We start from the raw sequence: 184,481 nt of genomic DNA, 5'->3' as shown, positions 1-184,481 counted from the left end.
AATCACTAAAGGCTGGCTTCATGGCCGTACGCTGAGCCACGTCATTGCCGGACGGCATTCGTGCGTTCAAGTCGGTCAAGGCTCCTCCTTTGTTCCCGGTGTTAGGCCCTTCACCCTGTCCCGACCATTACGATGGGCGTTTGGCTACTATGGCCGCTGCTGACTTCTGCTCAATCACCTACAGGGTTACCCCTGTCGGCGCTATCGGTGTCCATCTCGTTCGCTCGCAACCGCCGATGGCAACGGCTGCGCCCAGGCTTGATCGACCAGTGGCCTGACTGGTAATTGACCGATCGCTCGTTGAGCAGATCTCCCCAGATAAGGACATGCACTGTCACTGCACTGCTGCATCATTTACGGTGGCCGTTAGATCACGCGGCTTCGTCGTCTTGTGCCAACTCGCCTCCGGCCTACGCCTCATATGATGTTCTTGTTCATCAGCTCGCAGTTTTGCTAGCGGCTTCCTCCAGACCTTTCCTCGCGGAGCGGCCCTTGCCATTCGCTAGTGGTTGGCGTTCAATCGGGGAAACCCGATGAACGGTGATCTTCCCACAGGGGACTTTCACCCCATTAGTTCATGCCCATGCTGGGCGTACACAAGTCGCTTAAGTACGTTCCCGGCCTGTGGCCGTCCACCGGACGCCCTTTTCAGGGCGCCGCTTAGCTTCGCGTTAAATGTCACAAGGAGTCTAGGTCATGGACTGGCTAATATGGGTTTCGGTAGCCGCACTTGCCCTTGGAGTTTGGCACGAAGTTAATCGATTCCCTGCAACGGGTAACTCTCTGCGCAACCTTCAAGAAGCTCTCGAAGATCTTCAGTCGGAAAACGAGGATTTGAAGCAGCGCCTATCGACTCTTGAAGATGACTATCAAGAGGTGTCCGAGCAGCTAGATCGAATTCGTGATCCGGCGTATTGGCGGGCCATCGACGAAAAGGATGGGGAGGCTCTGTATGACCTCGACAAGCAGCGTGGCAACACTTAACCAGGCCAGTCACGGCGACGTCTACTACATTGCGGCTTCGCCTCCATTCCGTGTGAATCGCCACCAGTTCTTTAGACACTTTCCAGCCGTTCGTGGTGACGCTGCTCATACTCTACTGGCGACAAATGCTCATTAGAACCATGGCGGCGTCGATTGTTATAAAACATCTCGATGTAATCGAAGATATCGGCCCGGGCGTCATCCCGAGTCGTGTAGATTTTCCGCTTCACCCGCTCGCGTTTCAGCAACTGGAAAAAACTCTCGGCGACAGCATTGTCATGGCAATTGCCACGCCTGCTCATACTTCCCTCCAGACCATGTGCTTTGAGGAAGGCACCCCAGTCATGGCTGGTATATTGGCTGCCCTGATCCGAATGAATGATGACCTTACCTGCCGGCTTGCGACGCCAGATCGCCATCAGCAGCGCATCCAATACCAGGTCTTTGGTAATCCGTGACTGCATCGACCAACCGATGACACGCCGTGAGAACAGGTCCAGCACCACCGCTAAATAAAGCCATCCCTCATGGGTACGGATGTGAGTGATATCCGTCACCCAACCCTCGTTCGGCGCGCTCGGGTTAAACTGTCGCTGTAGAAGGTTGGGCGTCACCTGATGCACATGCCCGGCCTTGTGACGGGGGCGTCGGTAACCAACCTGGGCTCTTATGCCCGCATTACGCATCAATCGATGCACACGGTTGGGGCCGCACTGCTCACCACATTCGCGCAAGTCACTGTGGATCTTCCGGTATCCATAAACCGCCCCTGACTCCAACCAAAACTGTTTGATCAAGCCAGACAAGCGCTCATCTTCCCGACATCGCCTGGATTTTGGTGAACGCCTCCAGGAATAGAAACCGCTGGGATGCACATCCAGCAAACGACATAGCCAGCGAACCGGCCATTGCTCACTGTGCTCTGCGATGAAGGCGTACCTCACTCGGACTGTTTGGCGAAGTACGCCGCGGCTTTTTTTAGGATGTCGCGCTCCTCGGTGACGCGCTTCAGTTCCTTCTGCAACCGCCGAATTTCGGCTTGTTCATCCGCCTTGGCCTGATGCTGGCCGGCGTCGGGGCCGTACTTTTTGATCCAGGCGTAGAGACTGTGGGTGGTCACCCCCAATCGATTGGCGACTTGGGCCACACTGTGGCCCCGATCCGTCACCTGACGGACCGCCTCAATTTTAAATTCTTCAGGATAACGTTTGCTGCTCATGGGCACCTCTCTGATAGCCATTTTGTATGGCTGAAAGGTGTCTAGCAAACTGGTGGCGATTCAGCCGGCATTTTTCTTTACTTTTCTATGGGCGATATACCATCGGCTATGGCTGGCTGCATTGGTGCTCTGCGTGGGCCTATTTTCACTTAACAGGATCGCGGAATGGTCCCAGCACTTAGTCAATAACTCGGCTTTAGAGTCCTATGTTTTCTATGCAATCGTTTTGTTCGGAGTCATTGGAAACAAGCTGATTGAGAGAAAACTTATAGCGAAAGGCAGCGTTCTGAGAGGGTTTTCTAGGCTAGCGTCGGGCAAAGAGGCTTTGGAAGAATTTGGACAGCTTGAAGCCGAAACCGTGAAAAGTTAACAAGGTGATCAACGGGACGCCAACTACCCGTTGCTCCGTTGTCACCCATTACCACGGCGTTATGTGCTGGATGAGACATCATGATTTGGCAGTACTTGATACTCGCACCTTGGGCTTTATTACTGCCTACATGGTTTTTGCTAGCTTGTTGGTCTTTAGACACATGGCCCTGTCATAAGGCAAAGACATAACCAGTGCGGTCAAGGGACGCTGGACCTCCCTTCCGCTGCGCTTCACTACGGCCCCAAATACGGGCGTTACGTGGTCACTGAATGAGCATTGAGATCGTTCTTGCAATATCAGCCTCCCTCTTGATCATTCCGGTTTTGATCACTCGCTGGCTATGGTTTTGGGTTTTCTCGTTGGTATTGGGGCTCCCGATGATTGGAGTATGGGCGGTGTATTTTTACCAAACATCGCAGCCTGAATACTCTGGTTCTCCACAGGAGTTTTTCGGCATCCTCATAATGGTGCTGGTCTCAGGATCTTTAGCATTGGGAATGTTCCTACGATACATTCGGTGGGTAATTGGAATTAAAGTACACGAAATTAAGGCGGCAAAGGCGTTGGGTTCCGTAGCCGCCGCTAAACAAGAGCGTTATGTGGCTTTGTCAGCCTTAGTGCCAATGCCTGGACTGATATATGGATGCACAAATCAGAAAGGCAAAGGAGGCATCATGGCTAAGAGTGGAAGTGGTTCAAAAGGCGGCGGACGTGGCCCTTCAAGTCATCCGGGGCCCGGGGGCAATTGGCCAAGCACTTCGGGCAATCCATCGGGTGGCGGTCGAGGTAACGGCCCGTCCAAGGGAAAGTGAAAGTTGTTGGCTGCGGGCCATTTTTTTCCTTGCAAGTGGCCCGCCTACATAACACGTGCTCGAGGACGAGCAAGTGGTGAAAGTCCTCTGGCTCAATCAGTATCAAGTCGTGTCACGCGCGCCAGCGTCCAGCTGTCATTCCAACCAGGGTCCCTGCACGATTTTCGCGATTAACTGTCCCTGGCTCTGGACATCCATCTTCTGGAAGATGCTTTTCAGCTGGGCCCGTCCGGTGTGTTTCGAGATTTTGGCCAGATCGCAGTAGTCGCTGAGTCCCTGACCCTGGGACAAGGCGATGGCGAGCCGCGCCTCGGCGTTGGTGAGACCGTAGAGCCCACGAAGGAAGTCACCGTTCAATTTGGGCTGGCGATTGAGCTCGCCGAGCAAGATCAACAAAGGATGACCGTCGAATGGGCCACCATCGCCAGTCAGGACGGAATCCCGGCGCAGAGCCATAACGTATAACGGTTGGCTGGCGCCGCCCCGTACGACAATCGCCTGGTTGTTTCCGGCCTTGCCTTCAGCACCTGGCGTTAATGCCGCACCAATCATGTCGTTCAGAGCCCCATTTTCTGCGGGGCGATTCGCCCGCAAGCGATCGTTGAGCAACGCGATGCCATTGTCCTCATAGAGAATCTGCTCGGCCAGAGTGTTGGTGAGACTGACCCGGCCATGTTCATCGAGCGCGACAAGCCCGAGCCCAAGCCGCTGAAGCACGGCGTCGGAGAGTTGCTGGTTGAGGTTCGTGCTGTCCAGCCGAGACCACATGGTCACGGCCCGCTGCAAGTGAGGTACAAGACCTTGCAACAAGGCCACATCAGTTGCACTGAAGGGCTCTTCGCGCCGGCTGCGCTGGGCGCCGAGAAACAACAGCTGCCCCGATCCGTTCGTCAGAAGACCGCCGATCAGGTAGTGGTTGTCCTGCGGTCGCATGTAGTCGTTGAAATACTCCGTGCGGGTCAGCTGTGTGTAATCCACTACTTTTTGTGAGGTCTGAATGATGTTCTGCGGCGCCTGCTGAAGCGCTTCGAGGACTGGGTCGATGTGGATGAAATGCTCGGTATAGGCCTGCAGGAATGACGGGTCGAAATTGTGGGCCGCAGTGTAGGTGGCGCGGGTACACACCGGGTCAATCAGACGAATCAGCGCCGACTTGGCATTGACGGCCTTCGCCACCGCTCCGATGAAGGTTTGCCAGCGCCCAGGGTCGATGGCGGCTTCATAGAGCTGATCCAGCAACGTCCCCGTGCTGATCAGGGGGTTATGGTTATCACTCATGACAGCCCTTCGATCCCGGAAAAGTGAACAACATGGCTCTCAGCAAACTGCATTCACGGCACCAACAGGCTGTAAAGCACATCCATCAGGACGCTCCTGATCTCGCAAGCCCGCCTTCCAATACCCGGAAGCCAGCTTTTCGGTAACGCATATCCCACCAAAACGACAAGTACTTGTCGTGCTGGGCAGTGATGGTAAATCGCCGGAACACCCTCAAGCGCCGGATAAGCTCCCACTGCCCAGCTGCTCCGAATCCCTATGAATGTTAACAAGGTGAGACAACCCGTCAACGCCTGTTGATCCGCGGACAGAGAGGGGACATACAAAACGCCACAGTCCTGTCATACCCCAGGTGGGGGATGGATCTCGCCTCTACAACCAATAAATTGCGATTTGGATGCCTTGTCAGGGCGGGTAGCGGAAGGATTCGGCCTGGCACTCGCAATCCGATAGGCAAGCGTGATGCAACACGCCGCCGGCCAGTATGGCGCACTTTCAACAACCTCTAATAACCAAGCACATAACATTTACGATCAGGAAAAAGCTATGATTTTAACGAAAAGTAGCCGGTACCTGGCCTTGCTCCCCCTGCTAGCAGCTCTCGCTGGCTGTAATGGTTCCAATTCTGGCGCCACATCTTCAGTGGCAGAGGAAGGGTCTTCAGTGGCAGTGGGCGGGTCCGGCGTGAAAGGCCCGTTGGCCGGCGCAGTGGTCAATTTGTACCAGGTAGACCTGTCCAGGGCCGATTTGCGCGGGGCGAAAATCGACACCGGCGAGACCGGAGCCGATGCCGGTATCCAGAACCTCCAGATACCCTCGAATGCGTCGGGGTTGGTCTTGCTGGAGTTCGTGGTCGATGCGGACACAGTTGACTTGACCACGGGCGCGAAGCCGCTGTTCAGCGAGCTGGATACGGTGGTGGATGTCCAGCGTTTGCTGAACGGTGATCCGGCCTACGCCTCGCCCTTAACGACCATGGCCGTGCGGCTCGCCGCCAGGAAGGCCGACAGCGGATCGCCCTACGCCGGCGACGGTAACGGTTCGATCAGCCCGGCTGAATTCAGCACGGCACTGACGGTCGCCCAGGGGCAGGTGAAATCGACCTTCGGCTTTGGCCTCACCAACGCAACCGACATCTTTACCACGCCGCCGCTGATTACCAATACAACGACTGGTGCCGCGTCACAGACTGAAGTGGCCGCCTACCGCCAGGCGATCGAAGCCGTTGCAGCCATCGCAAAAGCCGTCTCCGACAGCGGCGGCGGTAATACCGCAGAAGCCGCGTTCGACGCCCTGACAGAGGATCTCAGTGACGGGGTCATCGACGGTCGGAGCGATCAGGGCGACATTGCGGCGCTCACGCCCGTTTCCGCCTCCCTGGCCGCCACGGTCACCCAGGATGTGACTTCGCTGAAGATTCCCGGCACGGACATGACCGTCGGCGACATTGAGATGGTCCTGGCGAACGAAACCCAGGACACGGGCGCAACGGCGGACACCACGGACCTGGCCTCGGGCGGTGTGAGCGTGGACCCTGAACCGGCAGCCGTCATGGCCGATGCAGACGATGACGGTGTCGCTGATGCGCAGGATGCCTTTCCCAACGACCCGACGGAAACGGCCGACTCGGATCTGGACGGTGTCGGCGACAATGCCGATGCGTTCCCCCAAGACCCCACCGAGGTGGCGGACAGCGATGGGGACGGCACGGGCGACAACGCCGACGCCTTCCCCCAGGGCCCGACTGAAACCGCGGATACGGATGGCGATGGCGTGGGCGATAACGCAGACGCCTTTCCGCAGGATCCGAATTCCAGCGCCGACACCGATCAGGACGGTATAGCCGATTCGGTCGACAACTGCGTGTCTGTTGCCAACCCCGACCAGACCGATAGCGACGGCAACGGCGTCGGCGATGCCTGCGAAAGCGGCACACCAACACTGTACTGGAATGATCAAACCACCACCTGGGACAACGCGAACTGGGGCCAGTAAGCCCTGACGGCTGTCAACCAATTCTGTTTAGGAGAATAAAGATGAAACTGATCAAGACCCTGATGATCGCCGGCATTGCCTCCACATTTGCCGGCACCGTCCTGGCTCAGACCACGGTGCCTAACACATTTTCCGCGGGTACTGCGGCCAGTGCCTCGCAGGTTAATGATAATTTCACCGCGGTGACCGACGCGATCAATAACCTGGCTGCCCGGGTTGGTGTCCTTGAGGCCGCTTCCAGTATCACCCTCAATGACCTGGTGGGGCGGACCTACTGCATCACCAGCATCGGCACGATCTCGGGGGTGGGTGCCACCAACTTTGCCCGGCACAGCACCTACGTCAGCAAAGCCACGATGATGATCACCTCAACCACTCAGGCGTCGCTGACCGGTGTCTCGGATGACGAACACGAGTTGGATCTGAGTGTGGACGGCAGCGGCTTGCTGACTGGCACGATTTCAGAATTCCATTCCCCGAATAGCACGACACCGATTACCATCAACGGGCTCACTGACGGCGTGCTCTCGACCTCCATTGGCGATCTTTTCCTGGCCAAAGATGGTAGTGTGCTGCTGAATACGGATTTCAGTTATTCCACCAGCGAAGGCGAGAGCAGCATGGCCGTCGGCACGCTATGCAAATAATTTGCGTTTCGAGTCATTGAATAAGAAGGGGGTGAAAACCCCCTTCTTTTTGCCAGTCTCACAGAGGCTCCAGATTCATCGGTCTCAATAGGGTTTCTAGAACATGAAGTTTTCGAAGTATCGCGAGTCTGATCGACAGGAAATCGAGGCCCTGTTTACCCGGACGTTCTCTGATTCAGAAGGTGAGTCTGAGGGAAAGCTGATTGGGCATTTGGTGCATGAGTTGGTGAACGGCACCAAAACTGATGACATGTTCGGGTTCATCGCTACCGAGCAAGGGCCGATAGTCGGCTGTATCTTTTTCACGAGATTGTCATTCGGCTCCCCCGTAAACGCTTTTATGTTGTCACCCGTAGCCGTTGATACAGAGCATCAGGGCAAAGGCGTCGGCCAGAAACTGATTAATTTTGGCATTGAGCGCTTGCGTGAACTGGATGTCGAACTCATTTTTACCTATGGTGATCCGAACTACTATTCGAGAGTGGGTTTCGAGTACGTACCTCAAGAGGTTGCGGAAGCGCCGTTTAAACTAGCCCATCCAGAGGCTTGGCTGGGCCAGTCGTTGGATGGAAGCAGTCTTGAGCGCCCACTGGGACAGGCTTGTTGCGTTGAGGCATTCAATAATCCTCAGTATTGGTAACCCTATCTACCGGCCCGCCGTCAGGAACGAAAGTGAATTACAACAATCGCATTTTTCGAGGCAGGACGAACTCCGAGAACGGCGAGGTCGGAGGTCAAACCAGGTTTCATTATCGGCAAAATGACGATCGGGTGTGGGCCACCTATAGCGGTGGCGAGGTCGTCAGCGGGCACCTCCAGGGAAAGGTCCATGCCGACGGCAGCCTGGAGTTTGTTTATCACCATGAAAATGTCGATGGTGAGCTGATGGCCGGGAGGTGCGTCTCAACTCCAAGCCAGGATAGTGCCGGTACTCTTGTGCTTAAAGAGAATTGGCAATGGTTTACCGGAGATCGAACATCCGGCCGTTCGGAAGTTGAAGAGATCACCGACGATTCCTGATCACGCCTCTGCCCGATCCCGCCGAATCAGCAGTACCAATGCCAGCGCCGCCAGTGATCCCATAACAGCGGCGAAACTGATCCCGGTCGTCGTCAGGCTGGTCAAGGTTGCCATCACGCCCAGGCCGATGACCGGCACTGAGATCGCGACATAGGCCACGACAAAGAAGGTGGACGTCACTGCGGCCTTCTCGCCAGTCGGGCTGGCCGAGGCGATCGCGCCCATGCCGGCCCGGAATGAAATACCCTGGCCCATACCGGCAATCACAGCACCGATGATGAACAGGGTGAGGGATTGGTTATAGATGCCCAGTGCGATCGGAATCACCCCGAGCATCAGGGACACGCAGCCCAGAGGAAGGCGCAGCCTGAGCGGCAGTCTGCCCTGCAGGAACTGGCCCAGAGTTGAGGCGATGAAGATGCTGCCGGCGACGACGCCGATCAGCAACCGATTGTCATAGCCCAGGACCTTGCCCATCATCGCCGGGGCGATGGATGTGAAGAAGCCGCACATGGCGAAGCCGGCAAATCCGGCAATGGCGGCGGGAATGAATACGCCAAGGACTTCCGGAGGCACACTCAGGCGCTGGATGGACAGTTTGGGGTGAGCGGGTTTCGAAACGGTCTCCGGAGCCGCCCAGATGCAGCACACTGCCAGCACGGCCATGGCGATGTGCACCAGAAAGGTCAGGTGCAGTGGCCAGGGCAGATACTCGGAGAGGGCGCCGGCAAGCATGGGCCCGAGGCCCAGCCCACCCATGTTCGCCGCGGTGGCAAAGAAGGTGGCCTTATCCCGCCAGTGGGGCGGGGCCAGTTCAAGGACGGCCACCGTGGCCGTGCCGGTAAAGATCCCGGCGGACAGCCCGGATAACACCCGGCCGGTCAGGATCATCGCCAGGCCATTGGCCTGCCAGAACACCAGGTCGCTGATGATGGAGCAAGCCAGCCCCGCAAACAGTAATGGCCGGCGGCCTACCTGATCAGACCAGCGTCCCGTCAGCACCAGGGCGGTAATCACACCACCGGCATAGGCTGCAAAGATGATGGTGATCATCAGATCGGAAAAACCGAATCTGTCCTGGTAGATGGGGTAGAGCGGGGTCGGCATGGTGGTGCCGATCATCGTGACACTGAAGGTAAAGGCCGCGCCCAGGAAAATGAGTAGCGGAAACCACGGGTGTTTCTTGGAGGGGGCCATCGTTCACTCACTCTATCTGGCGTCTTATTTATGAAATCGCAATCAAGGAAGAGCACAAGGGTATCGACTTTCCCCCTGATTATCCTCCGTCTGTTCATGTCCACTGCTATATTGGGTGCTACGCGGTCTACTTGCTGGCCTGGAAATCGACCTCCATGCAACACACCATCCACCAGATCTACAAAGCCGAATCCCGTCGCGTTCTGGCAACGCTGATTCGCTTGCTCGGGGATTTCAGTCTCGCCGAGGAAGCGGCGCGATTCTATGCCGGTGTGTTTCCGGATTCGTCGGTGGATGGCGTGTGGCGGGCGCCGGGCGACTACCCCGCTGGCAAGCAGGGCGATGTACTGACGGTGCAGTTCACGGTGCTGGGTATTCCCTGGCAGATCACACCGGTGGCAGGCACTGACCGAGGCCATTAGCGACCCGGACCCTGCGGCCGCCCAGCGGGCTTTTAACGCCATGATGCAGATGCGGAAGATTGATATCGCGGCGATTGAGGAGGCACGGAACGGATGACTGACGACAGAACGCTACGTACCTCCAGGTCCCTACCTTTCTCCCCGGAAGAGATTTACGGGGCATTTGCTTCGCCAGAACTGCTGGCCGCATGGTGGGGACCTGAGGGCTTTTCAAACACCTTCGAAATTCATCAGTTTACGGAAGGGGGGCGCTGGAAGTTCGTCATGCATGCCCCTGACGGGACTGACTATCAGAATGAGAGTACGTTTGAAGCGCTTGAACCAAACTCGAAAATAGTCATTCATCATGACTGCCCGCCAAAGTTCCGGCTCACCGTTGAACTTACTGCGGAAGGTCGTGGAACGCATGTAACCTGGACTCAAGTGTTTGAAGATGCTCAAACCGCCCAGGCCGTCAAAGAAAGGGCAGGTCCTGCAAATGAGCAAAATCTTGATCGGCTCACGCGCGTGCTTGAGCAGGCAGAGACGCCATGAACTCCACATCCTCGCTAGCTCTATTCGGCGTAATGGCTATCCTGGCGCTGATACCGGGTCCAGGAATACTGGCTGTCGTGGCTCGGAGGCTTGCTGCCGGTTTTCGTCACGGTATTTCGACGGTCGCAGGAATTGTTGCACTCATTAGCTAACAGATCCTTTCAAAACGTTCGTCTTGACGTACGTACTAAGAAGCGTACACTTTGATCAGAAGTTAAACACGCAAAGAGGTGCGTCATGACCGGAATCACAGCAACTGAGGCGCGCAGCAACCTTTATCGGTTGATTGACGAGACAGCCGAGTCCCACCAACCGATCGTTATCATGGGTAAGCGAAACAAAGCCGTCCTGGTTTCCGAGGAAGACTGGTCGGCGATTCAGGAAACACTTTACCTGCTTTCCGTGCCTGGTATGCGGGAGTCTATTCGCGAGGGTATGGATACCCCGGTGGAAGAATGCGATGAGGAGCTGGACTGGTGACATGGAGGTTGGTTTACACCAAGCAAGCCCAGAAAGATGCAAAGAAGTTGGCCTCAAGCGGCCTCAAGCCAAAAGCCCAGGAACTGTTAGCGCTGATAGCGGAAGATCCATACCGTAAGCCGCCCCCGTTTGAGAAACTCATTGGCGATCTTGCGGGAGCCTATTCACGCCGCATCAATATTCAGCATCGCCTGGTCTACGAGGTACTCGATGATGAGCAAGTGGTGAAAGTGCTCAGGCTCTGGAGCCACTATGAATGAGGAAACCCGATGACTGCTCATTCCGGTTCTTGCCTGTGTGGCACCGTGCGATTTGAAGTGCACGGGGATTTCGACAGCTTTTACCTGTGTCATTGTCACCATTGCCAAAAGGACACGGGCTCGGCTCATGCGGCAAATCTGTTTTCGCAGTCAGCCAAACTGACCTGGCTGGCGGGTGCAGAGGCTGTGACGTCCTTTACGCTTCCGGGTACCCGCCACAACAAGAGCTTTTGTAAGTTGTGTGGTTCAGCATTGCCAAACACTCAGATCGCAGGTTTGCTTGTTGTTCCCGCAGGGTGTCTGGACACGGAAGTCTCTGTGTTGCCAACGGCGCACATCTTCACGTCGAGCAGAGCCGTTTGGGACGGGGAGATTGGTGAGATTCCAGAGTTCGAGGGGCTGCCGGAGTGAGCTAAGATCACATAACCAGAGGCTGTTGCCCAGGGTGCCATTATCCAGACTGTAACGACGGTATAACCATGCCCTCATCTGAGGTAATTCTTGCTGGTCTTAATGCGATAGCCAACCAGTGGCGGTTACTTGCCATCTTTTGGCATGGCTATTTCATCGTTCTCCTTTTCGGGCTTGTTTTTGGCGTTCGCCCGCGAACGCAGAGGATCGGTTTACTGCTCGTGCTTCCATTGTTCTCCGTCGGCATTCTGGCGTGGCTCCACGGCAATCCATTTAACGGAACCGCCTTTGCGCTTACGGGTATTGTTCTGGCTGCGATTGCCGTCCGTTCGTCGCGAGAGGCTGTGACCGTTGCACCAGCGTGGGTGGCTGTTCCAGGCGCATTGATGGTTGGGTTTGGCTGGATATATCCTCATTTTCTCGATAACGCGACGCCTTTGGAGTACCTGTACGCCGCCCCGACGGGGCTCATCCCGTGCCCAACGCTCTCAATCGTCATTGGCTTCACTCTGCTATTGGGCGGGTTGAGATCTCGGACATGGTGTCTGGTGCTCGCCATCATGGGCCTCTTTTATGGTGTTTTCGGAGCTGTTCGGCTCGGGGTCACACTGGACGGTGTTTTATTATTCGGTGCATTGGCGACGGCTTATGTTGCATTCTCGCCGCTGCTCAGAACAGTCAATGTCAAAGGAACAGTCGATGAAAGGTGAATGTCTCTGCGGTAACGTGAAATTCGACATTGAAGGGGAGATTCGAAACCTCTATCACTGTCACTCCCCCCTCGTTTCCACCGACTGGCTGCAGGACAACCTGGCTAACGACCGCCTGGTACTGATCGACGCCAGTATGGTCAATGTGATTGGCAGGGAGCCGATCGTTTACGACGCTCCCGTGTTCATCCCGGGCAGCTACCGGATCGACCTGGAAGGAACGCTCTGCGATACCGAATCGCCCCAGGTTCACGCTTTTCCGACAGAAGCGCAGTTCACGGCGGAAGCCCGAAGGCTGGGCATTACCCCGGAAAGCCTGGTGGTGCTGTACGACAACCAGGGTATCTACTCGGCACCCCGGGCCTGGTGGATTCTGCGGGCAATGGGCCTCAAGCAGGTGTTTGTGCTCGATGGCGGCCTGCCTCAGTGGTTGGCCGAAGGGCGTGATACCGTTTCTACGCCGGTGGCCGAGGCGGCCACGCCGGGCACCGAGGTGGGCAAGCTCGATCGCAGCCTGGTCCGGGATTCAGGCTACGTCTTCGAACATCTGGAGGACGAGGACGTAACGGTGATCGACGCGCGATCACAGGCGCGTTTCCTGGCGCAGGCGCCGGAACCCCGGCCCGGTGTGCGTGGGGGCCATATCCCCAATTCCCTCAACCTGCCATTTGCGGAGGTGCTGGAGGGGTATCGATTCAAGCCTGCCAGCCAGTTGGCGGATACGTTTGCCCACCTCGCGCCCTCCCTTCACCCCGGCAGCGGGCAGCAACTGGTGTTTTCCTGTGGTTCCGGCATCACCGCCTGCATCATTCTGCTGGCAGCCGAACTGGCGGGGTACTCCCGGTTGTCACTCTACGACGGCTCCTGGGCAGACTGGGGTAGCAACGAGGCGTTGCCGGTTACGTAGCGTAATCCCGCGCGCAATCACGGTTGCCCATGGCCATCATGGAAATTACCTAGGCGGTGTGAGTGATCAAAAAACGATCAGTGCTGTCTAACCGGTGATTCCGATCCAGAGATATTCACCTCGTCGGTCGGGAAACCAAGGACTGCACTTCACGATTCGTTGTTTGGCGTCTTGTGTGGCCCCCCTTCAGTCAGGGATCCGCAAGCGATTTTGGTGCCAGGATCCTGCTGACAACGAAACAGGAGTTTCATTATGAAGATCTGGATGTTGCCTCTCGTAGCAATTACCTTCGCTATTTCCTCCCTGGCCTATGCCGAAGGCGACTATCAATCAGGCGGTAAGGCTGACCGGATGGACGAAAAAGCCATGAACGCACCCAGCTTCCAGCACATGGATGCCAATGGTGACGGCAAAATCAGCGAAGACGAACTCAACGTCTATGGCAGTTCAGCGGCTGGTAAGGCCAAGGCGCAAGAGGAAAATCGCATGATGAAAATGCATGAGATGGATCTTGATGGCGATGGGAATATCAGTAATGACGAATACGAGAAGGGTATGATGTCCAAGTAGTCGACCCGATTCGTCTGTAACCCCGGGAAACCGTTAGTGGAAAGACCCCCAACAGGAAAAGGTAGCGGCTGTCGGTGCCACGCACCGGCAGCCCCAGAGCCAGCCTGGTGTTAGGAGCTCTGGCTCTGAACCGTATTAGACCTCCTCCTCCTAATCTCATCTCTCCCGATTTAAAAAAAACAAAAAAAGTGAATCCAGCTGCAACTTTCTCCGAATCCGGCGCGTAACCCGATGTGGCTCCCCGGTTTTTAACCGGGTGGAAATACAACAATAAGGCAGAGGCGCACACAGGGCGGCTCCTGCCAGGAGAGAGCTACATGTCTATAAAACAGCATTACATGCGAGCATCTTTAGCATCGGCAATCGCACTGACCATGGCCGGCACGACGCCAGCGTACGCTGGCCTGCTGGGCGGTCTACTCGGTGGTGATGGTGAAAGTGCCGGCGACGGCTATCCCTCGGAAGTCACGGGCGATGGCGGTTCCTTCAGCGAACCCTTCGCCGAACCCACCATTCAGGTAGACGATCAGCAGGTAGCGACAGACCAGCGTTGCATCACCGATAGCGACGGCTCCCTTCAATGCAAGCCGGCGGCGGGCACGATTGCCGTGTTGGGTGACGGTCGTTTCCTTTATCTGAATGCCCTTGAAGGCACGGAAAACGCGGAGCTCGCCGTCATTGCGCAGTTTGGCGAGATTTCGGTGAACGATCAGTCGCGCGTTCTGACACTGGGCAAGAATGACCAGCCGAGCTGGGTCAAACCCTCGCCGATTGACGGCGGGGCCAATCCCGACGGCAACGACAGCACCACGCTGACCGGCGGGCTGCTCGATACTGCTGATAACACTGCCAAGAACGACGGCGCGCTGTTCTGTGCCGACGTTGCGTTTCTCGCGGATGGCAGGATGATCGCGGTCGGCGGTACCGACTACTATTCCGAGCCCGGCATCGACGATGTGCCGGTCGGCGTGGTGGAGCTGGAAGGCCTGAAGTCCTCCCGGATTTTCGATCCGGAGAACAACACCTGGAGCCAGAGCGGCGACATGAATTTCGGCCGCTGGTATCCCAGCCTGGTGAGTCTGGCCAACAGTGACCTGTTTGTGGCCAGCGGTGTCACCAAGCTGCTCAAGCCGGTTTACCCGGACGATCCGATCCAGTCTGGTCGTAACGTCGTCCAGACTGAAACCTACGATACCGACAACGGTACCTGGAGTGACAACGGCTCGACCGCACAACGCTCCTTGCCGCTGTTCCCGCGTATGCATCTGCTGCCCAACGGCTACGTCTTTTACAACGCCGGCGGTCAGGCCTTCAATCCCTTCGGACAGGCCTATGACCAGGCGTTGTGGAACATTGTCGGCGCCTACAATCCTGAAACCAGGCAGTGGACCGATCTGGGCTATGCAGGTCTGCCGCTCCGGCTCAACGACGTGGGCCTGGACGCACTGAGCACTACCCTCAACCCGACCAACCTGAGCGCGGACCAGGTACAGCGTCTTCTGGGTGATCTGGTTGGCCAGACCATGGACGATCCGACGTCGGTCATTGGTCAGCTGCTTGGCATCCCGGTCGACGATCGCTCCCTGGAGCGCGCCATCGGTTCCGGCATGCGGGGATCGACCTTCTCGATCCAGCTGCCTCTGCGCCCGGACAGCAACGGTGGTTACCACAAGTCGGAGTTCCTGACCGCGGGTGGTGTGCCGACGTATGTAGCGGCCGGCAGCCCGGGTGGTTACCTGCCCGTGTCGTCATCGCGTATCGATACCGTCGTTACCAATGGTGACGAGATGGCGTATGAATCGCGTCTGACCGGTTCGCTCAATCAGCCCCGCTGGTATGGTTCGGGTGTGATGATGCCGGACAACAGCGTGATGGTCTTCTCCGGTGGCACCCGCGATGGCGTGGTGGCGACCGGGCTGGAAGGCGCGATCATCCAGGCCGAGCGTTTTGATATTGAAACCGAAACCTGGCAGCCCATGGCGCTGGCGCACCGTGAACGTACCTACCACAACACCGCCGTACTGATGCCGGACGGTCGGGTTCTGGTGGGCGGCCACTCGCCGATCAATACCGCCTACCTGTCGTTCATCAACCTGGACGAGCTGGGCTTTGCGGATTATGCCGGGCGTGATCCGTCGTTCGAGATCTACACGCCGCCTTACGCTGCAAGGGATGATCGCCCGACGATCCAGAAGGCGCCCGTCGCACTGCTCACCAATGGTGGCGAATTCGATATCCACACCGACCGGACGGACATCGATCAGGTGATGCTGATTCGCCGCAAGGCCACCACGCACCTGGTGGACGGCGACCAGCGCACCGTCGTGCTGCCGATCATCGACCGGAACAACAAGACGGTGACCGTGAAAATGACCAGCAACCGTGCGGTTCTGCCGGCGGGCCAGTACATGCTGTTTGTCAGCTACAAGGCAGACGACGGCATGCGTTTACCGTCGAAGTCCACGCCCGTCAGTGTGCTTGCCGATCCTGGCAACCCGTCCGGCCCGCTCACCCAGCAGGTTGAACCGGCACCGGAAGACAGTGACGGCAGTGGCGGATTGCTCAGCGGCCTGCTCAGCAGTGGCGACAATGGCGGTTCGCTGCTGGACCCGATCTTCGACCTGAGCTCCGGCGGTATCAGCGCCGTACCGACCCTTGGCCAGCTTCAGGACGGTACCCCGCAGTTGCTGAACGAAGCCGGTGTTGCAGTCGAAGGCGGTGCCTCGGTCTTCAAGCAGACCGTGGATGGCGCACCTGTCGCGCTGGAAGGCCTGATTGTCGACTTCACCAGTCTCAGCGGTAGCCTGTGATGAGTCGCTCCACACGCAGCCTCCCCCTTCGGGGGGGGCTTTTGAGAGCGTTCCTGGTCGCCAGCCTGTTATGGGCAGGGGTCGCCTATGGCCATGGCGGTGGTTCGGAGGAGGGCAAGGGTACGGTTCGGGCGGTGCTTGACCCCCTGCCGCCGGAACTGTCGGCACTGCGGGTGCAGTTGCGCCGGACGCTGGCTCCCCAGCTGCTGGTGGCCAATCCAACGGACAAGCCACTGACCGTCGCGGATGAACAGGGCCGCACCTTCCTTCGCATTGGCCCGGAACAGACTGAGGGCGATCTGGGCGCAGCAGCGTTCCACCGTTCCAATACCCTGATGGCGCCCGGCACGATTCCGGCGGACGCGTCCGGCGAGCCGCGCTGGACGGTGGTGGAAGCTACGCCGAACTGGGGCTGGTTTGATCTGAGGCTGCGGACAAGTTCGATCGACGTTCCGCACCAGGTTGTGGACGCCGGTGAGCGTGTCAGCGTTGGCCAGTGGTCGGTACCGGTGCGGCTGGGCGAAACCGAAACGGCGATCTCAGGCCATTTCGAGTATGTGCCCACCGCGAAGGGCATCGCCCAGGCGCAGGTGGTGGATGCCGGTGCTTTGAAGGGGCAGGCGTTGGTAAGAGCCATGCCCGGCAGCGCCCGTCCGGGGCTGTTTGTCTCGTACCGGGGCGATGCGCCGGTGACGCTGATGGGCGCGCAGGACGAGCCTTTCCTGCGGTTTTCATCACAGGGTGTTGAAGCCAACCTTCACAGCCCGACCTGGGCCCGGGTCGCGCCAGCCGGTTCTCGCTCATTCACCGAGGCAATCGACGATGCCGACGTTCGCTGGGCAAAGATCTCGAACGGCCGGAGTTATGGCTGGATCGAACCGCGGGCGGCCTATGCCGACACGGTTGAGGACCCCACCCGAACCCACGTGGTCAAGCGCTGGCAGATCCCCATCCTGATGGGTGACAAGAGCAGCCGGATTGAGGGCGTGACCCGATGGGTGCCCGTTGAGTCGGTTGCTGCCAACTGATTGTTGTCTCTTCCCCGGGCAGTCTCGCACGTGCCCGGGATTTTTTTGTCCATTTCCTGCCGGTGTCGATAGTCTTCCAGAGCGTTCTCGGGGAAGATAGCCGCCATGTGAGACTGAACCCGTGCGAGACCGGCGATGAAGATAACAAGGAAGAACCTGTTCGATGCCGCGGAAGAGAAACTCATTTCTCCCGAGCAGGCCGAAGCCCTCCTCGAGTTTTTCGAGGCGCAGAACAAGGACGTCCCCCGCTTCACGTTCACCCATGTGCTGTATTACCTGGGCGGCCTTATCGCCATTGGCGCGATGACCCTGTTCATGAACCTGGGGTGGGAGGCCTTCGGCGGTGCGGGCATCGTGTTCATTTCGGCGGTGTACGCGGCCCTGGGATTAACGGTCACCAACGTATTGGCCGCCAGGCACTTGGCGATTCCCGCTGGCATCTGCGCGACCTTCGTGGTGTGCCTCACGCCCATCGCCATCTATGGCCTGCAGCAATGGCTGGGTGTCTGGCCGGATGAGAGCGTTTACCGCGACTATCACCGGTACATCAAGTGGCACTGGCTCTATATGGAGCTGGGGACCCTGGCCGTTGGTGCGGTCATCGCCTGGAAGTACAAATACCCGTTCCTGATCATGCCCATCGCGGTCACGCTCTGGTACCTGTCCATGGATCTCACGGCCATGTTGTCCGGTGGCGATTTCGACTGGGAATTGCGCAAACTGGTCTCGCTCTACTCCGGCCTGCTGATGATCGGCCTGGCGATCTGGGTGGACCTGCGTTCCCGCCGGAAGCTGGATTACGCCTTCTGGATCTACATCTTCGGCGTAATGGCCTTCTGGGGTGGCCTGTCCGCCCAACAGTCAGACAGCGAGTTCTCGAAATTCCTGTATTTTGTGATCAACCTGGCCATGATCGGCGTGGGCGTGCTGCTGATTCGCCGGGTTTTCGTGGTGTTCGGCGCCATCGGCAGCTGTGGTTACCTGGTGCACCTGGCGTCGGATGTCTTTGAGGACAGCTGGCTGTTTCCCATCTCCCTGACAGCGATTGGCCTGGGTATCATTTATCTTGGAATCCTCTGGCAGAAACATGAGAAGGCGATTGCCGGGAAAGCCCGTCGAATACTTCCCACTCCTATAAGAGAGTTGCTGGACTCACGGTCATGATTCTGTTCCCTGAAAGAACGTGAAATCTGGAGTTTCGTGCTCCGGTTGGGCATCGTCATGAATTCCAGCTTTGTCGCGTCAACCAATCGTGGAAGCATCGGAAGGTAGCACCTATGCTGTCTGGCAAGAGCGATGTGTTCTATGTCTTATCGCCTTCCGTCACCGAAGCGGACCAGTGCGTCGACATGGATCGGATTGAGAGCGATGAATTCAAAGAGCGGACGAAAGCCGCTCGTCGCATACACGCGGGGACTGTCTCGGAAAGATAGCCGCACAACTGTATGGCGGCGTGCTCCTCCAGAAGCCTGGTGATTGCTGCGTCTTCTGTTCCTGAGGTTCCGTGTCCGCCCATTCAGGAAAACCCGGGGAGGAAATGCCATGACTTATAATTTTTTGGATGAAAGTGGACAGATTCTTCGGGAAGCCGGCCGTATCGGCGGGATAGATCCCAATGTGATGGCCTTTCTCGAGGCTCCGGGCCGCGTGGTGTCCTTTCGGATACCCCTGAAAATGGACGATGGCAGTTTTCGCGTCTTCGATGCCCACCGGGTCCGTTATAACGATGCCCTCGGCCCCAGCCGGGACGGTACCCGGGTTTCCCCGGATCTCGACCTGGATGAGGTGAAATCCCTGGCCTTGATCATGTCGATCAAGCACGCCGCTGGCCGGATACCGGCGGGTGGAGGCAAGGGCGGAATCGAGGCCGATCCGCGTGAGCTGAGCCCGCGGGAATTCGAGTCGCTCTGCCGGGCTTATATCCGTTTTCTGAGACCTCGCGGGCAAGCCTATGATGTGCCCGGTGCGGATATCGGAACCGACCTGCAGACCATGAGCTGGATGCTGGACGAGTACGAGTCGATTACCGGTTATCACGAGCCTGCAGCCGTCAATGATAAACCGCCGATTCTTGGTGGGTCGTTGGGTGGCTATGAAGCCACCGGGAGCGGCGTTTTCGACGTGTTCAGGGTGGCCGCGGAACAGGCCGGTCTTGAAATTGACGGGCTACGCGTTGCTATCCAGGGATTTGGCCAGGTTGGTTCCGTGGCGGCGAGCAAGTTCCATGATGCCGGGTGCGTCGTGGTGGCGGTCAGCGACAGCCGTGGTGGCGTCTTTGCGAAAGAGGGGCTGAATATTCCGGAGCTTCTGGAGCACAAGCGAGTCACTGGAAAAGTCGCTGGCTTTGCCGGCAGCCAGGACTTGTCCGGCGGAGCAATGCTCGAATGTGACTGTGATGTCCTGGTGCCGGCGTCGGTGCAGGGCGTGATTACCGGGGAGAATGCAGGCAGGATCAAGGCCCGGATGCTGGTGGAGGCTGCCAATGCCCCGACCACGGTAAAAGCCGAAGCCCTGTTGCTGGAAAAAGGGACGATCATTGTGCCTGATGTGCTGGCCAATGCCGGCAGTGTCCAGTTGTGCCAGATGGAACGCAGCCAGGGCCTCTCCGACAATTACTGGGATCTTGAGACGATCAACCGCCTGAGACAGGAGCGATTGGCAAAAGCCTATCGGGAAGCGGTGGATACTGCCGCCGGGCATGGTTTGAAATCGGTGCGTCTGGGGGCCTGGATCAATGGCCTCAAGCGGATGGAAGAGGCGATGCATCTGCGTGGCTGGTGTTAGCCCACGGGTAGAACATAATCCGCCGACAAGGGAGTTCCATGAACGACAACAGCGGTCTGATTTTCGCCTTTACACTGGATGGCAACGGCGGTGGCAGCAAGCTCGATCTCGATGCCGTCCGGCAGTGGCGTCCGGACAGTGGCCGCCCGCTCTGGGTGCATTTGGATTACACCGGCACCGATGCCCGGGATTGGCTGCAGAATCACAGCAACATGGATCCGGTGATCGTCGAGGCCCTGACGGCGGCGGAAACCCGCCCACGGAGCCTGGTGCACCGGGATGGCATGCTGGTGATCCTGCGTGGGGTAAACCTCAACCCGGGGTCCGATCCCGAGGACATGGTCTCCATCCGCTTCTGGATCGACTCGGATCGCATCGTCACCCTGCGCCATCGCCGGGTGATGGCAGTAGACGACCTTCGACAGGCGGTTGAGGATGGCGACGGGCCGACCGGCTCGGGAGATTTCCTGAGCCAGCTGGCGGATCGTCTGGTACAGCGCATGGGTGGGGTGATCTCGGACCTGGACGATACTGCCGACTCGCTCGAAGATGAGGTGATTTCGGAGCAGACCTACGATCTCCGCCAGAAGATCGCCAATGTTCGCCGCACGGCGATTTCCATGCGTCGTTACCTGGCCCCCCAGCGGGATGTGATGGCGCGCCTGCACACGGAGAAGGCGGAGTGGCTCCACGAGGATGACCGCATGCGTCTGCGTGAAATTGCCGACCGGACCACCCGGTACGTCGAGGATCTCGATGCCATCCGGGACCGCGCCTCGGTGACCCAGGAAGAGGTGAACGGCCGGTTGGCGGAGCGCATGAACCGGACCATGTACATCCTGTCCATTGTCGCCGGCATCTTCCTGCCGCTCGGCCTGCTGACCGGACTGCTGGGCATCAACGTCGGGGGCATTCCGGGTACCGATAACAGCTGGGCCTTCACGATTTTCTGCGGGCTGCTCATCGTCATTGCCGTTGCCCAGGTCTGGGTGTTCAAACGCAAGAAGTGGATGTAGCGTGCAGCCGGCCCTGTCAGGCTGGCTGCACGGATACCCTCGTCCCGTTGAATGCGGCGTTGCCGGTGAGCGCATCAATGCGTTGGCCGTCCGTGATGTCGTTGATGCTCACCCCCGGCTGCGATTCGGCGATGGACATCCCGGTGTCCGGGCGGTTATGGCCCCAGCCCTGGGGAATGCTCACCACCCCTTCGAACATGTCGTCGTCGATTTCCACCGGCAGCTGAATGCTTCCCACCGGGCTGGCCACCCTTGCTGTCTGGCCGTCCTCCAGGCCCAGTTTCCGGGCATCGGCGGGATTCAGCTGCAGGGTGCAGGGGGCTTTTCCTTTCACCAGCCGATGGGAATTCTGGGTCCAGGTGTTGTGGCTGCGGGGCAGCCGCCGGCTGATCAGCGAGAAGGGGTAGTCGCTGTCTGCCGCCCGCTCCAGTAGTCCGGAGCTATCCAGGCGTTGCAGGTCGTCCAGGTACAATTGTGGGGCGATGTGAATGAGCCCGTCTTCGGTCTGAAGCCGTTGTTCCAGGCATGGTTGCAGAGGGCCGAGGTCCACGCCGTGTGGGTTGGCTTTCAGGGTTGCCAGGCTCATGTCCTGTTCGCCGTAGGCCCCGTGCCTGAGTCCCGCGTCGAGCATCTGTTCCGGTGTCACCCCGTCGTCATCCAGCCCGGTCAGGTGCAGGGAAAGATCCCGAAGGATTTCCCAGTCGTGTTTCTGGTCCGGTGATTTCTCGACCATCGGTTCGGAGAACTTGGCGGTGTTGCGTACCGCGAAGGAATGGAAGAAGACGTCGTAATGGGGCACTTCGAGGCCCGTGGTGGCCGGCAGGATGATGTCGGCGTGCCGGGTGGTCTCGTTCAGGTAGATGTCCACAGATACCATGAAGTCGAGGGCTTCGAAGGCCTCCTCCAGGCGGGCCCCGCCGGGGGCGGAGAGCACCGGGTTACCCGCTACGGTGATCATTCCGCGGATCTGGCCGTCGCCGGGGGTGAGGATTTCGTCGGCCAGGGTGGCTACCGGGAATTCGTTATTGAAGTAGGGCAGCTTTCGTACCCGCGATTGGTGGCGGCCGTAGGAGCTTGGCTTTCCCTTCTTGTTGCGGACCAGGTCGAAGGCGGGCTGGGGAAACATGGCGCCGCCCCGGCGATCGAAATTCCCGGTCAGGATATTCAGCACGTTGTTCAGCCATTGGCACAGCCCCCCGAAGGATTGTGTCGAGGCGCCCATGCGGCTGTAGCACACGGCACTCCTGGCCCCTGCCAGGTCCCGCGCGAGCTGGCGGATGGTGGGTGCGTCGATGCCGCAGGCCTCTGCCACGGTTTCCGGAGAATAGGCTTTTACCGCGTCGGCCAGCGATTCCAGGCCGTCGATCCGTGACGCCAGGTGGCCAAGGCTCACTCTCTGTTCATCAAACAGGGTATGCACCAGTGCCAGCATCAGCAGGGCGTCGGTTTCCGGGCGGATAAACAGGTGTTGATCGGCTTTCTTCGCGGTTTCGGTGCGGCGGGGGTCGACCACTACAATCTTGCCGCCCCGTTGTTGAATGGCCTTCAGGCGCTTGCCGACCCCCGGGGCCGTCATCAGGCTGCCGTTGGAGACGATCGGGTTGGCGCCGATGATCAGCATGAAATCCGTGTGATCGATGTCCGGAATCGGAATGAGCATGCCGGCACCGAGCATGTAATTGGATGCCACATGATGGGGCAGCTGGTCGGCGGAGGCAGAACTGAATCGGTTATTGGTGCCGAGCGCCTTGAAGAATCGCGGCAGCATGATGGCGTTGCCGAAGTTGTGGGCATTGGGGTTGCCGAGGTAAACGCCAACCGCGTCCTTTCCGTGGGCTTCCTGAATCCCACGGAAACGGGTGGCGATCTCTTCGTAGGCCTGCTCCCAGCTGATCGACGTCCAGCCATCGGCGGTTTTCCGGATCGGTGTTTTCAGGCGGTCCCGGTCGCTGTAGAAGTCCTGGAGCGCAACGGCCTTGGGGCAGATGTGGCCCCGGCTGAACGGATCGTCCTTGTCGCCTTTGATCGACAGGATCTCGCCGTCACGGTGCTGGATTTCCAGGCCACACATGGCTTCGCAGATGTTGCAGGTCCGGTAGTGAGTACGGATGTCGCTCATGGGAAGGGCCTCGTTCGAGCAGCTGTTGTTATTGGAAAGGATTGAGTGTGGCACACAGGCGAGCAAAATCAGACGGTCAGAAATGACATATCATTGGTTGATTCCGCCAAATGGAAGCATGAAGCCCTGACTGGTTTTTGATCGGGCTCAATAATTGGCCATTCGATGCTGCCTTATTCATTTAGTGAACTATGGTTATAACTTGGCAAGCTAATTGCCTCTGTTTTCCTGTATCAAAAAAATAAAATGGGCGCGTGACGGATTGTTTCCCTGCGGATGATCAGCATACCGAGGGGGCGCGTTGCGGCCTGGGCATAAACGGGTAGCGCTTTCATGAATACACACAGTTTAAGGACCCGCCTGTTGGGGCTGGGTGCCATCTTCTTCGTCCTGCTTGTTGCACAGACATTGCTCACCGCGTGGACAACCCAGCGATCGCTGACACTGTCCCAGGGCCTTGCCGACAAAACGCTGGTCAAACTCAACCTGGCTCACGGGGCCAAGCTTTCGGTGGTTCAGGTTCAGCAGTATCTCTCGGATGTGAGTGCGACCCGCGCACGGGATGGCCTGGACGACGGGTTGGCACTCGCCCGGGAGCAGGCGGATCGGTTTCGACAGCAGATCAATGAGTTAAAGGCGATCGATCCGGATGGTGTGAGCCAGTACGAAGCGCTGGAGAAGGACTTCGAGCCGTATTACCGGATTGGTGCCGAGATGGCGCAGGCCTATATCAGTGGCGGGCCGGCAGCCGGCAACGCCATGATGCCGGACTTTGATCAGGCGGCTGCAACACTCGGGGAGAATCTGGACCGTTTTGTTGCGGACGCCGTGGCTACCACCGGCGCCCACACCGCAGAACTCACCGAAGGCGCCCACATGGCGAGGAACTGGGGATTGGTGATGTCCGCTGTGCTTCTGTTGGGCCTGATTGTGATGATTCTCCTGAATTTCCGGGGCATCCGGCAGCTTCCTGCCGTAACCGAGGCTCTTGGTCAGATTGCCGGCGGGAATCTGACCGGTGCGGCGTTGCCCGTAAAAGGCAAGGATGAGGTCAGTGCGCTGGCTCAGGCCACGAACAGCATGCGGGATCAGTTGAATGGTCTGGTCGGCGGTATCCTGCACGCCGCAGACGCGCTGGTTGCGTCGGCCACCCAGCTGTCTGCCGGTCTGGGGCAGGTGAGCCACCAGTTGCACAGCCAGAACCAGGAAACCGAGCAGGTCGCCTCGGCGATGGAAGAGTTACAGGTGAGTGTGGCAGAAGTGGCCAGCCATACGTCGTCGGCGGCTGAAGCGGCGAGCCAGGCGGACGCGAGTGTCTCATCGGGTCGGGACATACTGGAGCCTCTGCTGGCGGACATTGAGCGACTGGCGAAAGAAATGACGGACACCTCGTCGATGATGGAAGAGGTAGAAAAGGAATCGGGGGAGATTGGCGGCATCCTGTTGGTCATACAGGGCGTTGCGGAGCAAACCAACCTTCTCGCCTTGAATGCCGCCATTGAAGCCGCGCGGGCTGGCGATGCCGGTCGGGGCTTCTCGGTGGTGGCCGATGAGGTGCGTGGCCTGGCGGCCAAGGTCCAGTCCGCGAGCCAGGATATCCAGAAAATGATCGAGAACCTCCAGTCCCGGATCAAAACCGCCGCGTCTGCCATGGAGAATGGCCGCGTGACCGGAACCCGGAGCGCCGACGGCGCGGCGAGCGCACAGCAGCAGTTCGATGCGATCCGGGAGGCGGTGGCCCGCCTCAACGACATGACCACCCAGATTGCATCGACAACGGAAGAGCAGAGCTCGGTGTCCGAGGATATGAGCCGTCGGCTTCAACAGATCAGTCACGCCTCCACCGAAGCGGTTGGCGGTGTCCGTGAATCCAGTGAGGCGGGTTCCTCCCTGCGTGGGGAGGCGGATCGTCTGAAGGAAATGGTGGCCCGGTTCGTGGTTTAATGGCCTCACTATGAAACAACTCCTCGAAGACAATCCGATGGTTCTGATGGAAGCGGCCATCGTTGAGCAACTGAGACGTTCCGGAGAGGTCCGTCTCCATGAGACGCTCGTCAACGCGCCGCTGATATATGACCCGGCTGCCAGGGATGTCATGGGCGCCCTCTATCTGGACTATATGAGACTGGCAAAGGATGCGGGTTTGCCAATGCTTCTCTGCACGCCTACGTGGCGAGCGAACCAGGCAAGGGTGCAGGCGTCCGGGGTCAGCGAGACCGTCAACCCGGATGCGGTTTCCTTCCTGAAAGAGCTGCGCGACTCACAAGGCTATGGCGATGATCGTGTGAAGATTGGTGGCATGATCGGATGCAGGAACGATTGCTATCAGCCAGATGAAGGGCTCTCCGCTGAAGAAGCCGAGCAGTTCCACGCGTGGCAAATCCGGCAGCTCACCCGCGGTGGTGTGGATTTCCTGATTGCCGAAACGCTGCCGAACGTCCAGGAAGCGCTCGGTATCGCAAAGGCCATGGAGGCGACAGGCGTTCCGTATATCATCAGTTTCGTGATTTCCAGGGACGGCCGGGTGCTCGATGGTTCCAGTCTTGAGGTGGCCATTGAGGTGATTGATACCGGCACTGATCGGCCACCCCTTGGCTACATGGTCAATTGTGCCCATCCCTCTTTCCTGTGCCCGGAACAACAGCCGGGCCATGTGTTCAATCGATTGATCGGCTATCAGGCCAATGCATCGTCGCTCGATCATTGCGATCTGGAAAACTCCGAGGCGTTGCAGGCCGACGATGTGGTTGAATGGGGACAATTGATGTTAACGCTCAACCAGTCGTTTGGGGTGAAGATACTTGGTGGATGCTGCGGAACCGGTATTGAGCACCTGCAATACCTGGTAACGCACAGGAAACGCTGAGAGCTCTCGTATTTCCATGGCAAGAACCTTCTACCGCCGGGGCCCCGACCACCGGGCCGGCTCTGCCGTCACCTTCCTGGATGTTCGTCGCCGATTCCAGTTTCGCACTGTGGAGATCGGCCGCTGGGTGACCGAGCCGGAAAAACAGCGAAGCGCTGCTCTGTTCTACGATGCCCTGTGCGATCTGATGAGCATCCTCGGCGGCACGGAATCCCTGATTTCCCTGCGCGGTTCCCTGGCGCTGCAATACGGCATCGGCGGTCGCCCGGGTGTCTCTGCCCACTACACGCCGGCCACTCGCAGCTTTGCCCTGGCCAAGAATGCCGGCCCTGGCAGCATCGCCCATGAATGGTTTCACGCGTTCGACCACTACATCGCCGACAAGCTGTTCCCCGGCACCGGCAACGGTGATTTCGGCTCCCGCCTCTGGCTGAGCCGCGAAGACCCCATTGCCCACCCGCTCAATGACCGCCTTCAAACCTGCTACCGGACGGTTCTGCTCAATGCCGCCGGCACCGAGCCCAGCGATCTCTTTCGCCAGTCCGCGAAGGCCGACAAGGCGGCAGGCGTGCACTACTACAGTCAGCCCGAAGAGCTGTGTGCCCGGGCGTTCGAAGCCTTCGTGCAGGATGCGGCGTGCAAGAATGCGTTTCTCGTGCGAGGTACTCGGGAATCCGAGGAAGCAAAGCTCGGGCTCTATCCACAGGGCGAGGATCGGGAGCGGATCGGTATCGCCTTTCGGGACTATTTCATGAACCTCGGGCGGGCACTGAAGCGTTCCTGAATCCGGGCATCGCAGAGACCGTTCCGGCTTAACATTCCAGGCTTTTCGTCTCGCCGCTGTCCGCCTCCACGTACTCAATCTTCACCGTGTTGAAATTCAGATCCACGAACAGGTGGCAGTAGTAATCGCCATGGCGCCAGGCCATGGCCACGCTGGAGTCGTTGGAGTAGTTCAGCTCGAAGTGGCCGTCGAAGGCCGGGTGGTTGCTGCGGAATCTCATCAGGGTGAGCAGGCGCTGGACCACCGGTTTCTGAATCGCTTCATCCACCTCCTCCAGACTGTAGTAATGCCGGTTGATGTCCCGCAGTTCCCCGCTCTGTTCCATCAGGTCCTGGTCATTGCAGCCGGCGAGCAGGCCCACGTAATAGACCTGGGGAATGCCGGGGGTGAAGAACTGGATGGCGCGGGCGGCGATGTAGGCATCGTCGTTCTGCATCAGGGCGTCGTAGAAGGTGCAGGTGAGCTGGTAGATGGCGCCCACGCTGTGGATGTTGGCGGCCGAGCGGCGCAGGATCGGATCGGCACTGCGGGCGTCGATGTTGTCGATCAGCACCTTGATCCTGTCATCCGGCAGGACGCCTTCCACGTCGGGTATGCAGATGCCGTCGTGGGTATCGAGTACGGTGACCATGTTGCGCGGGCACATACGCAGCCAGTTCTTAAGGTAGACGCTGTTGGCGTCCAGCAATGAATACAGCAGCAGGGGCGGCAGGGCGAACCCATACGGGTGCATGTTGCGGCGGCTGATGGCGTACTGGTAGCTGGTGTGGTCGTGTACCTCCGGCAGGCATTCCGCGCCGTGTTTCAGGGCCACTTCGTTGATCCAGTCCAGTATCCGGTAGACCTCGGGTTCCACCAGGAAACAGCTGGTGCCAATGCGTTTGGTGGTGTAGCCGAAGGCGTCCAGCCTCAGCAGATTCACGCCTTTCGACGTCAGAAAACCGATGTAGCTCTCCATCAGCCGGTAGGCCTGGTCGGCATCGTAATTGAGGTCGATCTGCTGTTCGGTGAAGGTGCACCACACCCGGGTTCGGGTGCCATCGGCCAGGGTCACTTCCCGGAAGGGTTCCTTCTCTTTGCGAATGTGGATTTTGGCCATGTCGTCCGGTGAGATGTCCCCGAACCTGTCCACGTGCACGAACAGGTCGGCATACTCCGACTCGAAGCCGTTGGTGATGAAGTCCCGGAATTCGGGGGATTCGTCGGAGATGTGATTCACGGTGAGGTCCACGCAGAGGTCGTAGTTCTGGGTGAAGGCTTCGATGTCGTCCCAGGTGCCGAAGGCCGGGTCCACTTCCTTGTGGGTCAGGGGCGAAAAGCCCCCGTCGGCGTTCGAGGGAAAAAACGGCAGGATATGCAGCCCGCCAATGGCATCTGACAGGTAGGTCTCCACCACGGTGTGGAGATCTTTCAGATCCTTGCCGATCCGGTTCGGGTAGCAGATCAGCTGCACGGCGTTTTTGAGCAGCATCGTTTGGCTCCAGGTGGATGAATACCGGGGGTACGGTCAGGCGGCGCTTTGTCCCAATGGCACGATCTTCTTCAGTTTGGTGGTGCGCCGTTGCTCCACCGCCTCGATGAATTCCCGTCCCCAGTACTCAATGTCATACCGGCACACCGCCTCGAACGCTTCGCTGAGCCGGTTCCGGGCCTCGCTGCGGCTCATGGCCAGGGCGTAGTAACAGGTATCCGCGAGATCCTGGGGGTGGTGGGGGTTGGCCAGGATGGCGCCGCGCAGTTCGGCCGCGGCCCCGGCGAATTCGGACAGCACCAGCACACCGCGGCCTTCGGTGAGGCCCTGGGTGGCGATGTATTCCTTGGCCACCAGGTTCAGGCCATCGCGCAGCGGAGTAATCCACATCACGTCGGCCATGGTGTAGTAGGCCACGAGTTCCTCGAACGGCAGGGCCCGGAAGAAGAACTGCACCGGGGTCCAGCCCACCCGGGCGAATTGCCCGTTGATGCGGCCCACGGTCTGCTCGATCTGCGAGAGCAGTTCTTCGTAGATGGTCATCCCTTTCGCCGCCGGGACGCACACCATCATCAGGGTGACTTTGGTTTCCAGTTCCGGATGCTCGCTGAGCATGCGCTCGTAGGCATGGAGTTTTTCGAGAATGCCCTTGGTGAAGTCGAGCCGCTCCACGGACAGGATCAGTCGCACATCCTCCAGTTCCTTGCGCAGAGTCTCCATGCGGGTCTGCACGTCGGAGTCGTTCAGTGCATTGCGAACACGGTTGAGATCCAGCCCGACCGGGTGGGCGCCAAGGCCGATCTTCCGGTCGTTCACGGCGATCTCGATACTCATCTCATCCAGCCCCACGGCACAGCCATACGTCAGGAAGCGTGGCGCACAGCCGGCCTTGCGAGTCACTTCCAGCGGCGTCACACCCCGGGCCACGTCGACAAAATTCTCGGCCTGCCTGGGAATGTGGAAGCCGATGTGATCGCACTGCAGCAGGCTGCCAATGATCTCCCGACGCCAGGGCAGCACGTTGAACACGTCCGCGGACGGGAAGTAGGTGTGGTGGAAAAAGGCGATGGTGACATCGGGGCGCAGCTCCCGCAGGAACGCGGGCACCATCCACAGGTTGTAATCGTGGATCCAGACCACGGCGTTTTCCGCGGCTTCTTCGGCGGTGCGTTCAGCGAACCGCTTGTTGACCTTGAGGAACACCTGCCAGTGGTCGTCCCGGAAGGTGGCCCGCTCCCAGAAGGTGTGCAGCGTCGGCCAGAAGGCCTCCTTGGAGAAGCGCTTGTAGAAGATCTCCACGTCTTCCTTGCTCAGGGCCACCCTCGCCGCGACCAGCTTTTCGTAGCGGTCGGTGTCCACTTCGGTATGGGTCTGGAACGGGCCGAGATCCGGGTCGTCGATGGACCAGGCCACCCACGAGCCGGCCTTGCCGTCGGCAAAGAAGCTGAGCAGGGTGGGGATGATGCCGTTCGGCGATTTCGGGCGACGCCGGATCAGTTCCCCGTTCTCGACAATCTCCTCATAGGGCAGGCGGTGGTACACAATCACCAGGTCGGATTTGCCGGAGGTGGCGGACTCGGGAATTTCGGCCGCGATGCCGGCATGGCCGAGGAAACCAAAATGTTCGAAGGCCTCGAGAATGCCGCCACAGCCGGTGGCCTCGGCGTGGAGCACGCGGGCCTGATGCTCCGTTGCCTCCAGCAGGTCGGCCTCGGATGCGCCGACGCAGACGCCCTTGAAGCTCTGTTCATACATGGACAGATCGTTGAGCGTGTCGCCGGCGACCAGCACCGCCTCCGGATCCACGCCAAGATGATCCACGAGTCGTGACAGGGTGCTCCCCTTGTTGACGCCCCGGGGCAGGATGTCCAGATACTTGCCGGCAGAGAACAGGACCTCGCAGGACAGGGCTTCGATCCGGTCCCGCATCGTGTCGCACACCACATCCTGCCCGCAGAAATAGGAGACCCGGCGTTCCTGGGGGACTTCCTGGCGCTGGAGGCCTTCAAAGCCCGTCAGTGCATCTTCGATTACCTGGGCACCGGGCCACAGCTCGTCGATTTCACCCTGCAATGGCTGGATGGCCTGTTGTGAGTCGCCGTGGACCACGGTGCACCCGACGTCGCAGATGATGTAATCCGGCTGGGGGATGGTGGGGTCGGACAACAGCGGCAACACCGATTCCAGACCCCGACCGGTGACGAATACCAGATTGATTTCGGGGTGCGCGGAAATCAGCTGATAGAGTTTCAGGCGATTGTCCGGATCGCCGGCGAGAAACGTACCGTCCAGATCGGTGGCTAGTAGCATGGTGTACTCCTGAATCTGTAGATTCCAATGTCCAGGAGTTCAGCGAAACGTTTGCGTGATCATGGGAACCGCTCAGTTTGGGCAAAGCTTTGCTGAACCTGGGGACCCTTACAGGGATACCTGCAGGTTTTGTTCCGGGCCAGGCGCCGATGTGCTCTCCCCGCCCGGGAAATCAGGCTGTTGAAACTTTAAAAACAACGGCTTGAAGGAATCTGAGGATTTCTTGGATTTCACTATGCAGAATGTCGATGGTTTCAGTATGGTGCATTCTTTCTCCGCATGCCTTATTTCGGGGCTGTCTGAGCACGCCATATGACAACGCTGTGCTGTGAGTGGTTTTTACAGGGAAGCGTTTGATGGCAGGATGTTTGGTACCTACTGAATTTCACCGTCTGTCCCGACCCCAAATGGCGGAACCGTTATGAGCGACTCATCAAAAGACACACTCGGCTACTGGGAAGTAGTCTCCATCGGCATTGGCGGCATGATCGGAGGCGGCATCTTCGCGGTGCTGGGGCTGTCGGTGGAGCTGGCCGGCGGCGGGGCGCCAGTGGCGTTTCTGATTGCCGGGATCATTGCCCTGGTGACCTCCTATTCCTACGCCCGGTTGTCGGTGCGTTTTCCCAGCCAGGGCGGCACGGTCGCGTTCCTGGACCGGGCGTTCGGGCCGGGCCTGATGACCGGTTCGGCCAATATCCTTCTTTGGATCAGTTACATGGTCATGCTCTCGCTGTATTCCTACGCCTTCGGGAGTTATGGCGCCTCGTTTTTTTCGCCGGAGTCCCAGCCTTTCTGGAAGCATGTCCTGATTTCCGCGAGCGTCCTTGGTATTACAGGGTTGAACCTGCTGAACGCCGGATTGATCGGCAAGGCGGAGGACTGGATTGTCGCGCTCAAGCTGATCATCCTGGCGGTCTTCATCGGAGTGGGCATCTGGGGCATCGACGGCGCGAGGCTGGCCGTGTCCACCTGGGCGGACCCGCTGAACCTGGTGGCGGGCGGCATGATCATTTTCCTGGCCTACGAGGGCTTCGAGCTTATCGCCAATACGGCGCAGGACGTCCGTGATCCCTCGAAAAACCTTCCCCGCGCGTTCTATTCCAGCGTGGGCTTTGTCATTGTGCTCTATGTGCTGGTGGCGATTGTGACCGTCGGCTCCCTGCCGGTGGACAAGGTGGCGGAGGCCAAGGACTACGCCCTGGCTGAGGCGGCACGGCCGTCATTGGGTCAGACCGGTTTTATCCTGATTGCCATTGCCGCCATGCTGTCCACCAGCTCGGCGATCAATGCCACCATTTACGGCGCGGCCCGGCTGAGCTATATCATCGCCAAGGATGGAGAGCTGCCGGAAGTGCTGGAAAAAAAGATCTGGGGTAAGCCGGTGGAAGGGCTGCTGATTACCTCCGGTGTGACCCTGCTGATCGCGAACCTGACGGACATCTCCAGTATGTCCACCATGGGCAGTGCCGGTTTCCTGATCATTTTTGCCGCGGTGAACGCTGCCAACGCGGTTTTGGCGCGCGATACCAAAAGCCGGCGAATGGTCTCGCTGCTGGGCGTTGCCCTGTGTCTGGCAGCCCTTGGCGCGCTGGTCTGGCAGACAGCAATCAGTACCCCCGGCAAGTTGTGGTTTCTGGTCGCCATTCTTGGCGTCGCCTTCCTGACAGAAGCGACCTTCCGGTTGGCGACAAAGCGCAAGCTGAACCCCTCCGGTCGCTAGGAGAGACCGTTCAATCCGGAACAAGGAGTCTGTGGATGGACAAATACATCGTTACCCGCCAGGAAATCGAGGATTTCGAGGGCGTCGAAAAGACCCACTTTCTCAACGAGAACGCCCGTCGCCGCAACAAATCCCTGGGGGACCTGACCGGGCTGAACCGGATCGGCTTTCACATCATTGAGGTGGAACCCGGCCGGGAAACCACGGAATTGCATGTGCATTACCATGAGGAGGAGTGCGTCTACATTCTGGAGGGCACGGCGGAGGCCACGATTGGTGACCAGACAGTGGCGGTGTCGGCCGGGGATTTCATCGGCTATCGGGCCGGCGGCGAGGCCCATGCATTGAAGAACACCGGCGACAGCACTCTCCGGTGCATCGTGGTCGGACAGAGGGCCGATCACGACGTGGCGGATTACCCCAGGTTGCAGAAGCGAATCTACCGGAACACCGGGATGCCCTGGAACCTGGTGGATCTGGAGAATGTGGTCGAACCGACCGCCGGCCGGAAAATCTGAGCCCGGTTACTTCCGGGCCATGCTGGCGAGCATCTTCTGCACCGCTTCCAGGTGCTCCGGCTCGTTGTGGCTCATGCCCTGGAAGCAGGCACACAGATCCAGGAAGTCCTTCAGTTCCATGCGCTGGGCCATCTTCATCAGGCGTTTGGTGAGGCGGGTCGCCTTCGGTGGCTGGCTGGCCATTTTCGTGGCCATCGCCAGTGCCTTTGGCATCAGCTCGTCCGCCGGGACCACGTCCATCACAATGCCCAGGTCTTTCGCCTCGGCGGCATCGACAACGCGGCCGGTCAGGGTCAGTTCGAAGGCCCGTTGATAACCGATCAGGCGCTGCATGAACCAGGCGCCGCCATCCCCCGGGATGATCCCCAGGTTCAGGAAGGTCTCGCCGAACTTGGCGGTGTCCGCCGCGATTCGGATATCCGCCATGTTGGCGAGATCGAAACCTGCGCCAATGGCCGGGCCGTTTACCGCGGCAATCACCGGTACTTCAATCGCCTGCATGGCCAGCGGAATGCGCTGGATGCCCTTCCGGTAACGCTCCGCACATTCCGCGGGATCGCCGGCAAAATCGCCGCTGCGGTCTGCCATGTCACGGATGTTGCCGCCGGCGCTGAACGCCGAACCCGCTCCGGTGATGACCAGCACCGAGACCTCGTCGCAGAGGTTAACCCAATCCGCCGTGGTGACGATATCGTCGATCAGGTTGGAGCCGGTGAGCGCGTTGCGCAGGTCGTGTCGGTTCAGGGTCAGGACCGCGACCCGGTCCTCCAGGGTGAGCAGGGCATCGGATAGCTGGGGCAGATTGGGCATATGGGCGTCCTCGTGGTTCGATCAGGACGCCATGATAAACGATCACAGGCCAGTGGCTCACGGATCAAAGACCAATCCGGCCTTGCCTTCGTATGTGCGTGCCATAGACTAAAAGTGATCGGCCGCGAGGATTGCGGCCCCCTTCGATTGCCAAATTCATTCAAACAACGAAGAGGAATGGCTGTGTCCCTTATCTCCAGCTTTCGCCGCGCCGCGGCACTAACCGCTATGCTGATCACCGCGCCGGCGATGGCCGCCGATCCCGTGGTGGTGTCGTCGAAGATTGATACCGAAGGCGCCGTGCTGGGCCAGATGGTTCTGCAATCGCTCGAGGAAGCCGGCATTCCGGTCGAGAATCGCCTGCAGCTCGGCGGAACGAGCATCGTACGCAACGCCATCAAGGCGGGGGAAATTGACATCTACCCGGAATACACCGGCAATGCCGCCTTCTTTTTCGACCAGGCGGATCGCGATCTCTGGAAAGATGCCGACAAGGCCTACAAGCAGGCCGCCCGTCTTGACCTGGAGGCCAACAACATTGTCTGGCTGACGCCGGCTGAAGCCAACAACACCTGGGCCATGAGTGTCCGAGGCGATCTGGCGCGGGATCAGGGCCTGAAGACCCTGGACGATCTGGCGAAGTACATCAATGACGGTGGTGCCTTCAAGTTTGCGGCCAGTTCCGAATTTGTCGAATCGCCCAGCGCCTTGCCCGCTTTCCAGAAGGCGTATGGTTTCAAACTGGACTCCGACCAGTTGCTGATCCTTTCCGGGGGTAACACCGCCGCGACCCTCCGGGCGGCCGCCCTGAACAACAACGACGTCAACGGGGCCATGACCTACGGTACGGATGGTGGCCTGGACGCGCTGGATCTCAAGGTGATGACGGACACGAAAGGAGTTCAGCCGGTCTACCAGCCGACCCCGATTGTTCGTGCCGACGTGCTGGAAGCCTATCCGGCGATCCGTGACGTCCTGAAGCCGATCTTCGAATCCCTGGACCTGGAAACCCTCCAGCGGCTGAACGGCCAGGTGGCGGTGAACGGGGTGCCCGCCAAAAAGGTGGCGCAGGATTATCTGGACTCCCTGAGCCGGGACTGAGATTTGTCTGTTAACCGCGTCATTCTGGCGTTAGGCATACTGGCCCTGGTGCTGGTCTGGCTGCTCGACGTCGGTACCATTCAGCCCAACCGCATCGTGTCCGGTACCGGACACGGCCTTTTGTCGGCGGTGGGCTGGAGCGGAGCGGCCCTGGTGACGTTGATCCTGGTCGGAGTGATTCTGTTCGCCGTCCTGAGGGTGCGTGGCCGATACCTGTTCCTGCTCGTAATGATTGGTCTGTCGCTGGCGTTATTGCCGCTCCTGCTGGAGGTATTTGCCGGCCGACACCTCCCGGAAGGCTCTCCTTACGCGCGCTCGTCGGTTGGTGCGGGTTTCTGGTGCCTGTTGTTCCTGCTTTCCCTGATGCTGATCGAGGTGGTCGGACAACTCGGGCGCCGGCGAGGACTGCAACTGCTGCTTGTGGCGGTGATTGGCGGCAGCTGGCTGATGTTCCTCCAGAGCGACGGACTGGAGAGTCTGTCGCTGGTTCGGGAATTCCACGCCCGGCCAGCCAAGTTCGAACAGGCACTCTGGACCCATCTTGCGCTGGCGTTCGGGGCGGTCGGGATCAGTGTTGTCCTGGCGTTTGGCCTGGCCCTGAAAATGATCCGAAGTCCCGCCTGGCAGCGGCCCATCCTTGGCCTCGTGAGTTTTCTACAGACCATCCCCAGCCTGGCGGTCTTCGGCCTGCTGATTGCACCGCTCAGCGCTCTGGTGTCGGCGTTCCCGGTGCTGGGGTCTCTCGGCATTCGGGGGATCGGCTGGGCTCCGGCGCTACTGGCACTGGTCGCCTACAGCCTGTTGCCCATGGTCCGAAACACCTTTGTGGCCCTGACCGAAGTGCCGGAACATCTGGTCGATGCTGGCCGGGGAATGGGAATGAACGAGCGACAGCTGTTCTTCAAGCTCAAGTTACCGCTGGCGCTGCCGGTCATGATCGAAGGCGTGCGTATTACCACGATCCAGGCGATCGGCCTGACGGCGGTGGCGGCCCTCATCGGAGCCGGTGGTTTTGGCAGTTTTATTTTCCAGGGCCTGGGTCAGGCGGCCATGGATCTGGTCCTGCTCGGGGCCCTGCCAACCATTGTGCTCGCCTTGCTGGCCGACGCGTTACTGACCATGCTTGCGGCCAGTTTCAGGCCTGCCGCTGCCCGTGTCTGACTGGGAAAAGGAATTGTCCGGATGATCGAACTCAAACATGTCACCCGTCGCTTCGGAAACGCCGTCGCGGTGGATAACATCGACCTCACCATTGAGACCGGCGAGGTCTGTGTGCTGGTGGGCAGTTCCGGCTGCGGAAAATCCACCACCTTGCGGATGATCAACCGCCTGTTGCCCCGAACTGAAGGCGAAATTCTGGTGGACGGGGAAGACATTGCCACCATGAATCCGGAGCAGCTGAGGCTGAACATGGGCTACGTGATCCAGGGCACGGGGCTGTTTCCCCACTGGACGGTGGCCCGCAACATCGCCATGGTGCCGCAGCTGTTGAAGTGGCCCCGGGAGCGCATCGACGCGCGGGTCCACGAGCTGATGACACTGCTGGACCTGGATCCGTCGACCCACGCCAACAAATACCCCCAGCAACTGTCCGGTGGCCAGGCGCAGCGGGTCGGAGTGGCCCGGGCGCTGGCGGCGGATCCGAACATCCTGCTGATGGACGAACCCTTCGGGGCGCTGGATGCGATCACCCGGGAGAACCTCCAGCTGGAGATGCTGCGCATCCAGAAGCAGGTGCGTAAAACCACCGTGTTCGTCACCCACGACATCGACGAGGCTTTGAAACTGGCCACCCGCATTGCGGTGATGGACCAGGGACGGATTATCCAGCATGACACCCCCGAGAACATCCTCCGGCGCCCCGCGACCGAGTTTGTCGAGAATCTGGTTGGCAAGCAGGATCGGGGGCTGAAACTGATGAGTCTGCGCAGGGTGCGTGAACTGATGCAGGCACATCCGGCGCCAAAGCGTCCGGAACCCGGCGTAGAGGGCCTCAGGGAGGAGGACAGCCTGCGTCTGGCGCTGTCGGTCATGCTCTGGCAGGACGCACCGCAGGTGCCGGTCTTCAATAGCCGGGGCGAGGAGACCGGCGTGATCACCCGCGAACGTATTGTTCAGGAAGGTGCCTGATGCGACTCTGGTTGCCGCCCGTCCTGCTGGCCGTTCTCCTGATCGGGCTGAGCACCGGCATGCCTGCGCTGGAGCCGCTGTTTCACTGGGTGCAGCCGGACAAACAGCAGGTGATCTATGAGCGTGAGAGCTTTCTGTCTCTCCTGCAGAACCATGTTTTTCTGGTGGTGATTTCCGCGGCAGCTGGCACCCTGGCCGCCGTGGCCGGCGGTATTTTTGTCACGCGTCCCTCGGGGCGGGATTTCCTGCCGCTGGTCAGTCAGGTGGCGTCCATTGGCCAGACCTTTCCGCCGGTTGCCGTGCTGGCGCTGGCGGTGCCGGTCCTGGGTTTCGGCGAGGCGCCGATCCTGGTGGCGCTGATGCTCTATGGCCTGTTGCCAATCCTGCGCAATACCCTGGCGGGACTGGAGAGCATTAATCCTGCGGTGAAAGAGGCGGCTCGGGGAATGGGCATGTCACCGCTGCAGGTGCTGGTGCGGGCGGAACTTCCCCTCGCAGGCAGGGTGATTCTTGCGGGTATTCGCACCTCCGTCACCATCAACATCGCCACCGCAGCCATCGGCTCCACCATTGGTGCCCGCACACTGGGCGATCCGGTCATTGCCGGGCTGGTCAATGGCAACACCGCGTATGTGCTGGAGGGGGCGATCCTGATTGGCCTGTTGGCACTGACAACCGACAGCCTGTTCGAGGCGCTGGAACGAACCTGGGACCGTCGGCTTTCGCCACAGATGGCGGTGTGATCCGCGCCTGCTGATTCGCTTTGTGCCGGCTCAGCCGAAGTAGAAGAACGCCAGTTTGTTGCCGTCCGGGTCTTTCACGTAGGCACCATAGAACTGGTTCGGGATGCGCTGACCCGGTTCGCCGTCACAGGTGGCTCCCAGATCGATGGCCTTTTTGTAGTGGGCATCCACAGCTTCTTTGGAGCCGGGATGAATGGCCAGCATGTTGCCGTTGCCCGGGTGATTGGGCTCTTCGTTGAAGGGGGTGCATACCGCGAGCATGGGTTCACGCATGCTCTTGCCGATGAAGGCGATGCGACCCATGTCCAGCAGTACTTTCGCGCCCAGGTCGCCCAGCAGGTCGCTGTAGAAGGCCTTCGCCCGTTCCATATCGCTCACACCGATGGTGACGTATCCGATCATGCTTGTTTCTCCTGTTTGGTTAGTTTAGCCCTGTAAGTACGAAATTCAGGGCGAACAGTTTAGTCGGTCCGCCGTCTGACGTCGCGTCTGCCCCAGCGTTCTATCAGCCATTTTTCCAACTCCAGCACCATCAGCAAGGCCAGTCCGACGGCCAGCATTACCAACCACATGGCAGCGGGGATGGGGCGGGTGTCAAAGAATGTCTCCATGAACGGTGCGTAGGTGAAAATCAGTTGCAGCACCAAAACCACGCTGACCGCGATCAGTACCTTGCCGGAACCGAACAGGCCGCTGAGTCCCAGGGAGCTGCTTCGAAGGCGGCGGACGCTGAACAGATAGAAGATTTCCATGAGGACCAGGGTGTTGACGGCGTAGGTGCGCGATTCCTCAAGGCTGTAACCGTGGTACTGAGTCCAACTGAAGATACCGAAAATACCGGCAGCGAACAGCGTCGAGATCAGCAGTATTCGCCATACCAGGAAGGGAGTGAGCATCGACTCCTTGGCGGGCCGGGGCGGACGTTTCATGATGTCCTTTTCACTGAATTCGAAGGCCAGTGCCATCGCCAGGGCTACCGAGCTGACCATGTTGACCCAGAGAATCTGTAGGGGAGCGATTGGTAGCGTCAGTCCCGCCAGGATTGCGAGGATGATGCTGACCGATTCACCGCCATTTACCGGTAACAGAAAGGCAATGGCCTTTTTCAGGTTGTCATAAACGGTACGCCCTTCACGTACCGCATCGACGATGGATGCGAAATTGTCATCGCTGATGACCATCTCGGAGGCTTCCTTGGCGGCTTCGGTCCCCTTTCGGCCCATGGCAATGCCGACGTCTGCGCGCTTGAGCGCGGGGGCATCGTTGACGCCATCGCCGGTCATGGCAACGATAGCTCCTTGTTGCTGAAGCAGGGTCACAATTCGCAGCTTGTGTTCGGGACTGACGCGTGCATAGACATCCACGTCGTTAAGGCGTTTCTGAAGCTCGGGATCATCCATTTGCTCCAGTTCGTGCCCGGTGACCGCCTCTTTGGTGTTCTGCAGTTTGAGTTGGGCGGCGATCGCGCGTGCAGTAGACGAGTGATCGCCCGTGATCATTTTTACGCGGATTCCGGCCGCCTGACACTCGCCCACGGCACTGATAGCCTCTTCCCGGGGCGGATCGATCAGTCCATAGAGACCGAGGAGCGCAAGGTCGCTCTCCACATCATCAAACGTGAGTTCCGACTGTTCATTCCGGACCGGCTTTGTCGCCACAGCCAGTACCCGCTGCCCCCGGGCCGCCATCTGCTCAATCTGTTCATGCCAGTATTCGCGATCCTTGGGCTGGTTGTGACCGGCGCCCACCACCTCCTTGCACATTTCCACCACCCGTTCCGGGGCTCCTTTGAGAAAGAGAAAGGCGCGTCCTTCATGGCTGTGATGAAGGGTCGCCATGAACTTGTGCTCTGATTCAAAGGGGATGAGATCCGTGCGGGGATATTGCTTGGTCTCATGCTCCGGGTTCATTCCGGCCTTCATGGCAGCCGCCAGGAGTGCCCCCTCCATCGGATCACCATGGACTTCCCAGCCGCTCGCATCCTCGCGCTTCTGCAGTGAGGAATCGTTACAAAGCAGTGCCGCAAGGAGCGTCTGGCGCAGCAGATCGTCCGCCGTCGGATCGGATGTCTGACCGTCATGCTCGAAGGTGCCGTGAGGATCGTAGCCTGTCCCGGTCACGTTATAGCTGTCAGTGAGGGTGATAACACTGCGCACCGTCATCTCGTTCCGGGTCAGGGTACCGGTTTTGTCAGAGCCGATGATGCTGACCGAGCCGAGTGTCTCGACCACCGGCAGTCTTCGGATGATGGCCTTGCGCGTTGCCATCCGTTGCACGCCGATAGCCAGGGTTACGGTAAGGATAGCCGGAAGGCCTTCGGGTATGGCGGCTACAGCCAGACCGACCACGATCATGAACATCTCTGCGGCAGTGTGATCGCGCAGTGTGATTCCGGCTACAAAGACCAGCATCGCGATCAGCAGGACGGCAGCGGTGATCCAGCGGGCCAGCCGGTCCATCTGTTGCAGGAGGGGTGTTGTGAGGGATTCCACTCGGGACACCAGGGTGCTGATGCGCCCGATTTCTGTATCGACCCCGGTCGCCACAACGACGCCGGCTCCTTGCCCCTGGGTAACCAGGGTGCCGGAATAGGCCATGTTCCGTCGGTCTCCCAGGTCCGTCTCCGGCGAAACCGGATCGAGCGATTTCGCCACCGCCACTGACTCGCCGGTCAGCGCCGCCTCCTGCACCTGCAGGCTCTTGACCTTCAGCAGTCGCAGATCCGCCGGAACTTTGTCACCGGACTGCAGGGTCACGAGGTCTCCGGGCACCAGTTGCTCGGCCGGTATCGACATCCGGCGGCCTCCGCGGACGACCATCGCCTTGGCTGACAGCATCTGACGGATAGCCCGCAGTGCATCCTCGGCCTTGCCCTCCTGGATAAAGCCGATGATGGCATTCACCAGAACAACGGTCAGGATGACTCCCGTATCCACCCAATGATGCAGTGCGGCCGCGATCGCTGCGGCTGCCAGCAATACGTAGATCAGAAGATTTCTGAAATGGGAAAAGAAGCGAACCAGCAAGCCACGCGACCTGACCTCCGGCAGTGCATTCGGTCCGAATTGCTCCAATCGTTGCCCGGACTCCTCCTCTGACAAGCCTTTGCCGTCTGTGGCGAGCCGGGACAGCAGTTCATCTTTGGTCAGTGCCTGCCAGGAAGGTCGGGTTGACGGGGCGCTGCCATCTTTCGGGGCTTTTTTCCGTGCCATGGGCCGTTCCCTTGCTTGCTGATTAGGGGTTTGTACCAAGCTTCGAGACGAACCCCCTCAAAAACTGGATAATGGCGGGTTTCAGCCTGACGGCTCGCCGAAATTCTCCAAGCCTGGTGCTCCCGCTATGGAAATCAAAGTCAATTTTCTCGACAACCTCCGCCTTGAGGCCAAGTTCGACGACTTCACCGTTGTCACCGACCAGCCCATCCGCTACAAGGGCGATGGCTCTGCGCCGAGTCCGTTTGATTATTTCCTGGCATCCTCGGCGCTGTGCGCCGCCTACTTTGTGCGAGTGTATTGCCTGGCGCGCAACATTCCCACCGATAACATCCGGCTGTCGCAGAACAACATCGTCGATCCGGAGAACCGATACAACCAGATCTTCAAGATCCAGGTCGAGCTGCCCGAAGATCTGCCCGAGAAAGACCAGCAGGGCATTCTGCGGTCGATAGAGCGCTGCACGGTGAAAAAGGTGGTGCAGACCGGCCCGACCTTCGAGATCGAGACGGTGGAAAGCCTGGATGAGGATGCCCAGGCGTTGCTCATGGTGGAGCCGGACAGCGAGCACCACACCTTTATCGAGGGCAAGGATGCGCCGCTGGAGCAGACCATTGCGAAGATGACCGGCATCCTGCGGGAGCTGGGCATGAAGATCGAAATTGCCTCCTGGCGCAACATCGTGCCCCACGTGTGGTCGCTGCACATCCGCGACGCCGCCTCACCCATGTGTTTTACCAACGGCAAGGGTGCCACCAAGGAAAGCGCCCTGTGTTCGGCGCTGGGTGAGTTCATCGAGCGGCTGAACTGCAACTTTTTCTACAACGATCAGTATTTCGGCGAGGAGATCGCCAACGCTGAGTTTGTCCACTACCCGGACGAGAAATGGTTCCAGCCGGGGCCGGACGACGAGCTGCCGGACGGCATCCTGGATGAGCACTGCCTGGCCATCTACAACCCGGAGGGCGAGCTGCACGGCTCCAACCTGATCGACACCAACTCCGGCCGTGTGGATCGCGGTATCTGCGCCTTGCCCTACGTGCGCCAGTCTGACGGGGAAGTGGTGTACTTCCCGTCCAATCTGGTGGAGAACCTGTTCCTGAGCAACGGCATGAGTGCCGGCAACACCCTGGCGGAGGCCAAGGTGCAGTGCCTTTCGGAAATCTTCGAGCGGGCGGTTAAGAAGGAAATCATCGAACAGGAAATCGCACTTCCGGATGTGCCCCGGCACGTACTCGAACGGTATCCGGAGATCGTGGAAGGCATCGAGGCACTGGAGGAACAGGGTTTCCCCATTCTTGTGAAAGACGCCTCCCTGGGTGGCCGGTTCCCGGTCATGTGCGTGACCCTGATGAACCCGAAAACCGGCGGTGTATTTGCCTCGTTCGGCGCCCACCCGAGCTTCCATGTGGCCCTCGAGCGCAGCCTTACCGAGCTGATGCAGGGGCGCAGCTTCGAGGGTCTGAACGATGTGCCGCCGCCGACGTTCAACAGTCTGGCGGTGGCCGAGCCCAACAACTTTGTCGAGCACTTCATCGACTCCACCGGTGTGGTGTCCTGGCGGTTCTTCAGCGCGAAGTCGGATATCGAATTCAGTGACTGGAACTTCTCCGGTACCAACGAAGAAGAGGCGGCTCACCTGCTCGGTATCCTTGAGGAGCTGGGCAAGGAAGTGTATGTGGCGGTTCACGAGGATCTGGGCGCACCCACCTGCCGAATCCTGGTGCCCGGGTATTCCGAGGTCTACCCGGTGGAGGACCTCATCTGGGACAACACCAATATGGCCCTGGACTACCGGGAAGACATCCTCAACCTGCATTCCCTGAGTGACGAGCAGCTGGCGGATCTGGCGGAGCGCCTGGAGGCCAGCCAGCTCGACAACTACATGACCATCATCACCCTGATCGGGGTGGAATTCGACGAAAACACCGTCTGGGGGCAGCTGACCATCCTGGAGCTGAAGTTGTTGATCTGCCTGGCCCTGGGCTGGCACGAGGAGGCGCTGGAGTTCGTCGAGATGTTCCTGCAGTTCAACGACAACACCGTCGAGCGCACGTTGTTCTACCAGGCCATGCAGGCGGTACTGGAAGTGACCCTCGACGAAGAGCTGGAACTGGACGACTATATCGTCAATTTCCGCCGCATGTTCGGCGACGACACCATGGACGCGGTGGTTGGTTCCGTCGAGGGTACCGTGCGCTTCCACGGCCTGACACCGACCAATACCCAGCTGGAAGGGTTGGAAAAGCACCTGCGGCTGGTGGAGAGCTACAAGAAGCTGCACGCAGCCCGGGCGCGGGCCGCGGGAATCTCGGCGAACTGATCGGGCGGATCAGCCGAACCGGTCCCAGTAAGGCGGATCCCCGAAGTAGCCGTCGAGAAAGTCGATAAAGCTGCGCACCTTGCTGGCCAATAGCTGGCGGTGCGCGTACACCGCGTACAGCGCCATCGGTTCCGGTTCGTGATCGGCGAGGATGACTCTCAGTTTACCCTCCCGTATCGCGGAGCCGGCGATGAACGTGGGCTGGACCGCGATGCCGGCACCGGCAATGGCGGCCTCCACCAGCACATCGCCATTGTTGCTGATCATATCCCCCGCCGAATGCGTCTCCGCACCTTGCAGCCACCGGTGCACCTCTCCGGTCGCATCCTGATCCATATAGCTGTACCGCAGATAACGGTGATCCCGGAGGTCTTCCGGCCGCTGCGGCGTGCCGTGCTCTGCCAGATAGGCCGGTGAGGCACAGGTCACCAGCCGCACCGGGGCGATGCGTTTGGCGATCAGGGAAGAGCTCTTCAGGTGGCCGATACGCAGGGCAATATCGAACCCTTCCTCGACGATATCCACCTTCCGGTCGTTCAGTTGCAGGTCGATATCCACGGCCGGGTGGGACTTCTGGAACCCGGTCAGCAGCGGGGCCATATGGCGGATGGCAAAGGAGACCGGCGCGCTGATGCGAAGCAAGCCTCTGGCCTCGCTCTGCAGGTCGCCCAGCTGGTTCTCCAGATCGTCAATATCGTTGAGTACCTGCTCGGCCCGCTGGTGGTAACGGCGGCCGGCTTCGGTCAGGTGGAGTTTCCGGGTGGTCCGGTTCAGCAGGCGCACTCCGAGGTGCTGTTCGAGCTGGGAGACATATTTGCTGACCAGCTGCGGTGACATCTCCAGACGGTCGGCCGCGCGGGTGAAGGTGCCTTCGTTCACCACGGTGACAAAGGCGCGCATGGCGTCGATACGGTCCATGAATGTGTCCTGCTGTTCGGGCCTGGTCTTATTATCAACAATCCGTTGTTAATAAGCCAACGAAGGGCGTCTTAGTCTTTTGTTATGGCGATAGTAGAGTGCTTCCATCTTCTGAAGCGGACTTCAGAACCATTCCATAGCAACAGATTGAAGGTGACCCTTATGAATACTCGATTTGCCCAGGCGCTTTTTGGTTCCAACGGCGGTTTTGCCGCTTTGGCCCTCCGGGTTCCGGTCGGGCTCATCCTGACGGCCCATGGCTCACAGAAACTGTTTGCCTGGTTCGGTGGTCATGGTCTGGAAGGCACTGGTCAGTGGATGGCCAGCATCGGCCTGGAGCCGGGCTACCTGATGGCCCTGATGGCCGGCAGTGCCGAGTTCTTCGGCGGTCTGGCCCTGGCTCTTGGCCTGCTGACCCGCCCGGCGGCACTGGCTGTGGCGGTCACCATGCTGGTTGCGATCTTCAGCGTTCATATCCAGAACGGTCTGTTCATGGCCAACAATGGATACGAGTATGCCCTGACCCTGTTTGTGGTGAGCCTGGCCCTGGCCATTCAGGGTGGCGGACGATTCGCTCTGGATAACGTCGTGCTCCAGCGTCTCGGTACCGGGGCTGCGTACCGCAGGCCTGCGGCGGCATAATCGGCGATAGTCAGGATCACGGGTGTTCCCGGACCTGTCCGCGAGCACCTGTTCGGGAGTAGCCAACATGCAGAAAACGACCGATATTTTGTTTATCTCTCACGGTGGCGGCCCGATGCCGCTGCTGGGGGATCCTGCTCACCGGGAGATGGTGGATCGGCTCCCGGAAATTGCCCGAACCCTGCCTAAGCCCTCGGCGATACTGGTCATCAGCGCTCACTGGGAAGAATCGGTACCGACGATCACTTCCGGGCCGTCGCCTTCGTTGATTTACGATTACTACGGTTTTCCTCCCGAGTCCTATGACATCCAGTACCCCTGTCCCGGCGAACCTGCGCTGGCGGGACAGGTGCAGGCGGCGCTGGAGAAGGCCGGGATGCCGGCACGGCTGGATGATCAGCGCGGCTTCGATCACGGGTTGTTCGTCCCGCTGAAGCTGATGTATCCGGAGGCGGACATCCCCTGTGTCCAGCTGTCACTGGTTAATACCCTGGATGCCAGGACCCATCTGGATATTGGCCGTGCCCTCCAGGCACTGGACAATGACAACCTGCTGGTCATCGGCTCTGGCTTTTCGTTCCATAACATGCGGGCTTTCTTTGCGCCGACCACACCCGATACCCAGGCCCGGAACGAGGCCTTCGAGAACTGGCTGGAGGAAACTTGCACCGATCCCGGGATGAGTGAAACCGCGCGGTTCGACCGCCTGGTGCACTGGGACCAGGCACCCCATGCCCGATTCTGCCACCCACGTGAGGAACATCTGTTGCCACTGCATGTGTGTTACGGGATGGCAGGCAAGGCGGCGAAACAACGAATCGAGGCAACGATCCTCGGAAAGCAATCGGGCATGTTTTATTGGGCAGCGTAATAGTTTATCGGTGTGTTTATCAGGGATGTGCGAGAGAGCGTCGCGCATCGAGCCAGTCCGGGAGGACATCCAGACCTATGGGCCGGCTGAGCCAGAAGCCCTGGAGGGTATCGCAGTGCATGTCCCTCAGCAGTTCGGCCACGTCGTCGGTTTCCACGCCTTCGGCGACGATGCGGTAGCCCAGGCCATGGGCCATATTGATAGCAGTTTCGACAATCACGCGAGCGCTTTCACTGGTACCGATGTCTATCACCAGGGAGCGGTCCAGCTTGATCTCGCTCACCGGCAATTGTTTGAGGTAGGAAAGGGAAGAGTAGCCGCTGCCGAAATCGTCGATGGACACCTGCAAGCCGATGTCAGCCAGGGCCTGCAGTGCCTTGAGCCCGCTCTCCGGGTCGTCCATGGCGGCGGTCTCGGTCAACTCAAGGGTGAGCCGTTCAGGCGCGACCGAATATCGGCCCATCAGGTCCTCGATAACCGCCGGCAGATCCCGTGACATCAGGTCCCTGGCGGAAATGTTGACCGAGAGGCCCAGTAGCTGATGTCTGGCGCCCAATCGGGCCAGGTCCTGGATGCCCCGGTCCAGCGCCCAGCGGGTGACCTCCCGGATGACACCGGTTTCTTCGGCCAGCGGAATGAATTCCGACGGACCAACGTCCCCGCGCTCCGGATGGTGCCAGCGAATCAGTGCTTCCAGGCCGATGACCCGCCCTGTCGCGAGGTCGATCTTGGGCTGGTAGTGCAATTGGGTCTGATCGCTGTGCAGGGCTTCGCGCAGGTCGGACATGAGGGTCAGGCGGCTCTCGCTGTAGATGTCATAGTCCGGTGAATACACGCCGGTTTCGAACGGGCCGTGGGGCGCGATTTCCATGCCGACATGGGCATTCCGGATAAGCTGCGCAGCATTGTTGCCATGCATCGGGAAGGCTGAGGCACCGAACTTCGGATGCAGCTCGATGGCCAGGCTGTCCAGGTAAATCGGCTCGGACAGTTTCCGGAGTGCCTCATTCAGGGCCTGGAAATTATCCGTGGCACTCGCGGCGTCCACGAATACGCCAAAGCTGTCACCGGATAGCTGGTAGACCCGCTCCTCGCGACCGTGATGATCCAGGCTGCCCTTGACGATCGGCAGACGTCCGGCCAGTTCGGTCATCTGGGCGGCAATATCTTTCAACAGGCGGTCGCTTCGGGTCAGTCCCAGGGTCCGGTTGATCTCATCGAGCCGGGTGATGCGGGCGACCCCCACCATGTAGTGGCCGCCCGGGTGTTGCTGGAGCTGCTGATTCACCATGCGTTCAAACCGGTTGCGGTTGGGCAGGCCGGTCACCGGGTCGTGGGTCATGGCTTCGGTCAGCTGGTTCTGGGCCTCACTTCGGGCCTTCTCCTGGCGCAGGTTTTCTGCCTGGGCCTTGATCTTGTCTTCCCGTTCCCAATAGAGGCGGTCCGCCAGTGCCAGGGTCAGTATGAAGGCTTCCAGTCCCGATCCGATCTGCATGGCGTACTCGGTGAAAAAGTTCTCCGGAAATACCCCCAGCGACCGGCCCGCCGTGGCCAGAACGCCGATGGTCAGGGGTGTCCAGGCGACGGTAAAGAAAGCGCCCGCGCGAACGCCAGCGGCCCAGGAGACGGGGCCGGCGATGAGTAACAGGGAGAAGAATACGAGCGCCGACACGGAGGAGAGCATGATGGCGGCGTTGTAGCTGATGACCAGTGAGACCATCAAAAACGAGAATTCGAACACCATCATTGCCCGAAGCGCCATGTCCAGTTTTGGGCTGTGTTCGCGCACTTTCAGGAAGTCGCGGCAGAACAGGAGGGAGAACAACGCCAGGAAAGGCATTGAGGCCAGAAGCACCCGGGCGTGGACCTGGGGAAAATCCGGGTACAGATGCTGGAAGGTGAACCCCTTGATCGACGCAAAAAACATCACGTAGCCGGTCACGGCCAGCGCGTAGTAGAGGTATAGGCGTTCCCGGAGGGTGAGAAACACCGCCAGGTTGATCAGTACGATCACCGCCAGGCTGCCATAGTAAAAAAAGTGCAGTTTCTGTTCGTTGGCGGCCGATTCGAAGAATCGGTTTTCCCGCCAGATCCTCAGAGGTATGACCATGGTGCCGGCGGTCTGTACCCGGGCGTAAACGGTTTTGGTCTCTCCCGGGGCCAGCGAGAATCGGAGTAGCAGGTTCGGGTTGTCCACGTCCCTCGGGTAGAAAGGGTGGGTGTCGCCGGTGCGGAAGGTGCGGATTTCCCGGCCATTTTCGAAAACATGAAAAACGGCATCGTCCAGTGGCGCATAAGCCAGTTCGGCGATGAGATTCAGGCGTTCGGAAGACCGGTTGCTTACCGGAAAGCGGAGCCAGTAGGCCGATTCTGTCATGCCAAAGGTGGCATTGCCTGATTCGTTGTTCTGCCATTGAGACGGCGGGAGCTGACGAACGTCGTCAATGGTGGCCCCGCCTCTTGGATCCTCCCAGTACTGAAAATGGGCGGAAATCGGCGTTGACGGTGTCACTTCATTGACTTCGATATCATTTCCCGACGCAGTGGAACACACCGCAAGGAGGGAAAGAAGAGCCAGAAAACGAAGGACTCGCTGCAGATTCAAGGTCGGTTCACCCTACCGTCGGCCATTGTGATTGCCTTGTTGTTGTGGGCCCGGGTTCTCCTCAGATCCTAGCGCCGATCCGGCGACAAATCGACCGTTTTTCGTGTAGCGATTTGTGTACAGAATTTACACAGGTTTGACACTCTGCCTCGGTGGCTCCGTCAGCCAGAACAGGACACCGGTCAGCCCGAGGGTTCCGCCCAGTGCGCAGGCGCCGGACCAGCCGGCAAACTGGTACAGGTAGGCGGCGCCGGCGGAGCCCGCTGCGCCGCCCAGGAAATAACAGGTCATGTAGGCGGTGGTAATTCGGCTCCGGGCATCCGGGCGGATCTGGTAGATCGCGCTCTGGTTAAGGATCTGATTACCCTGCACCCCGAGGTCCAGGAGGATAATACCCAGGATGATCGCCGCCAGACTGTGGGCGTAGACCGCCATCAGCACGAACGAGACGCCGATCATTGCCTGGAACAGGACCGTCCCGCTTCGGGAATGGCCCCGGTCGTGCAGGCTGCCGGCGAAATTGGCGCAGAGTGCGCCGGCGACACCGAGCAGGCCAAAAAGGCCGATCATGGAATCGGGATAGTGATAGGGCGCCTGCGCCAGAAGGAACGGAATGGTGGTCCAGAAGGCGCTGAAGGCGGCAAAACCCAGGGCGCCATAGAAAATGCGCCGACGCAGAAGGGGCTCTTCCCGCATCAGGGTCAGCACTGACAGCAGCAACCGGCCGTACGGCATGGCCGATTGTGCCGGCTCCTTTGGAAGCAGGCGGGCCAGCATGATGGTCTGCAGGATCATGATCCCCGCTGCAATCCAGTACACGGCACGCCATCCCAGCAGGTCCGCGATGCTTCCCGACACCACCCGAGCCAACAGGATGCCCAGTAGCAGGCCGGTCATCACCCGGCCAACCACTCGGCCGCGTTCGGCGTCACTGGCCATATGGGCCGCAAACGGGACCAGGACCTGGGCGACAACCGCGGTTACCCCGGTGGCCAGGGCGGTGACAATGAACAGTTCGATGGTGGGCGACAGGGCAATCCCGGCCAGGGACAGCGCCGTGACCACGGACATGGCCGTGATCAGCCGTCGGCGTTCAAGCAGATCGCCGAGCGGAACGAGCAGAATCAGTCCCGTGGCGTAACCCAGCTGAGTCATGGTGATGATGACGCCGGCCGAACCCTGGCCGACGTCGAAATAGCGGGCTAGGGTGTCCAGCAGCGGCTGGGCGTAGTAGATATTGGCCACCGCAACGCCACAGGCCAGGGCCATGATGAACGTGAGCAGGTCGTTGGGTCGAAGGCTGGGGGCGTCGGTGGACGGGTTCATAGGACCTCAAATTGGTGAATCCGATTAGAATGCTATCCAGTTGGGGCGTGATTTGCACCTTTCAACGGCAGACCGAGGCTGTCGGCCGGGCCAGAGATGATCGAAGGCAAGGGAATCGGCGGTTCGGCACTGTCTCTTACCGCGAATCGGCACTATGATCTTCAGAGAGTTCCTATGCATCGATCCCTATGCCGCCGACTAGCACGTTCAATCTCGACCGACTGTATCCCAAGCTGGTTCATTTGCTGCTTGATCCTGTGCTTGTGGTGGACGAGTCGGGCATCATCGTTTTTATCAGCGATGCCTGTGAGCAGGTGTTCGGTTACCGCCCCGCGGAGATGAGGGGTACGCGGATACTGGATTACCTCCACCCCGACGACCTTGATCGCACGCTGGCGGCGGCGCGCAGGGTGATGGCTGGCGCTCCTCACATCGACTTTGAAAATCGTTACGTGCACAAGGATGGCCACGCGATCAGCATCCTCTGGTCTGCCCGCTGGCTTGAGGAGGAACGGGTGCGCATTGCGGTGGCGCGGGACGTGACCGCGTTGCGTCGCTCTGACCAGACCCGTGACGCGCTGTACCGTATTTCTCAATCCGCCCACGCCGCCGAGAGCCTGCGTGCATTGTGCGAAGAGATCCATCGGGTTATTGGCGATCTCTTTTCCACGAACGATCTTTACCTGGCCTTCTACGACGATAAGAACGAGGTGGTTTCCTATCCCTACTTTTCGACGGACCGCGAACAGGCCTGGGTTGATGGTCCGCTGCAGGAAAACTCGGCCATGGCCGAGGTGATTCGGACAGGGCAGGCGCTGTTGGCCAGGAGCGATTCCGACCGACCGGGGCTCGGGCGCACGGGCCCTGTTGAACAGGAGGCGGCCAGCTGGCTGGGGGTGCCGCTGGAATCCCGGGGACGCATCCTAGGCGCTGTGGTCATCGAGAGCCGATCGTCCGCCGAGCATTACTCCACGGAAGACCGGGATTTGCTGGAATTCGTGGCTACCCAGCTTGCGACAGCCGTAGAACGCAAACGGGTCGAGGAAGACCTGCGATTCCTGGCACACCATGATTCCCTGACGGGCCTCACCAATCGATCACTGTTCTACGACCGCCTGGAAACGGCATTGAGAGCGGCGCGCCGTAGCGGAGAGATCCTCGCGCTGCTGTACCTTGATCTGGACGGATTCAAACAGATCAACGATTCACGGGGCCACGAACTGGGAGATCTCATGTTGCGTGAAGTGGCCCGGCGGCTGGAGGCCAATACCCGGGAGGCGGACACCGTCGCGAGAATGGGCGGCGACGAATTCACGGTCCTGTTGACCGGCCTGTCCGGTGCGCCATCGGCGCAGAGCACGCTGCTCAAGCTCAGGGAGACCCTCGCGGCTCCCATGGTCCTGTGTGGTGAGTCGTTCACCATGCGAGCCAGCATCGGCCTGGCGCTGTATCCGGAGGACGGAGAGTCTGCTGAACAGTTGCTGCGCCGAGCGGACGCGGGGATGTACGCCATGAAACGGCAACGTTGAAACCACAAATGGGAGGCACAGAAAGCGGTGGGATTACAGAGTGAAGCCCAACTGATCTGGGGCATCGTGTTCGGGGCCATTGGTTTCGGGTTTGCACTGTACGGCAAGCGGCAGAAATCCATTGTGCCGCTTGCCGCCGGTATCGGCCTGATGGGCATTCCCTACATCATCGCCAACGTCTACGCCCTGGTGGTCGCGGGCGTGGTGCTGATGGCGGTGCCCTATTTCATCAGGCTCTGATCGCGCTTCCGTTCAGTGGCAGTGCGCATGCTGGGCATGCACGTCCCGCGGGTCGCCCATGCCGCCCTTCAGGTTGAAGTGGATGAGCAGCATGTTGGCGGGCCAGGCGGCGAACAGCCCCAGAGACAGGGAAATGTAGAGCGAGGTCCAGAACAGGGCATCACCCATGGTGGCCTGGCCACCCAGCAGCAGCCCGGTGGAGATGGCGACCGCCTCCATCACGGTAATGCTGATGGTTTCCGCCACAAAGGCGCCTTTCACGGCATCAGCGAAGGCCATGCCATTTTGCATCATGGGCCCGACGTTCAGCGCAAAGCCGAATACGTAGGCCAGGATGAACGTGATAATGGATGCCCAGAAATTGCCGGTGGCCAGGAGTCCGACTGCAAGAAGGACGCCCAGCACCTCACCCATACCGCATCCGGAGTAGCAGTGGGCGACCGAGCGGAAGCCTTTTCTGGCCAGGTTGTCCGTGGCAATTTCCTTGCGACCGGAATAGCGGTACACGGCCACCCCGATCGGGCCGGAGTAGAGCACCGTGAGAATCCAGACCCATTGCATGATGGAGGGAATGTGACTGTTCCGGGTCTGGAGGTCATACACCACCCAGATGATACTGGCAGCCACCAGTGCCAGCCAGATGCCCAGGCCGGTCCAGCTGTCAATCATCGACTGCATCTGATCAAACGTCATAAGCACGTTGATCCTTCTGCCTGTGATGAATTCGAATACGTATGTGACTAACCATCAGACCGGGTTGAGGTTTTTTCAACCCCGGACAATCTGGACCGGCAGAATACCCGGTTGTCTGTTACCGTTAAAAAAACGGTTCGGAAAAGGAGCGCTGTCATGTTTGTCGCGGATAAAAGCAACGGCCACCTGATCGAAGTACTGGATACCAACGACCTGTTCGATCCCCATGTGAACAGCGTGAAAGGCAGCCTGCACTATGGGGAGGAAGCCCAGGACCCGGAGTCTTTCCCCAAAACGGAACTGGTCTTTCCCTCAGGCGAGCCGCTTCCGGTGTGCTGGACCGATCCGGATTATCGTCGAAAGCGTTGAACCCACCCCTGACAAGAAGCCACTGAATGACCGCCTATTTCGTCCAGGCCTTTATCTACCTCGTTGCGGCGGTCATCGCCGTGCCCCTGGCCCAGCGATTCGGGCTGGGTTCCGTGCTGGGTTATCTGGTGGCCGGTGTGGTCATCGGCCCGGTGGCGGGACTCGTCGGGCAGGAAGCCTCCACTATCCAGCATTTCGCCGAGTTCGGCGTGGTCATGATGCTGTTCCTGGTGGGCATGGAACTCGATCCCAAGGCCCTGTGGGCCATGCGGGTTCGCCTGGTCGGCCTGGGGGGCCTGCAGGTACTCCTTTCGGCACTGGCCGGACTCGGGGTCGGTCTCTGGTTTGGCCTGGTCTGGCAGACGGCACTGACGGTCGGCTTTATCTTTGCGCTGTCGTCGACGGCCATCGTTCTTCAGACCCTGAATGAGAAGGGCCTTGGCAAGACGGAAGGGGGGCGCAGTTCTTTCTCCGTCCTGCTGTTCCAGGACATCGCTGTCATCCCGGTTCTTGCGCTGATTCCTTTGCTGGCGGTCATTCCCGGAACTGAGGAGTCTGGATCCGGGCTGGTGACCGGTAAACATCTGAATCTTGTTGACGGACTGCCGGGTTGGGCCCACGCCCTCGTGGTGGTCGCAGCCGTAGCCGCCGTCATTGGTGGAGGCTTCTATCTGGGGCGTCCTCTGTTTCGTTATGTCGTCCGCTCAGGTCTGCGGGAGGTGTTTACCGCCACCGCCCTGATGCTGGTCATCGGCATTGCCGCTCTGATGAGCCTGGTCAATCTGTCCCCCGCGCTTGGCGCCTTCCTGGCAGGTGTGGTGCTCGCCAACAGTGAATTCCGGCACGAATTGGAAGCCAATATCGAGCCGTTCAAAGGGCTGCTGTTGGGTCTGTTCTTCATCACCGTGGGTGCCGGGATCAATTTCGGACTGTTGGTGGATGCCTGGGGCACGGTGCTCGGGCTTGTTGCGGCGGTGATCCTCGTGAAGGCCCTGATCCTGTGGGCGTTGGCGTTGCTGTTCGGAGTGCGTGGCAGCAATGGCTGGCTCTTCACTCTGGGATTGGCCCAGGCCGGTGAATTCGGCTTTGTATTGCTCAACTACAGTGTCCAGAACCGGGTGATTCCGTCAGATCTGTCCCAGTTGCTCTCGCTGGTGGTGGCCCTGTCCATGTTCCTGACGCCATTGCTGTTCATCGCCTACGACCGGGCGGTGTTGCCCTGGTACCGGCGAACCAGGAATGCCGATCGCGAGGCAGACGCCATTGAGGAGCAGGCGCCGGTCATCGTCGCCGGCGTTGGCCGCTTTGGCCAGATCGTGTGCCGTCTGCTCCGGGCCAACAATATTCCCACGGTGGTGCTTGATCACGAAATCGAGCAGATCGAGAACGTCCGCCAGATCGGACTGAAAAGCTATTTTGGCGACGCCAGCCGCCCGGATTTGCTGGAAACCGCCGGCGTCGAAGAGGCCCGTCTGCTGGTGGTGGCGATCGATGACCGCGACCGGGCGGTCAAGATGGTGGAGCACGTGAAGCAGTTTTATCCCGGTGTCTGGGTGCTCGCCCGGGCGTTTGACCGGGGGCACGGCTATCGTCTCCGTCAGGCCGGTGCCGACGATGTTGTCAGTGAGACCTATCACTCGGCACTGGAGCTGGGGGGGCATGCCATGACCGCAATGGGCGTTCATCCCATGCGGGCCCGCCAGATGACCTGGGCGTTCCTCGAAAACGAGCGTGCCCACGAAGACGAACTGTTCGAGGCCTGGAAAGACATCCAGGAGGGCATGAGTTTCAGTCCCCGTTACAGTGAGCTGTTCATGAAACTTGAGGAAGCGCTCAGCGGCGCCATGCAGCAGGACTGGGACGAACCGAGACGGGAAGATGTGCCGGTCTGGACACCGCCCGATAAGAACTCTGGTGCATCGTCACGAACGGACGCGTGACGGGGGTATTCCAAAGCGTTTCCGGAATGCCCGGCTGAACTGGCTGGCGTCCCCGAACCCACACTCCAGGGCGATAACGGTGATCTTGTCCGCCGATTCGGCAAGCCGGCGTCTTGCCTTCAGGAGACGCCGTTCCTGAACATACTGGTAGGGCGCCAGGCCGAAACTGGCCCGGAACAGGCGGGCAAAGTGGTAGGGGCTGAGATTGGTCCAGCCGGCCATGGTAGCGAGATCCAGCAGTTGTCCGAGGGAGGCCTCGATTCGTTCCGACAGGGCTCTCTGTCGGGCTTTCGAGAACCGGCCGGTGACAGCGGGTTCCGGAAGGGCCCGGGTCCCATACCGACCCGCCAGTTGCACAATCAGCCAGTGGGCAAGGTGGTCCATGGCCTGGGGTTGGTCGGCGGTTTCCCAGTCCGTCAGATCAAGAAGCTGGCCCGCTTTGGCGATGACCTCATCCTGGATCTGGTAGCGCTCTTCCAGGGCCAGGGAGCCGGGTTCACGGTCCCAGGTGGTCTCGATACAGCGGTGCAGGTCCTGGTCGGTAAAGTAGAAGTGCAGGAACTCGAACGGGCCGTCTATGCGCCACTTGGATTGGCTACCTGCCGGGAACAGGCACACGGCACCGGGGAAACCTTGGCTGACCGCGCGCCCGTTGACCTGTCGGCTGGTCTTTTCCCCGCCCCTTGTGTAGATGCTCAGGGCATGGTGGCGTGGACGTTCATAGTGGGCTTCACCGCGCTCATTGTGCCAGTGCGCAAGGGCCCGGCCCTCGTTGAGTTCGAGCAGGCGTCGTGGCGCCGCCCCCGCCCGGGTCAGGGCCGTGACGATATCTCTGGACTGCTCCCGGTCTGCGGCCATTCCGCTCGGCTCCCGATCATTCCGTTAGGTGATAGCAGGAATCTTCCACCGTTGCGCAAGATCTGGCAAGTCCGTGGTCATTGCTCCGGCTAAGCTGGATCTTTGATAAACACCGGAGGATTTTCAGATGCCGATTGGAGCCCACTATGCCCTGACGGTCCTGATCTGGGGGCTGACCTGGACCGCCATCCGCCTGCAGGTGGAGGCGACGGCGGTGGATCTTGCGGTGTTCTACCGGTTTGTCCTGGCGTCAGCCGTGGCACTGGGTGGGTTGGCGCTGCTGCGCCGGTTGCCGCGCTTTACACTCCGTCAGCACGGCTGGCTGGTACTGCAGGGGCTGACCCTCTACAGCATCAATTTCCTGTTGATTTACCGGGCGGCCGAGAGCATGACCAGCGGGTTGCTGGCGGTAATCTTTTCTCTGGCGGCGTTGTTCAATGCTTTTAACGGGCGGCTGTTCCTGGGCACGCGTCCGTCGCCCCGGATTTATCCGGCGGTGGCGCTGGGTGTTTCCGGTGTGGCGTTGCTGTTCTGGCACGATCTCAGGAGCGGAGAAGCGACGCCCGTGGCGTTGGCCTTTGCCCTGGCCGGTACCTTCTGGTTTTCGCTGGGCAATCTGATCAGCCTGAAAGTTCGGTCAGCAGACATTCCGCTGCTGGCGGGCAATGCCTGGGCAATGACCTATGGGGCTGCTGCGCTCGGCCTCTGGTGTCTGGTACAGGGCGTTCAATGGACGCTGCCGTCGGGTTCCGTGTTCTGGGGTGCCACCCTGTTTCTGGCCATACCGGGTTCGATCGTTGCCTTCTTCAGCTACATCACAGTCATCCGGACCCTGGGTGCCGACAAGGCCGGTTACGCCACCGTGCTGTTTCCCGTAGTGGCCCTGAGCGTGTCCACCTGGCTGGAAGGATTCGTCTGGACCGGTTTCGCCTTTACCGGTGCCGCACTGGCCATCCTCGGCAACTACGTGTTGTTCCGGCGTCCGAGGCGACCTGCTACAGCCAGCCCCGCCGCTTGAAGAACCACACCAGTCCGGCGGTAATGGCGATCATCAGCCCCCAGACCATCGGATAGCCGTAATACCAGCTGAGTTCCGGCATGGCCCAGGGGCTGTCCGGATTCTGGAAGTTCATGCCGTACACCCCAACGATGAAGGTCAGAGGGATGAAGATGGTGGCTATGATGGTCAGCACACGCATGGTCTCGTTGGTGCGCTGGCTGATGCTCGACAGGTAGATGTCCAGCATGCCGGTGGCCATGTCCCGGAAGCTTTCCAGCAATTCGATGATCTGCACGCTGTGGTCGTGGCAGTCCCGGTAATAGATCAGGGTGTCCGGGTTGATCAGCGGGTCTTCCACCCGCATCAGGGTGGTCAGCAGCTCCCGCTGCGGCCAGAGGACGCGGCGCAGGAGCAACAATTCCCGCTTCAGACGGTGGATGTCGGAGAGGGTCTGCTTGCGGGGCTGTTCCAGCAGTTCCAGTTCCATGTCCTCCAGTTTGTCCCCGAAAGTTTCCAGCACCGGGAAAGCCGAGTCTGTGATCAGATCCAGAAGGGCATAGAGCAGGTAATCGATTTCCCGACTGGCGAACCGCTTGTTACTGGGGTTGAGCATGCGCTTTCGGATCGGCTCAAAAGGGTCCTCCTCCAGGGGACACAAACAGATCAGGTAGTTTTTCCCGACGAACAGGCTGATCTGGACAATTTCGAGGGCATTGCCCTGAAACACCGGCATGGCGGCGATGATGAACAGCTGATCGTCGTACAGCTCCAGTTTGGGTCGCTGTCCGCTGTTGAGGACATCCTCCAGAGCCAGATCATGCAGGTTGAACATGTCGCCCAGGGTCCTGAGCGTGTCCACGTTGACCGGCCCGTTGACCTGGATCCAGGTCTTGGTGTTCCGCTCCAGGTAGGCCTGGCATTCCCTGGGCGTGGCCAGTCGCTCTTCTTCTACCGAATCTTCCGTGTAGTCGATCAGGTGAATGGAAGCGGGACCGGCGGTGGGGGAGGTCGAAATCAGTGTGCCGGGAGCCGTTCCGGGACTGTGGTAGTGCTTGCTGAAGTACGCCATGGTGGTGTTCGATCCTGGAAGTCGGTAGTCAACAAAAAGGTAGCACAAGTTTCGGAATTGACGGGGTTTTTGGCTTTTTGAACGCTGTCGATTGAACTTGTCGGATGAGCCCCCATAGTAAGTCCCACAGCCGGACTCGCGGTTTCAGCCGGTTGGTCACCGATTTCATCGTCCCGGCGGTAAATAGAGAAATCCTATTCAGGGATTGGAAATAATCAATTTTGACGAAGCGCGTGAAATCCGTATCTTTGATTGCGTATTTCATCCACCGTTAAATGCACCTCGAAGGAGATACCTTAATGGGCATCATCAACAGCGAAATCAAACCGTTCAACGCAACTGCATTCAAGCAGGGCGAGTTTGTTGAAATCAGCGAAGCTGACGTGAAAGGCAAGTGGGCCGTCTTCTTCTTCTACCCGGCCGACTTCACGTTCGTTTGCCCGACCGAGCTGGGCGACGTAGCCGACAAATACGAAGAGCTGCAGAAGCTGGGCGTGGAAGTGTTCTCTGTCTCCACAGACACCCACTTCACCCACAAGGCGTGGCACGATACTTCCGAGACCATCGGCAAGATCAACTACTACATGGTTGGCGACCAGACCGGCACCATCACCAACAACTTCGGTGTGATGCGTGAAGGTCAGGGCCTGGCCGACCGCGCTACCTTCCTGATCGATCCGGATGGTGTCATCCAGGCGATGGAAATCACTGCTGAAGGCATCGGCCGTGACGCTGACGATCTGCTGCGCAAGGTGAAAGCCGCTCAGTACGTGCGCAACCACCCTGGTGAAGTCTGCCCGGCCAAGTGGAAAGAAGGTGAGGAGACACTGGCTCCGTCACTGGACCTGGTAGGCAAGATCTAAGTTTCGCTCAACAGGTGAAACTCTGGCCTTTGGCCTGCATTGACGCAGGCCCGGGCCTTCGGCGAACCCCGGTTTTTCCGGGGTTCGTTGCGTTTGGGGGGAGGGAATCAGGAGTTGGCGGCTTCGCTGCCGTAATCGGCACCGCGGGCCTTGAGCCGATAGAATTCTTCGATCACCTCGGCCATGGCTTCCGGTGAGTAGGGACGAAGCCCGCCCAGCACGAGACGCTTGGTGACTTCGCCGACCGGTTTGTTGTCGGCAGTGAGCTGGTATTCCAGGGTGACGTTGCCCCGCTTGCCTGCGGCTTCAAGATCTGCGTTGCTTAACTCCAGTTCGGCGGAGGAGGCATCGACGGTGTCCAGCGCCAGGCTCATGCTTTCGTACATCACCATGGGACGATCCGGATTGAACATCACGCCCCTGGATTCCATCAGCGGCTTCAGGGTGTGGGGGAAGTTCTTGCCGGAGGCGGCCACGTAGCCCCGGGTGAAGTCCTCGATGAATCGCTCGTCGTGGGTGATGGCGCCGCTCCGTTCGACTTCGAGGTAGACCTTGCCGTTGTCGTCGCAGACGTTGATCCGATGCTCGCCGTCCTCGCGGAAGGCCAATGGGATGCCATCCCCGACAAGGCTGCGAAACCGGAACGTCATGTTCTGCGAGAGCCCGAACCGGGAAAGCACGACGGCAAAGAGCAGATCGCCGGGCACGCAGAAACGCCGCGCATCGGGATCGTGGATCGGGTTGAAGTCCCCGGCCACTTCCTTGGCGAACTGGCTTGCCTGGAATGCGGAAATGCAAATGCGTCCGTCACGGACGGAGTAAAATCGATCTAGAAACATGCTGTGCCTTCAACGCTCACCGGAGTGGGGTGCCATGCCGGTTTGATGGATAGGGTCATGATAGTGGAGGGCCACCAATACCAACATTGGCTATTCGTCCTAGTTTTCGGCAATTGCGTATCAGAAGCCTGGAGTAGGGGCTGCCCATCAGGTTGGATACGACCCTATATAGGCAAGCGCTATCAAACGATTTGGGGCAATTAATTTGAGCCTCAGGTAGACAATGCCTATTGTGTACCCAACATTAAACAGAGACGGTTTCGGACTTACAACACGCCGTTTCCAGACATCTGATCAAGAGGGGAATTCGCACTATGTTGGATGCCAATATCAAGCAACAGCTCCAGGCCTATATGGAAAAGCTGCAGCAGCCGATCGAGCTGGTGGCAGCGTATGACGACAGCAAGAAGTCCCAGGAGCTGAACGAGCTGCTTGAAGAAATCGAGCCGATGTCCGAGAAGATCAGTCTGCGTACCGATGACGCTGACGACGTCCGCCGTCCTTCCTTCGCCATCAACCGTGTCGGCACAGACATCGGGGTCCGCTTTGCGGGTATTCCCATGGGCCACGAGTTCACCTCTCTGGTCCTGGCGCTGCTGCAGGTCGGAGGGCATCCGTCCAAGGCCTCCCAGGAGGTGATCGAGCAGATCGAGAACCTTGAGGGCGAGTTTGAGTTTGAAACCTACTTTTCCCTGTCCTGCCAGAACTGCCCGGACGTGGTCCAGGCTTTGAACCTGATGAGCGTGCTGAACGCCAACATCCGTCACACGGCCATCGATGGCGCCCTGTTCCAGGACGAAGTCGAGCAGCGTGAGGTGATGGCAGTACCGAGCGTCTTCCTGAACGGTGAGTCCTGGGGCCAGGGGCGTATGACCCTGGAAGAAATCGTGGCCCGTCTGGACACCCGCTCCGATGAGAAGGAAGCGGAGAAGATCAACCAGAAGGATCCGTTCGAAGTGCTGGTGATCGGCGGTGGTCCGGCCGGCGCTGCTTCGGCTATCTATGCGGCCCGTAAGGGTATTTCCACCGGTATTGCGGCGGAACGTTTCGGCGGTCAGGTAGCGGATACCATGGGTATCGAAAACCTCATTTCCGTGCCCTACACCGAAGGTCCCAAGCTGGTGTCGGCCATGGAACAGCATGTCCGGGAGTATGACGTGGACATCATGAACATGCAGCGTGCCGAGAAGCTGATTCCGGCGTCCCGCGCGGGCGGCCTGCACGAAGTCCGGCTGGCGAACGGGGCGTCTCTGAAAGCGCGGAGCCTGATCCTGTCTACCGGGGCCCGCTGGCGTCAGATGGGTGTGCTGGGTGAGGAAGAGTACCGGAACAAGGGCGTGGCCTACTGCCCGCACTGTGATGGCCCGTTGTTCAAGGGCAAGCGTGTTGCCGTGATCGGTGGTGGTAACTCCGGTGTGGAAGCGGCCATCGACCTGGCCGGCATCGTCGGCCATGTGACCCTGATCGAGTTCGCGTCCGAGATGCGCGCGGATGAGGTTCTGCAGAAGAAGCTGCGCAGCCTCAAGAACGTCGAAATCATTGTTTCGGGGCAGACCAATGAGATCACTGGCGAGAACGGCCGGGTGAACGGTCTGAACTACACTGATCGGAATACCGGCGAACAGCACCATATCTCGCTTGAAGGGGTGTTTGTCCAGATCGGCCTGGTGCCGAACACCGAGTGGCTCAAGGGCGACATCGAATTGAGCAAGCATGGGGAGATCGTCGTGAACGACCGCAACGAAACGTCGATTCCGGGTATCTTCGCCGCTGGCGACGCCACCACCGTGCCCTACAAGCAGATCGTTATCTCGATGGGTGAAGGTTCGAAAGCGGCATTGAGCGCTTTTGACTATCTGATCCGCAACTCGGTCGAGGAGGACAGCGAAGACGCGGCCTGAAGTCCGCCTCGCAGGTTCTTTGCGAAGGGCACCGCTGTGGCGGTGCCTTTTTTTGTCCAAAAAACCTCACGAAAACTATGGTCTTATGGTCACTGCCTTCGAGTGTTGGCATACTATCGATGTGTATATGGAAACGGCATGCCGTTCGGTGGCCGCAGACGATGGTTGTGTCATGAAAGCTTCGAGATACCCGCTCCTTTCACTCGTTCTGATCCTGATGTTTTCCGCAGTGCCGGCCGAGGGAGCACAAGCTGTGCGAATCGCCACGCCGGACATCAGCAATCTGCTCACAGAAAGCGGGGACGGCATCTATCAACGCCTGATGAACCGGGCCGTTGCCGGTTTGCCATGGCAGGCGACCGAACAGTTCTATCCCTACAAGCGGGCACTGATGGTGTTCCAGCAAGGCGATGCGGACTGCATCTATTCCTTCACCGATGTGTTGAGAAACAAGCTGGGGCAGGATGCCGTGGTTGCCAGTTATCCCCTGGGCAAGTTCGCTTTTTACATCTTCACAGCGAAGGGCGCGCCGGCTCCGGCGGGTCTGGACGAGCTGCGGGGCCAGGAAGTCGGGGCGGTCATCGGCCATGAAACCTACCTTGATCCGATCCTGTCGGGCCGGGATCTGAAGGTGTTCTGGTCAAAGAGCGATGCGATGAACCTGGCGATGCTCAAGCACGGTCGCTTCGACATCATGATTGCCGCGTTGCCCGATGTGGCGCCGTTGCTGGATCAGCTTTCCTATCAGCCCGCACACCCGCTTCTGGAAAGCTTCGATCGGTTGACCTGTCATAACACCAGGCGGAACCGGGCCTTTGTCAAAGCCCTGTCAGCTTCTTTGAAGAGACTCAAATCCGAGGGTGTCTACCAGGACATTGCCGGGCCCCTGTATCTCGACTTCAAGACTGATCAGGCGCCAGAAGGTGTGAATAAGGCTGGCAGGACGCCGGACTGACCGTCGGGCCATCCGACCGGTCGTTTCAGGATTCGAGGTCCTGCTCCAGGCTTTGTGATCCCCGCTCTGGAAGATCTTTCTCGAACAGGTGGCCATAAGCCGACCGTATACCGGAAACGATGAAGTCGTGGGGCACGTCGTCGAAGACGCCGTGATTGCTGACATACTCCATGTGTGCTTCTCCGGATTCGGTGTACTCCTGGAACATGGAGTCGTTCACGCCATCGAACTCCAGGGGAGCCACGTTCATCAGCTCGCAGAGCTGGCGGTTGAATGCCGGTGTGGCCTTTACCCATCGCCCGTTGATAAGCAGCTCGATGAATCCATGCATCCGGAACACATCGGATCGCAGCCATTCGATCATTTTGGGACTGGAGAGGTGATTGCGTACATCCGCAAGGCCCAGCCGGCTCGGAATGCCGATGGAACGGGCCGCAGCCCCCAGCAGAACCGCCTTTGGAATGCAGTAGGTCTCGCCGCTGTTCAGGGCATAGCTGGCGGAGAAGGTTCGGGGATCGGTCCGGAACACATAGGGGTTGTACTGGATGCCGTCCCGGACCGCCAGGTAGAGCACCCGGATCTGCTCGATCGGATCGGCTTTCACGCCCCGGAGCTGGGTCTCGATCCAGGCACGGACGTCCGGTTGATCGTAATCGAAAAAGGCGGTTGGTTCGAGATAGCGTTCCATGGAATGTCCGCAAGTCGGAGTATCAGCAATCCATACTGGCTAAATAGCAAGCTACGGGCAATGGCCAATTCCTCCAAAGCCATTGTCCGCACTGCTCAGCGTTTGCCTTCGAATCCCTGCATGACGTTGACGGCATTCACGCCAATGGCGTCCACATCGTAGCCGCCTTCCATGGTGAACACCGTCGGCAGACCCAGTTGCTCAATGCGTTGTCCGAGCGTGAGGTAATCCGACGACGTCAGCTTGAAGAAAGAGATAGGATCGTCCTCGAACGTATCCACCCCCAGGGCCACGACCAGCGCCTCCGGCTGAAACTGCGCGATGCGCTGGCAGGCCGTTTCCAGCCCCTGGCTCCAGACGCTGTAGGGCGTGTTGGGCGGGTAGGGGATGTTCAGGTTGAAACCCTCGCCCTCGCCTTCACCGATTTCATCGTCGAATCCCAGGAAGTGTGGGAACACCAGATCGGGATCGCCGTGCAGGCTGATGGTCAGGACATCGCTCCGGTGGTAGAAAATGGCCTGGGTGCCGTTGCCATGGTGGAAGTCCACGTCGAGGACCGCCACTCGCTGGTAGCCCTGATCCCGGAAGGCCTGCGCCGTAATGGCCGCATTGTTGAAGAAGCAGTAGCCGCCAAACAGATCGGCATGGGCGTGATGGCCCGGCGGGCGGCACAGGGCAAACGCTGCCCGCTCTCCGCCGGCCACCAGTTTCTGGGCGGTGAGGGCCACGTTGGCGGACGCCCGTGCGGCTTCCCAGGTGCCTTCCGAGATGGAGGTGTCGGCGCCGAGGCTGAAGTAGCCGACACGGCCGTCAATGTCCTTGGGCAAACGATGGCGCATGCCCCGGCCGATCCAGAAGGTGGGAATGATCTCTCCACGCTTGCCGTCCGCCACCCACTCATCCCAGCAGGTTTCCAGAAAGCTTACATAGTCGTCGGTGTGGACCCGCTTGATGGGTTCCAGCCCGAATTCCTCCGGTTCAAGGATCTCGCCCAGCGCCTGGTCCCTGACCCTCGCCAGAATGGTTTCCGCTCGGGACGGTTTCTCGTGGGGCTCGATCAGCAGGCCGCCGTCCAGTTCGGTTTTGACGTGGCGACGGCTGTGCAGGGGCGAAAAAACGGTTTTCATGGCAGTGCGTCCGGGTTGTTAGACTGAATGGACTGTCGCATACAGCCCCGATTGGCTCAATGACTCCGATTGTGGCAGGGTCGCGACCCAGACGGGGAGAGGGAAAACCGATATGAGCACCGCGGAGATCTTCGGGCAGATTTTTGGCGTTATCGCCCTGGCGTTCTGCATCGCCGGTTTTGCCAACCGGAACGACGACCGCCTGATGGTGTTGCTGATTTCCGCCAACGTCGCCTTCGCCCTGATGTTCGCCTGCTTCCAGAGCTGGACGGCGGCGGCATTGACGGTGCTGGTGATCGTGCGCATTACCCTGGCCCGCCAGTACCAGGGTAGCTGGACGCTTATGTCATTGCTGCTGGCCGTGAACCTTGTTGTAGCCTGGGCTACCTGGAGATCGGTAACGGATATCTTCCCGCTCACGGCAGCGGTGTTTGGCACCGTCGGCATGTTCATGTTGCGGGGTATTCCGCTGCGAATCGTACTCGGCCTTGCCGCGCTGTCGTGGATGCTCAACAACATAGTCATCGGCTCGCTGGGCGGCACGCTGGCCGAAGGTATGGTTCTGGTGACCAATATCATCACCATCGTTCGGCTGTATCGTCTTGAGAAAAAGTATCCGGCATTGTCGGAGGTAACGGACTGGTCTAAGGTCAAAAGATCCCGAACACCGAACCTGAAGCAATCCAATCAAGGAGCAGAACATGGCAAGTGACAGCTACCACGAACCGATCAACGAACTGAGCGACGACACCCGGGACATGCACCGGGCGATCAGTTCCCTGATGGAAGAATTCGAAGCAGTGGACTGGTATAACCAGCGCGTGGATGCCTGTAAGGATCCCGAATTGAAGGCGATCCTTGAACATAACCGGGACGAAGAGAAGGAACACGCGGCCATGGTGCTGGAGTGGATCCGGCGCAAGGACCCGACCATGGACAAGCACCTGAAAGAATTCCTCTTCCGGGATGGGCCCATCGGCCACCACGACTGATCCGGTTGCGGTCCGCTGAACTAGTCCGGGTACGTTTTCAGCAGCTCGTTACCGGTTTGGCGGATCGAATCCAGTGCCCGGACGTTTTTCCAGTCTTCCCGATAGACCATCCCGAAGCTGAATGAGATGGTGGGGGCAAATGGCCGCATCACCACATCGGACCGCCCCACCAGTTGATCCGTTGCCGTGATCGGGTTCATCACGCTGATGCCGACGCCGCTGGCGACCAGCGCGGCGATAGCGCCAATATTCGACTCTGTTTTGCCGGCGATTGAAATAGAGTGGCTGGCGGCCAGATGGAGCAGGGGATCGGCACCGACATTGGGCTGGTTACTGATCACCAGGTATTGATCCCGCAGATCCTCAATGGTGACTTCGTCCTTCTCGGCCAGAGCGTGTCCCCTGGGCAGCAGGCATCGGGCATGGGTGGTCAGCCATTCTTCAATGCGAACCAGCCGGGAGCTTACCGGCAAAGTGACAAAGCCGATGTCGGCGTGGCCGGACTCCACTTCCCGCAGTACATCGTGGCTGGACATCATGTCGAAACTGATACTGAATCCCCGGTTTTGCTCAAGCAGGGTACCGATCAGCCGGGGCACAAATCCGAATGCCAGCCCCGGAATTGCCGCGATGCGCAGGCGCGAAGTGCCGAATTCCTTCAGGGCCAGGACGCTGTGCCGCAACTCCTCAATGTTACCCATCAACCGGAGAATTTCCTCATAAAGCTCGTGGGCTTCCGGGGTGGCAACGAGCCGGTTTTTTTCCCGCAGAAACAGCTGGATACCCAGGTTTTCCTCAAGCTGGGCCAGTGACCGGCTGACTCCGGACTGGGTGATCCCCAGCGTCCGTGCAGCCTGGGAGGCACTACCCGCTTCCAGCAGTGTTTTGAAGATCGCGAGGGATTTCAGCGAATGTATGTTGACGTCAGGCATGAGTAAAAGTCATCGAATCCGGTAAAAAAATCATATCTTGAAATAGTTTCACATATCTTTCTAGACTGAATTTCATACACAGTACAACGATAACGGATTGCAACATGTCATCTTCTCCCCTGTTCTACCAGGCTGGCCCTGCCATGCCAGAGGTTTCCCACGGACGCGGTGTGTTTCTCTGGGACACCGACGGCAAGGAATACCTCGATGGCTGTTCGGGCGCGATTTCCTGCAATCTGGGTCATCACCACGAGGGCATTCGTGATGCGATGCTGGCCCAGCTCGACCGGGTCGCCTTTACCTACCGTACCCAGTTCGAGAATGGCCCGGCGATGGCCCTGGCCGAAGCATTGGTGGACATGACCAACCACGATCTCGAGAAGGTCTTTTTTGTGTCCAGCGGTTCGGAAGCGGTGGAATCTGCGATCAAGCTGGCCCGACAGTATTTCGTGGCTCGGGGCGAATCCCAACGCCGTCACTTTGTCTCCCTTCGTCCCTCCTATCACGGCAGCACGCTGGGTGCGCTGGGTATCACCGGATACCAGCCCCTGGAGGCACCGTTCGCCGACATTACCCAGGGATCGATCAAGGTGCCCGGTCCGGATTTCTACCGCCACACCGAGGCGGACGACGACGCACACATCCGCAAGGTGCTCCAGGAGACCCGCGAACGGATCGAGGCTGTGGGAGGCGATCGCATCATTGCAGTGGTCCTGGAACCGGTCGGTGGCGCGAGCACCGGCGCCCGGATGGTCAACAAGGCTTATCTGGAAGGCATCCGCCAGCTGTGTGACGAAATTGGCTGCCTCCTGATCTACGACGAAGTCCTCTCGGGTGTTGGCCGTACCGGTACCTGGTTTGCGTACCAGCAGTGGGGCGTTGCGCCGGACCTCCTGACCACCGCCAAAGGGCTGGGCGCCGGCTACTACCCGGTGGGCGCGCTCCTGTGTCGCAGTGAACTGGTGGATACCGTGATGGCCAGTGGCGGGTTCCAGCACGGCCACACCTATGCCGGTAACCCGCTGGCCTGTGCCACGGGCCTGGCTGCGGTGGAAGCCATCCGCAATGAGAATCTGCTCGACAACGTCGCTGCCCGTGGCGAGCAGCTGCGTGACGGACTCCAGGCGCTGAAGGCGCGATTCGACTGTATTGGCGACGTCCGCGGTACCGGTGTCCTCTGGGGCGTTGAGCTGGTTATGGATCCCGACTCCAAATCGCCGTTTCCGGCGGACGCCAACCTGTTCGCCAAAGTCACCGCCCTGGCGAAAGAGGAAGGGCTGCTGATCTATCCCCGACGGACCCTTGATGGCGTTGCCGGCGATCATTTCCTGGTCAGCCCGCCACTGAACATTACCGAACAGGAGGTCGGCATCCTCCTGGAGCGATTGAGCCGCGCCATGGAGCGCCTTGAGGCAGAAGTGGTCGCGCCCCTCATGGCATCCATTGCTCAGTCCGAGACTGAACGCACGACAGGTTGAACCGGTATGACACTGCTGAACCAGAAATACGCGTCCGTGGAAGACGCCATCGCGATGATTCCTGACGGGGCTTCCATCATGGTCGGTGGCTTCGGGTCGCCGGGCACACCGTTCGCCTTGCTGGACGAATTGCTGGCCCAGGGGCAGAAAGGGCTGACCCTGATCAAGAACGATGCCAACGAACCGGACATCGGTATCGGCCGACTGATCCGGGCCGGCCGGGTGGACCGGCTGATCACGTCGCACATCGGGCTGAACCGTGTCGCCATTGAAGAAATGAACCAGGGCCGGCTGGCGGTGGAGATGTACCCGCAGGGGATTCTGGTCGAGAAAATCCGTTGTGCCGGCGCGGGCCATCTGGGCTTTCTGACCGACATCGGTCTCGAAACGGAAATCGCCCGGCAGCGCCGCGAGATCGAACTCAACGGCCAGACCTGCGCCATCGAGCCCGCCATCAATGCGGACTTCGCACTGATCCACGCAGACATCGCCGATACCTACGGCAATCTGGCCTATCGGGGAACCGCCATCAATTTCAACCCGCTGATGGCGATGGCTGCCGACAGCGTGATTGCCCAGGCCTACCAGGTGGTGTCACCCGGAGAGCTCAAGCCAGAGGCTGTCCATACTCCCTGCGCCTTTGTGAACCGCGTGGTGCAGGTGGATCCGGCATCCAGTGAACAGGGGATACGCGCTCATGCCGTCTGATCAGGAAAGAATACTCGCCCGGGCCGCGCGGGAAATCCTGCCCGGCCAGATCGTGAACCTGGGCATCGGGTTGCCGACACGCCTGTTCCATTACATGCCCGACGACCTGGAAGTGCTGGTGCATTCGGAGAACGGTGTGCTTGGCTGTCAGCCCCTCGCCGACGGCAGTACCCCGGATTACGAGATGATCGATTCCGGCGGTGCCTACATCGGCACCCGCCCCGGAGCCAGTGTCTTCGACAGCGCGCTCTCGTTCGCCATGATCCGCCGCAGTCGCGTGGATGTGACCTTCATGGGTGCCTTCGAGGTGGATGAGCAGGGCAATCTCGCCAACTGGAAGATACCCGGCAAGTTTTCCCCGGGTATCGGCGGCGCCATGGAGCTGGCCCAGAAGGTGGAAAAGCTGGTGGTGCTGTGCTCCCACAACGACAAGCACGGCAATTCGAAGATCCTCAAACAGTGCCGGTTGCCCCTGACCGCGCCCCGGTGTGTCTCGCTCATCGTGACAGAAAAAGCCGTGATGGAAGTGACCGACGAAGGGCTCGTGGTCCGCGACATTGCCGAGGGCCTGGACGTGGCCACGCTGCGTGCCGCTACCGAAGCCGAGCTGATCATCGATGAAAGCCGGATCGGGAGGTTCTGATGCTCACCGCCACCGAAAGCCGTATCCTGGAATGTTGCGATGAGGTGATGGACGATGCCCTTACGCTCACCCGCGAACTGGTCAAAGGCTACAGTGTCCTGGGGCAGGAGAACGGGGCCCTGGAGACCATGGAGAACTGGTTCCAGCGCCTGGACCTGCCGGTGGAGCGGGTGCCGCTGGATGCCCCGGGCTTCGCCGACCATCCTCACCGGGCGCCCACCGAATGGTCCAGTGACGGCCGATACAACCTGGTTTCCCGACTCAATCCTTCCTCCGAAAAACCCCATCTCGTATTCAATGGCCACCTGGATGTGGTACCCGCCGAACCGACCGATATGTGGACACGGTCGCCCTGGGAACCCTGGGAAAAAGACGGCTGGCTCTATGGCCGGGGTGCCGGGGATATGAAAGCTGGCATCGCCGCCATGGTGATGGCGGTAGAAGCGGTGCGCCGCGCCGGCGTCGAGATCGATTTTCCCCTGACGCTGCAAACGGTGATCGAGGAAGAGTGCACCGGGAATGGTGCACTGGCCTGTCTGCACCAGGGCTACACCGGTGATTTCGTGCTGATTCCCGAGCCCTTCGGCGCCCAGATCTACAGTGGCCAGGTGGGGGTGCTCTGGTTCCGCATGCGGATCGACGGCGTTCCGGCCCACGTGTTGGACACCCGTGCCGGCCAGAACGCCATCGAGATCCTTCAGTCCTACCTGCCGGCGTTCAAATCGCTGGAAGAAGAAATCAATGCCATGCCCCGGCCGGCGCCCTATCAGGAGAAGGATCACCCCTTCAATCTGAGCATTGGCAAGATCGAGGGTGGCAACTGGGCGTCCAGCGTGCCGGCCCACGCGGTGCTTGAGGGGCGCGTCGGCTTTCCCCCGGGCGTGTCGCCGGATGAGATCATGAACCGGGTCCGCGAGGTGATCGCGGACCACCACCGTTCCCTGGGAGACGGCGCCCCGGAGCCTCGCGTGGAATTCCACGGTTTCCGTTCCGAAGGTCACCTGGTGGATCTGGAAACCCCGGGCATCCGGTTGCTGTCGCGGTGCCATGAGGACCTCGTGGGCGAACCTCCGGCCCATTATCTCTCTACCTGCACGACCGATCTGCGGGCGTTTCATGTGTCCGGGGGCATTAATGGCACCTGCTATGGGCCGGTCGCCCAGCGCATCCACGGTGTCGATGAATGCGTCGAGATCGAATCGATCCGGCAGGTACTGACGACCTATGCGCTGTTCCTGAGTCGCTGGGCGACCGACACGGAATCAGCAAGGAGTGTGTTATGAACGACGCCTATATCGCCGATTACGCCCGCTCCGCCTTTACCCGGGCACACCCCCGGAAGCCGGAGGTGGATGCCTGGTCCGGTCAACGGGGCGATGTCCTGCTGGGGCAGGTGATCGATGCCCTGCTGGATCGAACCCGGGTGCCGGGGACAGCCATCGAGGATCTGAGCGTGGGCTGCGCCCTGCCGGTCAAGGAGCAATGGAGCTTCGGCGGTCGTTATCCGCAATGGCTGTCAGAATTGGGCGTGCAGTGTCCCTCGCGGCAGATCGATCAGCAATGTGGATCGGGCCTTGCGGCTCTGCGTTCCACCGTCCGGGAGATCCAGGCCGGTGCGATTCGTGTCGGCATGGCGGGCGGGTACGAGAATATGTCCCGCGTTCCGATGGGCCCCACCCTGTTCAAGGAAGGGGTGCTGACGGTTCCCGACCTCTTGCAGCAGTCCGGGGCACTGGATCTGACCGTGGCGATGAACATGGGCCTGACCGCTGAACGCCTGGCGCGTGAATTCCGACTCTCCCGTGAGGCAATGGATACCTTTGCCGTGCGGTCTCATCAGCGGGCCGCCAGTGCCGAGCAGGAGAACTGGTTCGCGGGCGAACGGCTGTCCCTGAACAATCCGGAGGGTGACCTTGTGGCACACGATGCCAACATCCGGCCGGATACCAGTGCCGAACGCCTTGCCGAACTCAAGCCTGCATTCGCCGAAGACGGGCAGATAACGGCGGGCAACAGTTCCCCGCTGACCTCCGGCGCCGGTGCGGCGCTGGTGATGTCCGAGGCGGCGCTCGGCGAATATGGCCTGGAGCCACTCGCCCGGGTGGTTCAGGTGGTGGATTGCGGCGTGACGCCGGAATGCATGGGCGCCGGGGCTGCCGTGGCGGCGGAACGCGCCGTGCAAGCCGCCGGCCTGAGCATCGGGGAGATCGATGCCTGGGAAATCAACGAAGCCTTCAGCGCGGTTCCGCTCTACGCCATCAAGGCACTCGATATTGATCCTGAGCGGGTAAACATCTTTGGTGGCGCCCTGGCACTGGGGCATCCACTGGGAGCAACCGGTATTCGCCTGGCGGGAACGCTGGCGCGCACGTTGCAGCGTCAGGGCGGCCGTTACGGGTGCGCCACGGCCTGTGTCGGCGGTGGTCAGGGGATCGCCATGATACTCGAACGTTGCTGATGGCCGGTCGGCCGGCAACACGTATTGCTCTAATCAACAATAAAACTGTGCCAGTACAACGACCTACAGGAATCTAACAATGACGTCGTTTTTTGAAAACCTCATCTCTACGTTTCCGGCCTTCATGGAGGCTGCCTGGATGACGCTCCGCCTCACCGGCGTGTCGCTGGTGCTTGCGCTGGTCATCGGCCTCATTTTCGCACTGATGAAGGTCACCGGAGTCCGTTGGTTGGGCATTGTCTACAACGGCTACGTCGGCATCATCCGGGGTACGCCACTGATTGTTCAGATCATGTGGCTGTATTTTGGTATCACCCAGATCGTCGTGCTGTCCGCCTTCTGGGCCGGCACCATTGCGCTGGCCATCCACAGCGGCGCCTACATCGCCGAGATTTTCCGGGGCTGCATCCAGTCCGTGGACAAGGGCCAGATGGAGGCCGCGGAGTCCCTGGGCATGAAGCGGGCGCTGGCCATGCGCCGGGTGATCCTGCCTCAGGCCCTGAAACGGGCCATTCCGCCACTGGGCAACCAGTTCATCATCGGCTTGAAAGACTCGTCCCTGGTGGCGTTCATCGGTATCACCGAAATCTTCAGCCTGTCCATGGACAACGCCGCGGTGACCTTCAAACAGCTGGAGTTCTACAGCATCGCGGGTCTCTATTACCTGGCCATGGTGGCCATTGTCACCTTCGTTCTGAGTCGTGTTGAAAACCGGATGGATACAGCCAAATGATCAAAGTCGAGAAACTCCACAAGTATTTCGGTGACCTCCACGTTCTCAAGGGGGTCGATCTCGAAGTGGCGCCCCAGGAAGTGGTGGTCATGATCGGTGCCAGCGGTTCGGGCAAGAGTACGCTGCTGCGCTGCCTCAACTTCCTGGAAATGAAGAACCAGGGCCGCATCCTGATTGACGGCAAGGAAGTGGATCCTGCCACCACGCCCCTGAACGAGGTGCGCGAACATGTCGGGATGGTGTTCCAGCACTTCAACCTGTTCCCGCACATGACCGTGCTCGAGAACGTGATTGAGGCGCCGGTGCACGTCAAGAAGGTGCCCAAGGCCGAGGCGATCAAACGGGGCAAGGAGCTCCTGGAGAAAGTCGGGCTGGGGGATAAGGGCGACGTTTATCCCGAGAAACTGTCCGGCGGTCAGAAACAGCGGGTGGCCATTGCCCGGGCTCTGGCCATGGAGCCTTCCGTGATGTTGTTTGACGAGCCGACCTCGGCGCTGGATCCGGAGCTCGTTGGCGAGGTGCTGGAGGTCATGAAAGGGCTCGCGGCGGATGGCATGACCATGGTCGTGGTGACTCACGAAATGGGCTTTGCACGGGAAGTCGCGGACCGGGTGGTCTTTCTGGATAACGGGATGATTGCCGAGCAGGGCGATCCGGAAACCTTCTTCCAGAACCCGCAGCATCCGAAGGCGAAGCAGTTTCTCAGCCGGGTGCTGTAGCCGATGAGCATCACGATCCAGCCGCTGGAGCCGCGATTTATCGAACAGCTGGCGGCCTGGCACCAGGCGGAGTGGTATCACCTGGACAGTTCGGTGAACGAGGCCGTCCGGAGACAACGGCTGGCCGCGCATTGCGATACCCGTTCGCTGCCGGCCACGTTCGTTGCGCTTGAGGATGGAACGCTGATCGGCAGCGTCTGCCTGGTGGCGGAGGATACGCCGGACCGGCCGCAGTATTCACCGTGGCTGTCCCGGATCTATGTGGCGCCGGATCAGCGTGGCAAGGGGATCGGTAAATTGCTGATCGAGCGTGCAAAGGAGGAAATGCGTCGACAGGGCCACGACGCGCTGTACCTGATCACGGAGGATAAGGGCCCGTACTACGCCCGGATGGGGTGGCACAAAGTGGAAAACTACCAACTCAATAATCACCCAGTGGACATCATGGGAATCTCATTGCTCTGAAGAGAGTCGTGCTGATTCCACCAAAAAAAGAGAGAGGGGAACACACAATGAAAAAACTGATTCGAAACCTGATGGGGGTCGCCAGTGCGTTTGTCATTGCGGCGACAATCAACGTGACACAGGTCGATACCGCGCAGGCGGCCGACAAAGAGGTGTTTACCTACGCCATGACCGGCCTGTATCCGCCGTTCAGCTTCCGCAAGGGTGGTGAGCTCTCCGGTTTTGACATGGAAATCGGCCAGGCCCTGGCAAAGGAAATGGGCATGCAGCCCAACCCGGTTGCCAACCCTTGGCAGACCCTGATCGCAGCGCTCAAATCCGGCCGTTTTGATGCCATCATCGGGAGTATGGCAATCACCCCGGAGCGCCAGAAGCAGGTCAATTTCACCGATCCGTACTACAGCTCCGGTGCCCAGGTGTTTGTCAGCACCGACAACAAGGACATCACCGATGTCGAGGGTATCCGTGGCAAGAAGATCGGGGTACTGGTCTCCAGCAGCTTTGCCGATGCCGCGAAGAAATACAGTGACAACATCGTGACCTATACCGATGACGTGACCGCACTGCGGGATCTGACCGTTGGTGGCCGTGTCGATGCGGTGATCACCGACCAGTTGATCGGGGAGAACGCGATCCTCAATGCCGGCCTGGGCGTCAAGCCGCTGGGCGATCCGATCTACGTTGACGACATCGGTATTGCGGTCAACAAAGGCAACGAAGCCCTGGTCGACAAGCTCAACAAGGCCCTGGCTACCATCAAGGCCAATGGCGAATACGCGAAGATCTCCAAGAAATACTTTGGCCGCAACATCGCCGAATAAAGCGATTGTCGGGCAAGGATAAAGCAGTGACGGGCCGGGGTTGTTCACCCCGGCCCGGTCGTTTCAGCACAGCGCTTCCAATGCGCCTTCAATGACGTTCAACCCTTCTTCCAGAACGCTCTCTTCCACGGTGATCGGCACCAGGATACGAATGGTATTGCCGTAGAAACCGCAGGACAGCAGGATCAGGCCGTGTTCCCGGGCCTTGGCGCAGACTGCCTGGGTGAGTTCCGGATCCGGATTGCCGTCGCTGTCGAGCAGTTCGAACGCGGCCATGGCGCCCAGGTGACGGGGATGACCGACCCGCAGGAAACGCCGTTCCCAAGCGGCAAAGCGATCGCCCAGCTTTTCACCCAGCTCGGTGCTGCGCTCCAGGATGTTTTCCTCCTCGATGACCTCAATCACCGCCAGCGCCGCCGCGCAGGACAGTGGGTTGCCGCTGTAGGTGCCGCCCAGGGAGTTGGGGCCGGAACCGTCCATGACTGCAGCGGTGCCGACCACGGCCGACAAAGGCATTCCGTTGGCCAGGCTCTTGGCGGTGGTGATCAGATCGGCCTCGATACCGCTGTGTTCCAGCGCGAACAGCTTGCCGGTGCGGGCAAAGCCGGACTGCACCTCGTCCACGATCAGCAGGATGCCATGCTCATCGCACAGCTTCCGCAGTGCCTGCAGGTAGGCGGGGGAGGCAATGTAAAAGCCGCCTTCGCCCTGGACGGCTTCAATCACGATGGCCGCCGTACGGTGGGGCGCGATATCGGTTTTGAACAGGGTGTTCAGGGCCTTCAGTGACGCCTCGTCGCTGATACCGTGGATGGGGTTGGGGTAGGGTGCACGGAACACGTCCCCCGGCATCGGACCGAAATCGTTCTTGTAGGGCAGGACCTTTCCGGTCATCGCCAGGGTCATCATGGTGCGGCCATGGAAGGCACCGTCGAAGGTGATGATGCCGGTTCGGCCGGTTGCGGCCCGGGCGATCTTGATGGCGTTTTCCAGGGCCTCGGCGCCGGTATTCACGAGCATGGCCTTTCGCTTCGGACCCCTGACCGGAGCCAGCTGACACAGCTTCTGGCACAGCTGTACGTAAGGGGCGTAGGACATCACCGCCGCACTGGTGTGCATCACCTTGTTCAGCTGCGCCTGAACCGCTTCGACAATCCGGGGATGGCGGTGGCCCAGGTTGAGCACCCCGATGCCGCCGGCAAAGTCGATCCAGCGCTGGCCGTCCGCATCCCAGATTTCGGCGTTTTCGGCCCGATCGGCATACTGTGTGGTGGGAGTAGCGGCGCCGAAGGCCACGTATTCTTCTTTCAGGGCATTGAGTTCTGCGTTGTTCATGGTGTTACTCCTTGTGACGGTTGCCCGATGCCAGGCAGATCGGGGCGGATCAGAAACCGCCCAGGCAGACGTATTTGAGTTCGGTGAATTCATCCAGTCCGAAGTGGGAGCCTTCCCGGCCCAGCCCGGACTCCTTCATGCCGCCAAACGGCGCCAGTTCCGTGGAAATCAGGCCCTCGTTGACGCCCACCATGCCGTATTCCAGACCTTCCATGGTGCGCCAGATACGGCGGTAGTCGTTGGTGTAGAAATAGGCGGCCAGCCCGAAGGGCGTGTCATTGGCCATTTCAATGGCTTCATCGATGTCGCTGAAACGGAATACCGGAGCCAGTGGGCCGAAGGTTTCTTCGCCGGCCACGGCCATCTCGCGGGTCACGCCCGCCAGAACGGTCGGATTGAAGAAGGTATGACCCGCTTCCGGGGCCTGTCCCCCGCAGGTGACCGTGGCGCCCTTGCCGATGGCGTCGTCGATATGGCGCTGGACTTTCTCGACGGCGGCCGGGTTGATTAGGGGCCCGATGACCACCTCGTCCTCCAGTCCGTTGCCGACCTTGAGGGTCCGGACCTTTTCGGTCAGCTTCTCCACGAAGGCGTCATAGACGTTGTCCTGAACCAGGAACCGGTTGGTACAGACGCAGGTTTGTCCGGCGTTACGGAACTTGGACGCAATGGCGCCCTCGACGGCGGCGTCGAGATCGGCGTCGTCAAACACGATAAACGGGGCGTTGCCGCCCAGTTCCATGGAGGTTTTCTTCACCGTGGAGGCGCACTGGGCCAGCAGCTTTTTGCCCACCGGGGTTGAACCGGTAAAGGACAGTTTGCGAACACGGGGGTCGGTGCAAAGAACTTCACCCACGGCGGCGGGCGACGAAGCGGTGACCACACTGATGGCGCCTTCCGGTACGCCCGCCTGCAGTGCCAGCCGTGCCAGCGCCAGCGCGGTGAGTGGGGTGGCTTCGGCCGGCTTGATCACGACGGTACAGCCGGCGGCGAGTGCCGGGGCACATTTGCGGGTGATCATCGCCAGTGGGAAGTTCCAGGGGGTGATGGCAGCGACCACGCCCACGGGCTCGCGCATCACCAGCAGGCGTTTGCTGGCTGCGGGAGAGGGCAGGGTTTCCCCGGTCATGCGCTTGGCTTCTTCGGCGAAGAACTCGATAAAGGAGGCGCCATAGCCCACCTCGCCGCGGGCTTCCGCCAGTGGCTTACCCTGCTCCAGCGTCATCAGTCGCGCCAGTTCGTCGGCATGGTCGGTGACCAGATCGAACCAGCAGCGCAGAACCGCGGAACGTTCCTTGGCGGAGACCCGTTTCCAGGACTGGCCGGCCAGCTCGGCTGCGGCGATGGCGGCGCGCGTGTCGCCGGCACTGCATTCCGCGACCCGGGCCAGGACGTCGTGGGTCGCCGGGTTGGTCACGTCGAATCGGTCCTCACGCTGACACCATTGATTGCCGATCAGTGCCGGGACATCGTTGTTGAGCACGCTGGACAGCAAAGGCGTGTCTGAGTGGTTCATTTGCCAAATCCTCGCAAAAGTGACTGGAATGTCCGGCACCGTAGCAGGTAGGCTGATCAGCAGGAATGAACCACTTTTTAGTTCAAGTGAACCACTTTTCTTGGTCGCTAGCCGTCAGGGTTGCCATGAACAGAGAGACCACAGCCATCGATCCCCTCCCGAGCCTGGCCCGTCGCTATCGGCAGCAGCCCATGAGTCTCAGCAAACAGGTTCGGGTGCAGCAGGCCTTGCGGCATCTGATTGAACAGGAGTGGCCCTCGGGCATGAAGTTGCCCTCGCACCGGGATATCTGCCGCGAACTCGGATTGGCCCGAAATACGCTGGCTGGTGCGGTCACCGCCCTGGTGGAGGAGGGGCTGTTGATGACTGGTCACGGTCAGGGTACCTGGACCCATCGGCCACCATCGGGGGTGTCGCTGCCGGAGCGTCCATCGCTGGACGGTTTGTCGGGCCGGGCGCGTGAACTGCTCAGCCAGCCGGGCGCGGCCGAAGTGCAGAGTGGTGCGTTTGTTCCGGGCATACCGGACATCGCCCAGTTCCCCATGCGCAAGTGGCGACAGCTCTATGCCAGTGTCACCGTGCCTCAGAATGCCCTGCTGTTGTCCTATTCAACCGGGGGGTACGGCCCACTGAAACGGGCCATCCGGGATTTTCTCCGCCGTTGGCGACATTTTGACTGCGATTCGGAGCAGATCATCATCACCGAGGGCACCCACAATGGTCTGGAACTCTGTGCCCTGGCATTGGCGGACAGTGGCGACCAGGTGGCGATGGAGTCGCCCTGTTACTGGGGGGCGCGAAACGTATTCACCGCGAGCGGCCTGAGGATCGGAATGGTGCCCTGGTATCCCGGTGAGGGTCATCGGGTCGGCGCGGGGATCTCGCCCAGGTTGCTGTATCTGACGGGCTCGCAGCATTATCCCTTGAGTGTACCCACCTCGAAGGAGGACAAGCAGGCGTTGTGCGAGCGCCTGTCCCCGGACTACATCATCGAAGACGACTACGAATTCAACGGCCAGCCGGACACCCGGCTGGTATTCGATCCGCGCTCCCGGAACCACATTCTCGCGGGCTCCTTTTCCAAGCTGCTGTTTCCGGGATTGCGCCTGGGCTACCTGGTGGTACCGCACCATCTGGCGGCCACCATCAGCCGGCTGCGCAGTGAAGTATTCCGGGAGGGCCGGATGCTGGACCAGGCGGTGCTCGCGACCTTCATCGCCAATGGCGATCTGGACCTATGGTACCAGCGCATCCAGAAAGAGTATCTGGCTCGGCAACAGGTGATGCATGATCAGCTTTGCCAGGTGCCGGCCATTATTCAGGTGTCGGCGCCCAGTCGCGCCATCAGCCTGTGTGTGCAGTTCGCAGACCAGGTTGATGACGTTCGGGTGACCCGGCAATTGTTACGGCACCATTTCATTGTCAAACCCCTCAGTGTGGTGTGCGCGCCGGGTGATCGGCGTAGCGGGTTGATTCTGGGCGTTGGTATGCTGGACCGGGACTCCCTGAGGAAAGAGGCTATCCGTTTCCGGGAAGTTTTGAAGCGACTGACCGTCTGAACGTGCAGAGCGTGTGGTATGGGCCAATTTTCGCCGCTTTCAAAGTCGTTACCTTGGAGCCATAACAACCCGGTTGCCGTGGATCACGGACCAACCGACAAGACTTCATCTCTTGTGAGGCCGCACCATGAGCCAACATCACTTTGACGTTCTGATCATCGGCGCCGGCGTATCCGGCATCGGCATGGCCTGCCACCTGAAACGGGAGTGCCCGGGCAAGTCCTTCGCCATCCTTGAACGTCGTCAGTCACTGGGCGGCACCTGGGATCTGTTTCGCTATCCCGGCATCCGGTCGGACTCGGACATGTTCACCTTTGGCTACAATTTCCGGCCCTGGACTGGCGGCAAGGTGCTGGCCGATGGCGCCTCGATCAAGAATTACGTCCGGGAAACCGCCCGGGAAAACAACGTCGACCGGCACATCCGATACGGACTGAAGGTGATCACCGCGGACTGGTCCAGTGCCGACAAATGCTGGACCGTGGTGGCCGAAGAAGAATCGACCGGCGAACAGCAGACCTTCACCACGGAGTTCCTGGTCGGCTGCACCGGCTATTACAACTACGATCACGGCTACAAACCCGACTTTCCGGGTGAGAGTGATTTCAAGGGGCAGGTGGTTCACCCGCAGCACTGGCCGGAGGATCTGGACTACGCCGGCAAGAAAGTCGTCGTGATTGGCAGTGGCGCTACCGCCATAACGCTGGTGCCCACCATGGCGGAGAAGGCGGCGCATGTGACCATGCTGCAGCGCTCACCCACCTACCTGATGCCGCTGCCATCGACGGACAAAGTGACCCTGGGTCTGCAGAAGGTCCTGCCGGAAAAGCTGGCGTACCGGCTGACCCGGGCACGCAACATTTCCATTTCCCGGTTGCTGTACCAGCGGTCGCGGAAGAGCCCCAGGGCCATGCGCCGGCTGTTCCTGTCGATCATCCGTCGGCAGCTGGACGGCAAGGCCGACATGCGCCACTTCACCCCCGATTACAATCCCTGGGACCAGCGGCTGTGTGTGGTCAAGGATGGCGATCTGTTCGATGCCATAAAATCGGGCAAAGCCTCCATTGCCACAGACCATATTGAACGGTTTACCGAGACCGGTATCCGGTTGAAGTCCGGGGAGACGCTGGAGGCGGACATCATCATTCCGGCTACGGGGCTGGAGATCCAGATGCTTGGCGGTATCAAGCCGCGGGTGGACGGCCAGGCCGTCGTCATGCGGGACAAGATCATCTACAAGAACGTGATGGTGGAGGGGATACCCAACGCAGCCATGATTTTCGGCTACACCAACATCTCCTGGACCCTGAAAGTCGACATTGCCGCCGAATACCTCTGCCGATTGCTCAACCTCATGGACAAGCGGGGCTATCGCTCGGTCGTGGCCCGGGATACCGGGGACAGCCGAGGCGAGGACACCATTCTTGGTTCGCTGAACTCCGGCTATATCAAACGGGCCGATGATCGACTGCCCCGGCAGGGCACCCACGGGCCCTGGAAATCCACCCAGAACTACCTGGAAGACGTGAAGACCCTTCGGTTCGAACCGATCGAGGACGGCTACCTGGAATTCGACGGGAAACGGACACGGGCCGGCGCAGAAGCGTCGGGGGGTTTTCTGCGGCCACTGCGATCAGCGCTGTTCGGTTCGTAAGACCCGATCATCCGCATAATGGCGGATAGCCTTGGCTACGTAGCTTCCTTATGATGGCGCGTCCATCATAAGGAAGTCGTCCTTGCATCGCCTACGTTCACTGCTCGCTTACATTGCTTTGCTGGCCGCCGTTCTCTCGCTGTTACCGGGAGCGGCGTACGCTGGTGCGCTTGCCGTGGCGCTCGCAGTCATCCTGGGCTGGGGCGATATGCGCCGTGTGCCGAAGGTGGTGTTTTCAGCGGCCCTGCTGGGACTGTTCTACGCCCTCATCCGCGACCCGGCCCTGATTGACGGTGCCGTGGCCAATGTGACCCGTCTGGCGGGTCTGATCCTGGCCGTCATGCTGCTGTCCCACGTCCTGGGACGTTCCGGCGATCTGCAGCGGATTTCGGCGAGTCTGTTTGGCGGGCGGCCCACGCCCCGATACCTGAGCCTTGCCTTTGGAACCGCGCTGGTGTCCATTCCCCTGAATTTTGGTTCGGTGGCGGTAGTGGGCAGCCTGGTGTCCGAGCGGATCCGCGCCGGGGGCGATTCTGCCGCCACCCGCAACGCGACCCGGGCGGTTCTGCGCGGCTTTGGCGTTGCCCCGACGTTTTCCCCGTTGTCTATCTCGGTGGTGCTGACACTGACCCTGCTTCCGGGGTTGGGGAGCCTTCAGTTGCTGTCGCTGGCCGTTCCCTTTGCGTTCCTGATGGTGCTGGCGGGACTGGTCTGGCGGGAGCCGGAATCCACCGGCGGTGATCCGGAGAGGCCGGCGGGAAAGGGACCCTGGTTGCGCTTCGGTGGCCTGATCCTGGCGATCTGTCTGGGGGTATTTGTCCTGAGTCACCGCTATGGCTTCAACTATGCCTATGCCGTCACTCTGAGCTGTCTTGCCGCGGTTCTGGGCGGGCGTGTACTGGCCTGGAGTCGGGGCAGCAACCCGCCGGTGGCCGATATGGCGCCGGTCAGCAACGAACTGGCGATTGTGGGCGGCTCTGCGTTTATCGGGGCTGTGATCAGCGGCGTGGTATTGGGGAATATTCACGGCGATACCCAGTTGCCGGTCTGGGGCTGGTCATTGCTGGCCGCTGCAGTGCCCTGGGTGTTCTTTGTCTCCGGCCTGGCCGGCATTAACCCGATCGTGATCGGCACGCTCGTCGGCGGGATCCTGGGCTCGGTCTGGCCATCGTCCGCGCTGGTTGGCCTGGGGCTGGCCATGGTGACCGGCTGGGGAATTACCGCCTTTGGGACCCCGTTTGCCGCCAACGCCCTGATCATGGAGCGGTTGACCGGCTACCGGGCGGTGGACGCCTCCTTTCGGTGGAGTTTCGGGCTATCGTTGTCCGGTCTGGCTTTCTCCAGCCTGATGACGGCGGCGCTCACCTTTGGTCTCGTCTGATCCCGGATGGCCCGGGGCCCTTGCATTACACAAATACCTATAGTGTTCCTGTACCGCCTCTGGTATGGTGCCTGCATCCTGCCTCTAGGGATTCCGCAGTTTCCGGCCACAGGCCGCCCTTGCGAACCATCCATACGACCTGTCAGAGGACGTCCCGCCGCTACCGGCGCGAGACTGTAGTCGTCATTTTTCCATGAATCATCATGGCTTCTGCCCGCATTCGCCGATCGACGGTGTTCGTGGAGGCAGATTCAATCAAGAGTTTATTCTATATGAGTTTTTCTTCACTCGGTTTGTCCGAGCAACTGGTCCGTGCCACCACCGACCAGGGTTATGAAACCCCGTCCCCCATTCAGGCCCAGGCTATTCCTGCCGTTCTTTCCGGAAAGGACGTTATGGCCGCGGCACAGACCGGCACCGGTAAGACCGCCGGTTTCACCCTGCCTTTGCTTCAGCGACTGGCCGAACAGCCGCGCACCGGTAAAGGCCCGCGGGCACTGATTCTGGCCCCGACCCGGGAGCTGGCCGCGCAGGTTCACGACAGCGTGGCCCTGTACAGCAAATACATGCCGACCCGCTCCGCCGTGGTGTTCGGGGGTGTGAAAATCAATCCGCAGATGATGAAGCTGCGCAAGGGACTGGATGTGCTGGTGGCGACACCGGGACGCCTGCTCGACCTGTACCAGCAGAACGCGGTTCGCTTCAACGAAGTGGAAATCCTGGTACTGGACGAAGCCGATCGGATGCTCGACATGGGCTTTATCCGCGACATCCGTAAGATCCTTGCGCTGTTGCCCGCGAAGCGCCAGAACCTGCTGTTCTCCGCCACTTTCTCCAATGACATCCGGAAGCTGACCCAGGGTCTGCTGAATGATCCGGTTCAGGTGGAAGTAGCGGCTCGTAATACCACTGCCGAAAAAGTGAAGCAGTCGGTCTATCCGGTAGACCAGAGCCAGAAAACCGCATTGCTGAGCAAGCTGGTCCGCGACAACAGCTGGGAGCAGGTGCTGGTATTCACCCGCACCAAGCACGGTGCCAATCGCCTGACCAAGAAGTTGGAGCAGGATGGCATCACCGCCGCAGCCATCCACGGTAACAAGTCCCAGGGCGCCCGCACCCGAGCGCTGGCCGAGTTCAAGCAGGGCGATATCCGGGTGCTGGTCGCAACCGACATCGCGGCCCGCGGCCTTGATATCAAGCAGCTGCCTCAGGTGGTGAATTTCGAACTGCCGAACGTGCCGGAAGACTACGTGCACCGGATCGGCCGTACCGGGCGTGCCGGTGAAAGTGGCCATGCGCTGTCGCTGGTCAGTGCCGATGAGGGCAAATTGCTGGCAGGCATTGAGAAGCTGATCAAGAAGCAGCTGCCACGCAAGGAAGTGGAAGGTTTCGAGCCGAAGAATAATCTGCCCCTGAAACCCAAAGCCAAGGCCGATCCGAGCAAGGCCCGAGGTCGCGGTGGCAACGGCGGCGGCAATGGCCGACCGGCTGGCAAACCCCGCAGTTTTGGCGCCAGACCCGGTGGTCGAAGCAGTGGCCGCAGCCAGGGGAGTGGCCAGCAGGGTCGGCGCCAAAGCGCCTGATCCCGGTTCCCGTCACACAACAATGCGGAGCTTTGGCTCCGCATTGTTGTTTCTGATGACCTGACTTGCAGGATCTGGTTGGATTAACATTCAGACCTGACAAGTGATCCGGATAGTCCCGAAACCAATGGATGCCAGTTCGCCCCTCAAGGATCAGCTCGGCCTGATCGCCCCGAAACGTTTGTTCACAGACCGGCTTTTTCTGTTGGCGCTGTTTTCCGGCTGTGTGCTGAGTCTTTTTATCGGGGCTCTGTTCGATGCCGGGGGCTGGCTCGATCGGGGCTGGATGCCGCTGTTGTCCCTGGTTCTCTGGGCCCCTGTGGTCGAGGAGCTGGCCTTTCGGGGTGTGGTACAGGGATATCTGTCCACCGGGATCTGGGGCAGGAGAACCATTGTCGGTCTTTCGGTCGCGAATATCGTGGCCGCCGTTCTGTTCACCGCATGGCACCTGGTCTATCGCACCGATCTGACGGCATGGCTGGTGTTCTTTCCCGCGCTGGTCTTTGGTTATTTCCGGGATCGTCACGGCTCTCTGGTGCCCTGCATGATCCTGCACGCGGCCTACAATGCCGCGCTCCTGCCTGGTGGATATCTGGCTTCCTGAATCACGACGGCCGGGAATCATCCGCGAAATATCCGCCCCGAAAGTCGAACACCCCGACGTCGGTATCGTCTCAGGTGCAGTAACCGGGATGAACAGGCATAAAAAAGCGGGGCCGGAGGCCCCGCACAGGAGAACGCACCCTCCGGCGACCCACAGACCAGGAGTCGCCGGATGGCACGGGGATCAGAATTTATAGGATACGCCGACCATGTAGACCCAGGGATCGATGGAAACATCGATAGTGCTCTGGTCCACAAAGGAATCATCAGCAGCATAGGCGTTGATGGTGGCGTCGGTGTCGATGTCCGCCCACCAGACCGCCGCATTGATGCCGACATTCTCGGTGACTGCGTAGTCCATGCCCAGTTCTGCGGCCAGACCCCAGCTGTCGTCCAGGTTGAGCTTGGTCCGGTCGATAGTGCCGACCGGGGTGTTCAAGTTGTTGTGTGCTACCGAATCGTAGGTATTGGTAAGCGTGCTGGTGGTTTTCTCGTCGAAGAAGTTGGTGTAATTCACACCCACACCGACGTAAGGCTGGAACTTGCTGCCGCTGGGCATCGGGAAGTACTGCAGGGTCACGGTCGGTGGCAGGTGCTTGGTTTCACCCAGCTTGCCGGCGCCACTCAGGGCACCGTCGCCCTTGATGTCGTGTTTGAACGGGGTTGCGCCCAGCACACCCACCGCAAACTGGTCGGTGATCATGTAGGTCAGGGTAATCCCGAGCTGGGTGTTGGAATCGACGCTTACTTTGGCGCCATCAATCTCGCCTACAGCGTCGGACTTCAGGTTGCCACTGGAGGAATCCGGATCCACCGTGACCACGCCCAGGCGCCCAATCAGATCACCTGCTTCATAAGCGTGAGCCATGGGTGCAGTCGCCATGACTGCCGCTGCCAGAATACCGAGTTTAATAGAGTAAGACATGGGCCATCTCCTTGATCAGAATCGTTGATGAACACAGGTTAATGATCGCGGGATGGACAAACTTGATATAAAACAATAAAGGCTGGCGGCCAGGCGGGCTTTAGTGGCCGGATTGACGCAACTCAAGAAATCGTGGGTTTTGCAGGGATTGAGCCGGAGTCTGGCCTAGCCCTTTTTCGCCTCGGGCAGGCTGTCTTCGGGCATGAAGACGTCGCGGATGCTCAGGGGCTGCCCGTCGGCATCACGGACCTGGACCATTTGTACCGGACGGCCGGTGGCGCGGTCTCTGAGATTCAGCGCCGGTTGTTCCGGAGCCGGATTCCACTTGTCGCCCCACTGGCGCAGCGCGATAACCACCGGAAACAGGTCCCGACCTTTTTCGGTCAGACGGTATTCAAAGCGGGAGCCGTGTTCCCCCACATCCACCTTCCGCAGGACGCCGTTGTCGACCAGGCGGCCGAGCCGATCACACAGGATATTCTTGGCGATGCCCAGTTCCTGCTGGAAATCCACGAACCGCCGGGTGCCATACATGGCGTGCAGCACAATCAACAGGGACCACCAGTCGCCGACCTCATTCAGGGCGCGGGCAACGGAGCAGCTGGAATCATCAAAACGTTTTCTGGCCATACCCGCCAGTGTACCGAATAGGGTTGCATCTTAAAACCAGATTTAATAAGGTTGCTTTAAGAAACCAAATTAGTGAGGTTGCACATTATCATGAGCATGAATCTTGGCCCGCTGTTCGAACCGTTTGAAACCCAGAACCTGAAGCTGCGCAACCGCGTGGCAATGGCACCCATGACGCGCAACTTCTCGCCCAACGGTGTTCCGGGGCAGGATGTGGTCGACTATTACCGTCGTCGTGCCGAGGCCGGCATCGGCCTGATCATTACCGAAGGTACGACGGTGAACCATCCTGCGGCCAGCGGATATCCCAATGTTCCGAGATTCCATGGCGATGACGCCCTTGCCGGCTGGAAAAAGGTCGTCGACGCGGTGCACGAGGCGGGTGGCGCCATCTTCCCTCAGCTCTGGCACGTCGGGGCCGTCCGCAAAGAAGGGGTCGAGCCCTACCCGGAAGTTCCCGGATACAGTCCGTCCGGACTGTTTGCCCCGGGCAAGCCCAACGGCAAGGCCATGACGCAGGACGACATCCAGGACGTGATCAAGGCGTTTGCCGATGCCGCCCAGGATGCCAAGGCGCTGGGATTTGACGGGGTTGAGATTCACGGTGCCCACGGCTACCTGCTCGACCAGTTCCTCTGGGAGGGCACCAACCAGCGTGACGACGAATACGGTGGCAGCATGGAAAAGCGGTTGCGGTTCGTGGTGGAAATTGTGGAAGAAGTCCGCCATCGCGTTGGCCCGGATTTTCCGGTGATGCTGCGTTTTTCCCAGTGGAAGCAACAGGACTACGAAGCGAAGCTGGTGCACAGCCCCGAGGAGCTGGATCGCTTTCTTCAGCCCCTGGTTGAAGCTGGAGTGGACATTTTCCACGCTTCCACCCGCCGATTCTGGGAGCCGGAGTTTGAGGGTTCCAACCTGAACCTTGCAGGCTGGACCCAGAAGCTGACGGGCGTCCCCACCATGTCGGTGGGCAGCGTCGGCCTGACCGAGGACTTCATCAGCGGCACCTTTGCCAGCAAGAAAGAAGCCGTGGAGAAAGCCGGTATCGACGAACTGGTGGAGCGCATGAACAACCACGAATTCGAGCTGATCGCCGTTGGCCGGGCCCTGCTCCAGGATCCGGAATGGCTGGTCAAGGTCAAAGAGGGCCGGCTGGAAGAAGTGGAAGCCTTCGCCAAGAAATCCCTCGCCAAGCTTTACTGATCGACCCTTCGATCGTACCCCTGCCGCAGCGCCGCGAGGCCTGCGGCTTTTTTTTGCCTGTGCGGTCGCCGGGGAATCTGTCGGGTTCGTAATCGCGTCTTCGTATTCAGCGACTATCATGAAGGAAATTGTCAGCCACAGGGAGTTTGTCATGGTCGCTGCCCGTTCCTTGAAAACCACCGTACTCGCCATCCTGATTGCCGTTCTTGCCGGTTGTGCCACGGTTGGTCGGGACTTTCCGACTCACAATGTGGACCAGATCCGCATTGGGGAAACCACCCGCGCCGAGATCCAGACGATGTTCGGTGAGCCCTGGCGCACCGGGGTAGAGGATGGCAAGCGCACCTGGACCTACGGCAAATATCGCTGGTCCGCGTTCGGTGATGCCGAGACCACCGATCTGGTGGTGCGCTTCAACCCGGACGGCACAGTGTCCTCCTACGTGTTCAACACGACGGAATAACCGGTTCCGGAGGCGCGGATGCCACGCAACGGGATTGTACTGACCGGAGGAGGGGCCCGGGCTGCCTATCAGGTGGGCGTCCTTCGGGCCATCGCCGATATGTACCCGGACTGGGAGCATCCGTTCCGGGTGATCGTCGGCACCTCCGCCGGTGCCATCAATGCAATGGCCATTGCCGGCAGCCGTGGTCGCTTCCGTCACAGCATTGATCACCTCGAGAACGTGTGGTCGGGCCTGACCATGGATCAGGTCTTCCGGGCCGACCCGTTCAGCATGGTGCGCAATGTCACGAGCATTGCCCGGCGTATGCTGGCCCGCCCGTCGGAGGGTGGGCCGGTGTCTTTCCTGGACAACCGGCCCCTGAGAAAGCTGCTCGAGGAACAGATCGATTTTGAACGGGTTCGGGATACCCTCTCGGCCGGGCACATTGACGCCGTCGGATTGAATGCCTGCGGTTATGCCTCGGGACAGAACGTCTGCTTTTTCCAGGGACGGCCGGACCTGGAGGGCTGGAGCCAGGGCCAGCGCGCCGGCACCCGGACGGAATTGACGATCGATCACATTCTGGCGTCATCCGCCATCCCGACCCTGTTCCGACCGGTGGCCATTAACCGTGAGTATTTCGGTGACGGTGTTACCCGACAGATGGCCCACATCAGCCCCGCACTCAGGCTGGGTGCAAGCAAAGTGCTGGTGATCGGGGTAAGCGCCAACGCCATGTGCCCGCCGAAACGGCATCACCAGCAGGAAACCCCCTCACTCAGCCAGATCCTGGCGCAGGTGTTCAATGGTATGTTCCTCGATACCCTGGAATACGACATCGAACACTCCCGAATGATCAATCAGTTGCTTGCCCTGATTCCGGAAGAACGCTTGAAGGAAGCCAATCTGGATCTTCATCCCGTCGACATTCTGGAAATCTCCCCATCGGAGCCCCTCGACGAGCTGGCCGCGCCTCACATGGGCGCTTTGCCGCCCCTGGTTCGAACCCTCACCGGGGAGGCCGAATCGGTGGCGGATGGCGGTGCCAACCTGGCGAGCTACCTCCTGTTCGATAGCCAGTTTTGCAAGAAGCTGATGGAGCTGGGTTACCGCGATGGCCAGGCCCACGCGAACCAGGTCCAGCGGTTTTTTAATTCGGACTGATTACCGGCTAACCGGGGAGGACTCCCGGGCGATCGTCTCCAGGGTACTGCTGGAAACATGATCGACCATCGCGCCCCGGAACTGTCGGTTAATGAACCGTTCCGTCTCCCGCTGGATGCGCTCGCGCTGATCCGGCTTCTCCAGATAGTCCATAGCCCGGAACAGGATATAGCGAATGGTCATGTGTGAAATTTCATGGATGGTATCACGGTCGACTCCGGCCACCAGATCGCGCTCGATGATGTCCTCCGCCATCTCCCGGGCACTGGCATTCAACTGCGCTTCCAGTGCCTGGCGCAGGACGGGGGAGGGGCCATGGAGTTCCCGTACGGCAACGGTGGTGGCCGCGGGGTTGGACAGGAAATAGTGATAGACGAATGCCACCGTATCGTGAGATGCCTGCTCTGACGATTCAGCCATCCGCCGCAACTCCCGCACTCCGGTTTTCATGTCCTCGGCAATATAGCCAAGCACCTGCAACCCGAATTCGTCCAGGTTACTGAAATGCCGATAGAACGTATTCGGGTTCAGCCCGGCTTCCCGAGCCAGCTCGCGGAGGCCCAGCGACGTCAGGCTTCGGGTTTCGGTGATCAGGCGCAGGGCGGCCTGGATCAGTTTCAGTTTTCCGCCGGTCAGGATTTCCATTGTGTCCTCTCAGTTTGGAGAAAGGCCGGATGGTGCAGCCACTTCACAGACACGCTGCGAGTACATCCATGTACGCTTGTTTCAGGCCGTCCATGGCCTTCAACAGTCTGTGAAGTGGCTGCACCATCCGGCCCCGGGCATTGTTCTTCGTGCGCTGACCATGCTTGTGGCTGGTTGGAGGGAGGCTTTCCGAAACTGTGCGGAGCCATGGATGGCGGAGCCCAAGCGCCACAGGGATGTGCCGCAAGGAGCGTGTTTCGGAAAGCCTCCCTCCAACCTGCCGACCCCCCGAAATTGAGGCGCAATGGGGACAACCATCTGTCAGCTAAGGCCATAAGGGCATTGTTTGTGGGCGTAATGTATACGGCTGTCTACCTGCTGTTGTATACATGTGTCTACCGGTCATGATGACCGCCCGGACAATAACAGGCAAGGCCATGCAGGCCAGCGCAGGAGAGCAGCAATGACACAGAACGCACAGATCGCCATCATCGGCACCGGATTCTCCGGTCTCGGCATGGGCATCAAACTCAAGGAAGCCGGCTTCCATGATTTCGTCATTCTCGAGCAGAGTGACGACATCGGCGGTACCTGGCACGAAAATCATTACCCCGGCTGTGCCTGTGACGTCCAGTCTGCCCTCTACTCCTTCTCCTTCGAACAGAACCCGAACTGGAGCCGGATGTTTGCCACCCAGCCCGAAATCAAGGCCTACCTCAAAGGCTGCGCCGAAAAGTATGGCCTGATGAAGCACATCGGACTCAACACCCATCTCACCGGAGCCCGCTGGGACGAAAAAGCCGGTATCTGGACCCTCGAAACCTCCGACAGTCCGGCGCTCTGGGACTACATGAAGAAAAAAGGGCTGAAACCGGGTGATGAGCTGGACCACACGGATCCGGCGTTGCCGCCCCTGAACAAACTCCGGGCCAACGTGCTGGTATCCGGCATGGGCGGGCTCAGCACTCCGGCCTATCCCGACATCAAGGGTGTTGAGAGCTTTGCCGGCACCAGTTTCCATTCCCAGGACTGGGACCACGAGTACGATTTCCGGGGAAAGCGCGTTGCCGTGATCGGAACCGGGGCTTCTGCCATCCAGTTTGTGCCCGAAGTGGCGAAAGAGGCGGCCCACCTGGACCTGTACCAGCGCACACCGCCCTGGATCATGCCCAAGCCGGACCGGGAAATCCGGCCGGTCGAGAAACTGATGTTCCGGAAAGTCCCCCAGACCCTCAACGCCTTCCGCCAGAGCATCTACTGGATGCTTGAAGGCCGCGTACTCGGTTTTGTCGGCAACCCGCGTATTCTCAAGCTGGGTGAGTTGCAGGCGAGGCGCCACATCCGCAGCCAGATCCGCGATAAGGCCCTGCGGAAGAAGGTGACGCCGGATTTCCATTTTGGCTGCAAGCGGGTCCTGATCTCCAATAACTACTACCCGGCGCTGGATCAGGATCACGTCGACGTCCTGACCGACGGCATCCGGGAAGTGAAAGGCAATGTCATTGTTGATAACAACGGCGTGGAGCGGACCGTGGATTGCATCATCTACGGCACCGGCTTCAAGGCCCAGGAGCCGATTCCGCGGGGCATGATTTTCGGTCGCGGCGGGCAGGATCTGCTGGACGCCTGGCGAGAGGGTGCCGAAGCCTACAAGGGCACCACCGTCGCCGGGTTCCCCAATTTCTTCATGTTGATGGGGCCGAACACCGGTCTGGGGCATAGCTCGATGGTGTACATGATCGAATCCCAGGTGCAGTACGTCCTGGATGCACTCCGGAAAATGCAGCACCGGGGCTGGAACAGCGTGGAAGTGAAACAGGACGCCTTCAGCCGTTATAACGCCTCCATTCACGCCAAGCTGGGAGACTCGGTCTGGCAGACGGGTTGCAAGAGCTGGTATGTGAACGAGAACGGCAAGAACACCACCCTGTGGCCGGGCTTCACCTGGCAGTTCCGCCAGCAGACGCGTCGATTTGACGCAGCCAGCTATCACTGCGAGCAGCAGGCCGTGCCATCGGCATCGGAACCGGCAGTGGCGTAACCGAAGAGGGGTAGAACGCGGGTACGTAAAAGGCGCAGAAGCGGGCGTTAAGTTTGCTTTAAGGTTGTGCAGGCAATATTCTCACCGCAATCTTTCTGTAGTGTCTTGGTAATAGTATGGCGTTAAACTCCTCAGGTTCTTTCCCGTCTCCCAAAGGAGGCGGGACCTTTTCATGGTTGCAGTTCAAACCCCACTGGCTGGTCCTGATTTGCGCAGTGGTGTTCACGGCTTTTTACAATGCGCCGTTCTACAAAGCGATCGAAGAGTATGTGGGCTTTGGCCAGCCGTTGCTCATGGTCAAGCTGGCGTTCCTTCTGCTGCTGGTTAACCACCTTCTGATCAGTCTGTTTTCCTTCCGGTTTGCCCTCAAACCCATGCTGGTGTTTCTGTTCTTTGCAGCGGCATTCAGCAGTTACTTCATGAATGCCTACGGCACGCTGATCGACAAGCACATGTTGCAGAATGCCATGGAGACGGACGTCAACGAGGTCCGGGGGCTCCTGAGCGTCAGCCTGTTGATTCACACCCTGATTTTCTTTGTGGTGCCGGTGGCGATCCTGTATTTCGTGCGGATCCAGTGGCCCCCCGGGTTCCGGAAAATCACCCACTGGCTGCTGCCCATCGTGGCGGACATTGCGCTCGTTCTGCTGCTTGCCCTGACCAGTTACGATGAAATGGCCTCCACCTTCCGGAATCACCGGGACATCAAGGACATGGTGGTACCGGTCAGCAGTGTGTCGGCCCTGGTCTCGGTGGGCAACAAGGCCGTTGCCGCCCAGTTCCCGGTGGAATATCAGCACAAGGGAATGGATGCGCAGATGAGCCCGGCGCCTTCAGAGCGCGACAAGCCGAACCTGGTGGTCTTTGTGTTGGGAGAGACCGCCCGGGCCGATCACTTCACTCTGAACGGGTATGAGCGGGATACCACGCCGCGTCTGAATGCGCTGGCGGCCGAACCGGACTCCAATCTGGTCAACTTCCCGAAGGTCTCTTCGTGCGGTACTGCCACGGCTTTCTCGGTGCCCTGTATGTTCTCCTGGGTCACCCGGTCCAACTACGATGAATCGGTGGCCAAGAACAGCGACAACCTGCTGGATATCATGGTCCGGGCGGGCATCGACGCCGACTGGCTGGACAACCAGTCCGGCTGCAAGGACATGTGCAAGCGCATTCCGACCAGCAAGCCCGAGGATCCTGCCCTGTGCAAGGGCGAGTATTGTGAGGACCTGGTGCTCATCAAGGGCGCCCGGAAGGTGATCGACAAGAACGGGAAAAACGACCAGTTCCTGGTGCTGCACCAGCTGGGCAGCCACGGCCCGGAGTACTACAAGCGCAGCAAGCCGGATCAGAAAGCGTTTCTGCCCGAATGTGAAAGCAACGAACTGCAGAGTTGCGACCAGCAGGCGATCATCAATGCCTACGACAACAGCATCCGGGTGACCGACGACATGCTGGGCCAGACGGTGGACATGTTGAAATCCCTGTCATCGCAGTACAACACGGCCCTGGTCTACGTGTCGGATCATGGGGAATCCCTCGGGGATAACGGCATTTACCTCCACGGCATTCCCTACATCGTGGCGCCGGAAGAACAGATCCACGTGCCCATGGTGATGTGGCTGTCCGACGGTTTCCAGAAGGCCAACCATATCGATATGGCCTGCCTGGCCAAAGAGGCTCAGCAGCCCGCCAGCCACGACAATCTGTTCTCGTCACTGCTGGCGATGATGAACGTTCAGACCAAGATGATTCAGCCGGACCTCAATCTGTTCTCGGATTGCCGGTCGGGCTGATCCTGCCTTTGGTTCCAAACCGGGCAGATCACATCTGCCCGGTTTCCTCGAAACGCTGATGCCAGCTCAGGGCCTCGCAGAGCAGGTGCGGGGTGTGCATGCCGCGACCGCTGGCACAGGCACGGTCGAAATAATCCCGCAGCCTTGGCCGGAAATCCGGATGGGCGCAGTTCTCGATAATGCTCAGGGCCCGCTGCCTCGGTGCCAGTCCCCGAAGATCCGCCAGCCCCTGTTCGGTCACCACAATTTGCACGTCGTGTTCGGTGTGATCCACGTGGGATACCATCGGGACGATGGTGGAGATGGCACCGCCTTTCGCCGTTGATGGCGTCATGAATACCGACAGATAGCCGTTGCGTGCGAAATCCCCCGATCCACCAATCCCGTTCATGATGCGGCTGCCCATCAGGTGGGTAGAGTTCACGTTGCCGTAGATGTCCGCCTCGATCATCCCGTTCATGGCAATGATGCCCAGGCGCCGGATCACTTCCGGATGATTGCTGATTTCCTGGGTGCGCAGGAGGATGCGTTCCCGGTAGAAATCGATGTTGTCTGTCAGCTCACGGTTGGCTTCGGGACTCAGGGAGAGTGCCGTGGCCGAGGCCATGCGCAGTTTGCCCGACCGCAGCATGGCCATCATGCCGTCCTGAAGCACTTCGGTGTAGGCGGTCAGGTTGCTGAACGGGCCTTCGTTCAGGCCGGCGAGGACCGCGTTGGCGATGTTACCGACGCCGGATTGCAGCGGCAGCAGGTTTTCTGGTAACCGCTTCTTCTCCACTTCCATCTCGAAGAAGGCCAGCAGGTGGCGGGCGATGGCGTTCGACGTCTCGTCCGGCTCGCTGAATCGTGAACACCGGTCCGGTGCGTTGGTCTCGACCACGGCGATGATCTTTTCCGGCGGGCACAACAGGTATTTCTCCCCGATCCGGTCGTCCGGTTGGGTCATCTCGATGGGCTTCCGTCGCGGTGGCAGGGCCGTTCCGTAATAGACATCGTGCATGCCTTCCAGTCCGGCACTCTGGCCGTGGTTGACCTCCAGGATCACCTTGTCGGCCTGGTCGATCCAGGTCTTGTTGTTGCCGATGGAAGACGAGGGGATCAGCTTGCCGTCCTCGGTGATGCCGGCTACCTCGATCACGGCAATGTCCAGTTCACCAAAAAAGCCCGACCAGGCATGCTGGGCGACGTGGGACAGGTGAATGTCGATGTACGACATCCGGCCCTCGTTGATCTTCTGGCGGCACACCGGATCGCTCTGGTAGGGCAGTCGCATTTCGATGCCGTCCACCTCCGCCAGGGCGCCGTCCAGTTCCGGTGCCGTTGAGGCACCGGTCCACACGCTGATGCGATAGTTCTCGCCGCGCTCCCGGCGTTCCCGGATATGCGCCGCCAGCGCCTGCGGAACGGCCTTGGGATAACCGGCCCCGGTAAACCCGCTCATGCCCACATTGGCCCCGGAGGGGATCAGCGCGGCGGCTTCCTCGGCAGGCATCAGGCGCTCTCGCAGTCGGGAACAGTGGATTCGGGAGGCTTCGGTCATAACGGCTCCAGCAGAGAAACAGTGGGACAAAAATTTGGGATGGTAATACTACGATATGAATAGGTAGTGTTCCCTAATACTTAAGGCGAAGTGGCAGGTTATAGGTTCTGTTGCGTACGGACGTTGGCCGCGCCAACGGCTATGCTTACGGTTTTTTCTGGCCCGGATTTCCTCGATGTTTGAGACCTTCTTCAGCACCTACCTGAGCAGCACCATCCGTTTCCTGTTTCTGCTGGCGCCGTTCTTCGTAGTCACCATGTTCCTGGCGCTGACCCGGGGGCTGCCGGCTGCGGAAAAGTCCTCGATAATTCGTCGCGCCATCGTGTCCGCGTTTGTCCTGGGCCTGATCCTCTTCTTTGCCGGGCCGCTCCTGTTCGACGCCATCGGCATTACCCTAAATTCCTTCCGCATTGGCGCCGGATCCCTGCTGTTCCTGACGGCCATCAGTCTGGTGAACAGCGGCACCCGGAGCCATGCAACGGGTCTTCCCGAGGAAGATCGCGATGACATCGCGGTGGTGCCCCTGGCCATTCCGGTGATGATCGGCCCTGCCACCATTGGTGCCATTATGGTCTACGGCGCGGAGTTGAAAACCGTGCCCGATGTGACCGGTGGCCTGTTGGGGCTGGTGTCCGGGTTGCTGATCCTGGCGGTGCTCCTGCACCTGTCCGGGTACCTGGAGAAGGTGCTTGGCAAGACCGGGCTGAACATCATGTCCAAGATCAGTGGCCTGATCCTGTCGGCAATGGCGGCGGAAATTGTGCTGACCGGCATCGCCGGCTTCGTTGCCGCCACCGAGGCTGCCTCGTTATAGTGTCTCACTGCATTTGTATTCCGGTGATTCGTTATGTCCGTCAATACCGTTGAGCATAACCGGGCCCGTTTCGATTTCGAGGGCGTCGACGCCATCTGGCTGTTCGGTTATGGCTCGTTGATCTACAAGGTGGATTTTCCCTTTCTGGAGCAGCGTCCGGCGTCGATCCGGGGCTGGGTCCGCCGTTTCTGGCAGGCCTCCCATGACCACCGCGGGACGCCCGAGGCGCCCGGCCGGGTGGTGACCCTGGTGCAACAACCGGGGGCCGTCTGCCGAGGCATGGCCTATCGCGTATCCCCCAGCGTGTTCGAACATCTGGATGTCCGTGAGAAGAACGGATACCTGAGATTCTCCACGCCCATGACCTTCGACGATGGCAGTGAAGCCGAAGGACTGGTCTACATCGCCACCGAGGACAACGAGGCGTTTCTCGGAGACGCACCGGAGGCGGACATTGCCCGCCAGATTGCCTCAGCGCACGGGCCCAGCGGCCCCAATGCCGACTACCTGCTGCGCCTCGCCGACTCGCTCAGGGCGCTCGGGGATGAGTGCCCACACACCTTCGCCATCGAGTCTCACCTTCGATCCGTCGTTACTGAAGACGCTTAAACGTCAAGCGAGCCCGGGTTTCCGTAAAGCTTTTGCAAAGCCCGCCCGGGCCCGCTGACATTTCCCCGCCGTTCGATACCCTGAACTCAGTGCCGTCGGAAAACCTGTCCGGCGGATCCATCCAGTCTCTGAGACAGACGGGAGAACAGCCATGAAACGATTCATTCTGAGCGGTATTGCGGTACTGGCCATCGGCTTGTCGACGGGCGCCCAGGCGGGCGGTTTCGTTCGTCCACCGGGGCTTGACCGTCAGGCCGACCACGGCCATGAAAAGCATGGCATGCAGGCCCATTATCGAAAGGAGCGCCACGAACGTCACCGTGACCATGATCGTGATCGCTATCGGGAGGACAGGCATCACCGTGGGTATGCGCATGACCGACATCACCACAAGCACCACTACAAGGATCGCCATCATCATCGGCGTCATCATCACGACCGACACCGGACCAGTTACCGGGTGACCTTCCGGTACGATAACCACATACCCCCGGAGTATCGGGTCGCGCGGATCATTCTCGACAGTCGGGCATTGATCGAGGGGTCACATCGCTGAAGTGGGCAGGGGCGCTCGCCGGTTGCCCGGGCGGGCGCTCTGTACAGATTTCAAATGATTACATGGAAAGGCTGTGAGTAGTGGTCTAACCTATTGTTTTATATATTTATGGGCGGTGTGGAAATTGATTCAGGAGCCGTAATAACGAAGCGGCCAAAGTTCTGCAATCCTGAAGCGCTCTGTCTAATTGCTGTTATGAGTCGATGATACCAAGGTGAAACTATCAAAAATGGCAAAAAGCCGTGCCATATTCTGGGTTGCTCACTCGCTCACCCTCCTGGGAGTCATTGCTTTCATCGTAGTTCTGACCAGCAAAGTTTCCTCTGGGGATGGAACCCAGCAATATCTATCGATGGCAGGCATCAAAGTTAGTTATATCGGAGCGTTGGCTCTGTTTTGCGTGATTCCATTATTCGTCATTGTCCTGTTCGTTCTCGATTATCTTGGCAATCGGGATTACCGAGACTTCCAGAAAAAGTACAAGATCGAGGACAAAGAAGGGGACTAAGCATGGGTAGCCAGAACTCAACAGCTCATAACAATGTGGTCAACGGGACGCCAACTACGCTGCGCTTCGTTGCCGCCCATTACCACCGGCGTTAGGAATCGTATGGAAAGCTGGGAAAAGTTCCTAAATCCGAAAGAGCTTCGTGGCAGTTTGCTTGGTACATCCATGTATATAGCTGCATACGAGATTTGCAGAGAGAGCATCATAGATAAACTGCGGTCTTTCTACTCTGATTATTGGGACAAAGACGGGGCTCATCCCGGTTCAGACTACGAGTCAAAGGTGTTGGCACTGGCCAAAAGCCCCCTCCAAGCGACTTTGCTATGGTTTCAAGATAGAGGCGCTATTTCAGAAACAGATTTAGAGACGTTCTCAACGGCTCGTAAACTTCGAAACGAAATCGCACACGATCTCCCTGATTTCTTATCCAGTCGGGTTCTACCCCGTTTCCACGGACGGTTTTAAAACGGCGAACAGCTTCCTGTCCTGAGCAGCAACTCTACGTCGCATCCTGGGATTATGGAACCGCTCAATGTAATCGAAGACATCAGCTCGTGCTTCATTCTGAGTTCGGTAGCGCCGGTGGTGAATTCGCTCCCGCTTGAGCATTCCGAAGAATCCCTCGCAGGCAGCGTTATCGCCACAGTGGCCGACCGCACTCATGCTGCTCACCAGACGGTTGCCGCCGAGATATCGCTGGTAGTCACCACTGGTAAATTGACTGCCTCGATCTGAATGCAATATCACCGGGACTTTTCCCTGGCGCTGCCAAACGGCCATCTCAACCGCTCTGATCACCATATGCCGATCCTGCCGGTGATGCATGGACCAACCAACGATCAGCTTGCTGTAAAGGTCGAGAACCACGCATAGAAAGAGCTTTCCTTCCTGCGTGGGTATCTCCGTAATATCCGTCACCCACTTGGTGTCTGGCTCCAGAGCGGAGAAATTTCGCTCCAGATGATTCCGGATTCCCGGTGGCCGATGAGATCGACGTCCCAAGCGTCCGCGCTTCTTGCGTGGCCAACCCTGAATGCCGTGTTTGGCCATCAACCGAGCAACACGGTTCAGACTGGTTGACGTGCCTTCGGCAACCAGGTCCTCGTGCATTCGGGGTGAGCCAATCATGCCACCGCTGTCGTCATGAATCTCTCTGATGCGTGACAGCAAGTGCTGATTCGCCTTTGCCCTGGCGGACTCAGGGCGAGATACCCAAGCGTAATAACCGCTGGCCGACACCTTCAGGCATCGGCACATAAGACGTATTGGGAAATGACTGCGACAACGTTGAATCGCCTGATACCTCAGGACGACTCCTTTGCGAAGAACACTGCCGCTTCGCGCAAAAAATCACGCTCCTTCTTCACTCGGGCCAACTCTCGCTTGAGGCGGGCAACCTCCTCGTCTCGGGGAGAACCAGAGCCCTTGAAGGCCTTGTCTGTCTCCTCATCCGCTTCTCTGCGCCAACGAGACAACAGGTTGGGATTAATGCCGATTTCCAAGGCTACCTGGCGACAACTCACACCAGGTTGACGGGTTAAAGCGATGGCTTCGCGTTTGAACTCTGGGCTATATTTTCTGCGTCTGGACATGAACACTCCTTTGGCACAGTGTGCCTCTTTTTAGGAATGTCCGCAGTAACGGGGTAGAACCCAAACATGGATGTCAGGGGTTTGAACCAGGGAGCCTGCCATTGCGGGAGCGTTCGATTTGAGATTGAGCTTACCAATGGCTTCGAGGATCTGAATCGCTGCAATTGCTCAATGTGTTCACGCCGAGGAGCGGTCGTAACGTCGGTCCCGTTGTCAGCTTTTAAGGTCGTACAGGGCGAGGAAAATCTGAGCCTTTATCAGTTCGGCACCAAGACCGCTGAGCACTACTTCTGCTCTATTTGTGGGATATACACGCACCACAGAAGGCGCTCGAACCCAAATCAGTTTTCTGTCAACGTGGCCTGCATCAAAGGTGTAGATCCATTTGAACTCGGCACGATTCCCACCATTGATGGTATGAATCACTCCTGCGACCGCAGCGATAGAAAAAGCCGACTCTAGCAAATCTCTGCGGCAACCAATGATGCGTGACCGTCCTTGGTGATCAGTCCCTTCTTGATAGTCGTTGTTCTGAGGCCTCAACTATTCGCCGGATAAGGCCGAAGCCCTCTTTGGCTCCGCTGGCAAGAATGCAATCCCACCATGATCAGCGGCACCACAATCATTGCGCTGCCCACGGCGAACCAGAGATCGGGCATCTCATTGAAACCGATCCAGCCAATCAGCACCGCCCAGATCAGACCGGTGTATTCGGCACTGGTGACCTGGTTGGCGTCCACTTGCTGATAGGCCAGCAGCACGGTGATGTTGTAGCCGAGAATGAATAAGGCGGAACCGGTGGCACTCAGCAGTATTCCGGGCGACCACTCGGCCCCTTCCCAGAGTGCCAGGGCACCGGCGGCCGGCAGGATCAGCAGGTAATTGAGAAACAGCTTGTGAACCGTGGACTGCTGTTTCGGCAGTTTCCGGACCATGACCGCATTGATTGCCAGTGCCAGTGCTGACCCGAGGGCGGCGATGGCGGCCCAGTTGAATTCCACAGGGCGCAGGATGACCACGATGCCCGTGAAACCGCTGAAGACGGCCAGCACGCTCAGGGGCGTCAGCCGCTCCCGGAAAATCACGGCCGAAAGCACCATCACCAGAATCGGTGCGCCGTAGAAGAGCGCGTTGGCAGTCGCCAGCGGCAGATTGCTCAGAGCTACGACCATGCACAGGATGCCGGCCAGATGAATATGGGCCCGGAGCGTGTGGATCTTCAGTCCGCTGAACAGCTGCCCCCGGTTCAGTTGACCGGCGAGCGGCAGTAGAAAGGCCAGCGTGAGTACGCAACGGAGGAAGGCGAACTGAAAGATCGGTGCGCCGGGTTCCAGGAGTTTGATGAACACGTCGGAGGCGATGGCCATGGCGTTGCCGATGACCAGCAGAAGAATGGCGCTGTTGACGGTTTTGCCTGACATTCTGCGTTTACCTCCCTATGGACTGTTCACCAATGAGTAAGAGCCGGTCGGGCAACCCGCTTCCGAAAACCGCTGTGAATACGTCCCTGTACGCTTGCTCTCCGCCTTCCCTGGCTCCGAGCATTTTCGGAAGCGGGTTGCCCGACCGTCTCCCCGAATCTGGAATTGAAGTCTAGGCCCTTGCTAATATCCGATAAAATGATGAATATTCCATAGCTATTAGAAAATTCGATAAATGAAACTTCCTCCCCTGAAAGCGCTTCCCGTATTCGAGGCCGTGGCCCGGCTCGAGAGCTTTTCGCTCGCCGCGGAAGAGCTGGCCATCACCCAGAGTGCGGTCAGTCACCAGATCAAACAGCTGGAAACCTACCTGGGCGAACGGCTGTTCTGGCGCTCAGGCCGCCGGGTGACGCTGACCGACGAAGGCCGACAGTACTTCGATGCCATCGGGTCGGCCCTGTTACAGATCGAGCGGGCCAGTGAGCAGTTGTTGGGCCGGGAGAGTTCCCGATTGCGGTTGTCGGTGTTCAGTTCCTTCGCCGTTCGATGGCTGGTGCCCCGGTTGCCGGATCTGCAACGTCTGCACCCGCAGCTGGAGCTGTCGCTGGAGATGAGCAGCGAGAGTCCGGTTTTGTCGGACCGGGTGGCGGACTGCTTTATCACCATCCACAGGGACTCACCGGCCTACAGTTACGAGTTGCTCTATGTGGAGCGTCTTTTTCCCGTTTGCAGTCAGGACTACTGGCAGAAAATGCGGCGTGAGCTGGATCTGGAAGCTGTTGAGGGTGTTCGGTTGGCGCCGGAGGATCTGGCGCGATTCCCGTTGTTGTCCACTCACAGCATCTTCGAAAGGGCTTCCGGTGACTGGGAGGCCTGGTTCAGGGACGTGGACCAGGGTATTCCGCCCACGGCGCGGGTGCAGCATTTCAGTCATATGCTGCTGGCGCTCGAAGCAGCCCGTTTCCATCAGGGAATCGCCCTGACCAACGATTATATGCTTAGTACCCGCAAGGACTCGGAGGATTTCGTGCGCTTGCCCTGTCACGCAGTGATGACCGGAGACCGGTTCTACTTCGCCTGGAAGACCAGTCGGCGGAAGGAGCCGGGGCTTCAGGTGCTGCGTCGGTGGCTGGTGGATGAGGCGATTCGGGGTGGTCTGAGGAGTGACGCCCAGGGTATCTGAGTGGCTGGCCTGTCAGGATTGTAAGGAACGGAAGGCGCCTGAGCGGCGTCAGGTAAGTACGTTGATAAAATCTGTCTGATCGGAGATTCGATATGAAGCTGTTGTTGAAATCCGCAGTGTTGGTGGGGGCACTTTTGCCGATGGTTGCGTTGGCGGGGTCACCCCAAGACGGAGGTCTGCCGCCGGGACTTCAGAAAAAGGTGGAACGAGGCGAGTCGCTGCCACCGGGTTGGCAGAAGAAGCTCGATTACCACCGGGGCGATCATCTGGACCGGGAGTTGCTGGATTACGGTCGGGTCTATGACATTGACGGTCGTCGCCAGCGTGTTGAAATCGAGGATCGGGTTTACACGATCATCAAGGATACCCGGGAAATCGTCGATATCCTGAACGGCCGTAGCTGAGGTTTTGGCAGGGTGCGGCGCTCAAGCGGTCGCACCCTGCCGGTCCCCGCCTTTATTCCTTCGCTGGCCGCTCCACCACTTTGCGTTTGCCTTTGGCACAACGGGACAGGGCCTTGAGTCCGTCGCCGTCGAAGGCGTCGACGCGGATCACGTCGTACAGGGCGGTCAGCGCCTCCTCCAGTTTGTCGCATTCGTCTTCCTTGACCACGCCCTGCTCGCAGGCCCAGTCCACCAGTTCCTTGCGCTGGTGGCCCATCAGCAGCGCGATGGCGTCCAGCTCGTCTTCGTCCCGGTTGCGGATGGCGTCGTGCAGGCGGCTGCGCATACCGGCGGTCTCATTGGCCAGCTGATAGGCGTTCAGGACCCGGCCCAGCGGATCGTCCGGATCCGTGTTCAGGTAGACGCCACGGCTCACGCGCATCCGCACGGGCGTGTCGTCCACAATGGAGCGGGCGACCCGGGTACCCAGCTTGTCATCCGGTCCGTTGAGGCCGGTGGCTCCCAGCGGGAAGACCAGCAGGCGAAGCGGCCAGCGTAACGGTTTCACCGGGAAATTGATGATCGCCGAGCGCATGGACTGCTGCAGGTCCCTGAGGCAGGTCTGCAGGCACCAGTCCACCAGTGGCCGCTGATCCTGCGGATAGCCTTCTTCGTGCCACTGCTTGATCACAGCGGTGGCGTAGTAGAGTTGCACCAGACAGTCCGCCATGCGTCCGGACAGGCGCTGACGGGCCTTCAGGCCGCCGCCCACGGTGAGCAGGGTGACGTCGGTCATCAGTGCGAAAGCTGCGGAGAACCGGGCCAACTGCCGGTAGTACCGCTTGATGTTGCCCTGCCGGGGTACGGATTCCAGGAAACCACCCGACAGCCCCAGCAAGAGGGCCCGAAGGGCATTTCGGGTGGTGTGGGCGATGTGCCGGTAGAAAATGCCGTCGAACTTCTTCGCCGCCTGATCCTCGTCCTCCATGCCGGCGGCTTCGATCTCCTCGACGATGAAGGGATGGCAGCGTATGGCTCCCTGACCGAAGATCATCAGGCTGCGGGTGAGGATGTTGGCGCCTTCCACGGTAATCCCGATAGGCACGGCCTGGTAGGCACGGGCCAGGAAGTTGCGGGGGCCGGTAATCACGCCCCGGCCGGCGACCACGTCCATGGCGTGGTTGATCACTTCGCGCATCAGGTCCGTGTTGCGGTATTTGAGCACCGCCGAGGGAACGGCCGGACGAACGCCCCGGTCCAGCATTCCGGAAGTCAGCAGTCGCGCGGCGTCCATCATGTAGGTGTAGCCGGCGATGGGCTCCAGGGCTTCCTGTACGCCTTCAAACTGGCTGATGGAGCGGCCAAACTGCTCCCGGGTATAGGCGTAGGAGCCGGTGGCCAGGCTGGCGACCTTGCCCGCGCCGGTGCCCAGTGCCGGCAGGGAGATGGAGCGGCCGATGGACAGGCATTCCAGCAGCATGGTCCAGCCCTTGCCGAGCATGTCCTGGCCGCCGATCACCTGATCCATGGGGATAAACACGTCGTTACCCCAGGTCGGGCCGTTCATGAATACGGTATTCATGGGCAGATGGCGGGCGCCGGCATTCACGCCGTCGGTGTCTTTGGGTACCAGCACGCAGGTCACGCCGACCTCGTCGCTTTCGCCCACCAGATGGTCCGGGTCGTAGACCTTGATGGCCAGGCCAATGATGGTGGCCACCGGCGCCAGGGTGATGTAGCGCTTGTTCCAGGTGACCTTCAGGCCGAGCACTTCTTCGCCGTTCCACTGGCCCTTGCAGACGATGCCCTTGTCCGGAATGGCTCCGGCGTCTGAGCCCGCCACCGGCGAGGTCAGTGCAAAACAGGGGATTTCCTCGCCGCTCGCCAGGCGGGGCAGGTAATGCTGTTTCTGGGTGTCTGTGCCGTAGTGCATCAGCAACTCACCCGGGCCAAGGGAGTTGGGGACCATGACGGTCACCGCGGCCGAGACACTCCGGGTGGAGATCTTCATGACGATTTCGGAATGGGCGGTGGCGGAAAAGCCCAGGCCGCCGTCCTCCTTCGGAATCACCAGCCCGAAGAAGCCTTGTTCCCGGATGAATTTCCACACCTTGTCGGGCAGGTCGTAATGCTCGTGGGTGATCTTCCAGTCGTCGAGCATGTCGCACAGTTTTTCCACCGGACCGTCGAGGAAGGCCTGCTCCTCACTGGTCAGATGCGCCGGTTTGGCATCCAGCAGTTTGTTCCAGTCGGGTTTGCCGGAGAACAGTTGTCCGTCCCAGTCCACCGAGCCCGATTTGAGGGCCTCCTGCTCGGTATCGGACAATTTGGGCAGGCGGTTTCGGACCCAGCCCAGCAGCGGGCGGCTGAGTTTGTCGAGCCTGAGGTCACCGGGAATCACCAGGATCAGTGCCACGGCGAGGAAAACGCCACCGAACAGGATGCTGGCGATGTGCCAGCCGTCCTGGAAAAGGCCGATCACCGTGGCGAGCGTCATAACGGCCGCAGCGGCCGTGCCGCCGATGCCCAGATAGACCAGCACCAGGGCACTGATCAGTAGCAATAGAACACTCATGGGGAGACCTCCATATCATGAATGAAATCAACCAGATTCGATTTTAACCATCGGTCAAAGTCAGTCCGGTTGCAAGGAGGCTGATCAAGATTGGTGTGGAATCCGGGAAGGAATCAGAGGCTGAGGCCGACAATCAGCAGCGCGAGCGTGGACAGGAGCACCGCCACGTTCGCACCGAGCATGGCGTTCAATGCCGCCGGCTGATCCAGGACCCGGGGCAGCCGGGCAGCGATCCAGAGGCTGAATGGGAGAGTCAGCAGGGCCAGGCCACTCCATTCGGGCAGCCATCCTGTGACGATTCCGAGTACCACCGGCAGGTAGCTCCCGACCAGTAGACATGCGACCAGGCGCGTTGCTTTTGCCGGGCCGAGGACAATAACCAGGTGCCGGCGACCAATCTGCCGATCCGCTTCGGCATCGGGGATCTGGTTGATCAGCAGCAGTTCGCTCACCAGCAACAGGGCCACCACGGACACCGCGATGGCCATGGCGTCGATCCGGGCACCCAGGGCCAGCAGGGCCCCAAGGATCATGATCGGGCCAAAGCCCAGGCCCGGCGCCAGCAGACACAGGATGGGGAGCCGGGTGATCCAGCGGGTGTAGGTCAGGACCAGCACCACGCCGGCGGTTCCCAGCACCAGCATCGGCAGTCCCCGTTGCCAGAGGAAATACAGGCCGATGGCGATGACCAGGGCGAGCGTGCCGATGGCGGCCGCCAGTACGCCTTTGGCCGCGGAGGGGACCTCTGGCAGGGCGCCGCTACCGCCGGAGAAGGGGGTGCGCCGGGTGATCAGGTCCAGGCCGGAGACAAAATCGTCGTATTCGTTGAACAGGTTGACCGCGGCATGGGCCAGCAAAGCGCCGACCAGGACCAGTACCGCGTCCAGCAGGGATGGTGACGATGCCTGCTGCCAGGCCACAGCGACACCGAGACCGGCGCAGAGCGGTGCCAGGATCAGGAAATTGGGGCGAAAAGCACGAACGACCGCAGCCGCTTCGGACATCAGACGTCTTCCTTATACGTAACCGGCGGAGAAAACCAGCCCCAGAACAATGGGGATCACCACCAGACTGCCCAGGTTGCTTAATAATACCAGCGAGGCCACGGTATGGGGCTCCTGCTTGTACTGTTCCGCCACCATATAATTCAGGACGGCAGGCGGCAAGGCGGCAAAGACCCAGAGGGCAGCCACCTGCAGGCCCGGCAGGTCCAGCAAGGTGATCATCGGCCAGGCCAGGATCAGGCCGCTGGCCGGGCAGGCGATGGCGCCCAGTATACCCAGTTTCCAGTCACTGAAGTCGATCTCCAGCATGCGCACACCCAGGGCAAACAGCATCAGCGGGATACAGACGCCGCCGAGCATGTTCAGGGTCTCCAGCAACCAGTCGGGCAGGTGGATACCGCTGAGGTTGCAGGCCAGCCCGGCGATGCTCGCAAAGACGATGGGCAGTCTCAGGCGCTGGATGATGGAGCTGTGAGGGTCGAGCATGTAGAGGCCCACCGAAAAGTGCAGCAGCATTTCCACGATAAACAGCACGATGGCCGCCGGCAGGGCCGAGTCGCCGAATGCCAGCACAAGCAGGGGAATGCCCATGTTGCCGGAGTTGTTGAACATCATCGGCGGCAGGAAGGTCTTGAGGTTCAGTTTCAGGACCTTTGCCAGCGGGTACAGCACAATCCCGGAGCCCAGAACCACGACGGTGGCAGCCAGCGCCAGCTGGGCGTAATCCTGCAGCGGCGCTTTCTGGTCGGCAAGCACCCCGAAGACCAGCATGGGCACGAACAGCTCCATATTGAGCACGTTCAGGCCCTTGATGTCGGGGCTTCGGTAACGTCCGTAGAGGGCGCCACAGCCGGCAATGAGGAACACCGGCAACATTGTCGACAGAATCTGGCCAATCATCGGTAAGGCTCCGGCTAACTGAGAGAGTCGGATGAACAAACGGTTAGGTTCGCAAGTAATGCCGGGCTTGGCAAATACAATCCGCTGTCTTTAGACCAAAGCCGAAGGTTTGCCTGCCCTGGTCGATCTGGCCACAATGGCCTTTTCGCAAACCACTGCTGGAGACAATGCGTGTCCCGATTCGATGAGCCTCTGTCACGGGAGCAGACCCATTCTGTCAAATTCGATGCCCGAAAGGCGGTGTTCGGGCGTGAGGACGTTGTTCCGGTGTGGGTGGCCGATATGGACTTCCCGGCACCGGAGGCGGTGACCGAGGCCCTGAGTCGTCGGGCGAAACACCCGGTCTATGGCTACACGCTGTTCCCGGATTCGCTGTACGCCGCCATGATCGATTGGTTCCGGGAGCGTCATGGCTGGACCATTGAGCGGGAGTGGATCCTGATGGCCCCGGGCGTGGTTCCGTCGCTCCATGCCGCCTGCCTGGCATACGCCGGGCCCGGCGATGGTGTGATCATCCAGCCTCCGGTGTATCCGCCCTTTTTCAGTTCGATAAGGCTCACCGGACGGACGGTGATCGAGAATCCGCTGATCGAGGAACAGACCGAGTCGGGGGAACTTCATTACCGGATGGATCTCGAGCACCTGGAAGCGTGCGCGGCCCGGCCCGATGCCCGATTGCTCATGCTCTGCTCACCCCATAACCCCGTTGGCCGGGTCTGGACCCCGGAGGAGCTTGCGGCGGTCCTGGCCATTGCCCGCCGCCATGAGGTGGCGGTGATCAGCGATGAAATCCACTGCGACCTGGTGTTTCCGGATGCCCCCGCCCATCCCGTCCTGGCTTCCCTTGCTGGCCCGGAAGACGCGCTGGTGACGGCGGTGGCGCCGAGCAAGACCTTCAATATGCCGGGCCTGGGGTTGTCTGCCCTGGTGATTCCGGACCGGGACCGGCGCCAGGCGATCAAGTCGGTGTTTGACCAGATGCATCTTCCCCAGTGCAATCCGTTCAGCATCGCCGGTTTCGAGGCGGGTTACCGGCACGGCGGCGCCTGGCTGGATGAGCTGATGACTTACCTTCAGGACAACCGGGATTATGTCACCCGGTGCGTGGCTCGCGACCTGCCGGGCATCCGGACCTATGCGCCGGAGGGCACCTACCTGATGTGGCTGGATTGCCGGGAGCTGGGCCTGGACGATGTCGGGCTCAAGCGGTTTTTTGTGCAGGAAGCCGGCGTCGGCATGAACCCGGGACTCAGCTTTGGCGAGCCGGGCAGCCGCTTCATGCGCCTGAACATCGGCTGTCCCCGAAGTACGCTGGTCGAGGTATTGACCCGGATCGCCCAGGCTCTGGAGCGTCGCTGACGGGCGTGTCAATCCGCCTGGCGTCGCCGGAACCCGGGGCGCCCGACGCGCGTGGCCAGCAGCAGGCCGATCAGGATAAGCGCGCCCCCCACCCAGTGGAATACCCCGAGGGATTCGTTCAGGAACAGGCCGGCGAGGACCGAGGCATAAACGGGCGTCAGGTACATGAAAATGGCGGCGCTGCCGGGACCGATGGTCTGGACACCGTGGTTCCAGAATCCGTACGCCAGAATGCCCGGGAAAATCGCAAAGTACATCAGTGGCAGGACGGTCTGGCGAGACACCTCGAAACCGCCGGAGAAGGCCAGCAGGTCGGTCAGGTAAAACGGCAGAATGATGAGGGTGCCCAACAGGATCTGGGTGGTCAGAAACGTCAGCGCAGGCAGGGGCACGGCCTGGCGTCGTAGCAGCACGGAGAACAGGCCCCAGCTGAATACCGCCGCCACCATGATGAGATCTCCGGGTTGTGCCTCCAGACCGGTGAGGACCGACAGCTGACCCCGGGCAATGACCGTCAGGATGCCGATGACCGCCAGCAGGATGCCGAGAGCCTGAATGGGCCGGGTGCGGTCGCCAAGCATCAGCCAGGCCAGCAGGGCCACGAAAATCGGAATGGTGGCGTTGATCAGGGCGATGTTGGTGGCGGTGGTGGTGACCGCTGCGCAGTAGAGCAGGGAGTTGAACGCGGCCACGCTGAAGGTGGCCAGCGCAATCATCGATCCCAGGTGCTGGCGGATGACCTGCCGATGGCGGATAACGCCGGGCAGGCCGATGGGCAACAGGATGGCCAGCGCGATGATCCAGCGCCAGAAGGACATCGACAGGGGCGGTATGTGTTGCACCGTGCCCCGCGCGATCACGGCGTTGCCAGCCCAGAACAGCGGGGTGAGCACCAGCCCGACGTAGGCGAGGAGCGGGGATTTCGACAAAGATTGTGAAGGCGCCAAAAGAACTCCCGTCGTTTTTCATCCGGTGGGTGAAAAACGCCTAGGATACTACTCTCCGGGCACTTCTGCCTCCGTACCAATGTGGTAGGCGGCAAACCCCGCCATCACCACCTGATCCACCGCCATACCGATGATCCGGCCGTCTGCGCTGGCGTGAATGGGAAACTGGGCGTTGGTGATCGGGTCGGCCACATAGCCAAGGATTTCGCCCTTGTTCACGCGGGCGCCCAGATCCACCTCGCTGAACAGGATGCCGCCATGGTTGGCCCGGATCCAGGACGACTCGTAGTAGACCGGTTCCGGGTCACCCCATTCGAACATCCGGGAAATCATGTCCTGCTTTTCCATCAGGCTGGTGAGACTGTTCACTCCGGCTTCGATCTGGTGCTCCTGGATACGGTGGGACTCACCGGCCTCCAGGGTGACGGTGGTGATGCCGGCGCGGGTGGCGGCCACCCGAAGCATGCCATCGGAACCCGTGCTGTGTACCACCGCCATGCGATCGAATCCCCGGGTGAACTGCGCCACTTCCGGATTGGTCATGTCGGCCCGCAGCTGGGGCAGATTGGTTCGCTTGAGCGACCCGGTGTGGATATCCACCAGCATGTCGCAGTGACGGATGATGTTCTCGAACAGCGAGTAGGCAATACGTTCGGCCAGGCTGCCGTCGGGATTGCCCGGGAAATGGCGGTTCAGGTCGCGTCGATCCGGCAGGTATCGGCTGGCCTCCTGGAAGCCCGGCAGGTTGACGATGGGGATGCCCACCACGCGACCGCTGAGCTTCTCGGGGTCCAGGTCATACAGGGTGCGGCGGATGATCTCGATGCCGTTGAGTTCGTCGCCGTGGACGGCGCCGGTCAGGCACAGGGTCGGTCCGGCGTGAAGGCCGTTGACGACCAGGACGGGCGTTGGCTGGGAGAGTCCGGCGATCTGGATGCCCGGGGTCCAGGCCAGCCGGGTAGAGGTGCCCGGCAGTACGTCACTGCCGAGCAGCGAGAACCGGGTGGTCTTTACAAACTCGGGTGCCGGCTCCGCTTCCGGTTCGCCCGGCACTGGATTGGCTTCGTCCGCATCCGGGCTCGGCTCCTGATCGGCGGTGGCCGGCGCCTTCGCTTCGGGCCGGGGCACTGGCGCCACTTCTTTCAGATCGATATCAGGTGCGACCTTGGCCGCTGTATCCGCCCATGTGGACACTGGAAACAGCGCGACGGATCCCGAAAAAAGCAGGCGCAGGGGCAGAGTCCTGAGTCGTTCGAACAGCATAGAGCCTCTTGGTCAACAACGTGCGCCCAAGGATAGTGGGCCACCACTGTTTCTGGATACCGGTGTGACAAAGCTTTAATGCCGGCGACACAGGACCGTGTTGCCGACGTTTCCGTTATACCGCCGGTTTCCCGCCCGGTAAGAGCGCACTTTTGCGAATTCTGGTTGCGATTTGTTAAGCCCGAAAAAAAGCCCGGGAAGTCCCGGGCTCTGACTCGTTATGCCTTGAGTGCCTCCAGCACCGCCTCGCGTCGTATCGGTATTGTCCGCATACGCACACCCACCGCGGCGAAGATCGCGTTGGCGATGGCGGGCCCGACCACGGTGGTGGCCGGTTCGCCGAGGCCGACGGAAGTCTCCGTGCTGTCGACGAACTCCACGGTCATGGCGGGCACATCCCGCATCCGCATCGGCTGGTAGCTGTTGAGGTTGTGGTCCTTCACCTCGCCGTTATCGATCTCCGTGCCTTCGTGGAGGGCCATGCTGGCGCCCCAGAGCGCGGCGCCCTCCACCTGTGCCCGGGCGCCATCGGGGTGGACCACCGTACCGGCATCGGTCACCAGGGTAAGGTGTTGCAGGGTGACCTTCCCGCTGTCCCGATCGACATGGACTTTGGCGACACAGGCGGTCCAGGTCGGCATGTTCCGTTCCTGGCCGTAGGAAGTCGCGACGCCCAGTGCCGTGTCGGCCGGCATATCCTGCCCCCACTGCGACAGTTCCCGTACGCGCTTCAACACATTGGCCTGGCGGCTGGCACCACCGACGGAGTTGGGTGCGCTGCCGGCGTTCTTGCCTTCGGCTTTCAGCAGACCGAGCCGGAAGTCGATGGGATCCTGGCCGGCCTGGTGCGCCGCTTCGTCCATGAAACTCTCCAGTGCCCAGTTCACCCAGCCGGAACCGACCGAGCGGAGCCATCCGGGCCGGAAAGTATCGTTGGCCAGCCCGTTGGAGATGGCCCGAAGACGCTGGGCCCCGACGGAATACCAGTGATCGGCCCCCTGAATCGAGAAGGGGTCGAAAGGTTCGCCGTTGGTGCCCTTTGGCATGAAACCGGGCGCCATCACCTGCGTGGGCCAGCCGGCGGTGGCGTGGTGTTCCATGCCGATGACCCGTTTGTCCGCATCAAAGGCCATCCGCAGTTTCTGCACGGAAGGCGAGCGGATGGAGTCGAACCGGGTGTCGTCCTCCCGGCTGAATACCAGCTTCACGGGCTTGTCCAGCATCTTGGAGGCGAGTGCGGCCGGCACGGCATAGTCGCCGTTCAGTCGCCGCCCGAAGCCACCGCCCAGCAGGTAGGTGCGCATGATGATGTGTTCCTGCTTCACCCCCAGGGCCTTCGCCAGGGTCGGCAGGATCAGGGTCTGCCACTGGTTCCCGGTGTGAATTTCCCAGCGCCCGTCCTTCTTGAAGGCCAGGGCGTTGAGCGGTTCCATCTGGAAATGCAGGACACTGTGGGTGATGTACTCCTGTTCCAGCACCGAATCGGCGCTGTCGAACGTGCCTTTCAGATCGCCGTCGTCAACCACCAGGGAGCCTATACTGTCATCGGCGATCAGCTTGCGCCCTTCCTCGAGAATGTCTTTCTCGGTCACCTTGGCGGTTTTGCCGGCCGTCCAGTTCACCTTGACCTTCTGGGCGGCCTTGTTGGCTGCAGTCACCGAATCGGCAATCACCACTGCCCAGCCCGGCACGGTGCCGGAAGGGTCATCGAGTACCAGCGTCTGCTGGTAGCCCGGCACGTCTTTGGCCTGGCTGTCATCCACCGAGTCGACGGTCGAGCCGTAACGGGTGGGTGGTATCAGCGGCCGGCCATAAACCATGCCCTCGACGCTGGCGTCGATGCCGTAGATGGCTTCGCCGTTGGTCTTGCCGGGAATGTCCCGGGCCAGTGTATCCTTGCCGATCAGGCGGCGCTCGGAGGGTGGCTTGATCGGCATTTTTTTCAGTTCGTCGTCCGTGAAGCTGCGGCTGATGTTGCCGGCCTGGACGATCTGGGCGTAAGTCACCGAACGGCCTCCCGCCAGAACCTGACTGTCTCTGGCCCGGCACTGATCCGGGGAGACACCGAGCAGTTTTGCGCCTTCCTCGATCAATACCTGCCGGCCGGCGGCACCGGCCCGGCTCAGGGTGTCGAAGTTCTGCCACACAGACCAGCTACCGCCGGTGACCATGGTGCCCCACTTGGGATCACTGTCGACGTAATACAGCACGACGTCATCCCAGTCGGCTTCCAGTTCGTCGGCGACAATCCGGGCCAGGGCGGTACCCACGTGCTGCCCCATTTCCGCTTCCACGATGTTGACCACGATTTTGCCGTCCGGCTCGATCCGGAACCAGATGGTCGGCTCGAACAGGCCTTTCTCCGCCGCTTCGGCGGGGTTGGCGAGGCTCAGCCCGGACATCGTGAAGGCCATGGTGAAGCCGGCGCCGGCGGACCCGATCAGGAAGCCCCGCCGGGTAATGCCGGTACCCTCGTTGCGCGAGCCGTTCGTGGCGGCGTTGTAGAGTGATTCGACAAATTTACGCATCGGCCTTCTCCTCTGCGTCGCTGGCGGTCGCGCCCATGGCGTCGGAGGCCAGGTGAATGGCTTCCCGAATCCGCACATAGGCCATGCAGCGGCACAGGTTGCCGGACATGACCTCATTGATCTGCTCGTCGGTCGGATTGGGGAAATCCTGAAGCAGCGTTGCCGCCTGCATGATCTGGCCGGACTGACAGTAACCGCACTGCGGCGCCTGCGCCTTGACCCAGGCGTCCTGAAGCGGATGGGCCCCTTCGCCCCCGAGGCCCTCGATGGTGGTGACAGAGGTGCCGGCCACATCGCTGACCGGTGTGATACACGACCGGGTGGCCCGGCCGTTGATGTGGACGGTGCAGGCACCGCACATGCCGATGCCGCATCCGAACTTGGTGCCGGTCAGCCCGGCATGATCGCGGATTGCCCAGAGCAGGGGCGTGTCGTCGGCAACCTCGAGGGTTACCGACTCGCCATTAAGTGTGATCTTGGTTGCCATGATGGTCTCTCCATTGGTTCCGGGCAATGAATCAGGGCTGGCGGAGTTCGCCGATGCGAGCCTGCAGATTTTTCCAGGCCGGCCGGTCCACCTTCTTGCGCAGGAAATCCGCGAGTGCCACGAGGTCTTCATCGCTGAGGGCATCGTGGAAGGCCGGCATCACCACACCGTCGAGGCCAGAGGGGCTATCGATGCCTTCAAGGGTTACCCGAAGCAGGTTGGTGGGGTCGGGCGCGGTAACGGCGCTGTTCAGGCTCAGTTCCGGGCGCAGCAGATTGGGGGAATCCGGGTCGTTGGCATGGCAGGACGCGCAGGCTGCTGCGTAGATCTCCTCGCCGTGCCCCATTTGTCGTTGCCCGGCGGCCTTGGCGTCCCGGATGGCCGTAGCGGCGGTCTTCCGGGCCTCGGCAGCGTCGGTCCCATCGGCACCGGAGAGATCGTGGAAGTAGGTGGCCAGCGCATGGATATCCGAATCCGGGGCTTTGGCCAGCCCCTGATGGACGACTTCCGCCATCGATCCGGCCGCGACACCGTGCAGCGCAGAGCCGCCGTTCCGCAGGTACTGGTAAAGTTCTTCCTCGGTCCAGGCCACCGGTGTGCTATGGCTGGCATTCAGGGCCGGCGCGTACCAGCCATCTACCAGCGCACCGTCATACGCCGCGCCCGCCTGCTCGGCGCCGAAGTCATTGCGCGGTGAATGGCAGGCGGTGCAATGGCCGAGCCCTTCGGCGATATAAGCGCCACGATTCCAGGCGTCGCTTTTGTCAGCGTTGGGCTCAAACCGTTGGTCGTCGAAGAAGAGCAGTTTCCAGCCGGCCTGCAGCGGTCGCAGACTGAACGGGAATTCCAGTTGGTTGGCCGGCTTCTCCTGGGATACGGGATCCCGGGTCATCAGGTAGGCGTAGAGATCGTGCAGATCCTCGTCGGTCACCTTGGTGAAATGGGTGTAGGGGAACGCCGGAAACAGGTGCTCTCCCTCCCGGTCGACCCCTTCACGCAGGGCCCGGACAAAGGCTTCCTCGGACCAGTGGCCGATACCGGTGTCCGGGTCCGGTGTGATGTTGGCGGAATAGAGCGTGCCGAACGGTGTGGGGAAACTGACGCCCCCTGCGAAGGGCTTCTGATCGTTCGCTGTGTGGCAGGTGCCGCAGTTGCCCAGACCGGCCAGTACTTTGCCATGGTCAATATCGGCCTGCTTGAATGCACCTGCCGCCGGTGGGTCGATCCGGGAGATGGACGGATTCCAGACGATAATGAACGCGGCCACCACAAGGATGACGACGGCGCCCAGGATGACTCGCTTGATCACGTTGCGCTCCTCCAAACGGTTTTATTATGAAACCAGATACCAGCGTAGGAGGGAGTCGCTTAGGTTGCAAATCAGATGGGACCAGCCCCCTCCGTGGCACGCCAGTGATCTTCGGCATCCCGAGTCGCTCGACCGTCCTTTTCGAGTTTGAGCAGATGGGCAAGGAGCGAGCGCTGCGCGACGGCATGCAGTTGGGGGGGTACGTCGTCGTAGGCGGATTGGACCAGAATCTTCAAGGGTGCCGGTCCGTTCGCCTCAAGACTGCGGGCCACCTTGTGTTCCCGGGACAGTCGGTGGGTGATCAGGAAGTCGATGACGGCTTCCGGGTTACCCATCAGGAATCCATGGGCTGGCGCAATGTAGTGGATGGACTCCGCGAGCAACTCGTACAGGGATTCGATGTAGGCTTTCATGTCGCCGTCCGGTGGATTGATCACCACCGTCGAGCCCTGCATGATGTGGTCGCCGGCAAACAGCAGTGATTGTTCCACCAGCAGATAACACAGGTGGTTGGAGGCGTGGCCCGCCGTGTGAAGAACCTTCAGGAGGCCGGCTTCCGTCGCCAGAAGATCGCCGTGCCCGGGCTGGGTGTCCGGTTTGAACGTCTGGTCCTGGGAAGCGCCCTCGGGAGCCGGCCAGCCGAACACCCGACAGCCTGTTTTTTCCTTCAGCGTGCGAACCGCTGGCGAGTGGTCGATGTGGGTATGAGTGACCACCACCTGTTCGATATGGCCGCCCGTCAGTTCCAGGATCCGTTCGATGTGTACCGGATCGTCCGGGCCGGGATCCAGCACGGTGAACCGCTCCCGTCCCAGCAGGTAGGTGTTGGTCCCCGGACCGGTCATCATGCCGGGATTGGGTGCCGTCAGCCGGACCACGCCCGCGGCGATTTCCACCGGCTCGCCCGGTACGATTTCCGCCCGGGTGGAACCTTCGCCTTCCGGGTCCAGCTTCGCGGCCTCCTCGTAGGCCGGCGCACCCGGCTCCAGCATGACCGGTTTGCCTTTTTTCAGTGCCGGCCAGGGTTGGTCCGGCTGAGGCTCTGGCGGGTTGGCGTGGGCGTAGCGCATGAGCGCATCGGTGTTGTCGAAGTCGCTCAGCATCCGAAGCGTTCGGATCGTCGGCAGCCCCAGCAGGCGTTGACCATTGCGATGTTCTTCCAGTGCCTGCTCCGGTCGGATCCACACGTGATCGATGGTCTCAACACCGTCGTGTCCGGCCGATTGACCTTCCGGTGCGGTCGCCACAAAGAACCGGGTATCGAACCTACGGGGCGGGCCCGGCGGTGTGATCCAGTGGCTGAGGTACGCGAGCCGGTCGAGGGGGATGGTCAGCGCGTGTTGCTCGCACAGTTCAGCCAGCGACACTTTTCCGGCAAACAGCGCCTGTCGCGCAGAATGGACGGGATGATCGCCGTCGATCAGTTTGCCCTGGTCATCTTTTGCCAGGAGGATCCCGGCCTCCTCGAAACACTCCCGCACAGCCCCAAGCATGAAATCGGCCCCGCCTTCGTCCAGGCTCATAATCTGGCTGATCTCGGCGTCGCCGGCGCCGACGGCGTGAATACGGCCCCGGGGATCGCCCTCGTCCACAGCGCCGCCGGGAAACACGAAGTAGCCGGGGAGGAAAACCGCGTCCCAGGTGCGCTGGAGCAGAAGCACTTCCAGGCCTTCAGAGCTGTCTCGGGTCAGAACCAGTGTGGCTGCAGGGCGAATGTCCATAAAACGTCCGTTCATGAGTTTGTTGTAGGTGCGCCTCGACAATCGGAGGTGGTCAACGGGAAGCCCTGTCCAAAACTGTGCGGAGCCATGGATGGCGGAGCTCAAGCGCCACATGGACGTGCTTGAGCGGGTTTTGGACAGGGCTTGCCGTTGGCCACTGCACCGAAGCTGAAAGCGCCGGGATCCTGAGCAAGATAACCGAATTTCTTACCGGGTGAACAGTGCGGGGTAGAAGCGTATGATGCGTCGCCATCAGACATCCGAACACACGCAGGTATCCGACCGTGGCCCGAATCAAACTGTCCTTTCCCGATGACGTCTTTGTTTATGAAACCCTGATGCCGGTCCGTATTACCGACATCAATGGCGCGAATCACCTGGGCAACGATGCCCTCATTTCCATGCTCTCGGAGGCCCGGGCGCAGTTCATGGTGAAGTATGGGGTGGAGGAGACCGGTAACAAGGACGTTGGCATCATCGTTACTGATCTGGCGACCATGTATCAGTCCGAGTCCTTCTTCCCGGAGATGCTCCGGTTTGAAGTCGGGCTGATGGACTTCAACAAATATGGCGGTGATTTCGTGTTTCGCGTCACCAAGGCCGAGGGCGGGCAGCCGGTGGCGCTGGCGAAGTATGGGTTTGTCTTCTTCGATTACCAGCGCCGGGAAGTCGTGCCCATCCCGGAACGGTTCCGCTCACGCTTTGGCTGAGGCGGGGTCACTCGCCGTCAGTTGGCGCATGCCGGCGCGGTAGAACGAATAGGCCATGGCGCCGGCGAACAGATTGCCGATCAGCGCACCACTCATCAGTCCGAAGATGCCGTTGAGCTGACTGCCGATCCACAAGGCCGGCAGAAAGCACAGGAACAGGCGCAGTGTGGATACGAGCAACGCCCTCATGGCCAGTCCGAGGGCGTTGCACACCGACACCATGAGCATGCAGACCCCGAGTCCGCTGTAGCTGAGGGGGACTCTCAACAGATACCCTTCGAGTACCGACTGAACAGACTGATCGCTGCTGAACAGGTCGGACACCAGTCCGGAGGCCACAACCCAGGTGACCCCGATCGCCAGCTGCCAGACCACCACAAAACGCACCGCAATCCGGACCAGTTTGCGGATCTGGGGGATGTCATTTGCGCCCAGCATTCGTCCGATCATCGGTGGCATGGACATGGTCAGCGCCAGCACCACCACGATAGAGAAAAATTCCAGCCGCGTGCCAAGGCCCCAGGCCGCCACGGCCGCTGAGCCGAAACCGGCGACCAGGGCGGTCGCCAGCATTGCCGAGAGCGGTGGCATCAGCTGACTCACCATTGCCGGAGCCATGATGCGGTTGAGCTGTCTGAGGGAGTCGAACAGGGCCAGCTGGCTGAAATCAAAGCGGGCCCAACCGCGTTTGAACAACGCGGGATAAATCACCAGGCAGCCCAGCGCAAACGAGGTTACGGTTGCCCACCCCGCCCCGGGCAATCCCCAGTCGAAGATGAAAATGTACAGGTAATCCAGCCCGATATTGAGCAGGCTGGTCGCCATCATCATGTATCCGGGCAGTTTCGTGTCCCCATGCGAGCGGCACACGCTGTAGCCGAAATACAGGAAAGCACCGGTCCAGGCAGCAATGAGCCAGGGTACCCAGTAGCTCCGGATCAGTGGCAGCAGGCTGTCCTCGGCGCCAAGCGCGGCCATGATTCGACCCTGCAGTAGCCAGAGGCTCAGGCACAACACCAGCACCAGCGTGCCGCCAACGGTGATCACAAGGCCGCCGAGCCGATGGGAGCGCTGCTCGTCCCCTTCGCCCAACGTCCGCGAAATGATGGCGGTGGTGGCAATGCCCAGGCCCACCTGCAGGCCGATGATCAGTTGCTGCATCGGCAGGGTAAAGCCCAGGGCGGCGAGTGGGTCCCGGCCGAGCTGACCGATGAACGCACTGTCGGCCAGCTGGAATGTCATCAGAGACAACACGCCGAACAGCATCGGCCAGGTCATGGCATACAGCTGGCGGCCGAGGCTTTGATGGTTCGGTAATGGTTTCACAGGCGCCTGTAAGAATCAGGAGATGAGTGGAAGGCGCAAGAGTATAACGCAATCCGGCCACTGCACAGGAATCTGCAGTGGCCGGAGGGGTTGCGACGGAAGGGTCAGAGAGCGTTCAACGCGGAGTCGTAATCCGGCTCGTTCTTGATTTCATCGACCAGCTGGCTGTGCAGTACCTTGTTGTTCTCGTCCAGTACAACGACGGCCCGGGCGCACAGACCGGCCAGGGGGCCATCCTGGATCGCGACGCCATAGTCCTGCTGGAAGCTGTAGTTCCGGAAGGTCGAGAGGGTTTCAACGTTCTTGATACCTTCGGCGCCACAGAAGCGGGAAGCCGCGAAGGGCAGGTCGGCGGAAACCACCAGCACGACGGTGTTGTCCAGGCTACCGGCCTTTTCGTTGAACTTGCGGGTGGATGCCGCACACACGCCGGTGTCGATGCTGGGAATGATGTTCAGAATCTTGCGTTTGCCGGCCCAGTTATCCAGCTTCACCTCTTCCAGACCGCTGTTGGTCAGAGTAAAGGGGGGAGCGTTGTCGCCCGGCTGGGGAAATTTGCCGCTCAGTTCGATGGGGTTGCCGTCCAGGGTGACTTTGCTCATTCGGTGCTCCTCGGAATTTTTGGTTCGTGGTCATTCAACATACTGTTATCAGAGTAGTTTGGATGACTCTTATTGTCATTATCATTGGCGGCGAGTGCGATCGTGTGGTGGGGATGCCCCATCCGAAACACGCTCCTTGCGGCACATCCATGTGGCGCTTGAGCTCCGCCATCCATGGCTTCGCACAGTTTCGGATGGGGCATCCCCACCACACGATTAACGGGTAGCGCGGAATGTTGTTGGACGGGGTTACCGCCCCGACGCGCTCTGGGGCTCGAATCCGGTGGCGGGAAAACGCTGGACCAGCAGGAGGTAGCAAGCCAGTGCCAAAACGGCGCAGATGGCGATGATGGAGGCCATCGTGAGGGATGTGCCGTCATGAAGGTGTCCGACCAGGGCGCCGGTCAGGGCCGCTACCGACATCTGTACGAAGCCGAACAGCGAGGATGCAGAACCCGCCATCCTGGGGAAGTTGCTGAGGGCCCCCGACATGGTCTGGGGAAGCACCATGCCGGTACCGATCATGAACAGTGCCTGGGGAAGAATCACCGCCCAGACGTTGTAGACTTCGTTATACGCCAGGAAGGCCATGATGCTGCCGCCGGTTACCGCAATGAGCAGTCCGCGAACCAGAATCTGGTCTGGCATCATCCGGTTCCCCAGTCGCACCGCTGCCAGGTTGCCGATGATGAAACCGGCGACCATGCAGGCGAAGTAGAGCCCGAAGTGCTCGGGGGCCACACCCAGGAATTCGATCAGTACAAACGACGACCCGGACAGGAAAGCGAACAGCGCCCCGAAAATGGTGGCGTTGGTGAGGGTATAGCCGAGGAAGCTGATGTCCGTCGCGATGATGCGGTAGTTCTGCAGCAGCTTGCGCGGTTTCAGCGGCTGGCGGTATTCCGCCCGCATCGGCTCAGGAATGCCATAGGCTACGATCACGGCCATCACCAGCGCATACCCGCCCAGGGCGATAAAAATGGAAGCCCATCCCAGGCCGGATACCAGCAATCCCCCAAGGGTGGGTGCGACGGCCGGTGCAACGGCCATGATGCTGGCCAGAACCGCCAGGATTTTCGAGGCTTCCCGAGGAGTATAGATGTCCCGGATGGCGGCCCGCCCCAGTACAGGGCCGGCGGAGCCGCCCAGTGCCTGGAGGAAACGGCAGAACTGGAGGGTCTCGATGTTGGTGGCCAGGGCACAGCCGACGCTCGCAGCTGCAAACAGTACAAAGCCCCCGATCATGATCGGTTTCCGGCCAAATCGGTCGGCCAGCGGGCCACAGATCAGCTGGGCAATGGCGAAGCCCACCATGTACAGGCTCAGCGTCAGCTGGACCTGATCGGTCCCGGCGCCGAAATCGGCTCCGATCTGTGGCAACGCCGGCAGATACATGTCCGTCGCGAGCGGCCCGAGGGCCACGGCAGCGGCGAGCAGTATGGTTGTCCAGATACTGGTCAGTGTGAGCATTGGTTTTCCGGTCATCGCTTCTGCATCAGGGGGAACGGGACAGGGATAGTCGCCCCGGAACACGCTCAAGCACATCCCTGTGACGCTTGGGCTTCGCCATCCATGGCTCCGCACAGTTCCGGGGCGACTATCCCTGTCCCGCTAAACTTTCAGTGAACAGAGTCTAGGGGCTGAACCGGCAAAAAATAACGGCGTGGGCGTTCATACAACACATGAACAAAATTAATTGATTAGTCGTCGAGCGCATTCATGGCGGCGGCCACTGCATTTATCTGGTTGCGCAGCCACTTGTGGGCGGGGTCGTCCTGGTTGCGACGATGCCAGAGCATGAGCAGGGTAAAGGGCTTGAAATCAAAGGGTAGGGGGACGGAGGCGAAGTCCCGGAGCAGATGTTTGCCCATGAGTTCCGGTGCGGTGGCCAGCATATTCGTGCCCCGAAGGAATTCGGGCAGGCCCGAGAAGTTGGAGACCGTGACCACGTCCCGGCGCGTCAGGCCCCGTGCCGTCAGAGAGGTTTCCAGCGCTGGCTTTTCGCCGGCGGCAAACAGCAGGGCGATGTGGTCCGCCTTCAGGTATTCCGGGAGGTCCCTGGGTGGTTCCCGGTGGTCGGGATCGTAGAAAACCACCATGCGGTCCGCCATCAAGCCACGTTGCATGATGTCGGTGGCCTCGGGTGCATGGGGCGAGATGATCAGGTCGCAGGCGTCCTTACGGAGCATCTCGGCACTGGGAATGCCGGAGGGAACCACCTGCAGGCGGATGCCCGGTGCTTCCCGCCGCAGAATGGTCAAAAGCCCGGGTAGCAGCAGGTCCCGCTGATAGTCGTTGGCCGCGATGGTAAACGTGAACTCGGCGGTGGCCGGTGTGAACGGTGGTCCGGCGGACAACGACCGAATGTCATCCAGTATCTGCCGGATGTGGGGGCCTGCCTGCAGGGCGTAGCGGGTAGGGACGATGCCCCGGCCGGATTTCACGAACAGGGGGTCGCCCAGGGTTTGTCGCAGGCGTTCCAGGGTGTGACTCACGGCGGACTGGGTGACGCCGAGCTTCACCGCCGCCCGCGAGACGCTGCCTTCATCCAGCACGGCCAGGAAGGTGCTCAGGGCCCGGAAATCGAGGTTCAATGTATCAATCGGGTTCATGAATGGCAGTGTAACCCGATGCTGGGCGCGCCGCTATGGCTGGTCTGCTGGCCGGAGGGTTGTCAGGAACTTCGCGATCTGGTCGGCCATGTCCGGAAACCAGGGGTTCCAGGTCAGGCGGCTGGTGGGAACGGCGCCGGGCTCGCCATGCCAGGCGCTGAACCAGAGTTCCTCCGGTGACAGTTGCCGGCAGGTCTCCACGGACATCTGGTTCGGTTCCAGGCAACGCTGCAGTGGTGCGCCCGGACCGTAAAGTTCGTTGCTGGCCGATATCGCCAGGGACTGATGGGAGAACTCCAGGATGTTGAACTGCGGCAGGAAGCTGTTTCGGCTTTCGATGCGCGGGCTCTGACGGGTTTCCGGCCATGGTTGGCGGAGATCGCGAAAGACCAGCATGCGGCTGTCAGGATGGGTAAAGCGATTCCGGAACTGTTGCACCAGATAGTCGAGGTTGATGACTGAATCGGCTTCGGTGGCCACCAGAAACAGCGGCAGGTCCCAGTGCTGGCGGGACTCCAGAAGGTCCTGGGTCTCGCTCAGAACGTCGGCGGTCTGGGCACCGGCATTAAAGGCAAGGGACTCGTATTTCACCGGATTCAGTTCCGGTTCTTCTTCCACAAAGTCCCCGAACAGGTCGGCTACCCGGGCCAGCCAGAGGTAACTTCCAAGACCATTGAGCTCCCAGGCGGGCGCAAGTGCCACCAGACCAGCCGGTGTCGGGTCCTGGCCGGAAAGCGCGTACTCCGTCGCCAGGGCGCCACCCAGCGAGAAACCTCCGATAAAGGGACGATCCACCGACTCGGCCAGTGCCCGGAAATGATTGCGCACCTGCTGCCTCCACACCGAGGCGCTGGCCCGAATCATGTCCCCCGGACGTGTGCCATGGCCCTGAAGCAGCAGGGTGCGGACTTCCACGCAGCGGTCGGAAAGGTAGTCCGCCAGATCCTGGAAAACGAACGGCGAGTCGCTCAGTCCATGAATCAGGAGTATTCCCGTGGATTCTCCGGACGGACAGCCCTTGGCGGCGACTCGCCTGAAAGGCAGATTCCAGTCAATCTGCTGTTCCCGGGGGAATCCATCGAGGGCAACCCGGTTCGCCTCCAGCACGGCGCGGACGCGATCGCGATAACTGTCGAAGTCCGTTACCGGCTCGGCCGCGATCTGCTGACTGCCGGCCGTATAAAGGGATGGATCGGAGGCGCAGGCAGTCGTCGAGCTGAGTAAGGTCAACAGCAGAATGGTGCGAAACCACCGCTTTGCGTTGGGTATGGTGAAAAACGAGGCCATCGGGGTTCCGTGGAATATCCTTTCGAATGAGGCGTGCCTCAGTATACGCTGGCAACAGATGGTTCAGATGATACGGCCCAACGGGAGGCAATGGCATGACGCTGCATGTGGCATTCGATGTATACGGAACCCTGGTTGACCCGATGGGTATGGCGGAGCTGCTCCGGCCCGAGGCCGGTGAAGACGCGGCTGGCGTGGCAGCTCTGTGGCGGGAGAAACAACTGGAATTCTCGTTCCGGAAGGGCTTGATGAAGGCCTATGAGGATTTCGGGGTGTGCACCCGCCAGGCGTTGCGGTTTGCCATGGCAACCCGGCAGCTGCCTCTGACCGCCGAGCGGGAGGAGGAGCTGATGGCAGCCTACCTGGCCCTGCCCGCGTTCGATGACTCGTTGCCCGCGCTTCAGACCCTGAAGGGCAAATATCCCTTGTTCGCTTTTTCCAACGGCAGCTATCCGGCGTTGGAAAAGGTTCTGGGCCATAACAATCTGCTGGCGCAGCTGGATGGCCTGGTTTCGGTGGACGATATCAAAAGCTTCAAACCGGATCCGGCGGTCTACGCCTACGCGCGACGGGCAACCGGCGCCTGGGAGCAGCCGCTGTGTCTGGTCTCCAGCAACGCATGGGATGTCATCGGGGCAAGGGCGGCAGGACTTCACGCCATCTGGGTGCAGCGGGACTCCGGAAAGGTTTTTGAAGACTGGGGCATCCAGCCGTCGGCGATTATTAATAGCCTTTCAGAGTTGTCCTCTGCTCTGGAAGCCCTCTAGAGTCGGAGTAGGCAGGGATCGGGTAGCGCTGTCCAAAACCCGCTCAAGCACGTCCATGTGGCGCTTGAGCTCCGCCATCCATGGCTCCGCACAGTTTTGGACAGCGCTACCCGATCCCTGCCGCCATGCTCCAATACTAGTCGGACCGCTCGGCCAGCCACTGCGCCATTTCCAGCCAGCTCTTTTTCGGCGCTTTGCTGCCGGCCAGGATGCCCATATGGCCGCCGGGGACGACCCGGAAAGTTTTGTCATGGGAGCGGACGTGGTCCATCACCCGTTTGGCGGCGCCCGGTGTGACCATGGTGTCCTCGCTGCCGGCGATGGCCAGTAAGTTGGCATTTACATTTTCCAGCCGGGCAATGTCTTCACCTACCTGGATCTCGCCTTTGGACAGCTGGTTGTCGATCCAGACGCGGACGACGGTGTCCTGAATGATGCCGCCGGGATAGGCGACCATCCGGTCCAGGAACGCCGAGGTGGTGGCGTGGTTGGTGACGAACTCCCGGTCACCCAGGCGGACAATCAGTTCCCAGTACCCCATCAGGCTGCCGACAGGGTTGGTCAGCTTGAAGCCGATGGTATTGGCCCAGCCCGGGGTGTGGAACCAGTGGGGCTTGAGGTTGTGCAGCCGGAACCCGGTGCGTTTGCGGATGATCTCTGCCACTTCGGCAATGCCCTGAGAGGCCAGCCCCATGAAGCCCGAGGCATGACTGTCGATGGGGGAGCCAAGGATGATGGCATTGCGCACGTGCTGGTCCCGGCTGAGAGCCGAGTAGAACAGGGTGAACATGCCGCCCATGCTCCAGCCATGCAGCGACAGGTCCTGCTCGCCACTGTGTTCACGGACCCGGTTCAGATAGGCCGGCAGCAGCTCCGCGACATAGGTGTGCAGGTTGTAATGGCTGTGTTCCCGGGTGGGTACGCCCCAGTCGATTAGGTAGACCTCGAAGCCCTTGGCCCGGAGGAACCGAACCAGGCTACGCTGAGGGAACAGGTCGTAAATGAGCATGTTCACCGCCAGTGGCGGGATGATGACGATGGGAGTACGGTGCGTGGTACGTTCCACCGGGATGGTCATGTCATCCAGTTCGATAAAGTCCTCCTTGAGGGGAGGATAGTACCGAAGGCTGACAAGGCCGTCCGTCTCGACGGTTTCGAAGGCGGTCAGGCCGGCCTTGACCAGGCTGGCGGCCCGAAAGACCCGGTCGAAAGCATTGCCCGCGTATCCAGCGGTGTGCCGGGAGAGGCCAGACGCTTTATGCAGGGCAGTTTTGAGTGGATTGAGCATGAATGAGTCCAGGGACAACCGAGTATCAGGAATACGTAAAAGAATTGTCCAGAGGCTAACCCTTTGGATTAAATGTCGCTATGGCAGATTCGTCGAAGCTGACGGGCAGGTCGGTCACTTGCGGCCACTGCCCATTGGGCATCAGGCTTGCTATCATTCAGCGCCGAAGACAACAACCAGAACAGGATGGCTATGCTCAGTTTTCTGCCCCCACCCGTGATAGGCGTTCTCAATGCGGTGCTGCTTGGAATCAACACGCTTTTCTGGTGCGTTCTCCTCTATATTCCTGCCATTCTCAAGCTGATCGTGCCGATCAAGGGGTTCCGGGTGCTCTGCACCAGGATGATCATTGCCCTTGCCGAGGCCTGGGTTGCCGGTAACGTTGGCTGGATGAAGCTGACCCATGGTACCCGCTGGTCCGTGGACGGGGCCGAAAAGCTGGAACGTCAGAGCTGGTATCTGGTACTGAGCAATCATCAGAGCTGGGTGGATATCCTGGCCATGCAGCGGGTGTTCAATCGTCGCGCACCGTTCCTGAAATTCTTCCTCAAACAGCAGTTGATCTGGGTGCCGGTGATTGGCCTGGCATGGTGGGGGCTGGATTTCCCCTTTATGAAGCGCTACAGCCGGGAATACCTGATCAAGCACCCGGAGAAGCGGGGAGAGGATTTGCGGGCAACCCGACGGGCGTGTGAGCGGTTCCGTTATACGCCGGTCAGCGTGATGAACTTTGTCGAGGGTACCCGTTTCACCCAGGCCAAACACGACAAACAGAAGTCACCCTACCAACACCTGCTTGTGCCCAAGGCCGGCGGTGTGGCGTTCGTACTGGATGCGATGGGGGATTCCATCGAGACATTGGTGGATGTGACCATTGCTTACCCCGGTGGCGCCCCAACCTTCTGGGACTTCCTGTGCGGCCGGGTGCCCGACATCCGTATGGACATCGAGACTCAGCGCATTCCGGATCATCTCAAGGGCCGGGATTATGCCTCGGACGCCGAGCATCGTCGGAACGTCAAAGACTGGCTCGCAGGCCTCTGGCACGCCAAGGATGAACGACTCACCCGGATGCTGGCGGATCGTTAAACCGCCAGGGCGGACTCAGCGGTCGTCGCTGTCGTCCACTTCATCCGGATGTTCCCGCTTGTAACGCTCCCACTCTTCCCAGTCATGCGGGGTGCCGGCGTGGGGGCGACGCAGGTGCGTGGCGTGCTCCATGGCGTTATGGCGCAGACTGTGATCCCGCTCCTCGTCGTCTTCGTCGAAGCCGTATTTTTTCAGGAACTCCTGCGGACTGATGGGCATGGCGCATCTCCGTGTTGCTGTGTTCCAGTCTCTACGATGCGCCCGCCGGTCCGGTTTTTCAATCGTTCGCTTTGTCTGCGTCGGCCGGAATCGCCTCGGCGTTCACCAGCTTGAAGTTGATCTGGCGCCGCTCGTCGTCCACGCCTGAAAAGCGTACATCGACCCGCTGATCCAGCTGGAAAATCCGACCGTTCTTGTTGTGGATCAGGCGAAGGGTGATCGGATCGAAGCTGTACTTGCCTTCAAGATCCTTGCAGCTGACGAAGCCTTCCAGGCCGTTGCAATCCAGGCGTACAAAGAAGCCCGACGGCATGGTCCGGCTGATGCTTCCGGCCATGGGGTCGTCGCTGAGGGATTTGGCGTAATCGCTCTTGAGCCAGGCTTCCAGAGCATTGGCGGCCTGCCGGGCCCGGAGCTGGCTGGCCTGAAGAGCGTCAAGCTGCTGGGCGTTCAGCGGTTTGATGGGGGTGTCCCAGAGCGCGGCCTTGATCAGGCGGTGCACGTAGAAGTCCGAGAATTTCCGCAGTGGTGAGGTAAAGGTGGTGTAGGCCGCCAGCCCCATGCCCTGGTGCGGTGCAGCCTCGAAACCCAGCTCGGCACGGGCCAGCTGGCGGGCAAGAATCGACTTGACCGGCACCTCTGCTTCCAGTTCGCCGGTCTGTTTCATCAGGGTCTTGAAGCCCTGGGCCGAACCCGCGTCCACTTCCGCCAGATGGGGCGCATGGTCCTCCAGCAGTTTGCGGATGTTTTCGGCGCGGTCTTCGCGCAGGCCCGAATGCTGGATGAAGAGGCCCTGGCCCTGCTGTCGGAGAAAATCGGCCGCACAGCGGTTGGCGGCCACCATGCATTCCTCCACCAGCCGATGGGCCTCGTTCTGTACCGAGGGCTCGATCACGCGAATCCGCTTGTTTTCATCCAGACGCAGGCGGAATTCCGGCCGGTCCGCGCTCAGCAGGGCATGCTCGTCGCGCCACTTGCGCAGGGCCGTTGCGGCCTGGTGAAGCTGGTCCAGGCTGTTGGCGACGACGTCCGGCAGCGCCTTGATTTCGTCGTCTTCGCGGCCCTCGATCAGGTGGGCGACCAGGTCATAGCTGAGCTTTCCACGTGACTGGATCACAGCCTGATGAAAATGGTAGTCACCAAGGCTGCCATCGTTGTTGACCTGAAGGTCACACACCAGAGCCAGCCGTTTGACATCCGGCATCAGCGAGCACAGGCGTGTACTGATCGCGTCCGGCAGCATCGGCAGTGGTTCGCCGGGGAAGTAAATGGCAGTCGCCCGGTTAAAGGCTTCCTCTTCGGCCGGAGTGCCGGGCGGAATGACCGCAGTGGGGTCGGCAATGGCAATGGACAGGGTCCAGCCCGTGGCATTGGGGGTTGCCATCAGGGCGTCGTCCATGTCCTGGGTGCCCGGGCTGTCGATGGTCACGTAGGGTTGATCGGTGCGATCCTCCCGGCCATCAAACTCGCTGGCAAGACTCTCATCACTGAGCGTGTCTGCCTGTTGCAGGACCGACTCCGGCCAGGTGTCGGCCAGGTCGAAGCTGGCCAGGGTGAAGGAACGTTCGATGCCCGGTTCGCCGGATTTTCCGATGACCCGGAGAACCCGTGCCTGTCCCTTGCCATCCTTGAACGGATGCCGGTGGATCTGGCAGTAGATGTAGTCGTCCGGCTGCGCGCCTTTGCGTTCCTTGGGCGGGATGAAAATCCACCGATTGATTCCGGGCGTGTCCGGGGCCACAAAATGACCTTTGCCCCGGACCAGATAGCGGCCGACAAACGTGGTCAGGTGAGTTTCGAGCACTTCCTCCACTTCGCCCTGGGTCTTGCCCTTTTCGACCTCGTGTTCGGTGACGTTCACCCGGTCCCCGGGCAGCACCTTCTGCATTTCTTCCGGGGGAAGAAAGACGTCCCGGCCCTCGTCGAGGGCGACAAAGCCGAAGCGACCGTTTGTGGCCTTCACCGTCCCGGGGAAGACCACCTTGTTGTCCTTGATGTCCGATTTGAGCTGGCGCAACTGGCTAAGAGCGTCGGCATTGAGCATGGAAGAGGAACCTGGCTGCAAAATATGGATGTTGGGGCGGAGTATAACGGTTATGGCGGCAGCCGTCAGATAACAGGTTGTAACCCTGAAAGATCAGATCTCCACCCAGAATCGCTGCAGGTTGGCCAGTGATTTGGTCAGCAGGTCGAACTCCGCGGTTTTTCCATCCCGCTCGAAGATCTGGCGCCGCGCCGTGTCCAGGTCGAACAGGACCTCACGGTGGGCGGGATCACGGATGGTGCTTTGCACCCAACCCACGGCGACCCGACGCTGGCCCCGGGTGACCGGCTCTACGCGATGCAGGGTCGAGGACGGGTAGATCACGGCCGAGCCGGCCGGAAGTTTGTAGGCTTGCTCACCGGCCGTGGTGTCTGTCACCAGTTCGCCGCCGTCGTAGCTGTCCGGGTCGTCCAGAAACAGGGTGAATGAAACGTCGGTGCGAATCCGGTGCTCGCCCTGGCCCATCACCGGATCGTCCACGTGATTGCCATAGGTCATGCCGTCGCGATAGCGGCTGAACAGGATGGGCGTCATTTTCAGCGGACGGACCGCCATCTGGAAGACCGGGTGACGGCTGAGGGCCTGGCCGACGTCGGAACGAAGTTCCCGAAGCGCTTCCTGACCCGCGGCAATCTGCTCGTTGTTTTTGACCAGCTTTGCATGCCAGCCGGCCGTCGTGCGACCGTCTTCGAAGTCACTGCGGTCCAGGACTTCACGGATACGGGACAGGCCTGGGTCGTCAAGCAGGTTGCCAATACAAAGAATCATGAAATCTACACCCTGAATAGGAATTATTTGCAATCGCATAATTGTTTGAGCATCATGCCTCAACCCACAACATGCATCAAGGTTGTCCCGTAGCGGCCTCACGCGACAGATCAGGAGAACAGGATATGAAAGACCAGAAAATCAAATTATGGATGGGAATTGGCGTCGCCACCATTCTGTCGAGTTCCGGTGCCATGGCCGGTGAAGGCGGGGAATCCGGCCATGACGAGATGATGAAGTCATCCCACTACGATGGTGGTGAAGGCGGCGAGATGGGCGAAGCCTTCCTCTATTTTCCCGCTGACAACGGCGGTGGCGAAGGTGGTGAAGGCGGAGAATCCGGTTCCCCACAGGTGTCCGCCGTCCGTTCCGATGGTGTCTACATCGCCATGATCGAGATGATGCAGGGCCATATGATGGCCGCCCGTGACCTGATCCGGTCCGGCGATGTGGCCGATGGCCGGCCCCACCTGACCCATCCCTGGGTGGAGATCTACCCGGCGCTGGAAGACGGACTGAGGGCGCGTGGCCAGTCTGAACTGGGCAAGGCGCTCGAGACCCTGTCAGCGACCGCGGGCCGGACCAATCAGTGGTCTGACGTCGAAGCCGACTTCGAGAAAGCCTGGCGGGCGACGGAAAAAGCCATGGCAGCCGCTTCAGGCGACGACGCCCAGGCACCGGCGACGGTTGCACGGGTGGTGCTGTCTCTGACCAAACAGGCGGTTCTGGAATACGACGGGTCGGTGGAGGATGGCGCTTTCGTCGCTATTCACGAATATCAGGACGGACGTGGCTTCGTTCTGGCGGCGGAGGAATACCTCGCCCGTCATAAGGCCCGGCTCCAGGCGAGCAACAAGGAGGCCTGGCGTCATGCAATGACGGCATTCGACGAACTCAAACAGGTCTGGCCTGCGTTCGATGCGCCGGAAAAGCCGGTCGTGGCTGTCCCTAACGCCTATGCCGCCCAGGCCCGCCTGGAACTGGCGCTGTCGCCCTACCTCTATCAGTAACGATCGATCTGTGCCGGGGGCCGAACCTCAGAGTTCAGTTTCCGGCACGGGTGTCTCGTCGTTCCTGGACACGATGCAGACGCGGTTGCGGCCCTGCTCCTTGGCTTCGTACAGGGCTCGGTCGGCTTCCCTCAGAATGCCGTCACTGGTGTCGCCCGGCTGGCACAGATACCCCCCGACACTCACCGTGACCGGTGTGCCGGTTTTCCGGCTTTCCTCTTCAACAGAATGCCGGATGCGGTTGGCGATCTGCGAGAGGGTATGAGCATCGCACGGGGACAGGATTACTACGAATTCGTCACCCCCCCAGCGGCCTGGTGCATCGTAGGGACGGACTCCGGCTTTGAGCCAGAGCGCCACGCGACACAGGATTTCGTCTCCCGCCTGATGCCCGAGCTGATCATTGATTGCTTTGAAATGATCGATGTCGAGCCAGATCAGCCCGAAACGGTTGTCCTGGCGCCGTGAGCGCTGGATTTCTTCGTCAAGCAGTTCATCCAGGCCCCGGCGGTTCTTCAGGCCGGTCAATGGATCGATCCGGGCCAGTCGGCTGAGTTCATCGGTTCTCTGCGCCACCTTGTTTTCCAGTTCCCGGGTCGAATCCTTCATCGAGAGTGTCATTTTCTCGAAGTGGTCGGCCAGTCGACCGATTTCGTTATCAGGCTTGTCGAGGCGAGGCAGGGAAAAGTTGCCTTCCCGTACCCGTTTCACCGCACTTTCCAGGCCCATGATCGGTTTGAGGATTCTCGACTGGATGATGTAGTGGAACAGCAACAGCGTCACCAGCAGGGCAACCAGAAATACCGCGACAAGAGGCAGCAGATAGCTGCGAGGCACCAGGGTATTGAGGTCCAGAAGGGTGATCTCGAACCAGCCAATCGCCGGAAGATAAGCGACGCCGGCCAGGTGTTCCCGGCCATCCACCGTCACGAAGCCACTCTCGACCTGCCCGGCCTGATCCGACCGTTTCTTGAGCATCGCCAGCATGCCCAGTATCTGTTGTTTGTCTTCCGGTTCGTCAAACAACAAATCGACGGTGTTTTTCTGCCCCTCGGGTTTCACGATCGTGGCGAAATCAATGTAATTGCGGTCGCGATAGAGCTGGATGGCACCGTTGTGGTCAACAAACAACGTGGTGATGCCGTCCTGATTGATGTCGACAATGTCCTTGAGAAAGTCGTCGAGATTGAGCCCGGTGCCCACCATGCCCACAATGTCGCCCTGTTCGTTGCGCATCAGGACGTCGATCCAAAGCTTGGTAACGCCGAGTTCGGTATCCGGATTCACGTTCAAGTGGAAATCCCGGCCTTGGGAGATCAGCTGGAAGAACCAGGCATCATCCGGCTTGTTGGGATCCAGTACGTAGCGGAACTGTTTGCCGGCGAATTCATTCCTGGCGTTGTTGTAGTAGTAATGGTTGTTCTTGCGCAGTGCCAGGAAATAACTGTTGTCCCGGAAATTGGTGCGGAAGCTCTCCGCCTGACGGAGTGCATCCTGTTCCAGCGCCTTGTTGTCCGGCTGTTCCGCCCATTTGACCAGGGCGGACGAGTCGGCCATCTGCCGGGCAAGGCCAATTTCCCGTTCCAGCGATTGCAACAGGCGGGCACTGTCGTACCGCACCTGAATCTCGGCCACCTGCTGGCCCCAGCGCTGGATGATGTCTTCGGATAGCTGCTGATAGGCCAGCCACGACGCCGTTGCTGCGAGAACAAGTAGCGTTGCGGCAAGGCCCAGGATGCGGGTTTTGAGACTCAAGCTTCTTCCTTGCCCTGATTCTGTCGTATTTTAGCCATGATAAAACACTGTCTGGCGACAGTGTAGAAAAAATAGACAGAAAATCTGCCCCCGGCGAGGTTCCTTTGGCCGGGGTAATGATCAATTGTATTCGGAGAACACCCGGGACTGGCCCGCGCTATTGAACAGCATGATCTTGTAATGGTCTTTCCGGTTGCCCATCTCCATACCCGGAGAACCGACGGGCATGCCCGGAGCACTCAGGCCACGGGCCTGGGGTGATTCGGCGATCAGACGACGAATATCCCGGGCAGGCACATGTCCCTCGATCACGTAATCGCCAATGAACGCCGTGTGGCAGCTGGCCAGGGCAGGTGTGAGCCCGGCGTCGGCCTTGATGCGGTTGAGGTTGTTGGTATCCGTTACCTCGACGTTGAAGCCGCTATCCTTCAGATGGTCGACCCAGCCCTCGCAACAGCCACAGGTTGGCGACTTGTAGACGTGGATATCGGGGTTGGCATCATCCGCCAACAGGGGTGAGCTCAATCCCGAGGCGGCCAGAAAGCCGAGCGCCAATGCGTGTTTTTTCATAGTGATGTCTCAATGATGTTGATGTTCTTCGGTTTTGTCTGATTGTGAGCCGGAGAGCCAGAACCACCAGACGATGGTGCCAATCAGCAGTGCGCCTCCGGCATTGACCAGTAGGGTTTCCATCAGTTCCGCTCCTCTGTCGGGTGGCTTGTCGGTGTCCGGCTGGTTCGGAACAGCCGGAGACGGTTGGCATTGGTGACAACCGTCACCGATGACAATGACATGGCGGCCCCGGCCAGAATCGGATTCAGCAGGATGCCCCAGATTGGATAGAGCAGGCCGGCGGCTACCGGTATCCCCAGGGTATTGTAGGCAAAGGCGCCGAACAGGTTCTGGTGGATGTTCCGGACGGTCGCCCGTGAAATCTCGATGGCATCGGGCACCCCATGGAGTGACCCGCGCATCAGGGTGATGGCGGCGCTCTCGATGGCCACGTCGGTGCCGGTGCCAATGGCAAAGCCAACGTCGGCGGCAGCCAGAGCTGGCGCGTCGTTGATACCATCACCGACCATGGCGACGGTGTAGCCCTTGCCGCGCATTTCACTGACCACCTCGGCCTTGTCTTCCGGCAGCACACCGGCCCGATAGTCGTCGATGCCGGCCTCCGCGGCGATCGCTTTCGCCGTTGCATCCACATCGCCGGTCACCATCATGACCCGGATTCCTGATGCGTGCAGGCGTTCAATGGCAGCGCGGGAATCGGCCTTGATGGCGTCAGCCACGCCGATAACCCCCAGCGCTTTGTCGCCCAGCGCCAACAGCAGGGGAGTTCCGGCTTCCTGTGTGATTCTGTCGATGGCCTCGTCGCAGGCTGCTACCGAAACGCCTTCATCCTCGAGCCAGCGGCGATTGCCCAGCCGGAGGCGATGACCGTCGAAGATGCCCTGTACACCCTTACCGTTGATGGCCTCGAAGTCGGTTACTTTTTCCGGGGTAATCCCGTTTTCGCTGGCTTTTGCCGTGATGGCTTCTGCCAGCGGGTGTTCAGAATGTTGCTCCAGCGCGGCTGCCAATCCGAGAAGCCGGTTCTCGTCGCAATTGATGGAGTGCAGACGGGTAACGGCAGGATGCCCCTCGGTAATCGTTCCTGTCTTGTCGAGAATGACCAGATCGAGCTTGCCCGCAGTCTGAAGCGCATCGCCCTGGCGAATCAGGGCACCATACTCTGCGGCCTTGCCGACCCCCACCATGACGGACATCGGGGTCGCCAGACCCAGGGCGCACGGACAGGCGATGATCAGCACGGTGGTAGCGGCCACGATCATGTGTACGACGGTCGGTTCCGGCCCCAGGTTGTACCAGAGTAGCGCCGATGCCACGGCGATGATCATGACGGTGGGCACGAAGACCGAGGAAATCCGGTCAGCCAGCCGGCCAATCGCCGGCTTGGATCCCTGCGCCTTCTTCACCAGCTGGATGATCTGGGCGAGGGCGGTTTCGCTGCCGACCCTGGTTGCCTCGTAGACAATGGAGCCATGGGTGTTCATGGTCCCGGCGGACACATCATCACCCACCTGTTTGCTGACCGGCATGGGCTCACCAGTGAGCATGCTCTCGTCGATGCGGCTCTGTCCTTCAACGATGGTTCCGTCCACCGGTACCTTTTCGCCCGGGCGGACACGGATCCGATCACCCTTCTGAACCTGCTCCACCGGAATATCGGTTTCCTCGCCATCCCGGATCACCCGGGCCGTTTTCGCACGAAGGTCCAGCAGCCGGCGGACGGCTTCGGAGGTCTTGCCTTTGGCCCGCAACTCCAGCGCCTGGCCCAGATTGATCAGGCCGATGATCATCACGGACGCTTCGAAGTAGAGGTGACGGGCCATTTCGGGAAGCAATTCAGGCGCGGCGGCCACCACGATGGAATAGAGCCAGGCCGTGCCGGTACCCAGGGCAATCAGCGTATCCATGTTGGCGTTGTGGTGTCGGAAGGCCTTCCAGGCACCGGTATAGAAATGGCCGCCAGTGAGTGCCATAACCACCAATGTGAGGGTGCCCAGGCCAAGCCAGGTTCCCTGGTTGTCAGCGGTCACCGTCATGGCATCTCCGGCCAGCCCCCAGATCATCAGCGCCACACCGAGAGACAGACTGACCGCCATCTTGATCAGCAATGAACGGTACTGTTTGCGGTCCTCGATCTGTTTGCGTTCGTCCGCTTCGTCCGGGTTTTCGATCACACTGGCGCCGTAGCCCGCACTTTCGATGGCAGCGGTCAGGGCGTTCGGATCGGCCTGACCGGTCGCAGTGGCGGTATTGTCTGCCAGGTTCATATGGGCATGGGTGACGCCGGGCACCGACATCATCGCTTTCTCGATGGTGTTGACGCAGGAGGCGCAGGTGGCACCGGTTACGGACAGACTGATCTGGTCACCGCTGTCTTTTCCGGCAACGGCATCGTCGCGAGTGCTTGTGGGTGTGGGCTCGGGGTTTTCGGATTCATGATCCCCTTCCGGCTGCTCCTCGTTCTTGGCAGTGCTGCAGCAGGATGCCGCCTGGCTCGATTTCCCGGCCAGCGGCTCCGCCGGATAACCGGCGTCCGTGACCCGTCGGGCCGCATCTTCAAGGTCGACACCTGAAGGCAATGCAACGGTTTGGGATTCGAGGTTGACGCTCACCAGGTCCGTGCTTCCGGTCAATGGTTCCAGCGCATTGCGAATCTTCCTGGCGCACCCCTGACAGGAGGCACCGCTGATAGACAGGGCGTCCTTGAGCAACGGTTCCGCGGGATATCCGGTCTCGGTCACGATCCGGGCGGCTTCCTCAAGGTCGACCCCCTCCGGCAGAGCGACAGTCTGTTCGTCCAGGTTGACATCGACTCTCTCGGTATCGCCGGTCAACGGCTCCAGTGCATTCCGGATCTTCCGGGCACAGCCCTGGCAGGAGGCGCCCGAGATGGACAGGGCCGGTCTGAGTTCAATGGTCTCCGTCATGACAGCAGTCCCCCTTGAATTCGCTTGATGGTTCGTCGGCGCCGTCGTCCCAGTGTTCGATCAGGCGACAGATGGTGTGGCCGTCGGGTGTACCGTCCGGCATCTGCTTCCAGGCCGACAGGGCGTTTTGCATTCGTTGCCGCAGCTGTTCCAGCTCGCGTATTTCCCGTTCCACGTCAGCCAGGCGTCGCTCGAACACTTCCCGGACCATGGGGCAGGGAGAATGGTTTTCGTCCGCTTCGCCCAGGATGTCGCGGATTTCCGGCAATGAGAAGCCGAGCTGACGCGCCTTTCGGGCGAACCTCAGCCGACGCAGGTCGTCCGCACCGTATTGCTGGTAATTGTTCTCCGGGTTCCGGGCCGGATTGAGCAGGCCTTCCCGGGTGTAAAAACGGACGGTATCGGGTTTGACCCCGGCCGCATCTGCTATCTCTTTGACTTTCATGCTCGGTCACTTTGTCATCGGTTGGCTCGCGGCCAACGTTGCCTGACCGGACTCCGACGGATTCCGGCCCATGACCAAAGCATAAAACCTGTGAGCTACTCACAGGTCAAAGGTTTTTTCGGGGGAAGGAATGGGTTATCGGGATCTGGCCCGCAGGAAGGTGCCACAGGCCTGGCACTGGTCGGGGGCCATCAGCTTGGCTTGCCAGCCGATTCGATGGCCGCAGGCAGGGCAGCGCAGACGCAGTTGCAATACGATGATAGGCGCGACAATGGCCGCCAGAAGCACACCCAGGGATCCCCAGCTCTCGCCGGTGGACAGACCGAGTTGACTGCTGAACACAAGAACAATCACCAGCGCCACGAACGCCACGAGGAAGTAGTTGCGGTTCCAGCGTTCCCAGCGTCGAATCTGCCGGTCCTGTTCGGGAGTAAGATAGTTTGATGCCATAGCTGAATCGCCGTCAGGGTGTGAGCCTATGGTGGGGACTGAGCGTCGCGATTACAATCCGGTGCCTTCGGGCAGCCCCGTCACAAGAATGCCTTCCGCCAGGGCTTGTTCCAGATCGCCAGGGGGTAGGGGTCGGCTGATGAGGTAGCCCTGGGCAAGATTGCACCGATGGTTGCGAAGGAAATTCAGCTGGCCGTCGGTTTCGACACCCTCGGCAATGACCTGGATGCCGAGATTATGGGCCAGGTTGATCACCGCCCGGGTAATCACCGCGTCGTCGTGACGCTCGGTGACCTCGGTGATGAACGAGCGATCGATTTTCAACAGGTCCACCGGGAAATCCCGCAGGTAGGCAAGCGAGGAATAGCCGACGCCAAAGTCGTCGATGGCCAGCTGAACGCCCAGCTCCCGAAGCCGGTTGAGCTGGTTTCGATTGCGCTCGAGGTTCTCGATGAAGATTTCCTCGGTCAGTTCAACTTCCAGCTGGTCCGGCGACAGGTTTTCTTTCGCCAGGGCATCGCGGATGTGATCCACCAGGTACTCGTCATCCAGTTCCCGTCCTGACAGGTTCACCGCAATGCGCAGGTTCTCGCACGGGGTATTTTTCCACCGGGCCAGTTGCCGGCAGGCCGCCATGACAACCCAGCGTCCGATATCCGAAATCCGGCCGCTTTCTTCCGCCAGCGGAATGAATTCGATTGGCGACAGCAGGCCCCGTTGGGGATGCTGCCAGCGGATCAGTGCTTCGACGCTGTTGATGTCGCCATTCTCCAGGTTCAGCTGGGGCTGGTAATAGAGTACAAATTCTTCGTTGGCCAGGGCCTTGCTGAGGTCCTTGTCCAGCTCCAGTCGCATGACTTCCCGGTCCTGCATGCCCTCGGTGTAGAACTGGTAGGTATTGCGGCCCTGATCCTTGGCCCGATAGAGCGCGATGTCGGCGTTTCGCAGCAGGGTATCCGCATCCAGGCCACTCTGCGGGTAGACCGCGACACCCATGGTCGCTGTGATGGTGTGGGCCTCCTCCTGAACTACGAACGGATCGTGAAAGCACTGTTTGATCTGTCCCAGTAGTTTGATGACATCGTCGATATCTTCGAGCTGCTGCTGGCAGACCATGAATTCATCCCCGCCGGAGTAGGCCACCAGCACTCGTTCGTCACTGAGCTGGTTGAGGCGTTCGGAGACCTTGATCAGCAGTTCGTCGCCGAACTGGTGTCCGAGGGAGTCGTTCAGCATCTGGAACCGGTCCAGATCGATCATGATCAATGCCACCTGACGCATCTGACGATCGGCAATGTTCAGCGTATGGGCCAGATCCTCCATGAAGAAGCGACGGTTGGCGAGGCCGGTCAGGGTGTCGGTGGATTCCAGGCGGGCCAGATCCTGCTGCATGGTTTTGCGTTGGTCGATTTCCTGTTCCAGCTCCCGGCGGGTCTTCAGCAAGGCCTGGTTCCGCTTGAGGATGAGCTGGACCAGGACGGTGGTGATGCTGGTCAACAGGCCCATAAAGAGCATGGTGGTGAAGGTCAGCCAGGGCCAGGGGCTCTGTTGCTGCTCGACCCATGCCCGGGTCGGTTTGAGGGTCAATGTCCAGTCCAGTGACGGAAGATTGACCGACGACGAGGAAGAAAATCCGGGATCGATGTCGGCGGACTGGTTCAGTGTGTAGCTGAGATGGCCTGCGTTGCGGATTTCGATCAGAAAGTTAGTCAGCACCCGCTTGTCCAGTAGCTGCTGGGCGAGGGTCTGCATCCGGAAGACACCGGCGATAAAGCCCCGGTTGCTGGCTCCAAGCCCGACCGGCGCGTAAATCACCATGCCTTTGCCGCCCTGGCGCAGGTTGATGACATCAGAGATGTCATAGGCGCCGGTTTCCCGGGCTTCTTCGAGGGCCTTGCGACGTTTCTCCGAAAAGGCAACGTTGTAGCCAACGACGTTTTCGTTGCCGGCCAGGGGCTCAAGCCACTGGATGACAAAGTGTTTGTCGATCCACTCCACGGCCTGGTAAACACCGAAATCCTGGAGGTAGTTGCGGGCATCCGCGCGCCAGCGGTACTCGGTCATGGTGGGGTCGATGGTCATCCGCGATGCCATCCGGTCGATGGCCTCGGCGTGAATCTGGAATTCCCGCTCCAGCAGTGTGGCCATGGCCTGGCTCTCGTTGGCCAGGTTGGCCTGAACCTGACTTTTAGCCTCGTCTTCAAGCCCGAGCCGCAGGGCGGCAGCCAGCGCAAGGAACACCACGGCGATGAGTACTGGAAAAGCTGGGCTGAGTAGGGCCCTGGCAAGGGTCCTGCTGGACGTGACCGGTTTATCCACTGACTACCCCGCAGTGTGTCGAACAACTGCCAGGTTAACGGCAGAACAGGATTGAAGTTTACACATTATAGGCATTGTCTTTGGTCAATTGACGAATCCTGTCCTCCAAAGACATGCCATAGGCACCGTCGGGAAGGCCTCCGGCGATTTCCCGCTGGTGTCCATCCTCGGAAGATGTCTCCGAGAGATCGAGGATCCGCGGCGTGACCGGTTGTTTCCGGGCATCCAGGAGAATTTCGACCCGGGGGGAGAGTTTGCGTCCGGGATGGGTGGCAACCACCAGCGCTACTTCGCCGGTATTGAGCTCCACGAGACTGCCAGCCGGGTAAATCCCGATCATGCGGATAAAGGCCTCGACCATGCCGGCGTCGAACTGCTGCCCCCGGTTCCGATACAGGATACGAATGGCTTCTGACGTGGGCAACCCGTCCCGGTAGCAGCGGTCACTGGTGATCGCATCGAAGGCATCGACAATGGAGATCAGTCGCGCAAACCGGCTGATCTGCCACTCCGCCAGTTGTTGCGGGTAACCCCGGCCATCCATGCGTTCATGGTGATGCAGTGTCACATCGGCCACAATCGGATCGAGGCCCTGATCAGCCTTCAGCAACTCGTAGCCATGACTGGTGTGCTCGCGCATGATCCGGAACTCATCCGGACTCAGGGCGCCGGGCTTGTTGAGAATGTGATCCGGGACCCGGAGTTTGCCCAGGTCGTGCAACAGGCCGCAGACACCGATCGTCTCAAGGTCACCGTCGGGCATGCCGAGGAAGCGCGCAAAGGCGATGGAAAAAATGGCTACCCGCAGACAGTGCTCGGCAGTATATGCCTCCCGGTGCTTGATCCGACTGACCCAGAACATGGCCCCGGCATTGGCCTTGATGCTGGCGACACACTGTTGCAGGACGGGGCGGGCATCGTCCAGGTTCAGATCGTTGCCGGCTTCGATGTCGCGGGTCACTTTTTCGACGAAGTTCTGGGTCCGGCTCCAGGCTTGCCGGGCGCGCGGCAGTTCCTCCGCCAGAGGTTGGGTTTCACTCAGGGGGCGCGTGGTGCGTGCCTTCCGATCGGCCACTTCATCCAGGACGGCGTGCAGGGCCGCTTCTTCATCTTCCACCAGCACCCATTCGCAGTGCTGGCGCAGGATACGGGCCTGGGCATCATCCGCCAGGGTGAACCCCTGGAATAATACGGGCACTTCGGTCCACGGACGATCGAGTTTGACGACCCGCATACCCGGTTTCAGAAGATCCACGGGCAGACGGACACGATGCAGGGATGGCTGCCTGTTTTCGGAAGACACTGTACCGGACACCGAAGCGGCCGGTTTGCTGGATTTACGACGGAACCCCATGGCTCTGACCAGTCTTGTGATTATGTCGAGCGATTATGGCATGGGTGCCGCAAGTGGAACAGGGTGAGGGGCCGGGACGTGGCAAGGTTCGTGATGCCTGTCCCGGTCTGCAGGGGATTAAGCGGCTGTCTGAACGCCCAGGCGGGGTATTTCCTGCTTCGGGCAGCGATTCATGACCACCGTCAGGCCGGCCTCTTCGGCCCGGGCCGCACCGGTTTCATTGATCACGCCAATCTGCATCCAGACCACCGGTATCTTCTGTTCGATCGCGGCATCGATCACCGGGTCCGTGCGTTCCGGCGCGAGAAACAGTTCCACCATGTCCACCGGTTCCGGGAGAGATGCGAGGTCGGCCACCACGGTCTCACCCAGCAGGGTCTTCCCGGCCAGTCTTGGATTGACCGGAATGATCCGGTAGCCCTTCGATTGCAGGAATTCCATAACCTCGTGCGATGGCCGGTTGGTTTTTTCGCTGGCCCCGACCAGGGCAATGGTGCGAACCTTTTCAAGGATGGTGCGAAGCTGCTCTGGGTCTTTGACGGACATGCGCGGGGATCCTTCGGACAGGGGATTATCGATGTGCCTCAAGGCACACGGAAACGGACTCCGCGTAGCGTAACGCATGGGGTTTGTCGATTTCCACCTGGGCCCACTGGACCGCTTCGTGCTCCATGACGATGCTCAATACCTCGTGGGTCAGTCGCTCGAGGAGCGCAAACCGGTTGCCATCCACGTGTTGGATGATCTGTTTGGTGATGGTGCGATAGTTCAGAGCGGCTTCGATTTCGTTCCGATGGATCGCACCGCTGGCATCGTAGGTGAGTTCAACATTGATCAGCACATCCTGTTGATTGTTGATCTCCTCCTCCTTGATGCCGATGTAGGCACGAAGCAGAAGGTCCTTGATGCGCACCCTGGCGTTCTGGTGACCAATTACGTCTGACATCTCACCTCCGGTTGACCCTTGGCAATCAGCGATAGGTGCTGATCAGGTTGAGGAACTCGGTGCGGGTAGCCTGGGATTTGCGGAACTGACCGAGCATCATGGATGTTTTCATCCGGGAATTCTGCTTTTCGACACCGCGCATCATCATGCACATATGCTGGGCTTCTATGACGACAGCAACCCCCTTGGCGTTGGTGACGCTTTCAATGGCTTCGGCGATCTGGCGCGTCAGGTTCTCCTGGATCTGCAGGCGGCGGGCATACATATCCACGATCCGGGCGAACTTGGACAGGCCCAGAACCCGGCCCTGTGGCAGATAGGCGATGTGGCACTTGCCGATAAACGGCAGCATGTGGTGTTCGCACATGCTGTAGAGTTCAATGTCCTGGACCACCACCATTTCGTCCATGGCGGACTCGAACACCGCTCCGTTTACCAGGTCGTTCAGATCCTGCTGGTACCCGTGGGTGAGAAACTGCATGGCTTTGGCCGCGCGCAGGGGCGTGTCCTGCAGACCTTCCCGATCGGGATCTTCACCGAGTCCATCAATAATGGCCCGGTAGTGGCCGGCAAGGTCGTCAAGGAGTTTGGTCATATTGGTATCCGGTTGGCTGTCTCTTTTCAGGGTCAAAGCTTAAGGGAATTTGGCTGCCATCTCTACGATTTACGCCGGCACTTCCGGAAAAGACCACCGACACCGGGAATTAATGTAATCGCTTCGGCATTCTGGCGAGCGCAGAGGCTTTACTATAGAGTTTCATGGATCCAGAGGGAGGCCGGGGCAAAGGCATGGAACAGGTTATGACCGGAAGGACGAAGCCAGCCAGTGGAAGCAGGGCGGGCAGTCTCGAGGCATGGCAAGAAAACAGCAAATGGTTCAGCTATGGCGGGCATGCGATCTTCAGTCGGATGGCGGGCAGTGGCGATCCTCTGGTGCTGTTGCACGGCTTTCCCACTGCCAGCTGGGACTGGAACCGGATCTGGCCGATGCTGACCCAGGATTATTCGGTCTTTGCGCTGGACATGCTGGGATTCGGCTTCTCCGACAAACCCTCCCCTTACCGCTACAGCATTGAGGATCAGGCCGATCTGGTTCAGGGCTGGATCGATGGGCTGGGGCTTCAGGCCGTTCATCTGATGGGCCATGATTATGGTTGCAGTGTGGTTCAGGAGCTGCTGGCGCGGGATCAGGAAGGCAGCCTGCCGTTTCGGATCAGCAGTGTGTGTTTTCTCAACGGTGCCCTCTTCCCGGAGGTCCACAATCCGCTGTTTATCCAGAAAGTCCTGCGCAGTCGGTTCGGCGGTCTGATCAGTCGTGGCCTGACACGTCGGGTGTTCGAAAATAATTTCAGACGCCTGTTCGGCAGCCAGAATCCACCAGATCGTCAGGACCTGGACGATTTCTGGCACCTGCTCGTCTACAACAACGGCCGGGGTATCCTGCACCACCTGATCCAGTTCATGGAGGAACGGCGCTGTCACCGGAATCGCTGGGTGGGTGCGTTACAGAATGCCCGTCAGCCCATGAGACTGATTTCGGGGGCGGCGGATCCGGTGTCCGGTGGTGCCATGGCCGCCCGTTATCGGGAGCTGATTGAAAATCCCGATGTGGTCAGCCTGCGCAACGTTGGGCATTACCCGCATTTCGAGAGTCCGTGGGAGGTCTTCTCCGCCTATCGGACGTTCAGGAAGTCTTTTGGCCCTTCAGACCGTTAGCTGACCGTGTCCGCCACTTCACCATCGGTTTCCGGGGGCTGGTCCTGTGAGTATCTGGGCGCATTGACCACCTGGTTGCGTCCCCGGGATTTGGCCTCGTAGAGGGCCTGGTCGGCCCGGTTGAGCCAGATGGACCAGGTCTCTCCCTGGCTGACTTCCGCCACGCTGGCACTGGCGGTGATGTTGATGTTTTCGAGGAAGGGACGGGCGCTGATGCCGGTCAGCAGCTGTTGAGCCAGGGTGTCCGCGTCTTTCTGGCGGGTTTCCGGCAAAACGATCATGAATTCCTCACCGCCGATCCGGAACAGTTGATCACTCTCCCTCAGCCGTTTCCGAAGGCGCAGTGTCATTTCCTTCAGCACCTGATCACCCGCGAGGTGTCCCCACTGATCGTTGATCGTCTTGAAGAAGTCCAGATCGATCAGTACCAGGCTGGATACACGCTCATACCGCTCTCGCATCTGAATCTGGTTGTTCAGGATATCGGCCAGCTGGGACCGGTTCAGGCAGCCAGTCAGGGGATCGGTTGTCGCAAGCCGGGTCAGTTCCAGTTGCAGGCGCCCGACCAGCCAGGCAAACACCATGGCAAAGACACAGGTCAGGCCCAGCGAGAAGGTAATGCGCCAGAAGTCCGCTTCGGGAAACTTGAAGAAGGAAACGACGGCCATCACTACCACGAAAATCGCGTTGCTGACGATGGCTTCGCGCAGGGGCAACAGGAAAAACAGGGCGGTCGCCGCCGGATAGGCCCAGTAAAGCCCGGCGTGCCCGTTGATACTGGTGGAATAGGTGGCACAGACCACCGCCAGCAGGGGAAAGAGGCGGCCCTTGAGAAAGTAGGTGTTACGGAACCGGAGAAAAGCGATGACCAGGAGGGCATTCAGGCAGAAGAATACCAGCAGCCAGGACAACAGGAAGTGATCTTGCCGCCATTGCACAATCACCAGGGGTGCAACAGCCACAAACGCCCAGAAATGCAGGTGATACACCAACTGCTTCTTGAAACCGAGTACTGCCAGAGTGGGCGTCGGAGCCAGTGAACTGGAAGAGGGCATGTAATTCACAGCGTACTCCTGCTGCAGTTGATGGCGATCAGTCCGCATTCCGTGAAACTGAATTCAGAGTCTAGCATGAGCTTTTCGTGAATGAACCAGAAAGGTGCGTTTATGGGCGCCATTAGTTTTCTTCAGTTGGCGGGTACATCCGACCTCCGATAGACTCCCGGCTGATTGCAAGGGAGCCCGAGATGACCGCTATACAGACCCGTACCCCGGCGCTGACGATCCGTGCCGGACACCGCGCGATGCATAGACTGAAGGAAAAGCCCCTGTCACCGGAGGACGTTCATGTCATTCCCGGGGCGGCGGGTGGGCCGAAGGCACTGGGCATCAGCGGCCTGGACCAGGCCGTGTTTGGCGACTGGCTTCCCCGTGTTCCGCAGGAGCGGTCGCTCATCGGATCCTCGATTGGCAGCTGGCGCTTTGCGGCCGTCGCATCTTCGGACGATCCCCGCGCCCAACTGGCCCGACTGGCCGAGCTCTATACCTCTCAACGGTTCGCGAAGGGGGTCAGTGCCGCCGAAGTCACGCGCAAGAGTGTCGAGTTCCTGGAAACCCTGCTTGGGGGGCATGAAGAGCAGATACTGAATCATCCATGGTACCGCCTGAACATCGTGGTCGTGCGCAGTCTCGGCCTGCTCAGTCACGACGCCCGCGGGCGCCTGGGCCTGGGTTTGATGAACGTCATCGCCGCCAACATGGTGAGCCGGCGTCATCTCGGGCGTTTCATGGAGCGGGGCATTGTGCATGACGTCCGGCTCAAAACGCCGGTATCCAAACTGGTGGATTTTCCCAGTCACGAGGTGGCGCTGACCCGCGAAAATCTGTTGCCGGCCCTGTTAGCCTCGGCTTCCATTCCACTGGTGATGTCTGGTGTGCGAAACATTCCGGGTGCGCCAGAGGGTGTGTACCGGGACGGCGGCCTGCTGGACTACCATCTGGATCTGCCCTATGACCAGCCGGGGATCATCCTGTATCCCCATTTCACCGATAAAGTGGTGCCTGGCTGGTTCGACAAGTCTCTGCCCTGGCGCCGGGGCGATGCCGAGCGACTGCGGGATGTGCTGCTGGTGGCGCCTTCAGCCGAGTACCTGGAATCCCTGCCGGATCGCAAGCTGCCGGACCGGAAGGATTTCGAGCGGTACGCGGGGGATGACTCGGGCCGGGAGCGCGCCTGGCGTCAGGCTGTTGCCGAGAGTGAGCGGCTGGGCGATGAATTCCTGGAGCTGATTGAGACCGGTCGCCTGAATGATGTGATCAGGCCGTTGCACTAGTCATCCGGTCGGGAAGGGCGGTCGCGAACAGGGCTGCGAGCGTGACCAGCCCGGAAGACACCCACAGGCATTCTTCCAGCCCGTATTGCTGATAAATCCAGCCCGACAACAGGGTGCCCAGCAGACGTCCGGCGGCGTTGGACATGTAGTAGAAGCCCACGTCCAGTGAGACGCCATCCCCCCTGGCATAGCTGACAATCAGGTAGCTGTGCAGGGCAGAATTGATCGCAAAGAGGACGCCGAACACCAGCAGGCCTCCAACGACCACGATCTGCGGAGACCATCCGAGCATCAGCCCTCCGGCGATCCCGGCCGGCACCAGGGCCAGGAGAGCCCCCCAGAAAACCGCAGGCTGGCCATCCTCCCGATATCCGGTGAAGCGCGGTGCCAGAGTCTGGACGACGCCATAACCAATCACCCAGGTGGCCATGAATCCACCCACCTGCCAGAAATCCCATCCGAACGCGGTGTGGAGATAGACCGGAAGGGCGACCACAAACCATACGTCACGAGCCCCGAACAGAAAAAGGCGGGCGGCGGAAAGCACATTAATGGCGCGGCTTTTCGACAGGATGTCAGAGAATTTGGGTTTGGCCTTGCTCTTGCCCAGGGTGTTCCGGAGCAGAAAGAGGCTGGCCAGCCAGACCATGACCAGCACCGCGGCCATGGTGACAACCGCGCCCTGGAAACCGATCGTCATCAGCAGGACGCCCCCGAGAAAGAACCCGACTCCCTTGAGCGTGTTCTTGGAACCGGTGAGCATCGCGACCCATCGATACAGCGTTCCCTGTTGTTGATCCGGTACCAGCAGTTTGATGCCGCTTTTTGCGGACATCTTGTTGAGATCCTTGGCAATGCCGGACAGGGCCTGTGCCGCCATCACCCAGGGAACGGTCAGCAGGGCGGCTGGCACGGCAAGCATCCCCAGCGCGATGACCTGAAGGAACAGTCCCAGGTTCATTGTCCGGTTGAGACCCAGCCGCGCGCCCAGATAACCGCCCACCAGGTTGGTCACCACGCCGAACAGCTCGTAGAACAGGAACAGGAGAGCGATTTCCAGCGGCGAGTACCCGAGCTGGTCGAAGTGGAGCACGACCAGCATTCTCAGGGCGCCGTCGGTCAGGGTGAAGGCCCAGTAATTCCCCGTAATGACCAGGTATTGGCGGACGGCTGGTGTCATTTCAGGCAGAACCGACCTTGCGGGCCAGTTCGACCGCGCGGTTGGCGTAGCCCCACTCGTTGTCATACCAGGCGTAGATCTTGACCTGGGTCCCGTTGATGACCCGCGTGGAGAGGGCGTCCACGATTGAGGATCGGGGGTCGGTCCGGTAGTCGATCGATACCAGCGGGCGTTCTTCATAGCCAAGAATGCCCTTGAGCTCACCTTCGGCGGCTTCCTGCAGCATTCGATTCACGGTCTGGGCGTCGGTGGGCTTTTCGACTTCGAACACGCAGTCGGTGAGTGAGGCATTGGTCAGCGGTACCCGCACCGCTAGGCCATCCAGCCGGCCCTTCAGCTCCGGGAAAATCTCGATGATGGCGGTGGCTGAGCCGGTGCTGGTGGGAATCAGTGAGCTGCCGCAGGCCCGGGCCCGTCGAAGGTCCTTGTGAGGTGCATCGAGGATCGTCTGGGTGTTGGTAAGGCTGTGAATGGTGGTGAGCGAGCCGTGTCGGATACCCAGCTGTTCGTGAATCACCTTGACCACGGGCGCCAGGCAGTTGGTGGTACAGGAGGCGGCGGTCACGATCCGGTCGCTGGCCGGATCAAATATGTGTTCGTTCACGCCCAGTACGATGTTTTTCGCCCCGGCTTCCTTGACCGGTGCGGTGACCAGTACCCGCTTTACGCCCTGGTCCAGATAGCCCTGGAGCATATTCACCTTTCGCATGGCGCCGCTGGCTTCGATGACCAGGTCGCAGCCGGACCAGTCGGTTTCCCCGATGCTTCTGTTGTGGGTCACGCGGATGTGCTGGTCGCCAATCCGGATGCCGGTGTCATCGAAGTCCGCGGTTTGGGCCCAGCGTCCATGGACGCTGTCAAAATTCAGCAGGTGGGCCAACGTGGCCGCATCCGCGCCGGGGTCGTTGATGGCGACAAATTCCATCTCGGGCCAGTCCCAGGCCGCCCGAAGGGCCAGACGGCCAATGCGGCCGAAGCCGTTGATTCCAACTTTGATCTTGTTCATGGGGCGTTCCTTTCTCTCCGTGATGATTCAATCGTCAAACCCGAAGCTTGATGGGTCGTTATGCGCAAGGCTCCCTGACCGGGCGATCCTCCATTCTCGCCAATCGATGTAATTCAGGTCCGATACGGTCACGACTGGCTTCAGCCGCCTCGTTCACTATGCGTAATACCCAGTGTGGCAGATCGGGATGAAATCGGTAGTGAATCCATTGTCCCCGGCGTTCACTTGCCAGCAGTCCGGCTTCCCGCAGAGTCGCCAGGTGTCGGCTGATCTTGGGCTGGGATTCCCCCAGGGCGGCGGTCAGTTCGCAGACGCATAATTCCCGGTGTTCCCGGATCAATAACACCATGGTCAGGCGGCGCTCGTCGCCCAGCGCTTTGAAAACGGTGACCGGATCATAGTGATGGCTCTGGGGGGTGGTCTGTTTTTGATGGACAAGAACAAACAGACTGATCCGCTCCCGAAGTTCCCGGAGCGTCCGTGAAAAAGCGTCGTAATGGTTGTCAGGGACCGGATCGGCGCAATCCCAGGCAATCTTCTGGGAGCTTTCAAAAGACGGACGACATTCCCGGGCGGCCTTGTCACAAAGTGTGATGACGTAATCCCAGTGCTCTGGCGTTACCTGCGATACCGATTTGCTGCTGAGCCCTTCGGTGGGGATACCTGCGTCCGCGAGAACCCGGATGGCGAGTGGGTGTGGCGAGCCGGGGTTGGTCCCGGCGCTGGCCACCTCGAAATTGTCTCCGGCCATCTCTCGCAATAGTGCTTCGGCCATGAGAGATCGGGCGCTGTTGGCAGTGCAGACAAAAAGTACGCGGCGGCGCATTATCGGTGACTCACTCTATATCTGGAAAAACGAATAATGAATGGCTGTATTCTATAGCGTCCCTGTTTGGTCCGTAAACTGTAATATATTTGCAAATAAAGAATAAATGTTGGTTTGATCCGGATCAGGTTTTACTGGATCTTTCCTTTACTATATTCGAAAAAACGAATATAAGGGGTTAATTCTGTTTCGACCGTCATCAGTCAGGGCCGGTGTCTACCATGCTTGAGATTTTCACGCTTCTTGCCAATTGGCTCAGTTACGACGTGATCGGGTTGAGTCCGGATACCAGGTTGGGCGCCTCGGTGCACTTCTTCATCGAAGACACCACCAAAATCCTGTTCCTGCTGGTGGCCATGATCTACGTAATCGCATTGATCCGTGCTTCGCTGAATCTGGAGCGGGTCCGAGCCTATATTCAGCGGCGAAACCGGTTTGCCGGATATCTGTTCGGCTCCGGATTCGGTGCGATTACCCCGTTCTGTTCCTGCTCTTCAATACCTCTGTTCCTGGGGTTCACAAGCGCCGGTATTCCGCTGGGGATTACCATGGCGTTTCTGTTTACTTCGCCCATCATCAACGAAGTTGCGGTCATCATGCTTTGGGGGCTCCTGGGCTGGAAGTTCACTCTGGCGTACGTGGTCGTGGGGATGGCAGTCGGCATGATCGGTGGTCTGTTACTGGACACGCTCCGGGGGGAACGCTGGCTGAAGGACTTCGCGGCCAAGGCTTACCAGAAGGCGGCGGCTGAGGTAGAGGCAGGGACCGGGACGATCGAGGCTCCCGACGCGCCACGCCTCACGTTTTCTGAGCGGCATCAGTTCGCCAAACAGGAACTTGCCGAAATCGTTGGCCGGATCTGGAAATGGGTGTTGATCGGCGTGGGTCTGGGCGCAGCGCTTCACGGTTTCGTGCCGGATAACTGGTTTGCTGCCAATCTGGGGTCGGGGCAGTGGTGGAATGTGCCGGCTGCTGTGGTCGCCGGCTTACCGCTGTATTCCAACGCCACCGGTGTCATACCGGTTATGGAAAGCCTGATTATGAAGGGATTACCGGTGGGCACGACACTCGCGTTCTGCATGAGTACCGTGGCCGCGAGTTTCCCGGAGTTCGTCATGCTCAAGCAGGTTATGACCTTTCGCCTGCTCCTGCTGATCTTCGTCATTCTGCTGGCGAATTTCATGGTCGTGGGCTGGGTCATCAATCTGGTTGGCCCCTGGCTGATGGTGGGACATTAAATCTTGATTGAAGGAGAACGTCATGAAGCTTGTTGAAGTACTGGGTACCGGGTGTGCCAAGTGTGTCAAAACCGCTGAGAGCATTGAGCGGGTCGCCAGCGAACTGGGTGTCGATGTGAAGGTGGTCAAGGAAACGGATCCGGCCCGGATCATGGAATATCAGGTCATGTCGACCCCGGGTGTCGCCGTGGACGGCAAAGTCGTGCACTCCGGTTCCATTCCCCACCGCGAGCAGATCGTTTCCTGGCTCCAGGGCTGATTATTGAAGCAACAAAGGGCCATGAGGTGGACTGCTATACTGGTTCGATATCAATGGCGAACCGGGAGGAGTCATGTCCGACGAACAGCCTGTCATTGCCAAGCCCAGCCCATACGCGATTGAGGTTGAGGGTGGCCGGAACTACCTATGGTGCGCCTGCGGGCGCAGTGACAATCAGCCCTTCTGTGATGGCTCCCATAAGGGAACCTCATTCACTCCGGTCAAATACACTGCGGAAAAGACCGAATGGCTCTGGTTCTGCGGATGTAAACGGACGGGTTCCTCACCGCTATGTGATGGCACCCACAAAGCTCTGGATTAACCAGAGTCGTGGGCTCCGGGCGTTGCATTGAGCCGGTAGCCGGTCAGCCCATGGAGGGGATCTGTGAGTGCCTTGATCCGGATCGTGGCTGGCAAACCTCGCTCGTCATGTCGATGGATCAATATCAGATCGATCCGTTCAGACTGTCGTTCCTGTCGTGAAGCGACGAGTGTTTTTTCAAAATTGTCCCGGAACTCCGGCCGGATCAGCTCCACAAACCGGCGGCCGGTCAGGTCGCTGGGCGCCTCCTGAAGCAGATCGGCGCTTTGAGCGGATACGAATCCGATGACACCGTGCTCGTCCAGCTCACAGACCATGGCGCCGGAGAGCGACACCAGATCCCGGCTGCGCTCCTCACTCTCGTTCAGTGCCTGCCTGAGAACATTTTTCTCGACCTGTAGTGTCGAAATTCGTTGTTGAGCCGTAGCGGACAGGGACTGCAGTTCACGGAGGCTGCGGGATTGGCGATGGAGTCGTCGACACAGCAGTAATGAAAGGCAGGCGGCTGCCGCACTGATCATCAGGCCCACCAGCCAGATGGTCGCGCTGGCTTCACGGGCCGCCTCGCCGAGCAGTGGTTGGTTCGGCACGGTCGTCACCATCCAGTCTTGTCCCGCCGGCTGGATTTCCGTGCGCAGGGTTCTGGTGGGATCCAGTTGTCCGTTCACGCCGATCTGAAGCAACGGCACTTTGGTGTGTCGTTGCAGTGTGTCGATTCTCAGGCCCAGTCCAGCGGGCAGGGCATTATCGAACAGCGTTGGCAACCAGCTCGAGGGCGGTGTTCCCTCTTCAAGGTAGTCAGGGGCGATGGCGAGCACTCGATTGACCAGCGCCTGATGCTCGGCCTGGTAGCGGGCTTCGGCAAGCTGACGGGCCTGTTCCGCCTCGGTTCGGGCGGCGCCGGCAGTCACAGTCAGGCCCCCGACAAGAATGACCAGGGGGATCCACAGGTCGGGCCACAAGCCGGTCTGCTTGCTCCTGTCTGAACGGCTTTCCATGCGTTTGCTCCCTGGAGGCAGATCCTCTCACCCTTCAATTTCCTTACCTTAAACCAGCCGTTGATGGAGTGAAAGATAATCAGGCGGCTTTTCGGGTGGTGCCGTAGGTGAACAGGAACGCCAGAAAGGCGGTCACCACCACCGACGGACCCGCTGGCGTATCCAGGTACCAGGACAGGGTCAGGCCGCCGCCAACCGCAAGGCATCCGAACGCGATCGCCAGGAAAACCATGTGTTCGGGTGTGCGCGCCAGACGTCGCGCCGTCGCGGCGGGAATGATGAGAAGCGCGGTAATGAGCAGCACACCGACCATCTTCATGGCGACTGCGATCACCAGTGAAAACATCAGCATCAGCACCAGGCGCAGTTTCTCGACCGGTACGCCTTCCACCCGGGCCAGCTCCTCGTGAATGGTACTCATCAGAAGACCGTCCCAGAGTTTGATCAGCAGCAGGATCACGATGCCGGCACCCAGGTAGATCCACAACAGATCCTGGCGGCTCATGGCCAGCAGGTCGCCGAACAGCAATCCGGTCAGGTCCACTCTCACGTGTGGCATGAAGCTCAGGACCACCAGACCGATGGCGAGGGCGCTGTGGGCAAGAATGCCCAGCAGGGTGTCGGTGGCCAGGGCGCGGGTGCGGCTGAGACTGACCAGTACCAGAGCCAGGACGATGCAGACGATCATGACTCCGAGATTCAGGGGCAGGCTGAACAGGAAACTCAGGGCAATGCCGAGCAACGCCGAGTGGGCAAGGGTGTCGCCAAAATAGGCCATCCGGCGCCAGACCACGAAACAGCCCAGGGGGCCGGCGACCAGGGCGATTCCCAGCCCGCCCAGAAGCGCCCGCCAGAAAAAATCATTCAACACGGAATCAATGATGGTCATGGTTGCAGTGAGCTCCGTGAGCAGCAGGCTCAGCCGCCTTCCGGGAAACAACGTCGCCGTGCAGGTCGTGGCTGTGATTATGGTGGTGGTGATAGACGGCGAGCGACTCTGCGACCGAATGGCCGAAGGTGTCGATAAATGCCGGATCGTGGGAAATATCAGCGGGAAAGCCGCTGCAGCACACATGCTGGTTGAGGCAGATCACTTTGTCGGTGGCGGCCATGACCAGATGCAGATCGTGGGAGATCATGATGACGCCACAATTGAGTTCATCCCGCAATTCGCGAATCAGGTTGTACAGGGCTGCCTGTCCATTGATGTCCACACCTTGAGCGGGTTCGTCCAGGACCAGCAGATCCGGTCGCCGGACGAGTGCTCTTGCCAGCAACAGGCGTTGTCTCTCTCCGCCGGACAGGTGATGGATTTCAGAAGCCATCAGGTGGCCGATGCCGGTCCGCTCCAGTGCCCTCCGGCACTCCGCCTCTGGTTGCCCGCTCAGGGCCATGAATCGACCGACGTGGAGTGGCAGTGTCGGTTCGATTTGCAATTGCTGGGGAACGTATCCGATCACCAGACCGGGCGCCCGTTCGACGGTCCCTTCCGTTACCGCTTGCAGTCCGACCAGAGCCTTGATCAGGGTTGTCTTGCCCGCACCATTGGGGCCGATGATGGTGAAAATATCACCGCGGTGTACGCTCAGATTGACATGCTGAACGGCCGGTCGACCATCAAACCGGACCGAAACATTCTCGAGCCGGACCAGAGGATCAGTCATGCCTGCCTCCCGGCTGACATCTCGGGCAGAGTCCGGCGATTTCCAGCGTTGTTTCCTCCGGCAGGAAGCCCTGGGCCTGCGCCGCTTCGGTAATGACTCCGGATACCTCAGGGGAGGCCAGTTCCAGAACCGTGCGGCATTGACGACAGATCAGGAACATTCCGCTGTGATGCTCGCCGGCATGGGTGCAACCCACGAATGCATTAAGCGACGCGATGCGGTGGACCAGGCCATGTTGCTGAAGAAAGTCGAGGGCGCGATAAACCGTTGGCGGAGCCGCATTCTGTCCGTCTTTGGCCAACTCGGCGAGGACGTCATAGGCGCCGAGGGGCTTGTGGGACTGCCAGATCAGTTCCAGTACCCGTTGCCGGATCGGAGTCAGTCGGGCGTTTTGCTGGCGGCAGACGGAGCGGGCATGCTCGAGTGCGTGGGTAACACAGACCTTGTGATCATGCGGACGGTAGGCAAGGGCGCGGCTGGCCATGGTGGAACTCCGGGAAATTTTGAAACATTATAACATTTCCCGGAGGCGGAGCCATCGCCATTGTCATTCTTAGCGATGGGACTCGTGGGCAAGGGTCTCCAGATATTCAAGGTTCGGAATCCAGGCGGATTCCCCTTCCACTTCAACCTTCATCAGGTCGGCCGGTCCGGTTTCGGCCTCAACCCGATGGACTTCGGCCTCGGACAGTCGTGACTGGCTCGGAATACCCTGGGTGACCAGCGCCATGAAGGGCGTCTCCTGATGGTGTTCGCCAATAGTATTGAGCACAACGATCCGTCCACGATTGTCTCCGGGGACCGTCAGGCTCTCACCGTTGGCAGCGTCGTAGGAGATCACCGGCAGTTCCAGTCCACGCCAGTTGAGATAACCCACCAGCCAGTCCGGTGTCTTGGAGCCGGCGTCTTCGCTGGCGTAATCCACTACCTCGGCGATCGAGACGTTCGGGAGGAGCAGTTGCCGCCCGCTCACGGGAATCATGACGCAGGAGAGAATGTGGCTGTTATCGTTCATCGCTTCTGTCCTCAGGCGGAATCGCGTTTCTGCCGACCTTTGATCAGGCAGGATTCTTCAATGGTTTTGACCAGTTCTTTTGCCAACTCTTCGGGGGTTCCGCTAAAGCTGCTGCACCCGGTTGCGGCGACGGAATCGGGCATGGAGCTGTTGCCACAGCTGTTGCTTTCCTGAACCCAGATCCGGCTGCCAAAGGCTCTCAGCATGGGCGCGGCGATCGCGCCGTCATTGCCCATGCCGGAAAAGAGAATAGCATGGCAACGCTTGCCGTAATGATCGGCCACATTGAGCAGAACCTGATCGATCGAGGGGCCATAGGGGCCGGGCCAGGGACTGTTTATCTCGGTCAGGCATCCGGTGCTGTCGATTTTCCATTCCCTTTCGACGGGCATCATGACCACGTCGCCGTTCCTGACCCGATAACCTTCTTCAGCCGCCTTCAATGTGTAATGGGCGTGTCGACCGAGCACACGGGTCAGCACATTGGCGAAATTGCCATCAATGTGCTGGGCGTAGACGAAGCCCACCGGCAGTCCCGGTGGCAGATTGTCGAGAAAGGTTTTTACCGCTGCAGGACCGCCCAGCGAGGCGCCGAGAATCCAGATTTCCTCGGCAATGGAACCGGGTACCGCCGGCGGAATCCATTGTGGCAGCGAGGGTGCGTCGGTTTTCGCCGGCGTCTGTTCCTCGAGTTGCTCGAGGCTGTCCTCTGAATCCAGTTCCTCAAGATGTCCGAGCTGCTGTTCAAGCTTGCTCAGCAGGCGACGTTCCCAGCGAAAGTAATCCGTACTGCCGGGACGGGGCGCCTGGTCGACACCGAACAATACCGGTGCGTCAGTGTTCTCCAGCAGGTGGTCGAACAGCACCGGGTGGTCGGCTTCATCTTCCAGTGTTACCAGCCACAGGCTGGCTTCGGGGAATTCGGGGTAATCCTGCAGTCGCTCCGGATCGCCGGAAAAGCAGATCTCCAGACCAAACTTGGCCGTGGCCCCCTGCAACCGGTGTCGCTGGAGGACCACGTCCGATACGATCCCGACCCTGGGCCGGCCAGACTGGCCGGCCATCACTCGGTCCCGGTCAGCCGTTTGATGGTGTCAAGCAACTCGGTTTCCTGGAACGGCTTGCCAAGGTACTCGTTGACACCAATGGCGAGGGCACGCTCCCGGTGCTTCTCCCCCGTCCGTGAGGTGATCATGCAAATCGGGGTCTCCCGCAGGTTGTCGTCGTGGCGGACAAAACTGGCCACCTCGAAACCGTCCATCCGCGGCATTTCGATATCCAGCAGGATAATGTCCGGCTTGTGGTCCTGAAGCTGGGCCACCGCATCCAGACCATCCTTGGCGGTGATGACTTCCATCCCGTTCCGTTCCAGCAGGCGGGAGGTAACCTTGCGGACGGTGACCGAGTCGTCCACCACCATGACGGTCGTGACCTGCTGTTCGTAACGCGCGGCTTCGCGGGCTTTCTCCAGGCTCGCCAGACGCTGGCGTTCGGACAGGATGTCGGAACGGATCATGGCCGGCAGGTCGAGAATCACCACCACGTTACCGTCACCCAGAATGGTGGCACCGGAAACGCCCCGGACGGAACTGAACTGGGGCCCGAGGGACTTGACCACGATTTCCCGGCTGCCCATCAGACTGTCTACCTGAAGGGCCATGGGCTGTTCCGCGCCACGCACCAGAATCACCGGCAGTGGCAGAGCCTGCCCCTGCAGCTTCGGTTGATGGTCACTGTTCAGCAGGCTACCGAGATACTGGAGCCGGTATTCCTGGCCCGCGTATTCGTACATCGGTGCCTTCGGCTTGTAGTACTCCTCCAGCTCGTACGTGCTGACCCGCACGATACCTTCGATGGTATTCAGCGGGATCGCGTAGAAGTCTTCGCCGGTGGACACCATCAGGGCCCGGTTCACGGACACCGTGAATGGCAGGCGGACGGTGAAGGTCGTGCCCTGGCCCAGGACCGAATCAATGTCGAGGCTGCCGCCAAGCTGTTTGATTTCGCTGGCGACCACATCCATGCCGACACCGCGACCGGAGATCTGGGTGACCTTTTCGGCGGTCGAGAAGCCAGGCTGAAGGATGAACTGCAGGATTTCCCGTTCGCTCAGTTCTTCATCTTCCCGCAACATGCCCTGTCGGATTGCCTTGTCGCGAATGACCGATGAGGGGATGCCCTTGCCGTCGTCAATCATGCGCAGGACCACGTCGCCGCCTTCACGGGTGAGCGACAGGGTGACCTCGCCGGTTTCAGGCTTGCCGGCCTTCTTACGGTCTTCCGGTGTCTCGATGCCATGGTCGAGTGCGTTGCGAAGCATGTGTTCCAGCGGAGCTACCATGCGCTCCAGGATGTTCCGGTCCATTTCGCCTTCGGCGTTCCGGACATCAAAATCCACCTTCTTGGCCAATTCTCCGCTGATCTGCCGTACGATCCGGCGAAGGCGCGGCACCATCGAGGCAAACGGAACCATCCGGGTCTTCATCAGACCTTCCTGAAGCTCCGTATTGATCCGCGACTGCTGCACCAGCAGGGTTTCAGTATCGCGCACCCGATCGGACATGGTTTCCCGCAGGTCCGCAAGGTCCGAGGACGATTCGGTCAATGCCCGTGACAACTGCTGGATCGACGAGTAACGGTCCATTTCCAGCGGGTCAAAGTCATCGCCATAGTCCGGGCCGTGTTCCTGCTCGGCGCGGAACAGAATCTGGGCCTCGGTTTCAATTTCCATACGCCGCAGCTGTTCCCGGAGACGTTCGATCGTCGCCGCCATTTCCTCCAGCGTGTGTCCGAAATCACTGGTCTGCTGCTCGAGACGGCCACGCGTAATACTGGTTTCACCGGCAAGGTTGACCAGTTCGTCCAGCAAAGGCGCCGATACGCGGATGGTTTCCTGGACCCGTTGCACTTCCGGCGCTTTCTTCCGGGGTTGTGCCGGTGATTTTGCCTCGGGCTTTTTCGGCTCCGCCACGGCGGGAGCGGCCGGCTTTTCAGAGGGTGTCGGAGCCTTTGTTTCCGGCTCAGGGACTGCCTCTGCCTTGGGTTCTTCCGCCGGTACCGCCGGACTGGCCGGTGTGGATTCGACGCCTTCGTATCGCTGGCGAATGCGGTTCACCAGCTCGATAATCGCGTCGTGATCCCCCGTGATGGCCTGCCACTGTGCTTCGTCAGGCGTGTTGCCACCCAGATCGATCAAACGGGTCTCGAACGCATGGGCCTTGTCGCCCAGCTCAGTCAGCTGCGCCAGACGTGCACCACCTTTGAGAGTATGCAGCGCCCGTTGTGCTTCCTGATTGAAGTGATGGTTACCGGCATCCTTGCGCCAGTCGTCCAGCAGCTGCTCCAGCTGATCCATGATCTCGCCGGCTTCCTCAAGGAAGATTTCCAGCACTTCAGGATCGACCGGTTCCGCTGCAGCCCCGGAATCGGTTTCGGCAGACTCTGCCTGTTCCGGGCCAGCGGATTCGCCGGCCTGGCGGAACGCGTCCGCCAGTTCCGATGCGGTCTCGGGCGTGTTGCCTTCTTCCAGTGTCTCAAGCATGGACTTGAGGTGGGCATTGGCGCGCTCGCTCAGGGCCAGCAGCGCCTGCTGGTTGTTGGCACCGCCAATGAGCGGATCCAGAGCGTCGGACCAGACTTCCGCGAGGTCCGCGATGGCATCGACGTCAGACAGGCGTGCGCCGCCCTTGAGGGTATGCAGCTCCTGCTGGAGCCGGGTAACGCCGGACAGTTCGTCGGGTTCATCCTTCCACTGTGCCAGGCATTCGCTGATCGCCTCGTGTATTTCCAGGCCTTCGTCCAGGAAAATGCCGATCAGATCGTCGTCACTGGCGGTCTGCAGGGTTTCGTTCAGCGTGGGTTCGGCGGCGTCCGGAGTTTCAGCCGATGTCTGCGGGGCTTCGCCCCGAACGATGGCCTCCACCTGGGCCACCAGATCCGTTGCGGGCGGGCAGGGTTTCTGGGTCGCAACCTGCGCTACCATTTGCGCCAGCCGGTCATGGCAGGCAAAAAGCAGGTCGGTCATGTCTTCAGATGCCGCCAGTCGGCCGTCTGCCACTCTCTCGAAAAGGTCTTCGAGTACGTGGCTGAGATCCCCGATGGCCTCGACGCCTGCCATTCTGGCGCCACCCTTGAGCGTATGAACATCACGCTGAAGCTCCCCGGCGACGGTGGTGTCAGACGGATTCTCGCTCCAGGTATGCAGGGCGCTGCCGGTCGAATTGATCAGGTCATAGGCTTCTTCCAGGAAGATACCAACCAGTTCCGGGTCCAGATGGGACAGGTCCGGTGCCGACTCGGCCGCCGGCTCCTCCCCGGTCTCGATATCCCGGTTGTCGTCGTCGCTCTCGACCGGCGCTTCCTCCGGGACATCCGGCTCAGATTCGGCCTCGGCTTCACGAACGTCGGTAATCGTCCGGGAGCCCTGCGCGTTGTCCATGTAGCTTCGGATTTCGCCAATCAGGTCCGGCGCCGGTCTCGGAGGCTCGCTGGCTTCGAGGGCTTCGATCATGCCGGCGAGGCGATCGTGACACCGGAACAGCAGGTCGGACAGCTGATCATTCACCGAAAGCCGTTGTTCGGTCAGACCTTCAAAAAGATTTTCCAGCTCATGGGACAGATCGCCCACAGCCGGAATGTCAGCCAGTCGCGCGCCTCCCTTGAGCGTATGCAGATCCCGCTGGAGCAGGCGCAGAATGTCCAGGTTGGCGGTATCTTCGCTCCAGTTATGCAGTGCATCGGCGCTGCTGTCGACCAGTTCCCGGGCTTCCTCCAGGAAAATTTCCGCCAGCTCCTGGTCCAGCTCTTCGTCGGATTCGCTGGTTTCCGGCAGGGGTGGGGGTTCCACGGACTCCGAGGTGGGTTCCGGTGTTGCCGGCGATTCGAGCTCGTCCATATCGAAGCTCAGATCGATTTCTTCCAGATCGCCGGTAAACTCCTGCTCGAACGCATCCGGTTCTTCCGGAGAGGCGTCCGGTTGGTCCTCAGCCGTTTCTGTCGCCGGTTCTGCCAGCGTTTCCAGCTGGGCCAGCAGGCTATCGTCAGATTCGGTGGCCAGGCCGGCAGCGACCTGGTCCATCATGTTGATCAGTTGCTCGTGGGCGTCACCCACAATCTTGAAAAAGGCCTCGTCCGGAACCCTGGTCTGATCCGCTTTGGCGGCATAGACATCCCTCAGTGCGCCGGCCAGCGCCGACACATCCGGTAGACCGGCGTCTGCTGCTCCCAGCGTCAGCTGGTCGAGTTCGTCGCGCAATTGACTCAGTGCACCGGTTTCAGACGGGTTCTCGGCCCAGCGTCCCAGGATGCGCTCGGCATCAAGAACAATGTCCAGGCCTTCGTTCAGGAACAGGAGAACCAGTTGGGATTCTTCCTGCCGGGCCGGTTCATCGGTATCCGGCTCAACGCCAGCGTGGAGTGTGGTTTCCGAAAGCTGTTCCAGTCTGGTGAGGAATTCATCGGTTCCCTCGAGGGGAGCCTGGGGATTCTCACGGATCTGTGCCAATCCCTGGGTCAGGAACGTACAGGCCTGCTGAATCAGTTCGAGAACGTTGCGATCGGCCCGTTTGTTCTGGGCACGGGATTCCTTGACGAACCGCTCCAGCGGTGTGATGACACGGGCCATCGGTTCGATGCCGGCAGTATGTGCGCTGCCCTTGAGGGTATGCAGTGCCCGGGACAGGTCATCGGTGTAGGACACGGACGTCTTGTCGCCGGCAGCCGCGAGGTAATCTTCCAGCGTCGCCAGATGGGTTTCGGTTTCACTCTGGAAAATATCCAGCAGAACCGGGTCGACCTCGGAATCGTCCAGGTCTTCAGGAGTCTCTTCGGTCGTTTCTTCAGTGACGGCCTCGGGAGCGATCGGTGGTGGCACCTCCGCGCTCGGCATATCGCTGGCATCCGGAATTTCGCCGTTGGCCAGTGCTTTGGCCCTGGCCTCGAGAGCGGAGGTGTCCACGGAGGGTGCGCGACGTTTTTCGAAATCTTCCACCAGGTCCGGCAGGGTGCCGGTGACATCTTCGAGTAACCGTGCGATGTCATCATTCATGAAAATGCTGCCGTCGATGATCCGGTTCAGCATGTTTTCGACCGACCAGGCCAGTTCACCCACGACGGAAGCGCCGACCATGCGCCCGCTGCCCTTGAGGGTGTGGAACGCGCGCCGGACTTCTGCCAGTGCGCTCCGGTCGTCGTGCTGGCGCAGCAGCATGGGCAGGTATTCGCGAATGGTATCGAGTACCTCGCCTGCTTCCTCGATAAAGATCTCAAGGATTTCATCGTCGATCAGGTCGTCATCGTCTTCCGCAGCCTGATCCGCGACCACCGATGTTTCGGTTTCGGTAGCCGGGACTTCGGGCTCGACGGCCTCTACCGGGATTTCCTCCGGCGATCCGGACACTTCGGGAGACGGTTCGGTGTCTGCCCGGCGAGTATCCGCCATGGCTTCCGCCCGCTGGATCAAGGCCTGCACATCGCCGTCGGCATGCCCGTCCTGGAATTCCCGGATGAGTGCGGGAATCCGGGTGTTCACTTCGTCGATGAGCGTAAAGAGGTCATCGGTGGGCTTGATGGTCTGGTCAATCACCCGGTTCAGCAGGTTCTCGATGGACCAGGCGAGTTCGCCGATGCTGGTGGCGCCCACAAGCCGGCCACTGCCCTTGAGGGTGTGGAATGCTCGGCGGACCTCGGTCAGTGCTTCGCGATCGTCGTGATCCTGACGGAGACGAGGGTAGTATTCGTGGATGGTTTCAAGTACTTCGCCGGCTTCCTCGACGAAAATGCCCAGGATTTCGTCGTCCAGCAGTTCGTCGTCCGAGCCTTTGCTGGAGCTGGTTTCGTGGGCGGGCTCCGGCGTGGTTTCTTCCAGGGTCGGCAGTTCCGGTTCTTCGGAGTCGGCCTGCCAGGTGGGCTCGCTACCAATGGGGAAGCCGAGCGAGGCGAGGCTGTCTTCGGCCACCTTGAGCACGCCATCATTTTCTCCGATCCCTTCGGCGAGTCGCTCAAGATAGTACTCGATACTGGTTACGGCGTCCGCGAGGGTGTCGAGCTGCTTCCAGTCGGGCACCTGCTTTCCGCCCAGCAGAACGTCGGTAATATAGCGCTCGGCGGAAGCGAGCATATCGGCCACGTGATCGAGCGGAATCAGGCTCAGGCCACCACGGATGCTGTGTAGCAGGCCCGGGACATGCTCGATTTCGCGGGTGTCCCATTGGGACGCAATGAAGTTCACAATAGAGGATTTGACCTGCTCGAGCGTGTTCCGGGATTCCCGAAGCAGTGCCGAGCTGGCTTCCCCGAATTCCCGGGAACCAGGATGGAGTCCATCGTTGCCCGATGCCTCGCCGCCCTGCTGATCGGTCTGCCGGTCGGTATCAAGGCCGGTCAGACTTCCTTCGACGTAAAGGAGGGCACCGGCAATGTCCATCAGTGTGCCATCGTCGACCAGATCGGTCTGGGCCGAGAGTTTCTCCACCAGTTCGATCTGTTCACTCACCACTCGCCGGGGAATGCCCAATCCAAGAACTGCCAGCGTGTTGGCCACCTGGCGCAACCCGGGCAGCAGTTCTTCAAGCTCGCTGTTCTGGCGCTGTTCTGACCGGACAAAGAGGTCCAGCTGATCCTTGAGTTTAGCCAGCTCTTCATTCAGGGCGCTGACCACGGAATGGATGGCTTCCCGGCCGGGGCCGGACACGCGGGTGCGGGCAGCGTCGACATCGTCAACGGACGGAAGCGCTTCGTTAAGCTGGTAATCGTTTCGAATGGCCGTCACCTGAGGGGAGTCGAGATCCCGGGCGCGGGCCACGTAATAGAGCAGGTGTTTAAGCAACGCTTCGGCCGCCGGTTCCTGCAGGATGGTGGCGTGTTCATCAATGAGGCGACGAATCTCGCTGTCTAGTTCTCGGAGCAGCGATTTGACGGCCGCGTTTACCGGATTCACCTGCGCCTGCAGGGTTTCAATAAAGGCTCCGGCTGCTTTCCACAGTTCGCCCTGCGGGGTTTTCTGGCATAAACGGATCAGGCGCGCGACGACCTTTTGCAGGTAATCGAACTGGGCTGCCAGGTCTTCCTCCCGTACTACGCCAACCAGAGCAAACTGGTACATCTGGCGGAGCTTCCGGACATGACCCAGAACCTTTGGATCCTGCAGTCTTTGAGCGGACTTGCTGTTGACCCGGATCTGCGCCCGGCTCAGGTCCGGCTTGAACAGAGAAGTGTCCGAAAGCAGGGATTCGCCGCGAGCGGCGCGAAGGTCGTTCAGCAATGGGAGCAATACCATCGGGAAATCATCCCGGCTGGTAGTCAGGTGCTCCAGGTACTGGGGCAGTTGCAGAATCGCCTGCATCAGCACATCGACCGCTTCGTCGACGTTGGTGACAGATTCGTTGAGGAGGGCCTGGGTGAGCTTTTCCATCTCCTCGGTGAGCAGGGCTGCACCGTACAGCTCCACCATCTGAAGGGTGCCATGGACCTGGTGAAGGTAATTCAGGCAGAAGCGCAGGCGCGCGGTGTCGTCACGGTTCTCGACATACGCTTCTAGGGCATGCTGGCCCTGGGTCAGCGTGTCCTGTATTTCGCCCCGAACCCAGTCCAGGGCGATGCTGTCATGGTGATTGCCCATAACCACTCCGGTTATTCTTCGTCGGTCTGGCGTTTGATCCACGCCAGAACATGTTCCGAGGGTACCCGCTGGAGGCCGGGTGGTTGCCAGTCGGTCAACTCACCCTGGCCCAGCACCAGTAATCCCCCGGGCGCCAGCCGCTCTGCCAGTCGTTTGACGATTTCCCGCCGGCGCCAGCGGCGGAAATAGATCAGCAGATTCTGGCAAAAGATAATATTCATTCCGTGCATCGGAGCGCCGGCCAGGTCCAGCACGTTGAGCCTGGTAAAGCACACCCGATCCCGAAGGTTGTCCACAATCTCGACGGTGTTCCGCTCCGAGGGGCGAAAATACCGTTCTTTCAAGTCTTCGTTCATGCCCAGCAGCTTTCGGGCATTGAACTGTCCGCGACGCGCCTTGTCGATCGCGGGCTTACTGATATCCGAGCCGGTGACTCCGAACAGGGGCGGCAGTTCAAGCTGACTCATGCAGTCGTTCAGGACCATGGCCAGCGTGTAGGGCTCCTCGCCAGTGGAGCAGCCAACGCTCCAGGCTTCCAGGGGCCGTTTTCTGAGCTGCTCCCTTGGCCGTGTTATCACGTAATCCGACACCAGTCGGAAGGCGTCGGGATCGCGAAAGAACCGGGTTTCCTGGACGGTCAGCCGATCAACCAGTGTCGACCATTCGACAACAGCATCCGGCCCGGAAACGATCTTTTCGTAATAGGCCTGGTAGCTGCTGCATCCGATCTCCCTCATCCGGATACCGAGGTTGGTTTCCAGGAATGATCGGCGTTCCGAGGACAGCGTGATACCCGTGCGATGTTCCAGCAGGGTCTGCCACTGGTTGAACTGCGCCTCGTCCATATCGGGGAGTCGGCGCAGTGACCAGAGACCTTCGGTCGGTGACAGGCTGTTATGCGTATTCGCCATAAACCGTCAACTGCCCGGGGCCGCGACTCAGCCCACCACCGGAACGTCGCTGTCTTCTTCCTGTTCTTCGTCGACCACGTCCTCTTCCGGCAGGGTGAAGCCGGCAACGGACGAACGGAGCTCGGAGGCCATTTCCGCCAGGTTACCGATAGACTTCGCGGTTGCGTTGGTACCGGACGAGGTCTGGGAGGTGATTTCCTGGATAACGTTCATCGTGTTGGAAATGTGGGCCGCGGAAGACGACTGCTGACGTGCGGCGTTGGAGATGTTCTGGATCAGTTCCGCCAGAGACATGGATACGTTCTCGATTTCCTCGAGCGCGATACCCGCGTCCTGGGCCAGACGGGCACCACGGACCACCTCGGCGGTGGTGTGTTCCATCGAGATAACCGCCTCGTTGGTATCCGACTGGATCGTTTTAACCAGGGCTTCGATCTGCTTGGTTGCCGCAGAGGAGCGTTCCGCCAGTCGCTGAACTTCGTCCGCAACCACCGCGAAGCCCCGGCCCGCATCACCGGCCATGGAGGCCTGAATCGCCGCGTTCAGAGACAGGATGTTGGTCTGGTCGGCGATGTCGTTGATCAGAGATACGATGTCACCGATTTCCTGGGAAGATTCACCCAGACGCTTGATCCGTTTGGACGTTTCCTGGATCTGTTCACGGATGTTGTCCATGCCGCGGATGGTGTTCTGTACCACTTCCGCGCCTTTCTTCGCGATCGCAACCGACCGCTCCGCAACCGCGGAGGATTCAGCAGCGTTCGAGGATACCTGGTCGATGGACACGGCCATCTCGTTCACGGCGGCGGAGGCGCCGGCAATTTCCTGGGCCTGGTGCTCGGAAGCATCCGCCAGGTGCATGGCTGTGGCCTGGGTTTCCTGGGCCGCTGACGCTACCCGCACGGCGGTACCACGAATCGCCTGTACCAGCCCGCGCATCTGGTCGATCGCGTAGTTGATGGAGTCGGCGATGGCACCGGTGAAGTCCTCGGTTACCGTTGCCTCGGTCGTCAGGTCACCGTCCGCGAGGTCGGCCAGTTCGTCCAGCAGTCGCAGGATCGCGTTCTGGTTCTGCTCGTTCTGTTCCTGGGTGGTTGCCAGGCGCGCCTGGGCTTCGCGATAGAGGGCGAGACCGATGAACACAACAATCGCGACCATGGCGGCCAGAATGACAAAGGCCAGGGTCGGGCTGATCAGACGGGAGCCGGACTGGTTCCGGAACTGGTCCGCCAGGGTGGAGAGTTCAGACAGCAGGAGCTCGGAGTTGTCGAAGATGCCACTGGCGGCCGTGCGTACCTTGAAGAGGTCGGGAGAAGCTTCAAGGATGGCGTCTACGTTCTGGGAGACGAACTGGAAAAGTTCCTGTACCGCCTCGAGACCGTAGATGGCGTCTTCGTCGGTTACCTTGGAGATCCCCATGGCTTCATTGCCATTGAGCTGGCCATCCAGTACCCGGCCAAACAGGTTGGCGTCGCGTCCGAAACGGTCGGCGGCGATGACCGCGTCTTCGTCGCCGGACAGAACGTTGTTGACCGAGCGCACGATACGTTCAGCGAGCAGCGACTGGCGCTGTGCCAGGGCAACCTGCTCCGCCGGCGCGTTGTTGTCGAGCAGGATCTGTACGATATCGTCGTACTCGACCTGGAGCTGCGGGATGTTTTCGTTCAGCGTCTGGGCCACTTCATGCAGGCCGAGTACGGCTTCCTGGGTTGAAAGCACCTTGTCCGCGTTTTCACGGACGGCGTCCCAGGTTTTCTGAACGCCACTCTGTTGAGCCAGGTCGCTGGGAGGCAGGCCGGATTCGGGGTTGCCCTCGGTGACGTAGGTCCAGAGTTTCTGGAACTGATCACGGGAGCTGCGCAGCTGGTCGAATGCTGATGCGGTACCACCCGCGGCCTCGGTCGCGTTTTTCGCGATGGCCTGGGAAAGTACCCGCAGTTCCGCGGTGTGGGCGATGTATCGCTGGTCGTTCTGGCTGTCGCGATTGATGATGAACAGCACTACAACGAGCAGGACGGTAAGTGCGATCAGTGCGGCGATCAGGCCGGCAATCAGCTTGTTGCCTCCCTGTCCCAGACTGAGTCTTCCGGCTCTGTTTTTCATGTTCTGGCTCCCGGCCTTTTCAAAAATTGGCAAGTTTGTTTTTGCGGGCTTCAGACGGTCAGGGTGATGTTCCTGCCAGTGTCACCACCCTTACCACTGTGCGACGTCCAGAAAGCGTTCGTCGGCCACAAGATCTGCGGCCGAAAATACCTTCCAGACTTCTTCATTGCGTTCGTAGCCGCCGTTCACGAACGGACGAACGCTGTCCGGGACGCCCTCGGGGGCATCCCGGAAACTGTCGGATGCGAAATATTGCATCCCCAATACGCTGTCGACCACCAGTCCGCTGAATACGTCACCCTGCTCAACCACCAGCACACGACGCTCCCGCTGACTGCGGGATGATCGGGGGATGTCGAAAAATCCGGCAAGGTCGACCAGAGGGAGCAGGCGACCGCGCACATTGGCGGCCCCCAGCAGAAATGGACGAACACCCGGAATGTGGGTGAAGCGGGGAACGTGGAGGATTTCGGTGACTTCACCCATGGGAGCCACGTAACGTTCACCCGACAGGATAAAACCGATACCGTTCCATAGCGCAACGGCCTCCTGCTGTTCAGGCAGGCCGGCGGCCATGCTCCGGCTGCGCTGGGCGATATCCGTCAGAACGGCGAAAGGGGCGGCCTGGGCGGACATGCGTACTCCAAGGTTGGGGATCAGGCGATCAGGCTGTTGATGGTCTTGATCAGATCGTCTTCGTTAACCGGCTTGACCAGGTAACCCTTGGCGCCCTGACGGGTTCCCCATACACGGTCGGTTTCCTGGTCCTTGGTGGTCACGATGACGACGGGGATCGAAGCGGTTTCCGGTGCCCGGGTCAGTTGGCGGGTCGCCTGGAAGCCGTTCAGGCCAGGCATGACCACGTCCATGAGTACCAGGTCCGGCGTTTCAGCGCGGGCCTTGGCGACACCATCTGCACCGTTGTCGGCGGTCAGCACTTCGTGTTGGTGCTTTTCCAGAATGGTGGAGATTTTCTTAACCTCGGTAGGGGAATCATCAACAATCAGAATGCGGGCCATGTTTTCCTCGATGGTTCTTGGTCTCAGCAGGTTTACTGTTCCGCCTGGGGGACATACTGGCGGATAGTGTTGAGCAGCTCATCCTTGCTGAAGGGTTTGGTCAGGTACTGGTCCGAGCCGACGATGCGGCCTTTCGCCTTGTCGAACAGACCATCCTTGCTGGAGAGCATAATAACCGGCGTCTTTTTGAAAGAGGAATTGTTCTTGATAAGTGCGCAGGTCTGGTAGCCGTCCAGGCGGGGCATCATGATATCGACAAAAATGATGTCCGGCTGGGAATCGGCAATTTTGGCCAGAGCGTCAAAGCCGTCGGTGGCTGTGATGACTTCACAACCCACTTTCTTGAGGAGTGTTTCTGCGGTGCGACGGATGGTTTTGCTGTCGTCGATCACCATGATCTTCAGATTCTCGAAGTTGTCATCCATTGTCCAACTGCCTTGCGCTCAGCGACTGTCTTGTTTTCGAACAGGGGTTTGTATCACAAACCTACAGGTTCTTCTATAAACCCCGATCAGTTATAGAATATCAATGGCGATATAAAAAGTATTTGTTTGTGACCAAATGTACTTGTGCCTGCAGCGTCACGTATTTGCCTGAGGATATCTCCGGATGCATTCGTGGCTCGGGTACAATACCATCTGTCGTCTCAGCATAGCACTTTCCGCCCGGTCCGCTCTGTTGACCGGTTCGTGTTTTCAACGTCCAGGAGCTGAACAGACACTATGACAGTCCGAGTCGGGATCGTGATGGATCCCATTGAAGATATCCATTTCAAGAAAGACAGTTCACTGGCCATGTTGCTGGCGGCCCAGAAGCGCGGCTGGGAACTGGAGTACATGGAGCTGCCGGACATGTATCTGGACGGCGGCCGGGCAATGGCCCATACCCGGGATCTGACGGTCCACATGGACCCGGAGAACTGGTTCAGTTTCGGGGGCAGCCAGGAGCGGGCGCTCGGCGATCTCGATGTGATCCTGATGCGCAAGGATCCGCCGGTTGATCGAGAGTTCCTGATGGCGACCTACATTCTGGAAGCGGCGGAACAGCAGGGTGCTCTGGTGGTGAATCCAGCGGCGACACTCCGGGACTGCAATGAAAAGCTGTTCGCAGCCCAGTTTGAGGACCTGACGCCGCCGCTGCTGGTCAGCCGCTCCGCTCAACGGTTCCGTGACTTTTACGCCGAGCATGGTGACATTATCATGAAGCCGGTGGACGGCATGGGCGGCCACTCGATCTTCCGGGTGAGGGAAAACGACTTCAACCTCGGTGTCATCATTGAAACCCTGACCAACTATGGCACTCATCAGGCCATGGCCCAGAAGTACATTCCCGAAATCACCGACGGTGACAAGCGCATTCTGCTGATCGAAGGCGAGCCGGTGCCCTACGCTCTTGCCCGTATTCCTTCGCAGGGAGAGAATCGCGGTAACCTGGCAGCGGGTGGTCGTGGTGAAGGTCGGGAGCTGACCGCCCGGGACCGGGAAATCTGTGCCCGTGTGGCGCCGGTGATCAAGGCCAAGGGGCTGATGTTTGTGGGCCTGGATGTCATCGGTGATTATCTGACTGAAATCAACGTCACCAGCCCCACCTGTATCCGTGAACTGGATACGGCGTTCGGCATTGATATCGCGGGCCTGTTGATGGACGCAATTGAAAAGCGCCTCAAGCAGGCGTAACCGACGGAATGAGGCAAATGCAGGGCCAACGACAGGATCAGGAATGGCAGTTCAGGTAAGCGATTTTGACCGGTTTTCCTTCACCCTGTTCATGGCGTTGGCCGTGCACGCCGTTATTGTGCTGGGTATTACCTTTGCGCCGGAGCCGCCCAGCAAGTCCGCGCAGACCATGGAAATCACCCTGTCCCAGTTCGATGACGAGAAGGCGCCGGACAAGGCGGATTTCCTGGCCCAGACCAACCAGAAGGGCAGCGGGACGGAAGACAAGCCCCAGGAAATGACCACGCCTCAACCGGCAGAAGTCAGTCAACCGGAACCGGCTCAGGTCCAGCCCGAACCGCCGGCGCAGACCGAACCGGTAAAACGCCAGCAGCAGCGTGTGGTGCAGACCACTGGCCAGTCCGATCGCAAGGTGGCGCCCCCGGATCAGACATCAAAGCCGGAGGATCTGCCGGTCAAGAAAAAGAAAAGCCTGATGGAGCGGAGCCTGGAGATTGCCTCTCTGGAGGCGCGGTTTGATGCGCAGCAGCGGGCGTATGCGAGAAAGCCGAGGGTGATGCGGGTGACAGCGGCTTCGACGCTCAAGTCCACTAACGCCTGGTACGTACAGAACTGGATCAGCAAGGTGACGCGGGTTGGCAACATCAATTACCCGACGGAAGCCCGGCAGGCCGGTATCTACGGTACCCTCCGAATGCTGGTTTCTCTCAAGAAAGATGGCACAATCAAGGAAGTGGCCATCCTCCAGTCGTCCGGCAGTCGAGTGCTGGATGACGCCGCCATCCGGATCGTCCGCATGGCGGCTCCGTTCGCGCCGTTCCCCGAGGATATGGCCGATGACGTGGATGAGCTGGAAATCATTCGAACCTGGTCCTTCCAGAAACGGGGGCTGACATCCGGATGACGGCAACCAAGGAATCTCCCAACAGCCTGCGGCACCATTTTCTGGTGGCATCGCCATGGCTGGCCGACCCCCGCTTCCACGGCGGGGTTATATACCTTTGTGAACACTCCGATGACGGGGCCCTTGGCCTGATGATCAACCAGCCCCTCGAGATCACTCTGGGTGAAATCCTGGAGCAGCTGGATATGGACGGGAGCGAGCTCGATCTGCCGGTTTTCAATGGTGGTCCTGTGGAGCAGGAGCGAGGGTTCGTGCTCCATCCTCCAGGTTCGAGCTGGCAGAACACCGCCAGTGTGAATGAGGACGTGTTCCTGACGACCTCCCGCGACATTCTCTCTGATATCGGACGTGGTACCGGGCCAGAGGAATTTCTGGTCGTGCTCGGGTATTCCGGCTGGGGTGAGGGGCAGCTTGAAGAGGAGCTGGGCAGCAATGCCTGGCTGACGTGCCCGGCAAACACCGAGATTCTTTTTCGCACTCCGGCGGAAGAGCGTTACAAGGCCGTCCTGAAGCTTCTGGGGATCGATCTCAATCAGCTCACGGAGTCGGTGGGGCATGCCTGACCGCGGGCAGCGTCGGGTTCTGGCCTTTGATTACGGTACCCGCCGGATTGGCGTCGCTGCGGGCCAGGAAATGCTGGGTCGTGGTGAACCAGTGGCGATGATCCCCGCCCGTGATGGTATTCCTGACTGGACCGTTGTCGAAAGGCTCCTGCAGGAATGGCAGCCGGATCTGGTTCTGGTGGGGCTGCCCCTGAACATGGATGACTCCGAGAATGAGATGTGCGCCCGGGCCCGCAAATTCGGCAAACGGATTCATGGTCGCTTCCATTTCCCGGTCGAGATGGTGGATGAGCGCCTGACCAGTTTCGAGGCCAAGGGTGAGGTTCTGGCGGCCGGAGGCAGTCGGGACTTTGGGCGGCATGGCGTTGATGACCGCGCGGCGGTATTGATTCTGGAAACCTGGTTCCGGGAACAGGATAATGGCGCCGCTCAAACCTGAAACCGGCCATAGCACACTGCGAGGGCGTAATGACCGCACAGCTTGATATTAACCAGTTGCTGGACCAGCTGGAAAACGGACTCCGCCGGATGATCGAGGATCGACAGGTGACAGACCCGGTCGTAATCGGGATCCGCACAGGCGGTGTCTGGCTTGCTGATGTGCTCGCCAAGCGCCTTGGCATCGAGGGGCCGATCGGCGAACTGGACATTTCGTTCTATCGGGACGACTTCAGCCGGATCGGTCTGAATCCCCGGGTAAAACCTTCCAGCCTTCCCTTCGATACCGAGAGCCGGGACATCCTGCTGATTGACGACGTTATCATGAGTGGTCGTACCATCCGGGCCGCCATGAATGAAATTTTCGACTATGGCCGGCCCGCCAGCATCATACTGGCCACCCTGATCGACCTTGGTGCCCGGGAGTTGCCAATTCAGCCCGATGTCACCGGTCGCACGCTGGAACTGGATGCCAATCAGCGGGTGAAATTGCGGGGCCCCGATCCCCTGCGCATCGAGCTCCAGGAAACCGGACACTGACCCTCGACTTCGAACCGTAACACAGCATACAGGCGACCCATGACCGCAAACGACCGCTCCCCGAACCACTTGCAGCTGACCCGGGATGGTCAGTTGCGGCACTTCCTGACTCTGGACGGCCTGGACCGTTCACTGCTGACGGACATTCTCGATACTGCCGATTCCTTCATCGAGGTTGGCGAACGCACCATCAAGAAAGTCCCGTTGCTGCGGGGCCGAACCGTGGTCAATCTGTTCTTCGAATCCAGTACCCGTACCCGCAGCACGTTCGAGCTGGCGGCGAAGCGGCTGTCGGCCGACGTGCTGAACCTGGATATCAGTACCTCCGCCACGTCCAAGGGTGAATCGCTGTCCGATACCCTGCTGAATCTCGAAGCAATGGCCAGCGACATGTTTGTGGTGCGCCATTCTCAGAGCGGTGCGCCGCACTTTATCGCCGAGAGTGTGACGCCCGGTGTCGCCATCATTAACGCCGGCGACGGTCGCCACGCCCATCCGACCCAGGCCATGCTGGACATGCTCACCATTCGCCAGCACAAGGGCACTTTCGAGGGACTGCGGGTGGCCATTGTCGGGGACGTTCTCCATTCGAGGGTCGCGCGGTCACAGATTCGCGCCCTGAACGAACTGGGCGCAGCGGAAGTCCGTGTGATTGCTCCGGGTACGCTCCTGCCCAAGGATGTGGAGAGCCTCGGCTGCACGGTGGAGTACGACATGGTTCGGGGCATGAAGGATCTGGATGTGGTGATCATGTTGCGGTTGCAGAAGGAGCGGATGGAAGGGGCCCTGTTGCCCAGCGAACGCGAATTCTACCGACTGTACGGCCTCAACCGTGAAAAGCTGGCGCTGGCCCACCCGGAGTGCATCGTGATGCACCCTGGGCCGATCAACCGGGGTGTGGAGATCGAATCGGCGGTGGCCGACGGACCACAGTCGGTCATTCTCAATCAGGTCACCAATGGCATTGCGGTGCGGATGGCGGTCATGTCCATGGCGATGGGAGGTCAGGTGTCGGACAGGCAGATGCAACAGAGTGAGAGGGCGCAGGCATGAACAACTCCGTCAATGCTTCCACCGGCAGTATTCTGGTGACCGGTGGGCGTCTGGTGGATGGCCAGGGCCGGGACAGTATCAACGATGGACTGTTGATCCGCGACGGCCGGATTGCAGCACTGGGCGCCAAGGCCCGGGACGTTCAGGCGGACGAAGTGATCCAGGCCGATGGCTGGGTTCTGGCACCGGGTCTGGTGGATTTGTGCTGCAACCTGCGGGAACCGGGAAACGGGCAGAAAGGCAACATTGCGTCCGAAAGCCGGGCAGCCGCCCACGGCGGCTTTACCACCGTGTGTGCGTCTCCGGAAACATCGCCGGTCAACGACTCCGGCGCCGTCACCCACCTGATCCGAGACGGGGCGGCCAGTCGGGCCGTGGTGCGGGTGTTGCCCATCGGCGCCATTACCCGTGGCCTTGAAGGCGACTTGCTCAGCGATATGGCGGGGCTTAAGAACGCCGGTTGTATTGCGGTGGGTAATGGCTCCCGCGGTGTCCGTAACGCCCGGATTCTCCGCCGTTGCATGGCCTATGCCCAGACCTTCGGATTGACGGTGATGTTCAATCCGGAGAATCAGTCGCTGGCTGCAGACGGCTATGCCCACGACGGTCTGGTCACCTCGCGACTCGGACTTCTGGGCATACCGGAAGTTGCCGAAACCGCGGCCGTTATGGAGTTGCTGCTCCTGGCCGAGGAAACCGGCGTTCGATTGCACCTGAGCCAGCTCTCCTGCGCGCGCAGTGTCGAGATGCTGGCCGAAGCCCGGCAGCGGGGTATCCAGGTGACGGCCGATGTGGCCATGCATCAGCTGGTGTTTACCGAGGAAGCGCTGGCGGGCTTTGATGGTCGTTTCCATGTCCGTCCTCCCCTGCGTTCAGAAGCCGACCGGCTGGCTCTGATCGGGGGCGTGCGAAACGGTACGATCGATGCGATTGTAAGCCAGCATCAGCCGCATGATTCGGCCGCGAAACAGGCGCCCCTGGCCGCGACCGAGCCGGGGTTGTCCAGTATCGAAAGTGTGCTGTCTCTGGGGCTGGAACTGGTGAATCGGGATGAGCTGACGCTGCCGGAACTGATCCGCGCACTGACTTCGGGCCCGGCCTCTGTGATTGATCGAAGCGCGGCTATTGCCGAAGGCGAACTGGCGGATCTCTGTCTGTTCGATCCCTCCGCGACCTGGCAGGCCGACGAGCGCACGCTGGTGTCCGCTGGACGCCATGTGCCGGTTGAAAACCGGAATCTGCCGGGTGTCGTTCGGCTGACCCTGGTGGAGGGCCGGAAAGCCTGGGAGTCGCTGCCCGTCTGATAGCAGAAATGCGGCAGGGGTGGTACCGCCTCTGTCGACACCATCACAGTTTGTTCCCGTTTTGCCGAAAAGACCTTGATGGCAGGCACTGGTGCCAACGTATCCTTATGGCCGTCGACCTAAGGTCGGACAAGGAAAGCGTGGCCGTGCCGGAACATCAGGAGGTTCCGGGGCCCGAGAATAATAATTCAGGAGTCATCCCGTGAAATCTGCAAAACGCTTGCAATGGAGGGCTGTCGCGGCCCTTCTGCTCAGCAGTCTCTTTCTTCCCTCTCTGGCCCAGGCTCAGGGCAAGGTTCTGGAACGCAGTTTCTGTGTCTTTGACCCGGTCGGTGCCAACGGCCCGCTGTTTGCGATCACCAAGACGTTCCAGCCAGTCGCGCTGAAACACGGCATCAAACTGGATCTAAGTGCCTACACCGATGAAAAGGTGGCGGCCGAGGACTTCAAGGCCGGCCAGTGTGACGCTGTACTGTTAACCGGAACCCGGGCCCGTGAATTCAACAAATTCACCGGAAGCCTCGAGGCCATGGGTGCTGTGCCCGGAGAGCAGGAGATGCGACTGCTCTATAACACCCTCAGCCAACCCAAGGCCCGCCCCTTCCTGGTGGACGGTCCCTACGAGGTCGCTGGCTTGTTCCCGGCGGGTGCCATCTATCTCTACACCCGTGATCGATCCATCGACACCGTGGAAAAATTGCAGGGCAAACGGATCGCGACGCTGGACTACGATACGGCATCGGTTCGCATGGTTCGCCATGTAGGCGCCTCCGTGGTCGGCTCCAACTCCGCCAATTTTGCCGGCAAGTTCAACAATGGCAGCGTCGATCTCGCCTACGCACCGGCCGTCGCCTACGAACCGCTGGAGCTGTACAAGGGCGTGACGCCCAACGGCGGTATCTTCAAGTACGCACTGGCCTACATGAATTTCCAGGTGATTATTCACCGGGACCGCTTCCCGGATGATGCCGGCCAGATGGTTCGTGACGAGTCGATCAAACGTCTGGATCAGGCTTACGGCATCATCAGCAAAGCCGAGGCCGACATCCCGAAGGACGTCTGGATGAACCTGCCCCAGGAAGACATCTCGGAATACAACAAAATGCTGCGGCAGGTACGCCTGTCGCTGCTGGATGACGGCGTGTATGACCCGCGGGCGATCAAGCTGATGAAGGCAATTCGGTGCCGGGTGGACGGCAGCCGGGCGGAGTGTGCCTCGTCGTGACAGGAGGGCCCGTCTCAGGACGGGCCCGGCCGGTCAGCCGATGGCATCCTTGAGAGCTTTGCCGGGTTTGAACCCGACGGTTTTGCTGGCAGGGATCTGAATCGCTGCGCCAGTTTGTGGATTGCGGCCACTGCGAGCCTCTCGGGAACGGATGTTGAACGTGCCAAATCCTATCAGGGTTATGTCCTCACCCCGGGCGGCCGCAGCCGACACCTGATCGGTAAAGGCTGTGATGACTTCACTGGCCTTGTCCCGGCTCAGGCCGGTCTGGTCTGCAATGGCAGCGGCGAGTTCAGGTTTGCGCATCGAATACTCCTTTTATTGTCGTTGTCGCCCCTTTTCTATAGCGGTTTGGCCGGGAATGTGCAAACCCCGGACGCGATGCCGCAGCCGGTTGTTATCGCCATTTGAGGGGCTGGTCGCATAAACGGGCGTCGTTGTTGGGCATAATGCGCCGGTTACAGTTTGTTACAGGATGCGCGGGCGCCTGAGCCACGAAGACATCAGAACAAGAAGAGAAAGGTACAGGAATCATGATCCCAAACCGGTTTTCCTTCCGTCCTTCCCGGACGACGCACGCCAGCACCTTACGGCTTTTGTGTGCGGTGATCGGCGGGCTGCTACTGAGTGGATGCGGCGTCGTCAATCACATGGTCTACAAGACCACCGGCGACGTGATGCAGGGGTTTTCACGGAATCACACGGTGCCCTACCTGATGCAATCCGATGATGTCGCCATGGGGTGCTCCATGAGCAAGGCAACGGCCCCCCTTCTGATGTCGTTCGGGCGAGTGACCACGGAACCGGATCAGTTGGCGGTTACTCTGTATCTGTCGGCCGGCGGATGCGCCGAGGAGCAGGCCCGTGAGTATGGACTGGAGAGCCTGGCGGCGATGAATGCCATGAATGCGGGTGAGGCGGAAGATGCCATGATCCGCGAAAAGCGGGCCTATGCGGTGGCGGCGCAGCGCTATTTCAGTGCCTGGAAACACCACAAGGCGTATTACGGCGATGTCGGCTCCGGAGAATGTCCGGATTTCGATGATGATATGGACGAATTCATCTACATGGCGGGCCTGCTCTCCGGGCTGCAAGCCCTGAACGCCCAGATCCAGTCCACGTCCTCGATTGGCGTGCCGACCAACATCGGTTCGATTGTGGCCCGTGCCACCGGCTGTCTGAGCAATGAGAAATGGTGGGGGGCGCCGATGGCGCTGAGAGCCACCGTCTGGGCCATGATTCCCGGCTCCAAACCTCAGGGTGAAGACGCATTCGAGCGGCTTGCCATTGCCGACAAGCAGGGCGAAGAGGCCGGCGTTCGGTTGCCCCATGTGTTTCACGCCATTGCTGCGCTGAACAAGGGGGATATGGCCATGGTCAAGGACGTGATTCGTGAGCATGCCAAATCCCTGGACGAAGACGAACCCAACCCGGACTGGCGTTTCGTGGATGCCATGGCAAACAACATGATTGTCGCGATCTCCGATCAGCTCTGGATGGAAAACACCGGGCACCGGACGCCGCTCGGTCAACTGGGCTCTTTCTGGGACGACCAGAAGGAAGACGTGGAAACCATGAGTCTGGACGATCTGCTGTAGATGAACACCACCTCGGGAGACGCATTGATGCAGGGGGCGGGGTTTCGCCGAACGGGCATGGAATGGTTTTCCTCCCTGCCGGCCTGCCTGCTATTGCTGGCGGTGGTGCTGTTCTCCACCAGCAGCGATATCCATAACCGGATGCTCCAGGCCGGGGAGGCCATCTGGAGCGGATACTACAAGCTTCGTATGGATCCGGTCGCACCCACCTGCGATCCGGCCCGGAACATTGATGCGGCGGTTGCCGCTGAAATGGCCAAAGCGCCAGCCGATGACGATCCCATGGCCGCGCTGCTTGGTGCTGAAAAGAAGGACCCGGCTGAGGTCCGCACCGCCATCGAACGCTCGGTCGCCAATTGCCAGCAAGCCCACCAGACCTATGAGCTTCTGAAAGACCAGCTGACGCCGGCGGTTCGGGCCTACCGCGCCGTGGAACTGTTCGTGGCCGATGCCATTGCGTTTGGCCTGTCCTCCCAGCGGTATATTCTGGTGATCCTGGTGATGCTCTGTGCGGTCACGGCCACTCTGACCCGCCACCACATTGCCATGCGCGCCATGGAAACCCGGCTGGATTACACGGTTTCCTACACCATTCAGACCATTGCCAACGCCATGCTGCTGGGGTCCAGTGCGATTTTCCGGCAATCCAGCCTGGGTGCAGAAACCTCGGTTTCGAGCGCTGAGCTTCTGCTGCATGACCTGTGGATCGTGGGTTTTGCCTGCCTCACCCTGGCCAGTCTGTACCGCCTGATTCGGGTGCCCGAGTTTCTCAAGGAGGGCGGTACCCTGAACAAGGCCTTCCTGGCGGTCCCGTTATATTCCGGCATGTGCCTCATCTCTGGCACCTATTTCGCCCTGATCGGCCATGCGTCGGGCATCGGCATTTACCTGGGCAAGATGATGGAGCTGGCGGACATGTTCCTGAACGTCGGCCTGTACGTCTGGGTCGGGATGATGTTGAAGCAGACCCGCCTCGCCACCCTTGTGTTCAATGTGTTCCGGCCCTGGCGTCTGCCGCCGGAAATGCTGGCGGTGGTTGCCGTTCTGGTGGCGGCCGTTCCGACGGCCTATACCGGTGCTTCGGGGATTTTCGTAATCGCCGCCGGCGCCGTGATCTACAGCGAGCTGCGGGCGGCCGGTGCCCGTCGTCAACTGGCGCTGGCTGCGACCGCGATGTCCGGGTCCCTTGGAGTGGTGCTCCGTCCCTGTCTGCTGGTGGTTGTGATTGCCTACCTCAATCGCGAGGTCACCACCGACGAACTGTTTGGCTGGGGCATCTGGGTCTTCGTGCTGACATCGAGTCTGTTCATCCTGGTGGCGATGACGGTGAACCGCCGCAGCCAGTTCGATCTGGCGCCGGCGGCGGAGGCTTTCCCGGCGATGCTGCAGGCTGTTCGGCCCCTGATCCCCTACGTGCTGGTGATTGCCGGGGTGGTGTTGTTCTATCGCATCGCACTCGACGTCAAAATGGATGAATTTTCGGCGCCCCGCCTGCTGCCGGTGATCCTGCTGGCGATCCTGGTCTATGAACACGTCAGTCTGAAAAAAGATCGTAGCCGAGTGTCCGGCGAACTCCACCATCAGGGGCTTGAGCGAAGTGTGCGTGGCGCGACCAATGACACCACTGCCGAGATCGGAGCACTCCTGCTGCTGCTTGGCCTGTCGGTCAGCATTGGCGGTGTGATCGAGCGATCACACATCATGCAGAGTGTTCCCCAGGCCTTCGACAGTCCCTGGTCGGCGATGCTTTTGATGGTGGCGATCCTGGTGGTGCTCGGCATGATCATGGATGCCTTTGGCGCGGTCATTCTGGTAACTGCGACGGTTGCCAATATCGCCTACTCCAGCGGTATCGATCCGATCCATTTCTGGATGGTGACGCTGGTGGCGTTCGAACTCGGTTATCTCAGTCCGCCGGTGGCGCTGAACCATCTGTTGGCCCGACAAGTGGTTGGCGAGGCGGAGATACTGGCCGCGCAACAGGAGACCGGTACCTTCTACCAGCGCCATGAGCGCATCATCATGCCCCTGATTGCGATGGGTCTGTCCCTGCTGGTCGTAGCGTTTGTACCGCTGATCTTTTACGCCTGATCAGTTGATTTCCAGACCACCTCGGGCGCCGGTCTGGTTCCAAGCTTTGACAGTGGGCTGGCGGTGAGCCAGTCCTGAAGCCTGCGGGCGAGCTCGGGATTTCCCAGAACCCTGATTTCCCCTGATCGTATGGCCTCGTTGAGCGTCTGTTCACAGATCCAGACCCGGGTCATGGCCCTCAGGGAGCTGCGCACAACAAGGTCGACCTCGTAGCCCGGATCGTGCAGGCAAAGGTCGATGTCGCCTTCCCGAGCGACCAGCCACCAATCCCGGGCGCCTTTCGGAGCATCCGGGTATTCAAACTCCACCACGACTTGCCGATTTCGGAAAACGTCAGGGTTAATGCTCCGGCGCATGTCCCACATGAGCAGCCCCGCATCCAGATCACCCTCGCTGAGATCAGATCTGGCCCACCGGTGCCCCCATGCGCCCAGCAGTTCCACGATCGGCCGAAGCTCCCGGCCGGCCTCGCTGAGTTCATAAACGGAATGCCCCTGCGCAACACTGGTTTGGATCACGCCTGCCCGCTCAAGGGTCTTCAGTCTTCGTGAGAGCATGGTGGGTGAGATCAACGGCAAGCCCCGCTGGAGTTCCGAAAACCGAGTGCTCCCTGCGATCAGCTCCCGGACGACGAGCAGTGTCCATCGTTCGCACAGAAGCTGGGTGGATTGGGCAAGGGGACAGAATTGGCCATAGCCGAGCATTGCAGATCCTCCCTGTCTGGCGGAGTCGGAGGACAGGAAAGACTACAGATTGTGTAGTAGTCCTATCTATTAACAATGCTAGTATTTGATGGGTCGAAGCGCAAAACGCGCAAGGAGGGCATCATGACGGAATCATTATTCAATCGACTCGGGGGTGTGGAGGGCATCACGCAGATTGCCAATGATGTGGTTGATAACCATGCCGCAAACAAGCTGATCGGCGTCCGGTTTGCCGACGTTGATCTGCCAAAGGTCAAGCATGCGGCGGCCACTTTTTTTGTGACCGCAACGGGAGGCTCATCCGATGCCTATCAGGGCAAGGATATGGTGTCAGCTCACCGTGGCATGAATATCTCTCCGGCGGAGTTCATGGCCGTTCTGGACGATGCGCTGCTCGCACTGGACAAGAATGACGTTGGTCAGAGGGAGCAGGAGGAAGTCTTGTATGCGCTATATGGGCTGAGATCCCAGATTGTGGGCGTGTGACTCGGTGGCGCCCTGTGTTGTCGCAGGGCGCTTGTATGCCCTAACGGTTTCCCCATATTTTGGATACAGCCACATCCGACCCCAGTGTGCCGACGATCAGGGACACTCCACCAATACCAAGGAAAACCACCACCGGAATCAGTGCCCCTGATTGGCCGGTATAGATCAGAGCGGCGAGCGACAGCATGGAGAGCACCAGGAAGAGTGCCCCGACTGCTTTCAGAATGGTGCGGTGGGAGGGTTTGTAGCTGGGCCCAATCTCCCCGGATTCCAGAGGCCGGAGTATCGGTGCGAAGAGTTTTCTGAGCATTTGCTTCATCTGTGTGTCGTTCCGGAGGACTGAGAGTCTGATTGTCGCCTTTCTCGCGATAAGTGCAAAGCCGAATGAATGCGAGTTGGTGGCGGGCTTCACAGGGTGTGGCGAAGCACCCATAAAAAAAGCGCCGTGCGTGAGCAGGGCGCCTTTTTTCGACCTGAAACTTACTTCAGCTTCGGTCCAGCCTCAACGATGGCGTCAGGCACGTCGAACTTCTTGAAGTTCTCCACGAACTGACTGATCAGTTCCTGGGCCTTGCCGTCATAGTAGTCAGCGCTCACCCAGGTTTGACGAGGATTGAGCAGTTGGGTATCGACGCCCGGAACGTGTTTGGGGATATCCAGGTTCAGGGTATCCAGATGCTCGGTTTCAGCATCGTCCAGGTCGCCATTCTGGATCGCGGCAATAATGGCGCGCGTTGTTGGAATGCTGAAACGTGTGCCTTCGCCGTAGGGACCGCCGGTCCACCCGGTATTCACCAGGAAGACCTTGCTGCCGAACTCAGCCATGCGCTTCATCAGAAGCTCGGCGTAAACACCGGCCGGCCGCGGGAAGAACGGTGCCCCGAAGCAGGTGGAGAAGGTGGATTTCAGTTTCGAGGAGGAGCCCATTTCGGTGGAACCAACCAGCGCGGTGTAACCGCTCAGGAAGTGATAGGCCGCCGCTTCCGGGTTCAGGATGGACACGGGGGGCAGGACGCCGGTCATGTCGCAGGTCAGGAAGACGATGTGGGAGGGCTCGCCCGCCCGGTTCTCAATCACGCGCTTCTCGACGTGCTCGAGCGGATAGGCACAACGGGAGTTTTCGGTCAGGGAGACGTCCGTGTAGTCCGGCACTCGGGTGTCTTCGTCAATGACCACGTTCTCGACGATAGCGCCGAACCGGATGGCGTCCCAGATAATGGGCTCGTTCTTGCGGCTCAGGTCGATGCACTTGGCATAGCAGCCGCCTTCGATGTTGAAGACGGTGCCCGGGCCCCAGCCGTGCTCGTCGTCACCGATGAGGAATCGGTGCGGATCGGCAGACAGGGTGGTCTTACCGGTGCCGGACAGGCCAAAGAACAGGCAGGTCTCGCCGGTCTCACTGACGTTGGCCGAGCAGTGCATCGGCAGAACGTCTTTCTCGGGCAGCAGGAAATTCTGTACCGAGAACATGGCTTTCTTCATCTCTCCGGCGTAGTGCATGCCTGCGATCAGAACCTTGCGCTTGGCAAAGTTGATGATGACACAGCCGTCGGAGTTGGTGCCGTCACGCGCCGGGTCGCACTCGAAGTTGGCGGCGTTGAGAATCTGCCATTCCTGTTTGTCCGCCGCGTTGTAGGTGTCCGGACGAATGAACAGGTTCTGGCCAAACAGGTTTTGCCAGGCGGTTTCTGTGGTCATCTTCACGGGCAGGTAATGCTCCGGGTCGGAACCGACGTGCACGTGAGCGACGAACTGGTCCTTCTCGGCAATGTAGGCTTCTACCCGGTCCCAGAGGGCGTCGAACTTGTCGGCGTCGAATGGGCGGTTGATCGGACCCCAGTGGATATCGTCGGAGGTGCTGGGCTCCTCGACAATGAAACGGTCCATGGGGGACCGACCTGTACGATCACCGGTCTTCACCACCAGTGAACCGTTGCTGGCCAGCTGGCCTTCGTTACGTGCCAGTGCCAGCTCGACCAGTCGTGCTGTACTCAGATCATTATAAGTGTTGCTCACTTCGACCTCGCCCTCGGGATGTCTTCGTGATTGCCCAGGCCGTCCCCCCTTGAAATTGACGGAAAACTGAGCAATCGGGTCAATTCAGGCGCGCTATTATGCCAGAGACGCCGATAAAAAACGACTGCCCTGAAAGCCGCGCCAGGCGTGGGTTTCAGGCATGTTTTGTGAGTGTTCAGTGTAGCGTATGGCCGGTGAAAAGGTGATCAATGTCATTTCTATCGAAGCGATAGTGAGCATGACAGAACTGACAGTCCATCTCGATGGAACCCTGTTCCTCCAGGATGCTGTAGCACTCGTCTTTGCCGATCGCTTCCAGCGCCTTTTCGGTGCGCTCGCGGGAACAGCTGCAACGGAACGCGACCGGTTCGCTGTCAAACAGGCGAACGGTTTCCTCGTTGAACAGCCGGTACAGCAGCGTGGTGCTGTCCAGTTCCAGTAATTCGCCGGCTTCCACGGTGCGGGCGAGGTGGTTGACGCGCTCCCAGAGGTCGTCGTCTTCCTCGGTGTGCCCCGGAAGGCGCTGCAGCATAAGGCCGGCGGCGCAGTTGTCGTCGGCAAACAGGAACAGGCTGGTGGCAATTTGCTCGGACCGGTCGAAGTAGTCTTCCAGGCAGCCAGCGAGGCTGCTCTCTTCCCGGGGGACCACGCCCTGATAGCGCTGCCCCTTGTCCGGTGTGATGGTGATGGCCATCCGGCCTTCGCCCAGCAGAGCCTCAAACGATTCTTCCGCCATGGAGTGTTCGTCGAAGCGGGCCAATCCGCGGATATAACGGTCATGGCTGCATTCGGCCATCAGGGTGCGAACCGGGCCTTCGCCCTGTGCCTGCAGGGAGAGCGTTCCTTCGAACTTCAGTGAGGAGCTCATCAGCACGCTGGCCACCAGGGACTCCCCGAGCAACTGGCGAACCGAGTCGGGGTAAGGGGCCTGACTGCCGATCTCCCGGTAGCTCTCGCCGAGCTGGACCCAGGCACCCCGCACCTGGCTATGCTCGAATATAAATCGTTGAAACTGGTCGCGGGATGCCATGATCTGTCTCCTGGAATTTGACTGCTGGAATCGGGATAACGGGTGTGTGATGCGGCCGCGCAGGCTCAGATGCCCTGTTGCTCGCGGAAACGCCGGATGTCACGGCGGTCTTTCTTGTTAGGGCGTCGGGCGGGTGGCAGCTGGGCTGCCTGCATGGTCTTGCGCTGCCAGGCAAGGTCCTCACGACGTTTTACGCTGTCCTCGGTTTCGTGGTAAAGCGTCTGGGCTTCCGGAGCGCCGCGGCGGCGGTCGCTGATGCCGTCAATAATCACCACCTTTTCCTGCCAGCCCAAGCGCAGGGTCAGTTTGGCGCCGGTTTCCACAAGTTTGCCCGGCTTGGTGCGCTGGCTGTTGTAGTGCACCTTTCCGCCTTCGATCGCTTCCTTCGCCAGGGAGCGGGTTTTGTAGAACCGGGCGGCCCAGAGCCACTTGTCCAACCTTACCTTCTGTTCGTCAGCGTTGTTCGCCGTCATGTCTCCTCACCTGATGAGCGTATGGTCAGATTATAACCGGCTCAACGACCGGATGGCAGGGGGGATCGCTGCCGGAGTGAGGGCAGCACTTCGTCAAAGTGATGGATCCCGGGAATGTCCGGGTGCCCTTCGCGGGCCGGCTGTTGGCTATCAGGGGACAGTATGGCCAGACACTGACCAATGCCGGCGTCGAGTGCGCTTTCCAGTACCGGGAAGCTGTCATCCACCATCAGGGTCCGGGGCGCCTCATAGGGCGTTCTTGACTGGAGATCCTGCCAGAACACCGGATCCTCCTTGGGGCGTCCCAGCTCATGACTGGAGACGATGGCGTCGACATGACGGTCCAGTCCGGTGCGCTGGATTTTCAGCGCCAATGGGTCGGGATGGCAGTTGGTCACGATGACTGAACGCAATCCGGCGGTCCGGAGGGCATCGAGAAAGGTTGTCACATGAGGGCGATACCCGATACGGTCGCCCACTTCGGCTTTCAGGGCGGTGATATCCACCGACAGCTTCTCGCTCCAGTAATCTGTGCAATACCAGTTGAGCGAGCCGCGCTCGGCCATGATCATCGGGATGAGGGAATCCCTCGCATCCCCGGGATTCAGATCGAAGTGCTCGGCGTACCGTTTGGGCAAATGCTCGAGCCAGAAATGATTGTCGAAGTGCAGATCGAGGAGGGTTCCATCCATATCCAGGAACACCGTCTCAACCAGGGACCAGTTCACCATACCAAAACAGCCTGAAGAAATTTTCTTCAGGCTGCCCAAGATGGCTTGCAGAGGCAAGCCGGAATAGTACGGATTTCGCGGATCAGTTGTCCGTCTGTTTGACCGTATCTTCTTTGCGTCCTGTCCGGGTGCAGCCCAGACAGCGAACGAACGTCGCTTTTGCCGGCCCGACCACCAGGACTTCGCCGGCTTCACCGGCGTTACCGCCCAATGCCGAGAAGGGCAGGGACACCAGGTATACCGCACTTCCGATGATGGTGGTGGCCAACAGTGCGGGACGGACGAACAGGGCGTCTCCGGTCATGGCCAGTGCGGACGGCGTCTCGTCGACGGCCTGAGCGTAACCCATGGAAGAAAAGCCCATCAGGCAGGCTGCCACTGTGGCCATGAATGTGCGGTAAATCTTGCGGGTCATTGTACTGTCTCCTGAACTTGTCGGCCCTGTTTGCTTCGATCTGGCAATATCGATCAGCGGGCCCGCCACTTAAAGCACACCCCTATTCTAGACCGAAAGCATTAATCCTCTGTTAACTATGAATCATATTTGCGCATTTTCAAACGATTTTTCGTTGCAAAGTGTGCATTGTGTGAGGTCTAGCGCTGGCACTTCGGGCAATAGACCGTTGAACGGTTATTCATCCGGATCTCCTTGAGCGGTGAACCGCAGTGCTTGCAGGACTCGCCGCCACGCCCATAAACAAGCAGGGACTGGGCGAAGTAGCCCGGTTTGCCGTCGCTGTTCACGAAGTCCCTCAGGGTGGTGCCCCCCATCAGAATGGCGGCGCTGAGGGTTTCACGTACCGCCTCCGCCAGTCGGTGGTAGCGGTCCAGACTGATCCGGCCTGCCTTGCGTCGGGGATGGATGCCGGCCTTGAACAGCGCCTCATTGGCGTAAATGTTGCCGACGCCCACCACCACTCGATTATCCATCAGGAACGATTTCACCGGTGTCTGCTTCCCGCGCGACAGACGGAAGAGCAGTGGGCCGTTGAAGTCTCCGGACAGCGGTTCGGGCCCCAGATGGGCAATCAGTGGATGGGTGAGGGGAGCGTCGGTCCACAGCCAGCAGCCGAACCGGCGTGGATCGTTGAAGCGAAGGGTGATGCCGGAATCGAGGACAAGGTCAATGTGATCGTGGGTGAGCGGGGGGGTATTGTCCGTAATCACCCGGAGGCTCCCGGACATCCCGAGGTGAACGATGACGGTGCCCCGGTCGAACACCAGGAACATGTATTTCGCACGCCGGTCCACCGCGCGGATGGTCTGTCCTTCAAGGCGTGCCGCGAGATCGTCTGGCACCGGCCAGCGGAGTTTCGGATTCCTTACGGTCACCCGGGTAACCGTTCGGCCCTCGCAGTGCGGCGCAATACCCTGGCGGGTGGTTTCAACTTCGGGTAATTCGGGCACGTAGGATCTCCGGTCGGGCCTGGTAAGGTCGTTACTTTTTGAGGCCAATAAGTGTAATCAGTAACAAAATAACGGCCAAATGCAGTTGTTGCGGCGAACAGCTGTACGCTAAAGTGTCACTATTGGTTTGTTCCCTTCGAGTGTTTGCGAATCCCCCGGACTCATCGCCCGCCGAACGGCTTCAGGCCGCAGATTTGAATTTGAGGAAAATTTATGTGGTTCAACGGTCTCCTTGACCTGTCGGTGCCCCAGCTGATTCTGGTCACCCTGGCGCTCACCCATGTCACGATCGTCAGCGTGACGCTCTATCTCCACAGGCATTCGGCCCACAACTCCCTGGACCTGCACCCGGCCCTCGCGCACTTCTTCCGGTTCTGGCTCTGGTTGACCACGGCCCAGAACACCAAGGAGTGGACGGCCATCCATCGCAAGCACCATGCGAAATGTGAAACCGAAGAAGACCCGCACAGCCCTGTGGTGCTCGGCGTCCGTAAAGTATTGCTGGAAGGGGCAGAGCTGTATGCACAGTCTGCTACGCCGGAAACCCTGCAGCGTTATGGTCAGCGGACTCCCGAGGACTGGATCGAGAGAAACGTCTATACCCCGCACAAGACCCTTGGGATTACCTTGCTGGCGGTGATCAACCTGTTGTTGTTCGGTGTTCACGGCATCTGGATCTGGGCGGTGCAGATGATGTGGATCCCGGTCTGGGCAGCCGGTGTGGTGAACGGCATCGGTCACTATTTTGGCTACCGGAACTTCGAGTGTGCGGATAACGCCCGCAATATTTCCCCGATCGGTATCCTGATTGGTGGCGAAGAGCTGCACAACAATCATCACACCTATCCGAATTCCTCGAAACTGTCCCGTCGCTGGTATGAAGTGGATATCGGCTGGGGCTACATCCGCCTCTTCCAGCTGTTGCGCCTGGCCAAACCCAAGGGCTATCGGCCCATTGCCCACTATGTGCCGGGCAAGCAGGAAGTGGACGTGGAAACGGTACAGGCGATTGCCAATAACCGCTTTGACATCATGCGGCAGTATCGCAAGCGCGTCATGGAGCCGGTATTGCGCCAGCAGAAGTCTCTGATGGATGACGAGATCCGTCCCCGGTATCGCAAGCTCAAGCAGCTTTTGTCCCGGGAAATTACGCTGATCAAACCGCGTGAGAAAGAGCATCTGGAGACGGTGCTGGAGCGCAACGCCATCCTCCGTCAGATCTACGAGAAGAGCCATGAGCTTCAGGCGCTCTGGCGCCAGCGTGGTCTGAAGCCGCAGGACAAGCTGCAAGCACTGATGGACTGGTGCAAGGAAGCGGAAGCCAGCGGTATTCGCTACCTGGAGGAATTCGCCGCCCACCTGAGGGCCTATTCCCTGCGTCCGGCTGCCTGACGTACGAGTCTCTGAAAAACCCCGCTACGGC

The 184,481-nt window shown here is 60.0% G+C and carries 168 protein-coding genes and 1 pseudogene; 89 read left to right on the top strand and 80 right to left on the bottom strand.

The window, feature by feature from the left end; translation table 11 throughout:
• Positions 1 to 696: 696 nt before the first annotated feature.
• Positions 697 to 984 carry a hypothetical protein gene (locus tag MSNKSG1_RS14225; RefSeq protein ID WP_008939984.1) on the top strand — a complete coding sequence of 96 codons (288 nt, stop codon included), beginning with the start codon at positions 697 to 699 and terminating at the stop codon, positions 982 to 984.
• A gap of 71 nt (positions 985 to 1,055) precedes the next feature.
• Here the strand turns inward: MSNKSG1_RS14225 and MSNKSG1_RS14220 are convergent.
• Positions 1,056 to 2,203, bottom strand: a protein-coding gene (locus tag MSNKSG1_RS14220) for an IS3 family transposase (RefSeq protein ID WP_152638783.1) whose coding sequence is annotated in 2 segments (ribosomal slippage) — positions 1,056 to 1,966 and positions 1,966 to 2,203 — 1,149 coding nt in all. Because the reading frame shifts where the segments join, the coding sequence is not laid out codon by codon here.
• A gap of 642 nt (positions 2,204 to 2,845) precedes the next feature.
• Between MSNKSG1_RS14220 and MSNKSG1_RS18970 the strand changes: the two genes are divergently transcribed.
• On the top strand, positions 2,846 to 3,388 hold the full coding sequence (locus MSNKSG1_RS18970) for a hypothetical protein (protein ID WP_083871084.1): 543 nt from the start codon (positions 2,846 to 2,848) through the stop codon (positions 3,386 to 3,388).
• A 135-nt stretch (positions 3,389 to 3,523) separates the two neighbouring features.
• Here the strand turns inward: MSNKSG1_RS18970 and MSNKSG1_RS14200 are convergent, their stop codons facing one another.
• Positions 3,524 to 4,666, bottom strand: a complete 1,143-nt coding sequence (locus tag MSNKSG1_RS14200; protein ID WP_008939980.1) for a helix-turn-helix transcriptional regulator — start codon at positions 4,664 to 4,666, stop codon at positions 3,524 to 3,526.
• Between the two features lie 546 nt (positions 4,667 to 5,212).
• On the opposite strand from MSNKSG1_RS14200, the gene MSNKSG1_RS14195 reads away from it, so the two are divergent.
• The 4 genes from MSNKSG1_RS14195 (at position 5,213) to MSNKSG1_RS14180 (ending at position 8,328) form a co-directional block, all read left to right on the top strand.
• The gene (locus MSNKSG1_RS14195) at positions 5,213 to 6,661 is read left to right on the top strand and encodes a thrombospondin type 3 repeat-containing protein (RefSeq protein WP_152638782.1); all 1,449 of its coding nucleotides are present in this window, start codon (positions 5,213 to 5,215) and stop codon (positions 6,659 to 6,661) included.
• A gap of 41 nt (positions 6,662 to 6,702) precedes the next feature.
• Positions 6,703 to 7,308, top strand: a complete 606-nt coding sequence (locus MSNKSG1_RS14190) for a hypothetical protein (protein ID WP_008939978.1) — start codon at positions 6,703 to 6,705, stop codon at positions 7,306 to 7,308.
• A gap of 103 nt (positions 7,309 to 7,411) precedes the next feature.
• Positions 7,412 to 7,948 (top strand): GNAT family N-acetyltransferase, encoded by a 537-nt coding sequence (locus MSNKSG1_RS14185; RefSeq protein ID WP_008939977.1) that lies wholly within the window; start codon positions 7,412 to 7,414, stop codon positions 7,946 to 7,948.
• A 32-nt stretch (positions 7,949 to 7,980) separates the two neighbouring features.
• Positions 7,981 to 8,328: a hypothetical protein gene (locus tag MSNKSG1_RS14180; protein WP_008939976.1), complete on the top strand. Its 348-nt coding sequence runs from the start codon at positions 7,981 to 7,983 to the stop codon at positions 8,326 to 8,328.
• Here MSNKSG1_RS14180 and MSNKSG1_RS14175 read toward each other — a convergent pair whose 3' ends face one another.
• Positions 8,329 to 9,525: an MFS transporter gene (locus tag MSNKSG1_RS14175; RefSeq protein WP_008939975.1), complete on the bottom strand. Its 1,197-nt coding sequence runs from the start codon at positions 9,523 to 9,525 to the stop codon at positions 8,329 to 8,331. It lies immediately after the preceding gene.
• 203 nt (positions 9,526 to 9,728) lie between these two features.
• Between MSNKSG1_RS14175 and MSNKSG1_RS14170 the strand changes: the two are divergent.
• From MSNKSG1_RS14170 to zntB, 13 genes and pseudogenes are all read left to right on the top strand, one after another.
• Positions 9,729 to 10,044: pseudogene (locus MSNKSG1_RS14170) on the top strand (VOC family protein).
• Complete coding sequence (locus tag MSNKSG1_RS18965; RefSeq protein WP_008939973.1) at positions 10,041 to 10,481, top strand: SRPBCC domain-containing protein; 441 nt, start codon at positions 10,041 to 10,043, stop codon at positions 10,479 to 10,481. The pseudogene MSNKSG1_RS14170 and the gene MSNKSG1_RS18965 overlap by 4 nt, the downstream one beginning before the upstream one ends.
• 237 nt (positions 10,482 to 10,718) lie before the next feature.
• Positions 10,719 to 10,961 carry a type II toxin-antitoxin system Phd/YefM family antitoxin gene (locus tag MSNKSG1_RS14160; RefSeq protein WP_008939972.1) on the top strand — a complete coding sequence of 81 codons (243 nt, stop codon included), beginning with the start codon at positions 10,719 to 10,721 and terminating at the stop codon, positions 10,959 to 10,961.
• On the top strand, positions 10,958 to 11,221 hold the full coding sequence (locus MSNKSG1_RS14155) for a Txe/YoeB family addiction module toxin (protein ID WP_008939971.1): 264 nt from the start codon (positions 10,958 to 10,960) through the stop codon (positions 11,219 to 11,221). The genes MSNKSG1_RS14160 and MSNKSG1_RS14155 overlap by 4 nt, the downstream gene beginning before the upstream one ends.
• A 9-nt stretch (positions 11,222 to 11,230) precedes the next feature.
• A complete protein-coding gene (locus MSNKSG1_RS14150; RefSeq protein ID WP_008939970.1) occupies positions 11,231 to 11,632 on the top strand; it encodes a GFA family protein in 402 nt (133 codons plus the stop codon).
• Between the two features lie 68 nt (positions 11,633 to 11,700).
• Positions 11,701 to 12,342, top strand: coding sequence for a hypothetical protein (locus MSNKSG1_RS14145; protein WP_008939969.1), 642 nt, complete (start codon positions 11,701 to 11,703; stop codon positions 12,340 to 12,342).
• Positions 12,332 to 13,249: a sulfurtransferase gene (locus MSNKSG1_RS14140; protein WP_008939968.1), complete on the top strand. Its 918-nt coding sequence runs from the start codon at positions 12,332 to 12,334 to the stop codon at positions 13,247 to 13,249. Before MSNKSG1_RS14145 ends, MSNKSG1_RS14140 begins: the two co-directional genes overlap by 11 nt.
• A gap of 252 nt (positions 13,250 to 13,501) precedes the next feature.
• The gene (locus MSNKSG1_RS14135) at positions 13,502 to 13,819 is read left to right on the top strand and encodes an EF-hand domain-containing protein (RefSeq protein ID WP_008939967.1); all 318 of its coding nucleotides are present in this window, start codon (positions 13,502 to 13,504) and stop codon (positions 13,817 to 13,819) included.
• 317 nt (positions 13,820 to 14,136) lie between these two features.
• Positions 14,137 to 16,629, top strand: a complete 2,493-nt coding sequence (locus MSNKSG1_RS14130; protein WP_008939966.1) for a galactose oxidase-like domain-containing protein — start codon at positions 14,137 to 14,139, stop codon at positions 16,627 to 16,629.
• On the top strand, positions 16,629 to 17,657 hold the full coding sequence (locus tag MSNKSG1_RS14125) for a hypothetical protein (protein ID WP_083871077.1): 1,029 nt from the start codon (positions 16,629 to 16,631) through the stop codon (positions 17,655 to 17,657). Before MSNKSG1_RS14130 ends, MSNKSG1_RS14125 begins: the two co-directional genes overlap by 1 nt.
• A 135-nt stretch (positions 17,658 to 17,792) precedes the next feature.
• The gene (locus MSNKSG1_RS14120; protein ID WP_008939964.1) at positions 17,793 to 18,821 is read left to right on the top strand and encodes a hypothetical protein; all 1,029 of its coding nucleotides are present in this window, start codon (positions 17,793 to 17,795) and stop codon (positions 18,819 to 18,821) included.
• Positions 18,822 to 19,199: 378 nt separating this feature from the next.
• Entirely contained in the window at positions 19,200 to 20,441 is a 1,242-nt protein-coding gene (locus MSNKSG1_RS14115; protein ID WP_008939963.1) for a Glu/Leu/Phe/Val family dehydrogenase, read from the top strand.
• Positions 20,442 to 20,479: 38 nt separating this feature from the next.
• Positions 20,480 to 21,457: a zinc transporter ZntB gene (gene zntB / locus MSNKSG1_RS14110; RefSeq protein ID WP_008939962.1), complete on the top strand. Its 978-nt coding sequence runs from the start codon at positions 20,480 to 20,482 to the stop codon at positions 21,455 to 21,457.
• Positions 21,458 to 21,473: 16 nt separating this feature from the next.
• Here the strand turns inward: zntB and MSNKSG1_RS14105 are convergent, their stop codons facing one another.
• Positions 21,474 to 23,576, bottom strand: coding sequence for a molybdopterin-dependent oxidoreductase (locus tag MSNKSG1_RS14105; protein WP_008939961.1), 2,103 nt, complete (start codon positions 23,574 to 23,576; stop codon positions 21,474 to 21,476).
• A gap of 333 nt (positions 23,577 to 23,909) precedes the next feature.
• On the opposite strand from MSNKSG1_RS14105, the gene MSNKSG1_RS14100 reads away from it, so the two are divergent.
• Genes MSNKSG1_RS14100 through MSNKSG1_RS14090 form a run of 3 tightly spaced genes read left to right on the top strand, consistent with a single transcriptional unit; the run spans position 23,910 to position 27,226 of the window.
• Positions 23,910 to 25,520 (top strand): methyl-accepting chemotaxis protein, encoded by a 1,611-nt coding sequence (locus MSNKSG1_RS14100; protein ID WP_083871074.1) that lies wholly within the window; start codon positions 23,910 to 23,912, stop codon positions 25,518 to 25,520.
• Between the two features lie 10 nt (positions 25,521 to 25,530).
• Positions 25,531 to 26,442, top strand: a complete 912-nt coding sequence (locus tag MSNKSG1_RS14095) for a homocysteine S-methyltransferase family protein (protein WP_008939959.1) — start codon at positions 25,531 to 25,533, stop codon at positions 26,440 to 26,442.
• A gap of 16 nt (positions 26,443 to 26,458) precedes the next feature.
• Positions 26,459 to 27,226 (top strand): CLCA_X family protein, encoded by a 768-nt coding sequence (locus MSNKSG1_RS14090; protein WP_008939958.1) that lies wholly within the window; start codon positions 26,459 to 26,461, stop codon positions 27,224 to 27,226.
• A gap of 28 nt (positions 27,227 to 27,254) precedes the next feature.
• Here the strand turns inward: MSNKSG1_RS14090 and gtfA are convergent, their stop codons facing one another.
• On the bottom strand, positions 27,255 to 28,697 hold the full coding sequence (gene gtfA / locus MSNKSG1_RS14085) for a sucrose phosphorylase (RefSeq protein ID WP_008939957.1): 1,443 nt from the start codon (positions 28,695 to 28,697) through the stop codon (positions 27,255 to 27,257).
• Positions 28,698 to 28,733: 36 nt separating this feature from the next.
• Entirely contained in the window at positions 28,734 to 31,007 is a 2,274-nt protein-coding gene (ggpS, locus tag MSNKSG1_RS14080) for a glucosylglycerol-phosphate synthase (RefSeq protein WP_008939956.1), read from the bottom strand.
• 421 nt (positions 31,008 to 31,428) lie between these two features.
• On the opposite strand from ggpS, the gene MSNKSG1_RS14075 reads away from it, so the two are divergent.
• Both MSNKSG1_RS14075 and MSNKSG1_RS14070 read left to right on the top strand, forming a co-directional pair.
• Entirely contained in the window at positions 31,429 to 32,727 is a 1,299-nt protein-coding gene (locus MSNKSG1_RS14075) for an APC family permease (protein ID WP_008939955.1), read from the top strand.
• Between the two features lie 35 nt (positions 32,728 to 32,762).
• Positions 32,763 to 33,245, top strand: coding sequence for a cupin domain-containing protein (locus MSNKSG1_RS14070; protein WP_008939954.1), 483 nt, complete (start codon positions 32,763 to 32,765; stop codon positions 33,243 to 33,245).
• A 6-nt stretch (positions 33,246 to 33,251) separates the two neighbouring features.
• On the opposite strand, the gene MSNKSG1_RS14065 is transcribed toward MSNKSG1_RS14070, so the two are convergent.
• A complete protein-coding gene (locus tag MSNKSG1_RS14065) occupies positions 33,252 to 34,055 on the bottom strand; it encodes an enoyl-CoA hydratase-related protein (RefSeq protein ID WP_008939953.1) in 804 nt (267 codons plus the stop codon).
• Between the two features lie 177 nt (positions 34,056 to 34,232).
• Between MSNKSG1_RS14065 and osmF the strand changes: the two genes are divergently transcribed.
• The 4 genes from osmF to MSNKSG1_RS14045 are packed head-to-tail and all read left to right on the top strand — an operon-like array spanning position 34,233 to position 38,029.
• A complete protein-coding gene (gene osmF / locus MSNKSG1_RS14060) occupies positions 34,233 to 35,156 on the top strand; it encodes a glycine betaine ABC transporter substrate-binding protein OsmF (RefSeq protein WP_040886945.1) in 924 nt (307 codons plus the stop codon).
• 3 nt (positions 35,157 to 35,159) lie between these two features.
• Positions 35,160 to 36,317 (top strand): ABC transporter permease, encoded by a 1,158-nt coding sequence (locus MSNKSG1_RS14055; protein WP_008939951.1) that lies wholly within the window; start codon positions 35,160 to 35,162, stop codon positions 36,315 to 36,317.
• 21 nt (positions 36,318 to 36,338) lie between these two features.
• Positions 36,339 to 37,286 carry an ABC transporter ATP-binding protein gene (locus MSNKSG1_RS14050; protein WP_008939950.1) on the top strand — a complete coding sequence of 316 codons (948 nt, stop codon included), beginning with the start codon at positions 36,339 to 36,341 and terminating at the stop codon, positions 37,284 to 37,286.
• Positions 37,286 to 38,029, top strand: coding sequence for an ABC transporter permease (locus tag MSNKSG1_RS14045; protein ID WP_008939949.1), 744 nt, complete (start codon positions 37,286 to 37,288; stop codon positions 38,027 to 38,029). The genes MSNKSG1_RS14050 and MSNKSG1_RS14045 overlap by 1 nt, the downstream gene beginning before the upstream one ends.
• A gap of 30 nt (positions 38,030 to 38,059) precedes the next feature.
• On the opposite strand, the gene MSNKSG1_RS14040 is transcribed toward MSNKSG1_RS14045, so the two are convergent.
• Together MSNKSG1_RS14040 and MSNKSG1_RS14035 are read right to left on the bottom strand one after the other, a co-directional pair.
• Positions 38,060 to 38,431, bottom strand: a complete 372-nt coding sequence (locus tag MSNKSG1_RS14040) for a VOC family protein (protein ID WP_008939948.1) — start codon at positions 38,429 to 38,431, stop codon at positions 38,060 to 38,062.
• Between the two features lie 59 nt (positions 38,432 to 38,490).
• Positions 38,491 to 41,241: a cation-transporting P-type ATPase gene (locus tag MSNKSG1_RS14035; RefSeq protein ID WP_008939947.1), complete on the bottom strand. Its 2,751-nt coding sequence runs from the start codon at positions 41,239 to 41,241 to the stop codon at positions 38,491 to 38,493.
• Positions 41,242 to 41,368: 127 nt separating this feature from the next.
• On the opposite strand from MSNKSG1_RS14035, the gene MSNKSG1_RS14030 reads away from it, so the two are divergent.
• A complete protein-coding gene (locus MSNKSG1_RS14030; protein WP_008939946.1) occupies positions 41,369 to 43,564 on the top strand; it encodes an OsmC domain/YcaO domain-containing protein in 2,196 nt (731 codons plus the stop codon).
• A gap of 9 nt (positions 43,565 to 43,573) precedes the next feature.
• Here the strand turns inward: MSNKSG1_RS14030 and MSNKSG1_RS14025 are convergent, their stop codons facing one another.
• Positions 43,574 to 44,482 (bottom strand): LysR family transcriptional regulator, encoded by a 909-nt coding sequence (locus MSNKSG1_RS14025; RefSeq protein WP_008939945.1) that lies wholly within the window; start codon positions 44,480 to 44,482, stop codon positions 43,574 to 43,576.
• Positions 44,483 to 44,644: 162 nt separating this feature from the next.
• On the opposite strand from MSNKSG1_RS14025, the gene MSNKSG1_RS14020 reads away from it, so the two are divergent.
• Complete coding sequence (locus MSNKSG1_RS14020; protein ID WP_008939944.1) at positions 44,645 to 45,124, top strand: DoxX family protein; 480 nt, start codon at positions 44,645 to 44,647, stop codon at positions 45,122 to 45,124.
• Between the two features lie 67 nt (positions 45,125 to 45,191).
• Positions 45,192 to 45,995: a DODA-type extradiol aromatic ring-opening family dioxygenase gene (locus tag MSNKSG1_RS14015; RefSeq protein ID WP_008939943.1), complete on the top strand. Its 804-nt coding sequence runs from the start codon at positions 45,192 to 45,194 to the stop codon at positions 45,993 to 45,995.
• 19 nt (positions 45,996 to 46,014) lie between these two features.
• Here the strand turns inward: MSNKSG1_RS14015 and MSNKSG1_RS14010 are convergent, their stop codons facing one another.
• Both MSNKSG1_RS14010 and MSNKSG1_RS14005 read right to left on the bottom strand, forming a co-directional pair.
• Positions 46,015 to 48,600 carry an EAL domain-containing protein gene (locus MSNKSG1_RS14010; RefSeq protein ID WP_008939942.1) on the bottom strand — a complete coding sequence of 862 codons (2,586 nt, stop codon included), beginning with the start codon at positions 48,598 to 48,600 and terminating at the stop codon, positions 46,015 to 46,017.
• A 126-nt stretch (positions 48,601 to 48,726) separates the two neighbouring features.
• Positions 48,727 to 49,926, bottom strand: a complete 1,200-nt coding sequence (locus MSNKSG1_RS14005) for an MFS transporter (RefSeq protein WP_008939941.1) — start codon at positions 49,924 to 49,926, stop codon at positions 48,727 to 48,729.
• 188 nt (positions 49,927 to 50,114) lie between these two features.
• Here MSNKSG1_RS14005 and MSNKSG1_RS14000 point away from each other — a divergent pair, with 188 nt between their 5' ends.
• Together MSNKSG1_RS14000 and MSNKSG1_RS13995 are read left to right on the top strand one after the other, a co-directional pair.
• Positions 50,115 to 51,455: a sensor domain-containing diguanylate cyclase gene (locus tag MSNKSG1_RS14000; RefSeq protein ID WP_008939940.1), complete on the top strand. Its 1,341-nt coding sequence runs from the start codon at positions 50,115 to 50,117 to the stop codon at positions 51,453 to 51,455.
• Between the two features lie 27 nt (positions 51,456 to 51,482).
• Positions 51,483 to 51,695 (top strand): hypothetical protein, encoded by a 213-nt coding sequence (locus MSNKSG1_RS13995; RefSeq protein ID WP_008939939.1) that lies wholly within the window; start codon positions 51,483 to 51,485, stop codon positions 51,693 to 51,695.
• Positions 51,696 to 51,707: 12 nt separating this feature from the next.
• Here the strand turns inward: MSNKSG1_RS13995 and MSNKSG1_RS13990 are convergent, their stop codons facing one another.
• A complete protein-coding gene (locus MSNKSG1_RS13990) occupies positions 51,708 to 52,388 on the bottom strand; it encodes a DUF4396 domain-containing protein (RefSeq protein WP_008939938.1) in 681 nt (226 codons plus the stop codon).
• A 156-nt stretch (positions 52,389 to 52,544) separates the two neighbouring features.
• Between MSNKSG1_RS13990 and MSNKSG1_RS13985 the strand changes: the two genes are divergently transcribed.
• Positions 52,545 to 52,757 carry a hypothetical protein gene (locus MSNKSG1_RS13985; RefSeq protein WP_008939937.1) on the top strand — a complete coding sequence of 71 codons (213 nt, stop codon included), beginning with the start codon at positions 52,545 to 52,547 and terminating at the stop codon, positions 52,755 to 52,757.
• A 26-nt stretch (positions 52,758 to 52,783) separates the two neighbouring features.
• A complete protein-coding gene (locus MSNKSG1_RS13980) occupies positions 52,784 to 54,697 on the top strand; it encodes a monovalent cation:proton antiporter-2 (CPA2) family protein (RefSeq protein WP_008939936.1) in 1,914 nt (637 codons plus the stop codon).
• On the opposite strand, the gene MSNKSG1_RS13975 is transcribed toward MSNKSG1_RS13980, so the two are convergent.
• Positions 54,680 to 55,555 (bottom strand): helix-turn-helix domain-containing protein, encoded by an 876-nt coding sequence (locus MSNKSG1_RS13975; RefSeq protein ID WP_008939935.1) that lies wholly within the window; start codon positions 55,553 to 55,555, stop codon positions 54,680 to 54,682. The genes MSNKSG1_RS13980 and MSNKSG1_RS13975 overlap by 18 nt on opposite strands.
• Positions 55,556 to 55,682: 127 nt before the next feature.
• Here MSNKSG1_RS13975 and MSNKSG1_RS13970 point away from each other — a divergent pair, with 127 nt between their 5' ends.
• Positions 55,683 to 56,573, top strand: a complete 891-nt coding sequence (locus tag MSNKSG1_RS13970; protein WP_008939934.1) for a DMT family transporter — start codon at positions 55,683 to 55,685, stop codon at positions 56,571 to 56,573.
• Here the strand turns inward: MSNKSG1_RS13970 and corA are convergent.
• Entirely contained in the window at positions 56,551 to 57,624 is a 1,074-nt protein-coding gene (gene corA / locus MSNKSG1_RS13965) for a magnesium/cobalt transporter CorA (RefSeq protein ID WP_008939933.1), read from the bottom strand. The genes MSNKSG1_RS13970 and corA overlap by 23 nt on opposite strands.
• Before the next feature lie 299 nt (positions 57,625 to 57,923).
• Here corA and ahpC point away from each other — a divergent pair, with 299 nt between their 5' ends.
• Positions 57,924 to 58,487: an alkyl hydroperoxide reductase subunit C gene (gene ahpC / locus MSNKSG1_RS13960; RefSeq protein ID WP_008939932.1), complete on the top strand. Its 564-nt coding sequence runs from the start codon at positions 57,924 to 57,926 to the stop codon at positions 58,485 to 58,487.
• 107 nt (positions 58,488 to 58,594) lie between these two features.
• On the opposite strand, the gene MSNKSG1_RS13955 is transcribed toward ahpC, so the two are convergent.
• A complete protein-coding gene (locus tag MSNKSG1_RS13955; protein WP_008939931.1) occupies positions 58,595 to 59,326 on the bottom strand; it encodes a DUF3581 domain-containing protein in 732 nt (243 codons plus the stop codon).
• Positions 59,327 to 59,640: 314 nt separating this feature from the next.
• On the opposite strand from MSNKSG1_RS13955, the gene ahpF reads away from it, so the two are divergent.
• On the top strand, positions 59,641 to 61,227 hold the full coding sequence (gene ahpF / locus MSNKSG1_RS13950) for an alkyl hydroperoxide reductase subunit F (protein WP_008939930.1): 1,587 nt from the start codon (positions 59,641 to 59,643) through the stop codon (positions 61,225 to 61,227).
• 172 nt (positions 61,228 to 61,399) lie between these two features.
• Entirely contained in the window at positions 61,400 to 62,182 is a 783-nt protein-coding gene (locus MSNKSG1_RS13945; protein WP_008939929.1) for a substrate-binding periplasmic protein, read from the top strand.
• 25 nt (positions 62,183 to 62,207) lie between these two features.
• Here the strand turns inward: MSNKSG1_RS13945 and MSNKSG1_RS13940 are convergent, their stop codons facing one another.
• Together MSNKSG1_RS13940 and MSNKSG1_RS13935 are read right to left on the bottom strand one after the other, a co-directional pair.
• Complete coding sequence (locus MSNKSG1_RS13940) at positions 62,208 to 62,870, bottom strand: transglutaminase-like domain-containing protein (protein WP_008939928.1); 663 nt, start codon at positions 62,868 to 62,870, stop codon at positions 62,208 to 62,210.
• Between the two features lie 95 nt (positions 62,871 to 62,965).
• Positions 62,966 to 63,997: a histone deacetylase family protein gene (locus tag MSNKSG1_RS13935; RefSeq protein WP_008939927.1), complete on the bottom strand. Its 1,032-nt coding sequence runs from the start codon at positions 63,995 to 63,997 to the stop codon at positions 62,966 to 62,968.
• 112 nt (positions 63,998 to 64,109) lie between these two features.
• Here MSNKSG1_RS13935 and MSNKSG1_RS13930 point away from each other — a divergent pair, with 112 nt between their 5' ends.
• Complete coding sequence (locus MSNKSG1_RS13930; RefSeq protein WP_008939926.1) at positions 64,110 to 64,709, top strand: YgjV family protein; 600 nt, start codon at positions 64,110 to 64,112, stop codon at positions 64,707 to 64,709.
• Positions 64,699 to 64,989, top strand: coding sequence for an encapsulin-associated ferritin-like protein (locus MSNKSG1_RS13925; protein ID WP_008939925.1), 291 nt, complete (start codon positions 64,699 to 64,701; stop codon positions 64,987 to 64,989). Before MSNKSG1_RS13930 ends, MSNKSG1_RS13925 begins: the two co-directional genes overlap by 11 nt.
• 20 nt (positions 64,990 to 65,009) lie before the next feature.
• Here the strand turns inward: MSNKSG1_RS13925 and MSNKSG1_RS13920 are convergent, their stop codons facing one another.
• Positions 65,010 to 65,921: a LysR family transcriptional regulator gene (locus MSNKSG1_RS13920; protein WP_008939924.1), complete on the bottom strand. Its 912-nt coding sequence runs from the start codon at positions 65,919 to 65,921 to the stop codon at positions 65,010 to 65,012.
• Positions 65,922 to 66,025: 104 nt separating this feature from the next.
• On the opposite strand from MSNKSG1_RS13920, the gene MSNKSG1_RS13915 reads away from it, so the two are divergent.
• The 9 genes from MSNKSG1_RS13915 to MSNKSG1_RS13875 all read left to right on the top strand — a co-directional run bounded on the left by MSNKSG1_RS13915 (position 66,026) and on the right by MSNKSG1_RS13875 (position 73,946).
• Positions 66,026 to 67,399, top strand: a complete 1,374-nt coding sequence (locus tag MSNKSG1_RS13915) for an aminotransferase family protein (protein ID WP_008939923.1) — start codon at positions 66,026 to 66,028, stop codon at positions 67,397 to 67,399.
• A gap of 6 nt (positions 67,400 to 67,405) precedes the next feature.
• Positions 67,406 to 68,107, top strand: coding sequence for a CoA transferase subunit A (locus tag MSNKSG1_RS13910; protein WP_008939922.1), 702 nt, complete (start codon positions 67,406 to 67,408; stop codon positions 68,105 to 68,107).
• A complete protein-coding gene (locus MSNKSG1_RS13905) occupies positions 68,097 to 68,750 on the top strand; it encodes a 3-oxoacid CoA-transferase subunit B (RefSeq protein WP_008939921.1) in 654 nt (217 codons plus the stop codon). The genes MSNKSG1_RS13910 and MSNKSG1_RS13905 overlap by 11 nt, the downstream gene beginning before the upstream one ends.
• Positions 68,750 to 70,033, top strand: coding sequence for an ArgE/DapE family deacylase (locus MSNKSG1_RS13900; RefSeq protein ID WP_008939920.1), 1,284 nt, complete (start codon positions 68,750 to 68,752; stop codon positions 70,031 to 70,033). Before MSNKSG1_RS13905 ends, MSNKSG1_RS13900 begins: the two co-directional genes overlap by 1 nt.
• Entirely contained in the window at positions 70,030 to 71,208 is a 1,179-nt protein-coding gene (locus MSNKSG1_RS13895) for an acetyl-CoA C-acyltransferase (RefSeq protein WP_008939919.1), read from the top strand. Before MSNKSG1_RS13900 ends, MSNKSG1_RS13895 begins: the two co-directional genes overlap by 4 nt.
• A gap of 79 nt (positions 71,209 to 71,287) precedes the next feature.
• Positions 71,288 to 71,941 carry an amino acid ABC transporter permease gene (locus MSNKSG1_RS13890; RefSeq protein ID WP_008939918.1) on the top strand — a complete coding sequence of 218 codons (654 nt, stop codon included), beginning with the start codon at positions 71,288 to 71,290 and terminating at the stop codon, positions 71,939 to 71,941.
• Positions 71,938 to 72,660: an amino acid ABC transporter ATP-binding protein gene (locus MSNKSG1_RS13885; RefSeq protein WP_008939917.1), complete on the top strand. Its 723-nt coding sequence runs from the start codon at positions 71,938 to 71,940 to the stop codon at positions 72,658 to 72,660. Before MSNKSG1_RS13890 ends, MSNKSG1_RS13885 begins: the two co-directional genes overlap by 4 nt.
• A 3-nt stretch (positions 72,661 to 72,663) precedes the next feature.
• Entirely contained in the window at positions 72,664 to 73,125 is a 462-nt protein-coding gene (locus MSNKSG1_RS18735; protein ID WP_008939916.1) for a GNAT family N-acetyltransferase, read from the top strand.
• Between the two features lie 47 nt (positions 73,126 to 73,172).
• The gene (locus tag MSNKSG1_RS13875; RefSeq protein WP_008939915.1) at positions 73,173 to 73,946 is read left to right on the top strand and encodes a transporter substrate-binding domain-containing protein; all 774 of its coding nucleotides are present in this window, start codon (positions 73,173 to 73,175) and stop codon (positions 73,944 to 73,946) included.
• Between the two features lie 63 nt (positions 73,947 to 74,009).
• On the opposite strand, the gene gabT is transcribed toward MSNKSG1_RS13875, so the two are convergent.
• Entirely contained in the window at positions 74,010 to 75,281 is a 1,272-nt protein-coding gene (gabT, locus tag MSNKSG1_RS13870; protein ID WP_008939914.1) for a 4-aminobutyrate--2-oxoglutarate transaminase, read from the bottom strand.
• Positions 75,282 to 75,330: 49 nt separating this feature from the next.
• Positions 75,331 to 76,797, bottom strand: coding sequence for an NAD-dependent succinate-semialdehyde dehydrogenase (locus tag MSNKSG1_RS13865; RefSeq protein ID WP_008939913.1), 1,467 nt, complete (start codon positions 76,795 to 76,797; stop codon positions 75,331 to 75,333).
• Between the two features lie 125 nt (positions 76,798 to 76,922).
• Here MSNKSG1_RS13865 and MSNKSG1_RS13860 point away from each other — a divergent pair, with 125 nt between their 5' ends.
• From MSNKSG1_RS13860 to mrtJ, 5 genes are all read left to right on the top strand, one after another.
• Positions 76,923 to 78,356: an aminotransferase-like domain-containing protein gene (locus MSNKSG1_RS13860; RefSeq protein WP_008939912.1), complete on the top strand. Its 1,434-nt coding sequence runs from the start codon at positions 76,923 to 76,925 to the stop codon at positions 78,354 to 78,356.
• A 127-nt stretch (positions 78,357 to 78,483) separates the two neighbouring features.
• On the top strand, positions 78,484 to 80,010 hold the full coding sequence (locus MSNKSG1_RS13855) for a flavin-containing monooxygenase (RefSeq protein ID WP_008939911.1): 1,527 nt from the start codon (positions 78,484 to 78,486) through the stop codon (positions 80,008 to 80,010).
• Positions 80,011 to 80,092: 82 nt separating this feature from the next.
• Complete coding sequence (locus tag MSNKSG1_RS13850; protein ID WP_008939910.1) at positions 80,093 to 81,391, top strand: hypothetical protein; 1,299 nt, start codon at positions 80,093 to 80,095, stop codon at positions 81,389 to 81,391.
• A 272-nt stretch (positions 81,392 to 81,663) separates the two neighbouring features.
• On the top strand, positions 81,664 to 82,974 hold the full coding sequence (locus MSNKSG1_RS13845; protein ID WP_008939909.1) for a DEAD/DEAH box helicase: 1,311 nt from the start codon (positions 81,664 to 81,666) through the stop codon (positions 82,972 to 82,974).
• Between the two features lie 127 nt (positions 82,975 to 83,101).
• Positions 83,102 to 83,578: a JDVT-CTERM system glutamic-type intramembrane protease MrtJ gene (gene mrtJ / locus MSNKSG1_RS13840; protein ID WP_008939908.1), complete on the top strand. Its 477-nt coding sequence runs from the start codon at positions 83,102 to 83,104 to the stop codon at positions 83,576 to 83,578.
• Between the two features lie 183 nt (positions 83,579 to 83,761).
• On the opposite strand, the gene MSNKSG1_RS13835 is transcribed toward mrtJ, so the two are convergent.
• Together MSNKSG1_RS13835 and MSNKSG1_RS13830 are read right to left on the bottom strand one after the other, a co-directional pair.
• Positions 83,762 to 84,502, bottom strand: a complete 741-nt coding sequence (locus tag MSNKSG1_RS13835; RefSeq protein WP_008939907.1) for an OmpW/AlkL family protein — start codon at positions 84,500 to 84,502, stop codon at positions 83,762 to 83,764.
• Between the two features lie 165 nt (positions 84,503 to 84,667).
• On the bottom strand, positions 84,668 to 85,132 hold the full coding sequence (locus MSNKSG1_RS13830) for a winged helix-turn-helix transcriptional regulator (protein WP_008939906.1): 465 nt from the start codon (positions 85,130 to 85,132) through the stop codon (positions 84,668 to 84,670).
• Positions 85,133 to 85,222: 90 nt separating this feature from the next.
• Between MSNKSG1_RS13830 and MSNKSG1_RS13825 the strand changes: the two genes are divergently transcribed.
• The 3 genes from MSNKSG1_RS13825 (at position 85,223) to MSNKSG1_RS13815 (ending at position 87,944) form a co-directional block, all read left to right on the top strand.
• On the top strand, positions 85,223 to 86,335 hold the full coding sequence (locus MSNKSG1_RS13825; protein WP_008939905.1) for an NADH:flavin oxidoreductase: 1,113 nt from the start codon (positions 85,223 to 85,225) through the stop codon (positions 86,333 to 86,335).
• Between the two features lie 118 nt (positions 86,336 to 86,453).
• Positions 86,454 to 86,798, top strand: a complete 345-nt coding sequence (gene bamE, locus MSNKSG1_RS13820; RefSeq protein WP_008939904.1) for an outer membrane protein assembly factor BamE domain-containing protein — start codon at positions 86,454 to 86,456, stop codon at positions 86,796 to 86,798.
• An 18-nt stretch (positions 86,799 to 86,816) separates the two neighbouring features.
• Positions 86,817 to 87,944, top strand: coding sequence for a patatin-like phospholipase family protein (locus MSNKSG1_RS13815; protein WP_008939903.1), 1,128 nt, complete (start codon positions 86,817 to 86,819; stop codon positions 87,942 to 87,944).
• Here the strand turns inward: MSNKSG1_RS13815 and MSNKSG1_RS13810 are convergent, their stop codons facing one another.
• A complete protein-coding gene (locus MSNKSG1_RS13810) occupies positions 87,945 to 88,589 on the bottom strand; it encodes a TetR family transcriptional regulator (protein ID WP_008939902.1) in 645 nt (214 codons plus the stop codon).
• A gap of 463 nt (positions 88,590 to 89,052) precedes the next feature.
• Between MSNKSG1_RS13810 and MSNKSG1_RS13805 the strand changes: the two genes are divergently transcribed.
• Together MSNKSG1_RS13805 and MSNKSG1_RS13800 are read left to right on the top strand one after the other, a co-directional pair.
• Positions 89,053 to 90,630 carry a flavin-containing monooxygenase gene (locus MSNKSG1_RS13805; RefSeq protein WP_008939901.1) on the top strand — a complete coding sequence of 526 codons (1,578 nt, stop codon included), beginning with the start codon at positions 89,053 to 89,055 and terminating at the stop codon, positions 90,628 to 90,630.
• A 176-nt stretch (positions 90,631 to 90,806) separates the two neighbouring features.
• On the top strand, positions 90,807 to 92,423 hold the full coding sequence (locus MSNKSG1_RS13800) for a phosphoethanolamine transferase (protein WP_008939900.1): 1,617 nt from the start codon (positions 90,807 to 90,809) through the stop codon (positions 92,421 to 92,423).
• A gap of 28 nt (positions 92,424 to 92,451) precedes the next feature.
• Here the strand turns inward: MSNKSG1_RS13800 and MSNKSG1_RS13795 are convergent, their stop codons facing one another.
• Positions 92,452 to 93,963 carry an acetyl-CoA hydrolase/transferase family protein gene (locus MSNKSG1_RS13795; RefSeq protein WP_008939899.1) on the bottom strand — a complete coding sequence of 504 codons (1,512 nt, stop codon included), beginning with the start codon at positions 93,961 to 93,963 and terminating at the stop codon, positions 92,452 to 92,454.
• A gap of 175 nt (positions 93,964 to 94,138) precedes the next feature.
• Between MSNKSG1_RS13795 and MSNKSG1_RS13790 the strand changes: the two genes are divergently transcribed.
• The 4 genes from MSNKSG1_RS13790 to MSNKSG1_RS13775 all read left to right on the top strand — a co-directional run bounded on the left by MSNKSG1_RS13790 (position 94,139) and on the right by MSNKSG1_RS13775 (position 96,450).
• Positions 94,139 to 94,777 carry a MarC family protein gene (locus tag MSNKSG1_RS13790; RefSeq protein ID WP_008939898.1) on the top strand — a complete coding sequence of 213 codons (639 nt, stop codon included), beginning with the start codon at positions 94,139 to 94,141 and terminating at the stop codon, positions 94,775 to 94,777.
• A gap of 33 nt (positions 94,778 to 94,810) precedes the next feature.
• Positions 94,811 to 95,386 carry a gamma-glutamylcyclotransferase gene (locus MSNKSG1_RS13785; protein ID WP_008939897.1) on the top strand — a complete coding sequence of 192 codons (576 nt, stop codon included), beginning with the start codon at positions 94,811 to 94,813 and terminating at the stop codon, positions 95,384 to 95,386.
• Positions 95,387 to 95,537: 151 nt separating this feature from the next.
• Complete coding sequence (locus MSNKSG1_RS19135) at positions 95,538 to 95,942, top strand: hypothetical protein (protein ID WP_152638781.1); 405 nt, start codon at positions 95,538 to 95,540, stop codon at positions 95,940 to 95,942.
• 229 nt (positions 95,943 to 96,171) lie between these two features.
• On the top strand, positions 96,172 to 96,450 hold the full coding sequence (locus tag MSNKSG1_RS13775) for a hypothetical protein (protein ID WP_008939895.1): 279 nt from the start codon (positions 96,172 to 96,174) through the stop codon (positions 96,448 to 96,450).
• Positions 96,451 to 96,888: 438 nt separating this feature from the next.
• Here the strand turns inward: MSNKSG1_RS13775 and MSNKSG1_RS13770 are convergent.
• A protein-coding gene (locus tag MSNKSG1_RS13770) for an IS3 family transposase (RefSeq protein WP_152638780.1) occupies positions 96,889 to 98,042 on the bottom strand; the annotation gives its coding sequence in 2 pieces (ribosomal slippage) (positions 96,889 to 97,802 and positions 97,802 to 98,042; 1,155 coding nt in all).
• Between the two features lie 66 nt (positions 98,043 to 98,108).
• On the opposite strand from MSNKSG1_RS13770, the gene MSNKSG1_RS18960 reads away from it, so the two are divergent.
• A complete protein-coding gene (locus MSNKSG1_RS18960; RefSeq protein ID WP_008939893.1) occupies positions 98,109 to 98,504 on the top strand; it encodes a GFA family protein in 396 nt (131 codons plus the stop codon).
• Positions 98,505 to 98,581: 77 nt separating this feature from the next.
• Here the strand turns inward: MSNKSG1_RS18960 and MSNKSG1_RS13755 are convergent, their stop codons facing one another.
• Positions 98,582 to 99,463 (bottom strand): DMT family transporter, encoded by an 882-nt coding sequence (locus MSNKSG1_RS13755; RefSeq protein WP_008939892.1) that lies wholly within the window; start codon positions 99,461 to 99,463, stop codon positions 98,582 to 98,584.
• A gap of 235 nt (positions 99,464 to 99,698) precedes the next feature.
• On the opposite strand from MSNKSG1_RS13755, the gene MSNKSG1_RS13750 reads away from it, so the two are divergent.
• Together MSNKSG1_RS13750 and MSNKSG1_RS13745 are read left to right on the top strand one after the other, a co-directional pair.
• Complete coding sequence (locus tag MSNKSG1_RS13750) at positions 99,699 to 100,646, top strand: LysR substrate-binding domain-containing protein (protein ID WP_008939891.1); 948 nt, start codon at positions 99,699 to 99,701, stop codon at positions 100,644 to 100,646.
• Positions 100,647 to 100,738: 92 nt separating this feature from the next.
• A complete protein-coding gene (locus tag MSNKSG1_RS13745) occupies positions 100,739 to 101,050 on the top strand; it encodes a hypothetical protein (RefSeq protein WP_008939890.1) in 312 nt (103 codons plus the stop codon).
• Positions 101,051 to 101,102: 52 nt separating this feature from the next.
• Here the strand turns inward: MSNKSG1_RS13745 and MSNKSG1_RS13740 are convergent, their stop codons facing one another.
• The 3 genes from MSNKSG1_RS13740 to MSNKSG1_RS13730 form a co-directional block, all read right to left on the bottom strand.
• The gene (locus tag MSNKSG1_RS13740) at positions 101,103 to 103,604 is read right to left on the bottom strand and encodes an acyl-CoA dehydrogenase (RefSeq protein ID WP_008939889.1); all 2,502 of its coding nucleotides are present in this window, start codon (positions 103,602 to 103,604) and stop codon (positions 101,103 to 101,105) included.
• Between the two features lie 113 nt (positions 103,605 to 103,717).
• Positions 103,718 to 104,608: a prenyltransferase gene (locus tag MSNKSG1_RS13735; RefSeq protein WP_008939888.1), complete on the bottom strand. Its 891-nt coding sequence runs from the start codon at positions 104,606 to 104,608 to the stop codon at positions 103,718 to 103,720.
• Positions 104,609 to 104,620: 12 nt separating this feature from the next.
• Positions 104,621 to 105,508 carry an AEC family transporter gene (locus tag MSNKSG1_RS13730; RefSeq protein ID WP_008939887.1) on the bottom strand — a complete coding sequence of 296 codons (888 nt, stop codon included), beginning with the start codon at positions 105,506 to 105,508 and terminating at the stop codon, positions 104,621 to 104,623.
• Between the two features lie 171 nt (positions 105,509 to 105,679).
• Between MSNKSG1_RS13730 and MSNKSG1_RS13725 the strand changes: the two genes are divergently transcribed.
• On the top strand, positions 105,680 to 106,867 hold the full coding sequence (locus tag MSNKSG1_RS13725) for a MalY/PatB family protein (RefSeq protein ID WP_008939886.1): 1,188 nt from the start codon (positions 105,680 to 105,682) through the stop codon (positions 106,865 to 106,867).
• 8 nt (positions 106,868 to 106,875) lie between these two features.
• On the opposite strand, the gene MSNKSG1_RS13720 is transcribed toward MSNKSG1_RS13725, so the two are convergent.
• From MSNKSG1_RS13720 to MSNKSG1_RS13695, 6 genes are all read right to left on the bottom strand, one after another.
• Positions 106,876 to 107,814 (bottom strand): DMT family transporter, encoded by a 939-nt coding sequence (locus MSNKSG1_RS13720; RefSeq protein ID WP_008939885.1) that lies wholly within the window; start codon positions 107,812 to 107,814, stop codon positions 106,876 to 106,878.
• Between the two features lie 48 nt (positions 107,815 to 107,862).
• Positions 107,863 to 109,077, bottom strand: a complete 1,215-nt coding sequence (locus MSNKSG1_RS13715) for a succinylglutamate desuccinylase/aspartoacylase family protein (protein ID WP_008939884.1) — start codon at positions 109,075 to 109,077, stop codon at positions 107,863 to 107,865.
• A 218-nt stretch (positions 109,078 to 109,295) separates the two neighbouring features.
• Positions 109,296 to 111,605, bottom strand: a complete 2,310-nt coding sequence (locus MSNKSG1_RS13710) for a xanthine dehydrogenase family protein molybdopterin-binding subunit (protein ID WP_008939883.1) — start codon at positions 111,603 to 111,605, stop codon at positions 109,296 to 109,298.
• A complete protein-coding gene (locus MSNKSG1_RS13705) occupies positions 111,598 to 112,092 on the bottom strand; it encodes a (2Fe-2S)-binding protein (protein WP_008939882.1) in 495 nt (164 codons plus the stop codon). Before MSNKSG1_RS13705 ends, MSNKSG1_RS13710 begins: the two co-directional genes overlap by 8 nt.
• A gap of 31 nt (positions 112,093 to 112,123) precedes the next feature.
• Positions 112,124 to 113,401 (bottom strand): cytochrome c, encoded by a 1,278-nt coding sequence (locus MSNKSG1_RS13700; protein WP_008939881.1) that lies wholly within the window; start codon positions 113,399 to 113,401, stop codon positions 112,124 to 112,126.
• A gap of 71 nt (positions 113,402 to 113,472) precedes the next feature.
• On the bottom strand, positions 113,473 to 115,122 hold the full coding sequence (locus MSNKSG1_RS13695; protein ID WP_008939880.1) for an MBL fold metallo-hydrolase: 1,650 nt from the start codon (positions 115,120 to 115,122) through the stop codon (positions 113,473 to 113,475).
• 284 nt (positions 115,123 to 115,406) lie between these two features.
• On the opposite strand from MSNKSG1_RS13695, the gene MSNKSG1_RS13690 reads away from it, so the two are divergent.
• The gene (locus tag MSNKSG1_RS13690) at positions 115,407 to 115,832 is read left to right on the top strand and encodes a thioesterase family protein (RefSeq protein WP_008939879.1); all 426 of its coding nucleotides are present in this window, start codon (positions 115,407 to 115,409) and stop codon (positions 115,830 to 115,832) included.
• Here MSNKSG1_RS13690 and MSNKSG1_RS13685 read toward each other — a convergent pair.
• From MSNKSG1_RS13685 to MSNKSG1_RS13665, 5 genes are all read right to left on the bottom strand, one after another.
• Complete coding sequence (locus MSNKSG1_RS13685; protein ID WP_008939878.1) at positions 115,818 to 117,110, bottom strand: MATE family efflux transporter; 1,293 nt, start codon at positions 117,108 to 117,110, stop codon at positions 115,818 to 115,820. The two genes, MSNKSG1_RS13690 and MSNKSG1_RS13685, sit on opposite strands and share 15 nt — an antisense overlap.
• A 152-nt stretch (positions 117,111 to 117,262) precedes the next feature.
• Positions 117,263 to 117,760, bottom strand: coding sequence for a thiol peroxidase (gene tpx / locus MSNKSG1_RS13680; protein WP_008939877.1), 498 nt, complete (start codon positions 117,758 to 117,760; stop codon positions 117,263 to 117,265).
• 249 nt (positions 117,761 to 118,009) lie between these two features.
• Entirely contained in the window at positions 118,010 to 119,230 is a 1,221-nt protein-coding gene (locus tag MSNKSG1_RS13675) for a Bcr/CflA family multidrug efflux MFS transporter (protein ID WP_008939876.1), read from the bottom strand.
• Between the two features lie 230 nt (positions 119,231 to 119,460).
• Positions 119,461 to 120,372, bottom strand: a complete 912-nt coding sequence (locus tag MSNKSG1_RS13670) for a LysR family transcriptional regulator (protein ID WP_008939875.1) — start codon at positions 120,370 to 120,372, stop codon at positions 119,461 to 119,463.
• A gap of 33 nt (positions 120,373 to 120,405) precedes the next feature.
• Complete coding sequence (locus MSNKSG1_RS13665; protein ID WP_008939874.1) at positions 120,406 to 121,659, bottom strand: alpha/beta hydrolase; 1,254 nt, start codon at positions 121,657 to 121,659, stop codon at positions 120,406 to 120,408.
• Between the two features lie 95 nt (positions 121,660 to 121,754).
• Here MSNKSG1_RS13665 and MSNKSG1_RS13660 point away from each other — a divergent pair, with 95 nt between their 5' ends.
• Positions 121,755 to 122,426 (top strand): haloacid dehalogenase type II, encoded by a 672-nt coding sequence (locus MSNKSG1_RS13660; protein ID WP_008939873.1) that lies wholly within the window; start codon positions 121,755 to 121,757, stop codon positions 122,424 to 122,426.
• A gap of 136 nt (positions 122,427 to 122,562) precedes the next feature.
• Here the strand turns inward: MSNKSG1_RS13660 and MSNKSG1_RS13655 are convergent, their stop codons facing one another.
• The gene (locus tag MSNKSG1_RS13655; protein ID WP_008939872.1) at positions 122,563 to 123,714 is read right to left on the bottom strand and encodes an alpha/beta fold hydrolase; all 1,152 of its coding nucleotides are present in this window, start codon (positions 123,712 to 123,714) and stop codon (positions 122,563 to 122,565) included.
• A gap of 192 nt (positions 123,715 to 123,906) precedes the next feature.
• On the opposite strand from MSNKSG1_RS13655, the gene MSNKSG1_RS13650 reads away from it, so the two are divergent.
• Positions 123,907 to 124,803 carry an acyltransferase gene (locus MSNKSG1_RS13650; protein ID WP_008939871.1) on the top strand — a complete coding sequence of 299 codons (897 nt, stop codon included), beginning with the start codon at positions 123,907 to 123,909 and terminating at the stop codon, positions 124,801 to 124,803.
• A 15-nt stretch (positions 124,804 to 124,818) separates the two neighbouring features.
• On the opposite strand, the gene MSNKSG1_RS13645 is transcribed toward MSNKSG1_RS13650, so the two are convergent.
• The 3 genes from MSNKSG1_RS13645 to MSNKSG1_RS13635 all read right to left on the bottom strand — a co-directional run bounded on the left by MSNKSG1_RS13645 (position 124,819) and on the right by MSNKSG1_RS13635 (position 127,834).
• On the bottom strand, positions 124,819 to 125,022 hold the full coding sequence (locus MSNKSG1_RS13645) for a hypothetical protein (protein WP_008939870.1): 204 nt from the start codon (positions 125,020 to 125,022) through the stop codon (positions 124,819 to 124,821).
• A gap of 58 nt (positions 125,023 to 125,080) precedes the next feature.
• Entirely contained in the window at positions 125,081 to 127,066 is a 1,986-nt protein-coding gene (locus MSNKSG1_RS13640) for a ribonuclease R family protein (RefSeq protein ID WP_008939869.1), read from the bottom strand.
• 93 nt (positions 127,067 to 127,159) lie between these two features.
• Positions 127,160 to 127,834, bottom strand: coding sequence for a Fe2+-dependent dioxygenase (locus tag MSNKSG1_RS13635; RefSeq protein WP_008939868.1), 675 nt, complete (start codon positions 127,832 to 127,834; stop codon positions 127,160 to 127,162).
• Between the two features lie 125 nt (positions 127,835 to 127,959).
• Here MSNKSG1_RS13635 and MSNKSG1_RS13630 point away from each other — a divergent pair, with 125 nt between their 5' ends.
• A complete protein-coding gene (locus MSNKSG1_RS13630) occupies positions 127,960 to 128,844 on the top strand; it encodes a hypothetical protein (RefSeq protein WP_008939867.1) in 885 nt (294 codons plus the stop codon).
• Between the two features lie 27 nt (positions 128,845 to 128,871).
• Here MSNKSG1_RS13630 and MSNKSG1_RS13625 read toward each other — a convergent pair whose 3' ends face one another.
• The 10 genes from MSNKSG1_RS13625 to folE form a co-directional block, all read right to left on the bottom strand.
• Complete coding sequence (locus MSNKSG1_RS13625; RefSeq protein WP_008939866.1) at positions 128,872 to 130,599, bottom strand: sensor domain-containing diguanylate cyclase; 1,728 nt, start codon at positions 130,597 to 130,599, stop codon at positions 128,872 to 128,874.
• Between the two features lie 120 nt (positions 130,600 to 130,719).
• Positions 130,720 to 131,169, bottom strand: a complete 450-nt coding sequence (locus tag MSNKSG1_RS13620) for a DUF411 domain-containing protein (protein ID WP_008939865.1) — start codon at positions 131,167 to 131,169, stop codon at positions 130,720 to 130,722.
• 122 nt (positions 131,170 to 131,291) lie between these two features.
• On the bottom strand, positions 131,292 to 134,099 hold the full coding sequence (locus tag MSNKSG1_RS13615; RefSeq protein ID WP_008939863.1) for a heavy metal translocating P-type ATPase: 2,808 nt from the start codon (positions 134,097 to 134,099) through the stop codon (positions 131,292 to 131,294).
• Positions 134,083 to 134,544: a MerR family transcriptional regulator gene (locus tag MSNKSG1_RS13610; protein WP_008939862.1), complete on the bottom strand. Its 462-nt coding sequence runs from the start codon at positions 134,542 to 134,544 to the stop codon at positions 134,083 to 134,085. The genes MSNKSG1_RS13615 and MSNKSG1_RS13610 overlap by 17 nt, the downstream gene beginning before the upstream one ends.
• A 135-nt stretch (positions 134,545 to 134,679) precedes the next feature.
• Complete coding sequence (locus MSNKSG1_RS13605) at positions 134,680 to 134,994, bottom strand: hypothetical protein (RefSeq protein WP_008939861.1); 315 nt, start codon at positions 134,992 to 134,994, stop codon at positions 134,680 to 134,682.
• Between the two features lie 51 nt (positions 134,995 to 135,045).
• Positions 135,046 to 137,313, bottom strand: coding sequence for a putative bifunctional diguanylate cyclase/phosphodiesterase (locus MSNKSG1_RS13600; protein ID WP_040886939.1), 2,268 nt, complete (start codon positions 137,311 to 137,313; stop codon positions 135,046 to 135,048).
• Positions 137,314 to 137,371: 58 nt separating this feature from the next.
• Positions 137,372 to 138,667: an HD-GYP domain-containing protein gene (locus tag MSNKSG1_RS13595; protein WP_008939859.1), complete on the bottom strand. Its 1,296-nt coding sequence runs from the start codon at positions 138,665 to 138,667 to the stop codon at positions 137,372 to 137,374.
• A 117-nt stretch (positions 138,668 to 138,784) separates the two neighbouring features.
• Positions 138,785 to 139,213, bottom strand: coding sequence for a CoA-binding protein (locus MSNKSG1_RS13590; protein WP_008939858.1), 429 nt, complete (start codon positions 139,211 to 139,213; stop codon positions 138,785 to 138,787).
• A gap of 25 nt (positions 139,214 to 139,238) precedes the next feature.
• On the bottom strand, positions 139,239 to 139,613 hold the full coding sequence (gene folX / locus MSNKSG1_RS13585; RefSeq protein ID WP_008939857.1) for a dihydroneopterin triphosphate 2'-epimerase: 375 nt from the start codon (positions 139,611 to 139,613) through the stop codon (positions 139,239 to 139,241).
• 25 nt (positions 139,614 to 139,638) lie between these two features.
• Complete coding sequence (gene folE, locus MSNKSG1_RS13580; protein WP_008939856.1) at positions 139,639 to 140,208, bottom strand: GTP cyclohydrolase I FolE; 570 nt, start codon at positions 140,206 to 140,208, stop codon at positions 139,639 to 139,641.
• Between the two features lie 194 nt (positions 140,209 to 140,402).
• On the opposite strand from folE, the gene MSNKSG1_RS13575 reads away from it, so the two are divergent.
• Entirely contained in the window at positions 140,403 to 141,329 is a 927-nt protein-coding gene (locus MSNKSG1_RS13575) for an alpha/beta fold hydrolase (RefSeq protein WP_008939855.1), read from the top strand.
• Here the strand turns inward: MSNKSG1_RS13575 and MSNKSG1_RS13570 are convergent.
• Positions 141,326 to 142,384, bottom strand: coding sequence for a GGDEF domain-containing protein (locus MSNKSG1_RS13570; protein WP_152638785.1), 1,059 nt, complete (start codon positions 142,382 to 142,384; stop codon positions 141,326 to 141,328). The genes MSNKSG1_RS13575 and MSNKSG1_RS13570 overlap by 4 nt on opposite strands.
• A gap of 191 nt (positions 142,385 to 142,575) precedes the next feature.
• Here MSNKSG1_RS13570 and MSNKSG1_RS13565 point away from each other — a divergent pair, with 191 nt between their 5' ends.
• On the top strand, positions 142,576 to 143,661 hold the full coding sequence (locus MSNKSG1_RS13565) for a patatin-like phospholipase family protein (RefSeq protein WP_008939853.1): 1,086 nt from the start codon (positions 142,576 to 142,578) through the stop codon (positions 143,659 to 143,661).
• Here the strand turns inward: MSNKSG1_RS13565 and arsJ are convergent.
• Genes arsJ through MSNKSG1_RS13550 form a run of 3 tightly spaced genes read right to left on the bottom strand, consistent with a single transcriptional unit; the run spans position 143,645 to position 146,673 of the window.
• Positions 143,645 to 144,841 carry an organoarsenical effux MFS transporter ArsJ gene (arsJ, locus tag MSNKSG1_RS13560; RefSeq protein WP_008939852.1) on the bottom strand — a complete coding sequence of 399 codons (1,197 nt, stop codon included), beginning with the start codon at positions 144,839 to 144,841 and terminating at the stop codon, positions 143,645 to 143,647. The two genes, MSNKSG1_RS13565 and arsJ, sit on opposite strands and share 17 nt — an antisense overlap.
• A gap of 1 nt (position 144,842) precedes the next feature.
• A complete protein-coding gene (locus tag MSNKSG1_RS13555) occupies positions 144,843 to 145,847 on the bottom strand; it encodes an ArsJ-associated glyceraldehyde-3-phosphate dehydrogenase (RefSeq protein WP_008939851.1) in 1,005 nt (334 codons plus the stop codon).
• A 58-nt stretch (positions 145,848 to 145,905) separates the two neighbouring features.
• Positions 145,906 to 146,673, bottom strand: a complete 768-nt coding sequence (locus MSNKSG1_RS13550; protein ID WP_040886938.1) for a metalloregulator ArsR/SmtB family transcription factor — start codon at positions 146,671 to 146,673, stop codon at positions 145,906 to 145,908.
• Positions 146,674 to 146,894: 221 nt separating this feature from the next.
• Between MSNKSG1_RS13550 and MSNKSG1_RS13545 the strand changes: the two genes are divergently transcribed.
• The 3 genes from MSNKSG1_RS13545 to MSNKSG1_RS13535 all read left to right on the top strand — a co-directional run bounded on the left by MSNKSG1_RS13545 (position 146,895) and on the right by MSNKSG1_RS13535 (position 148,492).
• Positions 146,895 to 147,911 (top strand): permease, encoded by a 1,017-nt coding sequence (locus MSNKSG1_RS13545; RefSeq protein WP_008939849.1) that lies wholly within the window; start codon positions 146,895 to 146,897, stop codon positions 147,909 to 147,911.
• 22 nt (positions 147,912 to 147,933) lie between these two features.
• On the top strand, positions 147,934 to 148,170 hold the full coding sequence (locus tag MSNKSG1_RS13540) for a thioredoxin family protein (protein WP_008939848.1): 237 nt from the start codon (positions 147,934 to 147,936) through the stop codon (positions 148,168 to 148,170).
• Positions 148,171 to 148,243: 73 nt separating this feature from the next.
• Positions 148,244 to 148,492 carry a CDGSH iron-sulfur domain-containing protein gene (locus MSNKSG1_RS13535; protein WP_008939847.1) on the top strand — a complete coding sequence of 83 codons (249 nt, stop codon included), beginning with the start codon at positions 148,244 to 148,246 and terminating at the stop codon, positions 148,490 to 148,492.
• Here MSNKSG1_RS13535 and MSNKSG1_RS13530 read toward each other — a convergent pair.
• The 12 genes from MSNKSG1_RS13530 to pilG all read right to left on the bottom strand — a co-directional run bounded on the left by MSNKSG1_RS13530 (position 148,489) and on the right by pilG (position 165,244).
• The gene (locus tag MSNKSG1_RS13530) at positions 148,489 to 149,490 is read right to left on the bottom strand and encodes a PAS domain-containing protein (protein ID WP_008939846.1); all 1,002 of its coding nucleotides are present in this window, start codon (positions 149,488 to 149,490) and stop codon (positions 148,489 to 148,491) included. The two genes, MSNKSG1_RS13535 and MSNKSG1_RS13530, sit on opposite strands and share 4 nt — an antisense overlap.
• A gap of 79 nt (positions 149,491 to 149,569) precedes the next feature.
• Positions 149,570 to 150,379 (bottom strand): zinc ABC transporter permease subunit ZnuB, encoded by an 810-nt coding sequence (gene znuB / locus MSNKSG1_RS13525; RefSeq protein ID WP_008939845.1) that lies wholly within the window; start codon positions 150,377 to 150,379, stop codon positions 149,570 to 149,572.
• Positions 150,366 to 151,154 carry a zinc ABC transporter ATP-binding protein ZnuC gene (gene znuC / locus MSNKSG1_RS13520; protein WP_008939844.1) on the bottom strand — a complete coding sequence of 263 codons (789 nt, stop codon included), beginning with the start codon at positions 151,152 to 151,154 and terminating at the stop codon, positions 150,366 to 150,368. The genes znuB and znuC overlap by 14 nt, the downstream gene beginning before the upstream one ends.
• A complete protein-coding gene (locus MSNKSG1_RS13515) occupies positions 151,147 to 151,638 on the bottom strand; it encodes a Fur family transcriptional regulator (RefSeq protein ID WP_008939843.1) in 492 nt (163 codons plus the stop codon). The genes znuC and MSNKSG1_RS13515 overlap by 8 nt, the downstream gene beginning before the upstream one ends.
• Positions 151,639 to 151,707: 69 nt before the next feature.
• Positions 151,708 to 152,169, bottom strand: a complete 462-nt coding sequence (locus MSNKSG1_RS13510) for a chemotaxis protein CheW (protein WP_008939842.1) — start codon at positions 152,167 to 152,169, stop codon at positions 151,708 to 151,710.
• An 11-nt stretch (positions 152,170 to 152,180) separates the two neighbouring features.
• Positions 152,181 to 153,233 carry a chemotaxis protein CheB gene (locus MSNKSG1_RS13505; RefSeq protein ID WP_008939841.1) on the bottom strand — a complete coding sequence of 351 codons (1,053 nt, stop codon included), beginning with the start codon at positions 153,231 to 153,233 and terminating at the stop codon, positions 152,181 to 152,183.
• Positions 153,233 to 160,786 carry an Hpt domain-containing protein gene (locus tag MSNKSG1_RS13500; RefSeq protein WP_008939840.1) on the bottom strand — a complete coding sequence of 2,518 codons (7,554 nt, stop codon included), beginning with the start codon at positions 160,784 to 160,786 and terminating at the stop codon, positions 153,233 to 153,235. The genes MSNKSG1_RS13505 and MSNKSG1_RS13500 overlap by 1 nt, the downstream gene beginning before the upstream one ends.
• Positions 160,787 to 160,797: 11 nt before the next feature.
• A complete protein-coding gene (locus MSNKSG1_RS13495; RefSeq protein WP_008939839.1) occupies positions 160,798 to 161,697 on the bottom strand; it encodes a CheR family methyltransferase in 900 nt (299 codons plus the stop codon).
• Positions 161,698 to 161,724: 27 nt separating this feature from the next.
• Positions 161,725 to 163,800 carry a methyl-accepting chemotaxis protein gene (locus MSNKSG1_RS13490; protein WP_008939838.1) on the bottom strand — a complete coding sequence of 692 codons (2,076 nt, stop codon included), beginning with the start codon at positions 163,798 to 163,800 and terminating at the stop codon, positions 161,725 to 161,727.
• Positions 163,801 to 163,890: 90 nt separating this feature from the next.
• The gene (locus tag MSNKSG1_RS13485) at positions 163,891 to 164,436 is read right to left on the bottom strand and encodes a chemotaxis protein CheW (RefSeq protein WP_008939837.1); all 546 of its coding nucleotides are present in this window, start codon (positions 164,434 to 164,436) and stop codon (positions 163,891 to 163,893) included.
• A 20-nt stretch (positions 164,437 to 164,456) separates the two neighbouring features.
• Complete coding sequence (gene pilH / locus MSNKSG1_RS13480; RefSeq protein ID WP_008939836.1) at positions 164,457 to 164,819, bottom strand: twitching motility response regulator PilH; 363 nt, start codon at positions 164,817 to 164,819, stop codon at positions 164,457 to 164,459.
• A 32-nt stretch (positions 164,820 to 164,851) separates the two neighbouring features.
• On the bottom strand, positions 164,852 to 165,244 hold the full coding sequence (gene pilG, locus MSNKSG1_RS13475) for a twitching motility response regulator PilG (RefSeq protein WP_008175635.1): 393 nt from the start codon (positions 165,242 to 165,244) through the stop codon (positions 164,852 to 164,854).
• Between the two features lie 297 nt (positions 165,245 to 165,541).
• Between pilG and gshB the strand changes: the two genes are divergently transcribed.
• The 8 genes from gshB (at position 165,542) to MSNKSG1_RS13435 (ending at position 172,522) form a co-directional block, all read left to right on the top strand.
• Positions 165,542 to 166,495 (top strand): glutathione synthase, encoded by a 954-nt coding sequence (gene gshB, locus MSNKSG1_RS13470; RefSeq protein ID WP_008939835.1) that lies wholly within the window; start codon positions 165,542 to 165,544, stop codon positions 166,493 to 166,495.
• 43 nt (positions 166,496 to 166,538) lie between these two features.
• On the top strand, positions 166,539 to 167,399 hold the full coding sequence (locus MSNKSG1_RS13465) for an energy transducer TonB (RefSeq protein WP_008939834.1): 861 nt from the start codon (positions 166,539 to 166,541) through the stop codon (positions 167,397 to 167,399).
• On the top strand, positions 167,396 to 167,962 hold the full coding sequence (locus tag MSNKSG1_RS13460; RefSeq protein ID WP_008939833.1) for a YqgE/AlgH family protein: 567 nt from the start codon (positions 167,396 to 167,398) through the stop codon (positions 167,960 to 167,962). The genes MSNKSG1_RS13465 and MSNKSG1_RS13460 overlap by 4 nt, the downstream gene beginning before the upstream one ends.
• Positions 167,955 to 168,401, top strand: a complete 447-nt coding sequence (ruvX, locus tag MSNKSG1_RS13455) for a Holliday junction resolvase RuvX (protein WP_008939832.1) — start codon at positions 167,955 to 167,957, stop codon at positions 168,399 to 168,401. Before MSNKSG1_RS13460 ends, ruvX begins: the two co-directional genes overlap by 8 nt.
• A gap of 29 nt (positions 168,402 to 168,430) precedes the next feature.
• Positions 168,431 to 168,940 carry a bifunctional pyr operon transcriptional regulator/uracil phosphoribosyltransferase PyrR gene (gene pyrR, locus MSNKSG1_RS13450; protein WP_008939831.1) on the top strand — a complete coding sequence of 170 codons (510 nt, stop codon included), beginning with the start codon at positions 168,431 to 168,433 and terminating at the stop codon, positions 168,938 to 168,940.
• A 39-nt stretch (positions 168,941 to 168,979) separates the two neighbouring features.
• Complete coding sequence (locus tag MSNKSG1_RS13445; RefSeq protein WP_008939830.1) at positions 168,980 to 169,993, top strand: aspartate carbamoyltransferase catalytic subunit; 1,014 nt, start codon at positions 168,980 to 168,982, stop codon at positions 169,991 to 169,993.
• Positions 169,990 to 171,297: a dihydroorotase gene (locus MSNKSG1_RS13440; protein ID WP_008939829.1), complete on the top strand. Its 1,308-nt coding sequence runs from the start codon at positions 169,990 to 169,992 to the stop codon at positions 171,295 to 171,297. Before MSNKSG1_RS13445 ends, MSNKSG1_RS13440 begins: the two co-directional genes overlap by 4 nt.
• A gap of 202 nt (positions 171,298 to 171,499) precedes the next feature.
• Positions 171,500 to 172,522: a putative solute-binding protein gene (locus MSNKSG1_RS13435; RefSeq protein WP_008939828.1), complete on the top strand. Its 1,023-nt coding sequence runs from the start codon at positions 171,500 to 171,502 to the stop codon at positions 172,520 to 172,522.
• A 33-nt stretch (positions 172,523 to 172,555) separates the two neighbouring features.
• Here the strand turns inward: MSNKSG1_RS13435 and MSNKSG1_RS13430 are convergent, their stop codons facing one another.
• Positions 172,556 to 172,828, bottom strand: coding sequence for an HU family DNA-binding protein (locus MSNKSG1_RS13430; protein ID WP_008939827.1), 273 nt, complete (start codon positions 172,826 to 172,828; stop codon positions 172,556 to 172,558).
• A 227-nt stretch (positions 172,829 to 173,055) separates the two neighbouring features.
• Between MSNKSG1_RS13430 and MSNKSG1_RS13425 the strand changes: the two genes are divergently transcribed.
• Both MSNKSG1_RS13425 and MSNKSG1_RS13420 read left to right on the top strand, forming a co-directional pair.
• Positions 173,056 to 174,120, top strand: coding sequence for a hypothetical protein (locus tag MSNKSG1_RS13425; RefSeq protein WP_008939826.1), 1,065 nt, complete (start codon positions 173,056 to 173,058; stop codon positions 174,118 to 174,120).
• Between the two features lie 27 nt (positions 174,121 to 174,147).
• Positions 174,148 to 176,211, top strand: coding sequence for a TRAP transporter large permease subunit (locus tag MSNKSG1_RS13420; RefSeq protein WP_008939825.1), 2,064 nt, complete (start codon positions 174,148 to 174,150; stop codon positions 176,209 to 176,211).
• Here MSNKSG1_RS13420 and MSNKSG1_RS13415 read toward each other — a convergent pair.
• Entirely contained in the window at positions 176,202 to 176,915 is a 714-nt protein-coding gene (locus MSNKSG1_RS13415) for a winged helix-turn-helix transcriptional regulator (RefSeq protein ID WP_008939824.1), read from the bottom strand. The two genes, MSNKSG1_RS13420 and MSNKSG1_RS13415, sit on opposite strands and share 10 nt — an antisense overlap.
• A gap of 123 nt (positions 176,916 to 177,038) precedes the next feature.
• Here MSNKSG1_RS13415 and MSNKSG1_RS13410 point away from each other — a divergent pair, with 123 nt between their 5' ends.
• Complete coding sequence (locus MSNKSG1_RS13410) at positions 177,039 to 177,401, top strand: group I truncated hemoglobin (RefSeq protein WP_008939823.1); 363 nt, start codon at positions 177,039 to 177,041, stop codon at positions 177,399 to 177,401.
• Positions 177,402 to 177,441: 40 nt separating this feature from the next.
• Here MSNKSG1_RS13410 and MSNKSG1_RS13405 read toward each other — a convergent pair whose 3' ends face one another.
• From MSNKSG1_RS13405 to mutM, 7 genes are all read right to left on the bottom strand, one after another.
• Positions 177,442 to 177,711, bottom strand: a complete 270-nt coding sequence (locus MSNKSG1_RS13405) for a hypothetical protein (RefSeq protein WP_227498030.1) — start codon at positions 177,709 to 177,711, stop codon at positions 177,442 to 177,444.
• Positions 177,712 to 177,881: 170 nt separating this feature from the next.
• Entirely contained in the window at positions 177,882 to 179,417 is a 1,536-nt protein-coding gene (locus MSNKSG1_RS13400; RefSeq protein WP_008939821.1) for a phosphoenolpyruvate carboxykinase, read from the bottom strand.
• 175 nt (positions 179,418 to 179,592) lie between these two features.
• Positions 179,593 to 180,447, bottom strand: a complete 855-nt coding sequence (gene hslO / locus MSNKSG1_RS13395; RefSeq protein ID WP_008939820.1) for an Hsp33 family molecular chaperone HslO — start codon at positions 180,445 to 180,447, stop codon at positions 179,593 to 179,595.
• A gap of 65 nt (positions 180,448 to 180,512) precedes the next feature.
• Positions 180,513 to 180,920 (bottom strand): ribosome-associated heat shock protein Hsp15, encoded by a 408-nt coding sequence (gene hslR, locus MSNKSG1_RS13390; protein WP_008939819.1) that lies wholly within the window; start codon positions 180,918 to 180,920, stop codon positions 180,513 to 180,515.
• Between the two features lie 41 nt (positions 180,921 to 180,961).
• Positions 180,962 to 181,651, bottom strand: coding sequence for a GMP/IMP nucleotidase (gene yrfG, locus MSNKSG1_RS13385; RefSeq protein ID WP_008939818.1), 690 nt, complete (start codon positions 181,649 to 181,651; stop codon positions 180,962 to 180,964).
• An 82-nt stretch (positions 181,652 to 181,733) separates the two neighbouring features.
• A complete protein-coding gene (locus tag MSNKSG1_RS13380; protein WP_008939817.1) occupies positions 181,734 to 182,066 on the bottom strand; it encodes a hypothetical protein in 333 nt (110 codons plus the stop codon).
• Between the two features lie 179 nt (positions 182,067 to 182,245).
• Entirely contained in the window at positions 182,246 to 183,058 is an 813-nt protein-coding gene (gene mutM / locus MSNKSG1_RS13375; protein WP_008939816.1) for a bifunctional DNA-formamidopyrimidine glycosylase/DNA-(apurinic or apyrimidinic site) lyase, read from the bottom strand.
• Between the two features lie 213 nt (positions 183,059 to 183,271).
• Here mutM and MSNKSG1_RS13370 point away from each other — a divergent pair, with 213 nt between their 5' ends.
• Positions 183,272 to 184,450, top strand: coding sequence for a DesA family fatty acid desaturase (locus MSNKSG1_RS13370; RefSeq protein ID WP_008939815.1), 1,179 nt, complete (start codon positions 183,272 to 183,274; stop codon positions 184,448 to 184,450).
• Positions 184,451 to 184,481 lie beyond the last annotated feature (31 nt).

Origin of the sequence: Marinobacter santoriniensis NKSG1 (genome assembly GCF_000347775.1) — a bacterium.
In the GTDB taxonomy this organism is placed as follows: Bacteria; Pseudomonadota; Gammaproteobacteria; order Pseudomonadales; family Oleiphilaceae; genus Marinobacter; species Marinobacter santoriniensis.
Note: the sequence above shows the minus strand (reverse complement) of the source record. Positions and strands in the feature narration are given on the sequence as shown.

Excerpts from the sequence above, each read along its gene's own strand:
- MSNKSG1_RS14225 (WP_008939984.1), top strand. The coding sequence starts at position 697 with ATGGACTGGCTAATATGGGTTTCGGTAGCCGCACTTGCCCTTGGAGTT.
- MSNKSG1_RS18970 (WP_083871084.1), top strand. The coding sequence starts at position 2,846 with ATGAGCATTGAGATCGTTCTTGCAATATCAGCCTCCCTCTTGATCATT.
- MSNKSG1_RS14200 (WP_008939980.1), bottom strand. The coding sequence starts at position 4,666 with ATGAGTGATAACCATAACCCCCTGATCAGCACGGGGACGTTGCTGGAT.
- MSNKSG1_RS14195 (WP_152638782.1), top strand. The coding sequence starts at position 5,213 with ATGATTTTAACGAAAAGTAGCCGGTACCTGGCCTTGCTCCCCCTGCTA.
- MSNKSG1_RS14190 (WP_008939978.1), top strand. The coding sequence starts at position 6,703 with ATGAAACTGATCAAGACCCTGATGATCGCCGGCATTGCCTCCACATTT.
- MSNKSG1_RS14185 (WP_008939977.1), top strand. The coding sequence starts at position 7,412 with ATGAAGTTTTCGAAGTATCGCGAGTCTGATCGACAGGAAATCGAGGCC.
- MSNKSG1_RS14175 (WP_008939975.1), bottom strand. The coding sequence starts at position 9,525 with ATGGCCCCCTCCAAGAAACACCCGTGGTTTCCGCTACTCATTTTCCTG.
- MSNKSG1_RS18965 (WP_008939973.1), top strand. The coding sequence starts at position 10,041 with ATGACTGACGACAGAACGCTACGTACCTCCAGGTCCCTACCTTTCTCC.
- MSNKSG1_RS14160 (WP_008939972.1), top strand. The coding sequence starts at position 10,719 with ATGACCGGAATCACAGCAACTGAGGCGCGCAGCAACCTTTATCGGTTG.
- MSNKSG1_RS14150 (WP_008939970.1), top strand. The coding sequence starts at position 11,231 with ATGACTGCTCATTCCGGTTCTTGCCTGTGTGGCACCGTGCGATTTGAA.
- MSNKSG1_RS14145 (WP_008939969.1), top strand. The coding sequence starts at position 11,701 with ATGCCCTCATCTGAGGTAATTCTTGCTGGTCTTAATGCGATAGCCAAC.
- MSNKSG1_RS14140 (WP_008939968.1), top strand. The coding sequence starts at position 12,332 with ATGAAAGGTGAATGTCTCTGCGGTAACGTGAAATTCGACATTGAAGGG.
- MSNKSG1_RS14135 (WP_008939967.1), top strand. The coding sequence starts at position 13,502 with ATGAAGATCTGGATGTTGCCTCTCGTAGCAATTACCTTCGCTATTTCC.
- MSNKSG1_RS14130 (WP_008939966.1), top strand. The coding sequence starts at position 14,137 with ATGTCTATAAAACAGCATTACATGCGAGCATCTTTAGCATCGGCAATC.
- MSNKSG1_RS14125 (WP_083871077.1), top strand. The coding sequence starts at position 16,629 with ATGAGTCGCTCCACACGCAGCCTCCCCCTTCGGGGGGGGCTTTTGAGA.
- MSNKSG1_RS14120 (WP_008939964.1), top strand. The coding sequence starts at position 17,793 with ATGAAGATAACAAGGAAGAACCTGTTCGATGCCGCGGAAGAGAAACTC.
- MSNKSG1_RS14115 (WP_008939963.1), top strand. The coding sequence starts at position 19,200 with ATGACTTATAATTTTTTGGATGAAAGTGGACAGATTCTTCGGGAAGCC.
- zntB (WP_008939962.1), top strand. The coding sequence starts at position 20,480 with ATGAACGACAACAGCGGTCTGATTTTCGCCTTTACACTGGATGGCAAC.
- MSNKSG1_RS14105 (WP_008939961.1), bottom strand. The coding sequence starts at position 23,576 with ATGAGCGACATCCGTACTCACTACCGGACCTGCAACATCTGCGAAGCC.
- MSNKSG1_RS14100 (WP_083871074.1), top strand. The coding sequence starts at position 23,910 with ATGAATACACACAGTTTAAGGACCCGCCTGTTGGGGCTGGGTGCCATC.
- MSNKSG1_RS14095 (WP_008939959.1), top strand. The coding sequence starts at position 25,531 with ATGAAACAACTCCTCGAAGACAATCCGATGGTTCTGATGGAAGCGGCC.
- MSNKSG1_RS14090 (WP_008939958.1), top strand. The coding sequence starts at position 26,459 with ATGGCAAGAACCTTCTACCGCCGGGGCCCCGACCACCGGGCCGGCTCT.
- gtfA (WP_008939957.1), bottom strand. The coding sequence starts at position 28,697 with ATGCTGCTCAAAAACGCCGTGCAGCTGATCTGCTACCCGAACCGGATC.
- ggpS (WP_008939956.1), bottom strand. The coding sequence starts at position 31,007 with ATGCTACTAGCCACCGATCTGGACGGTACGTTTCTCGCCGGCGATCCG.
- MSNKSG1_RS14075 (WP_008939955.1), top strand. The coding sequence starts at position 31,429 with ATGAGCGACTCATCAAAAGACACACTCGGCTACTGGGAAGTAGTCTCC.
- MSNKSG1_RS14070 (WP_008939954.1), top strand. The coding sequence starts at position 32,763 with ATGGACAAATACATCGTTACCCGCCAGGAAATCGAGGATTTCGAGGGC.
- MSNKSG1_RS14065 (WP_008939953.1), bottom strand. The coding sequence starts at position 34,055 with ATGCCCAATCTGCCCCAGCTATCCGATGCCCTGCTCACCCTGGAGGAC.
- osmF (WP_040886945.1), top strand. The coding sequence starts at position 34,233 with ATGGCTGTGTCCCTTATCTCCAGCTTTCGCCGCGCCGCGGCACTAACC.
- MSNKSG1_RS14050 (WP_008939950.1), top strand. The coding sequence starts at position 36,339 with ATGATCGAACTCAAACATGTCACCCGTCGCTTCGGAAACGCCGTCGCG.
- MSNKSG1_RS14045 (WP_008939949.1), top strand. The coding sequence starts at position 37,286 with ATGCGACTCTGGTTGCCGCCCGTCCTGCTGGCCGTTCTCCTGATCGGG.
- MSNKSG1_RS14040 (WP_008939948.1), bottom strand. The coding sequence starts at position 38,431 with ATGATCGGATACGTCACCATCGGTGTGAGCGATATGGAACGGGCGAAG.
- MSNKSG1_RS14035 (WP_008939947.1), bottom strand. The coding sequence starts at position 41,241 with ATGGCACGGAAAAAAGCCCCGAAAGATGGCAGCGCCCCGTCAACCCGA.
- MSNKSG1_RS14030 (WP_008939946.1), top strand. The coding sequence starts at position 41,369 with ATGGAAATCAAAGTCAATTTTCTCGACAACCTCCGCCTTGAGGCCAAG.
- MSNKSG1_RS14025 (WP_008939945.1), bottom strand. The coding sequence starts at position 44,482 with ATGGACCGTATCGACGCCATGCGCGCCTTTGTCACCGTGGTGAACGAA.
- MSNKSG1_RS14020 (WP_008939944.1), top strand. The coding sequence starts at position 44,645 with ATGAATACTCGATTTGCCCAGGCGCTTTTTGGTTCCAACGGCGGTTTT.
- MSNKSG1_RS14015 (WP_008939943.1), top strand. The coding sequence starts at position 45,192 with ATGCAGAAAACGACCGATATTTTGTTTATCTCTCACGGTGGCGGCCCG.
- MSNKSG1_RS14005 (WP_008939941.1), bottom strand. The coding sequence starts at position 49,926 with ATGAACCCGTCCACCGACGCCCCCAGCCTTCGACCCAACGACCTGCTC.
- MSNKSG1_RS14000 (WP_008939940.1), top strand. The coding sequence starts at position 50,115 with ATGCCGCCGACTAGCACGTTCAATCTCGACCGACTGTATCCCAAGCTG.
- MSNKSG1_RS13990 (WP_008939938.1), bottom strand. The coding sequence starts at position 52,388 with ATGACGTTTGATCAGATGCAGTCGATGATTGACAGCTGGACCGGCCTG.
- MSNKSG1_RS13985 (WP_008939937.1), top strand. The coding sequence starts at position 52,545 with ATGTTTGTCGCGGATAAAAGCAACGGCCACCTGATCGAAGTACTGGAT.
- MSNKSG1_RS13980 (WP_008939936.1), top strand. The coding sequence starts at position 52,784 with ATGACCGCCTATTTCGTCCAGGCCTTTATCTACCTCGTTGCGGCGGTC.
- MSNKSG1_RS13975 (WP_008939935.1), bottom strand. The coding sequence starts at position 55,555 with ATGGCCGCAGACCGGGAGCAGTCCAGAGATATCGTCACGGCCCTGACC.
- MSNKSG1_RS13970 (WP_008939934.1), top strand. The coding sequence starts at position 55,683 with ATGCCGATTGGAGCCCACTATGCCCTGACGGTCCTGATCTGGGGGCTG.
- corA (WP_008939933.1), bottom strand. The coding sequence starts at position 57,624 with ATGGCGTACTTCAGCAAGCACTACCACAGTCCCGGAACGGCTCCCGGC.
- ahpC (WP_008939932.1), top strand. The coding sequence starts at position 57,924 with ATGGGCATCATCAACAGCGAAATCAAACCGTTCAACGCAACTGCATTC.
- MSNKSG1_RS13955 (WP_008939931.1), bottom strand. The coding sequence starts at position 59,326 with ATGTTTCTAGATCGATTTTACTCCGTCCGTGACGGACGCATTTGCATT.
- ahpF (WP_008939930.1), top strand. The coding sequence starts at position 59,641 with ATGTTGGATGCCAATATCAAGCAACAGCTCCAGGCCTATATGGAAAAG.
- MSNKSG1_RS13945 (WP_008939929.1), top strand. The coding sequence starts at position 61,400 with ATGAAAGCTTCGAGATACCCGCTCCTTTCACTCGTTCTGATCCTGATG.
- MSNKSG1_RS13940 (WP_008939928.1), bottom strand. The coding sequence starts at position 62,870 with ATGGAACGCTATCTCGAACCAACCGCCTTTTTCGATTACGATCAACCG.
- MSNKSG1_RS13935 (WP_008939927.1), bottom strand. The coding sequence starts at position 63,997 with ATGAAAACCGTTTTTTCGCCCCTGCACAGCCGTCGCCACGTCAAAACC.
- MSNKSG1_RS13930 (WP_008939926.1), top strand. The coding sequence starts at position 64,110 with ATGAGCACCGCGGAGATCTTCGGGCAGATTTTTGGCGTTATCGCCCTG.
- MSNKSG1_RS13925 (WP_008939925.1), top strand. The coding sequence starts at position 64,699 with ATGGCAAGTGACAGCTACCACGAACCGATCAACGAACTGAGCGACGAC.
- MSNKSG1_RS13920 (WP_008939924.1), bottom strand. The coding sequence starts at position 65,921 with ATGCCTGACGTCAACATACATTCGCTGAAATCCCTCGCGATCTTCAAA.
- MSNKSG1_RS13915 (WP_008939923.1), top strand. The coding sequence starts at position 66,026 with ATGTCATCTTCTCCCCTGTTCTACCAGGCTGGCCCTGCCATGCCAGAG.
- MSNKSG1_RS13910 (WP_008939922.1), top strand. The coding sequence starts at position 67,406 with ATGACACTGCTGAACCAGAAATACGCGTCCGTGGAAGACGCCATCGCG.
- MSNKSG1_RS13905 (WP_008939921.1), top strand. The coding sequence starts at position 68,097 with ATGCCGTCTGATCAGGAAAGAATACTCGCCCGGGCCGCGCGGGAAATC.
- MSNKSG1_RS13900 (WP_008939920.1), top strand. The coding sequence starts at position 68,750 with ATGCTCACCGCCACCGAAAGCCGTATCCTGGAATGTTGCGATGAGGTG.
- MSNKSG1_RS13895 (WP_008939919.1), top strand. The coding sequence starts at position 70,030 with ATGAACGACGCCTATATCGCCGATTACGCCCGCTCCGCCTTTACCCGG.
- MSNKSG1_RS13890 (WP_008939918.1), top strand. The coding sequence starts at position 71,288 with ATGACGTCGTTTTTTGAAAACCTCATCTCTACGTTTCCGGCCTTCATG.
- MSNKSG1_RS13885 (WP_008939917.1), top strand. The coding sequence starts at position 71,938 with ATGATCAAAGTCGAGAAACTCCACAAGTATTTCGGTGACCTCCACGTT.
- MSNKSG1_RS18735 (WP_008939916.1), top strand. The coding sequence starts at position 72,664 with ATGAGCATCACGATCCAGCCGCTGGAGCCGCGATTTATCGAACAGCTG.
- MSNKSG1_RS13875 (WP_008939915.1), top strand. The coding sequence starts at position 73,173 with ATGAAAAAACTGATTCGAAACCTGATGGGGGTCGCCAGTGCGTTTGTC.
- gabT (WP_008939914.1), bottom strand. The coding sequence starts at position 75,281 with ATGAACAACGCAGAACTCAATGCCCTGAAAGAAGAATACGTGGCCTTC.
- MSNKSG1_RS13865 (WP_008939913.1), bottom strand. The coding sequence starts at position 76,797 with ATGAACCACTCAGACACGCCTTTGCTGTCCAGCGTGCTCAACAACGAT.
- MSNKSG1_RS13860 (WP_008939912.1), top strand. The coding sequence starts at position 76,923 with ATGAACAGAGAGACCACAGCCATCGATCCCCTCCCGAGCCTGGCCCGT.
- MSNKSG1_RS13855 (WP_008939911.1), top strand. The coding sequence starts at position 78,484 with ATGAGCCAACATCACTTTGACGTTCTGATCATCGGCGCCGGCGTATCC.
- MSNKSG1_RS13845 (WP_008939909.1), top strand. The coding sequence starts at position 81,664 with ATGAGTTTTTCTTCACTCGGTTTGTCCGAGCAACTGGTCCGTGCCACC.
- mrtJ (WP_008939908.1), top strand. The coding sequence starts at position 83,102 with ATGGATGCCAGTTCGCCCCTCAAGGATCAGCTCGGCCTGATCGCCCCG.
- MSNKSG1_RS13835 (WP_008939907.1), bottom strand. The coding sequence starts at position 84,502 with ATGTCTTACTCTATTAAACTCGGTATTCTGGCAGCGGCAGTCATGGCG.
- MSNKSG1_RS13830 (WP_008939906.1), bottom strand. The coding sequence starts at position 85,132 with ATGGCCAGAAAACGTTTTGATGATTCCAGCTGCTCCGTTGCCCGCGCC.
- MSNKSG1_RS13825 (WP_008939905.1), top strand. The coding sequence starts at position 85,223 with ATGAGCATGAATCTTGGCCCGCTGTTCGAACCGTTTGAAACCCAGAAC.
- bamE (WP_008939904.1), top strand. The coding sequence starts at position 86,454 with ATGAAGGAAATTGTCAGCCACAGGGAGTTTGTCATGGTCGCTGCCCGT.
- MSNKSG1_RS13815 (WP_008939903.1), top strand. The coding sequence starts at position 86,817 with ATGCCACGCAACGGGATTGTACTGACCGGAGGAGGGGCCCGGGCTGCC.
- MSNKSG1_RS13810 (WP_008939902.1), bottom strand. The coding sequence starts at position 88,589 with ATGGAAATCCTGACCGGCGGAAAACTGAAACTGATCCAGGCCGCCCTG.
- MSNKSG1_RS13805 (WP_008939901.1), top strand. The coding sequence starts at position 89,053 with ATGACACAGAACGCACAGATCGCCATCATCGGCACCGGATTCTCCGGT.
- MSNKSG1_RS13795 (WP_008939899.1), bottom strand. The coding sequence starts at position 93,963 with ATGACCGAAGCCTCCCGAATCCACTGTTCCCGACTGCGAGAGCGCCTG.
- MSNKSG1_RS13790 (WP_008939898.1), top strand. The coding sequence starts at position 94,139 with ATGTTTGAGACCTTCTTCAGCACCTACCTGAGCAGCACCATCCGTTTC.
- MSNKSG1_RS13785 (WP_008939897.1), top strand. The coding sequence starts at position 94,811 with ATGTCCGTCAATACCGTTGAGCATAACCGGGCCCGTTTCGATTTCGAG.
- MSNKSG1_RS19135 (WP_152638781.1), top strand. The coding sequence starts at position 95,538 with ATGAAACGATTCATTCTGAGCGGTATTGCGGTACTGGCCATCGGCTTG.
- MSNKSG1_RS13775 (WP_008939895.1), top strand. The coding sequence starts at position 96,172 with ATGGCAAAAAGCCGTGCCATATTCTGGGTTGCTCACTCGCTCACCCTC.
- MSNKSG1_RS18960 (WP_008939893.1), top strand. The coding sequence starts at position 98,109 with ATGGATGTCAGGGGTTTGAACCAGGGAGCCTGCCATTGCGGGAGCGTT.
- MSNKSG1_RS13755 (WP_008939892.1), bottom strand. The coding sequence starts at position 99,463 with ATGTCAGGCAAAACCGTCAACAGCGCCATTCTTCTGCTGGTCATCGGC.
- MSNKSG1_RS13750 (WP_008939891.1), top strand. The coding sequence starts at position 99,699 with ATGAAACTTCCTCCCCTGAAAGCGCTTCCCGTATTCGAGGCCGTGGCC.
- MSNKSG1_RS13745 (WP_008939890.1), top strand. The coding sequence starts at position 100,739 with ATGAAGCTGTTGTTGAAATCCGCAGTGTTGGTGGGGGCACTTTTGCCG.
- MSNKSG1_RS13740 (WP_008939889.1), bottom strand. The coding sequence starts at position 103,604 with ATGAGTGTTCTATTGCTACTGATCAGTGCCCTGGTGCTGGTCTATCTG.
- MSNKSG1_RS13735 (WP_008939888.1), bottom strand. The coding sequence starts at position 104,608 with ATGTCCGAAGCGGCTGCGGTCGTTCGTGCTTTTCGCCCCAATTTCCTG.
- MSNKSG1_RS13730 (WP_008939887.1), bottom strand. The coding sequence starts at position 105,508 with ATGATTGGCCAGATTCTGTCGACAATGTTGCCGGTGTTCCTCATTGCC.
- MSNKSG1_RS13715 (WP_008939884.1), bottom strand. The coding sequence starts at position 109,077 with ATGCTGTTCGAACGACTCAGGACTCTGCCCCTGCGCCTGCTTTTTTCG.
- MSNKSG1_RS13710 (WP_008939883.1), bottom strand. The coding sequence starts at position 111,605 with ATGCGTAAATTTGTCGAATCACTCTACAACGCCGCCACGAACGGCTCG.
- MSNKSG1_RS13705 (WP_008939882.1), bottom strand. The coding sequence starts at position 112,092 with ATGGCAACCAAGATCACACTTAATGGCGAGTCGGTAACCCTCGAGGTT.
- MSNKSG1_RS13695 (WP_008939880.1), bottom strand. The coding sequence starts at position 115,122 with ATGGACATTCGCCCTGCAGCCACACTGGTTCTGACCCGAGACAGCTCT.
- MSNKSG1_RS13685 (WP_008939878.1), bottom strand. The coding sequence starts at position 117,110 with ATGACCTGGCCGATGCTGTTCGGCGTGTTGTCTCTGATGACATTCCAG.
- tpx (WP_008939877.1), bottom strand. The coding sequence starts at position 117,760 with ATGAGCAAAGTCACCCTGGACGGCAACCCCATCGAACTGAGCGGCAAA.
- MSNKSG1_RS13675 (WP_008939876.1), bottom strand. The coding sequence starts at position 119,230 with ATGCTCACACTGACCAGTATCTGGACAACCATACTGCTCGCCGCTGCC.
- MSNKSG1_RS13670 (WP_008939875.1), bottom strand. The coding sequence starts at position 120,372 with ATGAACCCGATTGATACATTGAACCTCGATTTCCGGGCCCTGAGCACC.
- MSNKSG1_RS13665 (WP_008939874.1), bottom strand. The coding sequence starts at position 121,659 with ATGGCCTCGTTTTTCACCATACCCAACGCAAAGCGGTGGTTTCGCACC.
- MSNKSG1_RS13660 (WP_008939873.1), top strand. The coding sequence starts at position 121,755 with ATGACGCTGCATGTGGCATTCGATGTATACGGAACCCTGGTTGACCCG.
- MSNKSG1_RS13655 (WP_008939872.1), bottom strand. The coding sequence starts at position 123,714 with ATGCTCAATCCACTCAAAACTGCCCTGCATAAAGCGTCTGGCCTCTCC.
- MSNKSG1_RS13650 (WP_008939871.1), top strand. The coding sequence starts at position 123,907 with ATGCTCAGTTTTCTGCCCCCACCCGTGATAGGCGTTCTCAATGCGGTG.
- MSNKSG1_RS13645 (WP_008939870.1), bottom strand. The coding sequence starts at position 125,022 with ATGCCCATCAGTCCGCAGGAGTTCCTGAAAAAATACGGCTTCGACGAA.
- MSNKSG1_RS13640 (WP_008939869.1), bottom strand. The coding sequence starts at position 127,066 with ATGCTCAATGCCGACGCTCTTAGCCAGTTGCGCCAGCTCAAATCGGAC.
- MSNKSG1_RS13635 (WP_008939868.1), bottom strand. The coding sequence starts at position 127,834 with ATGATTCTTTGTATTGGCAACCTGCTTGACGACCCAGGCCTGTCCCGT.
- MSNKSG1_RS13630 (WP_008939867.1), top strand. The coding sequence starts at position 127,960 with ATGAAAGACCAGAAAATCAAATTATGGATGGGAATTGGCGTCGCCACC.
- MSNKSG1_RS13620 (WP_008939865.1), bottom strand. The coding sequence starts at position 131,169 with ATGAAAAAACACGCATTGGCGCTCGGCTTTCTGGCCGCCTCGGGATTG.
- MSNKSG1_RS13615 (WP_008939863.1), bottom strand. The coding sequence starts at position 134,099 with ATGACGGAGACCATTGAACTCAGACCGGCCCTGTCCATCTCGGGCGCC.
- MSNKSG1_RS13610 (WP_008939862.1), bottom strand. The coding sequence starts at position 134,544 with ATGAAAGTCAAAGAGATAGCAGATGCGGCCGGGGTCAAACCCGATACC.
- MSNKSG1_RS13605 (WP_008939861.1), bottom strand. The coding sequence starts at position 134,994 with ATGGCATCAAACTATCTTACTCCCGAACAGGACCGGCAGATTCGACGC.
- MSNKSG1_RS13595 (WP_008939859.1), bottom strand. The coding sequence starts at position 138,667 with ATGGGGTTCCGTCGTAAATCCAGCAAACCGGCCGCTTCGGTGTCCGGT.
- MSNKSG1_RS13590 (WP_008939858.1), bottom strand. The coding sequence starts at position 139,213 with ATGTCCGTCAAAGACCCAGAGCAGCTTCGCACCATCCTTGAAAAGGTT.
- folX (WP_008939857.1), bottom strand. The coding sequence starts at position 139,613 with ATGTCAGACGTAATTGGTCACCAGAACGCCAGGGTGCGCATCAAGGAC.
- folE (WP_008939856.1), bottom strand. The coding sequence starts at position 140,208 with ATGACCAAACTCCTTGACGACCTTGCCGGCCACTACCGGGCCATTATT.
- MSNKSG1_RS13575 (WP_008939855.1), top strand. The coding sequence starts at position 140,403 with ATGGAACAGGTTATGACCGGAAGGACGAAGCCAGCCAGTGGAAGCAGG.
- MSNKSG1_RS13570 (WP_152638785.1), bottom strand. The coding sequence starts at position 142,384 with ATGCCCTCTTCCAGTTCACTGGCTCCGACGCCCACTCTGGCAGTACTC.
- MSNKSG1_RS13565 (WP_008939853.1), top strand. The coding sequence starts at position 142,576 with ATGACCGCTATACAGACCCGTACCCCGGCGCTGACGATCCGTGCCGGA.
- arsJ (WP_008939852.1), bottom strand. The coding sequence starts at position 144,841 with ATGACACCAGCCGTCCGCCAATACCTGGTCATTACGGGGAATTACTGG.
- MSNKSG1_RS13555 (WP_008939851.1), bottom strand. The coding sequence starts at position 145,847 with ATGAACAAGATCAAAGTTGGAATCAACGGCTTCGGCCGCATTGGCCGT.
- MSNKSG1_RS13550 (WP_040886938.1), bottom strand. The coding sequence starts at position 146,673 with ATGCGCCGCCGCGTACTTTTTGTCTGCACTGCCAACAGCGCCCGATCT.
- MSNKSG1_RS13545 (WP_008939849.1), top strand. The coding sequence starts at position 146,895 with ATGCTTGAGATTTTCACGCTTCTTGCCAATTGGCTCAGTTACGACGTG.
- MSNKSG1_RS13540 (WP_008939848.1), top strand. The coding sequence starts at position 147,934 with ATGAAGCTTGTTGAAGTACTGGGTACCGGGTGTGCCAAGTGTGTCAAA.
- MSNKSG1_RS13535 (WP_008939847.1), top strand. The coding sequence starts at position 148,244 with ATGTCCGACGAACAGCCTGTCATTGCCAAGCCCAGCCCATACGCGATT.
- MSNKSG1_RS13530 (WP_008939846.1), bottom strand. The coding sequence starts at position 149,490 with ATGGAAAGCCGTTCAGACAGGAGCAAGCAGACCGGCTTGTGGCCCGAC.
- znuB (WP_008939845.1), bottom strand. The coding sequence starts at position 150,379 with ATGACCATCATTGATTCCGTGTTGAATGATTTTTTCTGGCGGGCGCTT.
- znuC (WP_008939844.1), bottom strand. The coding sequence starts at position 151,154 with ATGACTGATCCTCTGGTCCGGCTCGAGAATGTTTCGGTCCGGTTTGAT.
- MSNKSG1_RS13515 (WP_008939843.1), bottom strand. The coding sequence starts at position 151,638 with ATGGCCAGCCGCGCCCTTGCCTACCGTCCGCATGATCACAAGGTCTGT.
- MSNKSG1_RS13510 (WP_008939842.1), bottom strand. The coding sequence starts at position 152,169 with ATGAACGATAACAGCCACATTCTCTCCTGCGTCATGATTCCCGTGAGC.
- MSNKSG1_RS13505 (WP_008939841.1), bottom strand. The coding sequence starts at position 153,233 with ATGGCCGGCCAGTCTGGCCGGCCCAGGGTCGGGATCGTATCGGACGTG.
- MSNKSG1_RS13500 (WP_008939840.1), bottom strand. The coding sequence starts at position 160,786 with ATGGGCAATCACCATGACAGCATCGCCCTGGACTGGGTTCGGGGCGAA.
- MSNKSG1_RS13495 (WP_008939839.1), bottom strand. The coding sequence starts at position 161,697 with ATGGCGAATACGCATAACAGCCTGTCACCGACCGAAGGTCTCTGGTCA.
- MSNKSG1_RS13490 (WP_008939838.1), bottom strand. The coding sequence starts at position 163,800 with ATGAAAAACAGAGCCGGAAGACTCAGTCTGGGACAGGGAGGCAACAAG.
- MSNKSG1_RS13485 (WP_008939837.1), bottom strand. The coding sequence starts at position 164,436 with ATGTCCGCCCAGGCCGCCCCTTTCGCCGTTCTGACGGATATCGCCCAG.
- pilH (WP_008939836.1), bottom strand. The coding sequence starts at position 164,819 with ATGGCCCGCATTCTGATTGTTGATGATTCCCCTACCGAGGTTAAGAAA.
- pilG (WP_008175635.1), bottom strand. The coding sequence starts at position 165,244 with ATGGATGACAACTTCGAGAATCTGAAGATCATGGTGATCGACGACAGC.
- gshB (WP_008939835.1), top strand. The coding sequence starts at position 165,542 with ATGACAGTCCGAGTCGGGATCGTGATGGATCCCATTGAAGATATCCAT.
- MSNKSG1_RS13465 (WP_008939834.1), top strand. The coding sequence starts at position 166,539 with ATGGCAGTTCAGGTAAGCGATTTTGACCGGTTTTCCTTCACCCTGTTC.
- MSNKSG1_RS13460 (WP_008939833.1), top strand. The coding sequence starts at position 167,396 with ATGACGGCAACCAAGGAATCTCCCAACAGCCTGCGGCACCATTTTCTG.
- ruvX (WP_008939832.1), top strand. The coding sequence starts at position 167,955 with ATGCCTGACCGCGGGCAGCGTCGGGTTCTGGCCTTTGATTACGGTACC.
- pyrR (WP_008939831.1), top strand. The coding sequence starts at position 168,431 with ATGACCGCACAGCTTGATATTAACCAGTTGCTGGACCAGCTGGAAAAC.
- MSNKSG1_RS13445 (WP_008939830.1), top strand. The coding sequence starts at position 168,980 with ATGACCGCAAACGACCGCTCCCCGAACCACTTGCAGCTGACCCGGGAT.
- MSNKSG1_RS13440 (WP_008939829.1), top strand. The coding sequence starts at position 169,990 with ATGAACAACTCCGTCAATGCTTCCACCGGCAGTATTCTGGTGACCGGT.
- MSNKSG1_RS13430 (WP_008939827.1), bottom strand. The coding sequence starts at position 172,828 with ATGCGCAAACCTGAACTCGCCGCTGCCATTGCAGACCAGACCGGCCTG.
- MSNKSG1_RS13425 (WP_008939826.1), top strand. The coding sequence starts at position 173,056 with ATGATCCCAAACCGGTTTTCCTTCCGTCCTTCCCGGACGACGCACGCC.
- MSNKSG1_RS13420 (WP_008939825.1), top strand. The coding sequence starts at position 174,148 with ATGCAGGGGGCGGGGTTTCGCCGAACGGGCATGGAATGGTTTTCCTCC.
- MSNKSG1_RS13415 (WP_008939824.1), bottom strand. The coding sequence starts at position 176,915 with ATGCTCGGCTATGGCCAATTCTGTCCCCTTGCCCAATCCACCCAGCTT.
- MSNKSG1_RS13410 (WP_008939823.1), top strand. The coding sequence starts at position 177,039 with ATGACGGAATCATTATTCAATCGACTCGGGGGTGTGGAGGGCATCACG.
- MSNKSG1_RS13405 (WP_227498030.1), bottom strand. The coding sequence starts at position 177,711 with ATGCTCAGAAAACTCTTCGCACCGATACTCCGGCCTCTGGAATCCGGG.
- hslO (WP_008939820.1), bottom strand. The coding sequence starts at position 180,447 with ATGGCATCCCGCGACCAGTTTCAACGATTTATATTCGAGCATAGCCAG.
- hslR (WP_008939819.1), bottom strand. The coding sequence starts at position 180,920 with ATGACGGCGAACAACGCTGACGAACAGAAGGTAAGGTTGGACAAGTGG.
- yrfG (WP_008939818.1), bottom strand. The coding sequence starts at position 181,651 with ATGGTGAACTGGTCCCTGGTTGAGACGGTGTTCCTGGATATGGATGGA.
- MSNKSG1_RS13380 (WP_008939817.1), bottom strand. The coding sequence starts at position 182,066 with ATGACCCGCAAGATTTACCGCACATTCATGGCCACAGTGGCAGCCTGC.
- MSNKSG1_RS13370 (WP_008939815.1), top strand. The coding sequence starts at position 183,272 with ATGTGGTTCAACGGTCTCCTTGACCTGTCGGTGCCCCAGCTGATTCTG.